This is a genomic window from Bradyrhizobium erythrophlei, assembly GCF_900142985.1.
GTDB lineage: Bacteria > Pseudomonadota > Alphaproteobacteria > Rhizobiales > Xanthobacteraceae > Bradyrhizobium > Bradyrhizobium erythrophlei_B.
On sequence record NZ_LT670849.1, the window covers coordinates 6,456,895 to 6,684,502 of the forward strand.

Sequence of the window (227,608 nt, forward strand, 5' to 3'; positions counted from 1 at the left end):
GGGAATGGTGGTCAAATCGGCCCAGCAGGTCGACATCGTGCGAACGCTGGGGCGGGTGTACCTCGGGCGCGACGCATCGGAACGGGTCCTCCACGGCAAGATTTCGCGCGGCGTCACCGAGCAGATCAATGCGGTATTATGGTTTTCCGACCTGCGCGGCTCGACCTCCATCACCGAAAGCATTCCGCCCGACGAAATCATCCCGTTTCTCAACGATTATGCGCAGGCCGCGATCGATGCGATCCACGATTCCGGCGGCGATGTGCTGAAGCTGATCGGCGACGGCGTGCTGGCGATGTTTACCAGCGAAAACCTCGGCCAGGCTAAGCGGGCGGCGCTGCGCGCCGAGCATCGCTTTCGCCTCAACATGATCGGGCTCAATGCGACGCGTGGCGCCGAGGGCAGGGCGGTCACCTCGGCCTATGTCGGCCTGCATGTCGGTGAGGTGTTTTACGGCAATATCGGCCACGACGACCGGCTGGATTTCACCGTGGTGGGACCAGCGGTGAATGAAGTTAGCCGTATCGCCTCGATGTGCCGTTCGGTCGACCGCGAACTTCTGGTCTCGGAGGCCTTTCGCGAGGGCCTGGATGCGGCCGGGCGGCGTTACCTGGTGTCGACCGGCCGCTTTGCCCTGCGCGGCATCGGGCGCGCGCAGGACCTCTATACGTTGGAGCCAGCCATCTCGACCGATGAAGTGTTGGCCGGCCAGTACGAGCGTTACTTAAAAAGTTAAGCGCACTCTCCGACCATGTCGGGCTGCCGGTCCAGCGCGACCGCCGGCGACATCAGGATCACCAGCGCCTGCACTGCAAAGATCGCCGTTGCCAGGTAAAGACAGGCCTCCGCGCCGGAGAGCCAGCCGATGAGGGCGCCGAGCGCTGAACCCAGCGGACGAGCGCCATAGCTCAAGATGTTGATCGCCGATACGCGGCCGAGAAGCTTTGACGGCGTCACCGACTGTCGCAGCGTCGTGGTGGAGATCACCCAGAGGATCGGGCCGACGCCGAGCAGGAAGAAGCTCAGGCCCGCGAGAGAGGCCGAGGGCACGACCGTCGTCAGCGCCATGGTTGCGGCCGCGACGAAGCCGGTGACGGGCCCGAGCGCGATCACGGTGCCGAAGGCGAGGCGCCGCATGATCCGGGTGGCCGAGAGGGCGCCGACGGCCATGCCGACCCCGAACATCGCCATCGTCACGCCGACGCCGGCCGCCGAAAGGTTCAGGCGATGCACCGCATAGGGCACGAAGATCGCGAGCAACAGGAACCAGCCCGTGTTGAAGATGAACTGCGTGACGAAAACCGGCCGCAGCAATGGATGATGCAGCACGAACGCCGCGCCTTCCTTGATCTCGTGCAGCGGATGCCGCCGCGTGACCGCCGCCCGCTGTGGTTCGTAAAGACCGGACAACAGCACCACCGCGACGACGGAGAGCGCCGCCGCGACCGCAAAGGCCGGAGCTGCGCCCAGCCAGCCGACGAGAACACCGCCGAGCGCGGGGCCGCTGGCGAAGGCGATGGTGCGGGCGAGTTCGATCCGGGCGTTGGCCGCGGGCAATTGCTGCGAAGACACCAGCGAGGGAACCAGTGCCGGCGCCGCCACGCTGTAGACGACCGTTCCGCACACCGCGACGAAGCCGGCGAGTGCGAGCAGCGGCAAGGTCAGCTGGTGCAGACCGATCAACAGCAGGATCGCGAGCAGGGCGACCGCGCGCAGGGCCTCCGCGCCCGCCATCAACCGCCGCCGCGAGATGCGGTCGGCCAGAAGTCCCGCCGGAATCGCAAACAGGATGAACGGCAGCGTCAGCGCGGTCTGCAACAGGCCGGTCTCGCCTTCGCCGACGCCGAGCAGCAGCACCGCGACGATGGGTGCAGCCGCGAGCGCGATCTGCTCGGCCGATTGGGCGGCCAGGTTGGACCAGGCGAGCCGGTTGAAGGTCGAGGGCAGGGAAGCGGCTTCGGGGGCGGACATGGCATTTCCTTTTGGGGGCGATTTCATTTGTCCCCCCTGACGTGGGCCTGCGGGCTCCTCAAACCCACCCGATTTCGGATTCGAACGACGATGAACGCAGATGCAGTTGCAAATTAGTTGCAATAAGGGTCTTGTTTGTGCATCTTATGCGAATGGATGCCCAAACCCCTGATTTTCGTCCCGATGGCGGCGGGAAGGTCGCTTCTGCCGTGATCCCGGAAACAACGGGGTGGCACCGCCCGCGCGGTGAGCCGTCGCTGGCGGACATGTTCGCTTCCGTGGGAACGGCGAAGGGCGGTTCGTTCTGGCGCAAGCTGATCGCGTTCATGGGGCCCGGCTATCTCGTTGCGGTCGGTTACATGGACCCCGGCAACTGGGCGACCTCGCTCGCGGGCGGCTCGAAATTCGGTTACGCCCTGCTGACGGTCGCGCTGCTGTCGAATGCGATGGCGATCGTGTTGCAATCCTTGTGCGCGCGCCTTGGGGTCGGCGCCGGCCGCGACCTGGCGCAGGCCTGCCGCGATTCATTTCCGCGCTGGATCTCGCTGCCGCTCTGGCTGTCGGCGGAAATCGCGATCACCGCGACCGATCTCGCCGAGGTCATCGGCACCGCGATCGGCCTCAATCTACTGTTTCACATTCCGCTTTCGCTCGGCGTCATCATCACAGCGGCGGACGTGTTCCTGATCCTGGCGCTGCAAGCCTTCGGCTTTCGCTGGATCGAAGCCTTCGTCGTGGCGATGCTGGGCGTGATCTCGGCCTGTTTTGCGATCCAGATCGCGCTCGCCGATCCCGACTGGGGCGCGGTGCTGCGCGGTTTGCTGCCCACCTCGGACATTCTGGAAAACCGCGAGATGCTCTATCTCGGGCTCGGCATTCTCGGCGCGACCGTCATGCCGCATAATCTCTATCTGCATTCCGGGCTGGTGCAGACCCGCTTCATCGGCGCGAGCGGGCGGGACAAACGGGAGGCGATCAAGCTTGCGACGATCGACTCCACGATCGCGCTTTGTCTTGCATTCACCATCAACGCCTCGATCCTGATCCTGGCGGCGGCGACATATCACCGGGCAGGGCGAACCGACGTTGCCGAACTCGATCAGGCGCACGCGTTTCTCGCTCCGCTGCTTGGCTCGGCGCTCGCGCCGACGCTGTTTGCGATCGCTCTGTTATGCTGCGGCTTGAACTCGACCATCACCGCGACCCTCTCGGGCCAGATCGTGATGGAGGGCTTTCTGAACTGGCGCATCGCGGCCTGGCTGCGGCGTCTGTTGACGCGGATGATCGCGATCCTGCCGGCAGTCGTGGTGACGCTGTGGGCCGGCGAAAAGGCGACGGGCCACCTTTTGATCCTGAGCCAGGTCGTGCTCAGTCTGCAATTGCCGCTCGCTGTGGTGCCGCTCGTGATGTTCACCGCGAGCCGCAGCAAGATGGGGCCATTCGTCGCGCCGCGCTGGCTGAGCGCGCTCGCGATCGTGACGGCTGCCCTGATTATCGCCCTCAATGCCAAGCTGGTGTGGGATTTTTTCGCCAGTTAAGCGTCCGCGTTAGCGCTCACTTCGATTTTCATTCCCTGAAAACAACTTGCGGTGCAAGAACTTCAAATAGGCGGCGTCAGTCCCTATGCTGCGAACCGTCATCGTGAGGTCGGAGGTTCGCCGTGAAGAAGATCCTGGTTCTGTTCGTCGCGTTGGTGTGGGCTGATCCGATGGTCGCCGCCGAGCCGTTGCCGTTGTCGCCTGCGGGGGTGAAGACGCTGGCGCCGGATGGCGCGATCAAGCCGACCGGCACCTGGAGCCTCGGCACCCGCGCCGGCGACTTTCTCTACATCGCGGGCATGCGCGGCATCGATCCGAAAACTGATTTGCAAGTTGTGGGCGACGAGCCGCGGATCCGCCAGGCCTTCGCCAACATGAAGCTGATTGCCGAATCCGAAGGCGCGACCTTGCGCGACGCGACGCGTCTCGTCGTCTACGTCACGGACATGTATCGCTTCCGTCCGATCGTGAACAAGATCCAGGAAGAATTCTGGGGCAAGGGCCCATATCCGCCACGCACCATCATCGAAGTGCACCGGCTGAACGGCGATGATATCTGCGAAGTGGAAGGTACGTTCTACGCGCCGGTGAAGAAATAAAATCGCCGGAAAAGCCATCGCGTCAGCCGGCTATCGACCCGCCAGCCTTGAGCGCGGCGCGATCCTCGCGCGGCGAAGCGCCGAAAGCTTCTCTGTAGCGGCGGCTGAAATGGCCGAAATCGGCAAACCCGCAAGCAAGCGCGATCTGGGCGATGCTGTCGCCCGCGTGCAGCGGGTCGGCCAGGTACCGTCGGCTTCTTTCCAGCCGCCGCTTCCAGATCCAGTCGCTGACCGTGCTTTGCTCGGCGTGGAACAGATCCTGAAGATAGCGCGAGGAAATGCCGACAAGGCCGGCAATCTTCTCGGTATTGAGCGTGTGGTCGTGCAAGAGGCTGTCGATCAGCGCCTTCGCGCGGAAGATCAAGGCGGTCCGCGCCGCCGAGCCGCCGTCCATTTGGCTGCCGTTGTGGTCGGCCAGCGCCGCGGTCACCAGCGACAGGCAAGTTTCCGATAGCTGACTTGCGGTGGTAGGCGTGACGTCGGAGACGATGGAAGCGGTCTGCCGTACGAATGGCAGCACCAGCGAACCGACCGGGCTCGTCGCCTCGATGCGGCGCGCCGTCCACGCCTCCGTTCGGCCGATCCTTCGCACCATGGCTTCGCGCGGCATGTGCAGAACAATTTGTTCGAAATCGGCTGTGAATGTCAGCGTGTAGGGGCGGGTGCTGTCGTAACAGGCAAAGTCGCCGGGACCGAGCCGCGCCTCGCGTCCGTCCTGCTCGATCACCCCGGCGCCACGTACCTGCAAGCTGATGAGCATTACCTCCTCGCGCGCACGGCGAATGCGGGCGGACGTGCGTTCGACGATCTGCCCATCGGCGCGAACAATTGAGAAATGAAGGTCGTTGCAGCGAGCCGTCGCCAATTCGCCGAAGAAGGGCCGATCCGCGTACGCCTTGCAATCGAGATCGACAAACGTGTCGCAGACCGCGTCCTGCCAGAACAGAAAGCGCTTTCGCTCTGCGATGCCGTTCGTTGACACCACGGTTTTCATGACACCGCACCCGTTTCGGGTCGTATCGACCAGCTTCAGACTAGCACGGTGTCGTTGGCTGGCAAACGGCGGCCGAGAGCAGCCTGCGCCGCCAGCCAACTTTTTCTGCGCGCGCAGCCAAGAGCGGAACGCATCGGCCAGATAGGCTCATTGCGAACGGTGTGCATTCCCTTGGTTGTGCGCGCCCTCAGAGTCTCGTTTTCAGAACCGAAAATTCTCAAGGAGGCGATGATGAGTCAGATCCATCCAAGATTGAAGGTCGCCGCGGTGCAGGCCGCGCCAGCTTTTCTCGATCTCGATGCGTCGATCGAAAAGACCATCCGATATATCGATGAGGCGGGAGCCGCAGGTGCGAGACTGATCGCGTTTCCGGAAACCTGGCTTCCCGGCTATCCGTGGTGGATCTGGCTCGGCGCTCCGGCCTGGGCGATCATGCGCGGTTTCGTCTCGAGGTATTTCGACAATTCGCTGCAATATGGCAGTCCGGAGGCAAAGCGTCTGCAAGACGCCGCCAGGCGCAACAAGATCTATGTCGCGCTCGGCCTGTCGGAGCGCGACGGCGGCAGCCTGTATATCGCGCAATGGATCATCGGGCCGGACGGCGAAACGGTTGCGCAACGCCGCAAGCTCAAGCCCACGCACGCCGAGCGGACGGTGTTCGGCGAGGGCGACGGTTCACATCTGGCCGTGCATGATCTCGATATCGGGCGCTTGGGCGCGCTTTGCTGCTGGGAACATCTGCAGCCGTTGTCGAAATATGCGATGTACGCGCAGAACGAGCAGATTCACGTCGCCGCCTGGCCGAGCTTCTCGCTGTATGATCCGTTTGCGCACGCGCTTGGCGCCGAGGTCAATAACGCCGCGAGCAAGATCTATGCAGTCGAGGGATCGTGCTTCGTCGTCGCGCCGTGCGCGACGGTTTCGCAGGCGATGATCGATGAGCTTTGCGACACCCCTGAAAAACATCAATTCCTTCATGTCGGCGGCGGCTTCGCCGTCATCTACGGTCCCGACGGCTCGCCGCTGGCGAAACCCCTGCCGCCAGATCAGGAGGGACTTCTCTATGCCGACATCGATCTCGGCATGATTTCGGTCGCCAAGGCCGCCGCCGATCCCGCCGGACATTATGCGCGTCCCGATGTGACGCGCCTGCTGTTCAACAATCGTCCGGCAAATCGCGTCGAGAAGTTGGCGCTGCCGGTCGATCAGGAAGCCGAAGCAGAGGGTACGCCGAAGGCTCCTGACGCGCCTTCCAAAGTGACGGCGCTCAAGGCGCCCCAGGCTGCGGAGTAAGATCATGGAATCGGCCATTCCTCCCCATCTGCAGGTTTCCCGCAGTCGTCACCGCCGCGTGCCCGACGACTATAAGCCGCCGTACCCGTCCTTTGTCGCGCGGCATCGTCCGGCCGTCGGTAGCGTGGTCATGGCCTATTTCGGCATTCAGCATTCGCCTGACGCGCCCAAAGGCTTGCCGGCGGCACTCACGTCGCTTGAGGCCGTATTCGCATCGGCCAACGGACCGCGCCACTGGGACCGCGCCGCTTATGTCGATGAGGCCCGCTATAACAACACGGTCTCTGTCGCCTATTGGGACGACCGCGCCGTATTCGATGCCTGGTTTCCAGCCGCACGCGCGGCCTGGACTGGCACCGAAGCAGCCGGTCTCGGCAAGTTCATCGAGGTGCTCTGTCCATCGGTGAACGATTACGAGACGCTGTTCTCCTCGCTTGGCCGTCCCGAAGGCGTCGCGGTCATCGCAGACGGCATGAGCGGCGAAGTGCTGGAGCACGCCTATTGGGGCGGCATGCGCGATCGCATTCCGCTTTCCCAAACGAACGAGATGGCGCCAGTAGGCGTACCGTCTGTCGTGCGCGAAGGCCGGCGCTTGCGGGTGAAGCCGCATGACAATATCTGCTTGATCCGCTCCGGCCAGGACTGGAGCGATACCGATTCCGCCGAACGCAAAATGTATCTGGAAGATGTCGAACCGGTGCTGCGCGAAGGCATGGAGTTCCTGCGCGACGAAGGTCTCGCGATCGGCTGCTTCGCCAACCGTTACATGACGGTCCTCGATGGCGATGGCCGGCCAACCGAGAAGAGCTACGGCATGAGCTGGTGGAAGAGCCTGGCTGCGCTCGAACGGTGGGCCGAGTCGCATCCCACTCACGTGCGCATCTTCGGTGCGGCGATGAAATATCTTTCGACGCTAGGGCCGGCCGCAAAGCTCCGGCTCTATCACGAGGTGACGGTGACGCGCGCAGCCGATCAGTTCTTTGAATATCTGGACTGCCACCCGGGAACCGGAATGCTGAAGGCGGTAACGGTCGAGGCCTGATGGTGGGGCAGGTCTGCAGGCGCCGGACCCGGTTCGGTCGCTTGCCTGCCCGGTGCGATGGCTCAGTCCTGCGGCTCGGCCAGCATTTCGCCGGAGGCGTCGATCCGGATCCACCCCGAAGGCGCAAGGCGCTGCTGCGGCAGGAAGCGGCCCTTATAGTCCATCTTCTTCGAGCCCTCGATCCAGTAGCCGAGGTAGACGTAAGGCAGCCCCTGCCGTCGCGCTCGATTGATGTGGTCGAGGATCATGAAGGTGCCGAGCGAACGGTTTTCCTCGGAAGGCTCAAAGAATGAATAGACCATCGACAGCCCGTCGGAGAGCACGTCGGTCAGCGCCACGGCGACCAGGTCGTTGCCGCGGCCGGTGACGGCGGTGTCGACGCTGCGGCGGCGGTATTCGATGATGCGGGTCTCGACGTGGCTGTCTTCCACCATCATGGCGTAATCCAGCACCGTCATGTCGGCCATGCCGCCATGACGATGACGCTGGTCGAGATAGGCGCGGAAGATCGAATATTGCTCCGATGTCGGCACGGCGCTGCGCTGTTCGCCGACGATGTCGGCGTTGCGGGCCAGGATCTTGCGGAAGTTGCGCGAGGGGCGGAATTCATTGGCGACCACGCGGACGGAAACGCAGGCGCGGCACTGGTCGCAGGCCGGCCGATAGGCGATCGACTGGCTGCGGCGGAAGCCGCCATGGGTCAAAAGGTCGTTGAGGTCGCCGGCCTTGTCGCCCACCAGGTGCGTGAAGACCTTCCGCTCGTGCCGTCCCGGTAGATAAGGGCAGGGAGAGGGCGCGGTTAGATAGAATTGCGGGGTATCACGCGAATGCTGGGTCACGGGATGCTGTCGAACTCCGAAAGGCGAAGCGTACGGACACTAGCGCAGCATCGCGCCACCGAGCCTAACGGTCAATTGGTTTGCAAACCGTTCTCCAGCCCGACCGTTACCCCAGATTTCCAGCCGGCGGGTCAAAAAGTCCGGGCCGGCTGACCCACGGCGGCGCGCACCGACGTGTTGATGACCACAGTTCCCAGCACGAAATCGTGCAACAGCCGTTTCCGGCCGTTGAAAAGCCCGACCAGGACGACCAGTGGCGACAGAAACGAGATGGAAACCCAGAACAGCACGGCGTGCATGGCACCCAGCACGAAATAGCCCGGTGCGCCGTACCAAGTCCGCAACTCCAGATCCATCACCCGCATGCCCAGCGTCGCCGAGTGCGGACCGCCGAGCGAGGCGCCGTAATAGACGATGGCCCACAGCACCGAGGCCGGCCATGCCAGCCAGAACAGCATCCAGCCGAGCCCGAGGGTCAACAGTCCGAAGACGGCGATAAAGACGTAGCCGAATACGACCGGCACCGAGAGCACGACGAGGTCGATCAGGAACGCGAACACCCGCCGCGTCAGCACGCCGCGAAACAGTTCCGGCTCGAATTCCGGGTCAAAGGCATGCTGCGGTACGCCGCCGTCGTTGCGCCAGGCGCCGCCACCACTTGATGCCCCGCCAGGACCATAGGCGCCGCCGGCATTACCGGTATTTCCAGAACCGCGATACGACATGATCCATCCCTCCCTGGCGGTCCGATTCTAACATTTGCATCCCGATAGGGCAGGCACGTTTGCAAATGTTAGAATCGAAGGACCTCCAGCAAATGTAAATCTCTGGTGGAGTTTAGGATTTGACATTCGCAACTGGAATCCGGGGTCAGCGATTGGCGGATGTCAAATCCACTCCACCAGTGATGGTCAGGACATGGGATTGGGCAAGGCGGTTGCAAGGCCGGCGGCCCGCGGGCAAACGGAAATATTCCGCCATTTTCGGTGTCTAAATCCCTTGGCAAGGAGACTTCGTAATTCCACGCTGGTTGCAGGTGACAAGGGGAGCAGATGGGCACACGGGCGGAATTTCGTTGCCGTTGTGGAGAAGTGCGCGGCTTCGTCGCGGATGCTTCGCCGCGGGCGGTCAATCGTGTCGGCTGCTATTGCGACGACTGTCAGGCTTTTGCGCATTGGCTCGGGCGCGCCGACCTGCTCGGCGCGCAAGGTCTGTCTGACATCGTCCAGGTCGCGCCGGCCTCATTCGCTTTCGAGCAGGGGCAGAACCGCATCAAGGGGGTGCGGCTGTCGCCCAAGGGCCTTTATCGTTGGTATGCGACCTGCTGCAACACGCCCGTCGGCAACACGCTGACGCCGTCGGTTCCTTTCGTCGGCATGTTTGCAGCGGCATTCGATCAGGGCGGGCAGCGCGCAGATGCCGTGTTCGGCCCGCCGACCGGCGCCATCATGGGAAAATATGCGGTTGGCGAGGCGCCACCGGGCACGACGGGAGTGAGGCTACCTCTGTTACTACGCGTGATCAGCAGAGTGCTGGGCTGGCGTTTGCGCGGCAAGGTATGGCCGCATCCGTTCTTCACGCGCGGCAACGACGCGCCGGTTTACCCCGTCAACGTGCTGACGCGCGAGGAGCGCGATGCACTGCGGCCGTATTGCGGCCCGCATCCGGCCGCGTCGGCTTGACGCGCCCTGGAGCAGTCAGGCCATCGCCAGCACGACCTTGCCCTTGGCGTGGCCGGTCTCCAGATAGGCCATCGCCTCCCTGGCCTCGGCGAATGGAAAGACGCGGTCGATGACGATTTCGAGCTTTTTCGCCTCGATGAGCGAACCGAGATAAGCCAGCTCCGCGCCGCTCGGGTGCATGAACAGGTAGCGATAGCTGACGCCGTGGCGGGCCGCGCGCCAACGCGTGGTCAAACTGGCGGCCCAGAACAGTGCGGCGAGGCCGCTGCCGGCTTCGAGATCCTTTCGCGCCGTCACGGGTTCCGGCATGCCTGCAATCGAGACGACGCGTCCACCCCGCTTGAGCACTGGCCACAGCCGCGCCAGCGTGTCGCCGCCGATAAGATCGAAGGCGCAGTCATAGCCCGACAGCTTGTCTTCGAAACGCTCGCGCGTGTAGTCGATCGCCACATCGGCGCCGAGCCGTTTGACGAGCGCCTCGCCGCGCGAGGATGCCGTGGTCGCAACATAGCCGCCGAGGTGCTTGGCAAGCTGGATCGCGAAGGTGCCGACGCCGCCGGCGCCGCCCGGTATGAAGATGCGATCGCCGGCGCTTAAGCGTAATTCGTCGCGCAGTGCCTGCAACGCCGTGAGCCCGGCGAGCGGCACCGCTGCCGCCGAAGCGAAGTCCAAAGACGCCGGTATCGGTGCGGCAAGATCTTCCTGGACAACGGCGTAATCGGCGAAGGCGCCCATGGCCTTCTTGTCCACGCGTGCGAACACCCGGTCGCCTTTGGCAAAGCGCGTGACGGCGTCGCCTGCGGCTTCGACGACCCCGGAGAGTTCATTGCCCATGACGATCGGCAGCGGATATCTGTGAATGATCTTCAGGTCGCCGGCGCGCGTCTTGTAATCGACCGGGTTGAGGCCGGCGGCGTGGACGCGGACCAGCAGCTCATTGGCCCGCGGCGTCGGCTGCGGCACCTCGGTCAAGCCTGCGCATTCAGGTCCGCCATAGCCTGAGAGGACAAATGCCCGCATGCGGCGAGTTTAGACCCGCAGCCGTTGTACTGCTAGCTTCCCTTTTTCAACCGTTCCGCGGCCTGCGGCGCGAAGTAGGTCAGGATGCCGTCGGCGCCGGCGCGCTTGAATGCGGTGAGGCTTTCCATGATGGTGCGCTCGCCCTCGAGCCAGCCAGTGTTGATGGCGGCCATCAGCATCGCGTATTCGCCGGACACCTGATAGACGAACGTCGGCATTCCAAACGTGTCTTTGACGCGGCGCAGGATGTCGAGATAGGGCATGCCGGGCTTGACCATCACCATGTCCGCGCCCTCGGCGATGTCGAGTTCGACTTCGCGCAACGCTTCGTCCGAATTGGCGCTGTCCATCTGATAGGTGCGCTTGTCGCCGCTCAGCGTCTTCGCCGAGCCGACCGCATCGCGGAACGGGCCGTAAAAGGCCGAGGCGTATTTCGCGGCATACGACATGATCTGCACGTCGAGGAATCCGGCCGCATCCAACCCCGCGCGGATGGCGCCGATCCGGCCGTCCATCATGTCGGAGGGCGCGATGATGTCGCATCCGGCTTCCGCCTGCACCAGCGCCTGCCGTACCAGCACGGCAACCGTTTCGTCATTCAGGATCTTGCCGTCCTCCAGCAGTCCGTCATGGCCGTGGCTGGTGTAGGGATCGAGCGCGACGTCGCAGAGCACGCCGAGATCGGGGAACTCCTTCTTGATCGCACGCACGGACTGGCACACGAGATTGTCGGCGTTGACCGCCTCCGAGCCCGCCTCGTCGCGCAGCTTCGGGTCGGTATAGGGAAACAACGCGATGCAGGGGATGTCGAGTTTGACCGCGCGCTCCGCCTCGCGGACCACCTGATCGACGGACAGGCGCTCGACGCCGGGCATCGAGGCGACGGCGGTGCGCTTGTTGTGGCCTTCCGAGACAAACAGCGGCCAGATCAGATCGTCGGCCGTGAGCGCGTTTTCGCGCACCATGCGCCGCGCCCATTCCGCCTTGCGGTTGCGGCGGGGACGGATCGACAGATCAAGGCGCGGGGCGGTGAGGGCGGCGTCGGCGCGCGGCGTGTCGCGCATTTCGATCGGACGCCCAAATTTGATCGCCATTGGATGGTGTCTCCCGAAAACGGCTGGCTCTTGGTTTCCTACATAGCTAGCACTTTGTTCCCTTCTCGTCACCGAGGCCAAAGGTGGCACACCCAATTGATTTTACTATGCCAAGGGGCCATGACTGGCCCCGCAAAGCACCGATCCCGAATAGTCATTCCAGAACCGGCCGGTAACGCCATCGATGTCAGACAGCTCAGCGCGCGATTCTTCCAGGGACCATGCGATATCGGTCGAGGCGATATCGTCGGAACGCATCGAAACCGGCGATAACGTCTGGACGCGTCGGCTGGTCATATTTCTGCGCATCATGGCCGTCGTCTCGGTCTTCAAGGGGCTTTATCACTGGGCGCAGGTTACGGGTTTCGTCGGCGGTGAGGAAGAAGCCTTCGAAAACCAGTCGCTCGCCTGGCAGGCCTCGACGATCTATTTCGCGGTCATCGAACTCGTCGCGGCCGTCGGCCTGTGGCTGGCGACGCCATGGGGCGCCGTTGTTTGGCTGATCACCGTCGTATCAATGACCGTGATCGAACTGATGTTTCCCGCGATCTATGGCGGCAGCCTTGCCGTCGTTGGCGCCGAAGCGCTGATGCTCACGGCCTATCTGGCACTGGCATGGATGGCGGCCCGTGAACGGCCGCCATAACCCATCATAATAAGTCGAAAAATCGCGGTAAGGATTTGGTCATCCTGAGGCGTTCGGCCATATCAGTTACGCAAGCGTTGCCGCTTTCACTGGTCCTGTTTCCATATGTGACAGCGCCAAAGACGAAGCGTGAACACGGGGTGCGCAGCGTCAATGAAAGGTTGCGAAAAGCCCTTGTATTGCAGGCTTAATCCGCGATTCACTCTCTTAAATTCATGATCTCTTTATTGTCTTATTTAAGCTGATCTTCAAACGCTCCCCTTAAGTTGCACCTATCAGGCGGGACAAAAGTTTCGTCGAATAAGTCGATAAAAACGACAAACAGGGGAAGTGTCATGATGAAAGCCGCAGCAACCGCGGTGGAAACCGTCGAGCGCGCGCCGGGGCAACAGGCTCAGGTTCAGCCGCTCTATCTCGAAGCTTTGACTCTTGTTGAGCGGCTGCATCGCCGCCTGCTCGATGTCATCAAGGACGAATTTGATCGTCGTGGCCGCGCCGATATCAACTCGGTGCAGGCGCTCTTGCTCTATAACATCGGCGACAAGGAGCTGACCGCGGGCGAGTTGCGCACGCGCGGTTATTATCTCGGCTCCAACGTCTCCTACAATCTGAAGAAGCTGGTCGAACTCGGCTTCCTCGACCATCAGCGTTCGCGTGTCGATCGCCGTTCGGTTCGCATTCGCCTGACCCCGCAGGGCCAGGAAATCCGCAAGATCGTCGACGCGCTGTATCAGAAGCACGTCAAGACGGTGGAGCAGGTTGGCGGCATCTCGAACGAAGAGTTTGCGACGCTGAACAAGTCGCTGCATCGCCTCGAGCGCTTCTGGACCGACCAGATCCTCTATCGGCTCTGATCGCAGCCTCAAGTTCTGCTGCGGCCAAGCCGGCGACTTAAAAGACCGGCGGCCGCAACGACCGTAATACTTCCCCCATTACGCACCGGTTCGGATTTTTCCGAAGCCGGTGCGTTTTGTCGTTTACCGGTGCTGGACTACGGACTTGACGCGTTTTGTTCACGCGAGCTGGTAGCCACTTCACGAGAACGCGCCGGATTGGAACTTTTGCGCCCGACCGTGCTTAACGCTGCGGATCGGAGAACGCAGATGCTTGTCGAGCGCGGCATACAGGTCATGAATGTGGGAGCGGTCAGCGACGCCTATGCGATCGCAGCCAACTACCTGTACCGCGCCGGCGCCGTTTCCGACAGTTTTGCAACCGACGAGCGGCTGCTGGCGATCATCATCAGGCTGTTCGAGCGCGGCGAATTCAACAAGATCAGGCTCGCCAACAAGGCGATCGCTCAATACGAGGCGCTGGAAATCGCTTGATCGACTAGTCCGAAAGAATTGGATCAAAACGCGAGGAAGTTATGGAAGCCGCCATCGATCGTATCATGATGACCTATGATCTGTTGCTGAACCGTTCAGCCGCCGCGAGCGCCGAGGCCCGCGAGAAGGTGACCGAATACGTGACGACCCTGTTCGAGGCCGGCGAGAAAGATATGCATCGCCTGACGGTGTGCGGCCTCACATACTTGCGCGAACTCGACGGCACCAACGATCCCGTCAAGGCCGGCTATACCGGTCTGTAAGACCCAAGCTTCTGCTTTCCCGAAAGCTCTGGTAAACGCTCACCTGGACAAATATCCGGGCGAAACGTTTGATTGTGCCCTTAAATTTGCCCAATCCGGCACTATCGCGCTCCTGGCGTCGGCGATGCCGGCCTTAGGCCGTGCCATTTTGGGTACGTTGGCTGTGTAGTGAGGGCAGGGAGTTCCTGGGTGGATCACGGGTTCAGGCATTTGATCGAGAGGGGCGGCCCCAGCCGGCTTGCGAACTGATGCCAACGCCTCGCATGAATCGTCTGCGCTTGCTGGGGCTGTTGTCGCTGCTGGCTGCGACCGCCTGTACGCAGCAGCCGAGCTTCCTCTCTTCATTCGCCGAGCGAAACACGGCAGCCGCGCCCGTCGAGCGGTTGAATCCGGGAACGGCGCCGCCGGACAAATGGAATCCGGCGCCCGATCCGCTGGAAGACGAAGATCTCCCGAACACCGAGCGCATCTCGAAAATGCCGCGCAAGGTCGGCGAGTGCTTCGAGACCACGATCACCTCCATTACCGATCGCTACGGCGAGGACATCGAGCCGAAGCCCAAGAAGGGCGCCGATCCCGGCACCATCGTGCGCTTCTCCAATTCCGGCGTTCAGGTCTCGCTGCGCCGGGAAAACTCCATCGTTCGCTCGCAGGTCTTCGACAAGGTCAATTTATGCCTGGTCGAGGTGCCCAAGGAGTGTCCCGGCGACCTTCGCGGCCGCGTCTACCGCACGACGAATCTGCGCACCAAGGAAAGCTGGAATCTCGCCAACGACATCAAGAATTGCGGCGGCCCGGCGGGCTAGCTGCCGGGCGTTTGGCGCACGCGCCGGAAACGTTCGGAAATTCGGCGAAGCGCCTTTCACGCATTTGCGATGGTTCTTCAGCCTTATCGCTCACGCCAGGGTTTGCTATCAAGGCGACATAAACCCGGCCGCCCATCATGAGCGCGATCACCCGACGATCTTTCCTGACCACCGCCGCCAGCGGACTTGCGGCGGGCGCGCTTGCACGCGTGGCCTGCGCCGCCGAAGGGCAGACCTCCGATCAGATGCTCGACCAGCTGATGCGGGAAAATCAGGAGAACGGGCTCGGCAGCGGCTTCGACAACTCCTCGCGTAACGTCCGCCTGCCCAAGAAATCGCTGCCGACGCTGTCGCCATCGACGGCCGAAACCACGCAGACTTCGATCGCGCAATACGAGGCCATCGTCGCCAAGGGCGGGTGGCCCAACGTGCCGGCTTCGGCCACCGGCTTGCGCGTCGGCGCCAGGGGCCCCGCGGTGCCGTCGTTACGCACGCGGCTGTCGATCGCGGGCGACCTCGAGTTGAATTCCGGCGAGGCGCAGGTGTTCGATTCCTACGTCGATGCGGCCGTGAGGCGGTTTCAGGTGCGCCACGGGCTGCATGCCGACGGTCTCGTGAACGAAGCCGCGCTGCACGCGCTCAACGTTCCGGCCGAGCAGCGGCTGGCGCAGCTTCGCACCAACGCAGGTAGGCTGAAGGCGCTGACCGGCAATCTCGGCAACCGCATCGTGGTTGCGAACATTCCGGCCGCGCAGATCGAGGCGATCGAGAACGGCGTCGCGGTGACGCGCCATATCGCGGTTGCCGGAAAACCCGACCGCCCGTCGCCGGATGTCCGCAGCAAGATCACCCAGATCAACTTCAATCCGTTCTGGACCGTGCCGGTGTCGATCATCCGCAAGGACCTGATTCCGAAGATGCAGGCCGAGCCGGATTATCTCACCAAAAATCACATCCGCATCTACGATCCCAAGAACAACGAACTGCAGCCGTCGCAGATCGACTGGTATTCGACCGAAGCGGTGAACTACAAATTCAAGCAGGATGCCGGCGATTTCAATTCGCTCGGATCGATGAAGATCAATTTTCCCAGTCCCGACGGCGTCTACATGCACGACACGCCGTCGAAGAATCTGTTCGGCGAGGATTTCCGCTTCGCCTCCTCCGGCTGCATGCGCGTGCAGAATGTGCGCGAACTCGTCTACTGGATTCTGGCGGAAACGCCGGGCTGGTCGAAAGCCGAGATCGACGAGGTCATCAAGTCGGGCGAGCGCAAGGACGCCAAGGTCGCAAAGCCGCTGCCGCTCTATTGGGTCTATGTCACGGCCTGGGCGACGCCGGATGGTGTCGTGCAATTCCGCGACGACATCTATGGCCGCGACGGCGTCAGCTAATCGCCGATATTCCAGCGCCGCCACTCCAAAGACGCATTGCCGAAAGCAGCAGCAGCGGTTACGGATTCGAGGTCGTCCGGGCCAAGGCTCCCAAAGAGAGCCGTCCGGGGATCACGAGGGAGGGATTTCATGGCTATCGCTTTTGCGCGGCGCTCGGCTGCGCTGCTTGCTGTTATGGGAATTGGACTTGTCGCCGCGACTGCCGTGCAGGCCGATGACAAGGTCGTCAAGATCGGCGTCCTCACCGACATGGCGAGCCTTTACGCTGACATTAACGGCCCCAACACCTTGATGGCGGTCAAGATGGCGGTAGAGGATTCTGGTCTCGCGGCAAAAGGCTGGAAGATCGACGTGATCGGCGGCGATCACCAGAACAAGCCCGATATCGGCGTCAGCATTGCGCGGCAATGGATCGACACCGAGAAGGTGGATCTGGTCGAAGACACGCCGAATTCCGGCGTGGCGTTGGCCGTCAGCAACCTCGTGAAGGAGAAGAATTCGATTCTGCTCAATTCGGGTGCGGCCACCGCGGACCTCACCGGCAAGGCCTGCAATGCCAATACCATCTCCTATACCTACGATACCTATATGCTCGCCAACGGCACCGGCGAGGCGCTGACCAAGGCCGGCGGCAACACCTGGTTCTTCATGACCGCCGACTATGCCTTCGGCGCCGCCCTCGAGCGCGACACCACCGCCGTGGTCACCGCCAATGGTGGCAAGGTGCTCGGCGGCATCAAGCACCCGCTCAACACCTCCGATTTCTCGTCCTTCCTGCTGCAGGCACAGTCTTCCAAGGCCAAGGTGATTGGTCTCGCCAACGCCGGCGGCGACACCACCAACGCGATCAAGCAGGCCTCCGAGTTTGGCATCACGGCGGGTGGCCAGAAGCTCGCGGCGCTTCTGCTCTTCATCAACGACGTACATTCGTTGGGTCTGAAGACCGCGCAGGGCCTGACCTTCACAGAATCCTTCTACTGGGACATGAACGACGCCACGCGCGCATGGTCGAAGCGGTTTGCGGAAAGAGCGAATAATCATGCCATGCCGTCGATGAACCAGGCCGGCAGCTATACCGGAATCCTGCATTACCTGAAGGCGCTCGAAGCACTCGGCGGCAATCCGCACGATGGCGCCAAGGTCGTCGCCAGGATGAAGGAAATCCCGACCGACGATCCGTTGTTCGGGAAAGGCGTGCTCCGCGCCGATGGCCGCCGTCTCATTCCGGCCTATTTGTTCGAGGTGAAGAAGCCGGAAGAGTCGAAATATCCGTGGGATTACTACAAGCTGGTCGCCACGATTGCGCCGGAAGATGCCGCAAAGCCGCTCTCGCAGAGCGATTGCCCGCTGGTGAAGAAGTAAACGCAAACACTTCGTTCCAGAGCGTGCTGACTGAACTCGGGCTCGCCCCGAGTTCAGCAGGCACGAACGCAGCAGGCGTGACGTTCCCCTTCAATTGTCCGCATCAAGCTTAACGACAAGCCTCGCTTGCCTGCGAACGCACGCGAGTTATTTTGCGCGCGGGCAAGGGGTTCACGGGCGACTTGAAGGGGAGAGCTTTATCGTGGCCGATAACGATTCCAATGCGCGACGAAACGAAGAAGCTGAAAAGCTGAGAGCATATCAGCGAGACCGCGAGATGCAGCGGCGCGGCGTGAAAATAGACGATGCCATCCGCGGCATTAGCGACGACGATCGAAAAATAATCATCAACAAATCTCTCCGGAAAGTGCGCTCCGCGCTGTCAGTGGATTGACTTCTCTCGTCGCAACGGCGTCATTTCCTACCTCGCGCTCGCGCGATGTGAGCGGGCATTCGGTCGAATGCTTGACAGCCGCTCGCGCGGCCCGACTGATTTGCCCGTCGCGCCAATGTGCCGCAGGCGCGTATCCTTGTGACGTCGGGCAAATCAGAAGCACATTTCCGCGCGTCTCGTGCCCCACAAAAGAGGGCGCTTCGCGATCGTCACGAACGTCGGGTGCGGGATGCGATGGACGCTTTCGCATCGACTGACGAGCGATGGGCTAAGCGGACGGTGAAGTCGTGTGGTCCTGATGCCTCGATGCCGGCATCAAGTCGGCGAGGATGCTTTGGCAATCCGCGCCGGCGACGGTGGCAACAAAGCCCGATCGCCGGGGAGAGCACGAAGGAAACCGTAAAACCATCGCGCAGGGAATGCCGGGATGCCCGGTGAACCTGTGGTGGATTTATCTGCGTGCTTTCATTTTTTGCACGCGGAGCTGCGGGTACCGCCGTGTACCCGGCATTCCCTGCGTCCTCTGAAAAGGGGGACTTCGGCCAGACACCCGGGCATGGCCTGCCGCGGGAACGTGCCGCCATGGCCGCGGCCTGCGGGGAGGGGGCGGGAACTGGCAAAAAGGCCTATCCCCACCATATCTTGCATAAATTTCAGGCTTGTACCGCAATCGCTTGGCCGTGGCGGGCCGATATGGTATTCGGCAAATACCCTTTCGACCGCCATTAATAGACCGCCCGCGACCCCCCTCGGCTCGCAGCGGTGGAGATATTCTGCCCATGACTTCTTCCTCGAGCGCCAAGACGGCTTCCACGTCCAACTCGTTCTTCTCGGCGAGTCTTGCCGAGGCCGATCCCGAAATCGCTGCCGCGATTGCCGGCGAACTCGGCCGCCAGCGCCACGAGATCGAGCTGATCGCCTCGGAAAACATCGTCAGCCGTGCGGTGCTGGAAGCGCAGGGCTCGGTGATGACCAACAAGTATGCCGAGGGCTATCCGGGCGCCCGCTACTATGGCGGCTGTGAATGGGTCGATGTTGCCGAGACGCTCGCGATCGAGCGAGCCAAGAAGCTGTTCGGCGCCGGCTTTGCCAACGTGCAGCCGAACTCCGGCAGCCAGATGAATCAGGCGGTGTTTTTGGCGCTGTTGCAGCCCGGCGATACCTTCATGGGCCTCGACCTCGCCGCCGGCGGACACCTGACCCACGGCTCGCCAGTCAACATGTCCGGCAAGTGGTTCAAGGCCGTGCACTACACAGTGCGCCGTGAAGATCAGCTCCTCGACATGGATGCGATCGCGAGGCAAGCCGAGCAGGTTCGCCCGAAGCTGATCATCGCCGGCGGATCGGCTTATTCGCGCGCCTGGGATTTCAAGCGCTTCCGCGAGATCGCCGACAGCGTCGGGGCCTACCTCCTCGTCGACATGGCGCACTTTGCGGGTCTTGTGGCCGGCGGCGTCCATGCTTCGCCCGTGCCGCACGCCCACGTCACGACCACCACGACGCACAAGTCGTTGCGCGGTCCGCGCGGCGGTCTCATCCTCTGTAGTGACGAAGCGCTCGCCAAGAAGTTCAACTCGGCGATCTTCCCGGGTTTGCAGGGCGGTCCGCTGATGCATGTGATCGCGGCGAAAGCCGTCGCCTTTGCCGAGGCGCTGCGGCCCGACTTCAAGGTCTACGCCAGGAACGTGGTCGAGAACGCCAAGGCGCTCGCGGAGTCCTTGCGCGCGGAAGGCCTCGATATCGTCTCCGGCGGCACCGACAACCACCTGATGCTGGTGGATCTGCGGCCCAAGGGTCTGAAGGGCAACGTCTCGGAGAAGGCGCTGGTTCGCGCCGCGATCACCTGCAACAAGAACGGCATTCCCTACGATCCCGAAAAGCCGTTCGTCACCTCGGGCTTGCGTTTGGGAACGCCGGCCGCCACCACGCGCGGTTTTGGCGTCGCCGAGTTCAAGCAGGTCGGCGGCATGATCGCCGAGGTGCTGAATGCAGTCGCGCAATCCAAGGATGGCTCCGCGCCGCTCGTGGAGCAGGCGATGAAGGAACGGGTCAAGGCGCTCACCGATCGTTTCCCGATCTATTAACAAGGTTCATCCGCATGCGTTGCCCAAGCTGCAACAGTCTCGATACGCAGGTGAAGGATTCCCGTCCGACGGAAGATTCCGCCGTGATCCGGCGCAGGCGCGTATGCGTCGCCTGCAACTTCCGCTTCACCACATTCGAGCGCGTGCAGCTTCGCGAATTGACGGTCATCAAGCGCAACGGCCGCAGGGTGCCGTTCGACCGCGACAAGCTGGTGCGCTCGCTGCAAATCTCCTTGCGCAAGCGCCCGGTGGAGGCGGAGCGGGTGGAGAAGATGGTGTCCGCCATCGTGCGCGAGCTCGAAAGCGGCGGCGAGGCGGAGGTTTCGTCCGAGGCGATCGGCGAAATCGTGATGGAGCATCTGCGCCAGCTCGACGACGTCGCCTATGTGCGCTTTGCCTCGGTCTACCGCAATTTCCGCGAGGCCAAGGATTTCGAGGCGGTGCTCGGCGAACTCTCCGGCGAGGACGAAGCGCGGATTACGCTGTTACGCAAATGATCTCCCCCGGTGCGCTGCAACGCACGACGGAATCGAAGGCGGCTGATCGCCGCTTCATGGACCTGGCGTTGACGCTCGGCCGGCGCGGCCTGGGTCGCACCTGGCCGAATCCCGCGGTCGGCGCTGTCGTGGTCAAGGATGGCATCATTGTCGGCCGCGGCTGGACTCAACCGGGCGGAAGGCCGCACGCAGAACCCGTCGCGCTGGCGCAAGCAGGCGAGGCGGCGCGCGGCGCCACGCTCTATGTGACGCTCGAGCCCTGTTCGCATGTCGGCAAATCGCCGCCTTGCGCGGACGCGGTCATCGCCGCCGGCGTTACGCGCGTGGTGTCGGCGATCGAGGACCCCAACCCGGAAGTCGCAGGGCAAGGCCATGCGAAGTTGCGCGACGCCGGCATCGAGGTCGATGTCGGGTTGATGGCGGAAGAAGCCGCCCGTGCCCATGCCGGACATTTCCGGCGCATCCGCGAGCACCGCCCGCATGTGATCGTGAAACTTGCGGTCTCCGCCGACGACAAGATCGCGGCCTCAGGCCACAAGACGGTGGCGATCACAAGCGAGGCCGCCAACGCGCGCACGCATCTGTTGCGGGCACAGTGCGACGCCATTCTCGTCGGGATCGGGACGGTGCTGTCGGACAATCCGCTGCTAACCTGCCGGCTGCCGGGCATGGAGGCGCGTTCGCCGGTTCGCGTCGTACTTGATCGGGGTCTGCGGATTCCTCCCAAGAGCCGTCTGGTTCGTTCGGCACGCCACACGCCGCTGTGGGTCGTTGCCTCGGAACTCGCGGAGGCGCCCGCCGCGGCGATCCTCGGCGCCAATGGCGCGCAGGTGATCCGGCTCGGTTCCCGCCCGCAGGGCGGGCTCGACCTGTCGGAAGTGGTGCGCGTTCTGACGGAGCGGGGCATCACCCGGCTTCTGGTCGAGGGCGGCTCGCGCGTGGCCTCGTCTTTCGTCGCGGCGGGCTTGGCCGACGAGTTCTGGTTGCTTCGCGGTGCAGCCGCGATCGGCGCCGATGGCGTGGCGGCGCTGGATGCATTGCCACTCACCGCAATCACCGAGTCGCCGGCCTTTCGCGTTCGTGCTAGCGAGAGCCTCGGCCAAGACACTCTTACTGTTTACGAGCGAAATTGATGTTCACCGGCATCGTCACCGACATCGGCGAGATCGAAAGCCTTAAAGCTGTCGCGCAGGGGCAGTTGCACCGGCTGCGCATCGGCTGCCACTATGATCGCGCTGGGATCGCCGATGGCGCCTCGATCGCCTGCAACGGCGTCTGCCTGACCGTCGTCGCCTCCGGGATTGCGAACGCCAAGACCTGGTTCGATGTCGACGCCGCCGCGGAGACGCTTTCGATGACCACCGCGAAGCACTGGGCCGCCGGGACCCGCCTCAACCTGGAGCGAGCGCTGAAGATCGGCGATGAACTCGGCGGTCATATCGTGGCCGGTCACGCCGACGGCATCGCCACCATCCTCAGCCGCGAGGATCTGCCCGATATGGCGCGGTTCGAGCTCAACACGAGGCGGGACCTGGCGCGCTTCATCGCGCCCAAGGGCTCGATTACGCTGGACGGCGTCTCGCTGACAGTTAACACCGTCAACAGTACGGCCTTTTCCGTGCTGATCATTCCGCACACGCTCAATGTCACGACCTTGTCGTCCTGGCGCGCGGGCAGTGAGGTTAATATCGAGGTCGATCTGATGGCGCGCTATGCGGCGAGATTGACGGAAATGAAGTGACGGCGTAGCCGTCAACGACGATATCAGATGGATTGAACCATGGCCGACGCGCGACGCGCACCGTTAAAGGACACAACCGACATTTCCGGCGCGCGGGCGCTGATTGTCGAAGCGCGCTTCTACGACGATATTCAGGATGCGCTGCTCGAGGGCGCGATCGCCGAGCTGAAAGTGGCCGGCCTCAGTCACGACGTCATCACGGTGCCGGGTGCGCTGGAAATTCCGGCCGCCATCGCGATCGCGATCGAGGCCGCGGAAAAGGCTGGCAAGCCCTACGACGCCGCGATTGCGCTCGGTTGCGTCATCCGCGGCAACACCATCCATTTCGAGATTGTCTCGCAGGAATCCTCGCGCGCGCTGATGGATCTTGCGGTGTCGAAGAAGTTTCCACTCGGCAACGGCATTGTGACCGTGAACACCGAGGCGCAGGCATGGGCGCGGGCGCGCGCCTCTGAACTCAACAAGGGCGGCGACGCCGCACGCGCGGCGATCGCGATGCTGCGGATCAAGCGTCGACTGGCGAAAAACGCATGATGGTCGAGAGCAAAAAGAAGCCCGTCAAAGGCGCAGACAAAAAAGCCAACCGGCGCGGCGCGGCGAGGCTCGCCGCGGTGCAGGCGCTTTACCAGATGGACATCGCAGGCGCCGGGATCAACGACATTTTCGCGGAGTTCGAAAGCCACTGGCTCGGCAACGAGGTCGAGGGCGACAAGTATCTGCCGGCGGAAGCCGCATTTTTCCGCGACGTGGTGTCGGGGGTGGTGCGCGATCAGGCGAAACTCGATCCCTTGATCGACGAAGCCCTGTCGAAAGGCTGGCCGCTGAAGCGGATCGATGCAATCCTGCGCGCGGTGTTGCGCGCCGGCGCCTATGAGCTGGAACATCGCAAGGATGTGCCCGGCCGCGTCGTGGTGTCGGAATATGTCGACGTTGCACACGCCTTTGTCGAGGCGGAGGAGACCGGCATGGTGAATGCGGTTCTCGATCAGATCGCTCGCCAGTTTCGTGGCAGCGAATTTGCGCGGGCCGGTGGCTGAGGTGGCTACGCCCGGTGCGCCAGCATTCGGCGAGGACTCGCTGATCGCGCGCTATTTCAAGCCGCTGGCGACCGACGCGGGCGCCTTCGGATTGAGCGACGACACCGCGGTTCTGAAGGCGCTCGGTGAGGACATCGTCGTCACGACCGACGCACTCGTTGAAGGCGTTCATTTCCTCGCCGACGATCCGCCCGATACCATCGCGCGGAAGGCGCTGCGGGTGAATCTCTCGGATCTTGCAGCCAAGGGGGCGACGCCCGCGGGTTTCGTGCTCTCGCTGGCATTGCGCAAGGTCGATGAGGCGTGGCTTGCGGCCTTCGCCCGCGGTCTTGGCGCGGACGCGGCCGATTTCAACTGTCCGCTTCTCGGGGGTGACACGGTTTCGACGCCGGGCCCGCTGATGATCTCGATCACCGCGTTCGGCCGTGTTCCTCCGAACGGGATGGTTCGCCGTAGCGGTGCAAGACCGGGCGATCATGTCGTGGTGAGCGGGACGATCGGCGATGCCGCGTTGGGTCTTGATATATTGAAGCGGGGCAGGGTGGCTGCGGCGTTTGGCGGCGACGCCGCAGCGCGCGACTTGCTGATTAGCCGTTATCGCGTGCCACAGCCGCGCAATGCGCTCGCTTCCGCGGTTCGCGCGCATGCGCACGCGGCGATGGACGTGTCCGACGGTCTGGCCGGCGATCTCGCCAAGCTGTGTCGCGTATCGGGTGTGTCGGCGGTGATCGATTTGAAATCGGTCCCGTTGTCGGAAGCCGCCTCCATCGCGCTCGCCGCTGGTTTCGTCGGCATGGCCGAGATCATCTCGGGCGGCGACGATTACGAGATTCTCTGCGCAATTCCTCAAGATGCGCTCGAAGACTTCGCCGTAGCGGCTCAGGCAGCGGGCGTGGCCGTCAGCCCGATCGGGACATTCATCGCGGGCGATTCTCCCCCGAAATGGTTGGACGTGGAGGGTAAGGAGCTGCCGCTAACGCGAACGTCCTACAGCCATTTCTAGGAATTTCGTGAAATTGGCCCGTTCCCGTGCAAATACCTTTCGAAATCGCCCATTTTTGCGGCCCGTGGCGTTGCGCCGCGCATGCGATTTTGGCATGGTCCCGGCCGATTTCAGGCCACCCTTTGGGCAGGGCGGGCCTGCTTTTTAAGCGCCCGCCGCGATCGCGGCCGTGGCGTGGGGCCATCTCAAGAGATCTGAGGCAAGTTCAATGACAGCATTATGGTTGATCGTGCTCTGCGGCGCGCTATCCATCGTCTACGCCATCTGGGCGACCATGTCAGTTCTGAAAGCCGATGCCGGCAATCCGCGCATGCAGGAGATTGCGGCTGCCGTGCGTGAAGGCGCGCAGGCCTACCTGCGGCGCCAATACGCCACGATCGGCCTCGTCGGTGTCGTGATCTTCGCCCTGCTGGCCTATTTCCTCGGAGTTCTGGTTGCGGTCGGCTTTGCGATCGGCGCCATCCTGTCGGGTGCGGCCGGCTTCATCGGCATGAACGTGTCGGTTCGCGCCAACGTCCGCACCGCGCAGGCGGCCACCACCTCGCTTGCCGGCGGTCTCGAACTCGCCTTCAAGGCCGGCGCCATCACCGGCCTTCTGGTGGCGGGTCTCGCGCTGCTCGGCGTGACGCTTTACTTCGGCTTCCTGACCTATTCGCTGCATCTGGCGCCCGACAGCCGTATCGTGGTCGATGCCATGGTGGCGCTCGGGTTCGGCGCTTCGCTGATCTCGATCTTTGCCCGTCTCGGCGGCGGCATCTTCACCAAGGGTGCTGACGTCGGCGGCGACCTCGTCGGCAAGGTCGAGGCCGGTATCCCCGAAGACGATCCACGCAACCCGGCCACCATCGCCGACAACGTCGGCGACAACGTCGGCGACTGCGCCGGCATGGCCGCCGACCTGTTCGAAACCTACGCGGTGACGGCGGTCGCCACCATGGTGCTGGCCGCGATCTTCTTTGCCAAGACGCCGATCCTCGCCAACATGATGACGCTGCCGCTCGCCATCGGCGGCATCTGCATCATCACCTCGATCATCGGCACCTTCTTCGTCAAGCTCGGCGCGAGCCAGTCGATCATGGGCGCGCTCTACAAGGGCCTGATCGCAACCGGCGTGTTGTCGCTGGTCGGCGTCGCTGCCGTGATCCACACGCTGATCGGCTTCGACAAGCTCGCCGGCGTCGATTTTACCGGGATGGCACTGTTCGAGTGCGGTGTCGTCGGCCTGATCGTGACCGGCCTGATCATCTGGATCACCGAGTACTACACCGGGACCGACTACCGTCCAGTGAAGTCGATCGCGGCAGCGTCGGTGACCGGTCACGGCACCAACGTGATTCAAGGCTTGGCGATCTCGATGGAAGCGACCGCGCTGCCTGCGATTGTCATCATCGCCGGCATTCTGGTGACCTATAGTCTTGCCGGCCTGTTCGGCATCGCGATTGCGACCACCACCATGTTGTCGTTGGCCGGCATGATCGTCGCGCTCGACGCCTTCGGTCCGGTTACGGATAACGCGGGCGGCATTGCGGAAATGGCCGGCTTGCCGAAGGAAGTGCGCAAATCGACCGACGCGCTCGACGCGGTCGGCAACACCACCAAGGCCGTCACCAAGGGCTATGCGATCGGTTCGGCCGGTCTCGGCGCGCTGGTGTTGTTCGCCGCCTATAACCAGGACCTGAAGTTCTTCATCGCCGACTCGGCTCAGCACCCCTACTTCAAGGGCGTCAATCCGGACTTCTCGCTGAACAACCCTTACGTGGTTGTCGGCCTCTTGTTCGGTGGTTTGCTGCCGTATCTGTTTGGCGCGATGGGCATGACCGCAGTCGGCCGCGCGGCCGGCGCGATCGTGGAAGAGGTCCGCCGTCAGTTCCGCGAGAAGCCCGGCATCATGCAGGGCACGGACAAGCCGGACTACGGCAAGGCCGTCGACCTCCTGACCAAGGCGGCGATCAAGGAAATGATCATTCCGTCATTGCTGCCGGTGCTGTCGCCGATCGTCGTCTACTTCCTGATCTATGCGATCGCGGGTGGCGGCGTGGCCGGCAAGTCGGCGGCGTTCTCCGCCGTCGGTGCGATGCTGCTCGGCGTCATCGTCACCGGTTTGTTTGTCGCGATCTCGATGACCTCGGGCGGCGGCGCCTGGGATAACGCCAAGAAGTACATCGAGGACGGTCACTACGGCGGCAAGGGCTCGGATGCCCACAAATCGGCCGTGACCGGCGACACCGTCGGCGATCCCTACAAGGATACGGCGGGCCCCGCGGTGAACCCGATGATCAAGATCACCAACATCGTGGCGCTGCTCCTGCTCGCGATCCTCGCGCACTAAGACGTCATCCGAGAAAACAAAACCCCGCGGGTCATGTGGCCCGCGGGGTTTTTGATTCGGACGGTGAGAAACGCCGGGCTATCCAGCCGTCAGCCCGGAAGGCTAGTTGCTGCTCTGGCCGATATTGAGCGCCTTGAACAGCGGCGCGACGTAATTGATTTCCTGACCCGAGGTCGGCGTGGTGCGGCTGATGAAGTCAAAAATCTTGCCGTCTCTCAGCCCGTAATTGGCAAGACGCCGCACCTGGCGGTTCCTGTCGAAATAGATCGCGATCACGCGTTGATCGACAATCTTGTCATTCATGAAGGCGATCGTACGCTCGGTGCGCTGGGAGATGTAATAGAAGACCTCGCCGTTGAGCGTCGCGACCGTGGATGGGGTTCCCATCACGATCAGCACCTGGTCCTGGCTCGCGCCGATCGGAATTTGTTCAAGCGCGCCTGGCGGCAGGATGTAGCCCTTCTGGAACTGTTCGCCGCAGCCGCTGACGACAGCGCACAGCAGGGCCGCCGCGGCCGCGGTTCGCAGACCACGCCAGCCGCAGCTGCGTGCAAAACCTAGCAAATTGGACTTGATCATTTGGGAAAGCGTCCCATCCCCTTGCATCACGCGAGGCCTTGACGTACCCGGCAGAGCGCTTGATTGCAACAAAGGGCTCGCGGGCGAAACCCACAATGCTTTGGCCGTTCAAACATTTCAGCAAATCCCGGGTGCCCCTGCGCGGCACCATCGAAGCCATCTATGGCATGATCGTGACGCAGGCGCGAGAACCGGCATTCTACCGGAGCCTCGGCGTGCCTGATACCGTTGATGGCCGTTTCGACCTCCTGGTGTTGCATTTGTGGCTCGTGCTGCGGCGTTTTCGATCCACGTCGGAAGCGAAGGACGCCTCGCAGGCCCTTTTTGATCGATTCTGCGACGATATGGATGCCAATTTGCGGGAAATGGGAGTTGGAGACCTCACGGTTCCCAAGCGCATGCAGGCCTTCGGCGAAGCATTTTATGGCCGAGCGGCGGCCTATGATGTCGCCTTTGGAGCAGGCGGCGATGCTCCGGCCAAGGCCCTGTGCAAGAACATCCTGAACGGCGAAGGCATGGAAAATGCGCGCCGGCTTGCTACCTATGCGCAGACGGTGATGGCCCGTCTTGATGGCCTCGACGCGGCTGCTTTCGAAGCCGCCGGATGGGCTTTTCCTGCTCCGGCCGAAGGATGATAACCAATGAACCCCGCCGATCCCTGGCGAGTCCCTGTCATCGTCGCGCAAATCCCGGATACCGGGCTGCATCGCGCGTTTGAGGCCGGTGACGCCACGCGCGCGGCGATGGCCGATCTTGCGGGCTTGCGCGAAATTGTCTCGGCGCGCGCATCATTCGATCTGGTGCCCAAGAGCGGCGGACGTGTGCAGGTCACCGGCGAGGTGCACGCCCGGGTCGGGCAGAGCTGCGTCGTGACGCTGGACCCGATCGAGAACGACATTGACGAGGTGATCGATCTGCTGTTTGCGCCCCCGGAACAAATTCGAAGTCTTGCCGCATTGGTCGATGAGGTAGCCCAACGCGAAGACGACGAAGTTCCCGATCCGCCCGAGCCGATCGTCAACGGGGTGATCGATCTCGGCCGCCTGGCCACCGACGCCTTGTTCCTGGCTATCGATCCTTATCCGCGTCGGCCGGAGGCCGTATTTGAGCCGCTTGCCGAGGTCAAAGATCCCGCCCAGCACCCGTTTGCGGCACTGAGAACGCTGCAATCGGGCGACCAACCGGCGGTGGCCGAAAAGGCCTCCAGGAACGCGCTGGACGACGAGGAGCACTAAGGGCGAAGCTTGAAAAGCCACGCTCTTTTGCTTTCTCGTGTTTTTCTGATAACTGATTGAATCACATGATGTTATCTTGTTGTTGCGATTCTGCTGCGAGCTAACTTGAGCGGTAAAAGACGGCGGTCAAGAGGTTGTGTCGGTACGGGGAAACGCTATTGTCGCGGCCCAGTCTGGTCTCCGCGACCAGCATTCCAAGTCCGATGAGAGATCGGCTTTCCGGGACGTTCATGCCTAAAAAGGTTCGAATAGCGCTTGACGCCATGGGAGGTGACGTCGGCCCGTCAGTTGTCATTCCCGGTGCCGCGATTTCGTTGACCCGACATCCCGACACGGAATTTCTTTTGTTCGGGGATCGTGGCGTCATCGACCCGCAACTCGCAAAACATCCGGCTCTCAAGGCGGTCGCTTCGGTCATTCATACCGACGTTGCCGTCAGCATGCACGACAAGCCAAGCCAGGCTTTGCGACGGGGGCGCAAGACGTCCTCGATGTGGCTTGCCATCGATGCTGTGAAAAAAGGCGACGCGGACGTTGCGGTATCCGCAGGCAATACCGGTGCGTTGATGGCGATGGCGCGCTTCTGCCTGCGCACGCTGCCTGGCGTCGACAGTCCGGCGATCGCGGCCGTGTGGCCCACAGTGCGCGGCGATTCAGTCGTGCTTGACCTCGGCGCCACGATCGGTGGCGACGCGCATCATCTGGTGACATTGGCGATGCTCGGCAGCGCCATGGCGAGCGTGTTGTTCGACCTGCCGAGGCCGACCGTCGGTCTGCTCAATATCGGGGTCGAAGAGATCAAGGGGCGCGAAGAGGTTCGTGAGGCCGCGGAACTCTTGCGTGCAATGAACCTGCCTCAACTCGAATATACCGGTTTCGTCGAAGGCGACGGCATCGGACGAGGGGCTGCCGACGTGATCGTTGCCGAAGGTTTCAGCGGCAACATTGCGCTCAAGGCCGCCGAGGGGACCGCACGCCAGATCAGCGAGTTCCTGCGTGAGGCGCTGTCGCGCCGTTGGCTCTCCAAACTCGGTTATCTGCTGGCGAAGCCTGCATTCAAGGCGTTGCGCGACAAGCTCGATCCCAGTAAGTCCAATGGCGGGGTTCTGCTCGGCCTCAACGGCGTGGTGGTCAAAAGCCACGGTGGAACCGACGCCGACGGCTTTGCCTATGCCGTCGAGGTTGGCTATGAGATGGCCAAATACGACCTTCTCAACAAGATCAATCAAATGCTCAAACTCGATGGCGGCACGTTGGTCCAGGCGTCTGCCGCGCAGGAGGCTGTTTCGTGACTGCACTACGCTCGGTCGTGCTCGGCTGCGGCTCCTATCTGCCGGAGCGGATCCTGACCAATGCCGAATTGGCGTCGCAGATCGACACCTCCGACGAATGGATCGTGCAACGCACCGGCATCCGCCAGCGTCATATCGCAGCCGAGGGCGAATTTACTTCGCATCTCGCAATCAATGCGGCGCGGTCGGCGCTCGCCAATGCCGGCGTCGACGCGCAATCGATCGACCTGATCGTGCTGGCGACCTCGACGCCCGATAACACGTTCCCGGCGACGGCAGTCGCAGTACAGAACGGGCTCGGCATCCACCACGGCGCCGCCTTCGATTTGCAGGCGGTGTGTTCGGGCTTTGTGTTTGCGCTCGCCACCGCCGACAATTTCCTGCGCAGCGGGACGTTCAAGCGGGCGCTTGTGATCGGCGCGGAGACATTCTCGCGCATTCTCGACTGGAACGATCGTGGCACCTGTGTGCTGTTCGGCGATGGCGCAGGCGCCGTGGTGCTCGAAGCCCAGGAGCAGTCAGGGCTGTCCTCCGATCGGGGGATTTTGACGGCCCATCTGAGATCCGACGGACAGCACAAATCGAAGCTTTATGTCGACGGCGGCCCATCCTCGACGAAGACGGTGGGCTACCTGAGAATGGAAGGACGCGAAGTCTTCAAGCACGCGGTCGGCATGATCACCGACGTGATTGTCGCTGCGTTCGAGGCGACCGGCCTGACGGCGGACGACATTGCCTGGTTCGTTCCACACCAGGCCAACAAGCGAATCATCGATGCCTCGGCGCACAAACTTCATATTGCGCCGCAGAAGGTGGTGCTCACGGTTGACCGGCACGGCAATACGTCGGCGGCTTCGATTCCCTTGGCATTGGCGGTTGCTGTGGGCGATGGCCGCATCAAACGGGGCGATTTGGTCCTGCTGGAGGCCATGGGCGGCGGCTTCACCTGGGGCTCGGTGCTGATCCGTTGGTGAGCAACGGGTAAATTAATCCCGATGTTTTGCGCTTTTCTTTCATGCTATTAAGGCAGGACGGCTGTTGACCGTCGGTACTTAAGCTCATAATTTCAGAAGCGAATATTGTTCGCCGAGAGTGGGGCAGGCGATGACCGGAACCGGAAAAACTGTCACGCGTGTTGATCTGTGTGAGGCCGTCTACCAGAAGGTGGGACTGTCGCGCACGGAATCATCCGCGTTTGTCGAACTGGTGTTGAAAGAGATTACCGACTGCCTCGAAAAGGGCGAGACGGTGAAGCTTTCCTCTTTTGGCTCTTTCATGGTGCGCAAGAAGGGCCAGCGGATCGGACGCAATCCGAAGACTGGAACCGAGGTGCCGATTTCGCCTCGCCGCGTGATGGTGTTCAAGCCATCGGCGATTTTGAAGCAGCGCATCAACGGCCACGGCGCCGGAACCAACGGCACCAAGCCCGCCTAAAACGCGGTTCTTTGCACCGGGGCGAGGGATAGAGGAGCGAGCATTTGGACAAAGCGCCGGATGCCTTCCGAACCATCAGCGAGGTCGCTGAAGACCTCGATATTCCGCAACACGTCTTGCGGTTCTGGGAGACGCGGTTTTCCCAGATCAAGCCGATGAAGCGAAGTGGCGGCCGCCGATACTACCGGCCGGACGACGTCGACCTGCTGCGGGGAATTCGCCGTCTGCTCTACGGCGAGGGGTATACGATCCGCGGCGTCCAGCGCATTTTGAAGGAGCATGGCATCGCCTCGGTGCAACGGCTCGCCGATGCCTCCGCGGTTGCGTCCTTCGGTGCGATCGAGGAGGTTGTCGGTCAGAGCATCCTGGATGACGATGAGGCTGCGCCACCGATCGACCTCGACGACGACGACTATGACAGCTCCGAGGAAAGCGGCGTTCCACGGATGGCCGAACGCCGCACCAGCCGGCGAGACGTCGACAGCTTTGACGACGAGGAAGCAATCGCGGGAGTGGCGGATATTGCTCCGATCCTTGACGTGGCGCGCCTCAAGGGCGCGCTAGAAGACCTGATCGCCTGCCGCCGGATGCTCGACGCCGCACTCAAGGACGGCTGACGGCAATTGCGGCAGCGACCGGGGCGGCCGGCCCGGGGCCTGTTGAACGGCTTTAACCTGCCGGCAAATGACGCGCCAGGCCGATCGGCCGCCTTGCGCGGCCGCCTGATCAAAGCTAAGGGAACGGCATCGGAGCGTGGCGCAGCCCGGTTAGCGCACTAGTCTGGGAGACTAGGGGTCGGAGGTTCAAATCCTCTCGCTCCGACCATTTTTACCAATATTTTCAACGGTGGCTGTCACGGGTTGGTTTGCAGCCAACGGCCCGTTTGCAGACGGTTTGCAATTTTGTTCGTGGCACGCTCGCTTCCGGTTTCCGATACTGGCTTGTTTGCGAGCACGCTGGCCTAGTTTGCGGAGGGCACCTTCTTGACGCAAACGGTAGCGCTTGGCTTCGCGTTTGGTGGGCAGTCCCAACTGCTATCGAATCCCATGTTGTTAAACGGCCCAAATGGCGGCCCAAAGAAGCACGGAATTTTTGCTCATCGTGAGTCCTGGCCGCCTCAGTTGGCGGCCTCTTTCCCCTGGGGCGGCGCTGCGTGCGGGAAGCCAGCCTTGTCCCGGTAGTATCAGGCTTCTGGCTGGCATGGGCCGCGTGTCGAAACTGTCACAGCCGCGCATAAATTGCTCCCGCGCCGCCGATTATGTGAACTAGGAAACATTCCTGAAGCCGAAACGCGATTACGGTGTGGCTGTCCGGCTTACAGAATGTGTAAGGACAGTTTGATGTTTGAGTTCGTTGTTGCCGCTATTGCATTATCAAGCGCCAGCATTTTCTTCGCGCACATCGTTGACGCCTACGTAACCCGATAAGGGCGCGCAAGGATCCGTAGCAGCTGCTCGACGTTCTGATTCAGTCCCGGACGATGGTTTGGGTTAATCTTTCATTAACCAGAATCGCGTGAGCCTCCCGACAAATAAAATTGCATCCCGGGCTTCGGTCCGAGAATTTTGATTGTTCATCCTGGGGCGACGAGCAAAAGGCTCGAGGGGGCTCGTAGGAGTGGCATCATGTCGGTTCGTAGCGTGTGGCTCAATGGAGCCCTGCTTTCTGAAATTGCGCTCACAATCATGGGCATCTTGAGCATAGGCATACCGCTGGCGTTAGTCATCATTTTGGTATGCAGCTGAGCAGCCTGGCACGCGAAGCGGAGCGTCACGCGGGGGTGGCGGCAAGGTCCGTACACCACTTAGTGAACTAGTTCATCAAACCAAATCGGCGTGTGGAGTACGAATAGCAAGCAGTGGAAAAAACTCTCATGCTTGCTGAGAAGTTCTTCTTGTTTTTGGAAACGCTCCTTAGCCGTACCTCCGCGCCAACCGCAACCTATCCCGATGGTGGCCCGAAGGTGAAAAGCCAGTCGCAATTCGTGCCGATCAAATTGTCGGACGCGGACAGCCGACGCTAGCGCGGAATAATTTATCTGGCCGCGTGAAGTTGTCGGCCACGTTCGCGCATCGCGCGATGAACGATCGGCCGACATCATTCACAAGACTCAAACGCCGCCGGGCGCCACGTAGCAATAAACGTAATCACCGCGGCTCAAAAATATGACACCGTGCCCGGTCGGATTGGATTGGTCATATTTCAGTTTGTGATTTGGAACGACGATCTTGGTTCCGACCTCGACGTGTTTACGACGCAACGGTGCGTCAGGTCGGGAGTCCGTGACGATGGCGACATATTTGTCGCCGTCAACTTCGAAAGAATCCGCCCAGTACGCATCCGCCTCGCCGCAGCATGAGACAGCAGGATTGTCCGGCTGCATCAACGCCTGGTACCACCGCCGGATTTCCGGATCTGTTCCTTCCCACTGCCCGAAATCACGGGCGTTCGCTACGCTCATCAACAAACCGAACGCTGTACAAAGGACGAGGCGTCTCATGCCGCACTCCTGAGTTTTTTCAGCCAGTTCGTTCGAAGCAATGTTCGTGCCGCGAATCAGTATGTCGTAATATTGTATGTTAAAAATTTGAGACGCGCGGGCGACCGTTTATTTGCAGTTGTTTGTGTGGCTTTGCTGCATCGATTTCAAACGATCTCCGTTATATTACGGGCAAGCCGATGGCGATCAGTCGTGATGATGATAGCGCTGCGACTTCGATAGGATCGTTGCAAAGCCGCCACATCATTTCTTCGCATTGACGAAGGGTTTCGCAAATGACTGCTTTAAAGCCGGGCGATCTTGTTGTCCTGAAATCCGGCAGCCCGGTGATGACGGTCGACACGGTCAACACTGACGTTTTCGACGACGACAAGGTCACAGGCATTTTGTGTGCCTGGTTTGTCGGCAACAAATTGGAACGGGCGCGATTTGACCCGGGCGCGCTGGTTGCAGCGCCGTCGCCGGACGCGCAAACGGAGAAAGCGGAAACCCGTCCCGTCGAAAGCGCCGGAGCCTACAAGGCCATTCTTGACGAGATGGCCGCTGCTATGAACGACCCCGCGGAGGCTCCGCAGGAAGCATCGAAAGCATCCACCGCGCGGCCAAAGCAGGCGTCTTCCCGGAAGCACGCCGCCAGCGATTCGGCGACGGAGGTGACTGGAACGCACTGATCACGTCTCACGCATATGTTCTGCGGGGGCATCTCAGGGGAATTCGGTCGTCTCCTGCATTAGATAGAGTGCAACGAGGCCGATGGTGATGAGTGTGGAGAAGATCGCGACCGACAGCGTCCAGTTGGCGTGACGTTTCGGGTGACGCCCGAGGGCCATGAGTGCCCTTACCGCTTTGAGACCGCTCTTTGCCATGTGGTCAATGCTCCGCGCCCCGCGCGCTGATGGAGATCGTACCCGACCTCACTCTAGCACGTTTCGGCGGATCAGGCGCGTTCCTCGGCGGAATAGCCCGATGGGAACCGCGCGGCGCGGGAGGATCAGGCCGCGCGAACGCTGTCGAGGAATTTTTCGACCTCGTCCCGGAGGTGAATGCTCACCTCGGAAAGCGACTTGGCCGATTGCAGCATCTGGCCTGAGGTCGTCTCGGTCTCGCTGGCGCCATGCGCAACGCGCCCGATGTTTTCGGCGACGTCGAGGGTGCCGCCGGCCGCTGCCTGGACGCCCTGGGCGATGTTCTGGGTGGCCGCGCCTTGCTCTTCGACCGCGGCCGAGATTGCGCCTGTGATCTCGCTGATGCGCTCGATGGTCTGTCCGATCGCCTTGATCGCTTCCACCGATTCTCCCGTGGCGCGTTGCATGTTGTCGATGTGCGAGCTGATCTCGTCGGTGGCTTTCGCGGTTTGGCCGGCCAGGTTCTTGACCTCCTGGGCAACGACGGCAAAGCCGCGGCCCGCATCGCCGGCGCGCGCGGCCTCGATCGTCGCGTTGAGGGCGAGCAGGTTGGTCTGTTCCGCAATCGAGGTGATCAGCTTGACCACGTTGCCGATCCGGTCTCCGGCGGCGGACAACTCGGCCATACGTTCGTCGGTGGCGTTGGCTTGCTTCACCGCCTCGGCCGCAACACTGTTGGAATCCTGGACGCGCCTGCTGATCTCGACGATCGACTGCGACAGTTCATTGGACGCCGTTGCGGCGCTGCGGACGTGCTCGGAGGCTTGCCGCGAAGCATCGGCCGATTGGTCGGACATTTCAGAGGTCGTGTGCGCCGTCACTGAGAGCTGCTGCGCATCCTTCTCGAAGCGGTGGGACGAACTCATCACCTGCTCGATGATGCCGCCGATCCTGGTGCGGAAATCCTCGACGAACCGGTTGAGCTCCGACTTGCGCCGCTCGGTGGCCGATTTTTCCGCATTGATGCGATCGGCCTCGAGCTGGCGGCGCTCGATCCGGTTGGTCTTGAAGACGTCGATGGTTCGCGCGATCACGCCGATTTCGTCGCGGCGGTCGGCGTACTTCACCTCCACATCAGTCCGGCCTTCGGCGAGTACGGTGAGACTGGCGGCAACCGCCTTGAGCGGCTTGGTGACGCGGCGGACCAGGAGCGCGGTCGCGCCGAGCGCAAGCAGCGCCGCGATGCCGGCGGCGATCGCCATGGCGTAGATCGCCTGCCACAGCATGCCGTCGAGTTCGTCCATCGCGATGCCGACATAGGTAACGCCGACGACCTTGCCAGCGGGATCGAAAACCGGGTGATAGGCGGTGTAGAAGCGGCGGCCGAACAACATCGCCGGCCCCTTGTAGGCCAGGCCGCGGCGAAGCATCGCTTGTCCGGGATGGTCCGCCGCTAATTGCGTTCCGACCGCGCGGTCGCCGTTTTCTTTCGTCACATTCGTCGTCCGCCGGACGAACTGGCTCGTCGTATCGTCAAAGACGAACAGCGTGGCGTTGCCGCCGACATAGGAGGTTGCGCGGTCGACAATGCGATGGTCGGCGAACTCCGGCATCTTCGGCACTTCGACGCGCTCGACGACCCCGTCGCGAATGGTGATCTTGGTGTCCGGATAGGTCTCGCCAAAGGCCAACGCAAGCGTACGAAGGCTGAGATCGATGTCGCGTACGGCGCGGGCGTTGAAGTCGCGCGTCAACGACCAATATCCCGCTCCAACCAGGAACGCCGCAGTGATTGTGATCAATAACGCCGCGCTGAGGGCAGCCTTTGGGCCGAGGTTCAAGCGCGACAGGCCGAGCAGGCCCCCAAACCCTTTCGTCATGCGAAATACCTCATAAAATATCGGGATGAGGTTACAGATAGTTGCTTAAGATAATCTTTGAGCGCCCGGCCTGGGCGGTTAGGTCGCAGGGCGCGGCTACCATAATACCGCTATCGTCATCCAGGTTTTGTGTCCGAAGAGAGGGAATCGGGGAGCCTGCCGGACGGAAATCACGACGTCAGTGCAACGGATGATCCAAAAATTGCCAGAGATTTTGCGCAAGCGTTTCTTGGCGACGCTTCAGGCGCAGTGGTAAAAGGGAATCAAAAGGGAGTTTCCTAGTATGAGAGTTCTTTCGGCCGCCATCGTTTTGACGCTGTTGCTCAGCGGACCCGTTTTCGCGCAAGCCAAGCCGCCGGCGGCGCCGCAGGACCCGCCGAAGTCGCCGGGACAGATCGAACAGGAAAAGAACCAAGACCGGGCCTACAAGAATTCGCTCGGCAACATTCCGGACAAGCCGCCGGCGGACCCGTGGGGCCAGGCTCGCGCCGTCGACGGATCGAGCAGCACGACGACGACCACCAACGCCACCAAGCGAAACAAGTCCAATTAAGCCGGATTGAACGATCGGGCAGCCGAAGCGGGAGCTTCGGTTGCCCGTTTGATTCGTCAGAGCGTCTTCAGATATTCGATCAGGTCGTAGCGTTCTTCGTCGCTCAAGAGACGGCCGATAACGCCGGGTTTGCCGGGGCCAGGCGTTCCCTGCAGCGAATGGCCGAGGTTGCTGTTGCCGGGGATCCGGCTGCCGTCCGAAGCCTCGACAGAGAACAGTGTTTCGCCCTTGGCGCAGGTCAGCTTCTTGCCGGGCTCGACGCGAAAGCCGACCTGCTCCGGATCGAAATCGCGCGTGCCCATGCAGAATTGCGTTGGCCGTTCGGCGGCCGGCCTGAGCATCCAGTAAAGCGACGGCACCGAGCCGTTATGCAGATAGGGTGCGGTCGCCCACACACCGTTCAAGGGACGCACGCGATAATGCGCTTCCTGGGCGTTGCCGGGATTGGGGCAATTTTTCCGAGGGCCCCACAGCGCCTGGCGTTCGGCATCCGACAGGTTTTTGCCGTCCATCCATTTCCTGATGGTGAGATCGACGACGTCCATCAAGGCAAGCGCGAACGGCATCTCGGCCGTGGAGGAGGCGGGGACATCGGTGCATCCCCAGAATCTTGAAAGATCGCGCGCGGGATCGAGGCCGAGAAAGCCGGGCACCTTGACCGTGCGTAACGTCAGAACATGAGACTGGGCTGGATCGGTACCCATTCCGCCCACGCCCTTCTGGACTTCCTCAAGCACCGGCCCGCTCCAAACCCTTTTCCAATGGGATTCGTTTACGGACCAGAAGCTCTTGTCCGGATAATTCTTATCAAACACGGGATCGTTGACCGGCCCGAGATGGCATTCCACGCATATCTCAGCGTAGATCTTTCGTCCGTTTTCGACCCGTGCGGGTTTGATCTTCCAGGCGTCATCGTCCGGGAACATTTGCGCGGGCCATGGCGGCGATTTCAGCCCGGCAAAGCGCGGTGGTGTTTGCTCGAAGGGGTTTGATCCCTTCAGCAGATTCTCGATGGCGGCGAGATTTGCGACGTCGACAGACGAACGAAAGAGCGTATCCGGCGAATAATCGGGCGAGACGTTAAGGAGCGCGGAGACGCCGAGCGCCTCGCCGGCATTGCGAATCAAAGGCTGCTGAATTGAAGCGTCGTACTGCGCCCAGTAGAACCACGACACGGTCCAGATCGGCGGAAACGACACCGGCGCATCCCGTACATGAAGGTTCTCTTCGAAGCCCGCAACCCCGCTCAACGCCGGATCGGTCGCGAAAACCTGATTGCCGATCCGGTTCAGTGCATCGAGGCGGCCGTAGCCCTCCTCGGTGTCCTGCTGGTGCACTCTGTCGTACAGGTTCGATAACGAATCCGCCTGCATCTTCACGAAGGCTCCCGCCTCCAACAGTCCCTTTTTCAGTTCGGCGCGGGCCGCTTTCGTGGCGCCGGCGCCGAGCACGCGCGTGGCAAAACGGTCGAAGCGGCTCGAGAAAAACAGCGTATAGGCGATGGAGAGACCGGTTGCTTGCTCGAGCTTCAGGAGATTCACCATCGCCGGACCGCCGTCGTAGCGGATGCTGGTGCCTTTGTAGCGAATGCTGCCGGTGTGGCAGGCGGCGCAAGTCAATCCGATCAGATCGGGCTGGGCGACCCCGGTTGCGGGGTCGGTCGCGCCGGTCAGGCGTGCAAACCCGACGGGAAGGCCATCGAAATTCTCGACCGGCCACTTGCTCGACAGGGCTGGCGTCGATGCCGGTGCTTCGGCGGACTCCGCATAGCCATAGCGAAGCAGCGTCGGCTTGTCCGTGTCGATGGCTTTCGGACTGGGGATGAAGCCGAAGCGCTCAAGATAGCTGGTGTCGCTCAGCAAACCCGGCCGCGAAAACAGATGGATGCGCGGCTGCTCCAGCGCCACGAACCAGGCGTAGGGCACGGGAAACGTCTTGGTGCCCTGGCTCGCATGGTGAAACCAGTGCCGGTCTTCGGTCGACCAGTTCTGATCGAGCCAGCGGGCCGTCTTGACCGGCGGCATGTTCGGCAGAGGGGAGGGCAGCAACTGCGCCAGCTTGTTCACGGGGCCGGGCAGCGCGGCGAGCCGCGTCTGAAGCCAATCCGGAAACTGGGTGATTGCCACAAGCGCCAGGACCGCGGCCGCAACTGTTGCGGAGATCACCCAGCCGAAAAAGCGAAGAAGGCGGCTCGGCGGCACCGGCCCCGCCGCGAGCCTTGCCACGATGCGCGCGGGAAATTTCCGCTCCACGAACAACGTCTTGACTTCCGTGACGCTGAGATAGCGGTCATCGCCTTCGCCCTTGCCCATGATATTGAGCAGGACCGGCCATTCGCCGTTCATCAACAGGCGATCGATCGGACGCCGATGTCCCTTGGCGCGCTCGAAATTGGCGTTCATGTAGGTCGTGATCTGCTGCGAATTCAGCCCGCGTTCGGCGCCACCAGAGGGATTTGCGTAATCCGAGCCAAATTCGCCAAGGCGCGCGATCTCGGATTCGTCCACCTCGCCGTCGACAGTGAGGATTCGCGAGCCGGCGCCATGCTTGTCGAGCGGGCCGTTACGCAATTCGTCGAGGACCGCGCCCGACCACCAGCTTTTGAACAGCCGCAGCGGATTGAGCCCATTTGCGATCAGTGCGACCCCATAGATTTCCATTCCGGCGAGGCGCTCCTTCAGGCCTTTTTCGCCAGTCGCAGCTTCGATGGTGCCGGTCAGTTTCGGCAGCGGAACCGTGTGTCCGCCGACATAGCCGTTGGCGACGAGGCCGCGCAAGAACGGGCAGGGATTGTTGGGGGAAACGGGAATCTGTTGGCTGGTGCCGGCAGATGAATTGGCGTGCGTATCAGACATGGCCTGCAATCCCCAAAATACGACGTTGCCAAACGGACCGGCGTTGAATTGAAAATCAAAACTCGCCTCGCTCTACCTTCAGTTGAGCATTGGCGGAATCGGGCGGAGTGTCAATTCTACGCAGGCAACTAGCGCGGCGCAATTTGTCGGGACACGCGCGGCGCGTGGCCCGATCTCCGCCGAATAAACGAGGCTGATCTAGTTGGAGGGAACGCCCGCTTTCAAAAGCCCGTCCCGGTAGTGGGCAATGTCGGCGGGGTTTTTCCAGCGGAAATTCCGCAAGTGTCGTTCGACTGTCATGGAAGGGAAACAGTTCAAGAGGACCGCGGTCGCCTTTGCGGCTTCTTCCCTTCGACCAGACTGCGCGAGCGCTGCGGCCCTGACCGAGAGCACCTGGAGATGATTGGGATTGAGGTACAAGGCCTCCCGCGCCCAGGACAGGGACGCGTCGTATTGCTTCAACAAATAGTGGGCGAAGGCGAGTAACGCTGTCCATTTGTATCGGGGGTCACTGTTGCCGCGCTGCACGGCGGTGGAAAACAGCTCGATCGCCTGCTGATGCTCGCCTTCGGAGAAATGACATATTCCGAGAATGCCGCGCGCGCCCATGTCATACGGGTTGAGGTTCACCGCTCTTTTCGCGGCATCCATCGCCGTGTCGTGGTTTCCCTCCATCGCATGCATGTAGGACAGAAGGCCAAAGGCGAAGGAGGAGCGGGGATCGAGCCGGACACTGCTTTCGGCGAGGCTCATCGCCTCCGTCCACAGTTCCTTGGTGCTCTTGATCCATCCGTATTGGACGCCTTGCACCATGATCGTGGCGAGGTAGGCGCGTGCAATCGAAAGCGAAGGGTCGAGAACGGTGGCCTGCCTGAACAAGTCGATCGAGGTTTCGAAATCGGCTTTGGTGTGGCGGTAGTAGTGGGAGAGACCTTTCAGGAACCGGTCCCACGCGGTCGGGTCGGCCGACGGCCGGGCAGGGGCCGACGCCTCGGCTCGGAAAATTTCAGGCGCGATCGCCGCCGACAGATTCGTGGTGAGTTCGTCCTGCATCGCAAAGAGGTCACCGATATCGCTGTCGTACCGGTTGGCCCACAATTGCTCGCCGCTTTCAGGGGAAATCAGTTGCGCCGTCACCCGGATCTTGTTGCCGGCGCGCCGCACCGAACCCTGGATCAGATAGGTTGCGTCGATTTCGCGTGCGATCAGGCGTGTCGAGAGATCTTTGCCCTTGAAAGAGAACGTCGCGTTTCGGCTCAGCACCCGAAAGAACGATTGCAGCGACAAGGCGTGGATGAGGTCCTCGGTCAGGCCGTCGGAGAAATACTCTTCGGCGTGGTCGCTGAGATTGACGAAGGGCAGCACGCCGACGATGGCGGTCCGGTACTGTGCGGGGAGATTCGCTTTATTGTGGAGATCGCGGTCGTCGGTGGCGGTTCTGGCCGGATCCCAGGTCCATACGCTGATCGCTTCCTCGATGTTCTTGAACCGGCGGCTGCCGGCATCGATCAGCGGAACGTGAATGTGCTTGCTCGCTTCCTGGTAGGCCTTGCCGGAAACCGCGACGCCTCCGGGAGTTGCGACAGACTCCAGGCGGACGGCGATGTTGACGCCGTCGCCGAAAACCTCGTCCTCATCGGCCATGACGTCGCCCATGTGGACGCCGAGACGAAACTGCATGAGCCGATCTGTGGGCAACTGGCTGTTGCGCTCAGCCATCAGGTTCTGCAGCTCGATCGACGATTGCAGCGCGCCAACGACGCTCGGGTATTCGAGCAAAAATCCATCGCCGGTGTTCTTCACCAGACGGCCGCCGTGATTGAGGATGATCGGGTAGATCGCACTGCGGTGGGCCTTGAAGATCGCATGCGTGCCTTCTTCGTCAGCGCCCATCATGCGGGAGTAGCCGGCGACATCAGCGCAAACGATGGCAGCCAGGCGTCTCTCCATCCTCAAGCCTTCTCCAGTGGTCGCGCTTCGCGCACGTCATCGTCCGTTCGGCGTACATCAAGGTAAGCGGTCGTGGAAGCGAATCCAATGACTTAAGTGTGGACGCCGCAAACACCTCCGTAAGTGTTCATCCGTGAACAATTGCCTTGGCGATCATGCAATGAATACCCTTGGAACCGTTGACCGTTTGCGTGACCCGCAGATCGGCCGCCAGGCTGCACAACGTGTAGGCATCCTCACGCGACAGGTTTCGCTTTTCGCCGATCAGCACGATCATGTCACGCAGCGCCCGGACGACGCACTGGTCGAGATCGGGATCCATGGCCATCGTCATATAATGGGTCGGCGTCTCGGCGCGCGGGTAGTCGAGCCGCAGGTCCTTGCGCAGCGTCAATTTGAAACGGCCCTGCAGCGCCGTTTCGATGGCCGTGACGCAGACTTCGCCGTCGCCCTGAACGCCGTGGCCGTCGCCGCAGGAAAACAGGGCGCCCGGCACGAACACCGGCAAATAGAGCTTGGCGCCCGGCGTCAGCTCCTTGTTGTCGAGATTGCCGCCCATCGCACGCGGGATCAGCGAAGTGATGCGGCCCCAGGCGGGCGGCGGCGCCACACCCATCACGCCGAAGAACGGCGAAAGCGGCAGTTCCAGCCCCCACGGCATCCGGCCCACCATCCGCTTTCTGTCCAGCGGAATGTTCATCAACCTCGGCGTATGGAAATCGTCCGGCAAGGTGCCCGCCAGCGGCCGGATAAGATTATAGCCCCAGTCCTGGCGCAGCTGGATATCGAGGATATCGACTTCAAGCACGTCGCCGGGCTCGGCGCCGGCGATGGCGACCGGTCCGGTCAGGATATGGCCCGGTACCATCCGTTCGCTTTTGGCATGAACTTCATCAAGTTCGGGCGGAACGTGAAATTGGCTGCGGTCCGGCACCACCTCCGGCCCGCCGCTGATGGTGTCGACGGTGATCTCATCGCCACTTTCGATCGTAAGGACGGGCCGCAATTTGGCTTCGAAGAAGCCCCAATGGCAGGTTTCGGGGCTGGCTTGCAGGTGATGATGTTTCATGACGGGTCTTCTGTACGGAGTGGACGTCGCGTATGACGCTGTATCAGAGATATCGCCGGCAAATTGTGGATTCTGGGGGAGCTCGTGTTTTTTTTACTATCGAAAACGCTGGGCACCATGCTGATGCCGGTGAACTTTCTGATCGGCATCGGGATGCTGGGTGCGCTTCTTCTGGCGACCCGGTACGCCAGGTCTGGCCGCTGGCTTCTGGTGGTTTCGGTTCTGCTTTTGGCGTTATGCGGATTTTCTCCGCTCGGACGGCTCTTGCTGCTGCCGCTTGAAGAGCGGTTTCCATCGTGGGATCCGGCCCACGGCGCGCCCGATGGCATTGTTGTGCTGGGTGGGGCGATCGATCCCGATCTGTCCGCGGCGCTTGGCAGACCGGCTCTTGGCCGTTCGGGCGACCGGATGGTTGCGACGGCGGAGCTTGCCCGGCGCTATCCGAAGGCCCGTGTCGTTTTTTCCGGCGGCAACGCCAACCTGGTCGGCGATGATTCCGCCAAGGAGGCCGACTATGGGCTGTCCATGCTGGAAGACCTCGGTGTTGCCAGGGAGCGGCTGGAGGCCGAGCGGTTGTCGCGCAACACGGTGGAAAATGCCGAATTCGTCAAAAGAACAGCCAAGCCCAAGCCAGGCGAACGTTGGCTGCTGGTGACATCGGCCTACCACATGCCGCGCTCGATCGGCCTGTTCCGCAAGGCGGGATTTGAGGTTGAGGCCTATCCGGTCGATCGGCGCACCAGCCGATCCGACGTTTTCCAGTTTTCGTCGGTTTCGACCAACGGTCTGGACCGTACCGACATCGCCATGCGCGAATGGATTGGTCTTCTCGCCTACCGGCTGACCGGGAAGATCGACGATCTCCTGCCGGGACCGAGCCAGAAGTAGCGAAGCCCCAATGGTCGCAAGCACGCGACAATCAGGCTAGTGTCCGGGTTCCGACATTCGTATCTTTTAGCCGCGGGCACTTTTACGAATGTCAGAACCAAACGGACACTAGCAAATATATGATGCTGGTATGGCTTTGACTCTGACGTTCCTTTGAAGTGATCGCCGCGAAACTGAAAGGAACGTCACAGTGCCACACCAGTATTGCGGCTAACAAGAACGCCAATCCGGGAGCAAGCGCCATGCAACAACAGACATCGTCGGAAACGTTTGATCCCGTCAGCATGGTCGCGGAGCTCAATAACCTGCTTCGGCTCAAGACAACGGTGATCGGCCTGAAAATGTTTGCCACCGTCGAGGAGATGGCAGCGATCCCGAAAATCAGGCGGCCGAGCGCAATCCACACCACCGACCAGATCGTAAGCATGGCCTCGCGGCTCGGCTGGACGGTCGGCATCACAGGTGACGATCTTGCGGGCGCGCAGTGCCGCGCCGTGATCGGATTGGGACCGCAGGACGAGACGTGGCGTGCGGGAGCAAATTATGTCGGGGTGTGGCACGGCACAGCCGAAGATGCGCGCAAGCGCCAGGAAGCGCTCGACGTCGTTCCTTTCGGCCACTACCAGGCGATGGCGGTCAGTCCGCTCGCGAGCGGCCGGCTCGATCCGCCGGATATCTGCCTCGTTTATGCGACGCCGGGGCAGATGATCATCCTGATCAACGGGCTGCAATATACCGGCTACAAGAAGTTCGAATGGAGCGTCGTCGGCGAGACGGCGTGCGCTGATTCCTGGGGGCGGGCGATCAAGACCGGCGAGCCGTCGCTGTCGTTGCCGTGTTTCGCCGAGCGCCGCTATGGCGGCGTGCCGGACGAGGAAATGCTGATGGCGCTCAAGCCTTCCGATCTCGCCAAGGCGATCGTTGGCATGAAACAACTGGCGAAGAACGGCTTGCGCTATCCGATCGCGCCCTATGGTATCCAGAGCGACGTTCGTGCCGGCATGGGCGTTTCCTACGGCAAGAAGTAAGACGCGTTTTCAAGTTCAGGGAATTCAAATGACATCTTCGCCCAAGTTCGACATCGTGGTGTATGGCGCGACCGGATTCACCGGTCAGCTCGTCGCCGAATATCTGGCCGCGCATTACCGTGGCGACGCGCGATTGAAATGGGCGATGGCCGGGCGGAGCATGGACAAGCTTGCCAAGGTGCGCGACGCCATCGGAGCGCCCGCCGACACACCGCTAATCGTCGCCGACGCCAGCGATCCCGGCTCGATCAAGGCGATGGTCGATCAGACCAGGTCGGTCGTGACCACGGTCGGTCCGTACCTGCTCTACGGCAACGAACTGATAGCGGCTTGCGCGTCCTCGGGCACCGACTATTTCGATCTTTGCGGCGAGGTGCCGTGGATGCGGCGGATGATCGACGCCCATCAGGCGACCGCAGAGCGGAGCGGTGCACGCATCGTGTTTTCGTGCGGGTACGATTCCCTGCCTTTCGAACTCGGCGTTTTCACCTGCGAGGAGGCCGCGAAGAAAGCATTCGGCGCGCCTGTTACCCGGGTCAAGGGACGCATTCGAGCCATGAAGGGCACGTTCTCCGGCGGCACGGCGGCGAGCGGCAAGGCCATATTTGACGCTGCGGCGAAAGATCCGAGCCTGCTGACGCTGGTGCGCGATCCCTTCGCTTTGACGCCGGGATTTAGCGGGCCGAAGCAACCGCCCGGCAACAGGCCGGTCTATGACGAGGATTTGCAGACCTGGTTGACGCCATTCTTCATGGCGAACATCAACACGCGCAATGTCCATCGCTCCAATGCGCTCCTGGGTTTCCCCTATGGGCAAGACTTCGTCTACGACGAGATGCAGATCGCCGGACCGGGCGAGGAGGGCGAGGCCAGGGCCAAGCGCATCATGGCGGCCAACAACAATCTGGCCTCGGGGGCTGCGGTCCCCAAGCCGGGCGAGGGCCCTTCGAAGGAAGAGCGGGAGAGCGGCTATTACGATCTGCTGTTCGTCGGAATTTCCCCGGACGGCCGTCAGGTCCGTACGTCGGTCAAGGGCGATCGCGATCCGGGCTACGGGTCGACGTCCAAGATGATTTCAGAATGCGCGATCTGCCTGCTGCGGGACACGCCCGACGTTCCAGCGGGAATCTGGACACCGGGCGCGGCCATGCAACACAGACTGATCAAGCGGCTTGTCGATCACGCAGGCCTGACGTTTCAGGTCGAGGCGTGACTTCGCGCGTCGCATCATAGGCAAACATAAAGTCCATTCCACGCGAAGCGAATGGTATCAGCGCGCTGAACATCCGGTCACGGATCCAGGCGCCTGTCGCGCTGAACTCGCGCTTGCTGTTGCCATTGCGCCGGGCGATCGCGACGATATGCTCCACGCGCGTGCGCCTTTCCTCTTCGAAGGCCCTGAAGGTTTCCCCAAGGTCCCGCCGTTCCTGCATCAGGCGGCAAAGCCGCATCGCATCCTCGAGCGCCAGCGAAGCACCCTGGCCCGCATGCGGGCTTGTCGCGTGCGCGGCATCGCCGATCAGGAGCGTCCGCCCGCGCGACCAAACCGGCAGGGTAGCGACATCGAGCGTGTCAGTGACGAGAATGCCTTCGGCATCATGCAGAATACGCGGTATGGGATCGCGCCATCCGGCATGAAAATCGAGCAGATGTCGCCGAATGGTCTCCTGGTCCATGGAGCGATGGGCCGCTGCATCGAGACCGCGGGAAGGCTGCGTGCTCCACCACATCGCGCCGCAATGCGGGTCGGGGCTGCAAAAGCCGTATCCGAAGAAGCCGCTTTGTCCGAAAGTAGCTTCGATCCCCTGTCCCATTGCGCCGCCTTCGATCAGCGATCTCGGAATGAATCCGCCAAAACTAATCAATCCGGTATCGAACGGGCGTGGTCCATCGGGCAGCACGTGCTGGCGCACCATCGAGTGCACGCCATCCGCACCGATCAGAAAATCGCCTTCGCTGCTGCTGCCATCGCTGAAATGCGCGACGATGGGCCGGTCGGCGCGATCCTCGATGCGCGCCAGCCGCTTTTCGAAGCGCAGTTCGACGTTCTCGCACCAGGCCCTGTTGATGAGCGTTTCGAGCAGGTCCGAGCGGCGCATATTCACCGCTGGCATGCCGAAGCGCTGCTGCATGCTCCGGTTGACCGAGCCGAGCTTTCTGCCCGACTTCGAATAGAAGTCAAAGGATTCCGAGATCGAGCCGGTGGCGATCATATCGTCAGCGAGCCCGATCTCGGCCAGCACGCGCATGCCGTTGGGGGCGATCTGCAAGCCGCCGCCGATGCCGGCCGAGTAGGGCCATGCCTCGAACAATTCGACATTGAAGCCGGCCCGCTTGAGAAGAATCGCGGCGGCAGGGCCGGCAATGCCGGCTCCGATGATGAGGGCTTTTGGGGAACGGGTAACCATGGCTTGCTCCTGTCGTTGCGGCGAGCTAAGAAGTCACGGATACTAATTATCTTAGTATCTAAGATACATACCGACTAAGATAAGAGACCAGCCTTGTCAAGGACGAAAGCGCGCGCCGCGTTGCTACAGGAACTCGAAACCGCGATGCGGAAATCCTCCGCACAGGGGACGTTGTTTGCGCAGGCCGTGGCGGAACATGCCGGAATTTCCAGTTCCGACATGGATTGCATGGACTTCCTCAACATGGAGGGCCGGATGACCGCCGGCCGACTCGCAGAACTCACCGGGCTGACGACGGGTGCTATCACCGGCGTGGTCGACCGGATGGAAAAGGCAGGATTTGTGCGGCGGGAGCGCGACGACAGTGACCGTCGCAAGGTCTTCATCGCGCCGGTCCCGGAACGGCTGGCCGAAATCGGACGCTTCTACGTGCTCATGCAGCGCGCAATGGAGAAGCTGTCGGACGGTTATACGGATGCTGAATTGAAGTTGCTGCTGCGCTATGCGACCGAGGCCTACCACTCGATCCTGGAGGCGACCAATCAGCTCAGGGCGATGATGAAGGAGCTGCCGAAGGGAAAGCGCGCCGAGGTCAGGAAACCCCAGCGGCGCTGACGCCACGATTGGATCGGGCTTTATAGGCCTGCGCCGCGGCGAACATGCCCCACATCGTGCCGAGCATCATCCAGAAGTGACGCCAGTGGTCGGTGTCGATCACGAAGGCCTCGCCGGCGGTGCCGAGAAACGCCGCAAAGATCGCCAGATACAGGCGCTGCCATGGCACCGGTGTCAGCACGTGCCGAAATCCCATCACCATCGTCACCGCGATCAAGGCCGGATAGCAGATGCCGGAGAGCCAGCCGCCCGACATGAAGGCGTTGAGGTAGGAGTTATGGGTGTCTTCCGGAAAGTAGCTGTGGAATTGCAGCGGGCCGATGCCGAACGGAAGGTCGAGCGCCATCTCGGCGCCGAGAATATGGCGGCCGAACCGGCCGAAGCGGCCCTCGTCGTAGCTTTGGTCGAAGCTTGCGCGCTGCTTGAACATGTCGGCGATGGAATCGAATGACAGAAGCGCGGCGATCAGCAGCACCAGCAAAATGGCTGCGAGAAGCGAAGTCGTCACGATCCGTGAACGCTGCGCGTGGCTGCGGCTCGTCATGATCATCATGGCGAGCATGAAGGCCGCAGTGATCGCAAGTCCGCCCCAGGCGGCACGCGAGAACGCGAGCAGAATCGCCAGCGCCATGATGGTGAAGGCGACGCCGTTGCGGAGCGCCTTGGCAAAATGGTCGGAAACGACGCTCTGCAAGGCAAACAGGGCCGGCAGAATCAGAAAGGCGCCGATCACGTTCGGATCCTTGAACGTGCCACGGGCGCGTCCGTAGAGCGTGAGCAGGTCGTGCCCGCCGGGGACGAGATTGAGGTAACCCGCAATGGCCGAAACGGATGCGATCATCGCGCCGACGACGAGGCCGCGGCGAAGCATGTCGAGGCGCGCCAGCGTGTCTTCCGAGATCACCATGGCGAAGAACATCACGGTAATTGCCATGTACCAGGACGTGGCAATCCAGCTTGCGACCTCCGGCTTGTCGTAGAATGGAATGGCGCCGATGCTGTAGCCGATATTGATCAGAACAAGCAGAAGAAGCAGTGGCGCCAGCACGAGCCGCAGGCGCAAGCCGGTGGCGCAGAACAGCACCGCCGCGCCGAGCGTCATGATCTCGTAGGGGCTCGGTTCGATGAACACGATGGCGCCGGAAGCGCCAACCAGCCACACCAGCGCGCGCTGGAACGACAATAGGCGCGGCGGTGCCGTTAGTGCGGCAGGAGGCCCGGCGAGCGCCGTGTACGCCATCGACATGTCAGATACTCAAACTCACGCAACTCACGCGCAGAGGGCGCCGCATCAATAGGCGTTGTCGTTCTTCGTCAGCAGAGCCAAAGGCGTCTTGAACAGAATGACGAGGTCGAACAGCACCGACCAGTTCTCGATGTAATACAGGTCGAACTCGACGCGCTTCTGGATCTTTTCCTCGTTGTCGATCTCGCCGCGCCAGCCGTTGATCTGCGCCCAGCCGGTGATGCCGGGCTTGACACGGTGGCGCGCGAAATAGCCGTCGACCGCCTCGTCGAACAGCTGGTTCTGCAACTTGCCTTGCACCGCATGCGGACGGGGCCCGACCAGCGAAAGATTGCTCTTGAACACCACGTTGAAGAGTTGCGGCAATTCGTCGAGGCTGGTCTTGCGGATGAAGCGGCCAACACGGGTGACACGTTTGTCGTTCTTGGTGACGACCTTGGAGGCCAGCGGGTCGGCCTGATCATGATAGAGCGAACGGAACTTGAAGACGTCGATGCGTTCGTTGTTGAAACCGAAACGCTTCTGACGGAACAGCACGGGGCCCGGACTGTCGAGTTTGACCGCCAGCGCAACCAGCGCCATCACCGGCGCGGCGAGCACAAGCACGATCGCGCCAACGAAGTGGTCGAACATCCACTTCATCACCAGATCCCAGTCGGTGATCGGCGCCTCGAACACGTCCAGCGTCGGCACTTTGCCGATGTACGAATAGGAGCGGGGACGGAAGCGGAGCTTGTTGGTATGTGCCGACAATCGGATATCGACCGGGAGCACCCACAGCTTCTTCAGCATTTCGAGAATGCGAGTTTCCGCTGAAATGGGAAGGGCGAACAGCACAAGATCGATGCGGGTACGCCGGGCGAATTCGACGATGTCGTCGATCTTGCCGAGTTTCGATTTGCCGGCGCAGGTGTCGAGCGCACGATTGTCGTTGCGGTCGTCGAATACGCCGAGCACGTCGATATCGGAATCGACTTGCCCATCGAGTGTTTTGATCAGCATCTCGCCGTTTTCGTCGGAGCCGACGACGATGGTGCGCCGGTCGAGCCGGCCCTGGCGGGCCCAATAGCGGACCAGCCAGCGCAGCAGCAGGCGCGACGAGATTAGTACCGCAAGGCCGACGAAGAAGAACGCCGAAAGCCAGAGCCGCGAAATCTCGCCACCGAGCTTGGCAAAGAAGGAAACGCTGATGAACAGCAGGAAGACGAACGCCCACGATGAGATCATTCGCGTCATCTGGCGAAGCTGGCCGCGGAATATCTGGACGTCGTAGATGTCGGCGGCCTGGAAACAGATCACGGCCGCAAGCGTCATCATCAGGATGGCGCCAATGTATTCCCAGTGAAAACCGGAGAGCGGTGCGACGTAACCCAGATAGAGTACGATTCCGATGAAGCTCAGCGAGATAAAATCCGCGAGGCGCACGACGCCTGCGATCACGATCGGCGAATAGGCGCGGCGTACCTTCTGACTGGCGACGACGAGCGCGGCCTGCGAAAGCCGGCGTCGGCGTTCGAGCGGCGGAGCGCCTGCGGCTACCGAGGCCGCGGCGGCGGCATTCAACATCGAGCGTGCATTAACCGGTTCCACTGTCGTTCAACCCATTCTGGTCGCAATGCATATAATAAGCGGGCGCGTGCTGCGCCTAAATCCCAAGTCTTCGGATTAGATGAGAAATCGCAAGAAACGGTTATCGGCGTAAGGAATGGTTAACGCCGGGCAAAGGCTTCGCCGTAGCTTGCAAGAACGCCCTGCACCATCGCCTTTTGCGAAAAGTGCATGAAGATACGTTCGCGAAGCGTCTTGGCGCGCTCGGTGGCGGCTGCCGTATCGTCGAGCGCGGCTTCGATCGCATCCGCCATTGCGCCGGCGGAATTCGGCGCAAACAGCGCCTCCCGATGCGGCCCGAAGATTTCGGGGATGCCGCCGACATTGGCCGCGATCATGGGAATTCCGGCGGCGGCAGCCTCGATCACGACATAAGGCATCGAATCGCCACGCGAAGGAACGACGAGAAGTTTTCCTTTCGAGAAACCGAGGCGCGCCTTGACGTGGCCGATGAATCGCACCGCTTCGTTGAGGCCGAATTTTGCGACCTGCGCTTTCAGGGTGTTGAGCTCTTCGCCATCACCACCGAGCGTCAGCGTCACAGGCCGGCCATCGGCGCGCAGCCGTGCCACCGCATCGATCAGGAGGTCGGCGCCCTTGATGTGCCTGAATTCGCCGACGTAGGCGACGTCGGTAGCGTCTGGTGCCAGCGTTACGGCATCGAACTCCTCGGCGGTGACGCCGTTGAAGACGCAACGCACCAGTCCCGTCGCCGGTATGCCGATTGTGCGCTGATAGGTGTCGCGGGCGAACGCGCTTTCAAACAGAAAGAGCTCGGTGTTGTCCATGAGCGCGCGTTCCAGCCGGCTATAGAAGGCGCCTCGCCAGGTGTTCAACGGGTAGTGCAACGAGCCGCCATGCGGGGTGTAGACGCGGATGAAGCGCTTTGATCGGCCGCGCATGCGGATGAATGCGCCGGCCTTGGCGCCGTGCCCATGCACCACGTCAGGCTTCAGCCGCGCGACCAGGTACATGAAGCGCGCCCAGACCAGGGCGTCGGCGAGATGAGGCTCGCGATGGATCGCGAGACGCCGGACGCCGAGCTTGAGCCGTGGCGCGATCTCGGCGAAAGCCGCGTTGGCGCGCTCGCCGCCGGTCAGGCTGTCGGCGATAATGCCGACGTGGTGACCGGCATTGATCTGGCCATTGGCGAGATCGAGGATGTGGCGGATGATTCCGCCGACTGGCGCGCGCACCGCGTGGACTATGCGAAGGGGCCGGTTGGCTATCTCCGACATGCGCTAGAACCAGCGTTCGCCGACGAGGATGGTATCGCCGGGGCTGATGGCGGTGCCGAGCGGGACGATACCGCGGCCGGCGTTGTGGGTCAGCGTGACGCTGTCGCGTTTGGCGCGGGGCGAGAAGCCGCCGGCAATCGCGACCGCGCTTTCGACGCTCATGTTCGGCACATACGGATATTGCCCGGGGGCTGCGACCTCGCCGAGGATGAAGAACGGCCGGTAGGTTTCGACTTCGACCGCGACCGAAGGCTCGCGGATATAGCCGTTGCGCAAGCGGGCCGAAATGTCGGCGGCGAGGCCCGCCGGCGTTTTGCCGCGCGCGGCGACCGCGCCGATCAACGGCATGGTGATCGCGCCGCCGGCATCGATGGCGTAGGTGTTGGTGAGGCCTTCCTGGCCGTAGACGACGACGCGGAGCTTGTCGCCGGCATCGAGGTGATAGGGCGCATCATGCGTGGCCGCGACGGGAGCCGCGGCATAGGCGTTGGCGACCACGGCGGGCGTGCTTGCGACCGCTGTCGATGCGTAAGTCGCGCGCGGCGAAGTGGCATAGTTGGCGCGAATAGCGCTGACAGCGCCGCCGGAATCGCTTGAGGCAACCGGATAAGAGGTTTGCGCGGTCTGGCCGTAGGCGAGGGTATCGAGGTCGTTGCGCGGCGCCATCGCGACCTGCTGGCCCGTCTGCATGCAGCCCGCAAGCGCAAGCGCGGCCATCAAACCGGCAATTTGGGCGCGAACGCCTCGCATCGAAAAACCCACCGTCAAATTCTTGATTCCGATTAAGGGCTTTCATGGTTAACAAAACATGACGACAGCGGGTCCGCGATTCCTGCGAAAGGCGTCAAAGACGCCAAATTAACCCAGCGGCAACCTTAATTGAGTGTAATCGCGCCACATGGGTAGAGTCGTGGCGTCCCGCGGGGAGTGAGCGATGCGTTTAGCGTTCTGGCGTTCGGGGAAGGCTGAGGCCGAGGCGGCCGAGGTGGCCACCCCCCAAATTACGCCGGCCGCGGAGCGGCCGGTGTCCGCGCAAATCGGCGAACTCGATTTTCTGGCGATCGGCCAGGCGATCGGGCGCAAGCGCAGCTGGATTATCCTGCCGACGTTGCTTGCAGCCGCGCTCTCGATTACGGCGGTGAATCTGATCACTCCGCGATACAAGTCCGAGGTGCGGATCCTCATCGACGGTCGGGAAAACGTCTTCCTGCGTCCCAATGGCGAGCGGAACGACGATCGTAACTCGCTCGATGCGGAAGCCGTTACCAGCCAGGTTCAGCTCTTGCTGTCGCGGGATCTCGCGCGCGAGGTAATCAAGAAGAACAAGCTCGCCGAACTCCCCGAATTCGATCCGGTACTGCGGGGCTTTTCTCCGCTGAAATCGCTGCTCGCCTTGATCGGGATTGGCCGCGATCCGATCTCGCTGACGCCGGAAGAACGGGTGCTGGACGCCTATTACGAACGCTTCACCGCCTATGCGGTCGACAAATCGCGCGTCGTCGTCATCGAATTTCAGTCGCGCGACCCCGATCTCGCGGCGCAGGTCGCCAATTCGATCGCCGACGGTTATCTGGTGTTTCAGCAGGGCGCCCGACGCGAGCAGGCGAGGTCGGCCGGGCAGTGGCTGGCCGGCGAAATCGAAAGCCTGCGCAAGAAGGTGGCGGAGGCCGAAGCACGCGTCGAGGATTTCCGCTCCAAGTCGAGCCTCTTTGTCGGCACCAACAACACCACGCTCTCCAACCAGCAGATGGGCGAGCTGAACACCCAGTTGAATAACGCGCGCGCACTGAAGTCCGACGCCGAGTCCAAAGCGCGCCTGATTCGGGAAATGCTGCAAACCGGCAGGCCGATCGAAGCCTCCGAGGTTTTGAATTCGGAGTTGATCCGCCGCTTGAGCGAACAGCGCGTGACGCTGCGCGCGCAACTGGCCGAACAATCGTCGACGTTGCTCGACAATCATCCGAGGATCAAGGAGATCAAGGCCCAGCTTGCCGATCTCGACCGGCAAATACGCGACGAAGCCAGCAAGATCTCGCGCTCTCTGGACAATGATGCGCGGATTGCAGGCGGCCGGGTCGAGGACGCGAGCGCCAGTCTTGAGCAGGTGAAGAAGCAGGCGAGCTCGACCAATGGCCAGGACGTGCAGCTCCGCGCGCTCGAGCGCGAAGCCAAGGCGCAGCGCGATCTGCTTGAATCCTATTTGGCCAAGTACCGCGAGGCGACCACCCGTGAAAATATCGACGCGGCACCAGCAGACGGCCGGATCATTTCCCGCGCCAGCGTATCCAACACGCCAGCCTATCCCAAGAAGCTTCCGATCGTGCTGATTGCGACGCTGGCGACACTGATGTTGTCGACCGGATTGATCGTCACCGGCGAGCTGCTGCGCATGACAATCCCGCGCGCGACGGCCGCGTTCGTGTCGGCTCCGGCGCCGATGCGCGCATCGGCAATGACAAGCGTCGTTGTCGCGCCCGTTGAACCGAAGTTCGCTGCCGCCGAAGAGCCTTCCGTGCATCCCGTTGCGGTGCCGCTCGCACCCGAGATCGAACCCGAGTTGGGCGAAGTCGAGCAACTCGCCGAAACGCTGCTTGCGGCAGCGGGGGCAGCTCGCAAGGTTACGATCCTCGGCACCGCCTCGAGCGGAAGCATTACGCTTACCGCGCTGACCATCGCGCGACTGGCCGCTCGCAAGGCAAGGGTGATTGTGGTCGATCTGGCGGGAGCCTCGCCGACCTTCGCGGCGGTGTCGGCGGATCCCAATGCGCCGGGATTGGCGGAATTGATGCACGGCGAAGCGTCGTTTACCCAGATCATTACCAAGGATCGCCTGTCGCGGGTGCATCTTGTCAGTGCCGGACGGCCCGGCTCCGATCGCGCCCTTTTGCAATCGCCGCGACTTGGCCTTGCCATCGATGCGTTGCTGAAGGTCTATGATCACGTCCTGCTCGATGCAGGCAGCGCCTCAGACTTGCCAGCCGAGCTTTTGACGGCACAGGCACGCGCGGTGGTGGTGCCGGATGCCTCGATGGCTTCGGATGCGCGCGAACTGATGTGCGAGGAACTCAGGGCGGTAGGGTTCAGCGTCGTCACGATGCTGAGCAAGCCGGTCCTGCCATCGGACGCGGTCGAGCCCGCGCCGCGCGTCGTGGCGGCCTAGTTCTTTCTCAGAGTCTCAGTGAAGCGCGTAGCGCAGGCGTTGCGCGAGATACGATAGCCTCGGACTACGTTTGACAAGGCGTTTGGCCCGATTGGCGGCTGACATGACCGCGGCTACCACGGTGCCGCGCGGGCTCAGCGGAATGAAGCAATCGAAGATGGATTCATTCGCCTTGCAAAACAGCTTCTTGTAATCGTCCGAACCAATTCCGAGATCGAGCGCGCGATAGCCGCGCTCAGCGTAATGGTCGACGATGTCGCGGATCAGGATCAGCCCGGGGCTGTAGCGCGAGCTCGCCGACAGTGTGTAAGTGTTGAACATCATCGAGAAACGGTAGCCGTCGGCAACGCCGGCAAACAATGCGATCACGTCGCCGTCGCATTCCAGGGCGTGAATTTCGATCACACGGCCGCCGTCTGCTCGCGGCGCCATACATGTGCCGCGAATGAAATCCTCGACGCCGGGGTCGGCAAACACGTTTGGCAGCTTTTGCTCCGCCATTCGCTGCGGCTTGATCCGGAAGAACGCGTCCAGCAGCCGCTCGATGCCGGCGTCGTCGGCCGCGACCTGATAGCGATAGCCGGGCAATGCTTTCAGCTTGCGTTCTTTTCCCTTCAGGCGGCGGCGCAGCGAATTGCTGATGCGCGCTGCGTCGGACGCGCCCGGCGCGAACGTCATCATGGGGCAGTCATTGGGTGAGGCCTGATGCGGCAGCAAGGCAAAAGGGTTTTCTAGTTCGCGCCACTTGAGCGGTTGCTGCTCGAATGCGAGCACATCGACGCCAGCGCGCTCGCGGAGTGAGGCGAAAAGAACATTGAGATCGGCGCGGGATGCGACCGTTGCAAAATCGCGGTTCCACAAGGCCATATTGAAGGTGGCATGCTTGCCGCCCATGAAATGTGCGCTGCGGAGGCCGCGGCTCTGTTTGATCACGAGGGGGAGCAGCAACAATGGCGCACGGTCGCGGTCGTAGGCAACGACAATGAGAGGGCTCAGGCCTTCACGTATCCCGACCAGCGTCTGCCAGGGGCGCAGGAAATCCAGCCTCTGATATGGCGTGGAAATGTGGTGATGACTCTCGAGGCTTCGCCAGACCGTCTCACTGCTGTCAATGTCGGTGAAGATGTCGATAGCGGCGATACGGCTCGATTGTGACCATGCCGGCGTACCTGCCTTGCGGCTTTCAATCGCGGCAGCCATGGTCATCACAATATCCGTCCGCAAAGATCCGTGTAAGGCAAAACTTAACTTTTTGAGTCGGCCGACCTTTGCAAAGAAATGTCAACAAAGAGTAATGACATCGCGTTGAGGCAAGGGCAAACTCGGCTCACGCGTGTACTTTTGCGAGGTCCGCGATCCCTGTCTGAAACACGCGCTGAAAGACGAGACGTTGTCATCTGCTGCCGCCCTTCTGACAAGCCTCAAACTGGAACTTGCCTATTTCAGCGGTCATGCGTGGTTGAAACGGCGGGGCGCTGGCGTCATTCTGCGGTTTGAGCGCATTCGTCAGCGCCAGGCTGGACGATTTCAGCCGCGGCTCTCGAATGAAGTCACGCCTGGTTTCCTCGACCGTACGATCCGCGCGTTGAAGCGTTGGAAATACGACATCGTTTCGATCGACGAGGTTTGCCGCAGGGCCGTCACGCTGGCCTCACGGCGGCGGTTCGTTTGCCTGACATTCGACGGCATGTACAAGGACCTCGTCGCGTCCGCCTATCCGGTGTTGTCCCGGCACCGGGTTCCTTTCACCGTCTATTTGCCGACCGCGTTTCCCGACGGAATTGGCGAAGCCTGGTGGCTGGCGCTCGAGCAGGTGATCGCGAAGGAGCGGCGCATCAGCCTGATGATGGGCCGCAGCGAGATGCACTTCAACATTTCGACGGTGGCCGAAAAACATCAACTCTTCGATTTTCTATCGGGCTGGATGCGTGCGCTCGAGCCGGCGGACTTGTCCGCAGCGATCAAGGATCTCTGCACGCGCTATGCGGTCGATCTTGCGGCGCTGTCGCGGAAAGCCTCGCTCGACTGGCGCGATCTTGCGGCGCTGGCGGCCGATCCGCGTGCGACGATTGGTGGCGCAACCGTCAACTTTCCGGTTCTGTCGAATATGAAAGATGCAGCTGCGCTGCGGGAAATGACGATGGGAAAGGCGGTCATGGAGGCCGCGCTGCGTCGTGACGCCAAGCACTTCGCCTATCCCTTTGGGGAGCGGAAAACCTGGCAGCGCAAGCATATGGCAATGGTGGAGGAGGCCGGTTTCGTCAGCGCGGTCTCGACGATTCCCGGGGTGATTGAGCCGGCGGGGCACACTCCGCTGCTGGCGCTGCCCCGGATTACTTGGGACGGAAAGCTGCGCTCGCTGCGGGCCATGCGCGTGGTGCTGGCTGGGGCCGGGTCCGTCTAGAACAAATCAAGCCGGGTCCGGCCGCGACATCCAGCTCACGATCGGCATCGCCGGCAACACCCAGCCGAGGCCGGCGACGACATAGAAGACGGCCTGCAAGAGGCCGGAACTCGCCAGCCACGGCATCTGCGCAACCGCCATGCCCGTCAACGACCACACCGCGGCCAATAGCAGCAAGGCGATGGTTCCGAGCAGTTTGCGGGTGCGTATCTTCATGACGGAACGGGTCGCCTATCGTTGATTTTCGCGCTTTTCGCGCGGCAGGCGGCGGACTATAAGCTCGATGAAAGTTGGATCAAGTCTGGCGCAATGGCCGTTATTTCTGCTTCCCAAACTCCGGATATCCGGCCAGTTCGCATCTGGCTGATCGCGGTTGCCGCGTTGATCGCGGTGATGGTGCTGGTCGGTGGCGCCACCCGGCTCACGGAATCGGGATTGTCGATCGTGGAGTGGAAGCCGGTGACGGGTGCCTTGCCGCCGCTCAATGAAATGGAATGGACGCGCGCCTTCGAGGCCTACAAGACCATTCCGCAGTACCGCCAAATGAATGCCGGCATGTCGCTCGGCGAGTTCAAGACGATTTTTTGGTGGGAGTGGAGTCACCGGCTGCTCGGACGCGTGATCGGCATGGCCTATTTGCTGCCGTTCCTCTGGTTCCTGTGGCGTGGTGCCTTCGGCGGCGAGCTGAAGCGTCGATTGTGGGGAATTTTCGCGCTCGGCGCGCTGCAAGGTGCGGTCGGGTGGTGGATGGTTGCGTCCGGGCTTTCGGAACGGGTCGAAGTCTCTCAATATCGCCTCGCGACGCATCTCGTGCTGGCGCTTCTGATTTTTGCAAGCATCGTCTGGACGCTGCGCCGGCTTGCCGAAGCCGCGCCATCGACTGCATCGTTACGTCTGAAGATCAGCGCGGTCGTCTTGCTGGCGTTGACCTTCGTGCAGCTCTATCTCGGCGCGCTGGTGGCGGGGCTTCGCGCCGGCAAGATCTACAACACCTGGCCGGATATCGATGGCGGTTTCATTCCCTCGGCCGCGCGGCTGTTCTTCGATACACCGTGGTGGCGGAACCTGTTCGAAAATACGCTGACCGTGCAGTTCGAGCATCGCATGGTGGCGTACACGCTATTCGTGCTGGCTTTCCTGCACGCTATCGATGCGGTTCGCTCGCGCACTGGCCGCGCGACGATCGGCGGCGCATTGTGGCTCCTGGGCGCCGTCTCTTTGCAGGCGACGCTCGGCATCCTCACACTGCTCAATCAGGTGCCGATGGATCTCGCACTCACGCATCAGGCGGTTGCGATCGTTGTGCTGACGCTGGCGGTGGTTCAGGCGGAGCGTTTGACGCGGACGGAGCGTCGGCCCGTGGAGCGTAAGATCGGTCAGCCCGCTACGTTGGCTCGTTAGTGCCCACTAGCAGTAGCCGACTACACCGCAGGCATAGGGTAGCTGGAAGCGGTAGTTGATATTCGGGCCGCCGTAATACGGACCCTGATAGTCGTAGGAATGCGTCGAGCCGTAATAGCCCGGCAGCGTCGCCGATCCCAACAGGACCGGCGTATGCGGTGGCAGCTTGACGATGGGAAAAGCCTCCGACGGCGTGAAGAGAAGATCGGAATCTTCCTTGACCTCGCCGCGCTGGACTGGCGCCTTGCCGTAGACAGGGACACGCGTTGACGGCATGTCGGCGGCAATCGCCCGGCTCAACGTGAGCACCGCAGCCGTCAACAGAAACATCCAGCGCAACATGGTTCCGCTCCGAATCATCCTGCGATGATTCAAGCACCTTTGAACGGAACGAGTGTTAACGAGCGATAACTTCTAACCCTCACGCCGCAACGCCTGATCGAGGTCGGCGATCAGGTCTTCCTTGTCTTCGATGCCGATCGACAGCCGCACCACGTCGGGAGCTGCGCCGGATTTGACCTTGGCGTCGTCGTCGAGCTGGCTATGGGTGGTCGAGGCCGGATGAATCACCAGCGAGCGCGTGTCGCCGACATTGGCAAGGTGCGAGAACAGTTTCAGCCGCGAGACCAGATCGACGCCGGCGTCATAACCGCCCTTGAGGCTGAAAGTGAATACCGCACCTGCGCCCTTGGGCGCGTATTTGCGCGCGAGGTTGTTGTACTTATCGCCGTTCAACCCGGCATAGTTGACGGCCGCAACAGCCGGATGTGCCAAAAGCCACTCGGCGATTGCCCTGGCGTTCTCGCAATGCTTTTGCATCCGCAGCGGCAACGTCTCGATGCCGGTCAGGATCAGGAACGAATTGAACGGCGAGATCGCAGGTCCCAGATCGCGCAAGCCCAGCACGCGGCAAGCGATCGCAAATGCGAAGTTGCCGAACGTCTCCTGGATCTTGATGCCGTGATATTCGGGCCGCGGTTCGCTCAGCATCGGGTATTTGTTGTCCTTCGACCAATCGAAGGTGCCGGCATCGACGATGATACCGCCGATCGAGTTGCCATGGCCGCCGAGAAATTTGGTCAGGGAGTGCACGACAATGTCGGCGCCGTGATCGATCGGGCGGATCAGGTAGGGCGTCGCCAGCGTGTTGTCGACGATCAGGGGAACGCCGGCCTTGCGGGCAATGGCCGCGATCGCTTCAATGTCGGTGACCGTGCCGCCGGGATTGGCTATCGACTCGATGAAGATCGCCTTGGTATGCGGCGTCACCGCGCGTTCGAAGCTTCCGATATCGTCCGAATCGGCCCACGCCACGTTCCAGCCAAAGCTCTTGAAGGAATGGGTGAACTGGTTGATCGAGCCGCCGTAGAGTTTGCGCGCGGCGATGAATTCGTCGCCGGGCTTGAGCAGCATCTGGAACGTCACGACCTGCGCCGCGTGGCCCGACGCAACCGCCAGTGCCGCCGTGCCGCCTTCAAGCGCGGCGACGCGTTCTTCCAGTACCGCCTGGGTCGGATTGCCGATGCGGGTGTAGATATTGCCGAACGCCTGCAAACCGAACAACGAAGCCGCATGGTCGGCATCGTTGAACACGAAAGACGTGGTTTGATAGATCGGCGTGGCCCGCGCACCGGTCGTCGGATCAGGTTGCGCGCCCGCATGCACGGCAAGGGTCGAAAAGCCGGGGTTACGGTCGGTCATTCTGGCTCCTTTGTGTCGATCTCGTGATGCTGACGTACGAAAGCCGTCACACGGAAAATCAAAAAGCGAGGTATAGGTCGAGGGTCGCCGTCGCGCGTCATCCTATCGCAGGACAATCGCGTCACCCGCACCAGCCGTCAAGGCGGCAAGACGGATCATGCATCATTCGCTATAGCCGTGCTCCATGGTATGGCGTCGCAGAAAAAATGTTTCGCGCGGGCCTCAGGACGGATCGGTTCTGTTTTTCGCCGCCCGATCAGATGCCGCCGTCGCTCCGCCGCCAAGGCTGGTACGCCCGAGCGAAAGCCGCATGCCCTGCGTGGGTATCGGTGCACGCTTGGAACTCAGGGTGCGCGAATTCACGCCCATCCAGGATATCTCGGAAGACAACCGGCCGTACTCGATTTTCGGGCAACGGTTCATCACGACTTTCATGCCGGCGGCTTCGGCCTTTTCCGCGGCTGCGTCGTCGCGCGCGCCAAGCTGCATCCAGATTACCTTGGGCAGCGGCGTCATCTTCAGCGCTTCATCGACCGCCGGCATGATGTTGCTCGAGTTGCGAAAGATGTCGATCATGTCCACCGGCCGATCGATATCGAGCAGCGAAGCGACAAAGGGCTTTCCGAGCAAGCTCTTGCCGACATGGCCGGGATTGACCGGAATCATGTCATAGCCGCGCTGCGCCAGATATTTGAAAGCGAAGTAACTCGGCCGCACGTTCACCGGAGAAGCGCCGACCATGGCGATTGATTTCACGCCATTGAGAATCGCGCGAATGTAAGTGTCATCGTAATTGTCGTGGTTCATTTATCCTGCCATTTCGGCTCGCGCTTCTCGATAAAGGCGCCGATCCCTTCCTCGGCGTCGCGTGCCATCATATTCTCGGTCATCACTTCCGCCGCGTAAGCGTAGGCATCGGCGAGATTCATCTCGGCCTGACGGTAGAATGCCGCCTTGCCGATCTTGACCGTGTAGGCGGATTTGCGCGCGACCTTTTGCGCAAGCGCAATGGCCTCGTTCCGTTCGCTGCCCGCTGGCACGACCCGATTGACAAGACCAATGTCGCGCGCGGTCGTCGCCGAAATGGGCTCGCCGGTCAACAGCATTTCCATCGCCTGCTTGCGGGGGATGTTGCGCGAGAGAGCTACCATCGGCGTCGAGCAGAACAGTCCGATATCAACGCCGGGGGTTGCAAAGCTTGCCGCCTCGGAGGCGACGGCAAGATCGCAGGTCGCAACCAGTTGGCATCCGGCGGCAGTTGCAATCCCCTGAACTGCGGCGACCACAGGCTTCGGTAGATGCACGATCGCCTGCATCATGGTGCTGCATTTGGTCATCATCTCGGCGAAATAGGCTCTTCCGCGATCGGGATCGCCGCGCCGGGCAGTCAATTCCTTCATGTCGTGGCCGGCCGAAAAGGCGCTGCCGGTGGCGGTGATCACCACGGCGCGCACGGCTCTATCGTCGCGAATTTCGCGCAATGCCGCATCGAGCGCCGCAATCAAACCCTCCGAGAGGCTGTTGCGGGATTCCGGCCGGTTGAGCGTGAGGACGGCGATGTCGCCGACATTTTCGCGCAGAAGGATTTGCGGTTGCGAAACGGCGGCGCGTGCGGTTTGACTGATCATCGAAATATCGCTGGCTGGTTGGGCGACGGGCTATCAACCTAATGTAAGAAGCGCGCAGAGGCGAGGGCAGGTGGGGAGAATGGCGGTTGCAAAAATGACGGTGCCGGAATTGGAGCAGTTCCTTCGGCGGGAATTTCCGCAAGCCTTCTCCGCCGGAGACATTGCGATCGAAGCGGCTGATGGCGCCTCGTGTCAGCTCAGGCAGCGTTACAGCGAGCAGATGCTGCGGCCGGGTGGGACGGTTTCCGGTCCGACGCTGATGGCGCTCGCCGATTTCGCGATGTATGTCGTGCTGCTTTCGGCGATCGGCCCCATCGGGCTGGCGGTGACCACCAATCTCAACATCAACTTCCTGCGCAAGGGCGCGCCCGGGCACGACGTGCTGGCGCAGGCGCGGCTTCTGAAGCTCGGCAAGCGCCTGGCGGCTGGAGAAGTGAGCCTGATGTCGGCCGGATCGGCTGACGTGATCGCCCATGTGACCGCGACCTATTCCATTCCTGTTGCTAAGGGAATCGAACGGTAATATAAAACCATATTTACAAGATATTGTTTTCATTACAGTAATTACTTCAGTTTGGCGTTGACGCCGCAACAAGACCTCTCTAGAACCCGCCCCAGTTGGGCGCACGCGATGTGCGCCTTTGCCTTTTCACGGATTGCTCACATGAAAACCTTTACGGCCAAGCCCGCCGAGGTGACGAAGAAGTGGGTCTTGATCGACGCCAAGGGTCTGGTGGTCGGTCGGCTTGCTACGCTCGTCGCCATGCGCCTTCGCGGCAAACACCTCCCGACCTACACGCCCCATGTCGATTGCGGCGATCACGTTGTCATCATCAACGCGGCGCATGCCGTGCTGACCGGACGCAAGCGTGAGAACAAGGTCTACTATAACCACACCGGCTATATCGGCGGCATCAAGGAACGTACCGCCAAGTCGATCCTCGAGGGACGTTTCCCCGAGCGCGTGGTCGAGAAGGCCATCGAGCGCATGATCCCGCGCGGACCGCTCGGCCGCATGCAGTTGGGCAACCTGCGCGTTTATCCGGGCGCGGAGCATCCGCACGAGGCCCAGCAGCCGGAAAAAATCGACATCGCCAAGATGAATCGCAAGAACATGAGGGCCGCATAAGATGGCTGATACCGTGCAGTCGCTCGACCAGTTGTCGCAGCTCAAGCCGGCCGCTCCCGAAGCGCCGAAATACGTCAAGAAGGTCGACAAGTTCGGCCGCGCCTATGCCACCGGCAAGCGCAAGGACGCGGTCGCCCGCGTCTGGGTCAAGCCCGGCTCCGGCAAGGTCACCGTCAATACCCGCGAGGTCGAAGTCTATTTCGCCCGTCCGGTGCTGCGCATGATGATCCAGCAGCCGCTCGTCGCCGCAGCCCGCGCTGGCCAGTATGACGTGATCTGCACCGTTACCGGCGGTGGCCTTTCTGGCCAGGCCGGCGCGGTCCGCCACGGCATTTCCAAGGCGCTCACCAATTTCGAGCCGGAACTGCGTAGCGTACTGAAGAAGGGCGGTTTCCTCACCCGCGACTCCCGCGTGGTCGAGCGCAAGAAGTACGGCCGCGCCAAGGCCCGCCGTTCGTTCCAGTTCTCGAAGCGCTAATTGCTTCGTTAAAATTGCCGCGAACGCGGCCGATACCGACATCGAAAAGCGCCCCCTCGCGGGCGCTTTTTTGTTGCGGTTTTGTTGATGAGTTGAGGCAATTTTTTTCGGAAAACTTGCAGGTGGAAGCAAACGGATTGCCAAGGCGGGAGGTCTAGCCTGCGAAATGCGATGGTCTCGGCCGCGCGTCTACTACTGTGCATCACAACCTTCCGGTGACACCCATGTCGCTCGATACCTCCACGCTCTATGCCGTCGCCACGATGATCGCGGCGCTGCTCGGCATGATGCTTTTGTTCTTCGGTTTCCAGGAGAGAATTGCCGCGCTGAAGTGGTGGGGATCGGCCTATCTGGTCGGCGCAGCCTCGGTGGCGATGTGGACGTTCGGCGCCGCGCGGTTCGGCGACATGTTCGCGCTCGCGCTCAACGCGGTCGGCTTCCTGACCTGCGGCATGGTCTGGAACGCCTCGCGGCTGTTCCACGGCCGCAAGCCGAATTACCCCGGCCTGGTGCTCGGCGCGCTGGCCTGGGTCGCCGCCGTCATGACGCTGCCGCCGGGTACGACCGCGATGCGCATGACGATCGGCGCAGCTATCGTTGCGGTCTATGCCGGGCTGACGGCCACCGAATTGTGGAGCGAGCGCCGCCGGACCTTGCGCAAGCGCTGGCCTTCGGTCGCCGTTCCCGTGCTGCATGGCTTCGTGCTGATGCTGCCTATCCTGCTCGGCGATCTCCTGCACCCGCACGATCGTGCCTTCGACGACAGCATCTGGGTCACGGTTTTCGCCGTTGAACTGGTGCTCTATGCGGTCGGCACCGTGTTCCTGATCTTCATGCTGGTTTCCGAGCGCGCGGTGACCGTGCACAAGAACGCCGCCTCGGTCGACCCCCTGACCGGCATGTTCAACCGCCGCGGCTTCTCCGAGGCCTGTTCGCGGGTGATCGAGCGCGAGGCCCATGCCGGTCGTCCGGTGACGGCGCTGATCTTCGATATCGACCATTTCAAGTCGATCAACGATCGCTTCGGCCATCCCGCCGGCGACGAGATCCTGAAATTGTTCTCGGCTGTCGTGGTCAACAACCTTCGCATCAGTGATCTGTCGGGGCGCATTGGCGGCGAGGAGTTTGCCGCGCTGTTGCCGTGTCCGCTCGAGGAAGGCGTCATCGTGGCCGAGAGGGTGCGTGAGGCCTTCGAGGCTTCGGGCATCGTCTGCGACGAAGGCCCGGTCGATACCACCGTCAGCATCGGCGTTGCCGGCGGTCCGGCGGGCACCGAGCTCGAGGTGCTGCTGGCGGCGGCCGACACCGCGCTCTATCAGGCCAAGCGTGGCGGCCGAAACCGCGTCGAGGCGGCGGAAGAGCTGCCGCTGTCGCTGGAACATTGGCGGCGCAAGAGCGCCGGCTCTGCACGGCCCGTATCGGTCGTGCCGCGCCTGGCGTGACGACAACGCCGCGGATGGTAACTTGGTGTTTACCATCCGCTCCGTACCCTCATGCCTATGGATTCGATCCGCAAGCGCAATCCGCAAGCCGCTCTGAACTCGCTGGAAGCAGCGGCGATCTCGGCGCGCGGCGGCTTCGCCTGCATGTTCTCGACCGCGGAAGAATATGAGGCCGCGCTGATTTCCGAACGCCGTGCCAGCGGGCGTTACACGAGCCGCTGGCCTCTCCTGATGTTCATCGGCTGCGCCATGATGATTGCGGGCACGGTCCTGCTCCTCACCTGAACGCAACGGCGGCCTTCGCGGGCGCCTCTTTTCTTTTTGGCTGGCTCGGTTACAGACAAGCCTCCCAAACGGAGAGGCTGAACAATGGTCACCGAAATCGCCCAGATCGAAGTCAAACCCGGCACCGAAAAAGACTTTGAAGCCGGCGTCGCCAACGCCAAGCCGCTGTTCCTGCGCGCCAAGGGATGTAGCGGCATGGAGCTTCACAAATCGGTCGAAAAGCCGACGCGCTACCGGCTCTTCGTGAAGTGGGCGACGCTGGAAAACCATACCGTGGACTTCCGCGGCTCCGACGATTTCCAGACCTGGCGCGGACTGGTCGGGCAATATTTCGCGGCCCCGCCGGAAGTCGAGCACACGCAAACCGTGGTGAGCTGACGGCTACGCCGTTTCCGGCTCAGCCTTGAAGTGATCGATCAGCACCTTGACGATCGCCATCAAGGGCAGCGCCAGCGAAATGCCCCAGATCCCGAACACGATGCCGAGCAGGATCTGGAACGCGAACAGCGTGGCAGGCGGAATATCCAGCGCCTGCCGCTGCAGGATCGGGGTCAGGATATAGCTTTCCAGCGCATGAACGCCGAGGAAGAGCACGAACGCGCTTGTGGTCGCAATCCAGCCCGAGGCGAGAGAAGCGAGCACGACGATCACGCCTGCGACGATCGCGCCGACCGTCGGAATGAAGGCGAGCAGGCCCGCCTGAATGCCCAGAATGAAAGAGCCAGGAATGCCGATGATGGCGAGGCCGAGCCATGTCACGACGCCCACGGCGGCCATGGTGAGCATCTGCGCGATCAGCCAGCGCTCCAGCGTCTCGCTGATCCGGTCGATGATGAGCGTGGTCTGGGCGCGGTGTTTGGCAGGCGCCAGATAGAGAAGGCCGTTGCGGTAGACGCTCGGCTGGGCGGCAAAGGCCAATCCGAGAAAAATCACGATAAAGAAGTTGCCGGCCGCATTCACCGTGCCGAGCAGCAGCTTCCAGGTCTGGCTCACGATGGCGCCGCCGCTTGAGGCGAGTGCGCCGGCGCTGGGCAGGTTATGCGGCTGGGCCGGATTGGTCGTGGCGTTACCCGACTGCCCCTGCGCGGGGTTGGCGAGATCGAGATAGCTGGTATCGATCCCGTTGCGGTCGAGGAACGACTTCACGTTGACGAGTTGCGATTTGAGGGTGTCGCTGAGCGCGGCCGCCTGTTGCGCGATCGTGGTGCCGCCGAGAAAGATGATGCCGGCAAGCGCCCCGGCCAACACCAGGCAGACGATAGCGAGCCGCAACGGCTGCGGCCATCCGACTAGTCGGCCGAGCTGGTGGGTCAGCGCGTTGAGCGTCACGCCGAGCAAGGCGCCTGAAAAGATCAGAAATAGCGCCGCCGCAAACGACCAGGCGAACAGCAACAGACTCGCGAAGGCCACGGTGGCGATGCCGCCGACGGCAATCGCCCAGGTGAGGTCGCTTCTGGTTTGACGACGGTCATCCGATGGCTGCGGCACGATTCCCATTTTCCTGTTTTCAGGCTCACTCTTTCGTCAAAAGCTGCCCACGATCAAGCCATCCGAGCTGTTTGTCGCCGCCACTTGGGCGCTTCGGGCTGTCCGCCAGCGCGGAATGAAAGCATTGCAGACCTGCTTGGCCGTGGAAAGCCGTTCCAAAATGTTGATCCGGCGCAGCAGCAAGTGCATTATCTTAAGCTTCGAACGGTTCGCGAGACGGAAAGGGTATGAAGAAGCCAGTTGTCGGTGTGATTGGGAATGCCCACCGCCTTGAAGGTCGTTTTGACGTCCAGGCGGTCGGGGTGCGAAACCTTCGTGCCATCGCGCAGGTGGCAGGCGCCTTGCCCCTGATATTTGCCGGCTGTCCCGAGATTACCGACGTTCCGGCCTTGCTCGACGTGGTCGACGGCATCGTGCTGACCGGCGCGCGGGCCAACGTCCATCCGACCCGCTTCAAGACCGAACCCCATATCAAGCACGAACCCTACGACATCCCGCGCGACGAAGTGGCGCTGACCCTGTCGGAAGCCTGCGTCGCCCGCGGCATTCCGCTGTTCGGCATCTGCCGCGGCCTTCAGGAAATGAACGTCGCTTTCGGCGGCTCGCTCCATCCCGAGATCAGGGAGTTGCCCGGCCGCATGAACCACCGCATGCTGCGGCTGGAGAACGGCGAAATTCATCCCGACCCCAAGGTGATCTTTGCCGACCGGCATGAGGTCAAGCTGCTCGCCGGGGGCGCCTTTGCCGAACTGCTCGGCTGCGACACCATTCGCGTCAACTCGCTGCATGGTCAGGGCATCCTCGATCCCGGCGCGCGGGTGGTCGTAGAGGGGATTGCGGAAGACGGCACCATCGAGGCCATTCGTATTGCGGACGCACCGTCGTTTGCGCTCGGCGTGCAATGGCATGCCGAATACGATCCGCATCGCAATCCGATCAACCGTGCGCTGTTCGAAGCGTTCGGCAAGGCGCTTCGCGAACACAAGCGCGTCGCGGCGTAGGCGAACTCCCTCCTAACTGCAAACATGCATCATCGCTCTCGCGGCATCGATTGCCCGAGCTTTGCATCAATCTGCCCTCTGAAACAGAGGGCGCAGGGAAAGCCGGATGCGAAAGCCGCACCCGCAGCCTCGCGTGGGATGAAAAAACCACACGAGCGTAGTCACCACAGGTTTGGCCGGTTCGATCCGGCTTTCCCCGCGCGATCGGTTTTAACGGCTTGCTTCGTGCTCTCCCTGGTGAACCGGGCTTTGTTGTCACCATCATCGGCGCGATCCGGAGGATCGTCGCCAACTTGGCACCAGCATCGGGGTGTCAGGACCACACGACTTCGCCGTCCGCCTCGATGCGTTCGTCTCGCGCATGTCAGCGTCCATCGCGGCCCGCACCCAACGTTCGTGACGATCGCGATACGCCCCTTGTGTCCAGGAAATCTGGCAGAACATGCGAACGGGCGGTTGGATCAAAACCGCCCGTTGCTGGAACTGAGCCCGTTACGCCCCAAAGGCGGCAAAACCTGTATCAGAGCGAGGGACAGCTCCGGTGTCTTCCTCAACCCGAACAGTTGCAAGGGCTTCGAGCCCGAACCGAGCAAGGAAGGGAGTGGATGATGGCACAAAATGATCTCGCTGTCGTGGGCATCGACGTCGCCAAAGACAAGGTGGACCTGTGCATTCGAGCATTGGCGTTGCGGCAGACCTGTCCGAACACCGCCCAAGGTCGCCGCAAACTGGTGGCCTGGCTTCGCAGGCACCAGGTAGGCAAGGCGGTGATGGAGGCGAGCGGCGGTTACGAGCGTGAATGGCGCAAGGTGCTGCACGATGCCGGCATCGAGGTACGGATCGTGGACCCAAAGCGGGTTCGTCACTTCGCTCAATCGGCCGGACGGCTTGCCAAGAGTGATACGATCGATGCTGAGATGATCGCCTGGTTTGCCGAGACGTTCGGCGAGACGCCGAGCCAGACACATGATGCTGCGCAAGAGGAACTGGCGGCCCTGGTGAAAGCACGCCTAGCGCTCGTTGAGTTGAAGATCCGATTGCAAAGCCAAAGCGCACATGCCTCGCCGGGGCCGGTTCAAAAAGCACAGGCCCGCGTCTTGAAGAGTCTGGCGACCGAAATTGAAAAGCTCGAGACTGCGATCGCAGCCAAGGTCAAGGCGACACCGCACCTTGCCGAGCGTGCCGAAATTATCGAGAGCGTGCCGGGCTTTGCCGAAACGACCTCCGCGATCCTCGTTGCAGGGATGCCAGAACTCGGGCAAGTGAACGATAAGATCGCCGCGGCTTTGGTAGGCATCGCTCCTTACGACGATGACAGTGGAAAGCGCCGGGGCGAGCGCCACATCAAGGGCGGCCGCCGCTGGATCCGCAACGCCATCTACATGCCTTGCCTCGGCGCTGCCACGCAGAACAATCCAGTCGCCAAGGCCTTCTATCGCCGCCTGATCGCCAAGGGAAAGGAGCCGAAGGTGGCCCTCGTGGCCTGCATGCGCAAGCTGATCTGCATTCTCAACGTCATGATCGCTCGCCACCAGAAATGGGACACCGCTCGTTACGCACCCGCCTGATCGAGCGAACCTTTATCGCGCCCAGGCCCTCGTCTATCTCGACACAGTTGCTCGTAGGGAGCGCGGGCCGGGGCGAGCTGATGCCAGTGATTTGCCCGACGGGGCAACAGAGGGGCCTGCGACCAATTGGCACGAAGGGCAAATCAAGGCCGTCCACACAAAAACGCGCTCGGGAAGGCTCTGAGGTGGTGCTTGCGAGGCGCTTGCATCCTAGGCGCTAAATGGCTTGCCCAACTTTGGCAGTGCCCAGAATCAAAGTATTTGCGACAATTGCAGCCGTCATGATAGTGGCGTCGCGGAAGAAGTGGTCCCCGATAGACATGGCGAAGTCTGCAAAGCTATTGGCAATCAAGAGAGGAAAGGTGCTCCTGGTCCGACGCAAACGCGACCGACTATGGATGTTTCCAGGTGGACGAAAGCGCGCACGCGAGAACGAGAAGGACTGCCTGCGAAGGGAGATCAGTGAGGAGCTTCCTAAACTCAAACTCGGGAAGCTCGCGCTTTGGGAAGAGGCCAAGGTCAAGAATCGTTTCTCCGGAAGGAGGATGAGCGATGCAATCTTCATTGCGAAGAAGGCGTCTGGCAATCTGACGATTGGCGACAAGAAAGAGATTGACAGAGCCGCATGGCGCAAACCTCGCGGGTTGCGGCTTACGCCAACGTCGCGTTACATCAGGGACAAAGTCTTTCCTAAGCGCAAGCGCGAATAGCGCACATCAGCGCCTAGATATATCCTCAACCGCATTCCAGATGACGGGCAACATCGTCCTCCGGCGCGTGCCGGAGCGGCTAACCTGCCGAGGCGGCATCTTTGTCATCGGTTGAGCTTTCGTCCGGCTCTACTACGCGGAGACGGCTCGGCTGCAAGGCACCTGCGCGCTCCAGTACCGGATAGGCGACCGAGCATATATGCGAGTGGATGCGTTTCAGGTCGCGCAGCACGTCGAGATGTAGTGAGCTCGATTCGATGCTCTCGGGACGACGCTCGCGCAGTCGCTCCAAGTGGCTTTCGGCGGCCGCCAGCTCTGCCGTGCGCAATGTCGCCTTCTCCGCGATCAACTGACGGGCGATCTTCACATCGCCGGACATGAAGACGCTGAACGCAAGCTTAAGATTGCCTATGACCTCCTGGTGGAAGGCCTCCAGCTCCGCGGCGCCCTGTTTGGAGAAGGCGAGCTTTCGTTTGATCTTCTTCTGGGCCAGTTCCATTAGATTCTTGTCGATGATATCGCCGATATGCTCCAGGTTGATGGAGAACGCGATGATCTCCATCGCGCGGTGACCGTCCCGTTCATCCAGGCTTTCGCGCGTGAGCCGCGTCACGTAGAGCTTCACGGCCTCGTCGAGTTTATCGACGGCGTTGTCCATCCGGCTGACCTCAGCAACGAGGCGGCGGTCATCGGTCATCAGGGCTGTCATGCCTTGAAGCAGCATGCTCTCGACGATGTCACCCAGATGAAGCACCTCGCGTTCTGCGCAGGCGAGCGCGACCGACGGCGTGCCGAGGGCCGCCTCATCAAGATAGAGAGGTGCCGTGGGATTGTTGGGTTTCGCGCGTTCAGGCAGGAACCGGGTCAAGAGCGAAGCCAGCCAAGCCAATGGGAGGATGAAGACGATTGCCAGCACGAGGTTAAATGCCGTGTGGAAGTCCGCGGTCATGCGCGATGCGTTCGGCTCGAACCGACTGAGCGCATCAGCGATTGGATGCAGGAACGGTAACGCCAGAGCGCACCCGACCATGCGATTGAGGAGGTTGCCGAGCGGCAAACGATAGCTGGCCGGGTTGCTGCTGTTACTACCTTCAATGACAGGGTTGATGGCGCTACCGAGATTTGCGCCAAGTGTCAGGGCGAGTGCTGCCACTGGCGTAATAAAGCCCGAGTAAGCCAGCGACATGATCAACAACACGACCGTGACGCTCGAATGGGCGACCCAGGTCAGCACGGCGGCCATCAATACGCAAAGGAAGGAATCACCGGTGATCGCGGCGAGGAGCGTGCGAACCGCCGGCGCTTCCTCCGCCGGCGCCAGCGTGTCGAGCAAGATGTGCAGCGACAAGAGCATCAACCCGATGCCGATCGCGACGCGGCCGAGATCGCGCGTGCGGGTCTGACCACCTCGCTTGAATGCGATAACCCCAACAAGGAACAGCAACGGTGCCACGGCCGTGACGTTGAAGGAGAGAGCTTGCACGATCAGTGTCGTGCCGACATTCGCGCCCAGCATGATGGCGAGCGCTGGAGCAAGATCGACGGCGCCGCCGGTGACGAACGAAGCGGTCATCAGCCCGGTCGCTGTGCTGCTTTGCAGGAGAGCCGTCACGATGATGCCGGCGAGGAAGGCCAGAAAGCGGTTGCGCAGCGCGGTCCCGAGGATGCGCCGCAAATCGGATCCGAAGGCTCGGACGATGCCACTATGGACCATGTGCAGCCCCCACAGCAGTAGCGCGACGCCGCCGAGGAGGTCGAGGAGGATCATGCTGCTCAACGTTTCCTCCTTTCGTCCCAAATCTCGGTATGGGAGCGGACTCGGTCTCTTCAACCGATTAAGGCCGTCTACCCATAAAATGATCATACCCGCCTGGTTCCGAAAAGCGACGCAAAAGCAGATATGAAAATATAGACGCGATGGGTCAATCGGTTGGGGGATTTCGCATTTGGCTCGTCATAGCCCGGGCTGTCCCAGCCATCCACGTCTTGGTTTTGCAAGGTAGGGAGACGTGGATGCGTTGGACAAGCCCGCGCATGACGAGGGGAGAGATCACGCAATGTGCGCGGCCCATTGGCCCAAAGCGGTAGTGCCCTGCCGCGCGAGGTTGGCTAACATGGCAGTCCATAACCAATAAAAACAGCGGCATGCCGTGGGGAGAGACGCTCATGGGTAAACGGCACTGGTCGCGGCGCGAGGTGCTTGGGGCTTCGGCCGGAGTTGCGGCTGGAATGGCTTTTGCCGAGCCTGCCAAAGCCGCGGCGGCTCCGTCTGCCGTCACGCCGGAGCTGATCGAGGCGGCGAAGAAGGAGGGCAAGGTCTCCTATTACGCAGCCATCCAGCTCGAAGTGGCCGAAAATCTGGGAAAGATGTTCGAGGCCAAATATCCGGGCATATCGGTGCGCGTTGAACGTTCCGGCGCCGAGCGGATTTTTCAGCGCATCGCCCAGGAGCAGGGCAGCGGAATCCACGCGGTCGATGTCGCCAATTCGACCGATGTTTCGCATTATCTCGAATGGAAGAAGAACGGCTGGCTGGCGTCATACCTTCCAGAAGAGGTCGCGAAGAATTTTCCGGCCGATCAAGTCGACGGCGAGGGGATGTATGCGACCGCGTGCGCCTGGCTGGAAGTGATCGGCTACAACACGAATTTGGTGAAGCCGGAGGATGCGCCGAAGAGCTATGCGGACCTGCTCGATCCGAAGTGGCAGGGCAAGATCGTCAAGGGTCATCCGAGTTACTCGGGCGCCATCCTGACCACGACCTTCGTGCTCTCGCGCGAGTTCGGCTGGTCGTATCTGGAAAAATTGGCCAAACAGAAGGTGATGCAGGTGCAATCGGCGGGCGATCCGCCGATCAAGATCATGCTCGGCGAGCGCGCGGTGATGGCTGACGGCAACGACTACAATCTCGTGCTGTTCAAGGACCAGGGCAAGCCGGTTGAAGTCGTGTATCCCGCCGAGGGCTCGCCCCTGATCATCGTGCCTTCAGGCGTATTCAAGGAGGCGCCCAATCCGAACGCGGCGCGGCTGTTCCAGAGCTTTTTCTTCAGCACTGAGGCCCAGCAGATGCTGGTCGATAAATTCGCCCATCGCTCTTTTCACGCCGAAGTGAAGCCGAGGGCAGGGCAGAAGCCGATGTCGGAAGTGAAGATGCTGAAATCCGATCCGGTCCAGGTGCAGGCGCAAAGCGAAGAGATCAAGGCGCGTTACGCCAAGCTGTTTCGGGTTTGAGCGCGTCGTAACTGCGGGCGCAGAGCTAGCGGTCAAGCGGTACGACACGTGGCAGCAAATGTCGTGTACACTTCCGTGATGTGAGATCCGTCGGAGAGGCGCCCATGAAGTCTGAAAGGGACGGTATCAACCCGGCAGTCAAGCCAAGTGGAACAGGTTGCGTTGATTGCATGGCTTCCGGGCGATGGTGGTTCCACCTTCGAAGATGCGCCGCATGCGGGTACATCGGCTGCTGTGATAGCTCACCAAATCAGCATGCATCGAAACACTATGCCGCTACGGGTCATCCGGTTATCACGAGCTTCGAGCCGGGCGAGCATTGGTTTTACGACTATCGTACAGAACAACCCTTTGCCGGCCCCAAGCTTCATCCCCCTCATGCGCATCCGCCGGAGCAGCCGGTGCCCGGACCGGCCGGAGCGGTGCCTTCGAATTGGCAAACGCTCATTCGGGGATGAACGCGCGTCAGGTATGGCTTTCCAGCTTCAGGTGGATGACTTTGTCGCTAGTCGTCGCGTGTCATGGCCAGCGCCAACGACCTGATCGCGGGCGCCGCCAGCACAACCACCGGCAACATGGCCGCCCAGGCAATCAACCAGGAAGTTGCCCAGTTCTGCAAAAAATTGCCGCGTGCCAGTGAAGGAAAACTGGCGATGCCGGCGGCAATCAGCGACGTCAGTCCGGACTGGATGACGCCGAAAACGAAATGGCTGTAGCGACGGGGAATGCGGAGCATGGGAGGGTCCTTGCTGATCTTTTGCAAGGCCGCTGCAAGGCGTGTGCCGAAGCTCGATGCAGCCTTCTGATCGGTGACTGGTGCTCGCAATGTATTGTGCGTCGCGGGACATTGCCATCAACATATTTTGTGCGTCGCGGCAGTGCGCGCCGATCAAATGATCTTGGTCACTCGCTCCGCGCCAGCCTCTTGTACTCAGCGAAGTCCAGTTGCTAAAGGGGACCGGCCGCTACGCAACGGCCAGGCAGCACGTCGCGCCGATGGGCCACGTGTCCGCAACGGGAAACGCAAAAGGAAAAACAAAATGCCCGCCTACAACATTCTCCTCCTCGGCGCGTCATATGGATCGCTGCTCGCCTCCAAACTGCTGTTCGGCGGCCATTCGATTCACCTCGTGTGCCTCCCGGCCGAAGCCGAATTGATCAATGCGGAAGGCTTCAAGGTCATTCTGCCCGTTCGTAACCGCAGGGATCCCGTGCTGCTGGAGTCCCGCAAGCTGCCGGGCAAGGTGACGGCGGGCCCCGCGACCGGCGTCGATCCCTCGAAATACGATTTGGTTGGGCTGTGCATGCAGGAGCCGCAATACCGGTCCGACGGCGTACGTCAGCTGCTGGATGCCGTCGGCAAGTCGGGTGTGCCCTGCATGTCGATCATGAACATGCCGCCGCTGCCCTATATCAAGCGGATTCCCGGTCTCGACTACAAGGCACTGGAGGCGGCCTACACCGACGCGCGTGTCTGGGACTCGGTCAGCCCGCACAAGATCACGCTGAACAGCCCCGATCCGCAAGCCATCCGTCCGCCGGACGGCAAGGCCAACGAGCTGCTGGTCACGCTGCCGACCAACTTCAAATGCGCGAAATTCGAGGACGACAAGGATACGCAGATCATTCGCAACCTCGAAAAGGACGTCGATGCCGCGCGCTTCAAGATCGCGGGCGACGAGATCGAACTGCCGGTCAAGTTGAAGGCCTATGACTCGATCTGGGTCCCGCTGGCGAAATGGTCGATGCTGCTGGCGGGCAACTATCGCTGCATCACCAAGGACGGCATGCGGACGGCGCAGGAAGCGGTGCATTCCAACATCGAGGAATCGCGTTCGGTCTACAACTTCGTGTTCGATCTGTGCGTGAAGTTGGGGGCCAATCCGGCCGATCTGGTTCCGTTCGAGAAATACGCTGCCGCCGCGCAAAGCCTGTCGCGTCCGGCTTCCGCTGCGCGCGCATTGCAGAACGGCGCGCCGAACATCGAACGCGCCGACAAGCTGGTGCAGCTCATTGCCCTTCAGAAGGGCTTGAGGCATCCGGCGATCGATGCCCAGGTGGCCCTCGTCGACGAGCGCCTCGCGGCCAACCGGAAAGCAGCGAAGGCCTGAAAAACGCGCTCGCCGATCGGACGGGTTAACCGTCATGGCCAAAGAAGAAGGGCCCCGCTGGATGCGGGGCCTTTCTTGTTGAGACTGGCGGACTAGTCGTTGTCCCAACGATGTTCGCGGATCACGACACTGCGGTCATAGTCGCGATCACGGTAGTCGCGCCGATAGAAGCCGTGCCGGAATTCGCGGTCACGCTCATGAAGGCGGAAGCGGGGGCCGTCATAGCGATCACCATAATATCCACGGTCGGCGCCGACGCCGACATAGATGTCCTGGGCATTCGCAAGCGTCGGAACACCAGCCGCAATCGCGGCCGCGGCCGCCAAAGCATAAACGAGCTTTCTCATCATTTTCTCCTCCGTTTAACGAGGAGACAACAAGCGCCGCTGCGCGAGGTTGCCGGAACTGGCGAGGAACTTTCTTGAACGCCTATTCACCATGCTGGCTTTGCTTTGAAAGCGGAGAGGCAGAAGCGTGAAATAGCGGGAACGATCGGCACCGAACCACGTTGGACGTGTTTCCGATTGGGAGCACTTCCATGCGCACGTTGACGGTCGCTCTTGGTTTGGCGGTATTACTCGGCGCAAACGGGAGCGCGCCGGCGCAGCATATAGGAACGAAGCAGGAGCAGAGCGCATGCTCGCGCGATGCATCGCGCTTCTGCCGCAAGGATCTCGGCGATGACAACGCCGTTCAGCAATGCCTTCAGGGCAAGCGCGCCAGTCTGAGTTCGTCGTGCAGGAAAGTCTTCGAAAGCCACGGAATGTGAACGCGCCGCGCCGCGGGAGCGCCGGCGGCTCAGAATCTTTGCGAAAATACACCAAAACTGAAAGAGAATGAGGCGGAAGGCGTCGCAAGCGTTAGCCCTTGACCTGACACGTGCCCCGCGGGAAAAATCGGCAAGGGGCAGGCTGCCGTTCAGAGGCTGGCATGAAACGTTTCGACGCGATTGTGATGTTCGTGAGCCTTTGGCTGCTCGCGTCGATGGTGGTTGACGTCCTGACGCCGCCAGAACTGACGGTCTACGCCATCGGCATGGCGCTGGCGCCGGCAACGCTGATATCAGCGCTGCTCTACTGGCTGGGCGTGCCGAGGATCGACTTTGCGGTATGCTTCTCGGTGCTTTGGATGGTCTCGGGGATGGTGCTTGAGCTGATCTCGCCGCAGCCGTTGTCGCCGTACATGATCATCGTTGTGGTGCTGCCAACGGTGGCCGTCGGGATCGTGATCAATTTCCAGCGCTGGCGGCGCGCGTTTGCAGCCGTCGTGCCGGAGACGAAGCCGACCGATCCGCGCGTTTCCTAAAAAAGTTTCGTGCCGGTCAAATAAAAAGGGGCGCTTGCGCGCCCCTTTTGTCTTGCGGGTTCGTCCGCGAGCTTTACTGCGAGTAATACATGTCGAATTCGACCGGGTGCGGGGTCATTTCGAAACGCTCGACCTCGGTCATCTTCAGCGCGATATAGGCGTCGATGAAATCGTCATCGAACACGCCCCCGTTCTTGAGGAACGCGCGACCCTTGTCGAGATTTTCCAGCGCCTCGCGCAACGAGCCGCACACCGTCGGAATCGCCTTCAGCTCTTCCTTCGGCAGATCGTAGAGGTCCTTGTCCATCGCCGGACCCGGATCGATCTTGTTCTTGATGCCGTCGAGGCCCGCCATCAGCATCGCGGCAAAGCCGAGATACGGATTGGCCATCGGATCGGGGAAGCGCACCTCGACGCGCTTGGCCTTCGGGTTCGACGTATAGGGGATGCGGCAGGAGGCCGAGCGGTTGCGCGCGGAGTAGGCGAGCAGCACGGGCGCTTCATAGCCCGGCACCAGGCGCTTGTAGGAGTTGGTCGACGGGTTGGTGAAGGCGTTGATCGCCTTCGCATGCTTGATGATGCCGCCGATATAGTGGAGGCAGGTCTCGGAGAGGTCGGCGTACTTGTTGCCGGCGAAGACGGGCTTGCCGTCCTTCCAGATCGACTGGTGGACGTGCATGCCCGAACCATTGTCTCCGTAGATCGGTTTCGGCATGAAGGTGGCGGTCTTGCCATAGATGTGCGCGACCTGGTGAATGCAGTATTTGTAGACCTGCATCTGGTCGGCCATCAGCGTCAGCGTGTCGAATTTCATGCCGAGCTCGTGCTGGGCGGAAGCGACTTCGTGATGATGCTTCTCGACCTTGACGCCCATCTTGGCCATCGCGCCGAGCATTTCCGAGCGCATGTCCTGCACCGAGTCCTGCGGCGGAACGGGGAAGTAGCCGGCCTTGGTGCGGATGCGGTGGCCGAGATTGCCGCCTTCATATTCGGTGTCGGAGTTGGTCGGGAATTCCGAGGAGTCGAGCTTGAAGCCGGTGTTGTAGGGCAGCGCGGAGAAGCGGACGTCGTCGAACACGAAGAACTCGGCCTCGGGGCCGACGAACACGGTGTCGCCAACGCCCATCGACTTGACCATGGCTTCCGCCTTCTTGGCGATGCCGCGGGGATCGCGGTTGTAGGGCTCGCCCGTGGTCGGCTCCAGCACGTCGCAGGTGATGACCATCGTGGTCTCCGCGAAGAACGGATCGATCGTGGCGGTGACCGGATCGGGCATCAGGCACATGTCGGATTCATTGATCGCCTTCCAGCCGGCGATCGAGGAGCCGTCGAACATCTGGCCCTCGGTAAAGGTGTCCTCTTCGATCATTGTGATGTCGAAGGTAACGTGCTGCCACTTGCCGCGCGGGTCGGTAAAGCGCAGGTCCACGTATTTGACGTCGTTGTCCTTGATCGACTTGAGGACGTCCTTGGCGGTCTTCATGAATCCCCCTTTGACTGGTGTTGGTTTGGGGCCGCAGGAAGCGCAGCGCCCGGCAATAAGGTCAATACAGTCGGGGGATGCTCAAGACAATATCAGACTGGCAGGATAACTGCCGCTAGAAGCGGCATCCAGCCGAAGGGTCGTCTTGTAGAATTCGCCTCTCCAGGCGAAGGATATTTAGATCGCGTCGAGCCCGGATTCGCCGGTCCGGATGCGGATGGCCTCCTCGATATTGGACACGAAAATCTTGCCGTCGCCGATCCGCCCGGTCTGCGCGGCGCGCCGGATCGCATCGATGGCGCGCTCGACGAGCTCGTCGGAAATGACGATCTCGATCTTCACCTTGGGCAGGAAGTCGACGATGTACTCCGCGCCCCGGTACAGCTCGGCATGGCCCTTTTGACGCCCGAAACCCTTGGCTTCGGTGACCGTGATACCCTGGAGTCCAACTTCCTGGAGCGCTTCTTTAACCTCGTCCAGCTTGAACGGCTTGATGATGGCTTCGATTTTCTTCACAGGTTGCCTCCCGGCACTTTCATGGTCTCAAGGACGTTCAGGTTTGTTGTCGCGGATTGCGCGAAATGAGTGGATCTCGTGGCCGAATGCGGGCTTGGTAGTTGCCTGCCTAGGCCGTCGATCTGAAACTGACCCCACGAAAGCAGGGTCTATGCCAGATCGTTAAGACGCTAGATTTTTTAATTTTATCAGCTCTTTAGTGGGCGCCGAACGGCCGCCGGCGAGATTCGTCCAATCATAGGGCAGATGTAAAAATAGGCAAATAGGTCAAACGATGTGCATACGGTCATGGGTGGCCGCGCGCGAAATGCCTTCGGAAGAGGCGTTTCTGTCAGGGGATTGGGCATGGAAGTTCTGACGACCACCGAGATGGAGCGCGCCGACCGGCTCGCGATCGCGGCGGGCACGCCGGGGTTCTCGCTGATGCTGAGTGCGGGACAGGCGGTCGCATCGGTGGCGATGGACCTCGTCGAGGAGGGGCCGATCCTGGTGATCGCCGGGCCCGGCAATAACGGCGGCGACGGCTTTGTCGCGGCGGCCGAGCTTGCCGCGCGCGGCCGGGATGTTTCCGTCATTCTGTTGTGCGAGCGCGACAGCTTGCAGCGCGATGCGGCGTCGGCCGCTCGAGGCTGGAAATATCCGGTGCTGCCGTTCAACCCCCAGGCCATCGGCAAGCCGGCGCTGATCATCGACGCGCTGTTTGGCGCCGGTCTTGACCGCCCGGTGAAGGGCGAACCGCTCGACATGATCGAGGCGATCAATGCCAACGGCGCGCCAGTGCTGGCCGTCGATCTGCCGAGCGGCATCAACGGCACGACGGGCGCCGTCATGGGCACGGCGGTAAAGGCGCTGGAAACCGTCACCTTCTTTCGCCGCAAGCCCGCGCATCTGTTGTTGCCGGGACGCCGGCATTGCGGCCGCGTACGTGTCGCCGATATCGGCATCGATGCGGCGGTCCTCGCCGAGATCGGGCCCAGGACATTCGAGAACGTGCCGTCCTCGTGGAAAGGCTTTTATCCGGTCCCGACCATCGACGGTCACAAATATAGCCGCGGCCATGTTGTGGTCGTCTCGGGCGGGATCGCCGCAACTGGTGCGGCGCGTCTGTCGGCGCGCGGCGCGTTGCGCGCAGGCGCGGGCCTGGTCACGCTGGCCTCGCCGCGCGATGCGCTCGCGGTGAATGCCTCGGCGTTGACCGCCGTGATGGTTAGCCAGATCGACACGGTCGTCGAGTTCGCCGAACTTCTCAACGAGAAACGCCTCAACGGCTATGTGATCGGGCCAGGCGCGGGCGTCGGCGAACGGACAAGAGATTTTGTGCTGACGGCGCTCGCGGCAAAACGTTCGATCGTGCTGGACGCGGATGCGTTGACGAGTTTTGCAGGCAGGCCTGAGCAGTTGTTCGAGGCGATCAAGCGCGCGCACGACCCACAAGTGGTCTTGACGCCGCATGAAGGCGAGTTTCCGCGACTGTTCAGCGATCTCAGCAACAAGTATCCGCTGCGCTCGAAACTCGAGCGCGTGAGAGACGCGGCCGAACGCTCCGGAGCGGTGGTGCTGTTGAAAGGGCCGGACACCACGGTGGCTTCGCCTGATGGCCGCGCGACCATTGCCGCCAACGCGCCGCCGTGGCTGGCGACGGCCGGCGCCGGCGATGTGCTGTCGGGCATGATCGCGGGGCTGTTGGGGCAGGGCGTGCCGGCGTTCGAAGCGGCGTCGATCGCGGTGTGGATGCACGGCGAAGCCGCGCGCGAGGCAGGGCCCGGACTGATCGCCGAAGATTTGCCTGAGACCTTGCCGGCGGTGACGCGTCGTCTCTATGACGAGTTCGGTGTCGCGTATTAATTCTCAGATTTAGTCGACGCTGTACCAGCGCAGCAGTCTTGGCGCGCTCCAGCGCGCCTCGACCGCTTCGAGCAGCCAGCGCCCGGCGTATTCGGCGGCGAACGCGACACGCTGTGTTTGTCCGGCGTCGATGGCAATCGTGTCGAGCCAGAACGGCTTCCAGCCATCGTCGAGCCGGTCGAGGTGCCGGAAATGATGGCCGTGCAGATGAAAGGTGGACGTCGTCGGCGCGCGGTTGGTCAGCGACAGCACCACCGCGCGGCCGGCTTTGGCTCGGAACGCCGGCGCTGCGGTGGCCGTGAACGTCATCGGCGGCAACCAGTCCTTTGCGTCACCACCGAAAGCAAGATCGACGCGCAGCGCGCTTTTCAGATCAAGCTTCGTTGGCAGGCCGTTCGACGGCAAGGCGCCCGGCATCGGAAGCGCCTCAGAGCGGATCGGCGCTTCGCCTGACATAATCAGTTGCGCGATCGGCTGCGCCGCTTCGCCATCATGCATCAGGATCGGCGTGGCGCCGGTGTTCGGCGTGATATCGACAAACACATCGGCCCGGCCGCCGGGCGCCAGCGCAAACGCGCCGTTGCGCGCCAGAAACGGTTCGGCGGGCTGACCATCGAGCGCCATGATCGTCACATTGTGATGCTCGATCTTCAGGGCGACCACATTGCGTGGCAGGGCATTGATGAATCGGAGCCGCAATCGTTCGCGGGCGCGCACTGAAAGGTCGTGCGTTCGCTGCCCATTGACGGTGTAAACCGGCGTGGTGCCGTCGGCATCAAGACCGGGCGCGAGCGCCGAGCCGTCCGGCTTCAGCCGCCAGCCTTCGATCAGAACGACTTCGTCGCGATCGGCCGTGACCGGTTCGTTTTCGGCGACGATCAGCGGCAACGCGCGCATGGCCCGCGCTGCGCCGTCGCCAAGCAAGGCCGCGTCACACAGATAGGTTCCGGCATGGCGCAGCTGAAGCTGAAATCCGTCGCTGCCCGACGATTTCAGGATCGGGCGCGCCAGCAGCGGTTCGGCTGACGCAGCGCCGTCGATCCCGCGCCAGTTGAGCGCGACCGGCGCCGGCAGATCGTTGGCACATGTGATCTCCGCACGATCGCCGCGCTTGAAACGAAGCGCCTGATGGCCCAGCGACCAGATCGGCGTGGCCGGCTGTCCGTCTTTCAAATCCAGGAAATCGGGTTTGCAACGGAGCGCCGGCGGCTGTTGCGCGCAGGCCGTGCCATCCGTGCCCAGGACGACCGCGGTCGCCAATCCCGCCGCCACCGCGCGCCGGTTCGGCCGGAAGAAAAAGTGATCGGACCTGGACCCTGACATGGCGGTTGATGCGGACCATTTTCCGCACAATATGTCCAGCGTCGACGTCGTTTGTCGTGTCAGGACAGCGCATGTTATAAGCGCGCCGCCCGCGGTGTCGCGGCCCTATTTGATGCTTTCTCTTTGCGGGCGTGGCGGAATTGGTAGACGCGCTGGATTTAGGTTCCAGTGACGAAAGTTGTGGGGGTTCGAGTCCCTCCGCCCGCACCAGCGCTCCCGGCATCCGAGGACGCGCATCGCCCGCGCCAAGTCTCCCACGTGCCATTCGGATTTGACCGCTTTTACCCCATTCCTTCTCGGGAACTGTTGATCTCGTTCCGTCATTGGGCTACGAGCGTCAGCCTGTTGCCTATGGGCCGCCGGTCGCCCGGTGCCTTTGCGACCCCGACGCGAGGGTCGACGGAATAAGGCAAGAATTTCAAAGGGTTTTGGAGACCGCCGAAACCAGTAGCGCAAGGCGTGAGGCCGTGCGCCATCCACAACAAGCCGTCCGGTTGTCGCCGGACCTCAATTTGAGAAGATTTAGAGCCATGCAGGTCAAGGAAACGGTCGCCGAAGGATTGAAGCACGAGTTTCAGATCAGCGTTCCCGCGGCTGATCTCGATGCCAAGGCCGACGCTCGTCTGGTGGAACTCAAGGACAAGGTCCGCCTCAACGGCTTCCGTCCCGGCAAGGTGCCGGTTGCGCATCTGAAAAAGGTCTACGGCCGCTCGGTGATGGCGGAAGCCATTGACCAGACGATCCGCGACGCCAATTCGCAGCTCTTCACCGAGCGCGGTTTCCGCCTGGCGACCGAACCCAAGATCACGATGCCGACGGAAGAAAAAGAGGTCGAGGAACTGCTCGCGGGCAAGTCCGATCTCACCTACACCGTTGCGATCGAGGTCGTGCCGTCGATTACGCTTGCCGACTTCAAGAGCTTCAAGGTCGAGAAGCCGGTCGCCGATGTGACCGACACCGAGGTCGATGACGCCGTCAAGCGCATCGCCGACCAGAATCGCGCTTATGCTGCGAAGGGCGAGGGTGCCAAGGCCGCCAGCGGCGACCGCGTCACGGTTTCGTTCAAGGGCACCATCGACGGCGTCGCGTTCGAAGGCGGATCAGCCGAGAACATCCCGGTGGTCACCGGCTCCAACAGCTTCATTCCCGGCTTCGAGGATCAACTGACGGGTATTGCATCAGGCGAAACCCGCACGCTGAAGGTCACGTTCCCGGCCAACTACGGCAACACGGAACTCGCCGGCAAGGCTGCCGAGTTCGAAACCACCGCCTCTCAGATCGAAGCGCCGCAGGATGTTGCGATCGATGACGAGTTCGCCAAGACGCTTGGCCTGGAATCGCTCGACAAGCTGAAGGACGCTGCGCGGGAGCGGATTGCCGCCGAATTCGCCGGCGCCACGCGCCAGCGCGTCAAGCGCATCCTGCTCGACCGCCTCGACGAGACCCATCGTTTCGAAGCGCCGCCGTCGCTCGTCGACCAGGAGTTCGAGTTGATGTGGAACTCGGTCAAGTCGGAAATGGAAGCTGGCGGCAAGACCTTTGCCGATGAAAACACGACGGAAGAGGCGGCGAAGGAAGAATACCGCAAGATCGCGGACCGCCGCGTTCGGCTAGGCCTGGTGCTCTCCGAGATCGGCGAAAAGAACAAGATCACTGTTACCGATGACGAAGTTGGCCGCGCGGTGATCGAACGTGCGCGCCAGATGCCGGGCCGCGAAAAGGAGGTCTGGGACTTCTATCGCAACAACGCCAATGCGCTCGCCCAGCTTCGCGCACCGATCTATGAAGACAAGGTCGTCGACTTCATCCTCGAGCTTGCCAACGTGACCGAGAAGAAGGTTTCGCGTGAAGAGCTTTACAAGGACGATGAAGCCGAGAAGAACGCCGCTTAACTGCTTGTAAGTGCTGCGTTAACGTTGAGGCGCAAAAGGCCTTCAAGAGGTTGGCTGGCGGCTGTTCCTCGCCGCCAGAATCAGCTTCAACTGCTTCGGCTGAGCTTCTCAGTTACCGGCCGTGTGGCCGGGGAAAATATGGGCTTGTGGCGGGAGAACAGAAGCCTATCTGTGAACCTGTCCAAGCCACGTCCTGCATCACGAAACGCCCAACCCGCCGATTTGAATTCATATCGTCCGTTCGGTGGATGTTCGTTTCTGCCAACCTTTGGGTGACTAATGCGCGATCCCGTTGAAACCTACATGAACCTCGTGCCGATGGTGGTCGAGCAGACCAACCGTGGCGAGCGGGCCTACGACATCTTCTCGCGCCTTCTCAAAGAACGGATCATCTTCGTCACTGGCCCGGTTGAAGACGGCATGTCGACGCTGACCGTGGCGCAGCTCCTGTTCCTCGAGGCCGAGAATCCGAAGAAGGAAATCTCGATGTACATCAACTCGCCGGGTGGCGTGGTGACCTCGGGGCTCGCGATCTACGACACGATGCAATTCATCCGTCCGCCGGTCTCGACGCTGTGCACGGGCCAGGCTGCCTCGATGGGCTCGCTGCTGCTTGCCGCCGGCGAAAAGGACATGCGTTTCTCGCTGCCCAATTCGCGCATCATGGTGCATCAGCCTTCCGGCGGATTTCAGGGCCAGGCCACCGACATCATGCTGCACGCCCAGGAAATCCTGAACCTGAAGAAGCGGCTCAACGAAATCTACGTCAAGCACACCGGCCAGACCTACAAAGCGATCGAGGACGCGCTGGAGCGCGACAAGTTCCTCACCGCCGACGACGCCAAGGCGTTCGGTCTGGTCGACAAGGTGATCGACAAGCGCGCCGAGGATCCTGCCGCCCTAAAGGCAACCTGATCCGGCTTATTTCGTTCAACTTGCGTTAACGGTTGCTGGCTGTCCGGAAATGGTCCCGAAGCGGTCCTTTTTGGCCCCGTTTGGGGCGAAAGTTCCGCTTTCGTCCCGGCCGTTCGGCGTGACAATCGCGCAACGTTTCGCCGATTTCGGCCGTTAACTCATGGGTGGATGTGCAAATCACGGTATTGTCACGGATATCCAGCGACCCGCCGATTAGCGAATTCTTGATAGTCGGGTGCGAGCATGGTTGGCTAGGTCGCTCAGGGTATGCTTGCATGGGATTCGAGTTTGCTGCGATTCTAGCAGCGTCTTGGGAATAGGGTCTTTTTTGGTACGAATTTTGCTCTATCTACGATTTTTGGACTTTCAAAAGTCGAGGCCGGCAACGTCCGGAATGAGGGCGAGCGTGCTGGATCGAACTGCGGACGGAGATAGGAATGAGTAAGGTTGGCGCCAGCGACTCGAAGAACACGCTGTATTGCTCGTTCTGCGGCAAGAGCCAGCACGAAGTTCGCAAGCTGATCGCCGGTCCCACCGTCTTCATCTGCGACGAATGCGTCGAGCTTTGCATGGACATCATTCGCGAGGAAAACAAATCCTCGCTGGTGAAGTCGCGCGACGGGATTCCGACGCCGAAGGAAATCTGCAAGGTGCTGGACGACTACGTGATCGGCCAGAGCCATGCCAAGAAGGTGCTCTCGGTCGCCGTCCACAATCACTACAAGCGCCTCAATCATCAGACCAAGCACAATGACGTTGAGCTGGCGAAGTCGAACATCCTGCTGATCGGTCCGACCGGTTCGGGCAAGACGCTGCTCGCGCAGACGCTCGCCCGCATTCTCGACGTGCCCTTCACGATGGCCGATGCGACGACGCTGACCGAAGCCGGGTATGTCGGCGAGGACGTCGAGAACATCATCCTGAAGCTGTTGCAGTCGGCCGACTACAATGTCGAGCGGGCCCAGCGCGGCATCGTCTACATCGACGAAATCGACAAGATCAGCCGGAAGTCCGACAATCCCTCGATCACCCGCGATGTGTCGGGCGAGGGCGTGCAGCAGGCGCTGTTGAAGATCATGGAAGGAACCGTGGCTTCGGTTCCCCCGCAGGGCGGCCGCAAGCATCCGCAGCAGGAATTCCTTCAGGTCGACACCACCAACATCCTGTTCATCTGCGGCGGCGCTTTCTCGGGCCTCGAGAAGATCATCTCGGCGCGCGGCCGTTCGACCTCGATCGGTTTCGGCGCGCAGGTGCTGGCGCCGGAAGATCGGCGGACCGGCGAGATCTTCCGCCACGTCGAACCTGAAGATCTGCTGAAATACGGCTTGATCCCCGAATTCGTCGGCCGTCTACCGGTCGTCGCCACGCTTGAGGACCTGGACGAGGCTTCGCTGAAGAAGATCCTCACCGATCCGAAGAACGCGCTGGTCAAGCAGTATCAGCGGCTGTTCGAGATGGAGAATATCGAGCTGACTTTCGCCGACGAGGCGCTTGGCGCGGTCGCCCGCAAGGCGATCGAACGCAAGACCGGCGCGCGTGGCCTGCGTTCCATTCTCGAGAGCATCCTGCTCGAGACGATGTTCGACCTTCCGGGCCTTGAGGGTGTGGAAGAAGTCGTGATCTCGCGCGAAGTTGTGGAAGGAACGGCGCGTCCGCTCTACATCTACGCCGATCGTTCCGACCGCGCGGTCGAGAGCAGCGCCAGCGCCTGAGGTTTTGGGCCATTTTACTGGCGTATTTGACGCGGCTGCCGAGCCTTTCGGCGGCCGCCTGAGCTCAACCTGAGTGCCGCGTTCAGCCCTGCGGGACAGGGCTTTCCTGCGACTTGACACCCCTGCCACCGATAGCCACCTAATGTCATTGGCGGCGTGAAATCAGCTCAAAGATTCGCTCCGACAGGAAACCGGAACAGACGGCTTTGTGGGCCTTAACCTCTTCCGGAATATCTGGCACCTTGTTGCCGTTGCGCATGATGCGGATGGCGTGCAAGGGGGCACAACAAAAGGATAAAGGCCATGACCACCCCTAAACCCCGGCCATCTATCGTTCACGGCGAAAGCCACGCCTATCCCGTGCTGCCGCTGCGCGACATCGTCGTTTTCCCGCACATGATCGTGCCGCTGTTCGTCGGCCGCGAGAAGTCGATCCGCGCGCTTGAAGAGGTGATGAAGAACGATGCGCTGATCATGCTGGCGACGCAGAAGAATGCGTCCGACGATGATCCGGCGCCCGACGCGATCTACGAGACCGGTACGCTTGCAAGCGTCCTCCAGCTCCTGAAATTGCCTGACGGCACCGTCAAGGTTCTGGTCGAGGGCCTCGAACGCGCGCGCGTCGAGAAATATACCGATCGCACCGAGTACTACGAAGCGACTGCGGTTGCGCTCGCCGATACAGATGCGACCTCCGTCGAAGCGGAAGCGCTTGCGCGTTCGGTGGTGTCGGATTTCGAGAGCTACGTGAAGCTCAACAAGAAGATTTCCGCCGAGGTCGTCGGCGTCGTGCAGGCGATCACCGATTTCGCCAAGCTCGGCGATACCGTGGCTTCGCATCTGGCCGTGAAGATCGCCGACCGTCAGGCGATCCTGGAGACGCTGTCGGTGACCGCGCGGCTCGAGAAGGTGCTCGGCCTGATGGAGAGCGAGATCTCCGTGCTCCAGGTCGAGAAGCGCATCCGCTCGCGCGTCAAGCGCCAGATGGAGAAGACCCAGCGCGAGTACTATCTCAACGAGCAGATGAAGGCGATTCAGAAGGAACTCGGCGATGACGAGGGCCGGGACGAACTCGCCGATCTCGAAGAGAAGATCAACAAGACCAAGCTTTCCAAGGAAGCGCGGGAAAAGGCGCAACACGAACTGAAGAAGCTGCGTCAGATGTCGCCGATGTCCGCGGAAGCGACCGTCGTGCGCAACTACCTCGACTGGCTGCTGTCGATTCCGTGGAACAAGAAGTCGAAGGTCAAGAAGGACCTCGTGGCCGCACAAGAGGTGCTGGACAGCGATCACTATGGGCTTGAGAAGGTCAAGGACCGCATCGTCGAGTACCTCGCCGTGCAGTCGCGCGCCAACAAGTTGACCGGACCGATCCTGTGCCTCGTCGGGCCTCCCGGCGTCGGCAAGACCTCGCTTGGCAAGTCGATCGCGAAAGCCACGGGGCGCGAGTTCGTTCGCGTGTCGCTCGGCGGCGTGCGGGATGAGGCCGAAATCCGCGGCCACCGGCGGACCTATATCGGGTCGATGCCGGGCAAGATTATCCAGTCGATGCGCAAGGCGAAGACCTCGAACCCGCTGTTCCTGCTCGACGAGATCGACAAGATGGGCGCCGACTTCCGTGGCGATCCGTCGTCGGCCTTGCTCGAGGTGCTGGACCCTGAGCAGAACTCGACGTTCAACGACCACTATCTGGAAGTCGATTACGACCTCTCCAACGTGATGTTCATCACGACCGCGAATACGCTCAATATTCCCGGTCCCCTGATGGACCGCATGGAGATCATCCGGATCGCCGGCTACACCGAGAACGAGAAGGTCGAGATCGCGCGCAAGCATCTGATCCCGACCGCGATCTCCAAGCACGGTCTGGATACCAAGGAATGGTCGATCGACGACGACGCGTTGCTCTTGATGATCCGCCGCTACACCCGCGAAGCGGGCGTGCGTAATCTCGAGCGTGAGCTTTCGACACTCGCCCGCAAGGCGGTGAAGGAGCTGATGATCTCGAAGAAGAAGTCGGTCAAGATCACCGAGAAGACGCTCGAGGAGTTCCTCGGTGTGCCGAAGTATCGTTACGGCGAGATCGACGAGGACGATCAGGTCGGCATCGTTACGGGCCTTGCCTGGACCGATGTCGGCGGCGAGTTGCTCACGATCGAAGGCGTCATGATGCCCGGCAAGGGCAAGATGACGGTCACGGGCAATCTGCGCGACGTGATGAAGGAGTCGATTTCGGCGGCGGCATCGTTTGTCCGTTCGCGGGCCGTCGGCTTCGGCATCGAGCCGCCGTTGTTCGACAGGCGCGACATCCACGTTCACGTGCCGGAGGGGGCGACCCCGAAGGACGGACCGTCGGCGGGTGTTGCGATGGCGACCGCCATCATCTCTGTGATGACGGGGATTCCGGTCCGGCACGATGTCGCCATGACCGGCGAGATCACGCTGCGGGGCAGGGTGCTTCCGATCGGTGGTCTGAAGGAGAAGCTGTTGGCGGCCGCGCGTGGCGGCATCAAGACGGTGCTGATCCCGGAAGACAACGCCAAGGATCTCACGGAGATTTCCGATGCGATCAAGGGCGGGATGAACATCATCCCGGTCGCTCGCCTCGACGAAGTCGTCTCCAAGGCTCTGGTGCGGACGCCCGTGCCGATCGTCTGGGAGGAAGACTCCGCCAAGGTGCCGGTAACGCCGGACGCGGGCGACGAAGCCTCCGGTGGTCTGACCGCCCACTAGGTCGTTAAGTCGTTAAGCAGATCAATGAAAACGGCGCCTTTTTAGGCGCCGTTTTTTTGCCTGGGCGTGGGAAGTGCGACCGTATCGGACCTTGCGCTGAGAGGGGCCGCGAGGCTAAACACCCTCCAATGGGCGGCTAGCTCAGCTGGTTAGAGCATCTCGTTTACACCGAGAGGGTCTGCGGTTCGAATCCGTAGCCGCCCACCATTTTTTCAAGTGCCCGGCATTTTGGTGCAGTCGCTTCTCCGGACCTGATCGACTTGCGACCCCGCAACGAGCCGGCCCCCGGCGCCACCGGCCCCTTCAGGCCGCAGTTAACTCCCCGCGATCCGATTGTCTTTCATCCTAATGGGAAGATTTGCTGTTTGCAAAAGGTGGAAGAAGGCCGCGCCGGTAAAAGCGCGGGCTGCGGAGGAGATTTAAACAGAGGATTTTCAATATACTAAAAGTTGCTGCCACGCTTTCGGTCGTCAGCTTCATGGTGCTGGCGTGTCCAATGCCCGGTCGGAGCGCTCCGCTGATGCCGAGCCCATTGGTTGCAAAGTCTTCGACCGAGAACGCCAATAAGGTTGAGGTCCGCTACCGCTGGGGAAGGTGGCATTGGGGCCATTATATTGAAGGCTACTCTCCCGCTGAATACGCCTATGAACTTGACGCGGCATCGAACGTCTACGGACTCTTTCCGTATCCGCGCTACTACGCGGGCCACTACAATCCATATTGGCATCGCGATTACGCGCCATACCATTACGGCTGGTAACTCCTTAACGCCGAAGAGATTGCCAACGTCGTTGCAGCCGTCATGCGCGCGACGCCAGGCGTCAACGATCATGTCGGCGCTCCTTACCTGATTGAGTTGAATAGCCCCGACATCGTTCGGGGCTTTTTCATGCGAACAGCTCGAAAGCGAAGCGACGTCGTCCGATTGTTCGCGCTCTGACTCCATTATGTTCTCAAAGAACGAATCGGAATCGAGCAAATCAGCGCGGCGCAATTCCTAACAAATCGTAGTCGATCAATTCGTTGCGCTTCGATCTGCGCGGTGACGTCTCACGCAAGTGTTTTGTCACGGCAGGATCGCGAACGCGCGCGCCGGAAAGCCGAGGCCTTCACGCACCTTCGGCCAGGTCACGACAATCAGCGCGTCCCTTGGCGGCACCTTGTCCAGATTGGCCATAACTTCGATCTGATAGTGGCCGTGCGTGAGGATGTAGGTTTCCGAATCCATCTTGTCGGTGGTGTCGGTATCCATGGCTTCGTGACCGGTCGCCACAACGCCGCGCTCTTCGTAGAGGAACTTGATGGTCTCGAAGGCCCAGGCCGGGAACGGCGCGCGTTTGAACCGCTCGGGATCCTTGTCCCAATCCTTGTACATGTCGGTACGCAGCGCGACGAACGATCCCTTCGGCACTTTCCCGTGTCGGGTTTCCCACGCCTTGAGGTCAGCGACCGAAAACGCGTGGGTCTCGTCTCGTTTCTGATACGGCGTGTTGTCGAGCACGATCAGCGGCAGGATCATCTGCTTGAGCGGGATCTTGTCCATGGTGATGCCGCCTTCCGCGAAATGCGCCGGTGGATCGACATGCGTGCCGTATTGCCCGACCATGTCGTAGGTGGTCGTGCGGAAGCCGTCTTCCTTGAAGGTGTAGGGTCTTCTGGTTTTCGGATCGGAGGCCGGCGTGAAACTGGCCTGGCCGAATCCCGACCACACCGGTGTGGTCGGTCCGAAGCTGTGCGTGAGATCGACGAACTCCTTGCCGGCGATGATGCGGTAGGCTGACGCGAGGTCGCCGCCGGCGCCGGCCGGGGCGGCTGAAAGCAGGGCGAGCGCCAGCACGATCGAAGCCCGGAAATGCAAGTGGCCCTCCTCGAAGGATTGCACTGCGGATAACGGCGCCGATTATATCCGCATCGGCTAGTGTCCCGATTCCGAAGTTCGTACTATTTTTCGGAGCCACGTTTCGAACTTCGGAATCGAAAGGACACTAGCAAACCCATTGATCTAGTGTGGCTTTGGCTCCGAAGTCCGCATGGCGAGTTCGCGGCAAAAATGATGCGGACTTCTGATCCGCCACACTAGGGTTGGCGCTGCCATCCCGCGCTGAAGGCGCGTCAGCCTCAGCACCCGCTGAGCGACCCGCCTACCATCTCCGTGATGTTGGCTGAACCGCCATCCGAGGTGGGGACCGACGGCGGGCAGACAGTGGAAGAGGAGGCCGCATGGCTTGCCGCCGCAGCAGTGGAAGTTGCCGACTGGGTCGAGGTGTTCGGTGTCTCGCCTGGCAGCTGTAACGGCACCTGGGACGTGTTCGACGAAGACGCGCTGATGCTCGACGCGCCCGCGCGGTCTGATGTAGCCGCGGATGCGCCGAAGCCGGCTGAGGAGCCCGAAGGCAACGGCTGTGTCGGCACGCTGAGCGGATCGGAACCGGTTCCGGTCGTGGATGCGGTCTGAGCCTGGGCCGTCGCGATGCCCAAAATCATGATCGCGATCAGAGGAAATGGTCGCATCGCTCTTCTCCTGCAGTGGTCCCCGAGCCTCCGTCCGAGACAACGCTCGACTGGCGAAAAAGAGCAGATGAAGTTTCAGGAAAGTGCGCGGGTGGAACCGCGGTGCGCTTCGCGGACCGGGCAAAAGCGAGCGCGCATTAACGCTCAGAACCGGGCCGATATGCCGGTGTAGACCTGAGCCTTGGGCGCCGCGCTGTTGAGGCCAAGATTGAGGCCGACGTCGAGAATGACGTGCTGGCTCAGGCGAAAATTCATGCCGAAGTCGAGCGTATAGACCGGCGCCGTGGCCGGATCGGTTCCGACGGACGAATAGAGTTCGACCATGGCGTTGATGCCGTCGGCTCCGGGCACGGCATGGCTGACGCTGACGAGGTTGACGAAATTGGCGTAGCGGTTGTTGCCAACAGCGCTTTTCAGGTCGTCGACTTCCGTCATCAGGGTGATGATGAAATCGTTGGGCCGAAGCGCAAGCGGCGCGATCAGGCCGCCCTCGACCGCGCCGTTGCTGATAAGCGGGTTGGATGAGGACGGCAGCTTGACGTAGGGAATCAAGGCAAATCCCATCGGGCCGCTGTCGTTGCCGAACAGGTTGATCTTGCTCCGCAGGAAAACGTCGCCAAATCCGGTCGCGTTCAGGAAATTGAACGGCGACGTTCCGTCAAACGATTCCGTGTATTGCAGCCCGTTGAACTGGACCTCGAGATCCATCCAGTTGGTCAGGCCAAGTTTCAGGGTTGGGTCGAGCGTCTGAAAGCTGCGCGTCGTGCCATTTGAATTTGAAATCGTGGTATTGGCGAGGTCGGTTTCGATCTCGAAGTGTCCGGCGTCGATCGTGCGAACCGAGAAACCCTTGGTTGGCCGGTCGGGCGCAAATTTTCGCAGCAGGTCTTCGGGCGTCGGATCGAAAAGCGTGTAGCCGCTCTTGTCGAGATCATCCGCCTTGCCCCGCGAGGGGATCAGCGTGATCAGGAATGCGATGGCCACCAGCCGGACGATCATTGTTTCAACTTTCGGTGCGGCGGTCACGGTGCGAGAGGTGTTGCGTTCCATCGGTACAAGCGGGGTGCAAGCTCGGTGCCAGCCTCGATGTCACAGCACATTCAATCCGCTTTGCCGATGGTGCGGGATTAAAAATTCCGTCATCACCGTGGACCTGCCGTGCGCGAGAATATGAGGGCTGCGTTGCAGGCTATTTTTATGCTATTTCGATGACAAGTTCGGCGAGTGGTCCGATCCTAACATTTGGATCGAATCCACTCCACTAGATGACAGTGAGTTCAGGACATGGAAGCGCCCACCGGACACGATCAGAACGCCGACCAAATTGCTTACTGGAACGGCGCGGGCGGCCTGCGATGGGCCCAGCGTCAGCCGGTGCAGGACATCCTGCTTCAGCCGATCGCCGACCTCATTATCGAGCGGGCAAAGATCAGGAGCGGCGAGCGGGTGCTCGATGTCGGCTGCGGCAGCGGATCGACCACCTTTGCCTTCGCAAAAGCCGTAGGCGCAAGCGGGCATGTCATGGGCATCGATATCTCTGCGCCGATGCTGGCGGTGGCACGGGAGGTCACACCGCCGGGCAGCCCGGTCGAATTCGCGCTTGCCGATGCGACCATCCATCCGTTTGTGCCGGAGAGTTTCGATCTGCTCGCCTCGCGCTTCGGCGTCATGTTCTTTGCCGATCCCGCATTGTCCTTTGCCAACTTGCGCAAGGCGATGCGGCGAACGGGACGATTGGCTTTCGCCTGCTGGCGGGAGGCGCGATCAAATCCGTTCTTCATGGTGCCGCTACAGGCCGTTTATCAGCACGTTCCGAAGATGCCGCAGGTCGGACCAGAAGAACCCGGCCCGTTCGCATTTGCTTCCGAGGAGCGCGTGAAGCGCATTCTTGGCGCCGCCGGATTTTCGGAAGTCGCGATGGAGCCGGTCGATCTGGCGCTCGACGTTGCAATCGGGGGCGGGCTGGAGGCCGCGGTCAGGAGCGCGACTGAAATCGGACCGGCGGCGCGCGCCCTGACCGATCATCCGCCGGAAACCGTTGCCGCCGCCACGCAGGCGATTCGTGAAGCGCTGCGGCCCCTCGTGAAAGGACAGACGGTCCTGCTCGATGCCGCCATCTGGATCGTGACGGCTAAAGTCTGAAAACCTAGGCCCGTTCCTCCCAGATCATCGCGAGATGAACGATGGTCTGCACGGCCTTTTCCATGTCCTGGCGGCTGACCCATTCGAGCCGCGAGTGGAAGGCGTGTTCGCCGGCAAAGATGTTGGGGCAGGGTAGCCCCATGAACGACAGGCGCGAACCGTCCGTGCCGCCACGGATCGACGTCTTCACCGGGGTAAGCCCCGTGCGCCGGACCGCCTCGACCGCGTAGTCGACGATCTCCGGGTGACGATCGATCACCTCTTTCATGTTGCGGTATTGCGGTTTGATCTCGAGCCGATAGGTCGATCGTGGATAGTTCTTCATAACGCCCTGGATGACTGTCTCCAGCAGCGCTTCCTTTTCGCGCAGGCCCTGTTCGGTGAAGTCGCGCACGATCAGGCCAAGCGTCGCCGTCTCCAGCGTGCCGCCGATGGCGATGGGATGCAGAAATCCCTGCCGGCCTTCGGTGGTCTCGGGCGACTGGTTTTTCGGCAGCCGCTCGACGATCGTGGCCGCGATCTTGATCGCGTGCTCCATCTTGCCCTTGGCAAAGCCCGGATGGGCGGAAACCCCTTCGATCACGATCGTGGCCGCATCCGCCGAGAAGGTTTCGTCCTCGATCTGGCCGGCGCTTTCGCCGTCGATCGTATAGGCGAACGCAGCGCCAAGCTTCTTCAGATCGGCCTTGTCGACGCCGCGGCCGATCTCTTCGTCCGGCGTGAACAGGATCTTGATCGTGCCGTGCTTGATCTGCGGATTGTTCTTCAGGAAGTGCACCGCGTCCATGATCTCGGCGACGCCGGCCTTGTTGTCAGCCCCAAGGAGGGTGGTGCCGTCGGTCGTGACGATGTCATGGCCGATCTGGCTGGCGAGCGCCGGGTGCTCATTGAAGCGGATCACCTGCGAGGGATCGGCCTTGAGCACGATGTCGCCGCCCTGGTAATTGCGGACGATCTGGGGCTTCACGTTGGCGCCGGAGCAGTCCGGCGACGTGTCCATATGCGAGCAGAAGCAAATCACCGGCACCTGCTTTTCGCTCGTCGCCGGCAGCGTGGCGTAGACGTAGCCATGCTCGTCGAGATGGGCATCGGGAAGCCCGATGTCGCGCAATTCCATCGCAAGCAGCCGGCCCAGATCTTTCTGCTTTTCCGTCGAGGGGCAGGTCGGTGACGCCGGATCGGACTGGGTGTCGATCACGACATAGCGCAGGAAGCGCTCGGTTACGGTGTGGGTGAAGTTGAGGGGGGCGCCTGCGGTCATGCAACCGCGAGTAACAGAAAACGCCCCTTTGGGGTAGTCTCTACCTCGCCGGAATGACACCAATTGGCTTAAAAACCAGCGGCTTAGGCCGGCTTTTGTCAGACAGATTCCTTCAGCTCCTTGGCGGCACGGAAGGCAACCTTCTTGCTGGCCTTGATCTGGATCGGCTCGCCGGTGGCGGGATTACGGCCCATGCGGGCAGCGCGCTTGCGGACCTGGAGAATGCCAAGGCCGACGATGCGGATGCGCTCGCCCTTCTTGAGATGCCTGGCGATCCGGTCCACCAGATCGGTCAGGATGGCCTGCCGCGAGGTGCTTCAGCGTGATAGTGGCGGCGGTTGCTGCCTTCTTCGCCATGTTTGGCCCTCCTCGTTGTTTTCGGATTTCAAGAAACCAAGTGTGGCAGGCCTTAAACGATTCGAGCTTCGGCGGCCTACGCCGTTTGACCGAAAAACAGGCGGTTTTTTGCATCGATATCGCAAAAAACCCTGTGGGTGAGGGGGATTTGCAACATCCTTGACTAAAGAGAGGCTCCCCTTTAATTCCTGCCCCGTGCGGACCGATCCTCTCTGGATTGCAGCATCCGCGGGAGTAGCTCAGTTGGTTAGAGCGCCGCCCTGTCACGGCGGAGGCCGCGGGTTCGAGTCCCGTCTCTCGCGCCATTTTTGAACAACGAATCCAGTGACCTGACGATAGGCCGTTTCGTTGATCCAGCTTTCCAGCTAGCCGGAACTTCGCCTTTGTCCCAGAGCCACCGGCCGCTCTGCTTCCAATTTGTCCAGACGTTTCGCACCAGCTAGCCAAGCGGACGCGGCGCTTTCCGGGCGGTGGCCGAGCTCTGGCCCAAAAGGCAAAAGGGCCGCTGGGGGAAGCGGCCCTTTCACATCCTCGTTGGGGGACGAGGTCCTCGGGGGGGACGAGGTTAGCGAACGATTGATGTATCCGAGCTGGTCAGGACGACCGGCTTGCCGGCTTTCAGGACTCGAGCGGTCTGGGCGTAGTCGGAGCTCACATGGGCTGACAGGGCAAAGCCTGCAACCGCGATTCCCGCCACCAGCGCCATCACCACGATTTTCAGGTGGGTCGCACGGTCCGCGGAGTGGATCGAGTGGTTCATGAGAGCCTCCAGGCGTCTTTGGCGCCGTCTGTTGGTTCCCGATGTACCCTGCAATTGTTTCCGGCTGGTTTCGTCGACTCCGCAAAATGGTTTCATTCCCGCCTTTGAGCGCCGAAACCGCTGGCCGGCCCGGCCGCGCTTCCGGGAATTTGGGACCTCGCAATTCGTGTGGCGACGGGCGGGCGCGAGGGTAGTTTTCCACGCGCCGCAGGGCGGGAAAGGGCGTCAAGATAGCTTGTCTTGCGCCCCTTGGTGCGCTGCGCTAAGCCTCGGAACAATTCTAATCCTTACGAATCTGCGGCCCCTCCACCGCCGCGGTAAAAGGACCCTCCCGATGACCGGCATCTTGCAGAATTACCTTCCATTGGTGGTCTTTGTCGCCGTCGCTGGTCTGATCGGTCTGGTGCTGCTGATCGCGCCGTTCGTGGTGGCCTTCCAGCAGCCCGATCCGGAAAAGCTGTCGGCCTATGAATGCGGCTTCAATGCCTTCGATGACGCGCGCATGAAGTTCGACGTCCGCTTCTACCTGGTCGCCATTCTCTTCATCATCTTCGACCTGGAAGTGGCCTTCCTGTTTCCCTGGGCGGTGGCGTTTGGAAAACTGGGCGCGACCGGATTCTGGTCCATGTTTGTGTTTCTGGCCGTGCTCACGGTCGGCTTTGCCTATGAATGGAAGAAAGGCGCACTCGAATGGGATTGAGTCCCGCTCCCGCCAAGCCAGGGTTTGCGCCGGCGGCGGCTCCCGCCGCGACCGGCATCATTGATCCCGCAACCGGAAGGCCGGTCGGCGCCAACGACCCGTATTTCCTGGAGATCAATCACGAGCTCTCCGACAAGGGCTTCTTCGTCGCCGCCACCGACGACCTCATCACCTGGGCGCGCACGGGTTCGCTGATGTGGATGACGTTTGGCCTTGCATGTTGCGCGGTCGAGATGATGCAGGTGTCGATGCCGCGCTATGATGTCGAGCGCTTCGGTTTTGCGCCGCGCGCCTCGCCCCGGCAATCCGACGTGATGATCGTGGCCGGTACGCTGACCAACAAGATGGCGCCGGCGTTGCGCAAGGTCTACGACCAGATGCCGGAGCCGCGCTACGTGATCTCGATGGGATCGTGCGCCAACGGCGGCGGTTACTACCACTACTCCTACTCGGTGGTGCGCGGCTGCGACCGCATCGTGCCCATCGACATCTATGTGCCCGGCTGTCCGCCCACGGCGGAAGCGCTGCTCTACGGCGTTCTGCTGTTGCAGAAGAAGATCCGGCGCACCGGAACCATCGAACGCTAAGGTTTTTGGGTCATGGACGACGGCAGGCTTGACGCTCTGGGGCAGACGATCGTTGGCGCGCTGGCCGGTGCGGCAACGGGCCACTCGGTGGCGTTCAACCAGCTCACCGTGGATGTGAAGGTCGAACGCATCGTCGATGTCGTTCGGTATTTGAGGGACGATGCGGCCTGCCGCTTCGTCAACCTGACCGACGTGACGGCGGTCGACTATCCCGGCCGCGAGAAACGGTTTGACGTGGTCTATCATCTGCTGTCGCCGACGCTGAATGCGCGCATTCGTTTGCGCGGCGAAGCGGACGAGACCACGCAGGTGCCATCGATCATCGACGTGTTTCCAGGCTCCGACTGGTTCGAACGCGAAACCTACGACCTCTATGGCGTGATCTTTGTCGGACACCCGGACATGCGGCGGCTGCTGACCGATTACGGTTTCGACGGCCATCCCCTGCGCAAGGATTTCCCGCTCACCGGCTTCGTCGAGGTGCGTTACGACGACCAGGAGAAGCGGGTGCTCTACGAGCCGGTCCGGCTCAACCAGGAATTCCGGAAATTCGATTTCATGTCGCCGTGGGAGGGAGCGGATTATCCCCTGCCGGGCGATGAAAAGGCGAAGGCGGAGCCCAAGCCATGAACGAACAAAGCCCAGCCTTACGCAATTTCACGATCAATTTCGGCCCCCAGCATCCGGCCGCACACGGCGTGCTGCGTCTGGTGCTGGAACTGGATGGCGAGATTGTTGCCCGCGTCGATCCCCATATCGGGTTGCTTCATCGCGGCACCGAGAAGCTGATCGAGCAGAAGACCTACCTTCAGGCGATTCCGTATTTCGACCGGCTCGACTACGTCGCGCCGATGAACCAGGAACACGCGTTCTGTCTCGCGGCCGAAAAACTGCTCGGCATCGAGGTGCCGCGCCGTGGCCAGCTGATCCGCGTGCTCTACTGCGAAATCGGACGCATCCTGTCGCATCTTCTCAACGTGACCACGCAAGCGATGGACGTCGGCGCGCTCACCCCGCCGCTGTGGGGCTTTGAGGAGCGCGAGAAGCTGATGGTATTCTACGAGCGCGCCTCGGGCTCGCGCATGCATGCGGCGTATTTCCGCATTGGCGGCGTGCATCAGGACCTGCCGCTGAAGCTGATCGACGATATCGATGTGTGGTGCGATCCGTTCCTGACCGTCGTGGACGATCTCGAGACATTGCTCACCGGCAACCGCATCTTCAAGCAGCGCAACGTCGATATCGGCGTGGTGACGCTGCAACAGGCCTGGGAGTGGGGCTTTTCGGGCGTCATGGTGCGCGGCTCCGGCGCGGCCTGGGACCTGCGCAAGGCGCAACCTTACGAATGCTACGCCGAGATGGATTTCGATATTCCGATCGGCAAGAACGGCGACTGCTACGACCGCTACTGCATCCGCATGGAAGAGATGAGGCAGTCGGTCAAGATCATGAAGCAGTGCATCGCGAAGCTGCGCGCAGCCGACGGGCAGGGGCCGGTCGCGGTCCAGGACCACAAGATCTTCCCGCCACGCCGTGGCGAGATGAAGCGCTCGATGGAAGCGCTGATCCATCACTTCAAACTCTACACCGAAGGCTTCCACGTGCCGGCCGGCGAAGTCTATGCGGCGGTCGAAGCGCCCAAGGGCGAGTTCGGCGTCTACCTCGTCGCCGACGGCTCCAATAAACCTTACAAGTGCAAGATCCGCGCGCCGGGGTTTGCGCATTTGCAGGCGATGGATTTCATCTGCCGCGGCCATCTGCTTGCCGACGTCTCCGCCATCCTGGGCTCGCTCGACATCGTGTTCGGAGAGGTCGATCGGTGATCGCCCCACCGCCCATCCAGTTTGACCGCGCCTCGGGGGCCCTGGAAGGGGCCAACCTGTGGGAGCGGACGGCTGCGTTGGCGCTGGCGACGGGAGCGAAAGTATCGTCGCATTTCTCGCACCGCGGCTACATCGGCTGCGCGAATCTGCTGCGCAAGGCGCTGCCTTCACGCAACATCGCGATCAAGCTCAACGAGGATGCGACGTTCGAGTTTCCCTATGGCGACGGCTACTGGAGCAAACTGCTCGATCGCACGTACCATTACGAAGACGAGCTGGAATTGCTGTTCCGCCATTCGAGCGATGTCGATTACACGCTGCTCGATTGCGGCGCCAATTACGGCTACTGGTCGGTGCTGGTGACGAGCAGGCCATTCGGCCCGCACCGGGCGATTGCGATCGAACCGTCGTCGGATAATTTTGCCAAGCTCGCCAATAACGCATACATCAACGGCAATCGCTTCGAGACGATGAAATGCGCCATTGGCGCTGCCAAGGGCACGGCGCGGCTGTCCGGGACCAAGCACGAGGCGTTCAGCATCGCCAGCGGCGCGAATGGCGGCGGAGAGGAAGTGCCTGTCCTGGCGCTCGATGACCTGCTGGACGACGGCAAGATCGCTCCCGGCGGCAAATACCTCATCAAGCTCGATGTCGAGGGCGTCGAGATCGACGCCATCAAGGGCGGCAAGAAATTGCTCGCGGGCGACAGCGTGATCATGTGCGAAGAGCACGGCAACGATCCCGATCACACCGTGTCGCGCTACATCCTCGAGCAGACGCCGCTCAAGCTCATCGTCTACGATCCCTGTTCGAATCGTCTTGAAACCGTGAGCGAGCTTTCGATCCTCGACCGGATCAAGGTTTCAACCCACGTCGGCTATAACGTCTTCGGCACGTCCAGTGCGTTCTGGCAGGAGCGGATCAACGCCCTGAACGCCAGCACCTCGCGCCGAATGCAATGAGAGACTGAGCACCATGTCCGTTCGTCGCCTTGCGCCCAAGGAAGTTCAGCCCGCGAGTTTCGAGTTCACGCCGGAAAACCTGGAGTGGGCAAAGAAGCAGATCGCCCAATACCCGGAAGGCCGTCAGGCGTCGGCCGTGATTGCGATCCTGTGGCGCGTTCAGGAACAGCATGAGGGATGGGTGTCGGAAGTTGCGATCCGCGCGGTCGCCGATCTGCTTCACATGCCCTACATCCGCGTGCTGGAAGTAGCGACCTTCTACACGATGTTCCAGCTCCAGCCCGTCGGCAAGAAGGCGCATGTCCAGGTCTGCGGCACCACGCCGTGCCGCTTGCGCGGGGCCGCGGACCTCATTGACGTCTGCCAGAGCCGGATCCACCACGATCCTTTCCAGCTATCGAAGGACGGCAATTTTTCCTGGGAAGAGGTCGAGTGTTTAGGGGCCTGCGTGAACGCGCCGATGGTGCTGATCTGGAAGGACACCTACGAGGACCTGACCAAGGAAAGTTTTGGCAAGGTGCTGGACGGTTTTGCTTCTGGCAATCCGCCGAAGCCGGGCCCGCAGATTGACCGTCAATTTTCCGCGCCCGTCGGCGGACCGACCACGCTGAAGGAAATGACCTGATGCTCGAGGACAAGGATCGCATCTTCAAGAACCTCTACGGCCTGCATGATTGGGGCCTCGAGGGTGCGCGCCGCCGCGGCGCCTGGGATGGCACCAAGGCGATCATCGACAAGGGCCGCGACTGGATCATCAACGAGATGAAGGCGTCAGGCCTGCGCGGGCGTGGCGGAGCCGGATTCCCGACCGGCATGAAGTGGTCGTTCATGCCGAAGGAGTCCAAGGACGGACGCCCGAGCTATCTCGTGGTCAACGCCGACGAGTCCGAGCCCGGCACCTGCAAGGACCGCGAGATCATGCGGCACGATCCGCATCTCCTGGTCGAGGGTTGCCTACTCGCGAGCTTCGCGATGGGCGCGCATGCCTGCTACATCTATGTCCGCGGCGAGTTCATCCGCGAGCGCGAGCATCTGCAGGCCGCGGTCGACCAGGCCTACGAGGCCAAGTTGATCGGCAAGGACAACGTCAACGGCTGGCCGTTCGACCTCTACGTTGCGCACGGCGCCGGCGCTTATATCTGCGGCGAAGAGACCGCGCTCCTGGAGAGCCTCGAAGGCAAAAAGGGACAGCCGCGGCTGAAGCCGCCGTTCCCGGCCAATGTCGGCCTGTTCGGCTGCCCGACCACCGTCAACAATGTCGAGTCGATTGCGGTTGCGCCGGACATTCTGCGGCGCGGCGCGGCGTGGTTCGCCGCCATCGGCCGGCCGAACAATGTCGGCACCAAGCTGTTCTGCATTTCCGGTCACGTCGAACGGCCCTGCAACGTCGAAGAGGCGATGGGCATTCCGTTCCGCGAATTGATCGAGAAGCATTGTGGCGGTATTCGCGGCGGCTGGGACAATCTGAAGGCGGTGATCCCCGGCGGATCGTCCGTGCGCATGGTGCCGGCCGAACAGATCATCGATACGCCGATGGACTTCGACAGCCTCGGCAAGTTGCGCTCGGGCCTCGGCACCGCCGCCGTGATCGTGATGGACAAATCGACCGACCTGATCCGCGCGATCGCCCGCATCTCCTATTTCTACAAGCACGAAAGCTGCGGCCAGTGCACGCCGTGCCGCGAGGGCACCGGCTGGATGTGGCGCGTGCTGACGCGCATGGCCGGCGGCCGCGCCCACAAGCGCGAGATCGACATGCTGCTGGAAGTCACCAAGCAGGTCGAAGGCCACACGATTTGCGCGCTCGGCGATGCCGCCGCCTGGCCGATCCAGGGCCTGATCGCGCATTTCCGTCATGAGATCGAAGAACGCATCGATCAATATTCGCACAAGGCCGATCTCGACGATCAGGGTGTTCTCGATCCAGCTCACATGGTCGCGGCGGAGTAGGATTGATGGCACTGCCCGCTACATTCTGGCAGAAATTCGGAACGCTGGCGCAGATGGCGCAAGCGACCGTGGCGCTGCTCGGCTTTGTGGCGGTCCTGCTCCAGGTCAATGAAATCCGCTCCAACAACCGCGCCGTCGCCGCGCGGCAGGCGTTCCTGGCCTACACCGATCTCGCGTTCAAAAACCCGAAGTTTTCGGCGCCCGATTATGCGACCATCAAGGCCGGCGGACGCGATACGCTGGTGCAGTACGAGAGCTTCGTCTCTTACTTCCTCTATGCGTGCGAGGAAACGTTCAACGCCTTTTCCGACCGGCGCGAGTGGCTTGCCTCCTGCGACTACGATCTGAAGCCGCATTTGCCGTTTCTCTGCGAGAAAAGCCAGGCCGAGCCCGGCTACCTCGCGACCTATGGCGATGTCGCCCGCGACTGGGTGAAGACATCCTTGAAAACCGCCAGCGTAATGCCACCCGACTGCAAGCTGGGAAAGACCTGAGACAGCAATGACCAAACTCATTGTCGATGACAAAGAAATCGATGTGCCCGCGGAATATACGCTGCTGCAGGCGTGCGAGGCGGCGGGCGCAGAAATTCCGCGCTTCTGTTACCACGAGCGGCTCTCGATCGCCGGCAATTGCCGGATGTGCCTCGTTGAAGTGAAGGGTGGTCCGAAGCCCGTCGCGAGCTGCGCTTGGGGCGTGCGCGATTGCCGTCCGGGCCCCAACGGCGAACCGCCGGTGATTTCCACGCGTTCGCCGATGGTGAAGAAGGCGCGCGAAGGCGTGATGGAGTTCTTGCTGATCAACCACCCGCTGGATTGTCCGATCTGCGACCAGGGCGGCGAGTGCGATCTGCAGGACCAGGCGATGGGTTACGGCGTCGACACCTCGCGCTTCGCCGAGAACAAGCGCGCGGTCGAGGACAAATACCTCGGCGCGCTGGTCAAGACCTCGATGAACCGCTGTATCCAGTGCACGCGCTGCGTGCGTTTCTCGGCGGAAGTCTGCGGCGCGCCGGAGATGGGCGCTACCGGCCGCGGCGAGGACATGGAGATCACGACCTATCTCGAGAGCGCGCTGACCTCGGAGTTGCAGGGCAATCTCGTCGATATCTGCCCCGTGGGGGCGCTGACCTCGAAGCCTTATGCGTTCGCAGCCAGGCCGTGGGAACTTGGCAAGACCCAGTCCGTCGATGTGATGGATGGCGTGGGCTCCTCGATCCGCGTCGATACCCGCGGGCGGGAGGTGATGCGGATCCTGCCGCGCGTCAACGAGGCGGTGAACGAGGAATGGATTTCCGACAAGACCCGTCACGTCGTCGACGGCCTGCGCACCCAGCGGCTCGACCGTCCTTACATCCGCGAGAACGGACAGCTTCGCGCCGCTTCATGGCAGCAGGCCTTTGCGGCCATCGCAGCCAAGATGTCGCGCACCGACGGCAAGCGGATTGGCGCCATCGCCGGCGATCTTGCCGCGGTCGAGGAGATGTTCGCGCTGAAGGAGCTTCTAGCAAAGTTCGGCTCGGTCAATCTCGCGGTGCAGGGCGGCGATGCTTTCGATCCCAAGGCGGGCCGCGCCTCCTACATCTTCAACCCGACCATTGCCGGTATCGATCGCGCCGACGCGCTTCTGATCGTGGGTTCGAACCCGCGCAAGGAAGCCGCCGTTCTCAATGCGCGCATCCGCAAACGCTGGCGCACGGGCCAGCTCAAGGTCGGCGTGATCGGCGCCAACTCCGATCTGATCTATGCGCATGATTATATCGGCGCCGGTGTGGATTCCCTCAACGACCTCGCCGCGGGCAAACATTCGTTCGCTGACGTCCTGAAGAACGCGAAGAACCCGATCGTGCTGGTCGGCGTGGACGCGTTTTCCCGGCATGATGGCGCAGCCGTGCTGGCGCGGGCTGCAAAACTCGCGCTCGACGTTGGCGCGGTCAAGGACGGCTGGAACGGCTTTGCGGTGTTGCAGAACACCGCCTCGCGCGTCGGTGCGCTCGACATCGGCTTCGCGGCGGGGACAAACGGATTGAACCTGGCGCAGATGACCGCGTTCGGCACGCTCGACGTGCTGTTTTTGCTTGGCGCCGACGAGGTGAAAGTGCCGGATGGCACCTTCGTCGTCTATATCGGCACCCATGGCGATGCCGGTGCCCACCGCGCCGACGTGATCCTGCCCGGCGCGGCCTACACCGAAAAGTCCGGCATCTTCGTCAACACCGAGGGCAGGGCGCAGATCGCCAACCGCGCCGGCTTCCCGCCGGGCGAGGCCCGCGAGGATTGGGCCATCATCCGTGCGCTCTCGGAAGTGTTGGCCAAGAAGTTGCCGTTCGACTCGCTCGCGGCATTGCGCCAGGCGGTCTTCAAGGCGGTGCCGCATCTGATGCGGCTCGACCAGATCGAGGCGGGCAATGCGGCTGACCTCAAGACGCTGGCGGGCCGCGGCGGCGATGTCGAGAAGGTGCCGTTCAAGGCCGTCGTCGAGGACTTCTATCTGACCAACCCGATCGCGCGGGCCTCCACAGTGATGGCGGAGTGTTCGCGGCTTGCCCACGGGCATATGCTGACGGCAGCGGAGTGACGTGATGGCCGAATTCTGGACCAGTACCCTTTGGCCGCTGATCATCATGGTCGCCGAGAGCCTGTTGCTGCTCGTGGTGCTCCTGATCGCAATCGCCTACATCCTGCTGGCCGACCGCAAGATCTGGGCGGCGGTGCAGATCCGCAGGGGTCCGAACGTGGTCGGGCCTTGGGGGCTGTTCCAGTCCTTCGCCGACCTTCTGAAGTTCGTGCTGAAGGAGCCGATCATTCCGGCCGGCGCCAACAAGGGCGTGTTCCTGCTTGCGCCGCTGGTGTCCTGCGTGCTCGCACTCACCGCCTGGGCCGTGATCCCGACCAATCTCGGCTGGGTGATCGCGGACATCAATGTCGGCGTTCTCTTTATCTTCGCGATTTCTTCGCTGTCGATCTACGGCATCATCATGGCCGGCTGGTCGTCGAATTCGAAATATCCGTTCCTCGCCGCGCTCCGCTCGGCGGCGCAGATGGTGAGCTACGAGGTCTCGATCGGCTTTGTGATCATCACCGTCCTGCTCTGCGCCGGCACGCTCAATCTCTCGGGGGTGGTCGAGGCGCAGAACACCCGAGGTCTGGCGAGCCTGATCGGCCTGCCGCAGCTCACCATCCTGAACTGGTATGTGTGGCCGCTGTTTCCGATGTTCGTCGTGTTCTACGTCTCGGCGCTGGCGGAAACCAACCGTCCGCCCTTCGACCTGGTCGAAGCCGAATCCGAACTGGTCGCCGGCTTCATGGTCGAATACGGCTCGACGCCGTACCTCCTGTTCATGCTCGGCGAATATGTCGCGATCACCACGATGTGCGCGCTGGCGACGATCCTGTTTCTGGGCGGTTGGCTGCCGCCGGTGAACTTGCCGCCGTTCAACTGGGTGCCGGGCGTCATCTGGTTCGCCCTGAAGCTGTTTTTCATGTTCTTCATGTTTGCGATGGCGAAGGCCATCGTGCCGCGCTACCGCTACGACCAGTTGATGCGGCTTGGCTGGAAGGTGTTCCTGCCGCTGTCGCTCGCCATGGTCGTCATCGTTGCGGGCGTGCTGCAACTCGCAGGGATTGCGCCGAAATGAGGTCGCTATGAGTATCAACATCAACGCTACCGCGCGCTCGCTTCTGCTGTCGGAATTCGTATCGGCGTTCTTTCTCGCCATGCGCTATTTCTTCAAGCCGAAGCCGACCTTGAATTATCCGTTCGAGAAGGGGCCAATATCGCCCCGCTTCCGCGGCGAGCATGCGCTGCGCCGTTATCCGAATGGCGAGGAACGCTGCATCGCCTGCAAGCTCTGCGAGGCGATCTGCCCGGCGCAGGCGATCACGATCGAAGCCGGTCCGCGGCGCAACGACGGCACCCGCCGCACCGTGCGCTACGACATCGACATGGTGAAATGCATCTATTGCGGGCTGTGCCAGGAAGCCTGTCCGGTCGACGCGATCGTCGAGGGACCGAATTTCGAATTCGCGGCCGAAACACGCGAAGAACTCTACTACGACAAGGCGAAGCTGCTCGCCAACGGCGACCGTTGGGAGCGCGAGATCGCCAAGTCGATCGAACTCGACGCGCCGTACCGGTGAGGTTAAGGGAATGATCCTTCCGGCTCTGTTCTTTTATCTGTTTGCGGGCGTCTGCGTGGCATCCGCCGTCATGGTGATTGTCTCGCGCAATCCCGTGCATTCCGTGCTGTATCTGATCCTCGCTTTCGTCAACGCCTCAGGCCTATTCGTGCTGATGGGGGCGGAATTCCTGGCGATGATCCTGGTCGTGGTCTATGTCGGCGCGGTCGCGGTGTTGTTCCTGTTCGTGATCATGATGCTCGACGTCGACTTTACCGAGTTGCGCGAGGGCTTCATCCAGTATCTGCCGGTCGGGCTTGTGATAGGCGGCATCTTCCTTGTCGAGTTGCTGCTGGTCGCCGGCGGCTGGGTGATCAACCCGAACGTCGCCAAGTCGATCACCTCGGCGATCCCCGCCAATGTCAGCAACACCGAGGCGCTCGGCCTCGTGCTCTACACGAAGTACATCCACTACTTCCAGATCGCGGGCATGGTGCTCCTGGTCGCGATGATCGGTGCGATCGTGCTGACGCTGCGCCACAAGGCGAGCGTCAAGCGGCAGGACATCAATGTGCAGAACGCGCGGACGCCGGAAATGGCGATGGCCGTGCGCAAGGTGGCCTCGGGGCAGGGCCTTCAGGACGCGGATTCGGCGGAGTGGGTACGATGACGATCGGACTCGGACATTATCTTGCGGTCGGCGCCATCCTGTTCACGCTCGGGATTCTCGGCATCTTCCTCAACCGCAAGAACATCATCGTCATCCTGATGTCGATCGAACTGATCCTGCTCGCCGTCAACATCAACCTGGTGGCGTTCTCGACCTTCATCGGCGACATCGTCGGTCAGGTGTACGCGCTACTGGTGCTGACGGTGGCGGCCGCGGAAGCCGCGATCGGTCTTGCCGTGCTCGTGGTCTACTTCCGCAACCGCGGCTCGATCGCGGTTGAAGACGTCAATCTGATGAAGGGCTAACGTGCGATGATCCAGGCAATCGTCTTTCTGCCGTTGATCGGCGCCCTCATCGCGGGCGCGATCGCCATCACCGGCGCGCATGCGCGTAACCCCGGCGGCGACGAGGTCGAGCATCACGATGACGGCCACGGCGCCGATGCCCACGCCCACGCTTCGGAAGCCCATGACGATCACGCTCACGACGATCACCACGTGTCCGAACCGCCGGCGGCGGGATCCCGTGCCGCCGAGGTCATCACCACGGGTCTGTTGCTGGTGGCGGCCGCGCTGTCATGGTGGACGCTGTTTGAAGTCGGCTTCGGCCATCATGACGTTCGGATCGAGCTGTTCCCCTGGATCAATTCGGGTGATCTTCAGGTCTCCTGGTCGCTGCGTGTCGATACGCTGACCGCCGTCATGCTGGTTGTCGTCAACACGGTGTCGTCGCTCGTCCACCTTTATTCCATCGGCTACATGGACGAGGACCCGTACCGGCCGCGTTTCTTCGGCTATCTCTCGCTGTTCACCTTCGCGATGCTGATGCTGGTGACGTCGGACAACCTCGTGCAACTGTTCTTCGGTTGGGAAGGCGTGGGTCTGGCGAGCTACCTGCTGATCGGGTTCTGGTACCAGAAGCCGTCAGCGAATGCGGCCGCGATCAAGGCCTTCGTGGTCAACCGTGTCGGCGACTTCGGCTTTGCACTCGGCATCTTCGCCATCTTCATGCTGATCGGCTCGACCGACTTCGAAACCATCTTCCATGCGGCGCCCGGGCTCACCGGCAAGACCATCAACTTCTTCGGCTGGCATCCGGATGCACTGACCCTGACCTGCCTGCTGCTGTTCATGGGCGCGATGGGCAAGTCCGCGCAGTTCCTGCTGCACACCTGGTTGCCGGACGCCATGGAAGGTCCGACGCCGGTCTCGGCGCTGATCCACGCCGCGACCATGGTCACCGCCGGCGTCTTCATGGTGGCGCGGCTGTCGCCGCTGTTTGAACTGGCACCGACGGCGCAAGCCTTTGTGATGCTGGTCGGCGCGACCACGGCGTTCTTCGCCGCGACCGTCGGCCTCGTCCAGAACGACATCAAGCGCATCGTCGCTTATTCGACCTGTTCGCAGCTCGGCTACATGTTCGTGGCGATGGGAGCGGGGGCCTATTCAGTGGGCATGTTCCACCTCTTCACCCATGCCTTTTTCAAGGCGTTGTTGTTCTTGGGCTCCGGCTCGGTGATCTACGCGATGCATCACGAGCAGGACATCCGAAACATGGGCGGGCTGCGACACAAGATTCCCTATACGTTTGCGGTCATGTGTGTCGGCACGCTGGCGCTCACGGGTTTCCCGTTCTTCGCCGGCTACTATTCCAAGGACGCGATCATCGAATCCGCCTATGCCTCGCACAATCCGTTTGCGGTTTATGCCTATCTCGCGACGGTGGTCGCGGCGGGTCTGACCTCGTTCTATTCCTGGCGCCTCATCTTCAAGACATTCTGCGGCGAGCCGCATGATCGCGAGCATTATGAGGCGGCCCACGAAGCGCCGCTGACGATTCTGATTCCGATCGGCCTGCTCGCGATCGGGTCGATCGCGGCGGGCGTACCTTTCATTGAGTTGTTCACCGGGCCGCATGGCGTCGAGGAGTTCTTCCGCGAGTCGCTGAAGATGAATCCGCATATCCTCGAAGACATGGAACACATGCCGTGGCAGTTGAAGCCGCTGCCGACGGTGATGATGGCTGGTGGCCTCCTGGTTTCCTACATCTTTTACATCCGCCGGAAATACCTGCCGGTCAACCTGGCGAACCAGCAGCCGCTGCTCTACCAGTTCTTGCTCAACAAGTGGTATTTCGACGAGCTGTACGATTTCATCTTCGTCCGTCCCGCGAAACGGATCGGCTACTTCCTGTGGAAGGTCGGCGACGGCAAGATCATCGATGGCTTGGGTCCCGACGGTGTGTCGGCGCGCGTGCTCGATGTGACGCGGAACGCCGTCAAGCTTCAGACCGGCTATCTCTACCATTACGCCTTCGCCATGCTGATCGGGGTCGCCGGCTTCATCACCTGGTTCATGTTCGGCGTGGGAGCTAACTGATGACGACCTGGCCCATTCTTTCGGTCGTTACCTTCCTGCCCATCATCGGCGCGCTGATGATCTATCTGGTCAGGGGCGATGACGAAGCGGCGCAGCACAACGCGCGCTGGATCGCGCTGTGGACCACGCTCGTGACCTTTGCAGTGTCGCTGATCCTGGTCGCCCGCTTCGATTCTTCAGTCGCCGACTTCCAGTTCGTCGAGAAAGCGCCCTGGCTTGCCAGTGCCATCACCTACCACATGGGCGTGGACGGCATCTCGCTGCCTTTCGTGATCCTGACCACGGCCTTGATGCCGTTCTGCATCGTCGCAAGCTGGAAATCGGTCAAGCTGCGGGTGCGCGAATACATGATGGCGTTTCTGGTTCTGGAAACGCTGATGGTCGGCACCTTCTCGGCGCTTGACCTCGTGCTGTTCTACCTGTTCTTCGAAGGCGGCCTGATCCCGATGTTCCTGATCATCGGCGTATGGGGCGGACCGCGCCGGGTCTACGCGTCGTTCAAGTTCTTCCTTTACACGCTGCTCGGCTCCGTCTTGATGCTGCTTGCGATCATGGCGCTGTACTGGAACGCCGGCACCACCGACATCCCGACGCTGATGCACACCGCCGTGCCGCGCTCGTTGCAGATGTGGGCGTGGTTTGCCTTCTTCGCCTCCTTTGCCGTGAAGATGCCGATGTGGCCGGTTCATACCTGGCTGCCCGACGCTCACGTCGAAGCGCCGACGGCGGGCTCGGTGATCCTCGCCGCCATTCTTCTGAAGATGGGCGGCTACGGCTTCCTGCGTTTCTCGCTGCCGATGTTCCCGCTGGCGTCGCACGAGTTCGCACCACTGATCTTCACGCTGTCCGTGGTTGCGATCATCTACACCTCGCTGGTTGCGATGATGCAGGAAGACATCAAGAAGCTGATCGCCTATTCGTCGGTCGCCCATATGGGCTTCGTCACCATGGGAATCTTCGCCGGCACCATGCAAGGCGTGGCGGGCGGCGTATTCCAGATGATTTCGCACGGTATCGTGTCCGGAGCGTTGTTCCTCTGCGTCGGCATCGTCTACGACCGCATGCACACCCGCGAAATCGCCGCCTATGGCGGCCTTGTGAACCGCATGCCGATCTACGCGCTGGTGTTCATGGTCTTCACCATGGCCAATGTCGGTCTGCCCGGCACTTCCGGCTTCGTCGGCGAATTCATGACGCTGCTTGGCACTTTCAAGACCTCGCTGCCGACCGCCGTGTTTGCAACGACCGGCGTGATTCTGTCGGCAGCCTATGCGCTCTGGCTCTATCGGAAAGTCGTGTTCGGCGCGCTGGTCAAGCCGTCGCTCGCCTCGATCAAGGATCTGACATTCCGCGAGTGCCTGACGCTGGTGCCGCTCGTCATCCTGACCATCCTGTTCGGCTTCTATCCGAAGCCCGTGCTCGACATGTCGGCGGCGTCGGTGCAGCAGCTGGTCAACAACTACAATACCGCAGTGACGGCCGTGAAGGCTGCATCCCTTCTGCATTGAGACTGGACAACGTTGCCATGAGCTTTGAGAGCGCAGGTTATCAATTGCAGCCCGTACTGCCGGAGCTCGTCCTGGCGGTCGGCGCCATGGTGCTGCTGATGGTCGGGGCCTATCGGGGCGTCCGCACCACGGGCCTGGTCACGGTCCTTTCGCTCGTCCTGCTCGTGGTCGTTGGCGCGCTCGAGCTGACGTTGCCCGCCGGCAAGCAGGTCACCTTCAACGGCAGCTTCATCGTTGACGACTTCGCCCGTTTCATGAAGATTCTGGCGCTGATCGGTTCCGGCGCCACGCTCGTTCTCTCGACGGAATTTCTGGCTGAGCCGTCGCGGCGCATCTTCGAATATTCCATTCTGGTGCTGCTTTCGACACTCGGCATGATGATCCTGATCTCGGCCGGCGACCTGATCATGCTCTATCTCGGCCTCGAACTGATGAGCCTTGCGCTCTATGTCGTGGCCGCCTCCAACCGCGACGACGGCAAATCGACCGAAGCGGGCCTGAAGTATTTCGTGCTGGGCGCGCTGTCGTCGGGCATGCTGCTCTATGGCGCTTCGCTGATCTATGGCTTTACCGGTACGGTCAGCTTTGTCGGCATTGCGGCGGCGACCAAGACCAGCAGCATCGGCATCGTGTTCGGCATTGTGTTCCTGCTCGCCGGCCTTTGCTTCAAGATTTCGGCGGTGCCGTTCCACATGTGGACGCCCGACGTTTATGAGGGCGCACCGACCCCGGTCACCGCTTTCTTCGCCTCTGCGCCGAAAGTCGCTGCGCTCGCCGTTTTCACCCGCGTGGCGTTGACGGCGTTTCCCGGCATCACGCTGCAATGGCAACAGATCGTGGTGTTCGTCTCGATCGCCTCGATGGCGCTGGGGTCGTTCGCGGCGATCGGCCAGAAGAACATCAAGCGCCTGATGGCCTATTCCTCGATCGGCCATATGGGCTTTGCGCTCGTTGGTCTTGCCGCCGGCACGGCCGAGGGCGCGCAGGGCGTGCTGGTCTATATCGCGATCTACGTTGCGATGACGCTGGGCAGCTTCTCGGTCATCCTCGCGATGAAGCGCAACGGCCAGCACGTCGAGAACATCAGCGATTTTTCCGGCCTGTCGCGCACCAATCCGCTGCTGGCGTTTTTCTTCGCGATGCTGCTGTTTTCGCTCGCCGGCGTGCCGCCGCTCGCGGGCTTCTTCGCCAAGTGGTACGTCTTCAGCGCCGCGATCAAGGCAAACCTGTTTGCGTTGGCCGTTATCGGGGTGGTGACGAGCGTGGTGGGCGCATTTTACTACCTCTCGATCGTCAAGGTGATGTATTTCGACGAACCGCTGAAGGAGCTCGACCCGATGCGGGTGGAATTGCGTGCGGTGCTGGCGATCGCCGGGCTCTTCACTATCTTTTTCTTCGCTTATCCCGGACCGCTGGTGAGCGTGGCGTCAGCAGCGGCGAAATCGCTCTTTTAGGGCATGATCCCAAAAAGTGGATTCCGGTTTTTGGACAAGATCATGCCCCCAAAAAACATCGACACCCAGCCGGCTTTGGCTAAGCCGGATCAGCCCTGAGATGGGATTCACGCTCGGTCCACGAGCCATATCGGCCGGTTATCGGCTCGCAAGTTTCGATCAGATCGGCTCGACCAATTCGGAAGCGCTGGCGCGCGCCAATGCGGGCGAACGCGGCCCGATGTGGTTTGTCACGACCGAGCAGACGGCTGGGCGCGGACGGCGGCACCGGCCATGGATCGCGCCGCGCGGCAATCTGGCAGCAAGCGTACTCGAGACCATCGACGTGGCGCCCGCGACCGCGGCAACGCTCGGCTTTGCCGCTGGGGTGGCGCTCGCAACCGCGCTGCGCAATGTGGCCGGCTCTGTTTCGGTCCCGTTTTCCCTGAAATGGCCAAACGACGTGCTGGCGGGCCACGCCAAGCTCACCGGCATCCTGCTGGAGGCGGAGGCCGTGGCGGGCCGGGGGCTTGCGGTGGTGGTCGGTATGGGAACCAATGTCGTTGCCGCGCCCGAGGGGACGCCAACGCCCGCGACGTCGCTTCGGGCGCTTGGCTTTGAGGTCACCGCCGAGCAGCTCTTTACGGCCCTGTCGGATAGCTGGGCCGAATGCCGCGGCATCTGGGACGAGGGCAGGGGTTTTGGCGAAATCCGGCGGCGCTGGCTGGCGCTGGCGGCGGGACTCGGACAGCCTGTCTCGGTTCACACCGGCCAGACCACGGTGTCTGGCATCTTCGACACCATCGACGACACGGGCTGCATGATCGTACGAACCTCAACCGGCGACAGCGTGCCGATTTCCGCCGGCGACGTGCATTTCGGTCAAGCCGCTTCCGCGAGGGTCGGTTAATGGCGGGCGCCGACGAGCTTACCTTCGCGCCGCTCGGCGGCGTCGGCGAGATCGGCATGAACCTGTCGATCTACGGGTTCGGCGGTCGCCAGAAGCGCGCCTGGCTTGCGATCGATCTCGGCGTTTCCTTCGGCGATGAGGAACATCTACCCGGTATCGACACCATTATGCCGGACATCAGTTTTCTCGTGAAGGAACGGAAGAACCTGGTCGGGCTTGTGTTGACCCACGCACATGAAGACCATTTCGGCGCCATCATCGACCTCTGGCCAAGGCTGAAATGCCCGATCTACGCGACCAAATTCTCGGCCGCATTGTTCGAGGCGAAATGCGCCGCCGAGCGCAACCCGCCTAAAATTCCGGTCAGGGTCGTGCCGTCGGGCGGTCGCATTCAGCTTGGGCCGTTCGGTGTCGAATTCATTCCGGTCGCGCATTCGATTCCGGAATCGCATGCCATCGCCATTCACACCGGAGCCGGCACGGTGCTGCATACCGGCGACTGGAAGCTCGATCCGACGCCGGTAACGGGTCCGCCGACCGATGAGCGCCGTTTGCGTGAACTCGGCGACGCCGGCGTGCTCGCGCTAGTCGGCGATTCCACCAATGCCGTGCGGGACGGCCGTTCGCCGTCAGAATCCGAAGTCGCCAGGACCATCATCGAACTGGTGAAGGCCGCCCGTGGCCGCGTCGCCGTGACAACCTTTGCCTCCAACGTCGCGCGGATCCGTGCCGTGGCGGATGCGGCGCGTTTGTCGGGCCGCGAGGTGGTGGTGGTCGGACGCGCCATGGAGCGCGTGGTCCAGGTGGCGCGCGAAACCGGCTATCTCGACGGCGTACAGAATTTCAGAGGCCCCGATCTTTACGGTCATTTCCCGCCGGACAAGGTGCTGGCGCTCTGTACCGGCAGCCAGGGCGAGCCGCGCGCGGCGCTCGCGCGCATCGCCAATGACGATCATCCGCAGGTGACGCTCAACAAGGGCGACTGCGTGATCTTTTCCTCACGCACCATTCCCGGCAACGAGAAAGCCGTTGGGTCGATCATCAACGGCCTGATCACGCAAGGCGTCGAGGTCATCACCGATCGCACCCATCTCGTCCATGTGTCCGGTCACCCGCGTCGCGACGAACTGCGCGACATGATCGGCTGGGTGCGCCCGCAACTGCTCATTCCCGTTCACGGCGAGGCCTTGCATCTGTTCGAGCACGCCAAGCTCGCGCGAGCCGTTGGGGTCCCCAAGGTTCTGACCTGCCGCAACGGTGACCTGGTCAGACTGGGGCCGGGCGATCCCGGCATTATCGAGGAACTGCCGTCAGGACGGCTCTACAAGGATGGCAACATTCTGGAAGACTCCAAGTCCCGCGCCGTGGTCGAGCGGCGGCGCATGGCGTTTGCCGGCTGCGCCTTTGTGGCGCTGGCGATGGACGAGAAGGGCGAACTGGCCGACGATCCCGAGATCGAATTGATCGGAATCCCCGAAAAGAATGCGGCCGGCGAGGTGATCGATGACATCGTGTTCGATGCCGTGGTCTCGACCGTCGAAGGTCTGCCGCGGGCGCGGCGGCGCGATCCGGATGCGCTGGCGGAATCGGTGCGCCGCACCGTACGCGCGTCTGTGAACGAGCATTGGGGCAAGAAACCACTGTGCTTCGTGCACGTGCTCACGGTCTAGTTTAGTGGTGTGGCTCGGGCTATAACACGGCCGGAGGAGCGCCAATGCTCGGACGGTTGAATCACGTCGCAATCGCTGTCAAGGACGCTGAAAAGGCGGCCAGGATCTATGGCGCGCTCGGCGCGGAGGTTTCGCCGGCGGTGCCGTTGCCGGAGCACGGCGTCATCACGGTCTTTGTCACCTTGCCCAACACCAAGATCGAATTCATTCAGCCGCTCGGCGAGACCTCTCCGATCGCCAAATTCCTGGAGCGCAACGCCGACGGCGGCATTCACCACATCTGCTACGACGTGCCGGACATCATCGCGGCCCGTGATCGTCTGGTGAAGGAGGGCGCGCGCGTGCTCGGCGACGGCGTTCCCAGGATTGGCGCTCACGGCAAGCCGGTGCTGTTTCTGCACCCGAAAGATTTTTCCGGCGCGCTTGTCGAAATCGAACAGGCATAAGCAGCCCATGGCCTATACAATCTCAACGGGGTTTGCGATCTACTTCGTCCTGTGGTGGGTCACACTCTTTGTGACGCTGCCGTTCGGCGTGCGCAGCCAGCATGAAGATGGCGGCGGCAGTCCGGGTACCGATCCCGGCGCGCCGGTCGCGAGCCGGATGGGCCGCAAGCTGATCTGGACGACGGTGCTGTCAGCCGTGATCTACGCCATCGGCATGGCCGCCTATTACGAAGGTTTTCTGAGCATCGAGCGATTGTCGAAAATGATGGGCATGCCGTTCTGAAGAGAAGCGCCGGCACGTTTCGGGGGAGTGGGGGGAGACGATGTGGTTTCAGCGGATTACGACCGGGCTGTTGTTGCTCGCCATCGCAGGTCTTGCCGCCGTTTCGTATTTCAGCTTCAGGACCAACAGCCAGCTTCAAACGCTGAAATCCTTCGTCGAGGGTTATGTGTTCGCTGATGCGGTCGCGGCCTGCGAAAAGGCGTCGAGCGCCACGCCGTTCAAGTGGAACGGCGGCACCAACACCCGCGTGATTGGCCTGAACTCGGTGAAGCTCGACAAGTACAACATCGTCTCGAGCTACACGCTGGTGGCTGACGGTGTTTTTTGCGATTTCGATCCGATCAAGAAGAAGGCTGATATCGGATCGAACTTCCTCGAGCGCGAGTAATCTCCGCGCAAACGCGTTTGCGTTTGTCGCGCCTCGAAAATTTCCGGCTCATGGAAATACAACTTGGTGGCGAATAAAAAAAGAGCAGGACCTGTTCAGTCCTGCTCCGAAAATTGTGTCGTCCCTGTTTTCCCGTATCGTTGATTGATCTTGATTGACGGGTCGGCGCTGCTTTTGCGCGCCAGGGCTCCTCCCGAGACTTGGACCACCAGACATTCGACCTTGCGGCCGGTCTGAGGCCGGGATTCGTAGACGAAAATCAGTGGCCTGTCACGCTTTTCAGCAACGAATGTTCAAATTTACAGCAGATCGCGAAATGATTGGAATTTCGGCATTAGAAACCCAAATGGCGGTATTTCAGTAGCTTATCGACGGATCTAAGGCGCCGGTTCGGAGTCGAAGAGGTGCCGGGCGGCCATGGCCGCATCAAATCGCCCTGCGGGGTCGAGCTTGTTCCAGCCAAGGATAGCCGGCAGCCAGTCGTCGGAGATGCTGTATCTCAGGGCTTCGCCTGTCTTGCGGTTGCGGATGACGATCGCCGCCATCATGCCCGCGGGCGCCTTCTCGGAAGCCATCTGTAGCGTTCCCTGGCCCGGGCTCGATTGAGTGGCGATCATGACGCCGTCGGCCACGCACGGGCAGGGCGGCTTCTCGCCGCCATAATAGGTGACCGAGAGACCTCGCGCGTCCGCCTTGAGCCGCTCTTTGGCATCGAGGCCGATGCGAATGCCGACCGGGATGAAGGCGCCAAACGCGCCATGGATCTTTGCCCCCCATTCGATCCATTGCTCCCGCGTCTCTGATCGGGCGGGAGAGAAACCCAGCGATAGCAGCAAGGCGGCTGCGAGCAACTTTGGTGTCTTCAACGAAGTCTCCATCGACATGTCATGATGTGCGGATGGTTTATCAGCTCAACCGGGATCGCAAAAAGCAGGCCGGTTCGGGAATAAACCGGCGAGGTGAGCGGTTGATGGTTCCGGGTTCTACGGCGCGTGATGCCGGTGGCGATCTCGACTTACGGTTCGTTTGGTGATTAATAGACCCCAACGGGTTTTTGCGGATGTGGCGGTTTAAGCGATACGCTCCGATCTTCTTGATCGCGCTGATGGTGCAGATTCTTGCACCCATCGGCGCGAGCTGGGCGTTTGCGTCAGCCGTTTCCGATCCGCTGGCTGCTGCTGAAATCTGTCTGAGCCACTCGCCCGCGTCGGGCGACGAAAGCGGCCAGCAGCAGACCCACGACGCAAGCTGCCTGATTTGCTGCGCCTTCAATGCCGGTGCGGCGTCATTCAGCACGCCGGAGCCGGCAGCCTGGGCGGCTCCCCATCGTCCCGTCAGCCAGATCGTCTGGCGGGATCGCGATCCGCAACTGGCGGATTCCTGCATCGGCTCGAACGCAAAAGCGCGAGCACCACCTTCGATTTCCTGACTGCGATCCCTAAGCGGCGGCACAGCCTCCTGCGCCGCCATGTGTATCGTTCAAGCCGGCCGCAAAGTGCCGGCATCAGGAAAGTCAGATGTCAAAGTTCAGTGCCCTCTGTGGCGCGAGCGCGATAGCGCTGGAAATTGCGGTGTCGGCATCGCCCGATGTGGCTCGTGCCCAGAGCAACGAAACTTCGCTGCCGTCGGTTTCCGTCGACGCTCCGAAGATGGCCGCGAAGCCTGCCGCAAATCCTGCGAAGCGAGCGGCCCGCGCTTCGCGGCAAGCCAAACGACAACCGACACCGGCGTCACAGACGACCAACGTGGCGACGGCGCCGGCAACGGTCACGCCGAGCGCAGCCCGTGACGGCTTCAACCAGGCGCCGACCGGTCAGACCGCGACCACCATTGACCGCAGCCAGTTCGACAACAAGCCAGTTTTTTCGATCGCGGATCTGTTGGGCGACAGCCCCGGCATCGACATCAAGCAGGGTAACGGTCCTCGTGATATCGGAATTTCGATCCGCGGATCGAACGCCCGCAACGGCTTTGGCATTCGTAACATCGTGATCTTCGATGACGGCTTTCCGGTAACGCAGCCGGACGGCCTTTCGCGGAGCGATCTGGTCGATCCGCATGCCTATGGCGCGATCGACGTCATCAGGGGCCCGTCGTCGGCATTGTACGGGAACTATGCCACCGGCGGTGCGCTGAACTTCGTGACTCGGCCAGGCGGAACGATCAACGGATTTGAATACGGAACCGAAGGCGGCAGCTTCGGCTATCTCAACAATTACCTGTCCTACGGACAGAAAGCCGGCAACGCCGAGGTATCGCTGTTCGCAAGTGACGCTCGTGGCGATGGCTTCATCCAGAACAGCTGGTTCAACACCCAGACGGTGAATTTTCTGGCGACGGTGAAGGCCACGCCGGACGATCGCTTCACCTTCAAGCTGATCAACAACAATCTGGACACGGCGTTGCCGATCAGGCTGTCGTTAAACCAGTACAACCAGAATCCCTTCCAGCAGGGATGCCAGGTGGCGACCACACTCGGTTGCGGAACCGTTTCGCTGTTCAACAACGGCTTTAACGGCGCCAAAACGCCGGAAACTGCGGAACAGGCGGGCCTCGGCCGTGAGGACCGGCGCACGATTGTGGGCGCGCGTTGGGAGCACGACTTCGACAACACGACGACCTGGCGGAATCAATTCGTGTTCGACGACCGCAACATCAATCAGCCAACAGGTTCGACCAGCGCGATCGGCGACTTTCCCTCCTACAATTTCATGAGCGATATCACCAAGCGTGGTCAGATCCTTGGGATGGATTCCACGACACTGATCGGCGGCTGGTACAACACGCTTTCGGACACCAGCAACACCTTCAACGTGATGCCGGGCGGCGAGGCGAATCTCGGCCTGTTGCAGAGCAGTCAGCTTCAATCGACGACCAATTACGGTGTGCGGGCGCGGGAGGAACTCAAGCTCGTTCCGTCGTTGACCGCGGTTGCTGGCATCGGCTGGGAAACCACGACCCTGAACGGCGTGAATACGCTTTTTCAATACAACACGCCCAACGTTCCAACCGCGACGATTCCCGTACCAACCACGGCGAACCTTCGGTTTCAAAATACGGCACCCGAATTCGCACTTGTCTATAAACCGAGTAGTGAATGGCAATGGCGTGCCCGCGTGGCGACTGGTTACGGAACACCGCAAATCGGCAATCTCTTCGTGTTGTCAGATGGAACCTTTGGCAACAACACTGGGCTAAAGTCGCAGACCAACCTCGGCTACGACCTCGGAATGGACTGGACGCCCAACAAGACTTTGACGCTGAGTGCGACGGCCTTCTACGAGTTCTTCCGAAACGAGCTTGTTACCCAGGCGACGTCTTCGGCTAACGGGCAGACGCCTCCGAATCTGACGTTCACCTTCAATGCACCGCGTTCCGAACATCGCGGCGTGGAGCTCGCGGCCAATTGGCGCTTCTATCCAGGCTGGCAATTTCTGGCCGCCTACACCTATCTTGACGAAGTCTACACCGAGTACACGGAAGCGCTTGCCAGCGGCGCCAATACGTTCAACTTCAACCGAGTCGGGAACAAGATTCCGGGAATTTCGCCGAACGATCTGACGGCGCGGTTGAGCTACGACCAGCCCATCGGATCGTTAAAAGGTCTCGGCGGGTTCGTCGAACTCGTCTGGAAAGACTCCTTTTACATGGACAACGCCAATTTGCTCAAAGCGCCGGGCTATGAGCTGGTCAATGTCAACGTGCACTACAAGACGGACCTTACGTCGGACTATTTCCGGCAACTTACGTTGTTCGCCGAAGTGCGGAACGTCTTCGACAAGACCTATGTCGCGTCTGCGAACAATATCACCAACACCGTGAGCGCCGCCGGCGTGCAGAGCCCCGCGAGTTCGCTCGCGAATGTAACCCAATCGATCTACGCGGGATCGCCCCGCGCTTTCGTCGCGGGAATGAAGGTTGCCTTCCGATGATCGAGGAACTGACCATGAAGCACCGAACGTTCATCGTCACGCTCGCCTTGGCGCTCACTCAAGGGAGCGCGTGGGGCCAGATGAGCCACAATCACGCCTCGGAAGCGGCTTGCGAGACGACCGAACTGCGCTGCGCTTCCAAGGTGACCCCGACCTTTGGCGCAGACGGCACGTTGTGGCTGGCCTGGATGGCGGGCGGACAGGTGTTGGTTGCAAGCTCCGGGGATGGCGGACACTCGCTTTCGCCTGCCGTTCAAGTCACGCAAGACAAGCCCAATCTCGATTGGGGCCCCGATGCGCGTCCGAAGATTGTGGTCGATCGCAAAGGCGGCATTGCCGTCGCTTTTTCGACGTTCCGCGACAAGGCGTTTAACGGTGAGGTTTTCTACAGCCGCTCGACCGACGGCGGCAAGACCTTTGCGACGCCGCGGCCGATCACCGACAATGCCGAAAGCCAGCGCTTCGAAGCCGTGGGCTTCGATCCTGAGGGAAACGTGTTCGCGGCGTGGCTCGACAAACGCAATCGCGTCCCGGTCCAGCAGGCTGGAAAGAAGTATGACGGCGCCGCGTTATTTTTCGCCAGCTCAAGGGATGGCGGCGCTACGTACTCTCAGGCCACGATGGCTGCGGACAACACCTGCGAGTGCTGCCGGCTCGGTCTCGCCTTCGACCCGTCGGGTCATCCGGTGATCGCCTTCCGGAACATATTCGAAGGCGGCGTCAGGGATCATGCCGTCGTCACCTTTGCCGACCAGAAAACTCCGGGAGAGGTCCATCGGGTGAGCCAGGATGACTGGCAGGTCGCGGCATGTCCCCATCAGGGACCGAGCCTGTCGATCGCAACCGACGGAACGTATCATGTCGTCTGGTACACCAACGGCAAGGCCCGCAAGGGTCTGTTCTATGCGCAGTCCCGCGACGGCGGCAAAACATTCTCGCAACCGATGCCGATCGGCCGGCCCGACAGGAATCCATCGCGGCCTTACGTCATGGCCGGGCCGCAGGAGACGGAGATCGTGTGGAAGGAATTCGATGGCGAGAAGACATCGGTCAACCTCATCACAACAACGGATGCGGGAAGAACCTGGTCGCAGCCGCGGGTCATCGCCTCAACCGCTGATTCATCGGATCATCCGTTGCTGGTCTCGAACGGACGGCAAACTTATTTGTCCTGGATGACGAAAGCCGACGGCTACCATCTGCAACCGATCGAGGGCGAGCCATGAAGCGCATGACACTTGTCGCAATGCTGCTGCTGACAGGCGCGTATGCGGGGGGCGCCTCGGAGCCATCGAAGCTAAGGCCTTTCGAGCGAGGAAGCTGGCAGCGGCTTTTGAAAGCCCATTTGGGCCACGCAACGCTGGTGCATTTTTGGGGCGTCACATGCGGGCCGTGCAAGGTCGAACTGCCTGAACTTGGCGACTTCATGAAACGGAATCCTTCCGTGGATGTGGTCACGATCGATGCGGACCTCGTCCCGAACTCGGATACGGCGGTCTTGTCGATGCTGGAAGGTGCCGGTCTTTCGGCTGCCGAGAACTGGATGTTCGATGACGGCTTTCCCGAACGGCTTCGGTACGAAATCGATGCCGCCTGGCAGGGAGACATACCGCGCACGATCCTGATTTCCCGCAAGGGAGAAATGGCAACCATCGAGGGATCGGTCGAGCCATCCATGCTCCAGAAATGGTCGGACGCGCAGGTGGCCGCGGCCAGGTAGCAAGAAACGGGCATTCTGAGTTTCAAACGCTGAAAAGAGATATCGATGAACAAATCAGGAAAATTGGCGGCAGCTATCTGGTGCGCGGCGCTCATGTCCGGTTCGGCGTTCGCCGCCGACGAAGACTTCTTCACTCACATTCACACAGACAAGGCGATGGCGAATGTGACGATTTCGCCGGGCATTTCGGGCCCGGTCGACATCTCGATCCAGCTCGAGACCGTGGATGAGACGCCTCTCTCCGCAAAGAGCGTATCGATCACGCTGTCGAACCCTGACAGTGGAGCAAAGCTGTCGACCGTGGCGGCGTCGCGCTCGGCAGATGATGGCTGGAAGGCAAGGGCCTCGCTCGGGCCCGGGAAATGGATGCTCGCGCTCAACATCGCACTATCGGACACCGACCATGTCGAGGTGGAGTCGCCGATCCTGGTGAAGTGAGTTTGAAGGAAGCGATATGACCAAAGCGGCGCTCCCCGCTGACACGCCGCCTCCAGCGGAAGATCTGGCGCCGTGTGGTTGGCTTGTTGAGCTGAGCTTGGCATTTGCCGGCAATTCAGGTGAACGCCGATACTTTGCCGTCGGATTGGAGCGCGCGTCCGACGCCGAGGAGGCCGCGCTTCGTTATCCCGGAATAACGCGTAATGATCCGCGGAACGCAAGGCGACTTCTAACGCCCACTGAATTGGATTATCTGGCTCTGAAGCAAGACACCATCTGCCCCTTTGGTTGCTCGATAAATTCGAGACCTCGTGAATGATCTATGTTTTATTCCGGGGAAGTAAGGGCGGGACGGACCAAGCAGGGAGAGTTTTATGAGAACAGCGATTGCGGCAACTTTGTTCACGGCGTTGATGACGGGCCTTGTTGGCTCACCGGCGCGCGCCGAAGACGTCAAGGGCGGCGATCTCGTTATCTCGCAGGCCTGGAGCCGCGCTACCCCCAACGGCGCCAAGGTCGGCACGGGCTATCTCACCATCGAGAACAAGGGCACGACCGCCGACAAACTGGTCGGCGTCACCGGCGACGTCTCCTCCAGGATCGAAGTGCACGAGATGTCGATGAACAATGGCGTCATGAAGATGCGGCCGGTCGACGGTGGCCTCACCATCGAGCCCGGCAAGACGGTCAAGCTCGCGCCGAGCGGCTATCACCTGATGATCATGGATCTGAAAAGTCCGCTCAAGCAGGGCGACAAGCTGCCGCTCACGCTTCAGTTCGAGAAGGCCGGCAAGGTCGCCGTGACGCTGGATGTGCAGGGCGTCGGCGCGCAGGGGCCTGGTGGCGGCGACGGCATGATGAAGATGTCGCCCGGCATGAAGATGTGAGGCGCGAGCGGGGCTAACGACCCATCGTCAAACGGGTCTCGGCGCTACCGGTGCCGCCGTTATGCAACCGTCGGCGGTCTCCGACTTCCGGGAAATCAACCGGGAAGACGACATTGACGTGGCCTCGCCATCGATGGTTGCCGTAACAGCCTGCAATCCGGACCCGACTTCGGTAAAATCGCTGATAGTTGGGGCGCTTAGCCGGTTTTTCTAACGCTTCTCTTGTGTTTTGACGCCCGATCCGGTTTGACTTGCCCCCAATTCCGGTAGGTCCGGACTGATTCCTCCAGGGTTAGGCCCATGCGACTGTCGCGTTTCTTTCTTCCCATCCTCAAGGAGAATCCGAAAGAAGCGGAGATCGTGTCGCATCGGCTGATGCTGCGCGCCGGCATGATCCGTCAGGAAGCGGCCGGCATTTATGCGTGGCTCCCGCTCGGCTTGCGGGTGTTGAAGAAGATCGAACAGATCGTGCGCGAGGAACAGAACCGCGCGGGCGCGCTCGAACTTCTGATGCCGACGCTGCAACTCGCCGATCTCTGGCGCGAGAGCGGCCGCTACGACGCCTACGGGCCGGAGATGCTGCGCATCGCCGACCGGCACAAGCGCGAATTGCTCTACGGGCCGACCAACGAGGAAATGATCACCGAGATCTTTCGCGCCTACATCAAGTCGTACCGAAACCTGCCGCTCAATCTCTATCACATCCAGTGGAAGTTCCGCGACGAGCAACGGCCGCGTTTCGGCGTGATGCGCGGGCGCGAATTCCTGATGAAGGATGCCTATTCGTTCGACCTCGACGAGGCCGGCGCGCGGCGCGCCTATAACCGGATGTTCGTGGCTTACCTGCGTACGTTCGCGCGGATGGGATTGAAGGCGATCCCGATGCGCGCCGAGACGGGGCCAATCGGCGGCGATCTCAGCCACGAATTCATCGTGCTCGCCGAGACCGGTGAATCTGGTGTCTATTGCGACCGCGATGTGCTCGACCTTCCGGTGCCGGACGAGACGGTCGACTATGAGGGCGATCTCACGGCGATCATCAAGCAATGGACCTCGGTCTATGCCGCGACCGAAGACGTTCACGACGCCGCCCGCTTCGAGCAAGAGGTGCCGGCGGAGAAGCGGGTGCACACGCGCGGCATCGAAGTCGGCCAGATCTTCTATTTCGGCACCAAGTATTCCGAGCCGATGAAGGCGATGGTCGCCGGTCCGGACGGGGCCGAGGTCGCCATTCACGGCGGCTCCTACGGTGTCGGTGTGTCGCGGCTGTTGGGCGCGATTATCGAGGCCTGCCACGATGATGCCGGCATCAAATGGCCGGAATCCGTTGCACCGTTCAAGGCGGCGATCCTCAATCTTAAGCAGGGCTCCGAAGATACGGACGGCGCCTGCGAACAGCTGTACCGTGAGCTCACCGCCAAGGGCGTCGAGGTGCTTTACGACGACACCGACCAGCGCGCGGGCGCGAAGTTCGCCTCCGCCGATCTGATCGGGATCCCCTGGCAGATTCTCGTCGGTCCCAAGGGCCTCGCCGAGGGCAAGTTAGAACTCAAGCGCCGAAGCGACGGCACGCGCGAGAATTTGAGCGCGGCTGAAGTGTTGGCACAGCTCACTTAATTATCCACCGTGGGGCAAGCGGGGATCGTGGCCGTTATGACCACAATTGGCCCGAATCGTGTGAAAATCGGACATGGACCAAGCCATGAGCGAGCCCGTTCAAACCCCACCTTTCGCGCCCTTCGAGTGGCTGCTGTCTGGACGCTATCTGCGGGCGCGCCGCAGGGAAGGATTCATTTCCGTCATCGCCGGCTTTTCGTTCCTCGGCATCATGCTTGGGGTGGCCACGCTGATCATCGTGATGGCCGTGATGAACGGCTTTCGCAAGGAACTGCTCGACAAGATTCTAGGCCTCAACGGTCACCTTCTGGTGCAGCCGCTGGAATCGCCGCTGACCGACTGGAAGGACGTCGCCGACCGCATCAACCAGGTGCAGGGCATCCGGCTTGCCGCGCCCGTCGTCGACGGCCAGGCGCTGGCGTCCTCGCCGTTCAACGCCTCGGGGGTCTTCGTTCGCGGCATTCGTGCCGACGATCTGAACAATCTCACCTCGATCGCCTCGAACATCAAACAAGGTTCGCTCGAGGGATTTGACGAAGGGCAGGGCGTCGCCATCGGCCGAAGGCTGGCCGACACGCTGTCGCTGCACGCCGGCGATAACGTCACTCTCGTGGCGCCGCGCGGAGCGGTGACCCCGATGGGTACGACGCCGCGGATCAAGCCCTACAAGATCGTGGCGGTGTTCGAGATCGGCATGTCGGAATACGACGCGAGCTTCGTGTTCATGCCGCTGCCCGAGGCGCAGGCCTACTTCAATCGCAACAATGACGTGTCGGCGATCGAGGTGTTCACGACCAATCCCGACCGGATCGATGCCTTCCGCAAGAGCGTGACGGAAGCGGCGGGGCGGCCGGTGTTTCTGGTCGACTGGCGGCAGCGCAACTCGACCTTCTTCAATGCGCTTCAGGTCGAACGCAACGTGATGTTCTTGATCCTGACCATGATCGTGCTGGTCGCGGCGCTGAACATCATCTCCGGCCTGATCATGCTGGTGAAGGACAAGGGCAGCGATATTGCGATCCTGCGCACCATGGGCGCCTCGCAAGGCGCGATCATGCGGATATTCCTGATTACGGGGGCGGCGATCGGCGTGGTCGGCACCCTCACCGGATTGTTCGTCGGCATCCTGATCTGCCTGAACATCGAATCGATCCGGCAGTTTCTGTCCTGGCTCACCAACACCGATTTGTTTCCGCGCGAGCTCTACTTCCTGTCCAAACTGCCGGCCGAGATCGACTTCGGCGAAACCAGCGCGGTCGTGATCATGGCGCTGACCTTGTCTTTCCTGGCCACCCTCTATCCGTCCTGGCGTGCCGCGCGCCTCGATCCCGTCGAAGCGCTGCGGTACGAGTGAGGGAACAGATGAGCGAGGGGGCGGAGGAGGTACCAGTCGTCTATCTCCACGAGATCAAGCGACAGTACATGCAGGGCGAAACGCCCCTGACCATCCTCAACGGCGCCAAGCTGGCGCTGTGGGCCGGACAATCGGTTGCATTGGTGGCGCCGTCCGGCACCGGCAAATCGACCTTGCTGCATATTGCGGGGCTGCTCGAAAGCCCCGATGAGGGCGAGGTCTATGTCGGGGGCACGCCGACGTCTGGCCTGTCGGACGTCGACCGGACCCAGATCCGCCGCACCGAAATCGGCTTCGTCTACCAGTCGCACCGCTTGCTGCCGGAGTTTTCGGCGCTGGAAAACGTGATGCTGCCGCAAATGATCCGCGGCTTGAAGCGGGGCGAGACCGTCAAACGGGCCACGGAAATCCTCAGCTATCTCGGGCTCAGCGACCGGATCAAACACAGGCCCGCGGAGCTCTCCGGCGGTGAGCAGCAGCGGGTGGCGCTCGCGCGTGCGGTGGCCAATGCGCCACGAGCGCTGCTTGCCGACGAGCCCACCGGCAATCTCGATCCGAACACGGCCGACCACGTGTTTCAGGCGCTCATGCAATTGGTGAAGGCCACGCGGGTCGCGATGCTGATTGCCACGCACAATATGGACCTGGCGGGCCGCATGGACCGGCGCGTATCGCTGGTTAACGGCGAGGTGGTCGAACTCGACTAATGGCGGTCGATTCCGCGGAACGTTCTGCTTTCACGGGCATTTTTCGAAATATGAATGTTGTGCGAAGAAAATGTGATGCGGTTCGGGCTGGAAAGCTGCGCAGCGTCGCGGCATAACGTCGGCATGAAGAAATCCGATCTGATTTGTCCTACCTGCAACGCGGGTTATCGCCGCATCGAGCTGACGTCACGGCCGGGCACGAAGGGCGAATATCGTTGCATGTTCTGTGACGAGGTTCTCGAGAAGTTTGACGGTTCTACCGATGTCGCGATCCGCCTCACGGTGCAGCCGGAGAGGACTTTCGAAGCCGACGTGGGATCATCCTGATCTTCTCCGAATCATAGTCGATTGAACCGGTCGCCTCCGCGCAACAGGCGTGCTTGCTCTCGCCATTCGATTCAATTTCGAAATATTTCGCATGCACAGATCGGTCATCGATCATTCTGTTCCATGGAACAGATGAACGAGGGAACTTTTTTGTATCCGTATGTTTCAAGAAACCCTTATTCCGCAGGGGTTTCTTAAATTTCTTTAATCTGGCTTTTCCTCGTGAATGTTGCGTGCGGGTGACAGCATTCTCCCTCAAAGGTGCTAGGAATTTTCGCGGGGCATCTAGGCAAACGAAGATTCGAAAGCAGGATTCAGATATGAACAGACTTACCCTTCTCGCAGCGGCGGCGATCGCGGTTGGAGCGGCTGCACCAGCCCTCGCTGCCGACCTTCCGGCGCGGGCACCTGCTCCATATACGAAGGCGCCTGCGATCGTGCAGGCTGCGTATGACTGGAGCGGCTTCTACGTCGGTATCAACGGCGGCTGGGGAACCAGCAGGCTCGACTGGAATGCTGACCCGTTTGCGAACGCCGGCTTCCCCGCGTTCCCCGGTGGCGATGAAGGCAGGCACAACGCGTCAGGCGGAACGATCGGTGGACAGATCGGCTACCGCTGGCAATTGGCTTCCTGGGTGTTCGGTGTCGAAGCGCAGGGCAACTGGGCCGACTTCAAGGGCAGCAATCTGAGCCAGCAATTCGCCGGACAGACCAATCAGACCAAGATCGACTCGTTCGGCCTGTTCACTGGCCAGATCGGCTACGCCTGGGATCGTGCCTTGGTCTACGTGAAGGGCGGCGCCGCGGTCACCGACAACAAGTACACCGCGATTGGAACCCTTCCCAGCTTTGGTGTTGCCGCCGGTGTCGACACGGCGAGCGAGACCCGTTGGGGCGCCACGGTCGGCGTCGGCTTTGAATACGCCTTCGCTCCGAGCTGGTCGGTCGGCTTCGAGTACGACCACCTGTTCATGGGCAACAAGGACGTTATTTCGAACTCCGGCTTCCTGATCGCCGACCACATCAAGGAAGACGTCGATCTCTTCACCGCCCGCGTGAACTACAAGTTCGGCGGACCGGTCGTCGCTCGTTACTGAGTTCGGCCCCCAGAACTTCAAACCCCGGCCTCACTTGGCCGGGGTTTTTGTTTGGGCGGTTGCCGGAACCGCCCAGCCATTAACCAACGAGCTTCGTTTTCCTGACCGACCACCGCCCGCCGCTTGCGCGAGAACAAAAACAGAACTATGTTCCCTGTACGTTCTTGAACAGGAGGCAAGTCATGTTGCGGGTTTTTGTTGAGGAAGCAGCGGCTTTGGCGTCGATCGGGCTGTTCGTCGGGATGATCGCGATCTGGGCCCAGTTGATCCCCCAATTCTGAGGTTTTCAGGCGGTCCCGGCATCACGGGCGTGCCCGAGTTGTCGGCTCTTTTGCCCGTCCCTGGGGAAAAGCCTGACGGCGGCTGGCGAGGGGTGAGAGCTGCGTGGACAGAGGTTTTCGGAAGCCTCACCATGGGGGTAGCGAGTCGTTTGATGCGGCTCTTTTCCCTCCATATCCGGTGAATGGCCGATAACGACATGTCAAAGCCCGTGGCGCCGTCTTCCAGTCCCGGATTCGTCCATCTCCACGTCCATTCGGCCTATTCGCTGCTGAAGGGGTCGATCAAGATCGCAAGGCTTGGCGAATTGGCGAAGGCCGATCGCCAGCCGGCCCTGGCGCTGACCGACACCGACAACATGTTCGGGGCGCTGGAATTCTCCGACAAGATGGCGGGCTACGGCATCCAGCCGATCGTGGGATGCGAACTCGCGGTCGATTTTGGCGATCAGGATCCGAACGCCCGCAACGCAATGGCCGCGACACCGTCGCGAATCGTTCTGCTGGCGGCGCGCGAACGCGGCTATCGCAGCCTGATGCATCTCAATTCCCGTGCGTTCCTGGAAACGCCGGTCCACCAGACGCCGCATATCAAGCTCGACTGGCTGACAGACCACGCCGAAGACCTGATCGTGCTAACGGGTGGCCCGGACGGACCGATCTCGCTCGCGCTGACCGCCGATCAATCGGCGCTGGCGACGTCGCGCTGCGAACGGTTGGCAAATCTTTTCGGCGATCGCCTCTACGTCGAGTTGCAACGCCACAGCATCGACAAGGAGCGGCGCGTCGAATCGGGGTTGATCGATCTCGCTTACGCCAGGGGCTTGCCGCTCGTGGCAACCAACGAGCCGTACTTTGCGACGTCGGACGATTACGAGGCGCACGACGCGCTTCTCTGTATCGCCGGCGGCCGGTTGATTGCCGAGACCGAGCGCGAGCAGTTGACGCCGGATCATCGCTTCAAGACCCGCGCCGAGATGGCGGTGCTCTTCGCCGATATTCCGGAAGCGCTGAGTTCGACGGTCGAGATCGCCGAGCGCTGCGCATTTCGTCCGAAGACGCGCAAGCCGATCCTGCCGCGCTTCACGGTTGGCGCCGGCACCAATGCCGAAGATGCAGCCAAGGAGGAGGCGGCCGAGCTGCGCCGTCAGGCCGAGGAAGGCTTGAATCGCCGGCTTGCCGTGCATGGATTGTCGCAAGGTCGCACTGAGCAGGATTACCATGCGCGGCTTGCCTTCGAACTCGATGTCATCAGCCGCATGAACTATGCCGGCTACTTTCTGATCGTTGCCGACTTCATCAAGTGGGCCAAGTCGCATGGCATTCCCGTCGGACCGGGGCGCGGTTCGGGCGCCGGATCGCTGGTGGCTTACGCGCTCACCATTACCGATCTCGATCCGATCCGCTTCGATCTCCTGTTCGAGCGCTTCCTCAACCCGGAACGCGTGTCGATGCCCGACTTCGACATCGACTTCTGCCAGGATCGCCGCGGCGAGGTGATCAGCTACGTTCAGCAGCGCTACGGCCGTGATCAGGTGGCCCAGATCATCACCTTCGGAACGCTTCAGGCGCGCGGCGTGCTGCGTGACGTCGGCCGCGTGCTGCAAATGCCCTATGGGCAGGTCGACAAGCTGACCAAGCTGGTCCCGCAAAATCCGGCGGCGCCGGTGACGCTGGCCGCCGCGATCGAAAGCGAACCCAAACTTCAGGCTTTCCGCGATGAGGATCCGGTGGTGGCGCGGGCGTTCGACATCGCGCAGCGCCTGGAGGGTTTGACGCGGCATGCGTCCACCCACGCCGCCGGCATCGTGATCGGTGATCGTCCGTTGAGCGAAATCGTGCCGCTCTACCGCGATCCGAAATCCGACATGCCGGTGACCCAGTTCAACATGAAATGGGTCGAGCCCGCGGGCCTCGTCAAATTCGACTTCCTCGGGCTGAAGACGCTCACCGTGCTCGATGTCGCGGTGAAGCTGCTCAAGCAGCGGGGCGTGGAGGTGGATCTGGCGACGCTGCCGCTCGATGACGCCGCCAGTTACCAGATGCTGGCGCGCGGCGACGTGGTCGGCGTGTTCCAGGTGGAAAGTCAGGGCATGCGGCGGGCGCTGGTCGACATGCGACCTGACCGCTTCGAGGACATCATTGCGCTCGTGGCGCTCTATCGCCCGGGTCCGATGGCGAACATCCCGACCTATTGCGCGCGCAAGCACGGCGACGAGGAGCCGGAATATCTGCATCCGATCCTCGAGCCGATCCTGAAAGAAACATTCGGCGTCATCATCTACCAGGAACAGGTGATGCAGATCGCGCAGGTAATGGCCGGCTATTCGCTCGGCGACGCCGACCTGCTGCGGCGTGCGATGGGCAAGAAGATCCGCGCGGAGATGGAGAAACAGCGCGCCATCTTCGTCGCCGGCGCCGTCAAGAACAACGTGCCGAAAGGGCAGGCGGACACCATTTTCGAATTGCTGGCCAAGTTCGCCGACTACGGCTTCAACAAGAGCCACGCCGCGGCCTACGCGCTGGTGTCCTATCATACCGCCTACATGAAGGCGCATTACCCGGTCGAATTCCTGGCCGCGTCGATGACGCTGGAATTGAACAACACCGACAAGCTCTCGGAATTTCGCGCCGAGGCGGTGCGGCTGGGCATCAAGGTCGAAGCGCCCAACATCAACCGCTCCGGCACGGTGTTCGAGGTTGGCGATGGCACGATCTATTATGCGCTCGCTGCGCTCAAGGGCGTCGGTCAGCAGGCCGTCGAATTGATCATCGATACGCGCCGCGGCGGGCAATTCACTTCTCTGGCTGATTTCGCCTCGCGCGCAAATCCGCGCGCGATCAACAAGCGGATCGTCGAAAGTCTCGCGGCTGCCGGCGCGTTCGATTCGCTCGAGCCGAACCGGGCGCGCGTCTTTGCCGGCGCGGACGTGATCCTCGCCGCCTGCCAGCGCAGCCACGAGGCCGCGACGTCGGGCCAGAACGACATGTTCGGCGGCGCGGCGGATGCCCCGACCATCATGCTGCCGCAGGTCGAGCCCTGGTTGCCGGCCGAGCGGCTGCGGCGCGAATATGACGCGATCGGCTTCTTCCTGTCGGGCCATCCGCTCGACGACTACACGACCGTGCTCAAGCGGCTGCGCGTGCAGTCCTGGGCCGAGTTCTCGCGCGCGGTGAGGACCGGCGCGACCGCCGGCAAGGTCGCGGCGACCGTGGTCTCGCGCATGGAGCGGCGCACCAAGACCGGCAACAAGATGGGCATCATCGGGCTGTCCGACCCGACCGGTCATTTCGAGGCGGTGCTGTTCTCAGAAGGTCTCGCCCAGTACCGCGAAATCCTGGAGCCGGGTGCGGCAGTGCTGATGCAACTGGGCGCTGAGTTGCAGGGCGAGGACGTCCGCGCGCGGGTGCTGCATGCCGAGGCGCTTGACGATGCCGCCGCCAAAACCCAAAAAGGCCTGCGCATCTTTCTGCGCGATACCAAGCCGCTGGAATCGATCGCACGGCGGCTTTCGCCGCCGACCGGCCAGGCCGGCAGCGGCGATATTGCGCTGGTGCTGCGGCTCGATATGCAGACCGAGATCGAGTTCAAGCTGGAAGGCCGTTTTCAGGTGTCGCCGCAGATCGCCGGCGCTATCAAGGCAGTGGCGGGCGTCGAGATGGTCGAGACGCTGTGACGGCCCCGGCACTCAACCTTAATTGGTAGCAAGCGGCAGACTGCCGAATTTATAGCTGACGCCGAACGTCGCGGTATGTGTGCGCATGGCGACGTCGAAATTCGTAAACAGCGGCGTGCCTGCGAACTGCCGGGTAATGGTGAGGGACGTCGGCGCAAAACCCGCATAGCGATACTCGGCGCGGGCAAACCAGTTGCCGGACAGCATCGTCTCTGCGCCGAAGCCCGCAGTCCAGCCCGTCTTGGTGAGAGAATCGGTCACAACGATCGGTGTGGAACCGCCACAACCGGCCGAGACGCAGGCGGAATTCACGTCGAAATGCTGCCAGGCGGCGCCGCCGGTGGCGTAGAGAAGCGTTGCAGGTGTCACGAGGTAGCCGACGCGGGCACGGGCGCTCGCGTCCCATGTGGTGCGCAAAGCGAAGCTGTCGACTTTGGCCAACTCAAAGGCAGGAACGCCCGGCGAGAAGCCAAATCCCTGAAGCGATGTGGTCAACACCAACATCGCCTTCGACGCCGGCGACCCATCGCGGTGCAATTTGCCAGTTCCAACCGATGTAAGGCGCACCGCGGAAAGCGGTGCCGTCCAGAGGTTCGTTAGTTGTATTGGTCGGCGAGAACCCGACAACGACGGCATCTGCCGCTGCGGTGGTGGTCACTCCGCTGTCGTTTGCACGCAGGCCAAGGCCTGCGCCCACGTAAAAGCCGTTCCATAACGACGCGGCCGGGGCCTTCATCGCCGGCGCCTTGACCGGCAGCACGCCATCCAACCAGCCTGTGGATGCACCGGACGGCGCAACCTCGTCGCCGAACTTGTAGGCTAGTCCGAGGCTCACGGTATGGGTGCGAAGCGGCACGTTTGCGGTGTCCACAATGGGATTGAACGGCACAAATGTGCTGATGCGTGTGATGGTGAAGGTGGTCGGACCGAAATCGGCGAAACGATAATCGGCGCGTGCAAACCAGTGGCCTCCGAGCGAGGTTTCAACGCCGCCGCCAACCGTCCAACCGAGCCTGGTGACTGCACTGTCGGTGAGGGCTGGCGTCAGGGTGTTGTTTCCGAAGGGCAAGCCGAGCAGGAAGCTGCTGGCGCACAACGCGCTCTTGCAGCTCGTGCTGAGATCGAAGTGCTGCCAGGCCGCGCCGCCTGTCGCGTAAACAAGCGTCGCCGGCGTGACCAGAAAGCCGAGCCGGGCGCGGGCGCTGGCGTCCCATTTGGTTCGCTCCGCAATGCCGTCGGCGGGCGAGAACGTCGCAAATCCCTGGTTGGGAAAAGGTCGCCCGGCGAAATTGGTGGTCTGATCGGCGAAACCGACATCGCCCTCAATGCCGAGCACCCATCGTGGAGTGACTTGAAAATTATATCCGGCAAAGAGGTTGCCACGAAGCGCAATGCCGTTGAGGGGCTCGCTGGTGGCGGCATTCGGGGTGACGGCTGACGCCGGCAAAAGCGGGCCGCCCCCAATACTCTCGGCGGCGAAGGTCTCGCTGGTTTCCGATGCCCGAAAACCGAGCCCGCCGCCGAGGTAAAATCCGCTCCAAGGTGAGGCGGCGGGAGCGGCGTAAGCTGGCGCCTTCACGGGCAGGTCGGCAGCGCTTGCGGCGGAGACAATGACGGCAGGGAGAAGCCCCGCCCAATACTGCACGCATTTCCGCACGCCCCCGACACGATGCTGCAATCAGCGGCCCGCCATGGATGTGTCGCGCCCCGCACAGCAGGCCAAAAATCGCCGTCGGAGGGGCGAGTGGAGTTCAAAGTTGTGTGACATCCGCACAATCGGCGTCAGGGCTCTCATGACGGCCGAATGGGAGTGACGCGATGCGATCGGCTCAAATCGGGCACTTTAAACTTCGAGACGTGTCAAAAAGGGCTATCATCAAGTCGGAGACGGGGCGGAAACAACGGAGGTTTCGATGTGCAGGACGTGCGGCACGGATTCGCATCACACGTTCGTACCGACGCGACGAAAAGTGCTCATGGGCGCGGCGGCGACAGGTCTGTTCTGGGCAAGCGCTGCTCACGCCAAGGAAACCAAGCCGCCACCAAAGCCCGAAAATGTGCTGTCTCCGGACGCGTCGTTGAAGCGCCTGATGGAAGGCAATCAGCGCTATGTTGGGGGCCTTGCCCTGCGGCATGATTTCAAACATGAGCGCGAAGCGCTGGCGGGCGGCCAGAACCCTTACGCCGCGATCCTGAGTTGCGCCGACTCGCGCATCGCCCCCGAATACGCCTTCGACAGTGGACGGGGCGATCTCTTCGTCTGCCGCGTCGCCGGCAACTTTGCCACCGAGGAAACCATAGCGAGCCTCGAATACGCCGTTGCCATACTGGCTGCGCCACTGATCCTGGTGCTCGGCCATGACGCCTGCGGTGCGGTGGATGCGACCATCAAGTCTCTGAAGGACGGCCCGCTGCCGGGCCATATGCCCTCGCTGGTTGCCGGGCTGGCGCCTTCGGTCAAGGCCGTCGCCGGGCAGGCGGGCAATACGCTCGACAATGCCATCCGCCAGAACGTGGTCGACAACGTTGCCAAGCTGAAGGCTGCGACCCCGATCCTTAACGCCGCGGTTGAGCAGAACAAGCTCAAGGTGATTGGCGGTATCTATCGGCTGAAGGATGGCAAGGTCGATATGGTGGCGTGAACGGCCCAAAAAGGGCAATTTTCGCGCCAAACGCTCTTGAAACCGGCCGTATTTCCTTGCTTCTCGCGAAAATCCGGCTATATACCGCGCCATCTCACACGGAAACATGGCTCAAAAGGCCGTCCGGTGGCAACCGGGCCGTCAGGCTCGTTTGCTCACACGTTTCCGGAGGAACCAACCGGAGAACTCAGACCATGGCACTGCCCGATTTTTCTATGCGTCAGCTCCTTGAGGCTGGCGTCCACTTTGGCCACCAGTCGCACCGCTGGAATCCGAAAATGGCCGACTACATCTTCGGTGCCCGCAACAACATCCACATCATCGACCTCGCGCAGACCGTGCCGATGATGCATCGCGCGCTTCAGGCCGTCAGCGATACCGTCGCCAAGGGCGGCCGCATCCTGTTTGTCGGCACCAAGCGGCAGGCCCAGGACGGCGTTGCCGAGGCTGCCAAGCGGTCCGCGCAGTATTTCGTCAATTCGCGCTGGCTCGGCGGCACGCTGACCAACTGGAAGACGATCTCCGGCTCGATCAAGCGGCTGCGGCACCTCGATGAAGTGCTCAATTCGGGCGACGCCAGTGCCTACACCAAGAAAGAGCGGCTGACGTTGCAGCGCGAGCGCGACAAGCTCGATCGCTCGCTCGGTGGCATCAAGGACATGGGCGGCTTGCCGGACATGATCTTCGTGATCGACACCAACAAGGAAGACATCGCGATCCAGGAAGCCCAGCGACTGAACATTCCGGTGGCGGCGATCGTCGATACCAATTCGGACCCGAAGGGCATCACCTTTGTCGTGCCCGGCAACGACGACGCCGGCCGCGCCATCTCGCTTTATTGCGATCTGGTCGCGCGCGCCGCGATTGACGGCATTTCCCGCGCCCAGGGCGATGCCGGCATCGACGTTGGCGCGTCGGCCCATCCGGCCCGCGAGGAAGTTGCAGCCGCACCGCAGGCTTCGGGCTTCCAGGGCCTGGCCGGTCCGCGTGGTGCGCCCGACAATCTCAAGAAGCTCACCGGTGTGTCCGGCACCATCGAGAAGAAGCTCAACGATCTCGGCATTTTCCACTACTGGCAGCTGGCCGAGCTCGATCACGACAAGGCCCACAAGATTGGCGAAGAGGTCGGTCTTCCGGCTCGCGCCGACGCCTGGGTTGCCCAGGCCAAGACCTTGACCGCTGAAGCGGAATAATCAAATGCCGGCCGGAGACCCCGGCCGGCATCAAGCACATTCCAGTTTACGGCATTGGTGATGGTGGGAAACGGCGGCGGGCGAACCGCATGCCACCGCCGTTGCAGGCAAAGGACGACAGCGACATGGCGACAATCACGGCGGCGATGGTCAAGGACCTGCGCGACTCCACCGGCGCGGGCATGATGGATTGCAAGCAGGCGCTTTCCGAGAACGACGGCAACATGGAAGCTGCCGTCGATTGGCTGCGCAAGAAGGGCCTGTCGAAGGCTGCCAAGAAATCCGGCCGCGTCGCCGCGGAAGGCCTGATCGCCGCGCTGACCAAGGGCACCGAGGGCGTCGTCGTCGAGGTCAACTCCGAGACCGATTTCGTCGCCCGCAACGAGCACTTCCAGGGGCTGGTGAAGATGATCGCGCAGGTCGCGCTCGACGTCGGCGCCGATGTCGAAAAGATCAAGACCGCCAAGGTCGGCGCCATCACAGTTGAGGCCGCCATCTCCGACGCGATCGCCACCATCGGCGAAAACATGTCGTTGCGCCGCGCGGCTGCGCTCGAGGTGAGCAAGGGCGTGGTGTCGAGCTACGTTCACAACGCCGTCGTCGAGGGCGCCGGCAAGATGGGCGTGATCGTGGCGCTGGAATCGCCCGGCAAGGCCGATGAGCTTGCGGTGCTTGGCAGGCAACTCGCAATGCATGTCGCGGCAGCCAATCCGCTCGCTGTCGATCCGTCCGGGCTCGATCCGGCCACCGTGAAGCGCGAGAAGGACGTGCTTGCGGACAAGTATCGCCAGCAGGGCAAGCCGGAGAACGTGATCGAAAAGATCGTCGAGTCCGGCCTGAAGACCTATTACAAGGAAGTCTGCCTTCTGGAGCAGGCCTTCATCCATGACAGCGGCAAATCCGTCGCCCAGGCCCTCACGGAAGCTGAGGGTAAGGTTGGCGGACCGATCAAGGTTACCGGCTTTTTGCGCTATGCTCTCGGCGAGGGAATCGAGAAGCAGGAAAGCGACTTCGCAGCCGAAGTCGCGGCTGCGAGCGGCCAGAAGAAGCCTTGAGACGGTGAAACTGTCGCCTAGGCCTTTTCCGGTCCTAAGGAGAGCGGTTAGCAGATGACAGGGCCGGTCTATCGTCGCGTCGTGATCAAGCTGTCGGGCGAATATTTCGCCGGTCCGAACGCTTCGGGCTTCGATCAATCGACGATCGACCGGGTTGCCGGCGACCTGATTGCAGCAAGAGAATTGGGCGTTGAGATCGCCGTCGTCGTCGGGGGCGGCAATCTGGTCCGCGGCGTCGAGGTTTCCTCGCGCGGCATGTCCCGGCCGGCCGGCGACACCATGGGGATGCTGGCAACGGTGATGAACTGTCTTGCGCTCGAGGCGGCGATCGAACGCAAGGGAACACCGGCGCGAACCCTCACAGCCCATGTCATGCCGCAAGTTTCCGAGCTATTCACCCGAAGTGCAGCGCACAAATATCTGGCGGAAGGACGCATCGTGTTGCTCGGCGGCGGAACCGGTAATCCGTTTTTCACCACCGACACGACTGCCGTGTTGAGGGCAGCGGAAATCGGCGCGCAGGCGGTGCTGAAGGCGACCAATGTGGACGGCGTCTACAGCGCCGATCCGAAAAAGGACCCGTCCGCCAAGCGATTTGATCGCCTGACCCATTCTGAGGCCATTGGCGGCGGCTACAAGGTCATGGACGCCACCGCATTTGCGCTTGCCCGGGAGACGTCGCTGCCTATCATCGTATTTTCGATCGCCGAGCCGGGTTCGATTGGCGCCATTCTGAGCGGCACCGGTCGCGGCACGATCGTTGCCGGCTAGTGGTCCGATTCTAACATTCGCATCCCTTCTCAGCGGGCACTATTGCGAATGTTAGAATCACCTGCGCCATGTGGCCGAATTCAGGAGGAACGACCGTCATGTCCACGGGTAATTTCGACATCAACGAGTTGAAGCGCCGGATGCAGGGCGCGACGCAATCCCTCAAGCACGAACTCGGCGGTCTGCGCACGGGCCGCGCCGCGGCATCGATGCTGGAGCCGGTCCAGGTCGAGGCTTACGGTTCGCATATGCCACTCAATCAGGTTGCGACTATCAGCGTTCCCGAACCGCGCCTTTTGTCGGTGCAGGTGTGGGACAAGTCGATGGTCAAGGCGGTCGAGAAGGCCATCGTCGATTCCAATCTGGGATTGAGCCCTGCCACCGAAGGCCAGGTTCTCCGCTTGCGGATTCCGGAACTCAATGAGGATCGCCGCAAGGAACTGGTCAAGGTCGCGCACAAATATGCGGAAGCCGCTAAGGTTGCGGTCAGACACGTCCGCCGCGACGGCCTCGATACCCTCAAGAAGCTCGAGAAGAATCACGAGATTTCCGAGGACGATCAGGAGCGCTTGGCGAACGACGTGCAGAAGGCGACCGATGGCACGGTCTCGGAAATCGACCAGCTGCTCGCGGCTAAGGAAAAGGAAATCCTGACCGTTTAGCCTAATGTTGGGGCGCGATCCTGCGAACCGATGGTTTAAAGATCGTGGCCTGAGGGATTGATTGATGTCGAATGCCGCAGCGCCCGCGACTGAGGGACCGGATCGAGGGGGCGGTCCTTTGCACGTGGCGATTATTATGGACGGGAACGGACGATGGGCCGCGGCCCGCGGCCTCCCGCGTGCCGAAGGTCACCGCCGCGGGGTCGAGACCTTGCGCCACGTCGTTCGTGCCGCCGGTGAACTCGGCGTTCGCTATCTGACGATATTTTCGTTCAGCTCCGAAAACTGGTCGCGGCCCGCCTCCGAAATCGGTGACCTGTTCGGACTGTTGCGGCGCTTCATACGCAACGATCTGGCGATTCTGCACCGTGACGGAGTCCGTGTCCGCGTGATCGGCGAACGCGAAGGGCTGGAGCCGGATATTTGCGCGCTTCTCCAGGAAGCCGAAGACTTGACGCGCAACAACGATCGCCTTCATCTCGTCGTCGCGTTCAACTACGGCTCGCGGCAGGAAATCGCCCGCGCCGCACAGCGGCTGGCGACCGAAGTGGCGGAAGGCAGGCGCGATCCGTCGTCGATCGACGACGATGCGATTGGCCGCTATCTCGACGCGCCTGAGATTCCCGATCCCGATCTGATTATCCGCACCAGCGGTGAACAGCGGCTGTCGAATTTTCTGATGTGGCAGGCGGCCTATAGCGAGCTTGTTTTCGTACCCGTTCATTGGCCCGATTTCGACAAGGCCGCGCTTGAGGGCGCGATCGCCGAATATGCCAGGCGCGAGCGCCGGTTCGGTGGTCTGGCTGTGAAAACCGGATCGTGACCGAAGGCCACGCATCGATCGGAGCGGCCGCACGGGAGGGAAACAACCTTCTGTTGCGGATCGCCGCCGCGCTGGTGATGGCTCCGCTTGCCATCGCGATCGCCTATGCCGGCGGATGGCTTTGGACGGGCCTCGTCACGGTCGCTGCGATCGGGCTTTATGCCGAATGGCTCACCGTCACCGGTGCGCGCAACCTTGCTCTCCTGTTGTTGGGCGCGCTGGTTCTGCTTGGCGCGGCATGGATCGAGAGTGGGCACTTCACCGCCGCCAATGTTTCCATCGTTGTCGCGCTGGGTGTCGTTGTCGCCACCATCTTCTCCAGCGAGCGGCGTAGCTGGGCCGTGCTTGGAATCGGCTATGCACTGGCGGCTTCGATTGCATCCAGCATGGTCCGGCGCGACCCGGATTCGGGGTTCGCCGCGCTGATGCTGGTGCTGTTGACGGTGTGGGCGACCGATATCGGCGGATATTTTGCCGGCCGGCTGATCGGCGGTCCCAAGCTGTGGCCGCAGGTGAGCCCGAAAAAGACCTGGGCAGGCGCTGTCGGCGGCTTTGTCGCGAGCCTCGCGGTCGCTGTGGGATTTGCCGCATTCGACCTCGGAAAGTTCATGCCGCTGCTGCTGCTGGCCGCGGCTCTCTCGGTCGCAGCACAGCTTGGCGATCTGTTTGAATCGGCCGTCAAACGCAGGTTCGGTGTCAAGGATTCCAGCCACATCATTCCCGGACATGGCGGGCTGATGGACCGGCTGGACGGTTTCGTGGCTGCCATCGTTCTGGCGGCAATTTTCGGTTTTTTGCGTGGCGGTGCGGATGGCGTCGGCCACGCTCTTATGGTTTGGTGAGATATGAGCGCTGTTCCCTTGCGTAACAATAAAGCGGCTGCGGCCGTTCGTTCGGTCACCGTGCTGGGTGCGACGGGTTCGATCGGCGACAGCACGATGGATCTGCTGCGGGCCGCGAAGGATCGCTATCGCGTCGAGGCGTTGACGGCGAATAGCAACGTTGCGGGCCTGGCCAAGCTCGCGAAAGAATTCGGAGCGCGCTATGTCGCAGTCGCAGACAGCTCCCGATTGACCGAGTTGAAAGACGCGCTTGCCGGTACCCGCACCGAGTGCGGCGCCGGCGAAAGCGCGGTCGTCGAAGCGGCGGCGCGGCCGGCGGATTGGGTGATGGCTGCGGTGAGCGGCGCAGCCGGCCTGAAACCGGCGCTCGCAGCCGTTGATCGCGGCGCGACGGTCGCTCTCGCCAACAAGGAATGCCTGGTTTGTGCCGGCGATTTCTTCATGGAGCGTGCAAGCAAGGCGGGCGCCTGCATTTTGCCGGCCGACTCCGAGCACAACGCGCTGTTTCAGGCGCTGGCTTCCGGAAATCGCGAGGAGCTGGTTCGCGTCGTCATCACCGCTTCAGGCGGCCCGTTCCGAACCTGGTCGAGCACTGATATCGAACAGGCGACGCTGGCGCAGGCGCTCAAACATCCGAACTGGAGCATGGGCCAGAAGATCACGATCGACTCGGCCTCAATGATGAACAAGGGCCTTGAGGTGATCGAGGCGGCCTGCCTGTTTGGACTGACGGCAGACGAAATCGATGTTCTGGTTCACCCGCAATCGATCATTCACGGGATGGTCGAATTTTCCGACCGCTCGGTGGTGGCGCAACTGGGGGCGCCGGATATGCGCACGCCGATTGCGCATTGTCTGGGATGGCCCGACCGAATCGTGGGGCCCGCGGCGAAGCTCGATCTCGCCAAGATCGGACAGTTGACGTTCGAGACGCCGGATTTCGCGCGGTTCCCCGGACTGAAACTAGCCTACGAGGCGTTGCGGACCGGCCGCGGCGCGACCACGGTCTACAATGCGGCGAACGAAGTGGCGGTTGCCGCGTTCATCGCCGGCAAGATCCGGTTTGGCGCCATCGCCCGCCTGGTCGAGGCGACGCTGGAAGCCTGGATTCGCGCTGGGAATCTGGCGCCGCTGACGTCCGCCGACGATGCAATAACTGTTGACCATAACGCGCGAAATAAGGCGGTCACCCTATTGCCTCAAATTGCCTTAAAGGCATCCTAGAGGGTGGGGTGGAGCCTTCTGGCTCTGGGTGAGGGAATAAAATGTCCGAGTTTTTTCAGCATGGTTTCAATGTGTTAGGTCATGGCCTGATCGGATACATTGTTCCCTTCCTGTTTGTGCTGACAATCGTCGTTTTCTTCCACGAACTCGGTCATTTCCTGATCGCCCGCTGGGCCGGCGTGAAGGTATTGACGTTTTCGCTTGGATTCGGCCCCGAATTGGCCGGCTTCAACGATCGCCACGGAACCCGCTGGCGGATTTCGGCCGTTCCGCTCGGGGGCTACGTCAAATTCTTCGGCGACGACAGCGAAGCCTCGACCCCTGATCTGGAATCGCTCGGCAACATGACCGCCGAAGAGCAGGCGGGCAGCTTCCATCACAAGAAGGTTGGCCCACGGGCCGCGATTGTCGCCGCCGGTCCGATGGCCAATTTCCTGCTGTCGATCCTCATCTTCGCGGGTATGTCGCTCTATTTCGGCAAGCCGAGCTCAATCCCCCGTGTGGACATGGTGCAGTCCGATAGCGTCGCGGCCACCGCGGGATTCAAGATTGGCGACGTCGTGGCTTCGATCGATGGGACTGCGATCGAAAGTTTCGCTGACATGCAGCGGATCGTGTCTACCAATGCGGGCTCCAAGCTGACGTTTCAGGTGAAGCGCGACGGGGCGACAGTGGCGATTGCGGCGACGCCGGCGCTGAAGGAAGTGAAGGATATTTTCGGTAACAGCCACAAGATCGGCGTGCTGGGTATTCAGTACAATGCGCAGCCAAGCGATCCGAAAACGACGCCGGTTGGCTATGTGGAATCGCTCAAGATCGGCGTCGAACAGGTCTGGTTCATCATCGATGGCACGTTCAAATTCGTAGGCTCCCTGTTTGTCGGGGCCGGCAATACCGGCGATCTCGGCGGACCGCTTCGAATCGCACAGCTTTCGGGCCAGGCGGCCAGCCTCGGTTTCCAGTTCCTTTTGCAGCTTTGCGCGGCGCTTTCGGTGTCGATTGGTCTGTTGAATCTGTTCCCGGTGCCGCTGCTCGATGGCGGTCATCTTTTGTTCTATTCGGTGGAGGCCGTGCGCGGGCGTCCATTGTCTCCGCGAGCCCAGGAAATGGGAGCCCGAATCGGGCTGGGGTTGGTACTGATGTTGATGGTATTCGTGACCTATAACGACATCTTGCACTTCGCCTCATCGTGAAGCGGCTTTTTTATGACGTGGCCGATGGGCAACGTCTTGGAATGAAAATGAAATCGCGCTGCCACATAAGGTTTGCCGGCTTGGTAAAATTGGCTACAAGCGGGTCGGAAAAGGTGATTTGCCGGTTCGTGGGGGTGCGGACCGGCAGCAGGATCGTAAGGGCGCCCGGCGCATGAAGTTTGGAATGGGGGTACGGGGAGGCTTGTTGGCCGCCCTGGTCATGTTGGCGACGCCGGTTGCCGCCACGTTGGCGGTCGGACTCGCGTCTTCGCCGGCCGCGGCGCAATCCGTGGATTCGATACAGGTGGAGGGCAATCGCCGTGTCGAGGCCTCGACCATTCGTTCCTATTTCAAGCCCGGTCCGGGCGGAAAGCTGGATCAGGGGCGCATCGACGACGGCTTGAAAGGCCTGATCGAGACCGGCCTGTTCCAGGACGTGAAAATCAACCAGGCCGGCGGTCGTGTCATCGTGACGGTGATCGAAAACCCGGTCATTGGCCGCGTGGTTTTCGAAGGTAACAAGAAGATCAAGGACGAGCAGCTTTCGTCCGAAGTTCAGTCAAAGCCGCGCGGAACCTTGTCGCGTCCAATGGTCCAGTCCGACGCGCAGCGAATCGCGGACATCTATCGTCACTCCGGCCGCTATGACGTGACGGTGGTTCCCGAGATCATCGAACAGCCGAACAATCGCGTCGACCTGATCTTCACGGTCAAGGAAGGCAACAAGACCGGAATCAACTCGATCGAGTTCGTCGGTAATGTCGCCTATTCATCGTACCGGCTGAAGGACGTCATCAAGACGCGCGAATCGAATCTTTTGAGCTTCCTCGGAGGCAGCGACGTCTACGACCCTGACCGGATCGAAGCCGATCGCGATCTGATTCGTCGTTACTATCTCAAGCACGGCTTCGCCGACGTGCAGGTGGTGGCCGCGCTGACCGAATACGATCCGGACAGGAAGGGATTCCTGGTCACCTTCAAGATTGAAGAAGGTCAGCAATACCGCGTCGCTTCCGTCACCTACCAGTCCAGCATCCCCGCGCTCGACGGCAACGTACTCGCGCGGTTCTCGCGCGTGAGTGTCGGCTCGCTCTACAACGCCGAAGCGTTGGAGAAGTCGGTCGAGGAAATGCAGATCGAGGCTTCGCGGAGAGGATTTGCCTTCGCAATCGTCAAGCCGCGCGGCGATCGCAATTTCGAATCGCATACCGTCTCGATCGTATTTGGCATCGACGAGGGGCCGCGCACCTACATCGAGCGCATCAACGTGCGCGGCAATACGCGCACGCGCGACTACGTGATCCGCCGCGAATTCGATATTTCGGAAGGTGACGCTTACAACCGCGCGCTGGTCGACCGCGCCGAGCGTCGCCTGAAGAATCTCGACTTCTTCAAATCCGTCAAAGTCACGAACGAGCCCGGCTCCTCGAGTGACCGCGTGATTCTCAACGTTGACCTGGAAGAGAAGTCGACCGGTGACTTCTCGGTGTCGGGTGGCTATTCGACGACCGACGGCCCGCTCGCCGAAGTCAGCGTTTCCGAACGCAACCTGCTTGGCCGCGGCCTGTTCGGCAAGGTTGCGGTTACCTACGGCGAGTTTGCGCGCGGCGTTTCGCTTTCGTTTATCGAGCCCTATCTGCTGGACTATCGCGTGGCGCTCGGCCTTGACGTTTACTACCGCGAGCAGTTGGCCAACCAGTACATCGCTTACGGAACCAAGACACTTGGTTTCAGCCCGAGGATCGGCCTGACGCTGCGTGAAGATTTGACCTTGCAGCTGCGCTATTCGATCTATGATCAGAAAATATCGCTGCCCAGCTATTTGGATAACTGTAACAACCTCACGAACAACGGGCTGCCCTTCAATCCCTCGCCGGCGTTCGCAAATAATCCAGCTAATGCGGCGACCATCAACTCGTTCTTCCCGGGAGGAGATCCCACCGGAACCGGCCTGTTCTGTTACGGCGATGGCGAGGCGTCGCTGCCGGTGCGTAAGGAACTGTCTCAAGGCGCGACGCTGACATCGGCTGTGGGTTACACGCTGAACTTCAACACGCTGGACAACAACCGGAACCCGACCGACGGTCTTATTATCGACTGGAAGCAGGACTTTGCCGGCGTCGGCGGCGACGTGACCTACCTGAAGTCGGCGGCGGACCTGAAGTATTACACGCCCCTGGTAGCCGACATCGTCAGCATCGTTCACATGCAGGGCGGCTTGATGACCCAGATCGGCAGCCACGAGATCCGGATGCTTGATCAGTTCCAGGCGGGTCCGAACCTGGTTCGCGGTTTCGCGCCCAATGGCATCGGTCCGCGAGATATCAATCCGTTCGGCACGCAGGACGCCATCGGCGGCACCCAGTATTGGGGCGCTTCACTCGAATTCCAGATGCCGTTCTGGTTCCTGCCGAAGGAAATCGGCCTGAAGGGCGCCGTCTATGCCGACGCTGGCTGGCTGGGCGATTACAAGGGACCGACCGATTGGGCGTTGACGGGTGAAGTCAATACACCCGGATGCATTCGGCCCACCAATAACGGCTTCAACTCCCCGGCGTTTGCCGGCACCTGTTTGGGCTTGCAGTATGATCCGCAGAACGTCGTGCGTTCGTCGGTCGGTGTGGGCCTGATCTGGCAGTCGCCGTTCGGACCGCTGCGCTTCGACTACGCCATCCCGCTGACCAAGGGTCCCCACGACGTGGTTCAGCAATTCAAGTTCGGCGGCGGCACCTCGTTCTAACCGCTATGCCGGCCGATCGGGCCGGCAGCGGGAAGGGCAGCCGGAACAGGAAAGCGGGCCCTCACGCCAGGCTGCGTGAGGATTGCCAAGGATCGCCAATGAACGCAAAGTCGGCTCAAGGCTGGGGTCTTGCCCTGGCCTGGAGCTCGCGCAATGGTTGCCCGCATGGCGCGTGCACGCGAAGTGCTTGAAGGGGAGGGTCGGGAGAAATGTCGGAGGCGTCGGTCAGGTTTCCGCTCGTGGATATCAACGATATCCTGAAGACGCTCCCGCACCGTTACCCCATGCTGCTGATCGACCGCGTGGTCGATATCCGAACCGATTACAGCGGGATCGGCATCAAGAACGTTACCTATAACGAGCCGCCGTTCCTCGGTCATTTTCCCGAGCGGCCGGTCTATCCTGGCGTGATGATGATCGAAGCCATGGCGCAGACCGCGGGCGTCATCGGGATCAAGTCGGTCGAGGGCACCGAGAAGCCGCGCGCGGTTTATTTTTTGACCATCGACAAATGCAAGTTTCGTAAACCCGTGCTGCCCGGAGACACCATCGAGTACCACATGCGCAGCATCGGCCGGCGCAAAACGATGTGGTGGTTTCACGGCGACGCCAAAGTGAACGGCGCGATCGTTGCAGAGGCCGACGTCGGCGCCATGCTGACTGATTGATGACCTGGCAATGACGCGTGGCCTCGCCTGGCCGTCAGCCGAGCTCCGATCGACAAGCCCAAGGCTTCTTTTTTCTAAAAGGCTTCTGTGTTCTAGTTGAATATCGGGCGCGGAGGGGGGGCGGATGCGAAACCTGACGATCTTGGCGGCCTCGGCAGCATTGTTCGTCGCGTTCAGCGAGCGCGCCACGGCGGGCAAGACCTGCGTCGCTTCAGCGACCGAGGCCTTGCCGAAACTCGCCGGACTCGTCGTCAAGCGATCACGGACCCGTCCGGTCCCGCCTGCCATCCTGGATACCTGGAAAGGCCAGTCGAAGCCGGTCATGATCGATGTCGACATCGAGACCGAAGGTGAGGCCCAAACCTTTTCCTATATGTGTGTGATCACGCAAGGCTCGGCTTTCGTCCAGCGCACCATGAATTAACGCAAAAATGCGTTCAGAAGGCGGCTCGGCAGATCACTGGACAGCCCCGGCGGCGCGCGCTAACCACTGAAAAATCGGACAATTTACGCCAATCCTGGCCAGAGAGACGGGCTCTTCATGACCACGATCGACCCAACCGCGCGGGTTGAAGACGGCGCTGTGATCGGCGCGGGCGCGGCCATCGGCCCATACTGCGTGATCGGCCGCGACGTCACGATCGGCGCGAATTGCAAGCTGATTTCCCACGTCCACGTGATGGGGCAGACCGCCATCGGTGCCGGCTGCACCGTCTATCCGTTCGCCTCGCTGGGAGGCGCGCCGCAATCGCTCGCCTACCGCGGTGAGCCGACGAAACTTCAGATCGGCGAGGGCTGCACGATCCGGGAGTCGGTGACAATGAGCACCGGGACGGTTGGCGGCGGGGGCATCACCCGCGTCGGCGATCGAGGCTACTTCATGAATTGCAGCCACGTCGGACACGACTGCCAGGTCGGCAACGACGTCATCTTCGCGACGTCGGCGACGCTCGGTGGACATTGCGAGATCGGTGATTTCGTTTTCATCGGCGGCTTGTCGGCGGTGCATCAGTTCACGCGCATCGGTCCGCAAGCCATGATCGGTGGCGTCTGCGGCGTCCGCGGCGATGTTATTCCCTATGGCCTTGTGAACGGCCAATACGCGCGCCTTGAAGGCCTGAACATCGTCGGCATGAAGCGCCGCAAGTTTACCCGCGAGCGGCTCGCCGTCGTCAGGTCGTTCTATCAAAAGCTGTTTGAAGCTCCCGGTGTCTTTTCCGAGCGTTTGGACGCGGTGCGATCTCTCGCTGCGACAGATCCGGCGGTGGCCGCAATCCTCAGCTTCATCGACAGCGGTACGCATCGCCCGCTGTGTTTGCCGTCCGGCCGGACCGGTGAAAATGGATGATGGAGTAGTCGCAAGCTCATGACAGCCGCGGCCTTAGGTGTTTCATCGCCGGTTGGCGTGATCGCGGGGGGCGGGGCGATGCCATTTGCCGTTGCCGAATCGCTGAAGGCGCGCGGTCTTGATCCCGTTCTGTTTGGGCTGAAAGGCGTCTGCGATCCCGCCGCCGCCGAACGCTTCCGCCATCATTGGATCACGGTGGGGCAGTACGGACGGGCGAAGAAACTGTTTCGCCAGGAAAACTGCAAGAACCTGGTTTTCATCGGAACTTTGGTGCGGCCCTCGCTTTCGGAAATTCGGCTCGACTGGGAAACGCTTCGCATCATGGGGCGGGTATGGTCGGCCTTTCGCGGTGGCGACGATCATTTGCTGTCCGGCGTCGGCCGCATCTTCGAGCAGGATGGCTTCCGTCTTCTCGGCTTGAAGGAAGTGGCGCCGGATTTGCTCATGCCCGAAGGTTGTGTGACGCGAAGGATGCCGGATCGGGGCGCGATGTCTGACGTCGCCCGCGGACGCGAGGTGCTGCGGGCGCTCGGTCCTTTCGACATCGGGCAGGCCGCTGTGGTGATCGATAACCACGTCGTGGGCGTCGAGGGTATCGAGGGGACAGACTCATTGCTCAAGCGCGTCGCAGATTTGCGGGCGAGTGGCCGCATTCGTGCAGCCGGCGGCCGCGGGGTGTTGGTGAAAGCACCGAAAAGTGGACAGGACTTGCGTTTCGACTTGCCAACGGTGGGATCGCGAACTGTCGAGGGCATCGCTGCGGCCGGACTTGCAGGCCTTGCTGTGATTGCCGGCAACACCGTGGTCGCCGATCCGCAAGCCATGATCGAGACGGCGGATACAGCCAGTCTCTTCGTCGTCGGTTTGCCGTCCTGATGCCGGGCCCGGCAAATGGCAGCATGGCGCGCAGGATTTTTCTGATCGCAACAGAGGAATCCGGCGATCGGCTGGGGGCGCAGCTGATGAAGGTGCTCCGGCAGCGGCTGGGCGATGCCGTGAAGTTCGAAGGCGTCGGCGGTCGCGGAATGACGCGCGAGGGGCTGAAATCGCTGTTTCCGATCGAGGAGCTGTCGATCATCGGTTTTTCCGCTGTCGTCAAACAACTCCCCAAGCTGCTGCGTTTGATCCGTCAGACGACGGACGCCGTGTTGCAGGCCGCCCCCGACATTCTCATCATCATCGATAGTCCCGACTTCACCCACCGCGTTGCCCGTCGGGTACGCGCCCGCGATCCGGCGATTGCGATCGTGGACTATGTTTCGCCGTCGGTGTGGGCGTGGAGGCCCAGCCGGGCGCGCGCCATGCGCTCGTATGTCGATCAGGTACTGGCGCTGCTCCCGTTCGAGCCGGAAGCCTACCGTCGCTTGCATGGGCCTCCCTGCACATATGTCGGCCACCCCCTAACCGAACAGCTCGCCTCGCTCAGGCCGAGCGCCGAGGAGCAGGCGCGGCGTGACGCCAGCCCGCCGCTGCTGCTGGTTCTGCCTGGAAGCCGGCGCGGCGAGATCAGGCACCACATGGCCATTTTTGGCGAGGCGCTGGATCGATTGCAGGCGCAGGGAAAGCCGTTCGAGTTGATCCTGCCGACCATGCCGCATTTGCTGGAGCTCGTCAGGGAAGGCGTCAAGTCCTGGAAAGTCACGCCGCAAATCGTGGTCGGGGAGCAGGAAAAGCGCGCAGCGTTCCGGACCGCTACCGCAGCGCTGGCCAAGTCGGGGACGGTCACCCTCGAACTCGCGCTTTCCGGGGTACCGATGGTCGCCGGTTATAAAGCCGGCGCGATCGAGGCCTGGATCGTTCTGCGTTTCGTCACCGTCCAGTCGGTGATCCTCGCGAACCTGGTGGTCGGCGAAAACGTGATCCCGGAGTTCGTCCAGGATGATTGCACAGCGGACAAGCTCGCAGGCGCACTTGGCGAAGTGTTGTCGGATACGCCGATGCGCCGGCGTCAAACCGACGCCTTTGCGCGGATCGACGACATCATGTCGACCGGCAACCACTCGCCCAGCGTCCGCGCCGCCGACATCGTGCTGGGGATGCTCAGAAAGTCCCGAAAGGCCGGTTAGAACGTTCGAAGCGGGCCGCGACGCGCGACCCGCTTCGTCCCAAGACTACTTCCGCTTGTCGATGGTGATGTAGTCGCGGCGCGTTTCGCCCGTGTACAGCTGCCGCGGGCGGCCGATCTTTTGCTGCGGGTCCTCGATCATTTCGCTCCACTGGCTGATCCAGCCGACGGTGCGGGCGACCGCGAACAGAACGGTGAACATCGAGGTCGGGAAACCCATCGCCTTGAGCGTGATGCCCGAATAGAAATCGACGTTCGGATAGAGCTTGCGCTGAATGAAATACTCGTCGCTGAGCGCGATCTTTTCCAGTTCCAGCGCGACCTTCAGCATCGGATCGTCGCCATGGCCGGTTTCCTTCAACACGGCGTGACACATCTTCTGCATGATCTTGGCGCGGGGATCGTAATTCTTGTAGACGCGATGGCCGAAGCCCATCAGGCGGACTTCGCTGTTCTTGTCTTTCACCCTCCTGATGAAATCCGGAATCTTGTCGACCGTGCCGATCTCGGCAAGCATCGCAAGTGCTGCTTCGTTGGCGCCGCCATGCGCGGGTCCCCACAGGCAGGCGATGCCGGCGGCGATGCAGGCAAACGGGTTTGCACCCGAGGAGCCGGCGATGCGCACCGTCGAGGTCGAGGCATTTTGCTCGTGGTCGGCGTGCAGGATGAAGATCTTGTCGAGGGCGTCGGCGAGCACCGGGTTGATCTGGTATTCTTCGCATGGCACCGCAAAACACATGCGCAGGAAGTTTTCGGCGAATTTCAGCGAGTTTTTCGGATAGATGAAGGGCTGGCCGAGGTTGTATTTGTATGCCATCGCAGCGAGCGTCGGCACTTTCGCGATCATCCGCATCGAAGCGATCATGCGCTGCTGCGGATCGTTGATGTCGGTGGAGTCATGATAGAAGGCCGCTAGCGCACCGACGCACCCGACCATGACCGCCATCGGATGTGCATCACGGCGGAAACCTTGGAAGAAGCGGGCCATCTGCTCGTGCACCATCGTATGATGGGTCACGCGCTGATCGAAGTCGTGCTTCTGGGCCGGGGTAGGGAGTTCGCCGTAAAGCAGCAGGTAGCAGGTTTCGAGGAAGTCGCCGTGCTCGGCGAGCTGCTCGATCGGATAACCGCGATATTCGAGAACGCCGGCATCGCCGTCGATATAGGTAATTTTCGACTCGCAGCTTGCAGTCGAGGTAAAGCCGGGATCGTAGGTGAACATTCCCGACTGGCCGTAGAGCTTGCCGATGTCGATGACGTCGGGCCCGATGCTGCCGCTCGAGATCGGAAGATCGAAGGTCTTGTTGCCTACCGTTAGCGTTGCGGTCTTGCCTGAAGATGCGGCCATCGTGAGGTCCCCGATGCGATCGTTGCGAAAGCCCGCACTTTTGTGCCTTTTCCGAAGGGGCAGGCAGGCCAGCCGGGCGCCTGAAATGAAGTAACGAAATGGGTAGCTTATTGCCGTGTGCGCTGCAAGGTGGCCTTAGTCGGGCCCCTGATCGTCGAGCCGGGCCAGGCTTTCTTCCCGGCCGAGCACGGCAAGGACGTCGAATATACCAGGCGACGTGGTGCGCCCGGTCAAGGCGGCGCGCAGCGGCTGGGCAACCGCGCCGAATTTGAGGCCGTTCTGATCGGCAAAGGCGCGCATCGCCGTTTCCGTTGCTTCGGCGCTCCAGTCTTTTACCTCCCACAAGGCAACACGCAGCCGTCCGATCAGGAGGCGATTTTCCGGCGTCAGAATGGCGGCGGCCTTGGTGTCGATTTCAAGCGGTCGGTCGGCAAAGATGTAATAGGCGCTGTCGATCAGTTCGATCAGTGTCTTGGCGCGCTCCTTCAGGCTCGGCATCGCCTGCAATAATTGCGCACGCGTTTGGTCGTTGAGCTTGGCCGAAAGACCGGCGCTGTTGGGCACGTAGGGGAGCACCCCCTCGAACATTCTCACGAGGGATTGATCGTCGGTGTGACGGATATAGTGCCCGTTCAGATTTTCGAGCTTGGGAAAATCGAAGCGCGCGGCGGACCGGCCGATACCCGAGAGGTCGAAGGCCGCGATCATTTCCTCGGTCGAGAATATCTCCTGGTCGCCGTGGCTCCAACCGAGGCGGACGAGGTAATTGCGCAATGCCGCCGGCAAATATCCCATGGCACGGTATGCGTCGACGCCGAGCGCGCCATGGCGCTTGGAAAGCTTCGAGCCGTCGGGGCCGTGAATGAGAGGAATATGTGACATGCTGGGGATGCCCCAGCCGAGCGCGTCGTAGATCTGCTTCTGGCGCGCGGCGTTGATCAGGTGATCATCGCCACGAATGATGTGGGTGATGGCCATGTCGTGATCGTCGACCACCACGGCCAGCATGTAGGTCGGGGTTCCGTCGCCGCGGAGCAGGACGAGATCGTCGAGGTTTTCGTTTTGCCAGACCACGCGGCCCTGGACCTGGTCTTCGATCACTGTCTCGCCGGTCTGGGGTGCACGCAGGCGGATCGTCGGCTTCATGCCGGCCGGCGCCTCCGAGGGATCACGGTCGCGCCACAGGCCGTCGTAAAGGCGGGTACGGCCTTCGGCGCGGGCCTTCTCGCGCATCGCCGTCAGTTCCTCGGGCGTCGCGTAACAGTGATAGGCCTTGCCGGCCGCCAGCAGACTTTCGGCGACCTCGCGATGGCGGGCCGCACGGCTGAACTGGTAGATGACCTCGCCATCCCAATCGAGTTCGAGCCACTTGAGACCGTCCAGGATGGCCGTGATGGCAGCATCCGTCGATCGCTCCCGGTCGGTGTCCTCGATACGGAGCAGCATCCTGCCGCCATGCTTGTGCGCATAGAGCCAGTTGAACAGGGCGGTGCGGGCGCCTCCGATATGGAGAAAGCCGGTTGGCGAGGGGGCAAAGCGGGTAACGATTGGTGCGGTCATACACGTCAGCAGGATGGGGGCCGGATCTGCCTTGGCAGGTTGGGGGTGTATAGCAGGAACCCCATATAACTAAAGCCTTCCTTGGGAGGTGAGGATTTGGCAGATAGACCGTTGATTCCGGAGTAGAACACCTAGTGCCGCCTATTTGACGTTCCTGCACCACAAGCGGCGAATTCGACCAGGAACGTCAAATAGAAAGCGGCACTAGAAATCATTAATTTGCTAGTGCCCATAACTTTCCGAAGTTCGTAGAAGGAGGGTGCGGCGGTGGTATACGAACTTCGGAAAGTGGACACTAGTAATGACCCTAGAACCGACGGCGGCAGAGGCGGGCCGCGATTTCATCCGCGACATCGTCCAGGCCGATCTTGATGCCAAAAAGCATAAGCTGATCGTCACGCGGTTTCCGCCGGAACCGAACGGCTACCTGCATATCGGGCACGCCAAGTCCATTGGCCTTAACTTCGGCATTGCGCAGGAGTTCGGCGGGCGCTGTCATCTGCGCTTCGACGACACCAACCCGACCAGGGAAGAGCAGGAGTTCATCGATTCGATTCAGGCCGACGTCAAATGGCTTGGATACGATTGGGGCAACGACCTCTTCTTCGCATCTGACTATTTCGAAAGGCTGTACGAGTGGGCCGAGGGCCTGATCCGTGCCGGGCTTGCCTATGTCGACGACCAGTCGCAGGAAGAGATCAGGCTGAGCCGCGGCACGCTTACCGAGCCCGGAAAAAACAGTCCGTTCCGCGATCGCCCCGTCGAGGAAAATCTCGATCTGTTTCGCCGCATGAAGGCCGGCGAGTTTCCGAACGGCGCACGCGTGCTGCGCGCCAGGATCGATATGGCGTCGGGCAACATCAACCTGCGCGATCCCGTGCTTTACCGCATTCTGCATGCGCATCATCCGCGCACCGGTGACAAGTGGTCGATCTATCCAAGCTACGACTATGCCCACGGCCAGTCGGATGCGATCGAGGGCATCACACATTCGATCTGCACGCTGGAGTTCGAGGATCATCGCCCGCTCTATGAGTGGCTGCTCGACAAGTTGCCGGTGCCGTCGCATCCGCATCAGTATGAATTTGCGCGGCTGAATTTGACCTACACGCTGCTCTCCAAGCGCGTGCTGACGGAACTCGTGCGCGGCGGCCATGTGGCGGGCTGGGACGATCCGCGCATGCCCACCATTGCAGGCTTGAAGCGACGCGGTGTGCCGCCGGCGGCGGTCCGTGAGTTCATCAAGCGTATCGGCGTTGCCAAAGCCAACAGCGTCGTCGACGTCGGCATGCTCGAGTTCTGCATCCGCGAGGTCCTGAACCAGAGCGCGCAGCGCCGGATGGCGGTGTTACGTCCGCTCAAGGTCGTGATCGAGAACTATCCGGAAGGGCAGGTCGAGGAGATCGAGGCGGTCAATCACCCCGACGATCCGAACGCCGGCACGCGCCGCGTGGCGTTCGGCCGCGAGCTCTATATCGAGCGCGACGACTTCATGGAAAATCCGCCGAAGAAATTCTTCCGGCTGTCGCCGGGCAACGAAGTCCGGCTACGCTACGCCTACTTCATCACCTGCCGCGACGTCGTGAAGAACGCCGCGGGCGAAGTCGTGGAGTTGCGTTGCACCTACGATCCCGCCACCCGTGGCGGCAACGCGCCCGACGGCCGCAAGGTCAAGGCGACCATGCATTGGCTCCCGGCGGCGCAGTCGAGACTGGCGGAAATCCGCCTCTACAATCCGCTATTCAGCAATCCCAATCCCGACGCGGCGAATTTTACGACCGACCTAAACCCGCAGTCGCTGGAATTGCTGAAGGATGCGCGCCTAGAGCCCGAGGTCGCCACATCGAATTCGACTGATGTCGTACAGTTCGAACGGCAGGGCTATTTCGTGCGCGACAAGGATTCGACCGCCGACCGTCCGGTGTTTAACCGCACGATCGGACTGCGCGATACTTTCGCGAAGGAAGTAGCCAAAGGTTAGCGCGGCGCGGTTTTGGAGGCTTCCAGGCCTGACAGGCGGGTATGGAGCCTGTGGTGGGCGAGCCGGTCCTTGGCCTTCTCATCGATCAGCAACTTGATGAGGGCGAGGAGGCTTCGGCTCGTCGTTCGCCTCTGCCAACAATCTGCGATAACGATCGCAGTCATATCCGCTGTCCGAACCACTCATTGCCACCACCCGGAATCCATCCGTGTGGAAGATGTTTCGCAACGGCGGTGCAGCACAAGCGGATAGACGGTCAACGCAGGTCCGGTCGCCATTGCGTTGTGGATAAGCCCGGCGAACGGCGTGACCACGGAATGGCTGACGTCATGCAAGGCGTTGGCGGATCTCGTTGCACATTCTTTCGCGGAAGGCCGCCTTCCGGGCAGGGCGCTCTTTCTCGCTGACATCCCAGCGATCGAAAATGTTGAAGTTGTCCATGATGGCATAACGGTCGCTGGCCATCGCGAGGATGCCGAGGAGCTTGTCGGCTGGCCCACTAGGTCCCGAGATCTCCCAGCGGCGGATCGTATCGGCGCCTTCTTTCGGATCCAGTCCGCACAGTTTCGCCATGTCGGCGGCCGATAGCGGCCGGCCAATCGCTTCTCCGAGGTCCTGACGAAGCTGCTTCAATTCCGGGCCTGTCACGGCGGCTTTCCCTGTTCGCATCGTCGAAGCGACGACGAAGCGGGCTCTCTACGACAATTGCGGCTTTCTCGCGAATTCCTCATCCGTTCGCCTTTTGCGGGAGGGAATATAACATTTCCCGTTGGAAAGTACCGGGCAACGCGGTTCATAGCGCAACCTGCAACATCACCTCCGGTGCCTAAATGATGACGGACCCCATCGCTTCGTTTCGCAACCAAGAGGATTGCCTAACATGATGAGCAGCACGCCGCTTCCACCGGCGCCGGCGACAAACATCGATCTCAGCTTCATCTCAGCAATGCTGGCCACGCTCAGCGATCCAGCTGCATCGGTCAAGCTTCTGGGCGAGATGCAGGAGGCTCGACTAGCATGGGCCGCCGCACAGGACTCTGCGATCGCTACGATGCGCGAGAGCGACGCCCATGTCGCGACGAACAGAGCGACGATCGCGAAGGAGCGCGAAGCGCATGATGCTGCGATTACCCAGGAGCGTACCGACTGCATGCGGCGGTGCGCTATGGATATGGAGGAAGTGGCGGCGGCGCGTAAGGAAGCGGACACACTCAAAGCGCAAGCAACCGCAGATGCAGCAGCGGCAGCAGCGCTCATGGCCGATTACGAAAAGCGCGTTGCTCTGATCCGGCAGGCGGGCGTGTGATGAAAGATCCCCTCGATACGTTTCTTCATCAGGTGCGCCAAATGCCGTCGTTCGTTGAAGCTGCCCAGGCCGATCAAAAATGGCTGGAGCATTTCAACGACATGGAATGAGGACTTCGTGGTCTTGCTGGAAGCGACGAAGGGTACGTAATCGAACGCTTCGATGAAATTCTGCGCGTGATTGCTCGCGAGAATTGGCCAATCAAGAAGCGCCTGTTGGAGATTTCCAGGATATCCGGGGAAGTCCGCGAACACGCAACAGGTGATCGATGGCACTGAGCGATAGCGTATTCGGCAATGCCGGCGGCGCCGTCTCCGATCTCTTTGGCGCATTCGGAGCCGAGCAGAACGCTAACCTTAAGGCTGAAAGTCTTGACCTCAAGGCGAAGGGCGATCTTGCCGAAGCGCAGCAGTACGACCTTGCGGATCAATACACCAAGACGATCGGCGCCGTTCAGTCACAACAGCAACAGCGCAGCACGACCATGCAGATTGGCGGTCAGCAAGCAGCGCAGGCCGGGGCCGGTTTTGCCGCGTCAGGTTCAGGTCTCGACATCCTTGCGGATAGCGCAAGTCAGGGCGCGTTGGCAAAGGCGACGATTCAAACCGGAACGGAAGAAAAATCGGAGTCCTATGAACTCATGGCGAACACTGCTCGCATGACCGCGGCAGGCGAGGAACAGATCGCCAATGAGACCAGGAGCGCCGGACAGACGGCAATGTGGGGCGATATTGCAGGTGGCCTTCTTAAAGGGGCTGCTGCGGTTGCGGGGCTCGCTACGGGGACAGGCCTCTTTGGTGACCTAGCGAGCGCTGCCGTCGGGGGCTTCTCGCCTTCAGCCCCAACCGACTCGAGCGATCCGTTGGTGATCAATAGGTACGGTACGCCTGCTCCTACTTCGAACAATCCGGCGAAACTGTTGGGCTCGATATACTAATGGCGTCAAACGCTCCGTCTCGCTCTGGGGTAGGTGGAAAGCGAGACGGAGACAGTCCGCTGGGCGAAGGTCGAACCAGCGAGCCTGTAGAACGCTACCGATTCGTGGCGGGTTTTAGACTTGTACCCTATTTCGGGCGGCAAGCACATGTTACCGCAATTGTCAAAGTGTTACCCTGGAACATTCGGGTGATCGATCGGGAATTCTCGGCACTGTGGTAGTGGGGCTACATCTGTTCAGCCGATTCTATGTTCTTCTATTTCTAAAGATTTCCATAATTCTGAAATTTTTCTGAAAATTTAACTGGTGGGAGTGATTGCAATGAAGAAGCTGGTTTTGGCAGTTGGTGCGGCTGCTTTCCTTGGAAGCGCACCTTTTGTTTTCGCAGCAGACATGCCCATGAAGGCTTTGCCCCCGCCGGTTTCCCCCATGACGGACTGGTCGGGATTTTATATCGGTGTTCACGGCGGCTATGGCTGGAATGGCACCAACGATTGGTCGACGGGCAGTGAGTTGATCGGTTCAAGCGGTTTGAGTGGTGGCTCGAGCTGGGACGCTCTCAAGGGTCCATTGGCCGGTGGTCAGATTGGCTACAACTGGCAAGTTGAGCGCTTGGTTTTCGGCGTGCAAGGGGATGGTTCCTGGGCCAACATCAGAGGCAGCGCTGGCAACCCGCTTAACTTGGTCGATGGTCGATGCTCGTTCGCTGGCACGCCCGACCAGACGGCTGAGTGCCGCTCAAGAATTACGGCGATGGGAAATCTGACTGCTCGGGTTGGATATCTTGTGACGCCGAGCACGCTTTTCTACGGCAAAGCTGGTGTCAACTTCAGCAGGATGGACTTCCAGGTTCTCAATGACATTGCCTTCACCGGGACCTGCGGCGCTCCCGGCGCCGGAACGCGATACCCCGGTTATAACGCGGTCGGCCGGACGACGGCAGGCGCTACCGCCGGGTTCGGCATCGAACAGCGGGTCTGGAATAACCTGACTGTCTTTGGCGAATACGACGTGGTGCAAGGCGGCGGCACCTTTATTAATTCAAACAAGGGTGGCACTGGCACCAGCGGATGTACGAATGATTTCGTCTCCCAGACCACGGTTGGTAACGCCACGCAGATCTTCAAGGTCGGCGTGAACTATCAACTCCACTGAACGGTTCAATTTCCTCTGAACTCAAGAAAGCCCCGGCCTGAGCAGGCTGTGTGGAAACGAGAGGCTGCGGTGATCCGGGGCCTCTTTTTTAATTTTTAGGGTCAGGCGAGCCTAATCTTGAGGCTTTGCGAGCCGATGAGATTGATGACCCGCATGATGTTGTAGACAAGAACGCTGAGGGCGGCTTCAGTCTTGACGTTGGTAAGGCCTCGGGTGAGGAACCTGCCGCCAGCCGTCATCCGCTTGATGGTTCCGAACGGGTGTTCAGCCGCGCATCGCCGCTGCCGCATGAGGTGTGGATCGGCTTCGACGCGGGCATTCATGCGTTGAAGCGCGTCCTCGTAAAGGTGTCTTTGAACGAAGCGGCGCTCGACGCGGGTGCATCTCGGCTTGAGCGCGCAACCCGAACAATCGTCGGCGATATACAAGACGCTCTGCTTTCTGGTGAGGATTTGCTTGCGCACCAGTGTTCGGGCCGCCGGACAACGAAAACTGTCGGTTTGCGGCTCATAGATGAAGGCCGTGCGGTCGAAGAAGTCGCCTTGATTGTTGACGGCCCGGTTCGCTGGCACACAAGGCGTGATGCCATCGTTCTCGCAGGCTGCCGCGTCTGCTCCGTTCGAATAGCCAGCGTCCGCCACCACCGTGAGCGTATCGGCCGCCACCGCATCCTTCGTCGCCTTGGCCATCGGATGGAGCAGCCGGTTGTCGGTGGGTTCGGTTGTAACCTCATGGTGGACGATCAGCCCCGTCGCAGCATCGACCGCCGTCTGGACATTGTAGGAAGGAGGCTTGGAGCCTGCCCCTTTACCCATCGGCCGCGCATCGAGCTCACCTTCTACAAGACTAGTCCGATCTTCCGCCTTAAGTCGCGCCGCCAGAGCATCAAGGTCGGTGCGGCGTGCCCTGAGAGCCTGGAGAGCCGCAGCCGTTTGTTCCGCATCGCTATCGGCCCGCTCGCCCGCATCGATGCTGTCGAGGTTGGCAAGATAAGCCGCGATCTGTTGATCGATCCGGCCGGCCTCTTCGGCGACCTTGCGTTCGCCCATAATCCGCTTGGCGCTCGCCACCGCCCGGAACTTCGAACCGTCGAGGGCCACCAGACGGGCCGCAAATAGTCCCTGCTCGCGGCAGAACAGCACGAAGGCCCGGCATGCCCCTACGATCCCGGCTGCATTGTCCCGCCGAAAGTCCGCAATTGTTTTGAAGTCGGGGGCAAGCCGCCCCAACAGCCACATCAGTTCGACATTGCGCCGGCACTCGCGTTCCAGCTTGCGGCTCGAACGAACCTCGTTGAGGTACCCGTAGATATAGAGCTTCAGAAGATCGCGCGGGTCATAGCCGGGCCGCCCGGTCGCCGCCGGTGTCGCTCGAACCAAGCCGAGCCCGAACATATCGAGACCTTCAACAAAGGCATCGATTACCCGCACCGCCGCATCAGCGGCAACGTAATCATCGATCCGTGCCGGCAAAAAACTCGCCTGGTTACGGTCCCCACCTCGAATGTAGCGCATGAAAAAGGCCGCATCATTAATGATGCGGCCTCTCTATCTGATTTGCCCCAGTTCTCACACAGCCTGATCGTTCGGGGCTTTTTTACGCGCTCTCGTCCTTGAACCCGGGCGCGTCGTGGAACATCCGGAAAAGTACCGAGGCCAGCAACGGCGGCCACGTTGCCTCTAATGCAGTTGCGGTCAGCGAATCTGGATCGTTGACAGACAGAACCCCGGGGCCCCCGGATCGACTGAAGTGGTTACTTCGGCGGCTGCAATCCCGGCGAATTGGCCCACTCGTCCAGATGGGCGGCGATTTCCGTTTGACGAGCCTTCTTAAGCAAAGCATCGCGCTCGGGACCCGGCGGAAGTTGGCAAGCTTGTTTACGGATGCCTTCTGCCCATTTGGCCAACCGTTCCGGGAATGTCATCAATTTCTTGCGCCCCGCCATATTCGCCCCCTAGAAATTCCCCCTTTGTCTCGATCATGCTAGCCGCGACGGAAAAAAGTGGCAATCACTGCTGGGCTCGGATGATGTGGCGCGCGCCACACTCCCTTACGTCTGATTTCTCATATGCAAGAACATGGCTTTCACGTCGGAAAGCCCGAGCGCTTGCTCGCGCGGTCCTTGGTGTTCTCTAAGGGCGTGAAGCTGTCGCAGTGCGATCTCATCCCGCTTGTGCCGGTCTTCTTCAGCGAAGTAGGCCTTCATGTCCTTGATGAAGGCGTGGGCAACGGTGGGCGGAAGATCAAGACGCCTGCGGATCATCGGATGCGTCTGGCTTGCCGCCATCGTGAGTTTCATTCGGCTGCTCGGTGGCAGCCGCTAGCCCGACCACCTTAACGTCTCGAAACGGCTCAGCACTTTCGGCTGCTGCATCGTATGCAGATTTTTCGGTCGATCGGGCCATGCGGATCTTCAGTATGGGCGGCACGTCGTTTCCGTACCGGTCCTTCGACACTAATTGGGCCCAGTGTGACTTCACCCAATCGCGACACAATTCGTCGGCATCGACTTGCCATTTCGTCTGGAAAACCAGCATCGGCTTTCCATTGATTTCGAGCGTGAATGTTGAAGGAGAAAAACTCAAGACCTGTACTCCTTTTGCACGCCACTGGTACCCATTCGCGCGGGAGCAAAATTTGGCCGAATATCGGCGCCGCGCGTGCCGCACGCCTTGCAGACGAAACGCGGCTCCAGGTCGGATAGCCGGACCTCGTCAGGCCACGCATCCGCGCTGATCTTCAGGTGATGGCTGCAACGGTAGTCGGAGCAATAAATCAGGAGGCCGTGCACGCCGGACTGCCGCATCTCTCCAAGGGTGATCTTCTGCTCTCGCATCCCCCATATTTCGCCGATCAGGCGCGGAGGGAAGCCGCTGGATGTTGGGCCGGCGAAAGCCCAGATCACTATTGGTGCTTTACGCAGGCATTGACGGCGTAAGCACACTGCTCGCCTGCGGTCAGAAGTCCGCCAGTTGGACCGGTATAGTTCACGGCCGAGACAAGACCTGCGGTCATCACGATATTGACGTTGCAGAACCGGTTCGAGCTCACAGCCGTTCCGCCGAATCTACCGTAGCTGGCGTCGGTCACAGTCATGCCGTTTCCGGAGTTGTAACCCCAAACCTCAGTCTTGCCTTCAGCTGCCTTGTTGGCTGGTGCGCCCATACAAGCAAGTACTTGTTCCTTTGGCATGCCTATCATGCTGGCTTGTGCCGTTTGGGCGACTTCGGCGCGTTGAAACGCGCAGCCGCCCAGCGCGGCGGCTAGCGCCACGATTCCTAGAATACGCATTTTGTCAAAACCCCTAGACCCACTGGCATCCAAGCGCAACCGGAGGTCGAAGGCAATACTGCACGCGCGAAGGCGGCCCAAGGGCGCCGCAAAAGTGACCCGCCATTCGCGACGGGCACCAAGTTTAGGGAGGAAGCCGCCGAGAGGCGGCATCACGAAGCTAAGCCAATTCTCGCGCTGGAGATGTGCCCGAACTACCACAGGGACGGCCAAAGTCCTCGTGAAGCTGCGACTAATGCCTCTCTGTCAAATAACCTAGCATTGTTTCGCAGGCTTCCTCGGCCGCTTCGAATGTCTTGAAAGGTGACCCGATAACTTTGACTGCGCCCCTGTTGTCATGAAGGGGACGCCAAGATGCTACAAAGCCCGGAGCACCATGAAGACCAGGACCGCTGCGGCTCTCGTAACTGATCACAAACGAAAAACCGTCGCCGCTTGCGTTCCAGATTTGCATGTCACCGACGGGATTAATTACACGACTGAACTGCATGCAGCACCTCGCATGCGCCCCGTCCTGGAAGGACTTATTTAGCGAGTCGGAAAAGGCAAACGGCTTGACGTCACTTAGTGCCGGAGCGTTGTCGCGAACGCTGCATTCTCGGGACCGATGGTCGCAAGGCGATCTGCGTCTTAAGGAAACTAATCAAGGTTAACCAGGCAGCTCCGGGCAGCTACCTAATCTTGGCTAAGCACTCCTTCAGGCGTTCCAGCTCAGAACGAACTTGCGTTTCCATGGCGTCTTGCAACGCGAGCGCGCCCCTGTTGGACAATTCTGCGGAGGCCTTTTTATCCAGATTCTGTTTCCAATCCCGGATCGCCTGCTTAGTGGCGCTTTGGGCTTCCAGCGTAGCTTTAAAGTATGCCTTTGTGCAGGCATCGGCCATTGAGCAAGTCTTGCACTCTTGAGCGGCGGCAGCACTTGAAATTAGCAAGGTAAGTATCGCGGCAAGGACCCTCATTGTTTCCCCCCGGTACAAGCCCCAGACCTGACCGCAAAGCCAAATCCTGAGTCACGGCGCAGTTGTGGCGCTTTCTCGAAAGGGGATAGATTTTTAAGCAAATCAGGCGCAAAGCCGCATCGGCGGCGCTACTTTTTCGGCTTGGGCTTGCTCGCTGGACCCTTTGTCCCGGCAGCCTCTCGCGCTAAACGCTCGGCCTTGAGCCGCTCCCGGTTAGCGGAAAATGCTTTCTGCGCGACCTCGTGCTCAGTCATTGCCTTTTCGGCTTCGACTTGACGAAATGCCTTGCGCGCGTCGCGCTCCGCCTTGGTCGTCGGTTTGGCCGGTTGAAACTCGCCCGGTCTCTTTGTCATTTCTTCGCTTTCAGCCCGAGCGCTACTAATCGTCTGATGGCATGTGCCCGAGTAAGCTTTTTGTCGCTCGACGAAGCGATCCAAGCATCGATCGCCGCAAGCTCGGTGGGATGCCATCGCTCGCCGATCTGAGTGCCCTTGCCAGTCGGAGCAGGCCCACGCTTTTTCCTTGGTACCACACTTGTCTTTGCCATAAACCGTGGTACCATAATTGCGAGCCGAGTGGAAGGGTTCAGCTTCCGGCCTCGGCTCTAACCTCAACCACGAAGGACCTGATTCCATGATCGAAGCTGACCGCGTGCTTAGCACGCCACCCCTAAACTCGTCCTCAATCGTGCCGTTTCCGGCAAAGACAAATGAGCGCCAGGGCGAAACTTCTCTTATCGCGGTTCCTGAGGCCGCTGAGAGGCCATCTGCCGCAGTGGTCCTCTTTTGCAAGAAGTCTAAGCGGGAAGTAACGCCTAGTGACCAGACGCTTGAAGATCGCGAACGCGCCTCAAGGATCTTGAAAGAGGCTGTAACGTTCACCGCTTGCGTCGCCGCGTACGATGGTGCGTGGAAGGCCGAGCGAACCGGTGATGGGTTATTTGCGGGTGGTAGTATCGGCGATAGTTTTTGTGGCCGCGCTGAAAATTCGTTGGCTCGTCTCACGCGGCTTATTCGGAAGGCCGACGAAGCCGCCGTTATGACCGCGGAGTTGCGGTCTCTAGCCGCTGTCGCCGGCTTCATACTTGATCGCGCTCGGGATGAAGGTGACTCGGACGAGGTCACGCTTCAGCGAACCCGGTTCGATTTCCTGATTGCTTTTGCTGCTTTGGCAGATAGGGCTTTGCGCAAAAAGTATGAGCGCGAGGTCTGAGCCATGAGCGAAATCATCAAATTCCCCGACCGCGGGACTTCAGAACTACGCAAAATGGTCAGAGACGTAATCGACGAAGAGCTATACCCCAGCATTGTGCGCACTGGTTGCGGAAGGCCTTACACCCGTCGCGGCAAGAATATGCAGACGTTCTCCTTTCGGAGCTCCGACGCGATCCTGGCGGCAGACGAAGCAGAACTGTTCCATGACGTGTGCATGGATATCGATATGGCCTCCCGCAAGCTTGAAAAACTGAGGCAACGCAGGAAGACAGTGAGGGAAATGGCAGTCGAGGAGGAACGGCGATACGCGGCGGTTGAGGCGAAGCTTGCCGCGGCGCTCGTTCAGGCGGTGCTGTCACAGGCAGAGCGCGTATGAAGCGCCGGCGGCGATCGTTCAGAAAGCGCAACCGGCAGCGCTTGGCGGCACATGCCACGCGGCTGAGGCGATAACGAAAACAGAGGCCGCCTCAGTGGGCGGCCTTTTTCGTTTCGGCGCGTCTCACCCGCCCTCAATCAGTTAGCTTTGTCGCAATACGCGGGGCACGTCTTCGCTGTCGGTCTTTCCTTCATACATTTTGCCATGCATTGATCATACTTCGGGCCGCTCACGGCCGACGCAGGCGAAATGCTGATTGTGGTCGCCGTTATCACAGCTAACGCGGCAGTAAGAGCTACCGAAAATCGAAACATGACCAAATCTCCTCTGAAATCTTTGATCGGGAAATTAACGCGACATCATAACGGGCACCCTGCATCAGGTCGAGCAGCAAGAAGTAGGTGCCCGGAGACGGCAGGGAAGACCCTCCAGACCCTTGCTTAGCTCGTTCACGCTCCGATCGCGATCCGTTGCCGTTCAACGCTGTTCCTAACAAGGGACTGTACTTCTGAGAACACGCTGCGGATTCAATGAGTTGCTCGCTCGCGCTTTTGACACACTGACACAGGCGCGAGCGAGATCAATCACTTAGGTTGACACACGGACCTTTGCCGAGACCGCGCCAACGAGAACAGGGCGCGGGGCTTCGGTCCCGCGCTTTTAAGCTCTCAGCGACGAGTGGCTAATGGGTCAGGTAAGCCTCGAGCGCATGCACCAGGAAAATGCTGGCACTGATCGTTGCAGCGACCGCAATGACAATTTCGAACATTGGACCGGATCCCAAAAACAAGTGCACTAATCATTCCCTGAGTTTTCTCAGGCCAAGCTTCGGAGCTGCGTCATGCAGGAGCGGAAATAGGCTCGATACAGAATGTTGAGTATGTACGACATGATCTGACTCCATTGTCTGATCTACGCGTACCCTGAAGGCTGCTCCTTGGTCTGTTTCAGGAGTATGTTGTCGAGTGGCAAATCGTGTTTCGTGGCCTGGTGTCCCTGGCCGGCCGCAACGGGCCGCGGTTTCGGCCCCGCGCTCACACAGCCGGTGCAGGCTTCAAGCCCACCGACTTAACGCGGGGGGTTTCTCTTTTGCAGTTGTCGGGCGCAGCGAGTTGCTGCCGCTGCCCTTCAAGGCGGTGCTGCTTTCGGAGGGCGCGCGCGGCCGAAAATCTGGCAGCCCAGCGCTGTTCGCACCGTCTTTCGATGTCCAAGGGGATATTGCTCATAACTGAAAAGCTCCGGGTTTTGCGGTCGCCCCCGGTCTAAGGCCTCAACGCGCGCGGGCCTCTAAAGGTCCATCCAATGGCGTCTCGAGGAATCTGCGCTGGTCCCGATCGGCGGCTCATGACAGCCCGCGAATCCCGGACCCCATCCGGTGAGTTCTGCGCAGTTTTTTTGTGTCAGGATGACTGGCTTGAACCGTGTCGGCACAGGCGCATATTCGTCGGATGTCCGAGCAGCGACCAACTTTCGTGGCGCGGAAAAATCCCGGGTCTGGCTGGGGCGTCGATATTCTATGGCCCGATGGCGAAACGGAAGTAGTCAAGGGTTTCATTACCGAGCATGACGCAACCAAGTGGATTGCTGAGCACTCGCAGGCGAACGTCCTAGCGGCCCGCTATCGCCAAGAATCGAGCTCACGATGAGCGGCCCTATCGGTCCGCCCAGAGACTCGGGATTTTGGAGGGATGATATGTCCCAAGCACCGAATTTCAGGGTGTGGGCCGCTCGTCTAGCGAGCAAGGCTGACAAGGAGACTGACCCCCGCGAATCCCTGCGCCTCATGAGCATCGTTGAATATTGGAAGCGGCTCGCTGATTTGGACGACTGGGAACGCGACGGCTTCCGCCCAGTTTCCGAGGATATCTCGCACCAGCGGCCTTCCTAGAGTGAAATCAAACACACTAAATCGCCCGCAAAACGGAGCTTCCGTCGGGCTTCATATCTGTGCCGTATCCGGAGATGCCGGGGGCGATGTCGACCGTGTCCCTGCAGGGGGGTCTCGCATTCCAGCCTGGGAGCGTGTCCTTGCGGGGCCCTTGATCCAAGCACCTAGGCAAGGTGCCAGCGTTCGCAAACCGCAACAATGCACAAGCGGGGAGGGTGGCCCACTTGCTTCCCAGTCAGAACAAACGGGAAGCAAATTGCCGCTAAGTATCTATTTTACGGTCTAAAATAGAACGCTTGACACGTGTCGGGCTACCACATGGCGGTGGTGGCGGGCGTGGTGTTCTTTGCCATTCGCGCGCTGCTTGCGCTTTTCCCGGTGCTGACCGTGGCGTTCCCCATCAAGAAATGGGCCGCCGCGGCCGCACTTGCCGCGGCTACCTTTTATCTCCTGCTGTCGGGCGCCGAAGTCGCCACACAAAGATCGTTCTACATGACTGCCGTGGTGCTGATCGCCGTCATGGTCGATCGCCGCGCCATCACGTTCCGCACGCTTGCACTGGCGGCGATCGTGGTGCTGGTGCTGGCGCCGGAGGCGCTGGTGCATCCAAGCTTCCAGATGTCGTTTGCGGCAACGCTTGGCCTTGTCGCGCTGGTTCAGATCGGCATGCCCCGCTTGTTCGCGACGCCGGAAAATTCGACGGCGGCCAAGGTCGCGCTGTGGGGCGGACGTGAACTGGTGACGCTGGCGCTCGCTTCGCTGGTTGCGGGTCTCGCCACCACGCCCTATGCCGCCTTTCATTTCCACCGGATCACGCCGTACGGTCTGCTTGCCAATCTCGCGGCGATGCCGGTGGTGTCCGCCATCGTGATGCCCGCGGGTATGCTCGGGCTTGTGGCGATGCCGTTCGGCTTTGACGGCTTCTTCTGGTGGCTGATGGGGGTCGGCATCGGCTGGATGATCGTGGTGACCGAGTGGGTCGCAGCGCTTCCCGGCGCCATCGGCCGGGTCTCGGCTTTCGGCACCGGGCCACTGATCGCCTCCAGCCTGGGAATTGTGCTGCTTGGACTGTTGCGGACGCCATTGCGCTGGCTTGGGGCCGGCTTGCTTGTGCTGTCGGTGATCGCCGTGATGGCTACGCCAAAACCGGACGTGCTGATTTCGGCTGACGGTCATAACGTCGCCGTCCGCGGCCGTGACGGGCGGCTGCACCTGATGAAGACGGCGAAAGATGCGTTCCTGGTCAAGGAATGGCTGGCGGCTGACGCCGACAGCCGGGATGCGACCGATGTTTCACTTGGCGATGGCGTGTCCTGTGACGGCGAAGGCTGCGTCGTGCCGATGGCCGACGGGCGCTTTGTCGCGCTGTCCTTAAAACCCGACGGGCTGGCGGACGACTGCGCCAGGACCGCCTTGATCGTGACGGCGAGCCCCGCGCCGCCGAGATGCCAGGCGACCGTGCTTGAACTGAAGCGATTGCGCGCGCAAGGCGCAATGGCGCTGCGCTGGACCAGGCGCGGACTTGTCATCGATGCGGTCAAGCCGAGGGGTGCAGACAGACCTTGGGCGCCAGCCACCGGTGATGCCGAGACCGACAGGGAGCTTGCCGTTGGAGGCGCCCCGGCGCGCCCGGCCGACGCTACACCGCCGGAGGCGGAGCTTCAGAGCGAGGACTGATGCTCCGTCGGCGCCGGCGGCCGATCAGGCGGCTGCGTGCTGGTCGTGGAAATCGTCGTTGCCGTGCAGTTCGAACGCACCAAGGTGGAATTCGTCGGTCTCGATTGGTTCACCCGACTCCGCCGCCAAGGGCGGCGAAGACGTCTGAACAAGGGTGAAGCGCGCGTTCGGAAACTGCTCCCAGATCGCGAGATCGTCAGGCGCCACCGTCAGCCATCCGAAGCGGAACATGTATCGGCCAGGCTCGGTGACGTGCCCGACCTGCTGCCATGTGACCTTATTGACCGGCAAAAGCGCCTCCTTTGCGAGATCCGCGGCCCGGCTGACCATCGTCTCCCGGTCGGCCGATTGAACGCAGCAATCCATGCGTTCGTTCCTCAAACGCATCGAGGTGCAAGGCGAAGGTCGTCAGGGCCAGCTTGAGCTGATTCAATTCCCTGACGCGCTTATCGTTCGAGGAACTCATGACGCACTAAACAAACTGGCTACTGCCCGTTGGCTTTCAGCCCGTGATCACCGGCCGCGGCTGCGGAGTGCCGGCGAGAACGGGGCGAGGGACGGCCTGCTTGATGGCAGGCAGCTGCAACACGGTCGCGCGTTGCCCCTCGCGGAGCAGCGTCACCAGCACATGGCTGCCGTCAGGAAATTCGATCGTGTCGTGATGACGATCGGTAAGATGGCGATCGATCTCGCCGAGCTTGCCGACCCGGAAGGCCGAGCGCCGTGTCCAGAACCAGCGGCTGTCGTATCTGACGTTGTCGGCAAAGGCGAGTTCCGTGCCCGGCAACAGGCAGACCGCGACTTCGGGTTCGGCTTCCGACGCAAAGCCCTTGGTGGACGTGCCGCGGAAGGTCGTGGTGATCAGCGTCTCGCCCGCTTTGGCAGGGCGCGTGGCGACGGCGTGCAGACTATAGTCACACATCGGATGGCTCCTCGCTTGAGATAGCCGGCCGCGTCTCTTCCATCGAAAAGAGGCGCCAGCCTCCATCTTGATGAACATTAGGGTGCGATTGTGTTGCCGCTTGGCGGCAATTCTGCGGCTTGCCGGTCGGCGTCGCATCACAAATTTGTTTTGCCAATACAATACGCTTTGAGGAACCTTTTGGTTCCGCGGAAATCGCCAGACACCGGTGTGTTTGCGGAAGGTGGGTCCGGAGCTCAGTATTTCCGGTAAAGGCCGATGAGCTTGCCCTGAATCTTGACCCGGTTCGGCGGCAGGATGCGGACTTCGTAGGCCGCATTCGCCGGCTCGAGTGCAATCGATGCACCGCGACGGCGGAAGCGCTTCAACGTGGCTTCCTCGTCGTCGATCAGGGCGACGACAATGTCGCCGGTGTCGGCGGTTTCGTTGCGCTGGATCAGCGCCATGTCGCCATCCAGGATTCCCGCTTCCACCATCGAGTCGCCGCGCACTTCGAGGGCATAATGTTCGCCCGCGCCGAGCATATCCGGCGGCACGCTGATGGTGTGGCTGCGGGTCTGCAACGCCTCGATCGGGGTGCCGGCCGCGATGCGGCCCATGACGGGCACGGCGACCGGACGGTTGCCATCGTCCTCCGCACCGGCGCTGGGGCCGCGAACCTTGCCAAGCGTGCCTTCGATGACGCTCGGGGTGAAACCCCGCCGGCTACCGCCGCCGGCGCTGGCCAGTTCCGGTAACTTGATGACTTCGATCGCGCGGGCGCGATTGGGGAGGCGGCGAATGAAGCCCCGCTCTTCGAGCGCGGTGATCAGACGGTGAATGCCGGATTTGGAGCGCAGGTCGAGGGCGTCCTTCATTTCGTCAAAAGAGGGCGGCACGCCCGACTCCTTCAGCCGTTCACTAATGAACCGCAGAAGTTCGTATTGTTTGCGTGTCAGCATCTCGACCAGTCCCCAGGTTGCTGTCGTTCAGTTTCCGAGACGTCTGGCGTTCAAGGCTTGAGGGAGCCCGAAGATCATCGCCAAACTTCAGAAACAAATCATGAACGAACACTATCTGTTCCATATGTGTTCCGCAACCACTTAATTTTTCGTCAATGAGGGCGAGCGCGCCGAGCGCTCGAACCCGCTCAGGCGGGGAGCCTGAGGATCTCGCAAACTCTGCCTGCGTCAGCCGCCGGCGCAAACGGCGGACGTATCAGAAGTGCCTGTGCCGCAGCGAGATTCCCAAGCAGCGAACTGTCCTGCTGATTGACCGGGGTTGCGATCAACGCGCCGTCCTCGCGTGTCGTAAGACGGGCGCGCAAATAGTCCTCGCGCTGATCGTTGGCCGACACGCCATGCCCCAACAGCGCAGATTCGGTGGTGTGATGGATCACTGTTTGGCCGCAGAGTTTGCGAATCAACGGCACGAGAAACAGGAACGCGCATACGTAAGACGATACGGGGTTGCCGGGCAGGCCGATCACGCGCATGTCCCCGAGGCGACCGTGCATTAGCGGCTTGCCGGGCCGCATGGCGATCCGCCAGAAGGCCATCGCCACGTTTTCGGCGTCGAGCGACTTCTTGACCAGGTCGTGGTCGCCGACCGAAGCCCCTCCGGTCGTGATCAGGACGTCGGCGCCGCTATCGCGCGCGCGGCGAATTCCGCTCCGGGTGGCCTCGAGCGTATCCGCGGCAATGCCGAGGTCGAGCACGTCGGCGCCTTCGGCCCGGGCGAGCGCCCGCAGCGCATAACCGTTGGAATAGACGATCTGGCCGGGCCCGGGGGTTTGACCCGGCATCACCAACTCGTCGCCGGTCGCCAGCAGCGCCACCTTTGGCCGGCGATGAACGGGCAGCAGAGGGTAGTTCATGGAGGCTGCGAGCGAGAGGTCGCGGTCGGAAAGCTCCTGGCCCGCCTTGAGCAACACGTCGCCTTCACGAAAGTCGACGCCGGCGCGGCGAATGTGGCGGCCGGCGATCGCGGCTTCGGTGATTTTGATCCCGTCGCCCTCGACCACGGTATCTTCCTGAATGATGACGGCATCGGCGCCTTCGGGGATCACGCCGCCGGTAAAGATGCGTACCGCCTCGCCCGCGCCTACGACGCGATCGAAAGGCCGTCCGGCGGCGATCTCGCCGATGACCTTGAGGGGTGTGCCGGCTTGCCTGGCATCTGTCGCGCGGACCGCATAGCCGTCCATGGCCGACATCGCCTGCGGCGGCTGGGTACGCAGTGCGGCCAGATCGCGCGCCAGAATGCGCTTGAAAGCCAAATCCAGCGCAGTCATTTCCTCGGGCAGTGCTTCGGCGCCCGAAAGAACCGCGGCCAGGGCATCGGCGACCGGCATCAGTGCCACGACAGGACTCCGCGAATGAACACGTTCAAACCGCCTTCCTAGATTCCGAGCGCTTGAAGCGCGCGAGCGACGTCGCCGGACGAGGTGACCCGAACCGCCTTGAGGCCGCGCTCGCAGGCACCCCTGATGTTTTCGTCGAGATCGTCGAAGAACACAATGCGTTCCGCCGGCACGCCGATGGCCTGCACGACGTGATCATAGGCTTCCGCGTCCGGCTTTCGAAGCCCGATGGTGGATGATAGAAAAATCTGATGGAAATGGCCGAGCACTTCCGCATATTGAACGGAAAAATAGGCGCCATGCACCGCGTTCGTATTCGAGAACGCATAGAGCGGCAGGTGTTTCGCGGCGCGGGCGAGCAGGGTTTTGATCCCGGGTATTTCGCCGACAAAGATCGCGTTCCAGCCGTCGACAAATTGCGCGTCGGAGAGTTCCACACCGAGAGAGGATCTTAAGCCGGCAAAGAAGGCCTCGTCGCTGATCTCGCCCTTCTCGTGCTGGTGGTACAATTCCCCGCGCAGGAAGCGCTGTCCAAGCAGGACAGGTTCGCATCCAGCCTGGCGGGCCCAATGGTGAAGGGTGCGGTCGAAATCGATATCGAGCACCACCCGCCCGAGATCGAACAGCAAGGCGTCGGCGTCGCCGGGCGAAAGTGGTGGCTGGTTCACGGCTGGTTGCCTGCCATCAGATCGGCGCCGCTAACTCGTCAATACCGATAAGGCTCGATGTCGAGAAGCGGGAAGGCGGAGAAGACGCCCGGCAGGTTGGTCGGCATCGCTGGGTGCAGATAGGATTTATCGAGCTCGGCATATTTGGTGACGCCCAACAGGCCAAGCGTGCGGAGCACCTCGTCTTCCAACAGCTCGAGCATCCGCACGATGCCGCTTTCACCGGCAGCCGCCAGCGCCCAGCATTGCAACCGGCCGATGCCGACGAGGTCCGCGCCCAGGATCATTGCCTTGACGATGTCGGTGCCGCGGCAGAACGAACCGTCGACCATGATTTTCGCGCGGCCTTTGACGGCGCTCGCGATCTCCGGCAACACATGCATGGAGCCGCGGCCGTGATCGAGCTGGCGGCCGCCATGGTTGGAGACGTAAATCCATTCGACGCCATGATCGACCGCGATCGCCGCGTCCTCGGCGGTGGCGATGCCCTTGATGATCAGCGGAATCTTGTACTTGTCCTTGATGAGCTTGACGGTGCGCCAGTCGAGGCCCTTCTGGAAGTCGCCGCCGGTGGCGCGCAGGCGGCTTTCGCGTACATAGCGCTTGGCGATATCGCGTTCGCGGCGGCTGTAATGGGCGGTGTCGACGGTGAGGCAGAAAGCCGTATAGCCGCTTGCAATCGCGCGGCTGACGCGATCTTCGACGAAGGCGTCGTCGCCGCGGACGTAGAGCTGGTAGATGCGCAAGGCGTCCGGCGCTGCCTGGGCGACCTTTTCAAGGCCCGGTTCGGAGACCGAGCTCAACATATGGGCCGCGCCAAACCGTCCGACACCGCGGGAAACACTGGCGGCTGCCCCTTCAGGATCGAAGATTTCCAGCGCGCCGACCGGCGCCATCATGACGGGAAGGCGCAATTTGCGGCCGAACACTTCGGTCGTGGCGTCGATACGAGCAACATTGCGCAACACCCGTGGCCTGAACGCGAGCTCGTCGAGCGCCGAGCGGTTGCGGCGTATCGTGGTTTCGGTTTCGGACGCGCCGATGATGTAGTCCCAGGCGTTCTGGTTGAGATTGGCGCGCGCCTTGTTCACGAACTCATGAAGATTCTGGAACGGCTCGGCGCTGGCGCCAAGTTCGGTGCTTGTCGGGATACGGGTCACTTCGTTCATGTTTCTTCTCCTTGTATTTCCGACGACGTTCGTTTCGAAGAAGCCCGGCCGCTAGTGGAGTGGATTTGACATTCGCTAGGCGCCTAGCCGCGAGTCGGAAAAGCGAATGTCAAATCCAAAACTCCACTAGCGAACTTTTTATTTGCCAGTGGTCCTTTGATTCTAACATTCGCAAAAGTGGAGGCTGAGAAGGGATGCGGCTTGCAGCCCGGCTCCTTGGCCGCCGCGGCGCCGTTCTCCTTGATCGCGGCCAGGAAATTCTCGCGTTCGGCAGGCACGATATCGAGATCGACCGCGTTGACGAACATTCCGGCCGATTGCGCTTCGACACGCTGTCCGACCGGCAGCAGGATGAAGCAGGTGGCCGAAATCGCAAGCGTTGCGGCAGCCGCAGAAATTGACTTGAACATGTGATGATCCTCCCCGAGCGTTGCCCCGGATTATTTCCGGTTGAAAGCGCAGGCAAGCGTGCCATTCAAGGCCCAGCCGTCCTGCACCATCGCTATCCATAACCTATTGCGCGGAGGCAGTTAAGCCTTGTGGCGGCCCCTGAGCGCATGCCAGTCGCCTTGGCGATGCGCGGTTGACCGCCTTGCGCCGGCACTGCCATCCTCGCGCCTGTGCTGACGAAGATCAGCCGGTATTACCGGGAGGAAGGTCCATGATGTTTCGCAAAATCCGCTGGCTTTTCGCCGCAGCGCTATTGGGCTGCTCGACAGCCCAGGCTTCCGACATTCGCCGCGTTGTCGTAGGCCTCGATGCCGACAACAAGTCGGTCGTGATGTTCGACAACCGGATGCCGTTGCAGGCGGGGCCTTACGGCCTGCAATCGACCAATCTGTGGGTCACCAATTCCTATCCAATCGGATTCTCGTTCAAGGATGACACCGCATCGATTCCAGTCGGCGTATCTCCGCTCGACAACGGCACGAAATTCCGCGTGGTAGAGTTTCCGCCGCTCGACGCCGCCACCGAAGCCAGGATGGAACCCGGCCTTCTCATGAAAGCGGTTGGCCCGGTGGCGCCGGCCAAAGGCCGGCCGGTCACACATCCGTTGATGCACCGGACGCGCAGCGTCGATTACGCGGTGGTGTTGTCAGGCGAGATCGACATGATGCTCGACGATGCCACGGTTCATCTGAAACCTGGCGACACGATCGTCCAGCAGGCCACCAATCACGCATGGGTCAATCACGGAACTGAGACTTGCCGGATCCTGTTCGTGCTGATGGACTCCAAACAGCCGTGAGCAGGAGAGTCGTTTTCCCGACGATTCCGCCTATCCTTGCGGCAATTACAAATTGGAAATGTAGCCGATTTCCGGTTTCTCAGGCGTCTGCGAAGCGCCTATAGTCCGTTGTGTCCTAAGGGGCCTGCTGACACGGAAATACCGATGAGGCGGCAGGAGGCCGGGCGACGCGGCGCTCTCAAAGCGGCCTTAATGCTAGCGGAAGAGTGTCGCGAACGACCGGTTTGACCGGCTAACCAACGAACGTCGCGGGCCGGTCCAAGGACGACCGGCCGAACCAACCATTAAGGCTCGCCATGCGAAAGAACTCCCTGTTTCTCCTCGGTACGGTTACAGGCATCTGCCTTACCCTTGCGTTCAGCGGGCCACAGGGCAGCCATCTGGTTGCGGTGGCCAAAGCCAAGGTGGAGGGCGATATCTATTCGCAGCTCAACCTGTTTGGCGATGTGTTCGAGCGCGTCAGAGCCGACTACGTCGAGAAGCCGGATGATGCCCAGATGATCGAGGGCGCGATCAACGGCATGATCACCTCGCTCGATCCGCATTCCCGCTACATGAACGACGACGCCTGGCACGAAATGCAGGAGACCACACGCGGCGAGTTCGGCGGGCTCGGCATCGAGGTGACCATGGAAGATGGCCTCGTCAAGGTCGTCACGCCGATGGACGAGACGCCGGCGTCGAAGGCGGGAATCCTGTCCGGCGACTTCATTTCCCAGATCGACGAGGACAATGTCCAGGGGCTGACGCTGGAGCAGGCCGTCAACAAGATGAAAGGGCCGGTCGACACCAAGACCAAGCTGACCATCCTGCGCAAGGGCAACGACAATCCGATCTACGTGACGCTGACCCGTGAAATCATCCATGTGAAGCCCGTCAGCTATCGGACCAATGGCGGTGACATCGGTTATATCCGGGTCAGCTCGTTCAGCGAGACGACCGGCGACGAGCTGAAGAAGGCGGTCGCCGATATCGCCAAGCAAATTCCCTCGCAGAGCCTGGCAGGTTATGTGCTCGACCTGCGCAATAATCCAGGTGGTCTGCTCGACCAGGCGGTCACGGTCTCAAGTACGTTCCTGGCGCGTGGCGAAGTCGTCTCGACCCGGGGACGGCGTCCCGAGGAGACCCAGCGTTTCTCCGCCCATGGCGGCGATCTCACCAAGGGCAAGCCGCTCGTCGTTCTCATCAATGGCGGCTCGGCATCGGCCTCCGAGATCGTGGCGGGCGCGCTGCACGACCACAAGCGCGCAACCCTGATTGGCACCCGTTCGTTCGGCAAAGGTTCGGTCCAGACCATCATCCCGCTGGGCGGAGGCCATGGTGCGCTGGCGCTGACGACCGCACGCTATTTCACGCCGTCCGGGCGCTCGATCCAGGCCCAGGGCATTTTGCCCGACATTGAAATCCTTCAGGATATTCCGGACGACCTGAAAGGGCGGGCCGAACTGAAAGGCGAAGCTTCGATGCGAGGGCATCTGTCGGCCGAGGGCGCTGAACAGACCGGTTCGCAGTCCTACGTTCCGCCGGCGGAGAAGGACGATAAGGCGCTTGCCGCCGCCTACAACGTTCTGCGCGGCGTCACCATCAATGCCGGTGGATCGGCTTCGACGTCGGCGTCGAAGTCGTCGGTGCCGAACTAGGACGGAAAGAGAGCGGCCGCGCTCACGCGGCCGCGGTCGGCGTTGCGTTGCGGCTGAAGAGAATCTCTCTGACGGCGCTTGCCGGCTTCGGGGCGCTGAAGAGATAGCCCTGCATTTCGGTGCAGCCGAGCCCGCGCAACAATTGCTGCTGCCGCTCGGTCTCCACGCCTTCCGCCGTTGTCGTCATGTGCCGGGCGGCTGCGATGTTGACCACCGCCTGGACGATCGATGATCCGCCTGCTTCGGCGAGCCCGGTGACGAAGCAACGGTCGATCTTGATCTTGTCGAACGGGAAGCGGTGCAAATAGCTCAGCGACGAATAGCCGGTGCCGAAATCGTCGAGCGCAATCCGCACGCCGATGCCGCGAAGCTGATGCAGGATATCAAGCGCGGCCTCGTCGTCGCGGATCAGGACCGCCTCGGTGATCTCCAGTTCCAGCCGGTCCGCCGGCAGTCCGGAGGCGGCGAGCGCTGAAACGATCTTCAGCGCCAGCGTGCCGCTCTTGAACTGAACCGGGGAGACGTTGACGGCGAGATTGATCCCTTCGGGCCAGGCCGTGGCTTCGAAACAGGCCTTGGTCAGGACCCATTCGCCGAGTTCGTTGATCAGGCCGGTCTCCTCGGCAATCGGGATGAATTCGGCAGGCGAAATCATGCCGCGCTTGGGGTGGCGCCAACGTACCAGCGCCTCACAGCCTGTGATCCTGTCGTTCTGGAGGCTGAGGCAGGGCTGGTAGTAGATTTCGAGCGCCTCGTCGGCGATCGCCTTGCGCAGATCGATTTCGAGCTGACGCCGCGCCCTCACGTGCGCATCCATGGAAGGTTCGAAGAAGCGCCAGGTGCGCCGGCCGGCCGATTTGGCGGCGTACATCGCAAGATCGGCGTTCTTGAGAATCTGGTCGAGATCGGCGCCATGTTGCGGGGCTATCGCGATGCCGATGCTGGCGTCCGAGGTCAGCTGATGGCCGAGGCAGTCGTAAGGAGCGCGGATCGCCTCCAGCGCGCGCGTGGCAAGGTCGGCGACCTCATCCGGATCGCTCACCCCGGTCTTGACGATGGCAAATTCATCGCCGCCCAGCCGGGCGACGAAACCGGCGCTGCCGATGCAGGAGCCGAGGCGCCTGGCGACCGATTTCAACAACTCATCGCCGATCATGTGGCCGAGGGAATCGTTGACGCTCTTGAACTCATCGATGTCGATATAGAGCACGGCCAATTGATGCGCGGCGTCGGCCTGGGCAAGTTCCTGCCGCAGCCGTTCGTGGAACAGTGCGCGATTGGGCAGGTCCGTCAACGCGTCGTAATGAGCCAGATGCCGGATCTGCTCTTCGGCGCGCATGCGCTCGGTAATGTCTTCGTGGGTGGCGAGCCAGCCTTTTTTCAGCGGCTGATTGACGATCTGTATCAGACGTCCGTCGCCTGTCTCGAAGGTGTTGCGGGTGATCTTTCCGATCGCGACGTTACGCCGGACGCCGGTAATGAAAGCTTCGACGTCGCCTTTGAACGACCCGATCGTCTTGCGGTATAGGAGCAGGTCGCGAAAGCTGAGGCCCGGTTTCACGACCCCGGGTGACAGCCCATACATCGAAATATAGCGCTGGTTGCAGACGACGAGCCGCTCGGAGGAATCGTAGAGCAGGAGGCCCTGCGACATGTTGTTGATGGCGGTGTCGAGGCGCTGCTTTTCTGTTCGGTGCTGCTGAAGCAGCTTTCGAACGAACAGAAACAGCATCGCCGTGATGACGATCGCGGAGAGGATCGCCACCAGGACCAGGAACTGGGTCTGCGTCCGCCAGTCGGCAAGCGCGGCGTCGACCGCGAGGCTTGCGATAATGGAGATCGGGAAGTGTTGCAGGGAATTAACCGATGCGATCCGCCTCTGGCCGTCGATCGGGCTGGTTACCCGGAGCGTGCCGCCGTTCGGCAGCGACATATAGGCGTAGACGTTGGAAGACTGGATATTGGAGCCGATCATGTGTTCGATGTGCGGGTAGCGCGCCAGCAGAATGCCGTCGCGCCGGTACATCGAAATCGCGGCGCCGTCCCGCAGCACCACGGAGGCAAAGTACTTCTCGAATGTTGCCGGCGCGATCGATCGCGTGATTATACCGACGAACTCGCCCTTGGGTCCGCTCAGCCTTTGCGCGACGATGGTGACCCATCCTCCGGAGAAAACCCGACCGCGCACGAGTTCAATCTGGATTGGAGTGGAGTCACTGCCAGATTTGAGAGTCTTGAAATAACCGCGATCGGAAATCCTGACGTCCGGGACCGGCCAGACCTCCGAGGAGTTGATCAAGTTGCCGTCCGCGTCGAACACGCTGATGCCGGCCGCATCCGAATAGGCATTGACCTTTGACCGGAGTTCCTCGTGCCATTCCAGGGTGGACAGGTGCCCTTTCAGCATTTCGGAGCTTGTGCCGCTGGCATGCAGGCGCGTGGCGATGTCCTTCAGGACGAGCGTGAAGTCCTCGATCTGCTGATCGAAATGCCGCGCGATGAGTTGGACGGTATTTTCCAGCTCGCGTTCGTTGCTGCTCAGCGCCCGTTCGCGAAAATTGTCGATCATCATGACGGTGCCGAGCGCGATCGCTGCGATCAGGAACACGCCGCCGCCGATCAGCCAGCGGATCGGGCCGCTGGAGAAAAATGCTTTCATGTCGAATGAGCTGCTGCCGTCTGCCGTCATCGCGATCGCCACCATATGCGAATGCCGGCCAATTCCCCCATGCCGGCGCATAGTTGTTACAGCAGCGGTATGGAAGTGAGGTTAGCAATTGGAGTTAACCGTCGATGAATTCGGCCGAGTTGATTTTAGCGACGTTTAGCTCTCGGCGCGGTAATGCCCGGATTTTCCGCCGGACTTCTCGACCAGGCGAATGCCTTCGATACGCGCGCCGCGTTCGACCGCCTTGATCATGTCGTAGATGGTGAGGCAGGCGACAGAGACCGCGGTCAATGCCTCCATCTCGACCCCGGTCGGCCCGGTCACCTTGACGGTGGATTGCACCCGGCAGCCCGGCAGCCTGGGGTCGAGCGAAATGTCGACCGTTACTTTCGACAGCGCGAGCGGGTGACACAGCGGAATGAGCTCGGAGGTGCGTTTGGCGGCCATGATGCCGGCGATCCGCGCCGTCGCCAGCACATCACCCTTCTTGGCCTTGCCTGATGTGATCAGCTCGAGCGTCGCCTTGCTCATGATGACGCTTCCCTCGGCGACCGCTGTCCGTTCGGTCGCGGGCTTGGCCGACACGTCGACCATCCGCGCTTCGCCTTTGGCGTCGATATGGGTGAGGGCAGCTTTGGATGGACGTCGCGCCATGTCCTAACTGGCCTTTGTGGCTTCGACATCAACGTCGCGCGCGAGCAGGGCACGCGTCGCCGCGGTAACGTCGCTCTGCCGCATCAGGCTTTCACCGACCAGGAAAGTCGAAATGCCGACGCGCGCCAACCGTGCCAGATCGGCAGGGGTAAAGATTCCGCTCTCACCCACCATCAGGCGGTCTTTCGGGATCAGCGGCGCCAGCGCCTCGCTGGTCTCAAGCCTGGTCTCGAAGCTGCGCAGGTTGCGGTTATTGACGCCGATCATTGGCGAACGAAGTTTCAAGGCGCGATCGAGTTCGCTGTGGTCGTGGATTTCGAGGAGCACGTCCATGTCATAGGCTATCGCCGCGGCTTCGATCTCCTGCGCGGCTGTATCTTCCAGTGCGGCCATGATGATCAGGATGCAGTCGGTGCCAAAAGCGCGGGCCTCTGCCACCTGATAGGTGTCGTACATGAAATCCTTGCGCAGCACCGGCAGTTTGGTGGCGGTGCGCGCTGCGACCATGAAATCGAGATGGCCCTGGAACGAAGGCGTGTCAGTCAGCACGGAGAGGCAGGCGGCGCCGCCGGCTTCATAGGCCTTTGCTAGCGCGGGTGGATCGAAGTCGGCCCGAATGAGCCCTTTGGAGGGCGATGCCTTCTTGATCTCGGCGATCAACGCGTAATCGCCGCGCGAGAGCTTGTCTCTGATCGCCGCCACAAAGCCGCGAGGCGAGGGGGCGGCCTTGGCGAGCGCCTCCACGGTTGTCAGCGGTTGGGCGCGTTTGGCCGCCGCGATCTCCTCGCGCTTGTAGGCCTCGATCCGCTTCAGGATGTCGGACATCACATACTCTAGCTGTTCGAGACCTCGACAAGGCGCTTCAGCCGTTCCGCTGCCGCGCCACTGTCGATCGATTGGATGCCGAGCGCGAGGCCCTCTTTCAAATCCCTGGCACGGCCTGCAACGACCAGCGCCGCCGCCGCATTGAGCAACGCCACATCCCGATAGGCGCTCGGGCGGCGTGCCAGGACGTTTCGCAGCGCCAGCGCGTTGGCGGCAGCGTCGCCTCCCTTCAAGGCTTCGCCGGCGACGCGCTTGAGGCCGACCTCTTCCGGCGATACTTCGAAGGAGCGGATCGCTCCGTTTTCAAGCGCGGCAACGGAAGTCGGGCCGGTGAGCGTGATCTCATCGAGGCCATCGGAGCCATGCACCACCCAGACCGCTTCCGAGCCGAGGTTCTTCAAGACCTGCGCCAGCGGTTGCACCCACTGCCGGGAGAACACGCCAACCATCTGCCGCGTGACGCCGGCGGGGTTGGAAAGCGGCCCGAGAAGATTGAAAATCGTGCGGGTCGCAAGCTCGACGCGGGTCGGGTTTACGTTCTTCATCGCCGGATGGTGCGCCGGCGCAAACATGAAGCCGATGCCGGCGTCGTTCACGCATCGGCTGACCTGTTCCGGCGTAAGGTCGATCTTCACGCCAAGCGCGGCGAGGACGTCGGCAGCTCCCGAGCGCGACGACAGCGCGCGGTTGCCATGCTTGGCAACCGGCACGCCGGCGCCGGCAACGATCAGGGCCGCACAGGTCGAAACGTTCACCGAACCCGAGCCGTCACCACCGGTTCCGACAACGTCGATCGCATTGGGCGGCGCTTTGACTTTCAGCATCTTGGCGCGCATCGCCGAGACCGCGCCGGTGATTTCGTCGACGGTCTCGCCACGGACACGCAACGCCATCAACAGCCCGCCCAACTGCGATGGCGTGGCCTCACCGGACATCATCCGGTCAAAGGCGGATGCGGCCTCCTCGCGCGAAAGCGTGGCCCCGGTCGCCACCTTCGCAATGATTGATTTGAGATCGTCCATCACACGCTTTCGGCCAAACGCGACGCTCAGTTGTTGTTCGCTCCGGTCACCTGCGCAAAGGCGGTTTCGTTGACGCTGGTGCCGATCGTTGATTCCAGTTTGGTGACGTACTGGGCGATCTGCTCATCGGTCTGCGCGCGCTGGAGGCTGTCCTTCAGCTTCTTCATCCCGTCCGAGGCAAGATCGACCGGCGGCACCGTGATGTCGGTGACGCGGAAGACGACCCAGCCGTTCGCGGCGGCATCGGGCGTCTGGCCGGCAGCGTCCTTGGCGGTGCCAAACACGGCCGCCACCACGCCTGCATTGAGGCCGGACAGGGTGGCACTTCGGTTGAAACCGCTGGCGGTTTCGACAGCGAGCCCTGCCTGGGCTGCTTCATCGGCAAGCTTGCCGCCCTGGTTGAGCTTCTGGACCATGTCCAAGGCCTTGGTACGCAAGCGGCTTGAGATCTGTTCCGTGTGCCACCGCGCCTCGACCTGATCCTTGACCTCGTCGAGATTGCGCTCGCGCGACGGGGTAATGCCGAGCACGTCATACCAGACATAGCCGCCGTTGAACGAGATCGGATCGTTGTCCACGCCGACGTCGCTGTTGAAAGCCTGCGTCACCACGTCGAGTCCGCGTGGAAGGGCTGCGGGCTGGCCATTGGGCGCGCGGCCCGAGCGGTCCACCGCATCGATGGTCACGGCGGCAAGGCCAAGCTTCTGCGCGGCCTCGACGACGCTTGCGCCGCCGCCGCGCTCGTCTTCCATCTTGTCGCGGAGTTCGGCGACCTTCGTGCGCGCGCGTTCGTTGGCGATGTCGCGTTTGATCTGCTGGGCAGAGCCCTCGTAGGTCGCCGTGACGCCGGGCTCGATCTTGCCGACCTTGACGAGCGCGAAGCCGAACCGTCCCTGCGCCGGCTGACTGACCTCGCCTGAGGTCAGCGAGAAGGCGGCGTCAGCAATCGCGGGTTCGACAATGCCGGATTTGGCGATCATGCCGAGGTCGATGTCGGCTTGGCCGAGACCTCGCTCCTTGGCGACGTCCTCGAACGATGTGCCGGATGCGATTTTGCCCCGTGCGGCCGTGGCTTCGTCCGCGTTCGGGAAGGTGATTTGCTGGATCTCCCGGCGCTCCGGCGTGCCGAGCTTGTCCCGGCGTTGCTCGAAGACCTTTTTCGCATCTTCGTCGGAGACGTCGGTCCATTTGCCGATTTCTTCCGGCGTAACGACGACGTAGGAAATCTTGCGATACTCCGGCGCCCGGAACAGCGCCTTGTGATCCTCGAAATAGGCCGCCAGCGCCTCGGGCGAGGGCGGATCGATCGTCCCCGCCTGGGTCGCGCCGAGCTTGATATACTCGATCGAACGCTGCTCGCTCTGGAACCGCGCCAATGCTTCCAGCTGCACGTTCGACGGCTCCAGTCCCGCCGCGATCGAGCCCGCGATCTGACGGCGCAGCAGGATGCGCCGCTGCTCGGCGATGAAGCGTTGTTCGCTGTAGCCCATCTGCCGGATCAGGCTTTGAAAGCGCTGCGGATCGAAGGAGCCGTTGACGCCCTTGAAATTCGGATCGTTGAAGATGGTCTTCAGCGTTTCCTCGGTCGACTGGCCAAGGCCGAGCCGCCGTGCCTCTTCGTCAAGTGCAGCCTCAGCGATCGTCTGCTGGAGCACCTGCCGATCGAAGCCAAACGCGCGGGCCTGCTCCGACGTCAAGGGACGTCCGAACTGACGACCGATCTGTTGCAGCCGGTCCATATAGATCTGGCGGAATTGATCGGTCGAAATTTCCGTGCGGCCGACCTTGGCGAGGCTCGACTGTCCAAAGCCCCTGAAGATATCGGCGATGCCCCAGATGCCGAAACTGACAATCAGGACGCCCATCACCGTGGCCATGATAATTTTGCCGAGCCAGTTTGATGAGGCTTTGCGCATTCCTCGAAGCATAGGGTCCAACTTGTTGGCAGGAGGGAACCGGCCGCCGCCCAAGGGAATTCGATTTCGAATACCGCAAAAGGGGCATCACCGGATTGATAACGCATCATAAAGTGGCGGCCTTTTACCCGCAACCAGCGCTGACGCCAATTGAAAGAGTTAACGACCCGCGGGCCTCCGATTTGGGCCGATCTGGCCGAGTTTGCCTACCTCTGCTAGCGATTGGCGTAACAGCGCTTTTTGAAGGAACCTTTTGGACATGACCATTCGGCCCCTGATCGCCGGCAATTGGAAGATGAACGGCCTGCGCGCCTCGATGATGGAATTCGAGGCCATGGTCGCGGGCGCCTCCAAGGTAACCGGCAAGGCCGATCTATTGGTCTGTCCGCCGACAACGTTGATCGCGGCCTTTGCAGCCAAATTGTCCGGCTCAAAAGGCGTGACGCTCGGTGGCCAGGATTGCCATCCCAAGCCGTCAGGGGCCCATACCGGGGATATCTCGGCCGAAATGCTGGTGGACGCGGGTGCCAGTGCCGTCATTGTCGGCCATTCGGAGCGGCGCGCCGATCACGGCGAGAGCGACAGCCTGGTTCGGCAAAAGGCCGAGGCGGCCTGGCGCGCCGGCCTTACGGCGATTGTTTGTATCGGTGAAACCCAAGGCCATCGTGACGCTGGCCAGACGGTCGATATCTGCCGCGGGCAGCTTCAGGGATCGCTTCCCGAGGGGGCGCGGGCGGACAATCTGGTCGTGGCTTACGAGCCGGTCTGGGCGATCGGAACGGGGCTGACGCCCACGGCCAAAGATGTCGAGCAAATTCATCAGTTTATCCGGGAGACCCTGACCGCCCGGTTTAGGGATGAGGGTTCCCGCATGCGGATCCTCTATGGCGGCTCGGTCAAACCGTCGAATGCGAAGGAATTGATGGGGGTCGCCAACGTCAACGGCGCCCTGATCGGCGGGGCCAGTCTCAAGGCCACCGATTTCCTTGCGATTGCAGCCGATTGTCCCTAACTGAGCAGCAAGCTCAGCCGGGGGTGACAACTCCCTGTGCAATCGTGTAACACCCGGCCGAATTCAATTCCCGCAAAACCGAAACGTGCTGCCGGCCAGCCTTGGTTTGCGACGAAAGGTCGAAATGCAGACTGTCATTATCGTAATCCATTTGATGATCGTCGCGACGCTGATCGCAACCGTGCTGCTTCAGAAATCTGAAGGCGGCGGTCTCGGCATGGGCGGCGGCGCCGGCTTCATGTCGAGCCGCGGCACGGCCAATCTGTTGAGCCGGACAACCGCCGTTCTTGCTGCGGGCTTCTTCCTCACCAGCCTGTTTCTGTCCTGGCTTGCCAGCTACGACCGCAAGCCGAGTTCGGTCATCTTGCCGACCTCGCAGTCGCAGCCGGCGGGTGGCGCGCCCACAGCGCCGTCGGGTGGCGGTGTCCTGGATTCGCTGAAGAAATCCGACGAGGCGCAACCTCCGTCCGCACCTCCGGGGCCGGAAGCGCCGCGCTCGCAATAGGCGCCGTTCGCAATAAAGCAGGATGGCCATGCACTGTGGCCGTCTACTGTGCCGTATCAAGGTTCTATATCAAGGCCTTGATATCTCTTTAAATTTGGCGTCACCCACAGGCCGGGAGAAATTCACGGCTATGAACCTTTTCGTTTTGGCGAATCGCTTCTGTGGCCTTAAAGGTTGAGTCCCATGGCGCGGTACATCTTCATCACCGGCGGCGTGGTTTCCTCGCTCGGAAAAGGTCTGGCTTCAGCGGCTCTTGGCGCGCTGTTGCAGGCACGTGGCTACAAGGTTCGGCTGCGAAAGCTCGATCCCTATCTCAATCTCGATCCCGGAACGATGTCGCCATACCAACATGGCGAAGTGTTCGTGACCGACGACGGCGCCGAGACCGATCTCGATCTCGGCCACTATGAGCGTTTCACCGGGCGCCCGGCTACAAAGGCCGACAGCATCACGACGGGACGCATCTATCAGGACATCATCACCAAGGAGCGGCGCGGCGACTATCTCGGCGCGACCATTCAGGTGATCCCGCACGTCACGAACGCGATCAAGGATTTCATTCTCGACAGCAACGACGAGTACGACTTCGTGCTGTGCGAGATCGGCGGCACCGTCGGCGACATCGAGGGTCTGCCGTTCTTCGAAGCCATCCGCCAGGTCAAGAACGATTTGCCGCGCGACCACGCGATCTACATCCATCTGACGCTGCTGCCGTTCATTCCGAGCGCGGGTGAATTGAAGACCAAGCCGACGCAGCACTCGGTCAAGGAATTGCGTTCGATCGGCATTCAGCCGGACATCCTGTTGTGCCGCACCGATCGTCCGATCCCGAAGGAAGAGCGCCGCAAGCTCGGGCTGTTCTGCAATGTGCGCGAAAGCGCCGTGATCGAGGCGCGCGATGTCGACAACATCTACGCCGTGCCGGAAGCCTATCACGCCGCAGGTCTCGACGATGAGGTGCTGGCGGCGTTCGGCATTACCTCGAAGATTCCGCCCAGCTTGCAAAGCTGGAACGTCATCAACGAGCGGGTCCGCAATCCCGAAGGCCAGGTGACGATTGCCATCGTCGGCAAGTACACCGGCATGAAGGACGCTTATAAGTCGTTGATCGAAGCCTTGTCGCATGGCGGCATCGCCAACAAGGTGAAAGTCAATCTCGACTGGATCGAGAGCGAGGTCTTCGAGAACGAAGACCCGGCACCGTTCCTCGAACACGTCAACGGCATCCTCGTTCCGGGCGGTTTCGGCCAACGCGGCGCCGAGGGGAAGATTCGCGCGGCGCAATTCGCGCGAGAACGGAATGTGCCCTATTTCGGCATCTGCTTCGGCATGCAGATGGCGGTGATCGAGGCCGTTCGAAATCTCGTCGGCATCGCCGATGCCAATTCGACCGAATTTGGACCGACGCCGGAGCCGGTCGTAGGTCTGATGACCGAGTGGCTGCGCGGCAACGAGTTGGAGCGGCGATCGAGAAACGGTGATCTCGGCGGCACCATGCGGCTTGGCGCCTATCCGGCAGCGTTAAAGCGAGGCAGCCGTGTCTCGCAAGTCTATGGCGGCGCGACCGAGATTTCGGAACGCCACCGTCATCGTTATGAAGTCAACACCGCCTATAAAGACCGGCTCGAGCAGCACGGCTTGCGTTTCTCAGGCCTATCGCCCGATGGCATCCTGCCGGAGATCGTCGAATACCAGGATCATCCCTGGTTCATCGGCGTGCAATTCCATCCCGAATTGAAGTCGCGGCCCTTTGAACCCCATCCATTATTTGCCTCCTTCATCGAGGCGGCGATGGTGCAAAGCAGGCTCGTTTAAGGCGCATGCGGGAGCCTTTGACGGGCTCCCCGATTGTTGCGAAAAGACGCTCCCCGCCAAGAACACGTTCAATGGGAGTGCTTGATGATCTACGAAACTCGCGTCTATCGCTGTCTGCCGGGCCGGCTGCCCGCGCTCTTGAAGCGCTTTGATACCATCACGCTGAAACTCTGGGAAAAGCACGGCATTCGCCAGGCCGGTTTTTTCACGACGCTGGTCGGCGAATCCAACCAGGAGCTGACTTACCTGCTCGCCTGGGAATCGCTTGCCGAACGCGAGAAGAAGTGGACGGCGTTCCAGAGCGATCCCGAATGGATCGAGGCGCGGGCCAAGACGGAAGCCGATGGCCAGATCGTCGGCAATATCGTCAACCAATTGCTGGTGCCGACCTCCTTCTCGTCGGTGAAGTAAAAACTCCCCCGATGCCCCATGGCCTCGATCATGTCGTGCACGCCGTCCGCGACCTGGATGCGGCGGCGGACTTCTACGTCCGCGCCGGGTTCATCGTGGGCGGCCGCAACCGCCATCCCTGGGGCACGCACAACCGCATTGTGCAGCTGAAGAACTGCTACATCGAGATTCTGGAGGTCGCCGAGCCCGAGAAGATCGTGCCCCACGGGCCGCGTTTTTTCTCATTCGGCGGCTTCAACCAGCATTTCCTCGCCCGCCGCGAGGGCTTTTCGATGCTGTTGCTCAATAGCCGCGATGCGGCAACCGATGCGCGCTCGTTCGAAGCGAGCGGCATTGGCGCGTTCGATGTGTTCGATTTTGGCCGCGAAGGAAAGCGGCCCGACGGCAGCACGGTGAAGCTTACCTTCTCGCTGGCTTTTGCCGCGGAACCTCTTTCGCCGGATGTGCGGTTTGCCGTGTGTCAGCATCACTATCCCCAGAATTTCTGGAATCCGGCGTTCCAAACTCACCCCAACGGGGCGCAATGCGTGCCGAGCGTGGTGCTGATCGCCAATCGCCCGATGAGTCATCAAGTTTTCCTCAAGGCCTACACGGGCGCGGGAGAGGTGATTTCGAATGCGGCCGGCATATCGGTGCACACGGAGAATGGTGACATCGAAGTCATGGAGCCATCCGCCGCGCGCAACGGCCTGGGTATCCCGGTCAAGGCGGATGGCGAGGCGATCACGTTGAATGCCATGCGCTTTGCCGTCGCCGATCTGCCGGGAACGGAAGCCTTGCATCTCCGAAGCGGGTTAGCTGTAAGACGTCAGGGCGGACGGCTGGTTGTGCCGCCCGACGAAGCCTTTGGCGCAACCCTGATATTCGAACAAAATTAGGTTGATCGGGGCGTAAGTGCCCGGCATGGTCGCGCCCAAACAGGACTACACCTTTGAGCGCCGCTGTTTCCGCTGCAGAAATTGTTGACGTCGGCCCGGTCAAATTCGGCAACACCTTGCCGATTTCGATCATCGCGGGTCCGTGCCAGCTCGAGAGCCGCGCACACGGGCTTGAGGTGGCGTCCGCGTTGAAGGAAATCGCTGATCGCCTGAAGATCGGGCTCGTTTACAAGACCTCCTTTGACAAGGCCAACCGCACCAGCGCTTCGGCCGCGCGGGGATTGGGCTTGCCGCAGGCGCTGCCGATCTTTGCCGAAATCCGCTCGTCGCTGGGATTGCCCGTGCTGACCGATGTGCACGAGGCCGCGCAATGCGCCGACGTCGCGCAGGCGGTGGACGTCTTGCAGATTCCGGCCTTCCTGTGCCGGCAGACGGATCTGCTGCTCGCGGCGGCCGCGACCGGCAAGGTTGTCAACGTCAAGAAGGGCCAGTTCCTGGCGCCTTGGGACATGGCCAATGTCGTGGCCAAGATCACGGGCGCGGGCAACTCGAGAGTTCTCGTTACCGAACGCGGTGCCTCGTTCGGCTACAACACGCTGGTGTCGGACATGCGGGCGCTGCCGATCCTCGCGCGTACCACCGGCGCTCCTGTGATTTTCGATGCGACCCATTCGGTGCAGCAGCCCGGCGGCAAGGGCACCTCATCGGGCGGCGAGCGCGAATTCGTGCCCGTGCTGGCGCGAGCGGCGGTGGCGGTCGGCGTGGCCGGCGTCTTTATCGAAACCCATCCCGATCCGGATCGCGCGCCGTCGGACGGGCCCAACATGGTGCCGTTGCGCGATTTCGAAGGCTTGCTGAAAACGCTGATGGCATTCGACCAGGTCGCCAAGAATGGCCAATAAGAATGCCTGAGAACGTGACGCGCTGATGCCGGAGACCCTGCCGCGGCCGCTTGATCGCATACCGCCCGCCATCAACATCATCGCGATCGCAAATTTCGCAGCAAGTCTCTCGGCTCGCGCGCTCGATCCGGTCCTTCCGCACGTTGCGGAGGATTTCAGCATCAGCATAGCGACGGCAGCGAGCTTCGCGGCAGTATTCGCCTTCACCTTTGCCGTGATTCAGCCGGCATTGGGCGCGGCAGCCGATCTCTTCGGCAAGGTTCGCCTGATGATTGCGTGCCTAGTGCTTTTGGGCTTGGCCAACGTCCTCGGCGCGGTCGCCACCTCCTTTCCCCTGTTGTTTGCGACGCGAATTCTCGCCGGTATCGGCTCCGGCGGCGTCTTTCCGGTGGCGCTCAGCCTGACCAGCGATCTCGTCGGGCCGGAAAAACGCCAGATCGCGATCGGGCGGACACTGGCGGGTTCGATGACCGGCAATCTCCTGGGCGCCTCGTTCTCGGGGGTGATCGGCGATTTTCTTGGCTGGCGCGGCGTGTTGGCCACGCTCGGCTGTCTGGTCGTCGCCGCTTCGGTGGCCGTCGCGGCCGGCTTTCGCGGCAAGGCGATCGCGCACACGCCAAAGACCACTCTGCGCGCGCTGCGTCACGGCTATCGCACGATCTTCAGCAATCCGAATGCGCTGTGTTACGCCGCCGTGTTCATCGAAGGTTGCTGCGTGCTCGGCCTCTTTCCCTATCTCGCTTCGTTCCTGTTCGATCTTGGCGAAACCCGGTTGTCGATATCAGGCATCGTGATCGCGGGTTTTGCCATCGGCGGCCTGTTTTACACGATGACGATTTCGCGCTTCCTGCCGCGGCTCGGCGTCAACGGCATGATGATATCAGGCGCTTCATTGGTCGGCCTTCAACTCGCCGCAACCGCTTTTGGACCGAGCTGGCAAGTCCAGATGATGTGCCTGCTGTTGATGGGATGGGGCTTCTACATGATCCATGGCTGCTTGCAGGTTTTCGCCAGCGAGCTCTCGGTAGAAGCCCGCGCCACGGCGCTTTCGCTGCATTCGTTCTTCTTTTTCATGGGCCAGACGGTCGGCCCGATCGCCTACGGTTTCGGAATTCAAAACGCCGGCAAGGCGACGACCTTGCTGACGAGCGCCGTGATCATCATCGCGCTCGGCTTTGCCTGCGCGCGGCTGTTGCGCCAACGGCCGCCGGCGGATGCGGCTGTCTAACGATCTATTTCATCGATTTGAGCAAGGCGTCTTCGGCGCGGCTGACGTGCCGCTCCTTGTGGCGCAGGAGGTAGAAGGATCGGCGCGGCAGGTCGAAGCGGACGCGGTGCAGCGTTTTGGCTGCGATGGATGGCGCCGCCACTAGATCGGAAATGCCAGTTGCACCATCGCCGGCTTCGACGGCGGAACGGACCGCCTCGTTGGAAGGCAGTTCGAGCGAAACCTTGAGATCGGATAGTTTAAGTCCGTTCTGGCGAAGCGCCGCCTCGAACATAGACCGCGTGCCAGAACCTCGTTCTCGCAGGATCCATGAACTCGTCGGCAAATCCTTCGCGGAGACCTTGGTTCGGTCCGCCCACGGATGTTTGGCGCCGACGGCGAGGATCAAGCAGTCGCCGTCGATCTTGCTGGCGCTCAGAAGGCCTTCGTCGACTTCGCCTTCCACCAAACCGAGATCGGCGCTGCCCTCGCGTACCATCCGCGCGACCTGCTCGGTATTTGAGATTGAAAGCTTGAGTTCGATGCCGGGATAGGCCGCGTGAAACGCCTGGACCCGCCGCGGCAGCCAATAGTTTCCGACCGTCTGGCTTGCGGCAAGGGAAAGCGAGCCGCGTTTCAAACCGGCGAGGTCGTTGAGGACCTGTGTCGCGTCCTTGGCCCGCGCGAGCACTGCGCGGGCTTCGACCAGAAAATCGCTGCCGGTACGGGTGAGCACGATACCGCGGCCGACGCGGTCGAAGAGCTTGATGCCGTAACGCGCCTCGAGCGCCGCGATCGCGGCGCTCGTTGCCGATTGGGTGAGGTTCAGCTCGCTGGCGGCCCGCGTCACGTGCTGTTGCTCGGCGACGGCGACGAAGATGCGAAGCTGTTCGAGTGTCATCAGCTATCCCCAAAGTTTGATCGATACGAGACTGAAGCTGGCGATGAAGAGGAAGGCGAGGGCGCCCAACAGCGCAGGCCGGATGCCCCTGGCCGAGAGCTTGCGGATGTCGGTTTCCAATCCCATCGCGGCAAGCGCAACGGAAAGCAGGAATGTCGTGGCCGCCACAATCTCCGCCTTTGCTGCAACCGGAATGGCCATCACGCTGTTCAGTCCGACCACCGCAATAAAGCCTAGCACGAACCAGGGCATTGGCGGCTTCGCCGAAGTCGAACCACGGGAGGCGGTGTTTCGCGACGCCATCCAGCCCAGCACAATCACGACCGGCGCCAGCAGCATCACACGCGCCAGTTTCGCGATGGTGCCGAATTCGCCCGCTTGCTTGCTTCCCTGAAAAGCCGCGGCAACGACTTGTGCGATCTCGTGGATTGAGGCGCCGCTCCAAAGCCCGTACGCATGGGGGTCGAGATGCAGCAGGCCGGGCAGCAACGGATAGGCGAACATCGCGACCGATCCGAAAATGGTGACGCAAGCGACCGCATAGGCGACATCCTCGTCGTCGCCGTTCGTCACGGTGTTGGTGGCGATCACCGCCGACGCGCCGCAAATTGACGTGCCGGCCGCGATCAGTTGCGCGAGCTTGCGTTCGACGCCAAGTAGCCGTCCCATCCAGACCGTAAAGGTGAAGGTCGCGGCGAGCGTCGCTGCGATGATCAGAAAGTCGCGGTATCCGACTTCGACGATCTGGCTCGCGGTCAGCTGAAACCCAAGCAGGATGATGCCGAAACGCAGGAGGCGCCGCATGCTGAAGGCAACACCTGGCTTCGCGATCGCGGGCGTGCCGATGAAATTGTGAAAGGCGGTTCCGATCAGGATCGCCAGGATCAGCGGGCTGAAGGTCTTCAGTCCGGGCAACTCGCGCAGCCAATAAGCCGATGCGGCGACGACCGAGGCCATCAGCAGCCCCGGGAGGGTCGCAAGGGCGCGCTTGATGTTCGGCGAGGTGAAATGGGCATTGGGTACGACTGGCGAGGCAGGGTAGGTCATCGGTGGGCTCCTTGTGCTGCCCAACGAATATCCGCACTCTCAATCGTTCAATCCAACAGATTATATAAGTAAAATCAATCGATTTTATTTGTTAGTCGATTCAGCCACTGTCGCTGCGACGGCGCGTGCATTGAGCCGCCCAATCCGAGGTGGCATGATGAAGTCGCTTCGATGACGCCAACTACCGTCGATTGCCGCGTCCATCACGGTGCGGACAAGCAGTGTGGCCAGGGGAGTTTTCAGCCATGTCCGGGATAGTGCCAGCTCGCATGACGGCCCAGCTCGACGGTGATTTCGTCGTGTTCCTGATCGGCATGCGCATCAACAAGTGGTGGAAATTCTGGAAATGGCTGCCCGTGGCCACGCAGATGCCACGGATGCTGATTGAGCTCGCCAAACAGCCCGAACTCGGACTTCTGCACGCGCGCAGCGTGTTCGGCTTCCCCAATGTGATGGTGATCCAATACTGGCGAAGCTTCGAGCACCTTCACGCCTACGCCACCGACCGGTCATTTGCCCACTTGCCGGCCTGGCGCGATTTCAACCGCAAAATTGCTTCCAACGGCGACGTTGGAATCTGGCACGAAACCTTTCTTGTGAAGGATGGCGCCCATGAAAGCCTTTACAACAACATGCCGCGTTGGGGGCTGGCTAATGCGGGGACCGCCGCGCCCGCAGAAGGTTCACGCAAGAGCGCAAAAGGCCGACTTCGCCAGACCGATGGCTCCGACCTCGAAGTCAGTTGAAAAAAATCAGCCCCGGCCGCGATAGGGCGCGACCCCCTGATCGGGAATCCACATGCCCTTCGGCAGCTTGCCGGTTTGCCAGAACACGTCGATCGGAATGCCGCCGCGCGGATACCAGTAACCGCCGATGCGAAGCCATTTCGGCTTGATCTCGGCCGCGATCCGCTTGCCGATCATCACGGTGCAATCCTCGTGGAAGGCGCCGTGATTACGGAAGCTCGCGACATAAATCTTGAGTGATTTCGATTCCAGCAGCCAGGGGCCCGGCACGTAATCGATCATCAAGTGCGCGAAATCCGGCTGGCCGGTGACCGGGCACAACGAGGTGAATTCGGGCGCGGTAAAGCGCACCACGTAGTTGGTGTCCTTTTGCGGATTAGGCACGCGATCGAGCTTGGCGGCTTCCGGGGTCGTCGGCCATTCGACGGCACGGCCGAGCTGAAGGCCGGACGGCAAGGAGGCGGATTTTGGTGCCTTTCGGGGCTTCGTGGACATATCAGATCTCCGTTGGCGCGTTATTAGCCAATTCGCTCCTTGAGCGGCAACCTTTTCCGCCCCCTAGGCTTGCTGTAGAAGCAGCCCATTCCGTCAAACCACACCTTCCGAAGAGGCCCTCATGACAGCCATCGTCGATATCATCGGCCGCGAAATTCTCGACAGCCGCGGCAATCCCACCGTCGAAGTGGATGTCATTCTGGAAGATGGTTCCTTGGGCCGCGCGGCGGTGCCCTCCGGCGCCTCGACCGGCGCCCATGAAGCGGTTGAGCTGCGCGATGGCGACAAGTCGCGCTATCTCGGCAAGGGCGTGCAAAAGGCGGTCGAGGCCGTCAACGGCGAGATCTTCGATGCGCTCGCCGATGTTCCGGTCGAGCAGCAGGTCCAGGTCGACCAGATCATGATCGATCTCGACGGCACGCCGAACAAGAGCCGGTTGGGCGCCAACGCCATCCTCGGCGTTTCGCTGGCCTGCGCCAAGGCGGCCGCGGCTTCTTTCGACATGCCGCTCTATCGCTATGTCGGTGGCACCGCGGCGCGGACCTTGCCGGTGCCGATGATGAACATCGTCAACGGCGGCGTGCATGCCGATAACCCGATCGACTTCCAGGAGTTCATGATCATGCCGGTGGGCGCGGCAAGCTTCGCCGAAGCGCTGCGTTGCGGATCGGAAATCTTCCACACGCTGCGCGCCGAGCTGAAGAAAGCCGGCCACAATACCAATGTTGGCGACGAAGGCGGCTTTGCGCCGAACCTGCCGTCGGCGGATGCTGCGCTGGAATTCGTCATGGGTGCGATCGGCAAGGCCGGTTACAAGGCGGGCGGCGACGTCATGCTGGCGCTCGATTGCGCCGCGACGGAGTTCTTCAAGGACGGCGCTTACGTCTACGGCGGCGAAAACAAGACCCGCTCGCGTTCCGAGCAGGCCAAATACCTCGCCGACCTCGCTTCGCGCTATCCGATCGTGTCGATCGAGGACGGCATGTCGGAGGACGACATGGAGGGCTGGAAGGAACTGACCGATCTGATCGGCAACAAGTGTCAGCTCGTTGGCGACGACCTATTCGTCACCAATGTCACGCGGCTTGCCGACGGCATCAAGAAAGGCCGCGCCAATTCCATCCTGGTCAAGGTCAACCAGATCGGGACGCTGACGGAGACGCTCGCCGCGGTCGAGATGGCCTTCAAGGCCGGCTATACCGCTGTGATGTCGCATCGCTCCGGCGAGACCGAGGATTCCACGATCGCGGATCTCGCGGTCGCCACCAACTGCGGGCAGATCAAGACCGGTTCGCTCGCGCGTTCGGACCGCACCGCGAAATATAATCAGTTGCTGCGGATCGAGCAGGAATTGGGAGCGCAGGCGAAATATGCGGGACGCGGGGCGTTGAAGGCGCTAGCTTAGGCTTCGTTATATAAAAACTCAGCCGGGGAGGACGTCATGGGTGCCGATGGCAAGAGCGGCCTGCAACTGCGTTCGTTGATCAAGAAGAGCGGCGAACTCGAAATTTCGTTAGCTGAAGTCCCGACCCCGGAGCCTTCGGCCGACGAGGTCGTGGTCCGGATCGAGGCGACACCGATCAATCCTTCCGACCTCGGTCTTTTGGTTGGCGCCGCTGACATGAGCACCGCGAAGGCGGGCGGCACCAAAGAACTGCCCGTCATCACCGCAACCGTGCCGGAGCGGGCGATGCGCGCCATGGCTGGCCGGCTGGATGAATCCATGGCGGTCGGCAATGAAGGCGCCGGCGTCGTCATCCGGACCGGATCGTCGGAAGCGGCCAAGGCGTTGATGGGAAAGACCGTCGCGGTCATCGGCGGCGCGATGTATTCGCAGTACCGCACCATCAGGGCCGGCGACTGCCTGGTGTTGCCGGAAGGCGCGACGCCGGCCGACGGTGCTTCCTGTTTCGTCAATCCGCTGACCTCGCTCGGCATGGTCGAGACCATGCGGCGTGAAGGCCACAAGGCGCTGGTACACACCGCGGCGGCCTCAAATCTCGGGCAGATGCTCAACAAGATCTGCCTCAAGGACGGGATTGCGCTAGTCAATATCGTTCGTAGCGCCGAGCAGGCGGACATTCTGCGAAAGATCGGCGCCAAGCATGTCGTCGATTCCACTGCGGCATCATTTACCGAGGATCTCACTGCGGCGCTGATCGAGACCGGCGCGACGATCGCGTTCGACGCGATCGGCGGCGGCAAGCTTGTCGGGCAAATCCTTGGCGGCATGGAAGTAGCAGTCAACAAGACCGCCAAGGTCTATAGCCGCTACGGCTCCAGCGTTCACAAGCAGGTCTATATCTACGGGATGCTCGATGCCGGCCCGACCGAACTGTACCGGACGTTCGGTATGGCCTGGGGCATCGGCGGCTGGCTGCTAACCCCGTTCCTGATGAAGATCGGTGCGGCCGACGGAGCAAAGCTTCGCGCCCGCGTGGTCGCCGAGCTCAAGACCACCTTTGCGAGCCACTATACGCAGGTGGTGTCGTTGCAGGAGGCGCTCCAGCTCTCGCACCTTGCGGTCTACGGCAAACGCGCCACCGGCGAGAAGTACCTGATCAATCCGAACAAGGCTTGATGGCACCTCGGGCGAATTCAAACGGGGAAGTTATTTAGGAGGACTAGCAAAAAGGGGGAAGCGTTCATGTCTACGGATCTAAAATATCTGGCCTTTACGGCCATCCTGACTGCGTCGCTGTGGATTCCCTACATCGTCTGTCAGGTCATGACCAACGGCAATTTAACTCCAGATAATTACGTCGATCCGACGCCGCGGCCGGTGCCGTTGTGGGGCGCGCGGGCGAACCGGGCCCACATCAACGCGGTCGAGGCGTTTGCGCCATTCGCAGCACTGGTGATCGCAATTCATCTCGCCGGCAAGGCCAATGCCATGACCGCCTTCTGGGCGATTTCCTTCTTCTGGCTGAGAATGGCCCACGCCGTCGTCTATATTTTCGGCGTTCCCTACCTGCGTACGCTGATTTACACGCTTGGCTATGTGGCAGTCCTGGGTCTGTTCTGGGAACTGATCAAGTAGCACCGTCAAAGGACGGCCAGGTGCCGCTGGCGAGGCCGCGGTCCAAAAACTGTGCCCGCCGAGCCGCAAAGTGACTTGCGTTTGCATCGCAGGGAGGGAACATTCGCGCCTACAATTGCAGCCGAAAAATCACGACGCTGCATTTAATTTAAAGGGGAGGAACGTCATGAATGATCTGAACCGTCGTGACCTGTTGGCCGGAGCGGCTGCGTTCGGCGCCGCCTCCATTCTTCCGTTGGCCTCGCGGCAAGCCAACGCCGCGGCACCGGCCGCCGCCGCGCAGGCGCCTGGTTTCTACCGCTACAAGGTCGGCAGCATCGAATGCACCTCGGTCAATGACGGCGCGCGGACGTTCCCGCTACCGGACAAATGGGTGACCAACGTCAGCAAGGATGCTGCGATTGCCGCAGCGGAAGCCGCCTATATGCCGAAAGGCATGGTGACGGTGCCGTTCAACCCGCAACTGATCAATACCGGCGGAAAGCTGGCTTTGATCGACTGCGGCAACGGCATCGGGGCCTTCGATGCCACCAAGGGTCAGGCCGGCCGCATGATGCAAAATCTCGCCGCCGCTGGCGTCGATCCCAAGAATGTCGACATGGTCATCATGTCCCATCTGCATCCGGACCACACCAACGGCATTCGTGGTGCGGATGGTGGGATGGCGTTTCCGAATGCGCAAATCATGGTCCCGGCGAAGGATTGGGATTTCTGGATGAGCGATGAAAACGCCGCCAAGGCCCAGTCGAACGAGATGATGAAGAACTACTTCGCCAACGTGAAGAAGATCTATGCCGGCATCGAATCCAAGGTGACGAAGTACGACTGGGACAAGGAAATTGCGCCCGGCATCACCTCGATCGGCACGCCCGGCCATACGCCGGGACACACGGCCTTTGCGGTCGCTTCCGGCGGGTCAAAGGTTCTCATCCAGTCCGACGTCACCAATATTCCGGAATTCTTCCTGCGCAACCCGGATTGGCACGTGGCCTACGATGTTGATCCCGAGTTCGCGCAAAAGACCCGACACAAGTTCTACGACATGGCCTCGGCCGAGAAGGCGACGGTGATCGGATTCCACTTCCCGTTCCCGGCGATCGGCCATGTCGAGAAGGACGGCAACAGCTATCGGCTCATTCCGGTCGCCTTCAATCCGGTCCTCTGAGCATCGCGCTTTGGGGCATGGAACAGGCCGCCGACTCCACGGGGGTGGCCTGTTTTCGTTCTGGAAACGATTTCTTGATCGGCCGATGCGGCCTGCCCGTTACATGCACTTGCATCTTTTGCAAGTGCCGCTAGGGTGGGGCCGAAATTCCCCGCCCAGCGCGTTGTCTCATTTACCTGAGGAAAGCACATGTCCAGCCCGCATCACATCGTCGTCATCGTCGGCAGCCTCCGCAAGGAGAGTTTTTCGCTCAAGGTTGCCAACGCGCTCGCCAAGCTCGCGCCGTCGTCGTTGAAGCTTGAGGTCGTCACGCCGCACGGCATTTCCTTTTTCAACCAGGACCTGGAAGCCAATCCGCCGGCCGACTGGCTGGCCTTCCGCGAGAAAATTCAGAAATCGGACGGCGTCCTCTTCGTCACGCCGGAATACAATCGCGCAATTCCCGGCGTGCTCAAAAATGCCATCGACGTGGCCTCGCGTCCCTACGGTAAGAGCTCATTCATCGGCAAGCCGACCGGCATCGTCAGCAATTCCCCGGGACCGCTTGGCGGCGTCAACGCGGCCAAGGCTCTACAGCATATCCTTCCGGGCATCTCCGGCACGATCATGGGGCAGCCGGAGACCTACCTGAATGCGGTTGGAGACGCCTTCGACGAAAAGGGCAACCTCATCAAGGAATCGCTGCAAAAGGTGCTGCAGCAATATATCGACGCCTTCGCCGTCTTCGTCGGGAAGCAGAGCGCCTAGACCAGGCTTCGCGCCGTTCGGGATTTTGCAGGGTTTGAGGGGGTGTGTTTAGCATTCCCTTAACCCGGCGCGATCATCTTTGGCGCTATGGTTTCCCGCAGACGCCTCAAATCGTTTCTGACCGGTCTTGCCCTCTACATGATGGCGGCAGGCATGGTCGGCTATTTCGGCGTCAACGCCTATACCGGAAAATATGGGCTGAATGCGCGACAGGAACTCGATCAGGAAATCATCGCACTGACGGCCGAGCTGGCCCGTCTGAAAAAAGAGCGGAGCGAGGGCGAGCAGCGTGTCTCGTTATTGCGATCCGACCGGTTGGACCCGGACATGCTCGACGAGCGCGCGCGCTTTCAGCTCGACTATGCCAACCCGCATGACCTGGTGCGGATGACCGCGCCGAACTAGTGGCCGAAATCCACTCCGCTAGTCCTCAAATTACAAATTCGTTCCCGATAGATTTCGAAAATGTCGCGCTGCATTGCGGTGCGGCATGACCGGCGCTTTCGTATACTTGCGCAAATCCTTTCAAGGCGGTTTGAGTTGAGCTAGAGAGAGCAAATTCGCTCTCTCACTCGGAAACGCCATGGCCACATCCAAAAAAAGCGCCGCCAACGAAACCGTTCACGAGCAGGGGGCGCCGCCACCCTTCACCAGAGAACAGGAGTTGAAGGCGCTGCGGGACATGCTGCTGATCCGCCGGTTTGAGGAAAAGGCCGGCCAGCTTTACGGCATGGGCGCAATCGGCGGCTTCTGCCACCTCTATATCGGCCAGGAAGCCGTCGTGGTCGGGATGCAGATGGCCCTGAAAAAGGGCGATCAGGTCATAACCGGATACCGCGACCATGGGCACATGCTGGCCTGTGGCATGGAGGCCAAGGGCGTCATGGCCGAGTTGACCGGACGCCGTGGCGGCTATTCCAAGGGCAAGGGCGGCTCGATGCACATGTTCAGCAAGGCCGAGAACTTCTACGGCGGCCATGGCATCGTCGGCGCTCAGGTCTCGCTCGGTACCGGGCTTGCTTTCGCCAACCGTTATCGCGGCAATGATTTCGTCAGCCTGGCTTATTTTGGCGACGGCGCCTCGAACCAGGGCCAGGTCTATGAGAGCTTCAATATGGCTGAGCTCTGGAAGCTGCCGGTCATCTACGTGATCGAGAACAACCGCTACGCCATGGGCACGTCGGTGACGCGCTCCTCGGCCCAGACCGATTTCTCCAAGCGCGGCATCTCCTTCAACATTCCGGGCGAACAGGTCGACGGGATGGACGTTCGCGCCGTGAAGGCGGCGGCTGACAAGGCGGTCGCCTGGTGTCGCGCCGGCAAGGGCCCTTACATCCTGGAAATGCAGACCTATCGCTATCGCGGCCATTCAATGTCTGACCCCGCAAAGTATCGCACCCGCGAGGAGGTCGAGAAGGTTCGCCACGATCAGGACCCGATCGAGCAGGTCCGCAACCGATTGCTCGCGGCGAAAATGAGCGAAGACGAGCTCAAGAAGATCGATGCCGAGGTGCGCGAGGTCGTCAATGCAGCAGCCGATTTTGCGCAGCACGATCCCGAGCCCGACGTCGCCGAACTCTATACCGACGTCTACCGATAAGCGTCTGTAGCGCTGGATGCGCGCGCTCTAAACCGACTTCGTGGAGTTGATATGCCCATTCAAGTACTCATGCCTGCGCTCTCGCCGACGATGGAGAAAGGCAATCTCGCCAAGTGGCTGAAGAAGGAAGGCGAGACGATCAAGTCGGGCGATGTGATCGCCGAAATCGAAACCGACAAGGCTACGATGGAAGTCGAGGCGACCGATGAAGGGACGCTCGGCAGGATCCTGATTCCCGAAGGCACGGCTGACGTCGCCGTCAACACGCCGATTGCGACCATTCTGGCCGATGGCGAAAGCGCGGCCGATCTGGCCAAGGCGCCTGCGCCGAAGGCGCAACCGGTTGCGCCCGATGTCGCGCAGGAAGTGGCCGAGTCTCGTTCACCGGTCGGCGAAGGCCAGCCGGCGATTCACGCACCGCAGGCGCCCGCAGCCCCCAAAGCCGCGGCCGAGCCCGATCCCGAGGTGCCCGCCGGCACGGAAATGGTGACCATGACCATCCGCGATGCGTTGCGCGATGCGATGGCCGAAGAGATGCGCCGTGATCCGGACGTGTTCCTGATGGGCGAAGAGGTCGCCGAATATCAGGGCGCCTACAAGGTTAGCCAGGGGTTGTTGCAGGAATTCAGCGCCAGGCGCGTCATCGATACGCCGATCACCGAGCACGGCTTTGCCGGTATCGGCGTTGGCGCGGCGATGACCGGCCTCAAGCCGATCGTCGAGTTCATGACCTTCAACTTCGCCATGCAGGCGATCGACCAGATCATCAATTCGGCCGCGAAAACGCTGTACATGTCTGGCGGACAGATGGGCTGCTCCATCGTGTTCCGTGGCCCGAACGGCGCGGCCGCCCGCGTCGCCGCCCAGCACAGCCAGGACTACTCGGCCTGGTATTCGCAAGTGCCGGGCCTCAAGGTCATCGCGCCGTTCTCGGCCGCCGACTACAAGGGTTTGCTGAAGGCTGCGATCCGCGATCCGAATCCGGTGATCTTCCTCGAGAACGAAATGCTCTACGGCCACACCGGCGAAGTGCCGAAGCTCGACGACTACGTGATCCCGATCGGCAAGGCGCGCATCGTACGAAGCGGCAGCCACGTCTCGATCATCTCGTGGTCCAACGGCATGAGTTATGCGCTGAAGGCGGCGGATGAACTTGCCAAGGAAGGCATCGAAGCCGAAGTCATCGACCTGCGCACTTTGCGACCGCTCGATACCGACACCATCGTCACCTCCGTGATGAAGACCGGGCGTGCGGTCACGGTCGAGGAAGGCTGGCAGCAAAGCGGCGTCGGTGCCGAAATCGCAGCGCGCATCATGGAGCACGCCTTCGACTATCTCGATGCGCCAGTTGCGCGCGTTTCGGGCAAGGATGTGCCGATGCCTTATGCGGCAAACCTCGAGAAGCTCGCATTGCCCTCGGCGGCTGAAGTCGTCGCGGCCGCCAAAGCCGTTTGTTATCGCTGACCGAGCGGGGCCTCACACATGCCAATCAATATTCTGATGCCCGCATTGTCGCCGACGATGGAGAAGGGCAACCTCGCCAAGTGGCTCAAGAAGGAAGGCGACAAGGTCAAGTCGGGCGATGTGATCGCCGAGATCGAGACCGACAAGGCGACCATGGAGGTCGAGGCGGTTGATGAAGGCACGATCGCGAAAATCGTCGTTCCCGAAGGCACCCAGGACGTCCCGGTCAATGATGTCATTGCCGTGCTTGCAGGCGATGGCGAGGATGTGAAATCCGCCGGCGCCTCGGCGGGCGCAGCGCCTGCGAAAGCGGAGGCGCCGAAACCGGCTTCGCCACCGCCCGCGACAGCATCAGCGCCGGTCGTAGCACCTGCTCCCAAACCGGCTGCTGCACCCGCGCCCCAGGCGGCCGCTCCGGCGTCGCAGGCCGCTTCACCTTCGCAAGCGAATGGCCACGCGCGCACGTTCTCATCGCCGCTGGCAAGACGTCTCGCCAAGGAAGCCGGTATCGAGATCGCCCGCATCACCGGCACGGGGCCGCATGGCCGCGTGGTCGCCCGCGACGTGGCGGAAGCCAAGTCCGGCAAGGGGCTGAAGGCTCCGGCGGCCGCGCCAGCCGGAGGACCCGCGCTCGCACCGTCGATGTCGGACAAGCAGATCCTCGCGCTGTACGAGCCAGGGAGCTACGAGATCGTGCCGCATGATGGCATGCGTCGCACGATCGCGCAGCGGCTCACGGCGGCCGTGCAGACGATTCCGACTTTCTATCTCACGATCGACTGCGAGATCGGCAAGCTGCTCGCTGCGCGCGAGGAGATCAACGCGTCTGCGCCCAAGGACAAGGAAAAGAAGCCGCTCTACAAGCTTTCGGTCAACGACTTCGTCATCAAGGCGATGGCAGTCGCATTGCAGAAGATTCCCAATTGCAATGTGAGCTGGACCGAAGGCGGCATGCTCAAGCACAAGCATTCCGACATCGGCGTCGCGGTGGCGATGCCGGGCGGACTGATCACGCCGATCATACGCAAGGCCGAAACCAAGACGTTATCGACGATCTCGAACGAGATGAAGGATTTTGCGGCGCGCGCCCGCGCCCGCAAGCTGAAGCCGGATGAGTATCAGGGCGGCACCACGGCCGTGTCCAATCTCGGCATGTACGGCATCAGTCACTTCACCGCCGTGATCAATCCACCGCACGCGACGATCCTGGCGGTTGGCACCAGCGAGGAGCGCCCGGTCGTGCGGGGCGGCAAGATCGAGATCGCACAGATGATGAGCGTGACCCTGTCATGCGATCATCGTGCGATTGACGGCGCGTTGGGCGCCGAACTGATCGGCGCCTTCAAGGCGCTGATCGAAAATCCCGTGATGATGATGGTGTGATGTATGGCCGACACTTCCTTTGACGTCGTCATCATCGGTTCGGGTCCCGGCGGCTACGTCACCGCCATTCGCGCCGCCCAGCTCGGCTTCAAGACCGCGATCATCGAGAAGGACTATCTCGGCGGCATCTGCTTGAACTGGGGTTGCATCCCGACCAAGGCGTTGCTGCGCTCGGCCGAAATCTACCACTACATGCAGCACGCCAAGGATTACGGTCTGTCTGCCGAGAAGGTCGCCTACGATCCGAAAGCCGTCGTGCAGCGCTCGCGAGGCGTCTCCAAACGCCTCAACGACGGTGTCGGATTCCTGATGAAGAAGAACAAGGTGACGATCATCTGGGGCGATGCCTCGATCGACGCGCCCGGCAAGATCACCGTGAAGAAGTCGGCTGTCGAAGCGCCGAAGGGCGCGCTCGGCGAGGGCGCTTATCAGGCCAAGCACATCATCGTCGCAACCGGCGCGCGTCCGCGCGTGCTGCCGGGACTGGAGCCGGACAAGAAGCTGGTCTGGACCTATTTCGAGGCCATGGTGCCGGAGAAGATGCCGAAGTCGCTGCTCGTCGTAGGTTCAGGCGCGATCGGCATCGAATTCGCGTCCTTCTTCCACACCATGGGATCGGACGTGACTGTGGTCGAGGTACTGCCGCAGATCCTGCCCGTGGAAGACGCCGAGATCGCGGGCCTCGCGCGCAAGCGCTTCGAAAAGCAAGGCATCAAGATCCTCACCAACACCAAGGTGACGAAGCTCGAGAAGAAAAGCGACAGCGTGGTCGCGACCATCGATGACGGCAAGGCGCCGCAGGTCGTCGAGTTTGATCGCGTGATCTCCGCCGTCGGCGTCGTCGGCAATATCGAAAATCTCGGATTGGAGAAGCTCGGCGTCAAAACCGATCGCGGCTGCGTGGTGGTCGATGGCTATGGCAAAACCAACGTGCCCGGCATCTACGCCATCGGTGACGTCTCCGGCCCGCCGATGCTGGCGCACAAGGCCGAACATGAAGGCGTGATTTGCGTCGAAGCCATCAAGGGCTTGCATCCGCATGCGCTCGACAAGCTCCTGATTCCCGGCTGCACGTATTGCAATCCGCAAGTGGCGTCGGTCGGTCTCACGGAGGCAAAAGCAAAAGAGGGCGGACGCGAGATTCGCGTTGGCCGATTCCCCTTCGTCGGCAACGGCAAGGCGATCGCGCTCGGCGAAGATCAAGGCCTCGTCAAAGTTGTCTTCGACAAGAAGACTGGCCAATTGCTCGGCGCGCACATGATCGGTGCGGAAGTCACCGAGTTGATTCAGGGCTATGTGGTGGCGATGAATCTCGAAACCACGGAAGAAGAGCTGATGCACACGGTCTTCCCGCATCCGACGCTGTCGGAGATGATGAAGGAAGCGGTGCTGGATGCGTATGGCCGTGTGCTGAATATTTAATCGGAAAATATTCTGACCAATAAATTTGCTCGCTGCATCGTGATTCACAGCGGGCTAGAACTAGATGCAACTGCAACTATCTGCTGAACGCAGCGACACACGGAGCGCCGGGCTCCGTGGTTCGACTGTCTTTGGGAGACTGAAAATGAAAAAGACAATTCTCACGATTGTCGGTTCGGCGTTGATTATTTTCTCTGCCGTGCAATTGGCGTCCGCTTCCGAACAACATCGTCGCGCGCACCATCGCGCCAGCGAATTCCGCGACAGCAACGCTTTTGTCTCGCCGGCCTATGAGTCTGCGGAAGGCTATCGCTATACCGGTGGCTGGTCGGCTCCTGCCGGTCGCTAAGGCCAGTCCAGGTAGTGTTGCAATGCAGAGACCGGCCTTCGGAAGGAGGCCGGTTTCGTCATTTTTACCTTCATAAAGGTGACTTTACCGCAACGATCGTGTCGCAGGGGCAACACTTTCTGAAGATTTGGTCTTCGTCCCGCCTCCTGCACGGCTACGCCGCTTTTTAGCCACACCCCTCCATGAGATCATAACGATCGAGATCTAGGGACTCGGTGTTCGCAACTATGACGGCAGCCATGGGGTTGTCGCCGTGAGCGAGAAGGCCGGGGAAGCGGATTCGCTGAGATGGACGCCAAGACCAACCTCAAGAAGCGGCTACCAAGCCGCCACGTCACGGAGGGCCCTGAGAGGGCACCGCACCGGTCCTACCTCTATGCGATGGGATTGACGACCGAGCAGATCCATCAGCCGTTTGTGGGCGTGGCGTCCTGCTGGAATGAAGCCGCACCCTGCAATATCGCGCTGATGCGCCAGGCTCAGGCCGTCAAGAAGGGCGTTGCCTCCGCCGGTGGCACCCCGCGCGAATTCTGCACCATCACCGTGACCGACGGCATCGCCATGGGCCACGACGGGATGCGCTCGTCACTGCCGTCGCGTGAGTGCATCGCCGATTCGGTCGAACTGACCATCCGCGGCCACGCCTATGACGCGCTGGTCGGTCTTGCCGGCTGCGACAAGTCGCTGCCGGCCATGATGATGGCGATGGTCCGGCTGAACGTACCGTCGATCTTCATCTATGGCGGCTCGATTCTGCCCGGAAATTTCCGCGGCCAGCAGGTCACGGTACAGGACATGTTCGAGGCGGTCGGCAAGCACTCGGTGGGTGCGATGTCGGATGCTGACCTCGATGAAATCGAGCGGGTCGCCTGTCCGTCAGCAGGTGCTTGCGGGGCGCAATTCACCGCCAACACCATGGCGACCGTGTCCGAAGCCATCGGGCTTGCGTTGCCCTATTCGGCCGGCGCGCCGGCGCCTTATGAAATTCGCGATGCCTTCTGCACGGCGGCGGGCGAAAAGGTGATGGAGCTGATCGCCCAGAACATCCGGCCGCGCGACATCGTCACGCGCAAGTCGCTGGAAAACGCGGCCGCCGTCGTCGCCGCCTCCGGCGGTTCGACCAACGCCGCGCTGCATCTGCCCGCGATCGCCAACGAGTGCGGCATCAAGTTCGATTTGTTCGACGTCGCGGAAATTTTTAAGAAAACCCCATATGTCGCAGATTTGAAGCCGGGTGGCCGTTATGTCGCCAAAGACATGTTCGAGGCTGGCGGCATACCAATTCTGATGAAGACGCTGCTCGACAATGGCTACCTGCACGGTGACTGCCTGACAGTCACAGGGCGGACAATGGCCGAAAACCTCAAGAGCGTGAAATGGAACCCGCACCAGGACGTGGTGCGGCCCGCCGACAAGCCGATCACCGTCACGGGCGGTGTGGTCGGGTTGAAGGGTAATCTCGCACCAGAGGGGGCGATCGTGAAGGTCGCGGGCATGTCGAACCTCAAGTTCGCAGGCCCCGCCCGTTGCTTCGACCGCGAGGAGGATGCCTTCGAGGCCGTCCAGAAGAAGACCTACAGGGAAGGCGAGGTCATCGTCATCCGTTACGAGGGGCCGCGCGGCGGTCCGGGAATGCGAGAAATGCTTGCGACGACGGCAGCGCTGACGGGCCAGGGAATGGGCGGAAAAATCGCCCTGATCACGGACGGCCGCTTTTCGGGCGCCACCCGCGGCTTCTGCATAGGCCATGTCGGGCCGGAGGCGGCCATTGGCGGCCCGATCGCACTGTTGCGCGACGGTGACACTATCGAGATCGACGCCGCCGCCGGAACTCTTAACGTAAAATTGACTGACGCGGAACTCGCCCAGCGCAAGACCGAATGGAGGCCTCGCGCGACTAACCATACGTCAGGTGCCTTGTGGAAGTACGCCCAGCAGGTGGGACCGGCGGTGACCGGGGCGGTCACCCACCCCGGCGGCGCGCACGAGAAGTTGTGTTATGCGGACATTTGAGCGCACCATTTTTGCTTTGATTTTAGCGGCCACACCGGTGGCCACGTCCGGATTCGCCTTCGACGGCGCGCCGATCAATCAGGATTCGACGATTCCGGTGGTCACGGCGCAGCCGGGTACCGCATCGAGCCTGAAGAAGGTCGTACCGACGGTTCCGGATACCTCGCTCACCGCCTTGGAATATGCGGCTGATGGCCCCAATCCGATCGCGCAGTGGCGGCTCGGGCGGATGTACGCCCTTGGCGATGGCGTCGATCAGAACGATCTGCGCGCCTTCGAATATTTCAGCCGCATCGCCGACAAGCATGCCGAAGACAGCCCGTCGGCCCCGCAGGCCGCGATTGTGGCGAACGCGTTCGTCGCGCTCGGCCGCTACTATCTCAACGGCATTCCGAATTCGAAGATCAAGGCGGATACCGAGCGGGCCCGGGAGATGTTCTCCTATGCTGCGTCCTATTTCGGCAATGCCGACGCGCAATACGATCTCGCGCGGCTTTACTTGAAGAGCGCTGGTTCGTCCCGCGACGATTTCCGCTACGGCGCGCGCTGGCTCGGGCTTGCCGCACAGAAGGGGCAGCACCAGGCCCAGGCGCTGCTTGGCCAGATGCTGTTCAACGGCGATCAACTGCCGCGGCAGCCCGCGCGCGGCCTGATGTGGCTGACGCTCGCGCGCGACAGCGCGACGCCCGACGAGATCTGGATCCGCGACAGCTACAACAAGGCAATCGCGAAGGCGTCCGAGGAAGACCGTGCGATGGCGCTCCAGATGCTCGAGCACTGGGTGCAGGGCCGCAGGGACTAACGGAGATCGCGAGGGGATTCCCCATCGATTGGGGAAAACACGATGATCATCCGCGACGCGACAGCAGCCGACGCCGTGAAAGCGTGCGAAGCGATCCGCGCTTCGATCGCCGAACTCTGCGTCGCCGACCACAACCGTAATCCGGAAATTCTGCGGCGCTGGCTCGCCAGCAAGACGCCCGACAATGTCGCGGCGTGGATGGCAAGCGTCGGTAGTTCGCTGCTGGTTGCGGTCGAGGGTGAGACGATTCTGGCGGTCGGTGGCGTCAAGGACGACGGCGAGATCACGCTCAACTACGTCGCGCCACAAGCGCGCTTTCGCGGCGTCAGCGCAGCACTTCTGAAGGCGCTTGAGGCGAGGGCGGTCGAACGCGGCGCCAGCGAGATCACGCTGCTCAGCACCGAGACGGCGCATCGCTTCTATCTGGCGCGTGGATATCGGGACATGGGGCCGTCGCTCGGAAAATTCGGAACGGCGTCGTCCTATCCGATGGCGAAGGAACTGCGTGCAGTGCGCTGACGCGACAGCCTATGCTGCTTCCAGATCGAGATCGATCCAGACCGGCACGTGATCGGACGGTTTCTCCCAGGCGCGGACGTAACTGTCGATGCCGACATCGACGAGGCGATCGCTGGCTTGCGGTGACAGCAACAGGTGATCGATACGCAGCCCCTGGTTCTTCTGCCAGGCGCCGGCCTGGTAATCCCAGAATGTATATTGGCCCGGCGCGTCGGTGACCGCGCGCAGCGCGTCCGTCAGCCCTAGTCCGAGTAGCGACTGAAAGCTCTCGCGGGTTTGGGTGCGAAACAGCGCATCGTCGACCCAGGCTGCGGGATTGGAGACATCAGCGGCTTTCGGGATCACGTTGAAGTCGCCGGCTAGCACCAGCGGTTCTTCCGCTTTAAGTCGCTGTTTCGAATACTCAAGAAGCCGCGACATCCATTTGAGTTTGTATGGGTATTTGTCGGTATTCGCTGGGTTGCCGTTGGGCAGATAAAGGCAGGCGATCCGGACCACGCCTTGTTTGAGTGTGACGACGCCCTCGACGAAGCGCGCATGCGCGTCCTCATCGTCGCCGACAAGGCCGGACTTTGTCTCGTCGAACGGAAGTTTCGATAACAGCGCAACGCCGTTGAAGGTCTTTTGCCCGTGGGTGACGACGTTGTAGCCGAGGCTCTCGATCTCCAGCCGCGGAAACGCGTCATCCGTGCATTTGATTTCCTGAAGGCAAACGATGTCGGGCGAGCATTCCTTCAACCAGCTCATCAGATTCTCGATTCGCTGCCGAACCGAGTTGACGTTCCAGGTGGCGATGCGCATCGGAACCGGCGAGCCTTAGATCGAGAAGCTGGTGCCGCAACCGCAGGAGGCGGTGGCGTTGGGATTGTTGACGCGGAACGAAGCGCCGATCAGGTCATCCACGAAATCGACCTCCGAACCGGCGAGGAACGGGACCGATGCCGGATCGACCAACACGACGGCGCTGTCGCGCGAAATCACCAGATCGTCTTCGGCGCGCGCGCGTTCGACGTCGAACTTGTACTGGAAGCCGGAACAGCCGCCGCCCTCGACGCTGATGCGCAGCATGGCGCCATCGCCCTCGGTTTTGAGAATCTCTCCAATGCGGCGGGCGGCCCGTTCGCTGATGGTGACGGCTGTGGTCATCGTGAAGCTCCGATCACTGCGTCCGGCGCAATTATGTGGTATCCGGCGTCTACCATAATTAGGTGCAGCGGGCATCGGAATCAAACCCGTCACGAAAGAGATATCCCGTGTCAGTTGGAATGGCTGCCCCTCGCTCGGTCTATGCCTGCGACCCCGATCGCAGCCGCGGCCGGCAGTTTGTGGAGGCGCCGAGCCGGACCCGTAGCCCGTTCCGGCGCGACTGTGACCGCGTGATCCATTCTACCGCCTTCCGCCGCCTGAAGCATAAAACCCAGGTCTTCGTGTTCCACGAAGGCGATCATTACCGTACCCGGCTGACCCACTCGCTCGAAGTCGCCCAGATCGCCCGTGCGCTGGCCCGGCAGCTGGGGCTGGACGAGGACCTGACCGAGACACTGGCGCTCGCCCATGACCTCGGCCATCCGCCGTTCGGGCACGCCGGCGAACGGGCGCTCGATGCGTGTCTGCGCGGGCATGGGGGTTTCGATCACAACGCTCATACCTTGCGCGTCGTCACGTCGCTCGAGCATCGCTATCCCGAATTCGACGGGCTCAACCTGACCTGGGAATCGCTGGAGGGCATCGTCAAGCACAACGGCCCGCTGACGGCGCGCGATGGCAGCCCGCTCGGCCGCTACCGCGAGCATGGCATTCCCGTCGGCATCGCCGAATTCGTCGTGGCCTACGATCTCGAACTCTGGAGCTTTGCCTCGCTGGAAGCCCAGATCGCGGCGATCGCCGATGACATCGCCTATGACGCGCACGACATCGACGATGGTTTGCGCGCCGGCTTGTTTCAAATCGACGATCTCAAGGAAATTCCGGTCACTGCGGCGATCATCGCCGAAATCGACGCCCAGTATTCCGGCCTCGACGAAAGCCGCCGCGGGGCCGAATTGGTGCGCGAGCTGATTTCCCATTTGATCGGCGCCGTTGTCCTGGAAGCACATCGCCGCCTGGCTCTGGTCAGGCCGGCCTCGGCCGAAGACGTGCGCCACCAGAACGAGGCGCTGATTGCGTTTCCGGACGAGACGCGGGAGGCGGAAGCCGCGATCAAGGCCTTTCTGAAGGTGAGAATGTATCGCCACGAACGGGTAATGCGGGTGATGCGGGACGCCGAACAGCTCGTATCCGACCTGTTTGCGCGCTATCAGGGCGATCCGGCCACGCTGCCGGCCGAATGGCTGCCGCCCGAAAGCCGGTCGGAGGACGAGGCCGGGCGGGCGCGGCGGATCGGCAACTTCATCGCCGGGATGACCGACCGGTTTGCCCTGACCGAACATCAGCGGCTTTTTGACTCGACCCCGGATTTACGTTAGGCGGCGGCCATGGCCGACATATCTTCGACACAGCATCTTTTCGCCCAGGTACTGGCGCGCGTTCACGCCGTTTGCACGGCTGAACTGGGCATAGCTGCGGACCTGTCGCGTGTGGTGGTCGAGCCTCCGAAAGATCCGACCCATGGTGACATGGCGACCAACGCGGCCATGGTGCTCGCCAAGGAGGCCAAGGCCAAGCCCCGTGACCTCGCCGACAAGATCGCCGGACGGCTGCGCGCGGAAGATATCGTTGCCGCCGTCGATGTCGCCGGTCCCGGCTTCATCAATCTCACTTTGAAGTCGTCGGTCTGGACCGACTCCCTGCGTGCGATTCTCCGGGCGGGTAACGCTTTCGGCGAAAGCGCGATCGGTGCGGGCGAGAAGGTCAATGTCGAATACGTCTCGGCCAATCCGACCGGCCCGATGCATGTCGGCCATTGCCGCGGCGCGGTTTTCGGCGATGCGCTGGCGAGCCTGCTTCAGCTCTCCGGCTTCGACGTGACGCGCGAATATTACATCAACGATGCCGGCGCCCAGGTCGACGTGCTCGCGCGCTCGGCGTTCCTGCGATACCGCGAAGCGCTTGGCGAAAACATCGGCGAAATTCCAGACGGGCTTTATCCCGGCGATTATTTGAAGCCGGTCGGCGTGGCGCTGGCCGCCGAACACGGCAAGGCGTTGCTCGCCAAGCCCGAGGCAGAGTGGCTGCCGCTGGTGCGGGCCAAATCCATCGACATGATGATGGAGGCGATCAAGGGCGATCTCGCCGCGCTGAACATTGCCCATGACGTATTCTTTTCGGAGCGGTCACTGGTTGCGGGCGGCAACAACCGCGTCGCCGAGACGATCGATTTTCTCCGCGCCAAGGGCGACGTCTACGAGGGCCGCCTCCCGCCGCCCAAGGGCGCGCCGGTCGACGACTACGAAGACCGCGAGCAGACGTTGTTTCGCGCCACCAACTTTGGCGACGATGTCGACCGGCCGCTGTTGAAGTCGGACGGCAGCTATACGTACTTTGCGTCCGACATCGCCTATCACAGGAACAAGTTCGACCGCGGATTTCACAATCTGGTCGACGTCTGGGGCGCTGACCACGGCGGTTATATCAAGCGCGTCGAAGCCGCGATCAAGGCGGTGACCGACGGCAAGGCCACACTCGACGTCAAGATCGTGCAGCTCGTGAAGCTCTTGCGCAACGGCGAGCCGGTGAAAATGTCGAAGCGATCAGGTGATTTCGTCACCTTGCGTGAAGTGGTCGACGAGGTCGGCAAGGATGCCGTCCGCTTCATGATGCTCTACCGCAAGAACGACGCGGTGCTCGATTTCGACCTGGCCAAGGTCATCGAGCAGTCGCGCGACAACCCGGTTTTCTACGTGCAATACGGCCACGCCCGTGGGCACTCGATCTTTCGCACCGCACGCGAGGAGGTGCTGCATGACCTTCCTGAGGACGAGGGGATACGGCTTGCCTACCTCGCCTCGGCTGCGTTCGATCGGCTGGCCGACCCGGCGGAATTGAGCCTGTTGCGGAAGCTGGCGGTCTACCCCCGGACGGTGGAGGCGGCGGCGGCCGCACACGAGCCGCACCGAATCGCTTTTTACCTGTATGATTTGGCCAGTGATTTCCATGCGCTATGGACGAAGGGGCGGGATTTGCCCTATTTACGCTTTATTATCAAAGATGATGCCGAGATGACGAAGGCCCGGCTAGCGATGGTACAGGGCGTTGTCACGGTTCTGGCATCCGGCCTTGGGGTTCTCGGCGTCGGTGCGCCAAACGAGATGCGCTGACCTAAGTGCCGCTCCCTGGGGGAGTTATATTGCGAGTGGCAGCCGGTGGGGACCGGTGCGTTGGACAAGCGGGTTGGCGACTTTCCCTCGAGGGGACACATCATCGCGATGGCTGATCGATATCAGGACAGGGCTTATTCCGCCGGCGGCGATTACGATCGCGACGGCGGGGCGAGAGCATCTGACAATGCCGAAAGCGATCCGCTCGCGGAGCTTGCGCGCCTGATTGGACAGACCGATCCCTTCGGTGCCAAACCGATGAGCCGCGCCAATCTGCAGGCGCAGCCGCAGACGAGGCCAGCTGATCCCGAGCCAAACTACGACGACGATTACGCGGATCCCGAACCTTACGAGGCTCCGCCGCCGGCGCCGCCATCCTGGATGCAGCGCGCTGCCGTCAGGCAAGAGGCGCCGCCACCGCCGCCGCAGCAGGATTACTACGCTGACGAGGATGACTATCCGGCCGAGGTGCATCCGCTTCATCGTTATGCGGCCCCGCAGCCTCCGGCCCAGCCGGACTACGATGATGCGCATCTGTTTGCGGATGCGCATCAACAGCAGCCTGATACGTCGCGTTACGACGATGCGCTTTACGGGACCTTGGAGTCCGATGCGCAGAACGCGCAGCATGACCATGGTTACGTCGACAACGCCTACGCCTACGAAGACGATCAGCAGTTTGACCAGGCCGAGGAGCCGCGCAAACGCGGCGGCATGATCACGGTATTCGCGGTGCTGGCGCTGGCCGTGTTCGGCGTCGGTGGCGCGTACGCGTACCGTACCTTTACAGGCTCCGCGCGAAGCGGCGAGCCGCCGATCATCCGCGCCGATGCCGGGCCGACCAAGATCATTCCTGCGCCTGGCGACGGTGGAACGAAAGTGCCGGACCGCATGGCGCCGAGCGATGGCACGGAAAAGATCGTCTCGCGCGAAGAAGCGCCGATCGATCCCAACCGGTCCGGACCTCGCGTCGTGTTTCCGCCGCTGACGTCGAACGGCACGGCGCCGATGCCGACAAGCGTCATTCCGCCGGGTGTTTCACCGCCGGCGGCCAATGGGGCGAACGGCACGTTCTCGAATAACGATCCACGCAGGATCAAGACTTTCTCGGTTCGAGGTGACCAGGGTGACGCCGCGCCCCCGGCCGCCGCCGCCGCGCAACCGGCCGCACCGGCTGCAAAGGGTGCAGCAGCGCAACGCGCGGCCGCGCCGAACGCCCGCACGGCTACCAACCCCGCATCAGCCAATGCCAATGCGCCTATGTCACTTGCGCCTCAGTCTGATGCGCCGGCGGCCGAGCCTCCGGTCCGGATGGCGGCGACCAATCCGACGCAGGCAGTGCCCAGCGCGCCCGCAAGTTCGGGCGGTGGTAATTTCCTCGTGCAGGTCTCCTCGCAAAAGAGCGAAGCCGACGCGCAGGCGTCGTTCAGGGCGTTGCAGAGCAAGTTCCCGTCGGTGCTCGGCTCGCGCGCGCCGGTCATCAAGCGCGCCGATCTCGGCGACAAGGGCGTCTACTACCGGGCCATGGTCGGTCCGTTTGGCTCGCCGGACGAAGCCTCGCAGTTCTGCGGCAGCCTCAAGTCTGCCGGCGGCCAGTGCGTCGTCCAGAGAAATTAGCGCGGGGCCTTGTTGACCCCCGTGGCGTTGGGCGGCTAATCCGCGCCTCATGACGCGCAAGGCATTCATCACAGGCATATCCGGAACGGCCCTGAGCGCCGAAGAGCGCGCGTTCATTGCGGCCGAGCGCCCCTGGGGCTTCATCCTGTTCAAACGGAACATCGGGACGCCCGGCCAAGTTGTCTCTCTGGTTGATGAACTGAAGAAAAGCGCCGGGCGCCCGGACGCCGCGGTCCTGATCGACCAGGAAGGCGGCCGGGTCCAGCGCCTTGGGCCGCCGCAGTGGCCGTCCTATCCGCCGGGCGCGCTGTTCGGAAGGCTCTACGACCTTGATCCGGCGCTGGGGCTGAAGGCGGCACGCCATAGCTCGCGGCTGATCGCGGCCGACCTCGGGGAACTCGGCATCACCGTCGATTGTCTGCCATTGGCGGATGTCCCGGTCGCCGGCGCCGATGCGGTCATTGGCGACCGCGCCTATGGAACCGAGCCGGGAAAGGTGGCCGCCATTGCGCGCGCCGTCACTGAAGGGCTGGTGCAGGGTGGTATTTTACCGGTGCTGAAACACATCCCGGGTCATGGGCGGGCCACGGCCGACAGCCATTTGCGGCTTCCGACCGTGGACACGCCGCCAAATGACCTCGAAACGACGGATTTTGCGGCCTTTCAGCCGCTAGCGGATCTGCCGATGGCGATGACCGCACATGTTGTGTTTAGTGCGCTCGACCCGGTCCATCCGGCCACGACTTCTGCGACAATCATCGAACGAGTGATTCGCGGCGTGATCGGGTTCCAAGGTTTGTTGATGAGTGATGACGTGTCGATGAATGCGCTCTCCGGGTCGATTGCGGAGAGGACGAGAGCGATCTTCTCGGCCGGCTGCGACATCGCCCTCCATTGCAACGGCAACCTCGATGAAATGCGCGAGGTCGCCGCCGAGACGCCGGAATTGTCAGGGATAGCGCTTGCGCGGGCCGAACGCGCGCTGGCATCGCGGGGAGCGCCGCAACCATTCGACAGGGCCGCGGCGCGGGCCGAATTAGACGCGATGATGGTGAGAGCAGGGACGTCGGGCGCATGACCGCGGAAATTCTCTCATTCGATACCGGCCGTCCGGCCGAGATCGCCGATGGCGAGCCTGCGCTTGTCGTCGACGTCGAGGGCTACGAAGGCCCGCTCGATCTGCTGCTGGCGCTGGCGCGGCAACAGAAGGTAGATCTCGCCAAGATTTCGATTCTCGCGCTTGCGGATCAGTATCTGCAATTCATCGAGGAGGCGCGAAAGATCAGGCTTGAGCTTGCCGCCGACTATCTGGTGATGGCGGCCTGGCTTGCGTTCCTGAAATCGCGGCTGCTGTTGCCGGAGCCGCCGACGGCCGAGGGGCCGAGCGCCGAAGAGATGGCGACCGCGCTTGCCAACCGGCTGCGCCGCCTGGAAGCCATTCGCGAGGCTTCAAACCGCCTGATGAACCGCCCGCAGCTGCAACGCGACATTTTCCCGCGCGGCTTTCCCGAAACCATCGCGGAAATCCGCCATCCCAGATACACGGCGACCTTGTACGACCTGCTCGCGGCGTACGCCGTTCAACGTCAGCAGACGGTGTTGGCTTCGGTGCATCTTGCACGACGCACGGTGTGGTCGCTGGCCGAAGCGAGGGCATCGCTGGAGCGGCTGGTGGGCCTCGCCGAAGAGTGGAGCCGCCTCGACGAATATCTCCTCCATTACGTCGTCGACCCCTCGCAAAAGGCGACCGTGTTTGCGTCGAGCTTTGCCGCGGCGCTGGAACTCGTCAGGGAAGGCCAGGTGGAGTTGCATCAGCAGGAGGCGTTCGCTCCGTTGTTTTTCAGAAAGCGTCCGCCGCAACCGGCGCCCGACGCGATGTCCGCCCCGGATCAAGCGGGCTAGTGAGTGGAAGAAGGAGATTGTGCCATGGCAAGCCTGGCGGAAAAGCGCATGGCCGACGTAGACGAGCAACCCGATAACAACCTGCAGACGCGGCCTGAAGAGCTGCGGCTGCTGGAGGCGCTGCTGTTCGCCTCCACCGAGCCGCTCGACCAGGCGACGCTCGCTAAGCGGATGCCCGATGGCGTCGACATCAAGGTCGCGCTGGCGCAGTTGCAGGCGGACTATGCCTCGCGCGGCGTCAATCTCGTTCGTATCGCCAACAAGTGGACGTTCCGCACCGCCGGCGACCTGTCGTGGCTGATGACGCGCGAGAGCACGGAGACACGGCGGCTGTCGCGTGCGGCGATCGAGATGCTTGCCATCATCGCCTACCATCAGCCGGTCACGCGCGCCGAGATCGAAGAGATCCGCGGCGTGGTGACTTCGAAGGGAACACTCGACGTGCTGCTCGAGACCGGCTGGATCCGGCCGCGCGGCCGCCGCAAGACGCCCGGACGCCCGCTCACCTTCGGGACGACGGAAGCCTTTTTGTCGCAGTTCAGCCTCGAAGCGCTGAGTGATCTGCCCGGCCTTGAGGAACTGAAAGGGACGGGCCTGTTGGATACGCGGCTGCCTTCAGGTTTCACTGTTCCGACACCTTCCGACGACCCGGCCTTGCGCGAGGACGAAGATCCCCTGGAAGCAGGCGATCTGGAACTGGCTTTGGCCCCTCGGGTCGAACCGGAAACCGGCTCGGGAAGCGAATAAACGCGAATTTGCCAGCATTCGCATCGGTTAGATAACGCGGCCATGTCGAGCGTTAACGGTCAGCCGCTTAACACGTATTTTAAGCGGCCTAAGTGCTTGTTTTTGGCACCCCTTGAGCCTACGTTCGCCTGATGTAGGTGGGCGCTGCAAGCGTCCCTGATTTCGCGTGTTTGGAGGGTTGCAGGATGGGTTCATTGAGCATTTGGCACTGGATCGTCGTGATCGCAGTCGTCCTGCTGCTGTTCGGTCGTGGCAAGATTTCCGACCTGATGGGTGACGTCGCTCAGGGCATCAAGGCCTTCAAGAAGGGCATGCAGGACGACGACAAGGCCGTTGAAAAGACCGAGCCTGTGAAGTCGATCGACCACAACGCCTCGCCGCAGGCGGCGCGGACGGATGTCGGCAGCAAGGCCGTTTGATCCGCCGGGCGCATCGCAAGCCGGCGCGCATGATTGTGATCATGCAGACGGCAAGACCGGCGGAATAAGGACGCGGACGGGCCAGTCTCGATAGCGGAAGACCTTGGCCTCGCGTGAGCGGAAGTTTTCATGTTCGATATTGGTTGGAGTGAATTCGCCGTCATCGCCGTGGTTGCGCTGATCGCCATCGGTCCCAAAGAATTGCCGGGCGTGCTGCGCATGGTCGGACAATGGGTCGCCAAGGCGCGCAAGATGGCCGGCGAATTCCAGGGCCAGTTTCAGGAAGCGATGCGCGAGGCCGAAATGGCCGACCTCAAGAAGAGCTTTGACGAGGTCAAGGAGGCCGCGACCGGTTTTACGAGCGGCAACGTGATGACCTCGCTCGAAAAGGACGTCAGCGCCGCCCTTTCGATCGACGACAAGCCGGCCGCAACAACCGAGGCAGCCGCATCGCCGGAAGCGAGCGCCGCTGTCGCAGCCGAAACCGCAGCCTCGGAGCCATTGGTGATCACCCCGCCGACCGAGCTTGTTTCCTCCACGCCGGATACGCATTCGGCGGCCGTTGAGGCCGAACCCGCGCGGGACGCCAAAGCGTCATGAGCGACGACGATATTGAGGCCAGCAAAGCGCCGTTGATGGATCACCTGATCGAGCTGCGCTCGCGCCTGATCAAGGCGTTGCTCGGCTTCGGCATTGCGTTCATCCTCTGCTTCTTCATCGCCAAGCAGATCTACAACTTCCTGGTATGGCCTTTCGTCTGGGTCGCAGGCCCCGAAAATTCGAAATTCATCTACACTGCGCTGCTTGAATATTTCATCACCCAGCTGAAGCTTGCGCTGTTTGGCGCCGGCTTCATCTCGTTTCCGATCGTGGCCGGACAGATTTACGCCTTCGTCGCGCCCGGACTTTACAAGCACGAGCGCAAGGCGTTCGTGCCTTACCTGATCGCGACGCCGTTCTTTTTCGTGCTCGGCGCGATGCTGGTCTATTTCGTCGTGCTGCCGATGCTGGTTCGATTCTCGCTCGGCATGCAGCAAATGAGCGGCCCGGAGACCCCGCAGATTCAGCTTCTGCCCAAGGTCGGCGAATTCCTGTCGCTGACGATGTCCCTGATCTTTGCCTTCGGGATTGCTTTCCAGCTTCCGGTGATCCTGACGCTGTTGGGCAGGATCGGCGTCATCACGTCCCAGCAACTGCGCGACAAGCGGCGCTACTTCATCGTGATCGCCTTCATTATCGCCGCCGTGCTGACCCCGCCGGATGTCTTGAGCCAGGCTTCGCTCGCGATTCCCTTGCTGCTTCTATACGAAGGCTCGATCTGGTCGGTGCGGATGGTGGAAAAGAAGGCCGCCGCCAGCAAGACCTCGACCGGGGCAACGCCGCCGGCGCCAACCACGCCGACACCGGCGGAGTAGGGCTCTTTCGCTGAAAAGTTGGATCATCCGCTTTCGCGGATGATGATGGCCGTGCTAGAGGCGAGCCGTTATGTTGACATGCAGCGTTTTTGGTAATTGTCAACGTAACGATTGGAGCCGCTAGAGAGTCCCGCCATGCACGACATCAAATCGATCCGCGAGAACGCCGCTCAATTCGACGCCGGCTTGAAGCGGCGCGGGTTGGAGCCGCTGTCGGCGTCGCTGCTCGCCATCGACGAGAAGCGACGTGCGGCAATTCTCAAGTCGGAGCAGGCGCAGGCCCGCCGCAACGCGGCCTCGAAGGAAATCGGCGAAGCCAAGAAGGCCAAGGATGAAGCACGTGCGGCGAGCCTCATGGCCGAAGTCGCCGAGCTCAAGACGACGATGCCGGAGATGGAAGCCGCCACGAAAGCGGCGGATGCCGAATTGGCGACCGCGCTTGCGGCAATCCCGAATTTGCCGCTCGACGAAGTACCCGATGGCGTCGACGAGCACGGCAACGTGCAACATCACGTCTTCGGATCGGCGCGCAGCTACGCTTTCAAGACGAAGCCGCATGACGATCTCGGCAGCGCGCTCGGCCTGATGGATTTTGAAGCGGCAGCAAAATTGTCGGGCGCGCGGTTTGTCGTCCTCAAGAAAGGCCTGGCGCGACTGGAGCGCGCGATCGGGCAGTTCATGCTCGACCTGCACACGAACGAGCACGGTTATGCGGAAATCAATCCGCCGCTGCTCGTTCGCGACGAGGTGATGTTCGGCACCGGTCAATTGCCGAAATTCGAGGAAGATCAATTCTGGGCCATCAAGGGCGAACTGCTCACGACCGCTAGCAACGATACGGGCTTTGAAAATTTGAAAAGCGGGCGGCTCGGGCTGATCCCAACCGCGGAAGTCTCCCTCACCAACCTCGTCCGCGAGTCGATCGTCGACGAGAAGGAATTGCCGATGCGCCTCACGGCGCTGACGCCATGCTTCCGCGCCGAAGCGGGGGCAGCCGGACGCGATACGCGCGGCATGATCCGCCAGCACCAGTTCACCAAGGTCGAACTGGTCTCGATCACGACGCCCGAGGCGAGCCGCGACGAGCACGAGCGCATGCTGGCCTGCGCGGAAGAAGTCCTGCGCAAGCTCGAACTTCATTACCGCGTCATGACGTTGTGTACCGGCGACATGGGTTTTTCATCGCAGAAGACCTATGACATCGAGGTCTGGATGCCCGGGCAGGGCGAGGGCGGCGCGTTCCGCGAAATCTCGAGCTGTTCGGTCTGCGGCGACTTCCAGGCACGCCGGATGGATGCACGCTATCGCCGCAGCGACGGTAAGCCGCACTTTGTGCACACCTTGAACGGGTCCGGTACGGCGGTCGGCCGCGCGCTGATCGCGATCATGGAAACCTACCAGCAGGCCGACGGCTCGATTGCCGTGCCTGACGTGCTTCAGCCCTACATGGGCGGCGCCAAGGTCGTCACGCCGGATCGCTAATTCCGAACTACAACACTGGCGCGATTTGTTTGACGCGTGTCCTGATCGCGGTTGCGCACACCGGTCGCGCGAGTATCCTTGTTTCCGATAGCGTCGAAATGCATTTTTTCGAAAGCGACTTCGTCCATGCCCCTGCACCGCGACATCCACTGGGTGGGCAAACAATGGGCAGTCACGGGCTATGGCATTCAGGCCTGCAATCAGAGGCAAAGGGGGCAATTCGACATTGAGGCGTCGCGTCTGTGGGACGATGGGGTGCAGGATGCCATTCGCGCCGAAAAATGGGTCAATGCCGAGGATTTTGAGAAAGCCGTCGCCGCTGCCCGCAAATACTATCCGGAACCGCCACGCAAGACGCCACCGCCCAAACTGGTTCCACCGTTAGAGGTTAAGCCTGCCCCAACACCGCAGGCCAAGCTGGTTCCGCCCCCAAAACCATTCGTTGTCTCGGAACCGCAGCCAAAGCCTGAACCGCCGAAATTCGACCTGCGGGTCGAGGGCGGCGGGAAATTGACGCCGGTCTGGCGGATTCGTACGCCCGTCGCCGTTCAGCCGGACAATCCGACGCCGGAGTAGATTGGGTTGTCGGCTGCGCGGATCAGACAGGCAAAACTCACAATAAAAACAGTGAGTTTGCGTCACGCCCCATAGCCGTCTAAGACGGCACCAGGCCATGGAATCGACTGGAAAGGGCCGCTTTGGCGATGCGGATTTTATGCACCAACGATGACGGCATTCACGCGCCGGGCCTCAAAATCATCGAGCAGATCGCGCGGGAACTGTCCGATGACGTCTGGGTGGTCGCGCCGGAGCTCGATCAATCCGGTGTTTCGCATTCGCTCTCGCTCAATGACCCGCTTCGTCTCCGTGAGGTAGGTCCTCGTCATTTCGCGGTCCGGGGAACGCCAACCGACTGCGTCATCATGGGCGCGCGCCACATCCTGGGCGAGAAGCGGCCTGATCTAGTGCTCTCGGGCGTCAACAAGGGACGCAACGTCGCCGAGGACGTCGTCTATTCCGGCACCATTGCAGGCGCGCTTGAAGGCACCATCCTCGGCTTGCCGTCTTTCGCCCTGTCGCAGGAGTTTTCGATCGAGACCCGCGAGAAGCCGCTGTGGGACACGGCCCTCAAATTCGGCCCCTCGATCCTGCGCAAGGTGATCGATGCGGGGGTGCCAAAGGACACCGTGATCAACGTCAACTTCCCGGCCTGCACGGCCGATGAAGTCAAAGGCGTGCGCGTGACCCGGCAGGGCAAGCGCAACCTCGGCTTCCTGAAAGTCGATCAGCGGCGCGACGGCCGGGGCAATCCTTACTTCTGGATCGGATTTGAGCGGCTCGCCAAGGTCGACGTTCCGGCGGAAGGCACTGACCTGTGGGCGCTGGCGTCGCGCTACGTCTCGGTGACGCCGCTTCGGCTCGACCGCACCGACGAAGCGTTCTCGGCCGCGCTGACATCGACGCTGAAGTAGGGGTAAGCTTCAAACCGCGGTGCGGTTCAGGGCCTGCTCGATGGTGCGGGCCAGCGTTTCGATCTGAAACGGCTTTTGCAGCGCCGGCCGGTCGCGATATTCCGCCGGTAGTCCCGAGGACCCATAACCGGTCGCAAAGATGAAGGGACGGTTGCGCGCCGCAATGAGGTCGGCAACCGGCGAAATCACCTTGCCGTTGACGTTGACGTCGAGAATGGCAAGATCGAAGTCGACCGACTGCGCAAGGCGGAGGGCGTCGCTGACTTCGCCGGCCTCCGCGGCGATGCTGTAGCCGAGTTCTTCCAGCATGTCGGCAACCATCATCCTGATCATCACCTCGTCTTCGACGAGGAATATCGATCCACCTGACGTCCGCGCCGCACCCATCCATGGAATCCTTGAAATCCGGGAAATAAGGATCGCAAATATCGACATCGGGCGCAATCTCGACCTGCCGGGCAACGGCGTGAGATGGAACACGAATTCGAAATGTATGTTTCCCGGAATCGGGGTGTTTGTGCCATCACATAGTCCGGTGGCCGATAAGCCAGTGCGGCGAATTTCAAGTTCCTGTCGGTTTTTCCGCGACTCGGAGCTCTAGGGACCCCGATGCCTGACGCCAAAAATCCGCCCCGGAAGATGATGTTTCAGCTTGGCCTGCGGCGGCGCGGGATCAGCGATCAGGCGGTGCTGCGCGTCATGGAGGACGTGCCGCGCGAACTTTTCGTCGAACCGGCCGATCGGGATGATGCGTATCGGGACACGGCGCTTGGGATCGCGTGCGGGCAAACCATCAGCCAGCCCTTCGTGGTGGCCTACATGACCGAGCAGCTGAGTTTGCAGAAATCGCATCATGTACTCGAGATCGGCACTGGCTCTGGCTATCAGGCCGCGATCTTGTCCAGGCTGTGCAAATGGGTGCTCACGATCGAGCGTTACAGGACGCTGGCCGACCGTGCCCGGAAACGGCTGGAAGATCTCGGCTGCGACAACGTCGAGGTAATGGTGGGGGACGGCTTCGACATTCCCGCAGGTGTCGGCAACTTCGACCGCATCCTGGTGACCGCAGCGATGGAGCAGATTCCGGACGCTCTCGCCGAACGGCTCGAACCGGAAGGCGTGCTGATTGCCCCTGTCGGCCCGCAACACGGCGTCCAGACGCTTGTTCGCCTGGTCAGGACCGAAAGTGGCTTCGAACGCCGGGAGCTGGTCGACGTGCGTTTCGTGCCAGCGCTGCCGGGCATTGCGCGCGAACTGTAAAATCCCGGATCGGCTGTACCGCCAACATCTTATTCGGAGGCTTAAGCGGTTATTTACTCGGCACGTGTTAACTCAAATGAGTATTTTGTTGCGTACGAGTGAGTAACCATGTCCCGTGCCGTCGCGTTGCTTTGCTCGCGCCGTGCTCCGCTGATGGCGGCGCTGGCGCTGATGTCGATCGGTTTTGCTGGTTGCAGCGCCGATATGCAGTCTCGGCTTTCGGAAAATCCCTTTGCTTCCAATGAATCGACGGCCTCCGTGCCGCCGGCCTCAGCCGAGCGCCGGGAGCTTCCGCAATATTCGCGACCCCAGGCGCAGGTTCAGTCGCAGAACCTTCCGCCGCCGATTTCCGCGCCGCAGTCCTATCCTGCAAGTTCCGGCGTTTCCGGCGGCGGTCGCGGGCTCGCTTCCTATGCGCCCCCATCGCGTCCGATCGAGACAACCGGCAGCGTTCCGCATTCGGTCGCGGCCGTGCATCCGGTCCAGGGGACCAAGATCATCGTCGGCACCAGCGACACGCTGGAAATTCTGGCTCGCCGTTACAATGTGACGCCGGCCGCGATCCTTCAGGCCAACGGCTACAAGGGACCCCGCGCCCTGTCTCCCGGACAGCAATTGATCATTCCGCGCCCGGGCGCAGTTGCGGCTGCTCCAGCTCCAGCCATGTCGGCACCGGCCAGCAAGCCGGCTCTCGCCTCTGCCGCGCCTTCGGTCCATGTCGTCAACCACGGCGACACGATGATGGGCATCGCGCGCCGCAACCATATTTCCGTAGGCGAACTCGCCAGGGCCAATGGCCTGCCGCCGACTGCGCAGCTCAAAATCGGCATGAAACTCAACGTGCCGGTGAAGTCGTCCGCGGTCGCCGCGCCGGTGACGCAGCCGGCGGTGGCCCAGGCCGCTCCCATATCCGCTGCGCCCGTGACCAAGCTCGCGGCAGTCACCGCTGATCCGCAACAAAAGGTGCGGCTGGCGCAAACGACGAATGTCGACGAGGCGCCCGCTGCCGAAGCGCCGGTGAAATCGGCTGACGCCACGGGTGCTTTGCCGACCTTCCGTTGGCCGGTTCGGGGCAAGGTGATCACGAGCTATGGCGCCAAGACCAACGGCAAGTCCAATGACGGCATCAACCTCGCGGTGCCGGAAGGCACCCCGGTGAAGGCCGCCGAAGACGGCGTTGTCGCTTACTCCGGCAATGAACTGAAGGGCTACGGCAACCTCGTGCTGGTGCGTCATTCCAACGGCTACGTGACCGCCTACGCGCACGCCAGCGAATTGCTGGTCAAGCGTGGCGACAGCATCAAGCGCGGGCAGGTGATCGCCAAGTCAGGCCAGTCGGGCGAAGTGAGTTCGCCGCAGCTTCACTTTGAAATCCGCAAGGGTTCGAACCCGGTCGATCCGCTTCAGTTCCTCAACGGAGCTTGATCCGGACGCCAAGCCGGCCTGCCAGTTCCTGCGTGAACTGCCAGGCGACGCGGCCTGAACGGGAGCCGCGGGTGGTTGCCCATTCCAGCGCCTCGCGTTCAAGCTCCTCTTCGGGGAGCTTGATGCCGAAATGGCTGCAATAGCCCTTCACCATCGCAAGGTATTCGTCCTGGCTGCACCGGTGGAAGCCGAGCCAGAGACCGAAACGATCCGAGAGCGAAACCTTCTCTTCGACGGCTTCGCCCGGATTGATCGCGGTCGAGCGCTCGTTCTCGATCATCTCACGCGCGAGCAGATGACGGCGATTGGAGGTCGCATAAAGGATCACGTTGTCGGGACGTCCCTCGATGCCGCCCTCGAGCACGGCTTTCAGCGACTTGTAGGACGCGTCGTTGCCGTCGAAGGAAAGGTCGTCGCAGAACACGATGGCGTTGAACGGCGCATGGCGCAGGATATCCATCAGGGCCGGCAAGCTCTCGATATCCTCGCGATGGATCTCGATCAGCTTGAGACGGTCGGCCGGTTTGCGATCGCAATTGATGCTGGCGTGCGCCGCTTTCACCAGCGAGGATTTTCCCATGCCGCGCGCGCCCCACAACAATGCATTGTTGGCGGGAAGGCCGTTGGCGAAACGTTCGGTGTTCTCGATCAGGATATCCCGCATCCGCTCGATGCCTTTGAGCAGGCCGATATCGACGCGGCTGACATGGGGAACGGGTGCAAGCCGTCCATCGGGATGCCAGATAAAGGCGTCGGCGCGATGCAGGGTCTCGCCGCCGTCGGCCGTTGGGGCTGCGGCCGCTAGGTGGGCTGCGATGGTCTCCAGCGCTGCGGCAATCCGCTCCGCGGTCTCGTGCCCGGACGCAGGCGCAGCTGCCGTTGAGACCCGTCGGGGCATCGCTTGACGCTTGAGTTTTTGGGCGGGACGTGAGGCTGATTTTCCGGGCTTTTTCGACATCTCTAGTGGTCCGATTCTAACATTCGCATCCCTTCGCGGCGGTCACTTTTGCGAATGTTAGAATCAAAGGACCACTAGCAAATATAGGTTTCTAGTGGAGTTTAGGATTTGACATTCGCTTGACGAACCCGCGGCTAGGCGGGAAAGCGAATGTCAAACCCACTCCACTAGCCTTTCTGACGCCGAACCCTTAACGGGCCTTGCAGGGGGCCGCAAGCGGCCCAAATGAGGGGTCCTGTACAGTGAGTGGCGGCGTTGCAATTGGGGCGCTGGCCGCTATAGTCCGCGCGAAATTCGCCCCGGACCGGCCGGGCGCCGGACCCGCGCGCCTATCTCGGCCACACCCGCTCCACGAGGATTGAACGAATGCTGATTACCCCTGCGTTTGCCCAGGCCGCAGCCGGCGGCGATACCAACAGCATGTTGATGTCGCTGCTGCCGTTCGCGTTTATCTTCGTCATTATGTACTTCCTGATCCTGCGGCCGCAGCAGAAGAAGGTGCGCGATCACGCCGACCTCGTGAAGAATATCCGCCGTGGTGATACCGTGGTGACGACGGGTGGCCTGGTCGGCAAGGTGACCAAGGTCGTCGACGATGACCAGATCGAGTTCGAGATTTCGGACGGCGTTCGCGTTCGCCAGATGCGGCAGATGATCTCCGGCGTTCGCGCCAAGGGCGAGCCGGCCAAGGAACTCGGCAAGGACGAGACCGCCGCGAGCTGACGTTCGGGCGCCGCTTTCTCTGGATCTGACGAGTCAATTCGATGCTTTATTTCACGCGGTGGAAAGCGCTGGCGATCATCCTGACAGCGCTGGTGGTGTGCCTGTGCGCGGTGCCGAACTTCTTCCCGGAGGCGCGGGTCAAGACCTGGCCGCTATGGGCGCAGCGTCATCTGGTGCTCGGTCTCGACCTGCAAGGCGGCTCCTATCTGCTGCTCGAAGTCGATTCCAACTACATCAAAAAGACAAAGCTCGATCAGATCAGAGACGATGCGCGGCGAGCGCTGCGCGACGCGAAAATTCGGTTCTCGGGCGGCGTGGCGGTTCGGGGCGATGCGGTGGAAGCTCGCATTTCGGAACCGGCGGATGTGCCGACCGCCCTTTCCAAGTTGCGTGAACTGTCGCAGCCGCTGGGCGGCCTGTTGGGCTCAAACGGTCAACGCTCACTCGAAGTGACGGACGCTGGCAACGGGTTAATCCGTCTCACCGTGCCGCCGGCAGCCATCACAGAGCGCATTCGGCAAACCATCGAGCAATCCATCCAGATCGTCGAAAAGCGCGTCAACGAACTCGGCACCGTTGAGCCCGTGATCCAGCGCCAGGGCACCGATCGTATTCTGGTGCAGGTGCCGGGCTTGCAGGATCCGACGCGGTTGAAGATATTGCTCGGCCAAACGGCCAATATGGAATTCCGCATGGTCGACGAGACGGTCGCACCCGATGCGGTCGCCAAGGGAACGATCCCGCAGGACGACGAACTCGTGCCGGAGGTCGGAGGGCAAAATCTGCCCCTCAAGAAGCAGGTGCTGGTTTCGGGCGGCGATCTGAGCGACGCCCAGACCGCGTTCGACCAGCGCAGCGGCGAGCCGGTCGTGAGTTTCAAATTCAATTCGTCAGGCGCGCGCAAGTTCGCGCAAGCCACGACCGAAGGTGTCGGGCAGCGCTTTGCCATCGTGCTTGACAATAAGGTGATCTCCGCTCCCGTTATCCGCGAGCCGATCATCGGCGGGCAGGGACAGATTTCCGGCAATTTCACGGTGCAGTCCGCCAACGACCTTGCGATCCTCTTGCGCGCGGGTGCGCTGCCGGCGCCGCTGACCGTCATCGAGGAACGCACCGTGGGTCCGGGCCTCGGTCAGGACTCGATCGAAAAGGGTGAACTCGCCGCCTATGTCGGTTCGATCCTGGTCATCGTCTTCATGCTCGTGACCTATCGGCTGTTCGGGCTGTTCGCCAACATCGCGGTTGCCATCAACGTCGCCATGATCTTCGGTGTGTTGTCACTGCTCAATGCGACGCTGACGCTGCCGGGCATTGCCGGCATCGTGTTGACGGTCGGCATCGCGGTCGATTCCAACGTGCTGATCTATGAGCGCATTCGCGAAGAAATTCGCGGCGGGCGCAACGCGATTTCAGCCATCGATGCCGGCTTCAAGCGCGCGCTCGCCACTATTCTCGACTCCAACATCACCACTTTTATTGCGGCAGCCGTGCTGTTCTATATCGGTACCGGCCCGGTGCGCGGTTTTGCCGTGACGCTCGGCATCGGCATTCTCACCACGGTTTTCACCGCTTTCACGCTTACCCGGCTGATCGTGGCCTGGTGGGTACGGTGGAAGCGGCCGCAAAGCGTGCCGATCTGAGGGAAATGCGGCCGTGACTCACACTGTTCTGATTGGACTGGGCATTCTGATCGTCGTGCTGACGATCGTCAGCATCTTCGGGCTGCTGCCGCCGCTGCGTATTGTCCCCGACAATACGCATTTCGATTTCACGCGTTTTCGCCGCATCAGCTTTCCGATCTCGGCGCTGCTCTCGATCGTCGCGATTACGCTGTTCTTCACCCACGGGCTGAATTTCGGCATCGACTTCAAGGGCGGTACGTTGCTCGAGGTGCAGGCCAAGTCCGGCACTGCCGATATCGCCGCGATGCGCACGGCCTTGAATGCTCTTGGTCTCGGCGACGTTCAGTTGCAGCAGTTTGGCGGCCCTGCCGACGTTCTGATCCGCGTCGCAGAGCAGCCCGGCGGCGATGCCGCACAACAGGAAGCGGTGCAGAAGGTCCGTGGCGCGCTCGGCGATGCCGTTGAATACCGTCGCGTCGAGGTGGTCGGACCGCGCGTTTCCGGCGAGCTTCTCGCTTATGGCATGCTCGGACTGATGCTCGCGATCGTCGGCATCCTGATCTATCTCTGGTTCCGCTTCGAGTGGCAGTTCGCGTTGGGCGCCATGATCGCCAACGTGCACGATATCGTGCTGACGATCGGTTTCATGTCGATCTCTCAGGTCGACTTTGACCTGACCAGCATCGCCGCGCTTTTGACCATTCTCGGCTATTCGCTGAACGATACCGTCGTCATTTACGACCGCATCCGTGAAATGCTGCGGCGTTACAAGAAAATGCCGATGCCGGAACTGCTCAACGAGTCCATCAATTCGACATTGTCGCGCTCGATCATTACCCACGTCACGGTGACGCTGGCCTTGCTCGCGCTGCTTCTGTTCGGCGGCAATGCGATCCACAGCTTTACGGCCGTGATGATGTTCGGCGTCGTGCTGGTCGGCACCTATACGTCGATCTTCATCGCCGCGCCGATCCTGATCTATCTCGGCGTTGGCACCAACCGCGCCGACGCTCCGGATACGCCTGCGAAGAAGTAACAGCCATGACAGACCGCTCGGATGCACCACATCTTCCGAGATCGGCGCCGATCGATGCCTATGGCAAGGGCGGCTTCGCTTTTGCCGACATGTCGCATCGGGGCTCGCTGTTGTGCTTGCCGGATGCGATTTGGGCCTGGCCTGTAACGAGAGTGTCCGAAATCGACGAGCACACGCTGTCACGCGTATTCGCGGCGGCCAATAGAATCGACACGTTGATTATCGGAACCGGAACAGAGGTCTGGGTTGCGCCCAACCGGCTGCGCGAGGCGCTTCGCGCCGTTCATGTCGGTCTCGATTCCATGCAGACGGGACCCGCCATCCGCAC

223 protein-coding genes, 4 tRNA genes and 2 pseudogenes (2 of these 229 running past the window's edge) are annotated in these 227,608 nt (G+C 61.6%); 158 read left to right on the forward strand and 71 right to left on the reverse strand.

All coding sequences use genetic code 11. From position 1 onward, the window contains the following. Positions 1-736, forward strand: partial view of an adenylate/guanylate cyclase domain-containing protein gene (locus tag BUA38_RS30975; RefSeq protein ID WP_072824011.1) — the 3' portion only. Its footprint begins 524 nt before the window's first position; 736 of the gene's 1,260 nt are visible here — the last part of the coding sequence; the start codon falls outside the window, past its left edge; the stop codon is at positions 734-736. On the opposite strand, the gene BUA38_RS30980 is transcribed toward BUA38_RS30975, so the two are convergent. Further along, the gene (locus BUA38_RS30980) at positions 733-1,971 is read right to left on the reverse strand and encodes an MFS transporter (protein ID WP_072824013.1); all 1,239 of its coding nucleotides are present in this window, start codon (positions 1,969-1,971) and stop codon (positions 733-735) included. The two genes, BUA38_RS30975 and BUA38_RS30980, sit on opposite strands and share 4 nt — an antisense overlap. Before the next feature lie 152 nt (positions 1,972-2,123). Between BUA38_RS30980 and BUA38_RS30985 the strand changes: the two genes are divergently transcribed. Together BUA38_RS30985 and BUA38_RS30990 are read left to right on the forward strand one after the other, a co-directional pair. Continuing rightward, the gene (locus tag BUA38_RS30985) at positions 2,124-3,509 is read left to right on the forward strand and encodes an Nramp family divalent metal transporter (protein WP_072826573.1); all 1,386 of its coding nucleotides are present in this window, start codon (positions 2,124-2,126) and stop codon (positions 3,507-3,509) included. Positions 3,510-3,631: 122 nt separating this feature from the next. Then, positions 3,632-4,108: a RidA family protein gene (locus tag BUA38_RS30990; protein ID WP_197685886.1), complete on the forward strand. Its 477-nt coding sequence runs from the start codon at positions 3,632-3,634 to the stop codon at positions 4,106-4,108. Positions 4,109-4,130: 22 nt separating this feature from the next. On the opposite strand, the gene BUA38_RS30995 is transcribed toward BUA38_RS30990, so the two are convergent. Further along, on the reverse strand, positions 4,131-5,102 hold the full coding sequence (locus BUA38_RS30995; RefSeq protein ID WP_072824015.1) for a helix-turn-helix domain-containing protein: 972 nt from the start codon (positions 5,100-5,102) through the stop codon (positions 4,131-4,133). Between the two features lie 231 nt (positions 5,103-5,333). On the opposite strand from BUA38_RS30995, the gene BUA38_RS31000 reads away from it, so the two are divergent. After that, entirely contained in the window at positions 5,334-6,395 is a 1,062-nt protein-coding gene (locus tag BUA38_RS31000) for a carbon-nitrogen hydrolase family protein (RefSeq protein ID WP_072826575.1), read from the forward strand. Between the two features lie 4 nt (positions 6,396-6,399). Further along, positions 6,400-7,437 (forward strand): phenylacetaldoxime dehydratase family protein, encoded by a 1,038-nt coding sequence (locus BUA38_RS31005; protein ID WP_072824017.1) that lies wholly within the window; start codon positions 6,400-6,402, stop codon positions 7,435-7,437. 62 nt (positions 7,438-7,499) lie between these two features. On the opposite strand, the gene BUA38_RS31010 is transcribed toward BUA38_RS31005, so the two are convergent. After that, positions 7,500-8,276 (reverse strand): arginyltransferase, encoded by a 777-nt coding sequence (locus tag BUA38_RS31010; RefSeq protein ID WP_072824019.1) that lies wholly within the window; start codon positions 8,274-8,276, stop codon positions 7,500-7,502. Positions 8,277-8,407: 131 nt separating this feature from the next. Continuing rightward, complete coding sequence (locus tag BUA38_RS31015; protein ID WP_072824021.1) at positions 8,408-9,001, reverse strand: RDD family protein; 594 nt, start codon at positions 8,999-9,001, stop codon at positions 8,408-8,410. Between the two features lie 327 nt (positions 9,002-9,328). Here BUA38_RS31015 and BUA38_RS31020 point away from each other — a divergent pair, with 327 nt between their 5' ends. Beyond that, positions 9,329-9,958: a DUF6151 family protein gene (locus tag BUA38_RS31020; protein WP_072824023.1), complete on the forward strand. Its 630-nt coding sequence runs from the start codon at positions 9,329-9,331 to the stop codon at positions 9,956-9,958. A gap of 15 nt (positions 9,959-9,973) precedes the next feature. On the opposite strand, the gene BUA38_RS31025 is transcribed toward BUA38_RS31020, so the two are convergent. Both BUA38_RS31025 and hemB read right to left on the reverse strand, forming a co-directional pair. Beyond that, positions 9,974-10,978 (reverse strand): NADP-dependent oxidoreductase, encoded by a 1,005-nt coding sequence (locus tag BUA38_RS31025; protein ID WP_072824025.1) that lies wholly within the window; start codon positions 10,976-10,978, stop codon positions 9,974-9,976. Between the two features lie 32 nt (positions 10,979-11,010). Next, on the reverse strand, positions 11,011-12,072 hold the full coding sequence (gene hemB, locus BUA38_RS31030) for a porphobilinogen synthase (protein WP_072824027.1): 1,062 nt from the start codon (positions 12,070-12,072) through the stop codon (positions 11,011-11,013). Positions 12,073-12,256: 184 nt separating this feature from the next. Between hemB and BUA38_RS31035 the strand changes: the two genes are divergently transcribed. The 16 genes from BUA38_RS31035 to BUA38_RS31110 all read left to right on the forward strand — a co-directional run bounded on the left by BUA38_RS31035 (position 12,257) and on the right by BUA38_RS31110 (position 26,956). Further along, positions 12,257-12,718, forward strand: coding sequence for a DUF6163 family protein (locus BUA38_RS31035; RefSeq protein ID WP_072824028.1), 462 nt, complete (start codon positions 12,257-12,259; stop codon positions 12,716-12,718). Between the two features lie 335 nt (positions 12,719-13,053). After that, positions 13,054-13,572: a transcriptional regulator LdtR gene (ldtR, locus tag BUA38_RS31040; RefSeq protein ID WP_072824030.1), complete on the forward strand. Its 519-nt coding sequence runs from the start codon at positions 13,054-13,056 to the stop codon at positions 13,570-13,572. Positions 13,573-13,821: 249 nt separating this feature from the next. After that, positions 13,822-14,046: a hypothetical protein gene (locus BUA38_RS31045; RefSeq protein WP_072824032.1), complete on the forward strand. Its 225-nt coding sequence runs from the start codon at positions 13,822-13,824 to the stop codon at positions 14,044-14,046. 41 nt (positions 14,047-14,087) lie between these two features. Next, positions 14,088-14,309 carry a hypothetical protein gene (locus tag BUA38_RS31050; RefSeq protein WP_072824034.1) on the forward strand — a complete coding sequence of 74 codons (222 nt, stop codon included), beginning with the start codon at positions 14,088-14,090 and terminating at the stop codon, positions 14,307-14,309. Between the two features lie 263 nt (positions 14,310-14,572). Then, positions 14,573-15,115 carry a hypothetical protein gene (locus BUA38_RS31055; RefSeq protein ID WP_072824036.1) on the forward strand — a complete coding sequence of 181 codons (543 nt, stop codon included), beginning with the start codon at positions 14,573-14,575 and terminating at the stop codon, positions 15,113-15,115. 137 nt (positions 15,116-15,252) lie between these two features. Further along, positions 15,253-16,509 carry a L,D-transpeptidase family protein gene (locus BUA38_RS31060; RefSeq protein ID WP_072824038.1) on the forward strand — a complete coding sequence of 419 codons (1,257 nt, stop codon included), beginning with the start codon at positions 15,253-15,255 and terminating at the stop codon, positions 16,507-16,509. A gap of 129 nt (positions 16,510-16,638) precedes the next feature. Then, positions 16,639-17,871 (forward strand): ABC transporter substrate-binding protein, encoded by a 1,233-nt coding sequence (locus tag BUA38_RS31065; RefSeq protein WP_072824041.1) that lies wholly within the window; start codon positions 16,639-16,641, stop codon positions 17,869-17,871. A gap of 202 nt (positions 17,872-18,073) precedes the next feature. Then, positions 18,074-18,265, forward strand: coding sequence for a hypothetical protein (locus BUA38_RS31070; protein WP_072824043.1), 192 nt, complete (start codon positions 18,074-18,076; stop codon positions 18,263-18,265). 779 nt (positions 18,266-19,044) lie between these two features. After that, a complete protein-coding gene (glyA, locus tag BUA38_RS31075) occupies positions 19,045-20,349 on the forward strand; it encodes a serine hydroxymethyltransferase (RefSeq protein WP_072824045.1) in 1,305 nt (434 codons plus the stop codon). Positions 20,350-20,363: 14 nt separating this feature from the next. Then, a complete protein-coding gene (gene nrdR / locus BUA38_RS31080) occupies positions 20,364-20,846 on the forward strand; it encodes a transcriptional regulator NrdR (protein WP_072824047.1) in 483 nt (160 codons plus the stop codon). After that, positions 20,843-21,979: a bifunctional diaminohydroxyphosphoribosylaminopyrimidine deaminase/5-amino-6-(5-phosphoribosylamino)uracil reductase RibD gene (gene ribD / locus BUA38_RS31085; protein ID WP_072824048.1), complete on the forward strand. Its 1,137-nt coding sequence runs from the start codon at positions 20,843-20,845 to the stop codon at positions 21,977-21,979. The genes nrdR and ribD overlap by 4 nt, the downstream gene beginning before the upstream one ends. Beyond that, the gene (locus BUA38_RS31090; protein ID WP_072824050.1) at positions 21,979-22,587 is read left to right on the forward strand and encodes a riboflavin synthase; all 609 of its coding nucleotides are present in this window, start codon (positions 21,979-21,981) and stop codon (positions 22,585-22,587) included. The genes ribD and BUA38_RS31090 overlap by 1 nt, the downstream gene beginning before the upstream one ends. A 39-nt stretch (positions 22,588-22,626) precedes the next feature. Further along, a complete protein-coding gene (gene ribH, locus BUA38_RS31095; RefSeq protein WP_072824052.1) occupies positions 22,627-23,121 on the forward strand; it encodes a 6,7-dimethyl-8-ribityllumazine synthase in 495 nt (164 codons plus the stop codon). Beyond that, positions 23,121-23,624, forward strand: coding sequence for a transcription antitermination factor NusB (gene nusB, locus BUA38_RS31100; RefSeq protein WP_072826576.1), 504 nt, complete (start codon positions 23,121-23,123; stop codon positions 23,622-23,624). Before ribH ends, nusB begins: the two co-directional genes overlap by 1 nt. A gap of 1 nt (position 23,625) precedes the next feature. After that, entirely contained in the window at positions 23,626-24,627 is a 1,002-nt protein-coding gene (gene thiL / locus BUA38_RS31105) for a thiamine-phosphate kinase (protein ID WP_072824054.1), read from the forward strand. Positions 24,628-24,835: 208 nt separating this feature from the next. Further along, positions 24,836-26,956: a sodium-translocating pyrophosphatase gene (locus tag BUA38_RS31110; protein WP_072824056.1), complete on the forward strand. Its 2,121-nt coding sequence runs from the start codon at positions 24,836-24,838 to the stop codon at positions 26,954-26,956. A 102-nt stretch (positions 26,957-27,058) separates the two neighbouring features. Here the strand turns inward: BUA38_RS31110 and BUA38_RS31115 are convergent, their stop codons facing one another. After that, positions 27,059-27,535 carry an outer membrane protein assembly factor BamE gene (locus BUA38_RS31115; RefSeq protein ID WP_072824058.1) on the reverse strand — a complete coding sequence of 159 codons (477 nt, stop codon included), beginning with the start codon at positions 27,533-27,535 and terminating at the stop codon, positions 27,059-27,061. A gap of 95 nt (positions 27,536-27,630) precedes the next feature. On the opposite strand from BUA38_RS31115, the gene BUA38_RS31120 reads away from it, so the two are divergent. The 7 genes from BUA38_RS31120 to BUA38_RS31150 all read left to right on the forward strand — a co-directional run bounded on the left by BUA38_RS31120 (position 27,631) and on the right by BUA38_RS31150 (position 32,321). Next, a complete protein-coding gene (locus BUA38_RS31120) occupies positions 27,631-28,170 on the forward strand; it encodes a ubiquinol-cytochrome C chaperone family protein (protein WP_072824060.1) in 540 nt (179 codons plus the stop codon). 6 nt (positions 28,171-28,176) lie between these two features. Then, on the forward strand, positions 28,177-28,770 hold the full coding sequence (locus BUA38_RS31125) for a YceD family protein (protein ID WP_072824062.1): 594 nt from the start codon (positions 28,177-28,179) through the stop codon (positions 28,768-28,770). 230 nt (positions 28,771-29,000) lie between these two features. Continuing rightward, positions 29,001-30,062 carry a phosphate acyltransferase PlsX gene (gene plsX / locus BUA38_RS31130; RefSeq protein ID WP_072824064.1) on the forward strand — a complete coding sequence of 354 codons (1,062 nt, stop codon included), beginning with the start codon at positions 29,001-29,003 and terminating at the stop codon, positions 30,060-30,062. Further along, complete coding sequence (locus BUA38_RS31135) at positions 30,059-31,036, forward strand: beta-ketoacyl-ACP synthase III (protein WP_072824066.1); 978 nt, start codon at positions 30,059-30,061, stop codon at positions 31,034-31,036. Before plsX ends, BUA38_RS31135 begins: the two co-directional genes overlap by 4 nt. A gap of 130 nt (positions 31,037-31,166) precedes the next feature. Further along, positions 31,167-31,496, forward strand: coding sequence for an integration host factor subunit alpha (locus tag BUA38_RS31140; RefSeq protein WP_072824068.1), 330 nt, complete (start codon positions 31,167-31,169; stop codon positions 31,494-31,496). A gap of 44 nt (positions 31,497-31,540) precedes the next feature. Beyond that, complete coding sequence (locus BUA38_RS31145) at positions 31,541-32,113, forward strand: MerR family transcriptional regulator (RefSeq protein WP_072824070.1); 573 nt, start codon at positions 31,541-31,543, stop codon at positions 32,111-32,113. Between the two features lie 130 nt (positions 32,114-32,243). Further along, positions 32,244-32,321, forward strand: a tRNA-Pro gene (locus BUA38_RS31150). Positions 32,322-33,606: 1,285 nt separating this feature from the next. Here BUA38_RS31150 and BUA38_RS31160 read toward each other — a convergent pair. Then, complete coding sequence (locus tag BUA38_RS31160) at positions 33,607-33,996, reverse strand: hypothetical protein (RefSeq protein WP_244553108.1); 390 nt, start codon at positions 33,994-33,996, stop codon at positions 33,607-33,609. 275 nt (positions 33,997-34,271) lie between these two features. On the opposite strand from BUA38_RS31160, the gene BUA38_RS31165 reads away from it, so the two are divergent. Further along, entirely contained in the window at positions 34,272-34,667 is a 396-nt protein-coding gene (locus BUA38_RS31165) for a YodC family protein (protein ID WP_072824076.1), read from the forward strand. Positions 34,668-34,700: 33 nt separating this feature from the next. On the opposite strand, the gene BUA38_RS37280 is transcribed toward BUA38_RS31165, so the two are convergent. Both BUA38_RS37280 and BUA38_RS31170 read right to left on the reverse strand, forming a co-directional pair. Continuing rightward, entirely contained in the window at positions 34,701-34,862 is a 162-nt protein-coding gene (locus BUA38_RS37280) for a hypothetical protein (RefSeq protein WP_156898816.1), read from the reverse strand. 125 nt (positions 34,863-34,987) lie between these two features. Next, positions 34,988-36,721 (reverse strand): methyl-accepting chemotaxis protein, encoded by a 1,734-nt coding sequence (locus tag BUA38_RS31170; RefSeq protein ID WP_072824078.1) that lies wholly within the window; start codon positions 36,719-36,721, stop codon positions 34,988-34,990. A 283-nt stretch (positions 36,722-37,004) separates the two neighbouring features. Here BUA38_RS31170 and BUA38_RS31175 point away from each other — a divergent pair, with 283 nt between their 5' ends. Continuing rightward, complete coding sequence (locus BUA38_RS31175) at positions 37,005-37,274, forward strand: hypothetical protein (protein ID WP_072824080.1); 270 nt, start codon at positions 37,005-37,007, stop codon at positions 37,272-37,274. A gap of 56 nt (positions 37,275-37,330) precedes the next feature. Here BUA38_RS31175 and BUA38_RS31180 read toward each other — a convergent pair whose 3' ends face one another. The 3 genes from BUA38_RS31180 to BUA38_RS31190 all read right to left on the reverse strand — a co-directional run bounded on the left by BUA38_RS31180 (position 37,331) and on the right by BUA38_RS31190 (position 43,148). Further along, complete coding sequence (locus BUA38_RS31180; protein WP_072824082.1) at positions 37,331-40,129, reverse strand: di-heme-cytochrome C peroxidase; 2,799 nt, start codon at positions 40,127-40,129, stop codon at positions 37,331-37,333. Between the two features lie 198 nt (positions 40,130-40,327). Continuing rightward, positions 40,328-42,079 carry an adenylate/guanylate cyclase domain-containing protein gene (locus BUA38_RS31185; RefSeq protein ID WP_072824084.1) on the reverse strand — a complete coding sequence of 584 codons (1,752 nt, stop codon included), beginning with the start codon at positions 42,077-42,079 and terminating at the stop codon, positions 40,328-40,330. A 127-nt stretch (positions 42,080-42,206) separates the two neighbouring features. Continuing rightward, positions 42,207-43,148, reverse strand: coding sequence for an acetamidase/formamidase family protein (locus BUA38_RS31190; RefSeq protein WP_072824086.1), 942 nt, complete (start codon positions 43,146-43,148; stop codon positions 42,207-42,209). 84 nt (positions 43,149-43,232) lie between these two features. On the opposite strand from BUA38_RS31190, the gene BUA38_RS31195 reads away from it, so the two are divergent. The 3 genes from BUA38_RS31195 (at position 43,233) to BUA38_RS31205 (ending at position 46,277) form a co-directional block, all read left to right on the forward strand. Then, complete coding sequence (locus BUA38_RS31195; RefSeq protein WP_083587846.1) at positions 43,233-44,036, forward strand: YdcF family protein; 804 nt, start codon at positions 43,233-43,235, stop codon at positions 44,034-44,036. Between the two features lie 242 nt (positions 44,037-44,278). After that, on the forward strand, positions 44,279-45,064 hold the full coding sequence (locus tag BUA38_RS31200; RefSeq protein WP_072824088.1) for a DUF169 domain-containing protein: 786 nt from the start codon (positions 44,279-44,281) through the stop codon (positions 45,062-45,064). A gap of 28 nt (positions 45,065-45,092) precedes the next feature. Beyond that, complete coding sequence (locus tag BUA38_RS31205) at positions 45,093-46,277, forward strand: saccharopine dehydrogenase family protein (RefSeq protein WP_072824090.1); 1,185 nt, start codon at positions 45,093-45,095, stop codon at positions 46,275-46,277. Here BUA38_RS31205 and BUA38_RS31210 read toward each other — a convergent pair. After that, complete coding sequence (locus tag BUA38_RS31210; protein ID WP_072824092.1) at positions 46,228-47,472, reverse strand: FAD-dependent oxidoreductase; 1,245 nt, start codon at positions 47,470-47,472, stop codon at positions 46,228-46,230. The genes BUA38_RS31205 and BUA38_RS31210 overlap by 50 nt on opposite strands. A 93-nt stretch (positions 47,473-47,565) precedes the next feature. Here BUA38_RS31210 and BUA38_RS31215 point away from each other — a divergent pair, with 93 nt between their 5' ends. Further along, a complete protein-coding gene (locus tag BUA38_RS31215; protein WP_244553109.1) occupies positions 47,566-48,087 on the forward strand; it encodes a MarR family winged helix-turn-helix transcriptional regulator in 522 nt (173 codons plus the stop codon). Here the strand turns inward: BUA38_RS31215 and BUA38_RS31220 are convergent. From BUA38_RS31220 to BUA38_RS31235, 4 genes are all read right to left on the reverse strand, one after another. Beyond that, a complete protein-coding gene (locus BUA38_RS31220; protein ID WP_072826579.1) occupies positions 48,065-49,327 on the reverse strand; it encodes an O-antigen ligase family protein in 1,263 nt (420 codons plus the stop codon). The genes BUA38_RS31215 and BUA38_RS31220 overlap by 23 nt on opposite strands. Positions 49,328-49,378: 51 nt before the next feature. After that, positions 49,379-50,923 (reverse strand): undecaprenyl-phosphate glucose phosphotransferase, encoded by a 1,545-nt coding sequence (locus BUA38_RS31225; protein WP_072824094.1) that lies wholly within the window; start codon positions 50,921-50,923, stop codon positions 49,379-49,381. Between the two features lie 119 nt (positions 50,924-51,042). Beyond that, positions 51,043-52,179 carry a glycosyltransferase family 4 protein gene (locus BUA38_RS31230; protein WP_072824096.1) on the reverse strand — a complete coding sequence of 379 codons (1,137 nt, stop codon included), beginning with the start codon at positions 52,177-52,179 and terminating at the stop codon, positions 51,043-51,045. A 3-nt stretch (positions 52,180-52,182) separates the two neighbouring features. After that, on the reverse strand, positions 52,183-52,929 hold the full coding sequence (locus BUA38_RS31235; protein WP_072824098.1) for a polysaccharide biosynthesis/export family protein: 747 nt from the start codon (positions 52,927-52,929) through the stop codon (positions 52,183-52,185). A 184-nt stretch (positions 52,930-53,113) separates the two neighbouring features. Here BUA38_RS31235 and BUA38_RS31240 point away from each other — a divergent pair, with 184 nt between their 5' ends. Then, complete coding sequence (locus BUA38_RS31240; RefSeq protein ID WP_072824100.1) at positions 53,114-55,339, forward strand: GumC family protein; 2,226 nt, start codon at positions 53,114-53,116, stop codon at positions 55,337-55,339. Between the two features lie 15 nt (positions 55,340-55,354). Here BUA38_RS31240 and BUA38_RS31245 read toward each other — a convergent pair whose 3' ends face one another. Next, positions 55,355-56,545, reverse strand: coding sequence for a GNAT family N-acetyltransferase (locus BUA38_RS31245; RefSeq protein ID WP_072824102.1), 1,191 nt, complete (start codon positions 56,543-56,545; stop codon positions 55,355-55,357). Between the two features lie 184 nt (positions 56,546-56,729). Between BUA38_RS31245 and BUA38_RS31250 the strand changes: the two genes are divergently transcribed. Further along, the gene (locus tag BUA38_RS31250; RefSeq protein WP_244553110.1) at positions 56,730-57,743 is read left to right on the forward strand and encodes a polysaccharide deacetylase family protein; all 1,014 of its coding nucleotides are present in this window, start codon (positions 56,730-56,732) and stop codon (positions 57,741-57,743) included. A gap of 6 nt (positions 57,744-57,749) precedes the next feature. On the opposite strand, the gene BUA38_RS31255 is transcribed toward BUA38_RS31250, so the two are convergent. Next, positions 57,750-57,959 carry a DUF2842 domain-containing protein gene (locus BUA38_RS31255; RefSeq protein WP_072824104.1) on the reverse strand — a complete coding sequence of 70 codons (210 nt, stop codon included), beginning with the start codon at positions 57,957-57,959 and terminating at the stop codon, positions 57,750-57,752. 93 nt (positions 57,960-58,052) lie between these two features. Between BUA38_RS31255 and BUA38_RS31260 the strand changes: the two genes are divergently transcribed. Continuing rightward, positions 58,053-59,144, forward strand: a complete 1,092-nt coding sequence (locus tag BUA38_RS31260) for a COX15/CtaA family protein (protein ID WP_072826581.1) — start codon at positions 58,053-58,055, stop codon at positions 59,142-59,144. Positions 59,145-59,150: 6 nt separating this feature from the next. Here BUA38_RS31260 and BUA38_RS31265 read toward each other — a convergent pair whose 3' ends face one another. The 4 genes from BUA38_RS31265 to BUA38_RS31280 form a co-directional block, all read right to left on the reverse strand. Further along, positions 59,151-59,486: a hypothetical protein gene (locus BUA38_RS31265; protein WP_072826582.1), complete on the reverse strand. Its 336-nt coding sequence runs from the start codon at positions 59,484-59,486 to the stop codon at positions 59,151-59,153. Positions 59,487-59,558: 72 nt separating this feature from the next. Next, positions 59,559-60,845 carry an O-acetylhomoserine aminocarboxypropyltransferase gene (locus BUA38_RS31270; protein ID WP_072824106.1) on the reverse strand — a complete coding sequence of 429 codons (1,287 nt, stop codon included), beginning with the start codon at positions 60,843-60,845 and terminating at the stop codon, positions 59,559-59,561. A 222-nt stretch (positions 60,846-61,067) separates the two neighbouring features. Next, entirely contained in the window at positions 61,068-61,652 is a 585-nt protein-coding gene (locus tag BUA38_RS31275; RefSeq protein ID WP_072824108.1) for a CoA-binding protein, read from the reverse strand. Beyond that, positions 61,649-62,473, reverse strand: a complete 825-nt coding sequence (locus BUA38_RS31280; RefSeq protein ID WP_072824110.1) for an enoyl-CoA hydratase — start codon at positions 62,471-62,473, stop codon at positions 61,649-61,651. The genes BUA38_RS31275 and BUA38_RS31280 overlap by 4 nt, the downstream gene beginning before the upstream one ends. 79 nt (positions 62,474-62,552) lie before the next feature. Here BUA38_RS31280 and BUA38_RS31285 point away from each other — a divergent pair, with 79 nt between their 5' ends. From BUA38_RS31285 to BUA38_RS31310, 6 genes are all read left to right on the forward strand, one after another. Next, complete coding sequence (locus BUA38_RS31285) at positions 62,553-62,996, forward strand: PaaI family thioesterase (RefSeq protein ID WP_072824112.1); 444 nt, start codon at positions 62,553-62,555, stop codon at positions 62,994-62,996. Between the two features lie 141 nt (positions 62,997-63,137). Next, positions 63,138-63,602 carry a 50S ribosomal protein L13 gene (gene rplM, locus BUA38_RS31290; RefSeq protein ID WP_072824114.1) on the forward strand — a complete coding sequence of 155 codons (465 nt, stop codon included), beginning with the start codon at positions 63,138-63,140 and terminating at the stop codon, positions 63,600-63,602. 1 nt (position 63,603) lies between these two features. Beyond that, the gene (gene rpsI, locus BUA38_RS31295; protein WP_072824115.1) at positions 63,604-64,080 is read left to right on the forward strand and encodes a 30S ribosomal protein S9; all 477 of its coding nucleotides are present in this window, start codon (positions 63,604-63,606) and stop codon (positions 64,078-64,080) included. Between the two features lie 224 nt (positions 64,081-64,304). Beyond that, a complete protein-coding gene (locus BUA38_RS31300) occupies positions 64,305-65,522 on the forward strand; it encodes a GGDEF domain-containing protein (protein ID WP_072824117.1) in 1,218 nt (405 codons plus the stop codon). A gap of 57 nt (positions 65,523-65,579) precedes the next feature. Further along, a complete protein-coding gene (locus tag BUA38_RS31305; protein WP_072824119.1) occupies positions 65,580-65,807 on the forward strand; it encodes a hypothetical protein in 228 nt (75 codons plus the stop codon). A gap of 84 nt (positions 65,808-65,891) precedes the next feature. Then, on the forward strand, positions 65,892-66,185 hold the full coding sequence (locus BUA38_RS31310; RefSeq protein WP_072824121.1) for an antibiotic biosynthesis monooxygenase family protein: 294 nt from the start codon (positions 65,892-65,894) through the stop codon (positions 66,183-66,185). 3 nt (positions 66,186-66,188) lie between these two features. Here BUA38_RS31310 and BUA38_RS31315 read toward each other — a convergent pair whose 3' ends face one another. Together BUA38_RS31315 and BUA38_RS37285 are read right to left on the reverse strand one after the other, a co-directional pair. Next, positions 66,189-67,295: an AI-2E family transporter gene (locus tag BUA38_RS31315; RefSeq protein ID WP_172806120.1), complete on the reverse strand. Its 1,107-nt coding sequence runs from the start codon at positions 67,293-67,295 to the stop codon at positions 66,189-66,191. Positions 67,296-67,331: 36 nt separating this feature from the next. Continuing rightward, positions 67,332-67,484, reverse strand: coding sequence for a hypothetical protein (locus tag BUA38_RS37285; RefSeq protein ID WP_172806121.1), 153 nt, complete (start codon positions 67,482-67,484; stop codon positions 67,332-67,334). 38 nt (positions 67,485-67,522) lie between these two features. On the opposite strand from BUA38_RS37285, the gene BUA38_RS31320 reads away from it, so the two are divergent. From BUA38_RS31320 to BUA38_RS31330, 3 genes are all read left to right on the forward strand, one after another. Continuing rightward, positions 67,523-68,296 (forward strand): gamma-glutamyl-gamma-aminobutyrate hydrolase family protein, encoded by a 774-nt coding sequence (locus tag BUA38_RS31320; protein ID WP_072824125.1) that lies wholly within the window; start codon positions 67,523-67,525, stop codon positions 68,294-68,296. Positions 68,297-68,901: 605 nt separating this feature from the next. Beyond that, positions 68,902-69,864, forward strand: coding sequence for an IS110 family transposase (locus BUA38_RS31325; RefSeq protein ID WP_156898819.1), 963 nt, complete (start codon positions 68,902-68,904; stop codon positions 69,862-69,864). 320 nt (positions 69,865-70,184) lie between these two features. Then, positions 70,185-70,574 carry an NUDIX hydrolase gene (locus BUA38_RS31330; protein WP_083588121.1) on the forward strand — a complete coding sequence of 130 codons (390 nt, stop codon included), beginning with the start codon at positions 70,185-70,187 and terminating at the stop codon, positions 70,572-70,574. Between the two features lie 79 nt (positions 70,575-70,653). On the opposite strand, the gene BUA38_RS31335 is transcribed toward BUA38_RS31330, so the two are convergent. Further along, positions 70,654-72,342 (reverse strand): Na/Pi cotransporter family protein, encoded by a 1,689-nt coding sequence (locus tag BUA38_RS31335; protein ID WP_244553339.1) that lies wholly within the window; start codon positions 72,340-72,342, stop codon positions 70,654-70,656. A 398-nt stretch (positions 72,343-72,740) separates the two neighbouring features. On the opposite strand from BUA38_RS31335, the gene BUA38_RS31340 reads away from it, so the two are divergent. Then, the gene (locus tag BUA38_RS31340; protein WP_072824130.1) at positions 72,741-73,805 is read left to right on the forward strand and encodes an extracellular solute-binding protein; all 1,065 of its coding nucleotides are present in this window, start codon (positions 72,741-72,743) and stop codon (positions 73,803-73,805) included. A gap of 170 nt (positions 73,806-73,975) precedes the next feature. Continuing rightward, positions 73,976-74,263: a UBP-type zinc finger domain-containing protein gene (locus tag BUA38_RS31345; protein WP_244553340.1), complete on the forward strand. Its 288-nt coding sequence runs from the start codon at positions 73,976-73,978 to the stop codon at positions 74,261-74,263. 47 nt (positions 74,264-74,310) lie between these two features. Here the strand turns inward: BUA38_RS31345 and BUA38_RS31350 are convergent, their stop codons facing one another. Further along, on the reverse strand, positions 74,311-74,541 hold the full coding sequence (locus BUA38_RS31350; RefSeq protein ID WP_072824134.1) for a DUF2798 domain-containing protein: 231 nt from the start codon (positions 74,539-74,541) through the stop codon (positions 74,311-74,313). 304 nt (positions 74,542-74,845) lie between these two features. Between BUA38_RS31350 and BUA38_RS31355 the strand changes: the two genes are divergently transcribed. Continuing rightward, positions 74,846-75,916: a hypothetical protein gene (locus tag BUA38_RS31355; RefSeq protein WP_072824136.1), complete on the forward strand. Its 1,071-nt coding sequence runs from the start codon at positions 74,846-74,848 to the stop codon at positions 75,914-75,916. A 92-nt stretch (positions 75,917-76,008) separates the two neighbouring features. On the opposite strand, the gene BUA38_RS31360 is transcribed toward BUA38_RS31355, so the two are convergent. After that, positions 76,009-76,263 (reverse strand): hypothetical protein, encoded by a 255-nt coding sequence (locus BUA38_RS31360; protein ID WP_072824138.1) that lies wholly within the window; start codon positions 76,261-76,263, stop codon positions 76,009-76,011. Positions 76,264-76,454: 191 nt separating this feature from the next. Here BUA38_RS31360 and BUA38_RS31365 point away from each other — a divergent pair, with 191 nt between their 5' ends. Both BUA38_RS31365 and BUA38_RS31370 read left to right on the forward strand, forming a co-directional pair. After that, a complete protein-coding gene (locus tag BUA38_RS31365) occupies positions 76,455-76,685 on the forward strand; it encodes a hypothetical protein (RefSeq protein WP_072824140.1) in 231 nt (76 codons plus the stop codon). 161 nt (positions 76,686-76,846) lie between these two features. Then, positions 76,847-77,221: a hypothetical protein gene (locus tag BUA38_RS31370; RefSeq protein WP_072824142.1), complete on the forward strand. Its 375-nt coding sequence runs from the start codon at positions 76,847-76,849 to the stop codon at positions 77,219-77,221. A 73-nt stretch (positions 77,222-77,294) separates the two neighbouring features. Here the strand turns inward: BUA38_RS31370 and glnA are convergent, their stop codons facing one another. Together glnA and BUA38_RS31380 are read right to left on the reverse strand one after the other, a co-directional pair. After that, entirely contained in the window at positions 77,295-78,704 is a 1,410-nt protein-coding gene (gene glnA, locus BUA38_RS31375; RefSeq protein WP_072824144.1) for a type I glutamate--ammonia ligase, read from the reverse strand. 177 nt (positions 78,705-78,881) lie between these two features. After that, positions 78,882-79,220, reverse strand: a complete 339-nt coding sequence (locus BUA38_RS31380) for a P-II family nitrogen regulator (RefSeq protein ID WP_072824146.1) — start codon at positions 79,218-79,220, stop codon at positions 78,882-78,884. Between the two features lie 345 nt (positions 79,221-79,565). Between BUA38_RS31380 and BUA38_RS31385 the strand changes: the two genes are divergently transcribed. Beyond that, the gene (locus BUA38_RS31385; protein ID WP_072824148.1) at positions 79,566-81,065 is read left to right on the forward strand and encodes a bifunctional ADP-dependent NAD(P)H-hydrate dehydratase/NAD(P)H-hydrate epimerase; all 1,500 of its coding nucleotides are present in this window, start codon (positions 79,566-79,568) and stop codon (positions 81,063-81,065) included. Between the two features lie 9 nt (positions 81,066-81,074). On the opposite strand, the gene BUA38_RS31390 is transcribed toward BUA38_RS31385, so the two are convergent. Further along, complete coding sequence (locus BUA38_RS31390) at positions 81,075-82,388, reverse strand: multicopper oxidase family protein (RefSeq protein WP_072824150.1); 1,314 nt, start codon at positions 82,386-82,388, stop codon at positions 81,075-81,077. A gap of 125 nt (positions 82,389-82,513) precedes the next feature. On the opposite strand from BUA38_RS31390, the gene BUA38_RS31395 reads away from it, so the two are divergent. The 6 genes from BUA38_RS31395 (at position 82,514) to BUA38_RS31420 (ending at position 89,847) form a co-directional block, all read left to right on the forward strand. After that, positions 82,514-82,598, forward strand: a tRNA-Leu gene (locus BUA38_RS31395). Between the two features lie 320 nt (positions 82,599-82,918). Further along, positions 82,919-84,280, forward strand: a complete 1,362-nt coding sequence (gene tig / locus BUA38_RS31400; RefSeq protein WP_072824152.1) for a trigger factor — start codon at positions 82,919-82,921, stop codon at positions 84,278-84,280. Between the two features lie 279 nt (positions 84,281-84,559). Next, the gene (locus tag BUA38_RS31405) at positions 84,560-85,195 is read left to right on the forward strand and encodes an ATP-dependent Clp protease proteolytic subunit (protein ID WP_072824154.1); all 636 of its coding nucleotides are present in this window, start codon (positions 84,560-84,562) and stop codon (positions 85,193-85,195) included. Positions 85,196-85,632: 437 nt separating this feature from the next. After that, positions 85,633-86,907 (forward strand): ATP-dependent Clp protease ATP-binding subunit ClpX, encoded by a 1,275-nt coding sequence (gene clpX, locus BUA38_RS31410; protein WP_072824156.1) that lies wholly within the window; start codon positions 85,633-85,635, stop codon positions 86,905-86,907. Between the two features lie 303 nt (positions 86,908-87,210). Beyond that, positions 87,211-89,640, forward strand: a complete 2,430-nt coding sequence (lon, locus tag BUA38_RS31415) for an endopeptidase La (RefSeq protein ID WP_072824158.1) — start codon at positions 87,211-87,213, stop codon at positions 89,638-89,640. Positions 89,641-89,770: 130 nt separating this feature from the next. Further along, positions 89,771-89,847: transfer RNA gene (locus BUA38_RS31420), tRNA-Val, on the forward strand. A gap of 859 nt (positions 89,848-90,706) precedes the next feature. Here the strand turns inward: BUA38_RS31420 and BUA38_RS31430 are convergent. Further along, positions 90,707-91,498, reverse strand: coding sequence for a cyclase family protein (locus tag BUA38_RS31430; RefSeq protein WP_083588123.1), 792 nt, complete (start codon positions 91,496-91,498; stop codon positions 90,707-90,709). 297 nt (positions 91,499-91,795) lie between these two features. Between BUA38_RS31430 and BUA38_RS31435 the strand changes: the two genes are divergently transcribed. Beyond that, on the forward strand, positions 91,796-92,095 hold the full coding sequence (locus tag BUA38_RS31435) for a hypothetical protein (protein ID WP_072824164.1): 300 nt from the start codon (positions 91,796-91,798) through the stop codon (positions 92,093-92,095). A gap of 200 nt (positions 92,096-92,295) precedes the next feature. Here the strand turns inward: BUA38_RS31435 and BUA38_RS31440 are convergent, their stop codons facing one another. Then, entirely contained in the window at positions 92,296-93,150 is an 855-nt protein-coding gene (locus BUA38_RS31440; protein WP_172806122.1) for a transporter, read from the reverse strand. 285 nt (positions 93,151-93,435) lie between these two features. Here BUA38_RS31440 and BUA38_RS31445 point away from each other — a divergent pair, with 285 nt between their 5' ends. After that, the gene (locus BUA38_RS31445) at positions 93,436-94,293 is read left to right on the forward strand and encodes a class I SAM-dependent methyltransferase (protein ID WP_072824167.1); all 858 of its coding nucleotides are present in this window, start codon (positions 93,436-93,438) and stop codon (positions 94,291-94,293) included. Positions 94,294-94,297: 4 nt separating this feature from the next. Here the strand turns inward: BUA38_RS31445 and pepT are convergent, their stop codons facing one another. Together pepT and BUA38_RS31455 are read right to left on the reverse strand one after the other, a co-directional pair. Next, complete coding sequence (gene pepT / locus BUA38_RS31450; protein ID WP_072824169.1) at positions 94,298-95,554, reverse strand: peptidase T; 1,257 nt, start codon at positions 95,552-95,554, stop codon at positions 94,298-94,300. 98 nt (positions 95,555-95,652) lie between these two features. After that, positions 95,653-95,911 (reverse strand): annotated as a pseudogene (locus BUA38_RS31455) (HU family DNA-binding protein). Positions 95,912-96,139: 228 nt separating this feature from the next. On the opposite strand from BUA38_RS31455, the gene BUA38_RS31460 reads away from it, so the two are divergent. Next, a tRNA-Asp gene (locus BUA38_RS31460) sits at positions 96,140-96,216 on the forward strand. 260 nt (positions 96,217-96,476) lie between these two features. Here BUA38_RS31460 and BUA38_RS31465 read toward each other — a convergent pair. Then, positions 96,477-96,671, reverse strand: a complete 195-nt coding sequence (locus tag BUA38_RS31465; protein ID WP_072826584.1) for a hypothetical protein — start codon at positions 96,669-96,671, stop codon at positions 96,477-96,479. A 334-nt stretch (positions 96,672-97,005) separates the two neighbouring features. Between BUA38_RS31465 and BUA38_RS31470 the strand changes: the two genes are divergently transcribed. From BUA38_RS31470 to BUA38_RS31570, 21 genes are all read left to right on the forward strand, one after another. Further along, on the forward strand, positions 97,006-97,371 hold the full coding sequence (locus BUA38_RS31470; protein ID WP_072824171.1) for an NADH-quinone oxidoreductase subunit A: 366 nt from the start codon (positions 97,006-97,008) through the stop codon (positions 97,369-97,371). Then, complete coding sequence (locus BUA38_RS31475; RefSeq protein WP_072824173.1) at positions 97,362-97,958, forward strand: NuoB/complex I 20 kDa subunit family protein; 597 nt, start codon at positions 97,362-97,364, stop codon at positions 97,956-97,958. Before BUA38_RS31470 ends, BUA38_RS31475 begins: the two co-directional genes overlap by 10 nt. A gap of 12 nt (positions 97,959-97,970) precedes the next feature. After that, complete coding sequence (locus BUA38_RS31480; RefSeq protein ID WP_072824175.1) at positions 97,971-98,588, forward strand: NADH-quinone oxidoreductase subunit C; 618 nt, start codon at positions 97,971-97,973, stop codon at positions 98,586-98,588. Beyond that, positions 98,585-99,781, forward strand: a complete 1,197-nt coding sequence (locus BUA38_RS31485; RefSeq protein ID WP_072824177.1) for an NADH-quinone oxidoreductase subunit D — start codon at positions 98,585-98,587, stop codon at positions 99,779-99,781. Before BUA38_RS31480 ends, BUA38_RS31485 begins: the two co-directional genes overlap by 4 nt. Continuing rightward, positions 99,781-100,743 (forward strand): FkbM family methyltransferase, encoded by a 963-nt coding sequence (locus BUA38_RS31490; protein ID WP_172806175.1) that lies wholly within the window; start codon positions 99,781-99,783, stop codon positions 100,741-100,743. Before BUA38_RS31485 ends, BUA38_RS31490 begins: the two co-directional genes overlap by 1 nt. 13 nt (positions 100,744-100,756) lie before the next feature. Continuing rightward, positions 100,757-101,368: an NADH-quinone oxidoreductase subunit NuoE gene (nuoE, locus tag BUA38_RS31495; RefSeq protein WP_072824181.1), complete on the forward strand. Its 612-nt coding sequence runs from the start codon at positions 100,757-100,759 to the stop codon at positions 101,366-101,368. After that, complete coding sequence (gene nuoF, locus BUA38_RS31500) at positions 101,368-102,693, forward strand: NADH-quinone oxidoreductase subunit NuoF (protein ID WP_072824183.1); 1,326 nt, start codon at positions 101,368-101,370, stop codon at positions 102,691-102,693. Before nuoE ends, nuoF begins: the two co-directional genes overlap by 1 nt. A gap of 5 nt (positions 102,694-102,698) precedes the next feature. Continuing rightward, a complete protein-coding gene (locus tag BUA38_RS31505; protein WP_072824185.1) occupies positions 102,699-103,187 on the forward strand; it encodes a hypothetical protein in 489 nt (162 codons plus the stop codon). 7 nt (positions 103,188-103,194) lie between these two features. Then, complete coding sequence (gene nuoG, locus BUA38_RS31510) at positions 103,195-105,270, forward strand: NADH-quinone oxidoreductase subunit NuoG (protein WP_072824187.1); 2,076 nt, start codon at positions 103,195-103,197, stop codon at positions 105,268-105,270. A gap of 4 nt (positions 105,271-105,274) precedes the next feature. Further along, positions 105,275-106,330, forward strand: a complete 1,056-nt coding sequence (nuoH, locus tag BUA38_RS31515; protein WP_072826585.1) for an NADH-quinone oxidoreductase subunit NuoH — start codon at positions 105,275-105,277, stop codon at positions 106,328-106,330. A gap of 13 nt (positions 106,331-106,343) precedes the next feature. Further along, positions 106,344-106,832, forward strand: coding sequence for an NADH-quinone oxidoreductase subunit NuoI (nuoI, locus tag BUA38_RS31520; protein WP_072826586.1), 489 nt, complete (start codon positions 106,344-106,346; stop codon positions 106,830-106,832). Between the two features lie 10 nt (positions 106,833-106,842). Next, positions 106,843-107,481: an NADH-quinone oxidoreductase subunit J gene (locus BUA38_RS31525; protein WP_072824189.1), complete on the forward strand. Its 639-nt coding sequence runs from the start codon at positions 106,843-106,845 to the stop codon at positions 107,479-107,481. Beyond that, positions 107,478-107,786 carry an NADH-quinone oxidoreductase subunit NuoK gene (gene nuoK / locus BUA38_RS31530; protein ID WP_072824191.1) on the forward strand — a complete coding sequence of 103 codons (309 nt, stop codon included), beginning with the start codon at positions 107,478-107,480 and terminating at the stop codon, positions 107,784-107,786. Before BUA38_RS31525 ends, nuoK begins: the two co-directional genes overlap by 4 nt. A 6-nt stretch (positions 107,787-107,792) precedes the next feature. After that, on the forward strand, positions 107,793-109,859 hold the full coding sequence (gene nuoL, locus BUA38_RS31535) for an NADH-quinone oxidoreductase subunit L (RefSeq protein WP_072824193.1): 2,067 nt from the start codon (positions 107,793-107,795) through the stop codon (positions 109,857-109,859). Next, positions 109,859-111,367 (forward strand): NADH-quinone oxidoreductase subunit M, encoded by a 1,509-nt coding sequence (locus tag BUA38_RS31540; RefSeq protein ID WP_072824194.1) that lies wholly within the window; start codon positions 109,859-109,861, stop codon positions 111,365-111,367. Before nuoL ends, BUA38_RS31540 begins: the two co-directional genes overlap by 1 nt. Positions 111,368-111,384: 17 nt before the next feature. Beyond that, positions 111,385-112,821 carry an NADH-quinone oxidoreductase subunit NuoN gene (nuoN, locus tag BUA38_RS31545; protein WP_072824196.1) on the forward strand — a complete coding sequence of 479 codons (1,437 nt, stop codon included), beginning with the start codon at positions 111,385-111,387 and terminating at the stop codon, positions 112,819-112,821. Positions 112,822-112,921: 100 nt separating this feature from the next. Further along, on the forward strand, positions 112,922-113,710 hold the full coding sequence (locus tag BUA38_RS31550; protein ID WP_072824198.1) for a biotin--[acetyl-CoA-carboxylase] ligase: 789 nt from the start codon (positions 112,922-112,924) through the stop codon (positions 113,708-113,710). Continuing rightward, positions 113,710-115,380 (forward strand): ribonuclease J, encoded by a 1,671-nt coding sequence (locus BUA38_RS31555; protein ID WP_072824200.1) that lies wholly within the window; start codon positions 113,710-113,712, stop codon positions 115,378-115,380. The genes BUA38_RS31550 and BUA38_RS31555 overlap by 1 nt, the downstream gene beginning before the upstream one ends. A 44-nt stretch (positions 115,381-115,424) precedes the next feature. Continuing rightward, positions 115,425-115,826 carry a methylmalonyl-CoA epimerase gene (mce, locus tag BUA38_RS31560; RefSeq protein ID WP_072824202.1) on the forward strand — a complete coding sequence of 134 codons (402 nt, stop codon included), beginning with the start codon at positions 115,425-115,427 and terminating at the stop codon, positions 115,824-115,826. 7 nt (positions 115,827-115,833) lie between these two features. Then, positions 115,834-116,109 carry a DUF1467 family protein gene (locus tag BUA38_RS31565; protein ID WP_072824204.1) on the forward strand — a complete coding sequence of 92 codons (276 nt, stop codon included), beginning with the start codon at positions 115,834-115,836 and terminating at the stop codon, positions 116,107-116,109. A 40-nt stretch (positions 116,110-116,149) separates the two neighbouring features. Then, positions 116,150-116,497 carry a hypothetical protein gene (locus BUA38_RS31570; protein WP_072824206.1) on the forward strand — a complete coding sequence of 116 codons (348 nt, stop codon included), beginning with the start codon at positions 116,150-116,152 and terminating at the stop codon, positions 116,495-116,497. A 377-nt stretch (positions 116,498-116,874) separates the two neighbouring features. Here BUA38_RS31570 and BUA38_RS31575 read toward each other — a convergent pair whose 3' ends face one another. Continuing rightward, on the reverse strand, positions 116,875-117,363 hold the full coding sequence (locus BUA38_RS31575) for a formylmethanofuran dehydrogenase subunit E family protein (protein WP_072826587.1): 489 nt from the start codon (positions 117,361-117,363) through the stop codon (positions 116,875-116,877). 40 nt (positions 117,364-117,403) lie between these two features. Then, the gene (locus tag BUA38_RS38890; RefSeq protein WP_156898821.1) at positions 117,404-117,967 is read right to left on the reverse strand and encodes a hypothetical protein; all 564 of its coding nucleotides are present in this window, start codon (positions 117,965-117,967) and stop codon (positions 117,404-117,406) included. Positions 117,968-118,014: 47 nt separating this feature from the next. Between BUA38_RS38890 and BUA38_RS31585 the strand changes: the two genes are divergently transcribed. The 11 genes from BUA38_RS31585 (at position 118,015) to dnaE (ending at position 132,531) form a co-directional block, all read left to right on the forward strand. Further along, a complete protein-coding gene (locus BUA38_RS31585) occupies positions 118,015-120,429 on the forward strand; it encodes a TonB-dependent receptor family protein (RefSeq protein WP_072824210.1) in 2,415 nt (804 codons plus the stop codon). Between the two features lie 14 nt (positions 120,430-120,443). Further along, entirely contained in the window at positions 120,444-121,655 is a 1,212-nt protein-coding gene (locus BUA38_RS31590; protein WP_072826588.1) for a sialidase family protein, read from the forward strand. Then, the gene (locus BUA38_RS31595) at positions 121,652-122,149 is read left to right on the forward strand and encodes a TlpA family protein disulfide reductase (RefSeq protein ID WP_072824212.1); all 498 of its coding nucleotides are present in this window, start codon (positions 121,652-121,654) and stop codon (positions 122,147-122,149) included. The genes BUA38_RS31590 and BUA38_RS31595 overlap by 4 nt, the downstream gene beginning before the upstream one ends. Positions 122,150-122,194: 45 nt before the next feature. Then, entirely contained in the window at positions 122,195-122,587 is a 393-nt protein-coding gene (locus tag BUA38_RS31600; protein WP_072824214.1) for a hypothetical protein, read from the forward strand. A 374-nt stretch (positions 122,588-122,961) separates the two neighbouring features. Then, positions 122,962-123,474, forward strand: coding sequence for a copper chaperone PCu(A)C (locus BUA38_RS31605; protein ID WP_072824216.1), 513 nt, complete (start codon positions 122,962-122,964; stop codon positions 123,472-123,474). A gap of 300 nt (positions 123,475-123,774) precedes the next feature. Continuing rightward, entirely contained in the window at positions 123,775-125,091 is a 1,317-nt protein-coding gene (gene proS / locus BUA38_RS31610; RefSeq protein ID WP_072824218.1) for a proline--tRNA ligase, read from the forward strand. A 73-nt stretch (positions 125,092-125,164) separates the two neighbouring features. After that, on the forward strand, positions 125,165-126,445 hold the full coding sequence (locus tag BUA38_RS31615; protein ID WP_072824220.1) for a lipoprotein-releasing ABC transporter permease subunit: 1,281 nt from the start codon (positions 125,165-125,167) through the stop codon (positions 126,443-126,445). An 8-nt stretch (positions 126,446-126,453) separates the two neighbouring features. Next, the gene (locus BUA38_RS31620; RefSeq protein ID WP_072824222.1) at positions 126,454-127,152 is read left to right on the forward strand and encodes an ABC transporter ATP-binding protein; all 699 of its coding nucleotides are present in this window, start codon (positions 126,454-126,456) and stop codon (positions 127,150-127,152) included. 54 nt (positions 127,153-127,206) lie between these two features. Further along, positions 127,207-127,479: a hypothetical protein gene (locus BUA38_RS31625; RefSeq protein WP_244553111.1), complete on the forward strand. Its 273-nt coding sequence runs from the start codon at positions 127,207-127,209 to the stop codon at positions 127,477-127,479. A 320-nt stretch (positions 127,480-127,799) separates the two neighbouring features. Then, a complete protein-coding gene (locus BUA38_RS31630; RefSeq protein WP_072824224.1) occupies positions 127,800-128,576 on the forward strand; it encodes an outer membrane protein in 777 nt (258 codons plus the stop codon). Positions 128,577-129,054: 478 nt separating this feature from the next. After that, on the forward strand, positions 129,055-132,531 hold the full coding sequence (gene dnaE, locus BUA38_RS31635; protein ID WP_072826590.1) for a DNA polymerase III subunit alpha: 3,477 nt from the start codon (positions 129,055-129,057) through the stop codon (positions 132,529-132,531). A gap of 18 nt (positions 132,532-132,549) precedes the next feature. Here dnaE and BUA38_RS31640 read toward each other — a convergent pair whose 3' ends face one another. Together BUA38_RS31640 and BUA38_RS31645 are read right to left on the reverse strand one after the other, a co-directional pair. Further along, positions 132,550-133,026 (reverse strand): outer membrane protein, encoded by a 477-nt coding sequence (locus BUA38_RS31640; protein ID WP_172806123.1) that lies wholly within the window; start codon positions 133,024-133,026, stop codon positions 132,550-132,552. Then, the gene (locus BUA38_RS31645) at positions 132,974-134,209 is read right to left on the reverse strand and encodes an outer membrane protein (RefSeq protein WP_083587849.1); all 1,236 of its coding nucleotides are present in this window, start codon (positions 134,207-134,209) and stop codon (positions 132,974-132,976) included. Before BUA38_RS31645 ends, BUA38_RS31640 begins: the two co-directional genes overlap by 53 nt. 235 nt (positions 134,210-134,444) lie before the next feature. Here BUA38_RS31645 and BUA38_RS31650 point away from each other — a divergent pair, with 235 nt between their 5' ends. From BUA38_RS31650 to lpxB, 15 genes are all read left to right on the forward strand, one after another. Then, a complete protein-coding gene (locus BUA38_RS31650; protein WP_072824230.1) occupies positions 134,445-135,173 on the forward strand; it encodes a carbonic anhydrase in 729 nt (242 codons plus the stop codon). 194 nt (positions 135,174-135,367) lie between these two features. Continuing rightward, complete coding sequence (locus tag BUA38_RS31655; RefSeq protein WP_072824232.1) at positions 135,368-136,366, forward strand: 30S ribosomal protein S2; 999 nt, start codon at positions 135,368-135,370, stop codon at positions 136,364-136,366. A gap of 125 nt (positions 136,367-136,491) precedes the next feature. Next, positions 136,492-137,421, forward strand: a complete 930-nt coding sequence (gene tsf / locus BUA38_RS31660) for a translation elongation factor Ts (RefSeq protein ID WP_072826591.1) — start codon at positions 136,492-136,494, stop codon at positions 137,419-137,421. 54 nt (positions 137,422-137,475) lie between these two features. Then, the gene (pyrH, locus tag BUA38_RS31665) at positions 137,476-138,192 is read left to right on the forward strand and encodes a UMP kinase (RefSeq protein ID WP_072824234.1); all 717 of its coding nucleotides are present in this window, start codon (positions 137,476-137,478) and stop codon (positions 138,190-138,192) included. A 98-nt stretch (positions 138,193-138,290) separates the two neighbouring features. Then, a complete protein-coding gene (gene frr, locus BUA38_RS31670; protein WP_072824236.1) occupies positions 138,291-138,854 on the forward strand; it encodes a ribosome recycling factor in 564 nt (187 codons plus the stop codon). A gap of 64 nt (positions 138,855-138,918) precedes the next feature. Beyond that, the gene (locus tag BUA38_RS31675) at positions 138,919-139,677 is read left to right on the forward strand and encodes an isoprenyl transferase (protein WP_072824238.1); all 759 of its coding nucleotides are present in this window, start codon (positions 138,919-138,921) and stop codon (positions 139,675-139,677) included. Then, entirely contained in the window at positions 139,674-140,519 is an 846-nt protein-coding gene (locus tag BUA38_RS31680; RefSeq protein ID WP_156898822.1) for a phosphatidate cytidylyltransferase, read from the forward strand. Before BUA38_RS31675 ends, BUA38_RS31680 begins: the two co-directional genes overlap by 4 nt. Before the next feature lie 3 nt (positions 140,520-140,522). Then, on the forward strand, positions 140,523-141,743 hold the full coding sequence (dxr, locus tag BUA38_RS31685) for a 1-deoxy-D-xylulose-5-phosphate reductoisomerase (protein ID WP_072824240.1): 1,221 nt from the start codon (positions 140,523-140,525) through the stop codon (positions 141,741-141,743). A gap of 41 nt (positions 141,744-141,784) precedes the next feature. Then, positions 141,785-142,936 (forward strand): RIP metalloprotease RseP, encoded by a 1,152-nt coding sequence (gene rseP / locus BUA38_RS31690; RefSeq protein ID WP_072824242.1) that lies wholly within the window; start codon positions 141,785-141,787, stop codon positions 142,934-142,936. A 172-nt stretch (positions 142,937-143,108) separates the two neighbouring features. Continuing rightward, on the forward strand, positions 143,109-145,676 hold the full coding sequence (gene bamA / locus BUA38_RS31695) for an outer membrane protein assembly factor BamA (RefSeq protein ID WP_072824244.1): 2,568 nt from the start codon (positions 143,109-143,111) through the stop codon (positions 145,674-145,676). Positions 145,677-145,885: 209 nt separating this feature from the next. Then, positions 145,886-146,344: a 3-hydroxyacyl-ACP dehydratase FabZ gene (gene fabZ, locus BUA38_RS31700; RefSeq protein WP_072824246.1), complete on the forward strand. Its 459-nt coding sequence runs from the start codon at positions 145,886-145,888 to the stop codon at positions 146,342-146,344. 124 nt (positions 146,345-146,468) lie between these two features. Next, on the forward strand, positions 146,469-146,768 hold the full coding sequence (locus BUA38_RS31705) for a hypothetical protein (protein ID WP_072824248.1): 300 nt from the start codon (positions 146,469-146,471) through the stop codon (positions 146,766-146,768). 117 nt (positions 146,769-146,885) lie between these two features. Beyond that, positions 146,886-147,692, forward strand: a complete 807-nt coding sequence (gene lpxA / locus BUA38_RS31710; protein ID WP_072824250.1) for an acyl-ACP--UDP-N-acetylglucosamine O-acyltransferase — start codon at positions 146,886-146,888, stop codon at positions 147,690-147,692. Between the two features lie 18 nt (positions 147,693-147,710). Beyond that, entirely contained in the window at positions 147,711-148,568 is an 858-nt protein-coding gene (locus BUA38_RS31715; protein ID WP_072824252.1) for an LpxI family protein, read from the forward strand. A 23-nt stretch (positions 148,569-148,591) separates the two neighbouring features. Beyond that, a complete protein-coding gene (gene lpxB / locus BUA38_RS31720) occupies positions 148,592-149,758 on the forward strand; it encodes a lipid-A-disaccharide synthase (RefSeq protein ID WP_156898823.1) in 1,167 nt (388 codons plus the stop codon). Between the two features lie 45 nt (positions 149,759-149,803). Here the strand turns inward: lpxB and gltA are convergent, their stop codons facing one another. Continuing rightward, the gene (gene gltA, locus BUA38_RS31725; protein ID WP_072824256.1) at positions 149,804-151,105 is read right to left on the reverse strand and encodes a citrate synthase; all 1,302 of its coding nucleotides are present in this window, start codon (positions 151,103-151,105) and stop codon (positions 149,804-149,806) included. A 135-nt stretch (positions 151,106-151,240) separates the two neighbouring features. After that, positions 151,241-152,665: a glutamate--tRNA ligase gene (gltX, locus tag BUA38_RS31730; protein ID WP_072824258.1), complete on the reverse strand. Its 1,425-nt coding sequence runs from the start codon at positions 152,663-152,665 to the stop codon at positions 151,241-151,243. A gap of 301 nt (positions 152,666-152,966) precedes the next feature. Here gltX and BUA38_RS31735 point away from each other — a divergent pair, with 301 nt between their 5' ends. Continuing rightward, complete coding sequence (locus BUA38_RS31735) at positions 152,967-154,646, forward strand: glutamine--tRNA ligase/YqeY domain fusion protein (protein ID WP_072824260.1); 1,680 nt, start codon at positions 152,967-152,969, stop codon at positions 154,644-154,646. 327 nt (positions 154,647-154,973) lie between these two features. On the opposite strand, the gene BUA38_RS31740 is transcribed toward BUA38_RS31735, so the two are convergent. Next, the gene (locus BUA38_RS31740) at positions 154,974-155,294 is read right to left on the reverse strand and encodes a helix-turn-helix domain-containing protein (protein ID WP_072826593.1); all 321 of its coding nucleotides are present in this window, start codon (positions 155,292-155,294) and stop codon (positions 154,974-154,976) included. Between the two features lie 232 nt (positions 155,295-155,526). Here BUA38_RS31740 and BUA38_RS31745 point away from each other — a divergent pair, with 232 nt between their 5' ends. The 3 genes from BUA38_RS31745 to BUA38_RS31755 all read left to right on the forward strand — a co-directional run bounded on the left by BUA38_RS31745 (position 155,527) and on the right by BUA38_RS31755 (position 158,044). Continuing rightward, entirely contained in the window at positions 155,527-155,952 is a 426-nt protein-coding gene (locus BUA38_RS31745; RefSeq protein ID WP_072824262.1) for a hypothetical protein, read from the forward strand. A 268-nt stretch (positions 155,953-156,220) separates the two neighbouring features. Beyond that, complete coding sequence (locus BUA38_RS31750) at positions 156,221-156,889, forward strand: hypothetical protein (RefSeq protein WP_072824264.1); 669 nt, start codon at positions 156,221-156,223, stop codon at positions 156,887-156,889. A 321-nt stretch (positions 156,890-157,210) separates the two neighbouring features. Beyond that, complete coding sequence (locus BUA38_RS31755) at positions 157,211-158,044, forward strand: outer membrane protein (RefSeq protein WP_072824266.1); 834 nt, start codon at positions 157,211-157,213, stop codon at positions 158,042-158,044. Positions 158,045-158,145: 101 nt separating this feature from the next. Here BUA38_RS31755 and BUA38_RS31760 read toward each other — a convergent pair whose 3' ends face one another. The 8 genes from BUA38_RS31760 to BUA38_RS31800 form a co-directional block, all read right to left on the reverse strand. Next, the gene (locus tag BUA38_RS31760; protein ID WP_072816799.1) at positions 158,146-159,558 is read right to left on the reverse strand and encodes an IS1182 family transposase; all 1,413 of its coding nucleotides are present in this window, start codon (positions 159,556-159,558) and stop codon (positions 158,146-158,148) included. 239 nt (positions 159,559-159,797) lie between these two features. Further along, on the reverse strand, positions 159,798-159,989 hold the full coding sequence (locus BUA38_RS31765; protein WP_072824268.1) for a hypothetical protein: 192 nt from the start codon (positions 159,987-159,989) through the stop codon (positions 159,798-159,800). Between the two features lie 105 nt (positions 159,990-160,094). Then, positions 160,095-160,343, reverse strand: a complete 249-nt coding sequence (locus BUA38_RS31770; RefSeq protein WP_244553112.1) for a hypothetical protein — start codon at positions 160,341-160,343, stop codon at positions 160,095-160,097. Continuing rightward, on the reverse strand, positions 160,288-160,629 hold the full coding sequence (locus tag BUA38_RS31775; RefSeq protein ID WP_156898824.1) for a hypothetical protein: 342 nt from the start codon (positions 160,627-160,629) through the stop codon (positions 160,288-160,290). Before BUA38_RS31775 ends, BUA38_RS31770 begins: the two co-directional genes overlap by 56 nt. Continuing rightward, positions 160,626-160,949, reverse strand: a complete 324-nt coding sequence (locus BUA38_RS37730) for a hypothetical protein (protein ID WP_338076300.1) — start codon at positions 160,947-160,949, stop codon at positions 160,626-160,628. Before BUA38_RS37730 ends, BUA38_RS31775 begins: the two co-directional genes overlap by 4 nt. Continuing rightward, a complete protein-coding gene (locus BUA38_RS31785; RefSeq protein ID WP_072826595.1) occupies positions 160,949-161,335 on the reverse strand; it encodes a hypothetical protein in 387 nt (128 codons plus the stop codon). Before BUA38_RS31785 ends, BUA38_RS37730 begins: the two co-directional genes overlap by 1 nt. A 671-nt stretch (positions 161,336-162,006) precedes the next feature. Beyond that, positions 162,007-162,294, reverse strand: coding sequence for a hypothetical protein (locus BUA38_RS31795; protein WP_072826596.1), 288 nt, complete (start codon positions 162,292-162,294; stop codon positions 162,007-162,009). 128 nt (positions 162,295-162,422) lie between these two features. Next, positions 162,423-162,647 (reverse strand): hypothetical protein, encoded by a 225-nt coding sequence (locus BUA38_RS31800; protein WP_072824274.1) that lies wholly within the window; start codon positions 162,645-162,647, stop codon positions 162,423-162,425. Positions 162,648-162,927: 280 nt separating this feature from the next. Between BUA38_RS31800 and BUA38_RS31810 the strand changes: the two genes are divergently transcribed. From BUA38_RS31810 to BUA38_RS31825, 3 genes and pseudogenes are all read left to right on the forward strand, one after another. Continuing rightward, entirely contained in the window at positions 162,928-163,506 is a 579-nt protein-coding gene (locus BUA38_RS31810) for a hypothetical protein (protein WP_072824287.1), read from the forward strand. Positions 163,507-163,509: 3 nt separating this feature from the next. Continuing rightward, positions 163,510-163,884, forward strand: a complete 375-nt coding sequence (locus tag BUA38_RS31815) for a hypothetical protein (RefSeq protein WP_072824292.1) — start codon at positions 163,510-163,512, stop codon at positions 163,882-163,884. Between the two features lie 2,191 nt (positions 163,885-166,075). After that, positions 166,076-167,449: pseudogene (locus BUA38_RS31825) on the forward strand (ComEC/Rec2 family competence protein); the annotation flags it as partial. Between the two features lie 24 nt (positions 167,450-167,473). Here BUA38_RS31825 and BUA38_RS31830 read toward each other — a convergent pair. The 7 genes from BUA38_RS31830 to BUA38_RS31860 all read right to left on the reverse strand — a co-directional run bounded on the left by BUA38_RS31830 (position 167,474) and on the right by BUA38_RS31860 (position 172,959). Beyond that, positions 167,474-167,815: a hypothetical protein gene (locus BUA38_RS31830; RefSeq protein WP_338076301.1), complete on the reverse strand. Its 342-nt coding sequence runs from the start codon at positions 167,813-167,815 to the stop codon at positions 167,474-167,476. Between the two features lie 136 nt (positions 167,816-167,951). Then, on the reverse strand, positions 167,952-168,371 hold the full coding sequence (locus BUA38_RS31835) for a hypothetical protein (protein WP_072824298.1): 420 nt from the start codon (positions 168,369-168,371) through the stop codon (positions 167,952-167,954). A gap of 236 nt (positions 168,372-168,607) precedes the next feature. After that, positions 168,608-169,312 (reverse strand): transcriptional repressor LexA, encoded by a 705-nt coding sequence (gene lexA / locus BUA38_RS31840; RefSeq protein ID WP_072824300.1) that lies wholly within the window; start codon positions 169,310-169,312, stop codon positions 168,608-168,610. A 188-nt stretch (positions 169,313-169,500) separates the two neighbouring features. Beyond that, the gene (glp, locus tag BUA38_RS31845; RefSeq protein ID WP_072824302.1) at positions 169,501-170,712 is read right to left on the reverse strand and encodes a gephyrin-like molybdotransferase Glp; all 1,212 of its coding nucleotides are present in this window, start codon (positions 170,710-170,712) and stop codon (positions 169,501-169,503) included. A gap of 38 nt (positions 170,713-170,750) precedes the next feature. Beyond that, positions 170,751-171,380, reverse strand: a complete 630-nt coding sequence (locus tag BUA38_RS31850; protein WP_072824304.1) for an HAD-IA family hydrolase — start codon at positions 171,378-171,380, stop codon at positions 170,751-170,753. A 38-nt stretch (positions 171,381-171,418) separates the two neighbouring features. Further along, entirely contained in the window at positions 171,419-172,549 is a 1,131-nt protein-coding gene (locus tag BUA38_RS31855; protein ID WP_072824306.1) for an alpha-hydroxy acid oxidase, read from the reverse strand. Between the two features lie 83 nt (positions 172,550-172,632). Further along, the gene (locus tag BUA38_RS31860) at positions 172,633-172,959 is read right to left on the reverse strand and encodes a hypothetical protein (protein WP_072824308.1); all 327 of its coding nucleotides are present in this window, start codon (positions 172,957-172,959) and stop codon (positions 172,633-172,635) included. Positions 172,960-173,210: 251 nt separating this feature from the next. On the opposite strand from BUA38_RS31860, the gene BUA38_RS31865 reads away from it, so the two are divergent. Both BUA38_RS31865 and BUA38_RS31870 read left to right on the forward strand, forming a co-directional pair. After that, entirely contained in the window at positions 173,211-173,798 is a 588-nt protein-coding gene (locus tag BUA38_RS31865; protein ID WP_083587850.1) for a cupin domain-containing protein, read from the forward strand. Between the two features lie 296 nt (positions 173,799-174,094). Further along, positions 174,095-175,438, forward strand: a complete 1,344-nt coding sequence (locus BUA38_RS31870) for a S41 family peptidase (protein ID WP_072824310.1) — start codon at positions 174,095-174,097, stop codon at positions 175,436-175,438. A 22-nt stretch (positions 175,439-175,460) separates the two neighbouring features. On the opposite strand, the gene BUA38_RS31875 is transcribed toward BUA38_RS31870, so the two are convergent. From BUA38_RS31875 to BUA38_RS31895, 5 genes are all read right to left on the reverse strand, one after another. Further along, on the reverse strand, positions 175,461-178,127 hold the full coding sequence (locus BUA38_RS31875; RefSeq protein WP_072826599.1) for a bifunctional diguanylate cyclase/phosphodiesterase: 2,667 nt from the start codon (positions 178,125-178,127) through the stop codon (positions 175,461-175,463). A gap of 135 nt (positions 178,128-178,262) precedes the next feature. Further along, positions 178,263-178,760 (reverse strand): cyclic pyranopterin monophosphate synthase MoaC, encoded by a 498-nt coding sequence (gene moaC / locus BUA38_RS31880; RefSeq protein WP_072824312.1) that lies wholly within the window; start codon positions 178,758-178,760, stop codon positions 178,263-178,265. A 3-nt stretch (positions 178,761-178,763) separates the two neighbouring features. Next, positions 178,764-179,585 (reverse strand): indole-3-glycerol phosphate synthase TrpC, encoded by an 822-nt coding sequence (trpC, locus tag BUA38_RS31885; protein WP_072824313.1) that lies wholly within the window; start codon positions 179,583-179,585, stop codon positions 178,764-178,766. 8 nt (positions 179,586-179,593) lie between these two features. After that, positions 179,594-180,607, reverse strand: coding sequence for an anthranilate phosphoribosyltransferase (gene trpD, locus BUA38_RS31890; RefSeq protein WP_072824315.1), 1,014 nt, complete (start codon positions 180,605-180,607; stop codon positions 179,594-179,596). Positions 180,608-180,633: 26 nt separating this feature from the next. Further along, the gene (locus tag BUA38_RS31895; protein ID WP_072824317.1) at positions 180,634-182,535 is read right to left on the reverse strand and encodes a peptidylprolyl isomerase; all 1,902 of its coding nucleotides are present in this window, start codon (positions 182,533-182,535) and stop codon (positions 180,634-180,636) included. A 247-nt stretch (positions 182,536-182,782) separates the two neighbouring features. On the opposite strand from BUA38_RS31895, the gene tpiA reads away from it, so the two are divergent. The 7 genes from tpiA (at position 182,783) to BUA38_RS31930 (ending at position 189,274) form a co-directional block, all read left to right on the forward strand. Continuing rightward, positions 182,783-183,535: a triose-phosphate isomerase gene (tpiA, locus tag BUA38_RS31900; protein WP_072824319.1), complete on the forward strand. Its 753-nt coding sequence runs from the start codon at positions 182,783-182,785 to the stop codon at positions 183,533-183,535. A gap of 124 nt (positions 183,536-183,659) precedes the next feature. Next, positions 183,660-184,040: a preprotein translocase subunit SecG gene (gene secG / locus BUA38_RS31905; protein ID WP_072826600.1), complete on the forward strand. Its 381-nt coding sequence runs from the start codon at positions 183,660-183,662 to the stop codon at positions 184,038-184,040. Between the two features lie 183 nt (positions 184,041-184,223). Then, the gene (locus BUA38_RS31910) at positions 184,224-185,855 is read left to right on the forward strand and encodes a CTP synthase (protein ID WP_072824321.1); all 1,632 of its coding nucleotides are present in this window, start codon (positions 184,224-184,226) and stop codon (positions 185,853-185,855) included. Between the two features lie 84 nt (positions 185,856-185,939). Beyond that, entirely contained in the window at positions 185,940-186,266 is a 327-nt protein-coding gene (locus BUA38_RS31915; protein WP_072824323.1) for an NIPSNAP family protein, read from the forward strand. 11 nt (positions 186,267-186,277) lie between these two features. Beyond that, the gene (locus tag BUA38_RS31920; protein WP_072824325.1) at positions 186,278-187,144 is read left to right on the forward strand and encodes a VOC family protein; all 867 of its coding nucleotides are present in this window, start codon (positions 186,278-186,280) and stop codon (positions 187,142-187,144) included. A 53-nt stretch (positions 187,145-187,197) separates the two neighbouring features. After that, a complete protein-coding gene (gene kdsA / locus BUA38_RS31925) occupies positions 187,198-188,046 on the forward strand; it encodes a 3-deoxy-8-phosphooctulonate synthase (protein WP_072824327.1) in 849 nt (282 codons plus the stop codon). Between the two features lie 25 nt (positions 188,047-188,071). Continuing rightward, positions 188,072-189,274, forward strand: a complete 1,203-nt coding sequence (locus BUA38_RS31930) for an MFS transporter (protein WP_072824329.1) — start codon at positions 188,072-188,074, stop codon at positions 189,272-189,274. Positions 189,275-189,278: 4 nt separating this feature from the next. Here the strand turns inward: BUA38_RS31930 and BUA38_RS31935 are convergent, their stop codons facing one another. Together BUA38_RS31935 and BUA38_RS31940 are read right to left on the reverse strand one after the other, a co-directional pair. Next, on the reverse strand, positions 189,279-190,154 hold the full coding sequence (locus BUA38_RS31935; protein ID WP_072824331.1) for a LysR family transcriptional regulator: 876 nt from the start codon (positions 190,152-190,154) through the stop codon (positions 189,279-189,281). A 3-nt stretch (positions 190,155-190,157) separates the two neighbouring features. Further along, entirely contained in the window at positions 190,158-191,201 is a 1,044-nt protein-coding gene (locus tag BUA38_RS31940) for a YeiH family protein (protein ID WP_083587851.1), read from the reverse strand. 299 nt (positions 191,202-191,500) lie between these two features. On the opposite strand from BUA38_RS31940, the gene BUA38_RS31945 reads away from it, so the two are divergent. Next, a complete protein-coding gene (locus BUA38_RS31945; protein ID WP_197685888.1) occupies positions 191,501-191,947 on the forward strand; it encodes a DUF4188 domain-containing protein in 447 nt (148 codons plus the stop codon). Between the two features lie 6 nt (positions 191,948-191,953). Here BUA38_RS31945 and queF read toward each other — a convergent pair whose 3' ends face one another. Continuing rightward, positions 191,954-192,442, reverse strand: a complete 489-nt coding sequence (gene queF / locus BUA38_RS31950) for a preQ(1) synthase (RefSeq protein ID WP_072824335.1) — start codon at positions 192,440-192,442, stop codon at positions 191,954-191,956. 121 nt (positions 192,443-192,563) lie between these two features. Between queF and eno the strand changes: the two genes are divergently transcribed. The 14 genes from eno (at position 192,564) to BUA38_RS32020 (ending at position 206,946) form a co-directional block, all read left to right on the forward strand. Next, complete coding sequence (gene eno, locus BUA38_RS31955) at positions 192,564-193,847, forward strand: phosphopyruvate hydratase (RefSeq protein ID WP_072824337.1); 1,284 nt, start codon at positions 192,564-192,566, stop codon at positions 193,845-193,847. 36 nt (positions 193,848-193,883) lie between these two features. Beyond that, positions 193,884-195,023 (forward strand): zinc-binding dehydrogenase, encoded by a 1,140-nt coding sequence (locus BUA38_RS31960; RefSeq protein WP_072824339.1) that lies wholly within the window; start codon positions 193,884-193,886, stop codon positions 195,021-195,023. A 66-nt stretch (positions 195,024-195,089) separates the two neighbouring features. Further along, the gene (locus BUA38_RS31965; protein ID WP_072824341.1) at positions 195,090-195,482 is read left to right on the forward strand and encodes an MAPEG family protein; all 393 of its coding nucleotides are present in this window, start codon (positions 195,090-195,092) and stop codon (positions 195,480-195,482) included. 166 nt (positions 195,483-195,648) lie between these two features. After that, positions 195,649-196,647 carry an MBL fold metallo-hydrolase gene (locus BUA38_RS31970; protein ID WP_072824343.1) on the forward strand — a complete coding sequence of 333 codons (999 nt, stop codon included), beginning with the start codon at positions 195,649-195,651 and terminating at the stop codon, positions 196,645-196,647. 189 nt (positions 196,648-196,836) lie between these two features. Then, the gene (locus BUA38_RS31975; RefSeq protein WP_072824345.1) at positions 196,837-197,394 is read left to right on the forward strand and encodes an NADPH-dependent FMN reductase; all 558 of its coding nucleotides are present in this window, start codon (positions 196,837-196,839) and stop codon (positions 197,392-197,394) included. Between the two features lie 87 nt (positions 197,395-197,481). Then, on the forward strand, positions 197,482-197,799 hold the full coding sequence (locus BUA38_RS31980) for an FtsB family cell division protein (protein ID WP_072824347.1): 318 nt from the start codon (positions 197,482-197,484) through the stop codon (positions 197,797-197,799). Positions 197,800-197,977: 178 nt separating this feature from the next. After that, entirely contained in the window at positions 197,978-198,994 is a 1,017-nt protein-coding gene (gene pdhA, locus BUA38_RS31985) for a pyruvate dehydrogenase (acetyl-transferring) E1 component subunit alpha (protein ID WP_072824349.1), read from the forward strand. 51 nt (positions 198,995-199,045) lie between these two features. Continuing rightward, positions 199,046-200,458, forward strand: coding sequence for a pyruvate dehydrogenase complex E1 component subunit beta (locus BUA38_RS31990; protein WP_072824350.1), 1,413 nt, complete (start codon positions 199,046-199,048; stop codon positions 200,456-200,458). Between the two features lie 18 nt (positions 200,459-200,476). Continuing rightward, a complete protein-coding gene (locus tag BUA38_RS31995) occupies positions 200,477-201,841 on the forward strand; it encodes a pyruvate dehydrogenase complex dihydrolipoamide acetyltransferase (RefSeq protein WP_072824352.1) in 1,365 nt (454 codons plus the stop codon). Positions 201,842-201,844: 3 nt separating this feature from the next. Then, positions 201,845-203,263 carry a dihydrolipoyl dehydrogenase gene (gene lpdA, locus BUA38_RS32000; RefSeq protein WP_072824354.1) on the forward strand — a complete coding sequence of 473 codons (1,419 nt, stop codon included), beginning with the start codon at positions 201,845-201,847 and terminating at the stop codon, positions 203,261-203,263. Between the two features lie 145 nt (positions 203,264-203,408). Continuing rightward, a complete protein-coding gene (locus BUA38_RS32005) occupies positions 203,409-203,612 on the forward strand; it encodes a hypothetical protein (RefSeq protein ID WP_072824356.1) in 204 nt (67 codons plus the stop codon). Positions 203,613-203,900: 288 nt separating this feature from the next. Further along, entirely contained in the window at positions 203,901-205,625 is a 1,725-nt protein-coding gene (gene ilvD, locus BUA38_RS32010) for a dihydroxy-acid dehydratase (RefSeq protein WP_072824358.1), read from the forward strand. Further along, entirely contained in the window at positions 205,612-206,427 is an 816-nt protein-coding gene (locus BUA38_RS32015) for a tetratricopeptide repeat protein (protein ID WP_072824359.1), read from the forward strand. The genes ilvD and BUA38_RS32015 overlap by 14 nt, the downstream gene beginning before the upstream one ends. Positions 206,428-206,469: 42 nt before the next feature. Further along, complete coding sequence (locus BUA38_RS32020; RefSeq protein ID WP_072824361.1) at positions 206,470-206,946, forward strand: GNAT family N-acetyltransferase; 477 nt, start codon at positions 206,470-206,472, stop codon at positions 206,944-206,946. A 9-nt stretch (positions 206,947-206,955) separates the two neighbouring features. Here the strand turns inward: BUA38_RS32020 and xth are convergent, their stop codons facing one another. Both xth and erpA read right to left on the reverse strand, forming a co-directional pair. Beyond that, complete coding sequence (xth, locus tag BUA38_RS32025; RefSeq protein WP_072824364.1) at positions 206,956-207,747, reverse strand: exodeoxyribonuclease III; 792 nt, start codon at positions 207,745-207,747, stop codon at positions 206,956-206,958. Between the two features lie 15 nt (positions 207,748-207,762). Then, a complete protein-coding gene (gene erpA, locus BUA38_RS32030; RefSeq protein ID WP_072824366.1) occupies positions 207,763-208,092 on the reverse strand; it encodes an iron-sulfur cluster insertion protein ErpA in 330 nt (109 codons plus the stop codon). Positions 208,093-208,199: 107 nt separating this feature from the next. Between erpA and BUA38_RS32035 the strand changes: the two genes are divergently transcribed. The 12 genes from BUA38_RS32035 (at position 208,200) to surE (ending at position 220,256) form a co-directional block, all read left to right on the forward strand. Next, positions 208,200-209,411, forward strand: coding sequence for a deoxyguanosinetriphosphate triphosphohydrolase (locus BUA38_RS32035; protein ID WP_072824368.1), 1,212 nt, complete (start codon positions 208,200-208,202; stop codon positions 209,409-209,411). A 9-nt stretch (positions 209,412-209,420) separates the two neighbouring features. Further along, on the forward strand, positions 209,421-211,202 hold the full coding sequence (gene argS / locus BUA38_RS32040; protein WP_072824370.1) for an arginine--tRNA ligase: 1,782 nt from the start codon (positions 209,421-209,423) through the stop codon (positions 211,200-211,202). A 108-nt stretch (positions 211,203-211,310) separates the two neighbouring features. After that, positions 211,311-212,819, forward strand: a complete 1,509-nt coding sequence (locus tag BUA38_RS32045) for an SPOR domain-containing protein (protein WP_072824372.1) — start codon at positions 211,311-211,313, stop codon at positions 212,817-212,819. Positions 212,820-212,868: 49 nt separating this feature from the next. Further along, the gene (nagZ, locus tag BUA38_RS32050; protein WP_072824374.1) at positions 212,869-213,897 is read left to right on the forward strand and encodes a beta-N-acetylhexosaminidase; all 1,029 of its coding nucleotides are present in this window, start codon (positions 212,869-212,871) and stop codon (positions 213,895-213,897) included. After that, positions 213,894-214,721, forward strand: coding sequence for a segregation and condensation protein A (locus BUA38_RS32055; RefSeq protein ID WP_072824376.1), 828 nt, complete (start codon positions 213,894-213,896; stop codon positions 214,719-214,721). The genes nagZ and BUA38_RS32055 overlap by 4 nt, the downstream gene beginning before the upstream one ends. Before the next feature lie 48 nt (positions 214,722-214,769). Further along, entirely contained in the window at positions 214,770-215,468 is a 699-nt protein-coding gene (scpB, locus tag BUA38_RS32060) for an SMC-Scp complex subunit ScpB (protein ID WP_244553113.1), read from the forward strand. Between the two features lie 185 nt (positions 215,469-215,653). Beyond that, positions 215,654-215,887, forward strand: a complete 234-nt coding sequence (locus BUA38_RS32065) for a twin-arginine translocase TatA/TatE family subunit (protein WP_072824381.1) — start codon at positions 215,654-215,656, stop codon at positions 215,885-215,887. 129 nt (positions 215,888-216,016) lie between these two features. After that, the gene (gene tatB / locus BUA38_RS32070) at positions 216,017-216,487 is read left to right on the forward strand and encodes a Sec-independent protein translocase protein TatB (protein WP_072824383.1); all 471 of its coding nucleotides are present in this window, start codon (positions 216,017-216,019) and stop codon (positions 216,485-216,487) included. Then, on the forward strand, positions 216,484-217,302 hold the full coding sequence (tatC, locus tag BUA38_RS32075; protein ID WP_072824385.1) for a twin-arginine translocase subunit TatC: 819 nt from the start codon (positions 216,484-216,486) through the stop codon (positions 217,300-217,302). The genes tatB and tatC overlap by 4 nt, the downstream gene beginning before the upstream one ends. 135 nt (positions 217,303-217,437) lie before the next feature. Beyond that, the gene (serS, locus tag BUA38_RS32080; RefSeq protein WP_072824387.1) at positions 217,438-218,784 is read left to right on the forward strand and encodes a serine--tRNA ligase; all 1,347 of its coding nucleotides are present in this window, start codon (positions 217,438-217,440) and stop codon (positions 218,782-218,784) included. 126 nt (positions 218,785-218,910) lie between these two features. Next, positions 218,911-219,360 (forward strand): hypothetical protein, encoded by a 450-nt coding sequence (locus tag BUA38_RS32085; protein WP_072824389.1) that lies wholly within the window; start codon positions 218,911-218,913, stop codon positions 219,358-219,360. 128 nt (positions 219,361-219,488) lie between these two features. Further along, a complete protein-coding gene (gene surE / locus BUA38_RS32090; protein WP_072824391.1) occupies positions 219,489-220,256 on the forward strand; it encodes a 5'/3'-nucleotidase SurE in 768 nt (255 codons plus the stop codon). A 9-nt stretch (positions 220,257-220,265) separates the two neighbouring features. On the opposite strand, the gene BUA38_RS32095 is transcribed toward surE, so the two are convergent. After that, positions 220,266-220,643, reverse strand: coding sequence for a response regulator (locus BUA38_RS32095; protein ID WP_072824393.1), 378 nt, complete (start codon positions 220,641-220,643; stop codon positions 220,266-220,268). Between the two features lie 222 nt (positions 220,644-220,865). Between BUA38_RS32095 and BUA38_RS32100 the strand changes: the two genes are divergently transcribed. Together BUA38_RS32100 and BUA38_RS32105 are read left to right on the forward strand one after the other, a co-directional pair. Continuing rightward, the gene (locus BUA38_RS32100) at positions 220,866-221,516 is read left to right on the forward strand and encodes a protein-L-isoaspartate(D-aspartate) O-methyltransferase (protein WP_072824395.1); all 651 of its coding nucleotides are present in this window, start codon (positions 220,866-220,868) and stop codon (positions 221,514-221,516) included. A 108-nt stretch (positions 221,517-221,624) separates the two neighbouring features. Then, the gene (locus BUA38_RS32105) at positions 221,625-222,941 is read left to right on the forward strand and encodes a LysM peptidoglycan-binding domain-containing M23 family metallopeptidase (protein WP_072824397.1); all 1,317 of its coding nucleotides are present in this window, start codon (positions 221,625-221,627) and stop codon (positions 222,939-222,941) included. On the opposite strand, the gene BUA38_RS32110 is transcribed toward BUA38_RS32105, so the two are convergent. Continuing rightward, the gene (locus BUA38_RS32110; RefSeq protein ID WP_244553114.1) at positions 222,928-223,839 is read right to left on the reverse strand and encodes an ATP-binding protein; all 912 of its coding nucleotides are present in this window, start codon (positions 223,837-223,839) and stop codon (positions 222,928-222,930) included. The genes BUA38_RS32105 and BUA38_RS32110 overlap by 14 nt on opposite strands. Before the next feature lie 426 nt (positions 223,840-224,265). Here BUA38_RS32110 and yajC point away from each other — a divergent pair, with 426 nt between their 5' ends. The 4 genes in view from yajC to BUA38_RS32130 are tightly spaced (at most 41 nt apart) and all read left to right on the forward strand, a layout consistent with a single transcriptional unit that may run on beyond the window. Then, the gene (gene yajC / locus BUA38_RS32115) at positions 224,266-224,622 is read left to right on the forward strand and encodes a preprotein translocase subunit YajC (RefSeq protein WP_072824401.1); all 357 of its coding nucleotides are present in this window, start codon (positions 224,266-224,268) and stop codon (positions 224,620-224,622) included. A gap of 41 nt (positions 224,623-224,663) precedes the next feature. Continuing rightward, complete coding sequence (secD, locus tag BUA38_RS32120; protein WP_072824403.1) at positions 224,664-226,262, forward strand: protein translocase subunit SecD; 1,599 nt, start codon at positions 224,664-224,666, stop codon at positions 226,260-226,262. A gap of 13 nt (positions 226,263-226,275) precedes the next feature. Further along, positions 226,276-227,280, forward strand: a complete 1,005-nt coding sequence (gene secF, locus BUA38_RS32125) for a protein translocase subunit SecF (protein ID WP_072824405.1) — start codon at positions 226,276-226,278, stop codon at positions 227,278-227,280. Positions 227,281-227,285: 5 nt separating this feature from the next. Further along, positions 227,286-227,608: the 5' portion of an Mth938-like domain-containing protein gene (locus tag BUA38_RS32130; protein WP_072824407.1), read on the forward strand. The gene runs 61 nt beyond the window's last position; the window shows 323 of its 384 coding nt (coding positions 1-323); it begins with the start codon at positions 227,286-227,288; its stop codon lies off the right edge, out of view.

Coding starts and splice junctions, on each gene's coding strand:
- BUA38_RS30980 (WP_072824013.1), bottom strand. CDS start 1,971: ATGTCCGCCCCCGAAGCCGCTTCCCTGCCCTCGACCTTCAACCGGCTC.
- BUA38_RS30985 (WP_072826573.1), top strand. CDS start 2,124: ATGGATGCCCAAACCCCTGATTTTCGTCCCGATGGCGGCGGGAAGGTC.
- BUA38_RS30995 (WP_072824015.1), bottom strand. CDS start 5,102: ATGAAAACCGTGGTGTCAACGAACGGCATCGCAGAGCGAAAGCGCTTT.
- BUA38_RS31000 (WP_072826575.1), top strand. CDS start 5,334: ATGAGTCAGATCCATCCAAGATTGAAGGTCGCCGCGGTGCAGGCCGCG.
- BUA38_RS31005 (WP_072824017.1), top strand. CDS start 6,400: ATGGAATCGGCCATTCCTCCCCATCTGCAGGTTTCCCGCAGTCGTCAC.
- BUA38_RS31015 (WP_072824021.1), bottom strand. CDS start 9,001: ATGTCGTATCGCGGTTCTGGAAATACCGGTAATGCCGGCGGCGCCTAT.
- BUA38_RS31020 (WP_072824023.1), top strand. CDS start 9,329: ATGGGCACACGGGCGGAATTTCGTTGCCGTTGTGGAGAAGTGCGCGGC.
- BUA38_RS31025 (WP_072824025.1), bottom strand. CDS start 10,978: ATGCGGGCATTTGTCCTCTCAGGCTATGGCGGACCTGAATGCGCAGGC.
- hemB (WP_072824027.1), bottom strand. CDS start 12,072: ATGGCGATCAAATTTGGGCGTCCGATCGAAATGCGCGACACGCCGCGC.
- BUA38_RS31035 (WP_072824028.1), top strand. CDS start 12,257: ATGTCAGACAGCTCAGCGCGCGATTCTTCCAGGGACCATGCGATATCG.
- ldtR (WP_072824030.1), top strand. CDS start 13,054: ATGATGAAAGCCGCAGCAACCGCGGTGGAAACCGTCGAGCGCGCGCCG.
- BUA38_RS31045 (WP_072824032.1), top strand. CDS start 13,822: ATGCTTGTCGAGCGCGGCATACAGGTCATGAATGTGGGAGCGGTCAGC.
- BUA38_RS31050 (WP_072824034.1), top strand. CDS start 14,088: ATGGAAGCCGCCATCGATCGTATCATGATGACCTATGATCTGTTGCTG.
- BUA38_RS31055 (WP_072824036.1), top strand. CDS start 14,573: ATGAATCGTCTGCGCTTGCTGGGGCTGTTGTCGCTGCTGGCTGCGACC.
- BUA38_RS31060 (WP_072824038.1), top strand. CDS start 15,253: ATGAGCGCGATCACCCGACGATCTTTCCTGACCACCGCCGCCAGCGGA.
- BUA38_RS31065 (WP_072824041.1), top strand. CDS start 16,639: ATGGCTATCGCTTTTGCGCGGCGCTCGGCTGCGCTGCTTGCTGTTATG.
- glyA (WP_072824045.1), top strand. CDS start 19,045: ATGACTTCTTCCTCGAGCGCCAAGACGGCTTCCACGTCCAACTCGTTC.
- nrdR (WP_072824047.1), top strand. CDS start 20,364: ATGCGTTGCCCAAGCTGCAACAGTCTCGATACGCAGGTGAAGGATTCC.
- ribD (WP_072824048.1), top strand. CDS start 20,843: ATGATCTCCCCCGGTGCGCTGCAACGCACGACGGAATCGAAGGCGGCT.
- BUA38_RS31090 (WP_072824050.1), top strand. CDS start 21,979: ATGTTCACCGGCATCGTCACCGACATCGGCGAGATCGAAAGCCTTAAA.
- ribH (WP_072824052.1), top strand. CDS start 22,627: ATGGCCGACGCGCGACGCGCACCGTTAAAGGACACAACCGACATTTCC.
- nusB (WP_072826576.1), top strand. CDS start 23,121: ATGGTCGAGAGCAAAAAGAAGCCCGTCAAAGGCGCAGACAAAAAAGCC.
- BUA38_RS31110 (WP_072824056.1), top strand. CDS start 24,836: ATGACAGCATTATGGTTGATCGTGCTCTGCGGCGCGCTATCCATCGTC.
- BUA38_RS31115 (WP_072824058.1), bottom strand. CDS start 27,535: ATGATCAAGTCCAATTTGCTAGGTTTTGCACGCAGCTGCGGCTGGCGT.
- BUA38_RS31120 (WP_072824060.1), top strand. CDS start 27,631: ATGCTTTGGCCGTTCAAACATTTCAGCAAATCCCGGGTGCCCCTGCGC.
- BUA38_RS31125 (WP_072824062.1), top strand. CDS start 28,177: ATGAACCCCGCCGATCCCTGGCGAGTCCCTGTCATCGTCGCGCAAATC.
- plsX (WP_072824064.1), top strand. CDS start 29,001: ATGCCTAAAAAGGTTCGAATAGCGCTTGACGCCATGGGAGGTGACGTC.
- BUA38_RS31140 (WP_072824068.1), top strand. CDS start 31,167: ATGACCGGAACCGGAAAAACTGTCACGCGTGTTGATCTGTGTGAGGCC.
- BUA38_RS31160 (WP_244553108.1), bottom strand. CDS start 33,996: ATGAGACGCCTCGTCCTTTGTACAGCGTTCGGTTTGTTGATGAGCGTA.
- BUA38_RS31165 (WP_072824076.1), top strand. CDS start 34,272: ATGACTGCTTTAAAGCCGGGCGATCTTGTTGTCCTGAAATCCGGCAGC.
- BUA38_RS37280 (WP_156898816.1), bottom strand. CDS start 34,862: ATGGCAAAGAGCGGTCTCAAAGCGGTAAGGGCACTCATGGCCCTCGGG.
- BUA38_RS31170 (WP_072824078.1), bottom strand. CDS start 36,721: ATGACGAAAGGGTTTGGGGGCCTGCTCGGCCTGTCGCGCTTGAACCTC.
- BUA38_RS31175 (WP_072824080.1), top strand. CDS start 37,005: ATGAGAGTTCTTTCGGCCGCCATCGTTTTGACGCTGTTGCTCAGCGGA.
- BUA38_RS31180 (WP_072824082.1), bottom strand. CDS start 40,129: ATGTCTGATACGCACGCCAATTCATCTGCCGGCACCAGCCAACAGATT.
- BUA38_RS31185 (WP_072824084.1), bottom strand. CDS start 42,079: ATGGAGAGACGCCTGGCTGCCATCGTTTGCGCTGATGTCGCCGGCTAC.
- BUA38_RS31190 (WP_072824086.1), bottom strand. CDS start 43,148: ATGAAACATCATCACCTGCAAGCCAGCCCCGAAACCTGCCATTGGGGC.
- BUA38_RS31200 (WP_072824088.1), top strand. CDS start 44,279: ATGCAACAACAGACATCGTCGGAAACGTTTGATCCCGTCAGCATGGTC.
- BUA38_RS31205 (WP_072824090.1), top strand. CDS start 45,093: ATGACATCTTCGCCCAAGTTCGACATCGTGGTGTATGGCGCGACCGGA.
- BUA38_RS31210 (WP_072824092.1), bottom strand. CDS start 47,472: ATGGTTACCCGTTCCCCAAAAGCCCTCATCATCGGAGCCGGCATTGCC.
- BUA38_RS31220 (WP_072826579.1), bottom strand. CDS start 49,327: ATGGCGTACACGGCGCTCGCCGGGCCTCCTGCCGCACTAACGGCACCG.
- BUA38_RS31230 (WP_072824096.1), bottom strand. CDS start 52,179: ATGTCGGAGATAGCCAACCGGCCCCTTCGCATAGTCCACGCGGTGCGC.
- BUA38_RS31235 (WP_072824098.1), bottom strand. CDS start 52,929: ATGCGAGGCGTTCGCGCCCAAATTGCCGGTTTGATGGCCGCGCTTGCG.
- BUA38_RS31240 (WP_072824100.1), top strand. CDS start 53,114: ATGCGTTTAGCGTTCTGGCGTTCGGGGAAGGCTGAGGCCGAGGCGGCC.
- BUA38_RS31245 (WP_072824102.1), bottom strand. CDS start 56,545: ATGACCATGGCTGCCGCGATTGAAAGCCGCAAGGCAGGTACGCCGGCA.
- BUA38_RS31255 (WP_072824104.1), bottom strand. CDS start 57,959: ATGAAGATACGCACCCGCAAACTGCTCGGAACCATCGCCTTGCTGCTA.
- BUA38_RS31260 (WP_072826581.1), top strand. CDS start 58,053: ATGGCCGTTATTTCTGCTTCCCAAACTCCGGATATCCGGCCAGTTCGC.
- BUA38_RS31265 (WP_072826582.1), bottom strand. CDS start 59,486: ATGTTGCGCTGGATGTTTCTGTTGACGGCTGCGGTGCTCACGTTGAGC.
- BUA38_RS31270 (WP_072824106.1), bottom strand. CDS start 60,845: ATGACCGACCGTAACCCCGGCTTTTCGACCCTTGCCGTGCATGCGGGC.
- BUA38_RS31275 (WP_072824108.1), bottom strand. CDS start 61,652: ATGAACCACGACAATTACGATGACACTTACATTCGCGCGATTCTCAAT.
- BUA38_RS31280 (WP_072824110.1), bottom strand. CDS start 62,473: ATGATCAGTCAAACCGCACGCGCCGCCGTTTCGCAACCGCAAATCCTT.
- BUA38_RS31285 (WP_072824112.1), top strand. CDS start 62,553: ATGGCGGTTGCAAAAATGACGGTGCCGGAATTGGAGCAGTTCCTTCGG.
- rplM (WP_072824114.1), top strand. CDS start 63,138: ATGAAAACCTTTACGGCCAAGCCCGCCGAGGTGACGAAGAAGTGGGTC.
- rpsI (WP_072824115.1), top strand. CDS start 63,604: ATGGCTGATACCGTGCAGTCGCTCGACCAGTTGTCGCAGCTCAAGCCG.
- BUA38_RS31300 (WP_072824117.1), top strand. CDS start 64,305: ATGTCGCTCGATACCTCCACGCTCTATGCCGTCGCCACGATGATCGCG.
- BUA38_RS31305 (WP_072824119.1), top strand. CDS start 65,580: ATGGATTCGATCCGCAAGCGCAATCCGCAAGCCGCTCTGAACTCGCTG.
- BUA38_RS31310 (WP_072824121.1), top strand. CDS start 65,892: ATGGTCACCGAAATCGCCCAGATCGAAGTCAAACCCGGCACCGAAAAA.
- BUA38_RS37285 (WP_172806121.1), bottom strand. CDS start 67,484: ATGCACTTGCTGCTGCGCCGGATCAACATTTTGGAACGGCTTTCCACG.
- BUA38_RS31320 (WP_072824125.1), top strand. CDS start 67,523: ATGAAGAAGCCAGTTGTCGGTGTGATTGGGAATGCCCACCGCCTTGAA.
- BUA38_RS31325 (WP_156898819.1), top strand. CDS start 68,902: ATGATGGCACAAAATGATCTCGCTGTCGTGGGCATCGACGTCGCCAAA.
- BUA38_RS31330 (WP_083588121.1), top strand. CDS start 70,185: ATGGCGAAGTCTGCAAAGCTATTGGCAATCAAGAGAGGAAAGGTGCTC.
- BUA38_RS31335 (WP_244553339.1), bottom strand. CDS start 72,342: ATGATCCTCCTCGACCTCCTCGGCGGCGTCGCGCTACTGCTGTGGGGG.
- BUA38_RS31340 (WP_072824130.1), top strand. CDS start 72,741: ATGGGTAAACGGCACTGGTCGCGGCGCGAGGTGCTTGGGGCTTCGGCC.
- BUA38_RS31345 (WP_244553340.1), top strand. CDS start 73,976: ATGGCTTCCGGGCGATGGTGGTTCCACCTTCGAAGATGCGCCGCATGC.
- BUA38_RS31350 (WP_072824134.1), bottom strand. CDS start 74,541: ATGCTCCGCATTCCCCGTCGCTACAGCCATTTCGTTTTCGGCGTCATC.
- BUA38_RS31355 (WP_072824136.1), top strand. CDS start 74,846: ATGCCCGCCTACAACATTCTCCTCCTCGGCGCGTCATATGGATCGCTG.
- BUA38_RS31360 (WP_072824138.1), bottom strand. CDS start 76,263: ATGAGAAAGCTCGTTTATGCTTTGGCGGCCGCGGCCGCGATTGCGGCT.
- BUA38_RS31365 (WP_072824140.1), top strand. CDS start 76,455: ATGCGCACGTTGACGGTCGCTCTTGGTTTGGCGGTATTACTCGGCGCA.
- BUA38_RS31370 (WP_072824142.1), top strand. CDS start 76,847: ATGAAACGTTTCGACGCGATTGTGATGTTCGTGAGCCTTTGGCTGCTC.
- glnA (WP_072824144.1), bottom strand. CDS start 78,704: ATGAAGACCGCCAAGGACGTCCTCAAGTCGATCAAGGACAACGACGTC.
- BUA38_RS31385 (WP_072824148.1), top strand. CDS start 79,566: ATGGAAGTTCTGACGACCACCGAGATGGAGCGCGCCGACCGGCTCGCG.
- BUA38_RS31390 (WP_072824150.1), bottom strand. CDS start 82,388: ATGTCAGGGTCCAGGTCCGATCACTTTTTCTTCCGGCCGAACCGGCGC.
- tig (WP_072824152.1), top strand. CDS start 82,919: ATGCAGGTCAAGGAAACGGTCGCCGAAGGATTGAAGCACGAGTTTCAG.
- BUA38_RS31405 (WP_072824154.1), top strand. CDS start 84,560: ATGCGCGATCCCGTTGAAACCTACATGAACCTCGTGCCGATGGTGGTC.
- clpX (WP_072824156.1), top strand. CDS start 85,633: ATGAGTAAGGTTGGCGCCAGCGACTCGAAGAACACGCTGTATTGCTCG.
- lon (WP_072824158.1), top strand. CDS start 87,211: ATGACCACCCCTAAACCCCGGCCATCTATCGTTCACGGCGAAAGCCAC.
- BUA38_RS31435 (WP_072824164.1), top strand. CDS start 91,796: ATGTTGGCTGAACCGCCATCCGAGGTGGGGACCGACGGCGGGCAGACA.
- BUA38_RS31440 (WP_172806122.1), bottom strand. CDS start 93,150: ATGATCGTCCGGCTGGTGGCCATCGCATTCCTGATCACGCTGATCCCC.
- BUA38_RS31445 (WP_072824167.1), top strand. CDS start 93,436: ATGGAAGCGCCCACCGGACACGATCAGAACGCCGACCAAATTGCTTAC.
- pepT (WP_072824169.1), bottom strand. CDS start 95,554: ATGACCGCAGGCGCCCCCCTCAACTTCACCCACACCGTAACCGAGCGC.
- BUA38_RS31465 (WP_072826584.1), bottom strand. CDS start 96,671: ATGAACCACTCGATCCACTCCGCGGACCGTGCGACCCACCTGAAAATC.
- BUA38_RS31470 (WP_072824171.1), top strand. CDS start 97,006: ATGACCGGCATCTTGCAGAATTACCTTCCATTGGTGGTCTTTGTCGCC.
- BUA38_RS31475 (WP_072824173.1), top strand. CDS start 97,362: ATGGGATTGAGTCCCGCTCCCGCCAAGCCAGGGTTTGCGCCGGCGGCG.
- BUA38_RS31480 (WP_072824175.1), top strand. CDS start 97,971: ATGGACGACGGCAGGCTTGACGCTCTGGGGCAGACGATCGTTGGCGCG.
- BUA38_RS31485 (WP_072824177.1), top strand. CDS start 98,585: ATGAACGAACAAAGCCCAGCCTTACGCAATTTCACGATCAATTTCGGC.
- nuoE (WP_072824181.1), top strand. CDS start 100,757: ATGTCCGTTCGTCGCCTTGCGCCCAAGGAAGTTCAGCCCGCGAGTTTC.
- nuoF (WP_072824183.1), top strand. CDS start 101,368: ATGCTCGAGGACAAGGATCGCATCTTCAAGAACCTCTACGGCCTGCAT.
- BUA38_RS31505 (WP_072824185.1), top strand. CDS start 102,699: ATGGCACTGCCCGCTACATTCTGGCAGAAATTCGGAACGCTGGCGCAG.
- nuoG (WP_072824187.1), top strand. CDS start 103,195: ATGACCAAACTCATTGTCGATGACAAAGAAATCGATGTGCCCGCGGAA.
- nuoH (WP_072826585.1), top strand. CDS start 105,275: ATGGCCGAATTCTGGACCAGTACCCTTTGGCCGCTGATCATCATGGTC.
- BUA38_RS31525 (WP_072824189.1), top strand. CDS start 106,843: ATGATCCTTCCGGCTCTGTTCTTTTATCTGTTTGCGGGCGTCTGCGTG.
- nuoK (WP_072824191.1), top strand. CDS start 107,478: ATGACGATCGGACTCGGACATTATCTTGCGGTCGGCGCCATCCTGTTC.
- nuoL (WP_072824193.1), top strand. CDS start 107,793: ATGATCCAGGCAATCGTCTTTCTGCCGTTGATCGGCGCCCTCATCGCG.
- BUA38_RS31540 (WP_072824194.1), top strand. CDS start 109,859: ATGACGACCTGGCCCATTCTTTCGGTCGTTACCTTCCTGCCCATCATC.
- nuoN (WP_072824196.1), top strand. CDS start 111,385: ATGAGCTTTGAGAGCGCAGGTTATCAATTGCAGCCCGTACTGCCGGAG.
- BUA38_RS31550 (WP_072824198.1), top strand. CDS start 112,922: ATGGGATTCACGCTCGGTCCACGAGCCATATCGGCCGGTTATCGGCTC.
- BUA38_RS31555 (WP_072824200.1), top strand. CDS start 113,710: ATGGCGGGCGCCGACGAGCTTACCTTCGCGCCGCTCGGCGGCGTCGGC.
- mce (WP_072824202.1), top strand. CDS start 115,425: ATGCTCGGACGGTTGAATCACGTCGCAATCGCTGTCAAGGACGCTGAA.
- BUA38_RS31565 (WP_072824204.1), top strand. CDS start 115,834: ATGGCCTATACAATCTCAACGGGGTTTGCGATCTACTTCGTCCTGTGG.
- BUA38_RS31570 (WP_072824206.1), top strand. CDS start 116,150: ATGTGGTTTCAGCGGATTACGACCGGGCTGTTGTTGCTCGCCATCGCA.
- BUA38_RS38890 (WP_156898821.1), bottom strand. CDS start 117,967: ATGGCGGCGCAGGAGGCTGTGCCGCCGCTTAGGGATCGCAGTCAGGAA.
- BUA38_RS31585 (WP_072824210.1), top strand. CDS start 118,015: ATGTCAAAGTTCAGTGCCCTCTGTGGCGCGAGCGCGATAGCGCTGGAA.
- BUA38_RS31590 (WP_072826588.1), top strand. CDS start 120,444: ATGAAGCACCGAACGTTCATCGTCACGCTCGCCTTGGCGCTCACTCAA.
- BUA38_RS31595 (WP_072824212.1), top strand. CDS start 121,652: ATGAAGCGCATGACACTTGTCGCAATGCTGCTGCTGACAGGCGCGTAT.
- BUA38_RS31600 (WP_072824214.1), top strand. CDS start 122,195: ATGAACAAATCAGGAAAATTGGCGGCAGCTATCTGGTGCGCGGCGCTC.
- BUA38_RS31605 (WP_072824216.1), top strand. CDS start 122,962: ATGAGAACAGCGATTGCGGCAACTTTGTTCACGGCGTTGATGACGGGC.
- proS (WP_072824218.1), top strand. CDS start 123,775: ATGCGACTGTCGCGTTTCTTTCTTCCCATCCTCAAGGAGAATCCGAAA.
- BUA38_RS31615 (WP_072824220.1), top strand. CDS start 125,165: ATGGACCAAGCCATGAGCGAGCCCGTTCAAACCCCACCTTTCGCGCCC.
- BUA38_RS31620 (WP_072824222.1), top strand. CDS start 126,454: ATGAGCGAGGGGGCGGAGGAGGTACCAGTCGTCTATCTCCACGAGATC.
- BUA38_RS31625 (WP_244553111.1), top strand. CDS start 127,207: ATGTTGTGCGAAGAAAATGTGATGCGGTTCGGGCTGGAAAGCTGCGCA.
- BUA38_RS31630 (WP_072824224.1), top strand. CDS start 127,800: ATGAACAGACTTACCCTTCTCGCAGCGGCGGCGATCGCGGTTGGAGCG.
- dnaE (WP_072826590.1), top strand. CDS start 129,055: ATGTCAAAGCCCGTGGCGCCGTCTTCCAGTCCCGGATTCGTCCATCTC.
- BUA38_RS31650 (WP_072824230.1), top strand. CDS start 134,445: ATGTGCAGGACGTGCGGCACGGATTCGCATCACACGTTCGTACCGACG.
- BUA38_RS31655 (WP_072824232.1), top strand. CDS start 135,368: ATGGCACTGCCCGATTTTTCTATGCGTCAGCTCCTTGAGGCTGGCGTC.
- tsf (WP_072826591.1), top strand. CDS start 136,492: ATGGCGACAATCACGGCGGCGATGGTCAAGGACCTGCGCGACTCCACC.
- pyrH (WP_072824234.1), top strand. CDS start 137,476: ATGACAGGGCCGGTCTATCGTCGCGTCGTGATCAAGCTGTCGGGCGAA.
- frr (WP_072824236.1), top strand. CDS start 138,291: ATGTCCACGGGTAATTTCGACATCAACGAGTTGAAGCGCCGGATGCAG.
- BUA38_RS31675 (WP_072824238.1), top strand. CDS start 138,919: ATGTCGAATGCCGCAGCGCCCGCGACTGAGGGACCGGATCGAGGGGGC.
- dxr (WP_072824240.1), top strand. CDS start 140,523: ATGAGCGCTGTTCCCTTGCGTAACAATAAAGCGGCTGCGGCCGTTCGT.
- rseP (WP_072824242.1), top strand. CDS start 141,785: ATGTCCGAGTTTTTTCAGCATGGTTTCAATGTGTTAGGTCATGGCCTG.
- bamA (WP_072824244.1), top strand. CDS start 143,109: ATGAAGTTTGGAATGGGGGTACGGGGAGGCTTGTTGGCCGCCCTGGTC.
- fabZ (WP_072824246.1), top strand. CDS start 145,886: ATGTCGGAGGCGTCGGTCAGGTTTCCGCTCGTGGATATCAACGATATC.
- BUA38_RS31705 (WP_072824248.1), top strand. CDS start 146,469: ATGCGAAACCTGACGATCTTGGCGGCCTCGGCAGCATTGTTCGTCGCG.
- lpxA (WP_072824250.1), top strand. CDS start 146,886: ATGACCACGATCGACCCAACCGCGCGGGTTGAAGACGGCGCTGTGATC.
- BUA38_RS31715 (WP_072824252.1), top strand. CDS start 147,711: ATGACAGCCGCGGCCTTAGGTGTTTCATCGCCGGTTGGCGTGATCGCG.
- lpxB (WP_156898823.1), top strand. CDS start 148,592: ATGGCGCGCAGGATTTTTCTGATCGCAACAGAGGAATCCGGCGATCGG.
- gltA (WP_072824256.1), bottom strand. CDS start 151,105: ATGGCCGCATCTTCAGGCAAGACCGCAACGCTAACGGTAGGCAACAAG.
- gltX (WP_072824258.1), bottom strand. CDS start 152,665: ATGACCGCACCAATCGTTACCCGCTTTGCCCCCTCGCCAACCGGCTTT.
- BUA38_RS31735 (WP_072824260.1), top strand. CDS start 152,967: ATGACCCTAGAACCGACGGCGGCAGAGGCGGGCCGCGATTTCATCCGC.
- BUA38_RS31745 (WP_072824262.1), top strand. CDS start 155,527: ATGATGAGCAGCACGCCGCTTCCACCGGCGCCGGCGACAAACATCGAT.
- BUA38_RS31750 (WP_072824264.1), top strand. CDS start 156,221: ATGGCACTGAGCGATAGCGTATTCGGCAATGCCGGCGGCGCCGTCTCC.
- BUA38_RS31755 (WP_072824266.1), top strand. CDS start 157,211: ATGAAGAAGCTGGTTTTGGCAGTTGGTGCGGCTGCTTTCCTTGGAAGC.
- BUA38_RS31760 (WP_072816799.1), bottom strand. CDS start 159,558: ATGCGCTACATTCGAGGTGGGGACCGTAACCAGGCGAGTTTTTTGCCG.
- BUA38_RS31765 (WP_072824268.1), bottom strand. CDS start 159,989: ATGGCGGGGCGCAAGAAATTGATGACATTCCCGGAACGGTTGGCCAAA.
- BUA38_RS31770 (WP_244553112.1), bottom strand. CDS start 160,343: ATGAAACTCACGATGGCGGCAAGCCAGACGCATCCGATGATCCGCAGG.
- BUA38_RS31785 (WP_072826595.1), bottom strand. CDS start 161,335: ATGCGTATTCTAGGAATCGTGGCGCTAGCCGCCGCGCTGGGCGGCTGC.
- BUA38_RS31795 (WP_072826596.1), bottom strand. CDS start 162,294: ATGAGGGTCCTTGCCGCGATACTTACCTTGCTAATTTCAAGTGCTGCC.
- BUA38_RS31800 (WP_072824274.1), bottom strand. CDS start 162,647: ATGACAAAGAGACCGGGCGAGTTTCAACCGGCCAAACCGACGACCAAG.
- BUA38_RS31810 (WP_072824287.1), top strand. CDS start 162,928: ATGATCGAAGCTGACCGCGTGCTTAGCACGCCACCCCTAAACTCGTCC.
- BUA38_RS31815 (WP_072824292.1), top strand. CDS start 163,510: ATGAGCGAAATCATCAAATTCCCCGACCGCGGGACTTCAGAACTACGC.
- BUA38_RS31830 (WP_338076301.1), bottom strand. CDS start 167,815: ATGGATTGCTGCGTTCAATCGGCCGACCGGGAGACGATGGTCAGCCGG.
- BUA38_RS31835 (WP_072824298.1), bottom strand. CDS start 168,371: ATGTGTGACTATAGTCTGCACGCCGTCGCCACGCGCCCTGCCAAAGCG.
- lexA (WP_072824300.1), bottom strand. CDS start 169,312: ATGCTGACACGCAAACAATACGAACTTCTGCGGTTCATTAGTGAACGG.
- BUA38_RS31855 (WP_072824306.1), bottom strand. CDS start 172,549: ATGAACGAAGTGACCCGTATCCCGACAAGCACCGAACTTGGCGCCAGC.
- BUA38_RS31860 (WP_072824308.1), bottom strand. CDS start 172,959: ATGTTCAAGTCAATTTCTGCGGCTGCCGCAACGCTTGCGATTTCGGCC.
- BUA38_RS31865 (WP_083587850.1), top strand. CDS start 173,211: ATGATGTTTCGCAAAATCCGCTGGCTTTTCGCCGCAGCGCTATTGGGC.
- BUA38_RS31870 (WP_072824310.1), top strand. CDS start 174,095: ATGCGAAAGAACTCCCTGTTTCTCCTCGGTACGGTTACAGGCATCTGC.
- BUA38_RS31875 (WP_072826599.1), bottom strand. CDS start 178,127: ATGACGGCAGACGGCAGCAGCTCATTCGACATGAAAGCATTTTTCTCC.
- moaC (WP_072824312.1), bottom strand. CDS start 178,760: ATGGCGCGACGTCCATCCAAAGCTGCCCTCACCCATATCGACGCCAAA.
- trpC (WP_072824313.1), bottom strand. CDS start 179,585: ATGTCCGACATCCTGAAGCGGATCGAGGCCTACAAGCGCGAGGAGATC.
- trpD (WP_072824315.1), bottom strand. CDS start 180,607: ATGGACGATCTCAAATCAATCATTGCGAAGGTGGCGACCGGGGCCACG.
- BUA38_RS31895 (WP_072824317.1), bottom strand. CDS start 182,535: ATGCTTCGAGGAATGCGCAAAGCCTCATCAAACTGGCTCGGCAAAATT.
- tpiA (WP_072824319.1), top strand. CDS start 182,783: ATGACCATTCGGCCCCTGATCGCCGGCAATTGGAAGATGAACGGCCTG.
- secG (WP_072826600.1), top strand. CDS start 183,660: ATGCAGACTGTCATTATCGTAATCCATTTGATGATCGTCGCGACGCTG.
- BUA38_RS31910 (WP_072824321.1), top strand. CDS start 184,224: ATGGCGCGGTACATCTTCATCACCGGCGGCGTGGTTTCCTCGCTCGGA.
- BUA38_RS31915 (WP_072824323.1), top strand. CDS start 185,940: ATGATCTACGAAACTCGCGTCTATCGCTGTCTGCCGGGCCGGCTGCCC.
- BUA38_RS31920 (WP_072824325.1), top strand. CDS start 186,278: ATGCCCCATGGCCTCGATCATGTCGTGCACGCCGTCCGCGACCTGGAT.
- BUA38_RS31930 (WP_072824329.1), top strand. CDS start 188,072: ATGCCGGAGACCCTGCCGCGGCCGCTTGATCGCATACCGCCCGCCATC.
- BUA38_RS31935 (WP_072824331.1), bottom strand. CDS start 190,154: ATGACACTCGAACAGCTTCGCATCTTCGTCGCCGTCGCCGAGCAACAG.
- BUA38_RS31940 (WP_083587851.1), bottom strand. CDS start 191,201: ATGACCTACCCTGCCTCGCCAGTCGTACCCAATGCCCATTTCACCTCG.
- queF (WP_072824335.1), bottom strand. CDS start 192,442: ATGTCCACGAAGCCCCGAAAGGCACCAAAATCCGCCTCCTTGCCGTCC.
- eno (WP_072824337.1), top strand. CDS start 192,564: ATGACAGCCATCGTCGATATCATCGGCCGCGAAATTCTCGACAGCCGC.
- BUA38_RS31960 (WP_072824339.1), top strand. CDS start 193,884: ATGGGTGCCGATGGCAAGAGCGGCCTGCAACTGCGTTCGTTGATCAAG.
- BUA38_RS31965 (WP_072824341.1), top strand. CDS start 195,090: ATGTCTACGGATCTAAAATATCTGGCCTTTACGGCCATCCTGACTGCG.
- BUA38_RS31970 (WP_072824343.1), top strand. CDS start 195,649: ATGAATGATCTGAACCGTCGTGACCTGTTGGCCGGAGCGGCTGCGTTC.
- BUA38_RS31975 (WP_072824345.1), top strand. CDS start 196,837: ATGTCCAGCCCGCATCACATCGTCGTCATCGTCGGCAGCCTCCGCAAG.
- BUA38_RS31980 (WP_072824347.1), top strand. CDS start 197,482: ATGGTTTCCCGCAGACGCCTCAAATCGTTTCTGACCGGTCTTGCCCTC.
- pdhA (WP_072824349.1), top strand. CDS start 197,978: ATGGCCACATCCAAAAAAAGCGCCGCCAACGAAACCGTTCACGAGCAG.
- BUA38_RS31990 (WP_072824350.1), top strand. CDS start 199,046: ATGCCCATTCAAGTACTCATGCCTGCGCTCTCGCCGACGATGGAGAAA.
- BUA38_RS31995 (WP_072824352.1), top strand. CDS start 200,477: ATGCCAATCAATATTCTGATGCCCGCATTGTCGCCGACGATGGAGAAG.
- lpdA (WP_072824354.1), top strand. CDS start 201,845: ATGGCCGACACTTCCTTTGACGTCGTCATCATCGGTTCGGGTCCCGGC.
- BUA38_RS32005 (WP_072824356.1), top strand. CDS start 203,409: ATGAAAAAGACAATTCTCACGATTGTCGGTTCGGCGTTGATTATTTTC.
- ilvD (WP_072824358.1), top strand. CDS start 203,901: ATGGACGCCAAGACCAACCTCAAGAAGCGGCTACCAAGCCGCCACGTC.
- BUA38_RS32015 (WP_072824359.1), top strand. CDS start 205,612: ATGCGGACATTTGAGCGCACCATTTTTGCTTTGATTTTAGCGGCCACA.
- BUA38_RS32020 (WP_072824361.1), top strand. CDS start 206,470: ATGATCATCCGCGACGCGACAGCAGCCGACGCCGTGAAAGCGTGCGAA.
- xth (WP_072824364.1), bottom strand. CDS start 207,747: ATGCGCATCGCCACCTGGAACGTCAACTCGGTTCGGCAGCGAATCGAG.
- erpA (WP_072824366.1), bottom strand. CDS start 208,092: ATGACCACAGCCGTCACCATCAGCGAACGGGCCGCCCGCCGCATTGGA.
- argS (WP_072824370.1), top strand. CDS start 209,421: ATGGCCGACATATCTTCGACACAGCATCTTTTCGCCCAGGTACTGGCG.
- BUA38_RS32045 (WP_072824372.1), top strand. CDS start 211,311: ATGGCTGATCGATATCAGGACAGGGCTTATTCCGCCGGCGGCGATTAC.
- nagZ (WP_072824374.1), top strand. CDS start 212,869: ATGACGCGCAAGGCATTCATCACAGGCATATCCGGAACGGCCCTGAGC.
- BUA38_RS32055 (WP_072824376.1), top strand. CDS start 213,894: ATGACCGCGGAAATTCTCTCATTCGATACCGGCCGTCCGGCCGAGATC.
- scpB (WP_244553113.1), top strand. CDS start 214,770: ATGGCCGACGTAGACGAGCAACCCGATAACAACCTGCAGACGCGGCCT.
- BUA38_RS32065 (WP_072824381.1), top strand. CDS start 215,654: ATGGGTTCATTGAGCATTTGGCACTGGATCGTCGTGATCGCAGTCGTC.
- tatB (WP_072824383.1), top strand. CDS start 216,017: ATGTTCGATATTGGTTGGAGTGAATTCGCCGTCATCGCCGTGGTTGCG.
- tatC (WP_072824385.1), top strand. CDS start 216,484: ATGAGCGACGACGATATTGAGGCCAGCAAAGCGCCGTTGATGGATCAC.
- serS (WP_072824387.1), top strand. CDS start 217,438: ATGCACGACATCAAATCGATCCGCGAGAACGCCGCTCAATTCGACGCC.
- BUA38_RS32085 (WP_072824389.1), top strand. CDS start 218,911: ATGCCCCTGCACCGCGACATCCACTGGGTGGGCAAACAATGGGCAGTC.
- surE (WP_072824391.1), top strand. CDS start 219,489: ATGCGGATTTTATGCACCAACGATGACGGCATTCACGCGCCGGGCCTC.
- BUA38_RS32095 (WP_072824393.1), bottom strand. CDS start 220,643: ATGGGTGCGGCGCGGACGTCAGGTGGATCGATATTCCTCGTCGAAGAC.
- BUA38_RS32100 (WP_072824395.1), top strand. CDS start 220,866: ATGCCTGACGCCAAAAATCCGCCCCGGAAGATGATGTTTCAGCTTGGC.
- BUA38_RS32105 (WP_072824397.1), top strand. CDS start 221,625: ATGTCCCGTGCCGTCGCGTTGCTTTGCTCGCGCCGTGCTCCGCTGATG.
- BUA38_RS32110 (WP_244553114.1), bottom strand. CDS start 223,839: ATGCCCCGACGGGTCTCAACGGCAGCTGCGCCTGCGTCCGGGCACGAG.
- yajC (WP_072824401.1), top strand. CDS start 224,266: ATGCTGATTACCCCTGCGTTTGCCCAGGCCGCAGCCGGCGGCGATACC.
- secD (WP_072824403.1), top strand. CDS start 224,664: ATGCTTTATTTCACGCGGTGGAAAGCGCTGGCGATCATCCTGACAGCG.